General features: G+C 59.2%; 156 protein-coding genes, 1 tRNA gene, 1 other RNA gene and 1 pseudogene. 90 read left to right on the top strand and 69 right to left on the bottom strand.

Going from position 1 to position 178,620, the window contains the following annotated elements; all coding sequences use genetic code 11:
• Positions 1–328: 328 nt before the first annotated feature.
• The gene (pdxB, locus tag KGB29_RS00800; protein WP_223616178.1) at positions 329–1,471 is read right to left on the bottom strand and encodes a 4-phosphoerythronate dehydrogenase PdxB; all 1,143 of its coding nucleotides are present in this window, start codon (positions 1,469–1,471) and stop codon (positions 329–331) included.
• 255 nt (positions 1,472–1,726) lie between these two features.
• Between pdxB and KGB29_RS00795 the strand changes: the two genes are divergently transcribed.
• Complete coding sequence (locus KGB29_RS00795; RefSeq protein ID WP_057715662.1) at positions 1,727–3,121, top strand: MATE family efflux transporter; 1,395 nt, start codon at positions 1,727–1,729, stop codon at positions 3,119–3,121.
• Between the two features lie 126 nt (positions 3,122–3,247).
• Here the strand turns inward: KGB29_RS00795 and tusA are convergent, their stop codons facing one another.
• Both tusA and rlmM read right to left on the bottom strand, forming a co-directional pair.
• On the bottom strand, positions 3,248–3,499 hold the full coding sequence (gene tusA, locus KGB29_RS00790) for a sulfurtransferase TusA (protein ID WP_056721984.1): 252 nt from the start codon (positions 3,497–3,499) through the stop codon (positions 3,248–3,250).
• A gap of 196 nt (positions 3,500–3,695) precedes the next feature.
• Positions 3,696–4,769 carry a 23S rRNA (cytidine(2498)-2'-O)-methyltransferase RlmM gene (gene rlmM, locus KGB29_RS00785; RefSeq protein ID WP_095943297.1) on the bottom strand — a complete coding sequence of 358 codons (1,074 nt, stop codon included), beginning with the start codon at positions 4,767–4,769 and terminating at the stop codon, positions 3,696–3,698.
• A gap of 297 nt (positions 4,770–5,066) precedes the next feature.
• Here rlmM and acnA point away from each other — a divergent pair, with 297 nt between their 5' ends.
• The 24 genes from acnA (at position 5,067) to KGB29_RS00665 (ending at position 34,292) form a co-directional block, all read left to right on the top strand.
• Complete coding sequence (gene acnA, locus KGB29_RS00780; protein ID WP_223616177.1) at positions 5,067–7,808, top strand: aconitate hydratase AcnA; 2,742 nt, start codon at positions 5,067–5,069, stop codon at positions 7,806–7,808.
• A 241-nt stretch (positions 7,809–8,049) separates the two neighbouring features.
• Positions 8,050–8,838 (top strand): CPBP family intramembrane glutamic endopeptidase, encoded by a 789-nt coding sequence (locus KGB29_RS00775; protein ID WP_223616176.1) that lies wholly within the window; start codon positions 8,050–8,052, stop codon positions 8,836–8,838.
• 216 nt (positions 8,839–9,054) lie between these two features.
• A complete protein-coding gene (locus tag KGB29_RS00770; protein WP_007974078.1) occupies positions 9,055–9,489 on the top strand; it encodes a low molecular weight protein-tyrosine-phosphatase in 435 nt (144 codons plus the stop codon).
• A gap of 24 nt (positions 9,490–9,513) precedes the next feature.
• A complete protein-coding gene (locus KGB29_RS00765) occupies positions 9,514–11,751 on the top strand; it encodes a polysaccharide biosynthesis tyrosine autokinase (protein ID WP_223616175.1) in 2,238 nt (745 codons plus the stop codon).
• Between the two features lie 54 nt (positions 11,752–11,805).
• Complete coding sequence (gene rfaH / locus KGB29_RS00760) at positions 11,806–12,312, top strand: transcription/translation regulatory transformer protein RfaH (protein ID WP_159389600.1); 507 nt, start codon at positions 11,806–11,808, stop codon at positions 12,310–12,312.
• Between the two features lie 616 nt (positions 12,313–12,928).
• A complete protein-coding gene (locus KGB29_RS00755; RefSeq protein WP_223616181.1) occupies positions 12,929–14,320 on the top strand; it encodes an undecaprenyl-phosphate glucose phosphotransferase in 1,392 nt (463 codons plus the stop codon).
• Between the two features lie 86 nt (positions 14,321–14,406).
• Positions 14,407–15,525 (top strand): non-hydrolyzing UDP-N-acetylglucosamine 2-epimerase, encoded by a 1,119-nt coding sequence (gene wecB / locus KGB29_RS00750; RefSeq protein WP_223616174.1) that lies wholly within the window; start codon positions 14,407–14,409, stop codon positions 15,523–15,525.
• Positions 15,526–15,613: 88 nt separating this feature from the next.
• Positions 15,614–16,882: a UDP-N-acetyl-D-mannosamine dehydrogenase gene (gene wecC, locus KGB29_RS00745; protein ID WP_223616173.1), complete on the top strand. Its 1,269-nt coding sequence runs from the start codon at positions 15,614–15,616 to the stop codon at positions 16,880–16,882.
• Positions 16,879–17,982: a dTDP-glucose 4,6-dehydratase gene (gene rfbB, locus KGB29_RS00740; protein ID WP_223616172.1), complete on the top strand. Its 1,104-nt coding sequence runs from the start codon at positions 16,879–16,881 to the stop codon at positions 17,980–17,982. The genes wecC and rfbB overlap by 4 nt, the downstream gene beginning before the upstream one ends.
• A gap of 13 nt (positions 17,983–17,995) precedes the next feature.
• Positions 17,996–18,868, top strand: a complete 873-nt coding sequence (gene rfbA / locus KGB29_RS00735; protein WP_223616171.1) for a glucose-1-phosphate thymidylyltransferase RfbA — start codon at positions 17,996–17,998, stop codon at positions 18,866–18,868.
• Positions 18,865–19,974, top strand: a complete 1,110-nt coding sequence (locus tag KGB29_RS00730; protein ID WP_223616170.1) for a DegT/DnrJ/EryC1/StrS family aminotransferase — start codon at positions 18,865–18,867, stop codon at positions 19,972–19,974. The genes rfbA and KGB29_RS00730 overlap by 4 nt, the downstream gene beginning before the upstream one ends.
• Position 19,975: 1 nt before the next feature.
• The gene (locus KGB29_RS00725) at positions 19,976–20,548 is read left to right on the top strand and encodes an acyltransferase (RefSeq protein WP_317851339.1); all 573 of its coding nucleotides are present in this window, start codon (positions 19,976–19,978) and stop codon (positions 20,546–20,548) included.
• The gene (locus tag KGB29_RS00720; RefSeq protein ID WP_223616169.1) at positions 20,545–21,687 is read left to right on the top strand and encodes a TDP-N-acetylfucosamine:lipid II N-acetylfucosaminyltransferase; all 1,143 of its coding nucleotides are present in this window, start codon (positions 20,545–20,547) and stop codon (positions 21,685–21,687) included. Before KGB29_RS00725 ends, KGB29_RS00720 begins: the two co-directional genes overlap by 4 nt.
• A gap of 1 nt (position 21,688) precedes the next feature.
• Positions 21,689–23,101, top strand: coding sequence for a lipopolysaccharide biosynthesis protein (locus KGB29_RS00715; protein ID WP_223616168.1), 1,413 nt, complete (start codon positions 21,689–21,691; stop codon positions 23,099–23,101).
• Between the two features lie 56 nt (positions 23,102–23,157).
• Entirely contained in the window at positions 23,158–24,369 is a 1,212-nt protein-coding gene (locus tag KGB29_RS00710; RefSeq protein ID WP_223616167.1) for a DUF6369 family protein, read from the top strand.
• Positions 24,359–25,555, top strand: coding sequence for a glycosyltransferase family 4 protein (locus KGB29_RS00705; protein WP_223616166.1), 1,197 nt, complete (start codon positions 24,359–24,361; stop codon positions 25,553–25,555). Before KGB29_RS00710 ends, KGB29_RS00705 begins: the two co-directional genes overlap by 11 nt.
• Positions 25,552–26,319: a WecB/TagA/CpsF family glycosyltransferase gene (locus KGB29_RS00700; protein ID WP_223616165.1), complete on the top strand. Its 768-nt coding sequence runs from the start codon at positions 25,552–25,554 to the stop codon at positions 26,317–26,319. The genes KGB29_RS00705 and KGB29_RS00700 overlap by 4 nt, the downstream gene beginning before the upstream one ends.
• Positions 26,320–27,103: 784 nt before the next feature.
• Positions 27,104–27,391: a hypothetical protein gene (locus tag KGB29_RS00695; protein WP_223616164.1), complete on the top strand. Its 288-nt coding sequence runs from the start codon at positions 27,104–27,106 to the stop codon at positions 27,389–27,391.
• Between the two features lie 86 nt (positions 27,392–27,477).
• Complete coding sequence (locus KGB29_RS00690) at positions 27,478–28,584, top strand: polysaccharide biosynthesis/export family protein (protein WP_223616163.1); 1,107 nt, start codon at positions 27,478–27,480, stop codon at positions 28,582–28,584.
• A 14-nt stretch (positions 28,585–28,598) separates the two neighbouring features.
• Positions 28,599–29,258: a YjbF family lipoprotein gene (locus KGB29_RS00685; RefSeq protein ID WP_223616162.1), complete on the top strand. Its 660-nt coding sequence runs from the start codon at positions 28,599–28,601 to the stop codon at positions 29,256–29,258.
• Positions 29,255–30,028, top strand: coding sequence for a capsule biosynthesis GfcC family protein (locus KGB29_RS00680; protein WP_223616161.1), 774 nt, complete (start codon positions 29,255–29,257; stop codon positions 30,026–30,028). The genes KGB29_RS00685 and KGB29_RS00680 overlap by 4 nt, the downstream gene beginning before the upstream one ends.
• Positions 30,025–32,124 carry a YjbH domain-containing protein gene (locus KGB29_RS00675; protein ID WP_223616160.1) on the top strand — a complete coding sequence of 700 codons (2,100 nt, stop codon included), beginning with the start codon at positions 30,025–30,027 and terminating at the stop codon, positions 32,122–32,124. Before KGB29_RS00680 ends, KGB29_RS00675 begins: the two co-directional genes overlap by 4 nt.
• Positions 32,121–32,504, top strand: coding sequence for a VanZ family protein (locus KGB29_RS00670; protein ID WP_150812403.1), 384 nt, complete (start codon positions 32,121–32,123; stop codon positions 32,502–32,504). The genes KGB29_RS00675 and KGB29_RS00670 overlap by 4 nt, the downstream gene beginning before the upstream one ends.
• Positions 32,505–32,726: 222 nt before the next feature.
• Positions 32,727–34,292 carry a methyl-accepting chemotaxis protein gene (locus tag KGB29_RS00665; RefSeq protein ID WP_159389584.1) on the top strand — a complete coding sequence of 522 codons (1,566 nt, stop codon included), beginning with the start codon at positions 32,727–32,729 and terminating at the stop codon, positions 34,290–34,292.
• A gap of 195 nt (positions 34,293–34,487) precedes the next feature.
• Here the strand turns inward: KGB29_RS00665 and KGB29_RS00660 are convergent, their stop codons facing one another.
• A complete protein-coding gene (locus KGB29_RS00660; protein WP_223616159.1) occupies positions 34,488–35,165 on the bottom strand; it encodes an alpha/beta family hydrolase in 678 nt (225 codons plus the stop codon).
• A gap of 94 nt (positions 35,166–35,259) precedes the next feature.
• Between KGB29_RS00660 and ccoN (KGB29_RS00655) the strand changes: the two genes are divergently transcribed.
• The 16 genes from ccoN (KGB29_RS00655) to KGB29_RS00580 all read left to right on the top strand — a co-directional run bounded on the left by ccoN (KGB29_RS00655) (position 35,260) and on the right by KGB29_RS00580 (position 50,990).
• Positions 35,260–36,684, top strand: coding sequence for a cytochrome-c oxidase, cbb3-type subunit I (ccoN, locus tag KGB29_RS00655; protein ID WP_057715668.1), 1,425 nt, complete (start codon positions 35,260–35,262; stop codon positions 36,682–36,684).
• 10 nt (positions 36,685–36,694) lie between these two features.
• On the top strand, positions 36,695–37,303 hold the full coding sequence (gene ccoO, locus KGB29_RS00650) for a cytochrome-c oxidase, cbb3-type subunit II (protein ID WP_057715669.1): 609 nt from the start codon (positions 36,695–36,697) through the stop codon (positions 37,301–37,303).
• 18 nt (positions 37,304–37,321) lie between these two features.
• Positions 37,322–37,519, top strand: coding sequence for a cbb3-type cytochrome oxidase subunit 3 (locus KGB29_RS00645; RefSeq protein WP_159390382.1), 198 nt, complete (start codon positions 37,322–37,324; stop codon positions 37,517–37,519).
• Positions 37,516–38,469, top strand: coding sequence for a cytochrome-c oxidase, cbb3-type subunit III (gene ccoP, locus KGB29_RS00640; RefSeq protein WP_223616158.1), 954 nt, complete (start codon positions 37,516–37,518; stop codon positions 38,467–38,469). Before KGB29_RS00645 ends, ccoP (KGB29_RS00640) begins: the two co-directional genes overlap by 4 nt.
• A 482-nt stretch (positions 38,470–38,951) precedes the next feature.
• Positions 38,952–40,394, top strand: a complete 1,443-nt coding sequence (gene ccoN, locus KGB29_RS00635; protein ID WP_008050393.1) for a cytochrome-c oxidase, cbb3-type subunit I — start codon at positions 38,952–38,954, stop codon at positions 40,392–40,394.
• Entirely contained in the window at positions 40,394–41,002 is a 609-nt protein-coding gene (ccoO, locus tag KGB29_RS00630; RefSeq protein ID WP_009042961.1) for a cytochrome-c oxidase, cbb3-type subunit II, read from the top strand. Before ccoN (KGB29_RS00635) ends, ccoO (KGB29_RS00630) begins: the two co-directional genes overlap by 1 nt.
• Positions 41,003–41,007: 5 nt before the next feature.
• The gene (locus KGB29_RS00625; RefSeq protein WP_003175465.1) at positions 41,008–41,193 is read left to right on the top strand and encodes a CcoQ/FixQ family Cbb3-type cytochrome c oxidase assembly chaperone; all 186 of its coding nucleotides are present in this window, start codon (positions 41,008–41,010) and stop codon (positions 41,191–41,193) included.
• Positions 41,190–42,167: a cytochrome-c oxidase, cbb3-type subunit III gene (gene ccoP / locus KGB29_RS00620; RefSeq protein ID WP_057715672.1), complete on the top strand. Its 978-nt coding sequence runs from the start codon at positions 41,190–41,192 to the stop codon at positions 42,165–42,167. Before KGB29_RS00625 ends, ccoP (KGB29_RS00620) begins: the two co-directional genes overlap by 4 nt.
• 335 nt (positions 42,168–42,502) lie before the next feature.
• Complete coding sequence (gene ccoG, locus KGB29_RS00615) at positions 42,503–43,918, top strand: cytochrome c oxidase accessory protein CcoG (RefSeq protein WP_057715674.1); 1,416 nt, start codon at positions 42,503–42,505, stop codon at positions 43,916–43,918.
• 11 nt (positions 43,919–43,929) lie between these two features.
• Positions 43,930–44,469, top strand: coding sequence for a FixH family protein (locus KGB29_RS00610; protein ID WP_057715675.1), 540 nt, complete (start codon positions 43,930–43,932; stop codon positions 44,467–44,469).
• Positions 44,470–44,588: 119 nt separating this feature from the next.
• Positions 44,589–47,042, top strand: a complete 2,454-nt coding sequence (locus tag KGB29_RS00605) for a heavy metal translocating P-type ATPase (RefSeq protein WP_223616157.1) — start codon at positions 44,589–44,591, stop codon at positions 47,040–47,042.
• Between the two features lie 22 nt (positions 47,043–47,064).
• Positions 47,065–47,283 carry a cbb3-type cytochrome oxidase assembly protein CcoS gene (gene ccoS / locus KGB29_RS00600; protein ID WP_223616156.1) on the top strand — a complete coding sequence of 73 codons (219 nt, stop codon included), beginning with the start codon at positions 47,065–47,067 and terminating at the stop codon, positions 47,281–47,283.
• A complete protein-coding gene (locus KGB29_RS00595) occupies positions 47,276–47,959 on the top strand; it encodes a sulfite exporter TauE/SafE family protein (RefSeq protein WP_154946542.1) in 684 nt (227 codons plus the stop codon). The genes ccoS and KGB29_RS00595 overlap by 8 nt, the downstream gene beginning before the upstream one ends.
• 194 nt (positions 47,960–48,153) lie before the next feature.
• A complete protein-coding gene (gene hemN, locus KGB29_RS00590; protein ID WP_223616179.1) occupies positions 48,154–49,536 on the top strand; it encodes an oxygen-independent coproporphyrinogen III oxidase in 1,383 nt (460 codons plus the stop codon).
• 90 nt (positions 49,537–49,626) lie between these two features.
• Entirely contained in the window at positions 49,627–50,361 is a 735-nt protein-coding gene (gene fnr / locus KGB29_RS00585) for a fumarate/nitrate reduction transcriptional regulator Fnr (RefSeq protein ID WP_046041331.1), read from the top strand.
• 80 nt (positions 50,362–50,441) lie between these two features.
• Positions 50,442–50,990: an adenine phosphoribosyltransferase gene (locus tag KGB29_RS00580; protein WP_027921719.1), complete on the top strand. Its 549-nt coding sequence runs from the start codon at positions 50,442–50,444 to the stop codon at positions 50,988–50,990.
• A gap of 128 nt (positions 50,991–51,118) precedes the next feature.
• On the opposite strand, the gene KGB29_RS00575 is transcribed toward KGB29_RS00580, so the two are convergent.
• The 5 genes from KGB29_RS00575 to dnaX form a co-directional block, all read right to left on the bottom strand.
• Entirely contained in the window at positions 51,119–52,267 is a 1,149-nt protein-coding gene (locus KGB29_RS00575) for an acyl-CoA dehydrogenase family protein (protein ID WP_223616155.1), read from the bottom strand.
• A 185-nt stretch (positions 52,268–52,452) separates the two neighbouring features.
• The gene (recR, locus tag KGB29_RS00570; protein ID WP_057715679.1) at positions 52,453–53,055 is read right to left on the bottom strand and encodes a recombination mediator RecR; all 603 of its coding nucleotides are present in this window, start codon (positions 53,053–53,055) and stop codon (positions 52,453–52,455) included.
• 79 nt (positions 53,056–53,134) lie between these two features.
• Positions 53,135–54,166: an NADP-dependent oxidoreductase gene (locus KGB29_RS00565; protein WP_102668953.1), complete on the bottom strand. Its 1,032-nt coding sequence runs from the start codon at positions 54,164–54,166 to the stop codon at positions 53,135–53,137.
• 277 nt (positions 54,167–54,443) lie between these two features.
• A complete protein-coding gene (locus KGB29_RS00560; RefSeq protein WP_007971455.1) occupies positions 54,444–54,782 on the bottom strand; it encodes a YbaB/EbfC family nucleoid-associated protein in 339 nt (112 codons plus the stop codon).
• 67 nt (positions 54,783–54,849) lie between these two features.
• Positions 54,850–56,937: a DNA polymerase III subunit gamma/tau gene (gene dnaX, locus KGB29_RS00555; RefSeq protein WP_223616154.1), complete on the bottom strand. Its 2,088-nt coding sequence runs from the start codon at positions 56,935–56,937 to the stop codon at positions 54,850–54,852.
• A 123-nt stretch (positions 56,938–57,060) separates the two neighbouring features.
• On the opposite strand from dnaX, the gene KGB29_RS00550 reads away from it, so the two are divergent.
• Entirely contained in the window at positions 57,061–57,858 is a 798-nt protein-coding gene (locus KGB29_RS00550; RefSeq protein WP_223616153.1) for a substrate-binding periplasmic protein, read from the top strand.
• A 60-nt stretch (positions 57,859–57,918) separates the two neighbouring features.
• Here the strand turns inward: KGB29_RS00550 and ffs are convergent.
• The 6 genes from ffs to KGB29_RS00520 all read right to left on the bottom strand — a co-directional run bounded on the left by ffs (position 57,919) and on the right by KGB29_RS00520 (position 67,352).
• Positions 57,919–58,015: signal recognition particle sRNA small type (gene ffs / locus KGB29_RS00545), an RNA gene on the bottom strand.
• A gap of 111 nt (positions 58,016–58,126) precedes the next feature.
• A complete protein-coding gene (locus KGB29_RS00540; RefSeq protein ID WP_223616152.1) occupies positions 58,127–59,293 on the bottom strand; it encodes a putative zinc-binding metallopeptidase in 1,167 nt (388 codons plus the stop codon).
• Between the two features lie 211 nt (positions 59,294–59,504).
• Positions 59,505–61,862, bottom strand: coding sequence for an NAD-dependent DNA ligase LigA (gene ligA, locus KGB29_RS00535; RefSeq protein ID WP_223616151.1), 2,358 nt, complete (start codon positions 61,860–61,862; stop codon positions 59,505–59,507).
• A gap of 227 nt (positions 61,863–62,089) precedes the next feature.
• Complete coding sequence (gene zipA / locus KGB29_RS00530) at positions 62,090–62,944, bottom strand: cell division protein ZipA (RefSeq protein WP_008050196.1); 855 nt, start codon at positions 62,942–62,944, stop codon at positions 62,090–62,092.
• Positions 62,945–63,201: 257 nt separating this feature from the next.
• The gene (gene smc, locus KGB29_RS00525) at positions 63,202–66,690 is read right to left on the bottom strand and encodes a chromosome segregation protein SMC (protein WP_223616150.1); all 3,489 of its coding nucleotides are present in this window, start codon (positions 66,688–66,690) and stop codon (positions 63,202–63,204) included.
• Positions 66,691–66,692: 2 nt separating this feature from the next.
• The gene (locus tag KGB29_RS00520) at positions 66,693–67,352 is read right to left on the bottom strand and encodes a GntR family transcriptional regulator (protein ID WP_057715686.1); all 660 of its coding nucleotides are present in this window, start codon (positions 67,350–67,352) and stop codon (positions 66,693–66,695) included.
• Between the two features lie 277 nt (positions 67,353–67,629).
• Here KGB29_RS00520 and xdhA point away from each other — a divergent pair, with 277 nt between their 5' ends.
• The 4 genes from xdhA (at position 67,630) to guaD (ending at position 73,778) form a co-directional block, all read left to right on the top strand.
• Positions 67,630–69,084, top strand: coding sequence for a xanthine dehydrogenase small subunit (xdhA, locus tag KGB29_RS00515; protein ID WP_150812383.1), 1,455 nt, complete (start codon positions 67,630–67,632; stop codon positions 69,082–69,084).
• A complete protein-coding gene (gene xdhB, locus KGB29_RS00510; protein WP_150812382.1) occupies positions 69,077–71,476 on the top strand; it encodes a xanthine dehydrogenase molybdopterin binding subunit in 2,400 nt (799 codons plus the stop codon). The genes xdhA and xdhB overlap by 8 nt, the downstream gene beginning before the upstream one ends.
• A 146-nt stretch (positions 71,477–71,622) precedes the next feature.
• A complete protein-coding gene (gene xdhC, locus KGB29_RS00505; RefSeq protein WP_057715689.1) occupies positions 71,623–72,465 on the top strand; it encodes a xanthine dehydrogenase accessory protein XdhC in 843 nt (280 codons plus the stop codon).
• Between the two features lie 8 nt (positions 72,466–72,473).
• Positions 72,474–73,778, top strand: coding sequence for a guanine deaminase (gene guaD / locus KGB29_RS00500; RefSeq protein WP_223616149.1), 1,305 nt, complete (start codon positions 72,474–72,476; stop codon positions 73,776–73,778).
• Between the two features lie 165 nt (positions 73,779–73,943).
• Here the strand turns inward: guaD and KGB29_RS00495 are convergent, their stop codons facing one another.
• Entirely contained in the window at positions 73,944–74,708 is a 765-nt protein-coding gene (locus KGB29_RS00495) for a GntR family transcriptional regulator (protein WP_007971481.1), read from the bottom strand.
• A gap of 342 nt (positions 74,709–75,050) precedes the next feature.
• Here KGB29_RS00495 and KGB29_RS00490 point away from each other — a divergent pair, with 342 nt between their 5' ends.
• A complete protein-coding gene (locus tag KGB29_RS00490; protein ID WP_154860680.1) occupies positions 75,051–76,265 on the top strand; it encodes a benzoate/H(+) symporter BenE family transporter in 1,215 nt (404 codons plus the stop codon).
• A gap of 112 nt (positions 76,266–76,377) precedes the next feature.
• On the opposite strand, the gene KGB29_RS00485 is transcribed toward KGB29_RS00490, so the two are convergent.
• Positions 76,378–76,722 (bottom strand): YggL family protein, encoded by a 345-nt coding sequence (locus tag KGB29_RS00485; RefSeq protein ID WP_007971486.1) that lies wholly within the window; start codon positions 76,720–76,722, stop codon positions 76,378–76,380.
• Between the two features lie 234 nt (positions 76,723–76,956).
• On the opposite strand from KGB29_RS00485, the gene dacB reads away from it, so the two are divergent.
• Entirely contained in the window at positions 76,957–78,417 is a 1,461-nt protein-coding gene (dacB, locus tag KGB29_RS00480; RefSeq protein ID WP_159389565.1) for a D-alanyl-D-alanine carboxypeptidase/D-alanyl-D-alanine-endopeptidase, read from the top strand.
• 120 nt (positions 78,418–78,537) lie between these two features.
• Here the strand turns inward: dacB and KGB29_RS00475 are convergent, their stop codons facing one another.
• Together KGB29_RS00475 and rlmKL are read right to left on the bottom strand one after the other, a co-directional pair.
• Entirely contained in the window at positions 78,538–80,937 is a 2,400-nt protein-coding gene (locus KGB29_RS00475) for a GGDEF domain-containing protein (protein ID WP_223616148.1), read from the bottom strand.
• Positions 80,938–81,145: 208 nt separating this feature from the next.
• The gene (gene rlmKL, locus KGB29_RS00470; protein WP_057715695.1) at positions 81,146–83,416 is read right to left on the bottom strand and encodes a bifunctional 23S rRNA (guanine(2069)-N(7))-methyltransferase RlmK/23S rRNA (guanine(2445)-N(2))-methyltransferase RlmL; all 2,271 of its coding nucleotides are present in this window, start codon (positions 83,414–83,416) and stop codon (positions 81,146–81,148) included.
• A gap of 530 nt (positions 83,417–83,946) precedes the next feature.
• On the opposite strand from rlmKL, the gene rmf reads away from it, so the two are divergent.
• Positions 83,947–84,162, top strand: a complete 216-nt coding sequence (gene rmf, locus KGB29_RS00465) for a ribosome modulation factor (RefSeq protein WP_003223300.1) — start codon at positions 83,947–83,949, stop codon at positions 84,160–84,162.
• A 249-nt stretch (positions 84,163–84,411) separates the two neighbouring features.
• On the opposite strand, the gene KGB29_RS00460 is transcribed toward rmf, so the two are convergent.
• The gene (locus tag KGB29_RS00460; protein WP_223616147.1) at positions 84,412–85,431 is read right to left on the bottom strand and encodes a quinone-dependent dihydroorotate dehydrogenase; all 1,020 of its coding nucleotides are present in this window, start codon (positions 85,429–85,431) and stop codon (positions 84,412–84,414) included.
• Between the two features lie 228 nt (positions 85,432–85,659).
• Between KGB29_RS00460 and KGB29_RS00455 the strand changes: the two genes are divergently transcribed.
• The 8 genes from KGB29_RS00455 (at position 85,660) to cobA (ending at position 97,237) form a co-directional block, all read left to right on the top strand.
• Positions 85,660–86,871 (top strand): CmpA/NrtA family ABC transporter substrate-binding protein, encoded by a 1,212-nt coding sequence (locus KGB29_RS00455; RefSeq protein WP_223616146.1) that lies wholly within the window; start codon positions 85,660–85,662, stop codon positions 86,869–86,871.
• A gap of 15 nt (positions 86,872–86,886) precedes the next feature.
• Complete coding sequence (locus KGB29_RS00450) at positions 86,887–87,462, top strand: ANTAR domain-containing response regulator (RefSeq protein WP_008048624.1); 576 nt, start codon at positions 86,887–86,889, stop codon at positions 87,460–87,462.
• A 339-nt stretch (positions 87,463–87,801) separates the two neighbouring features.
• The gene (locus KGB29_RS00445) at positions 87,802–89,013 is read left to right on the top strand and encodes a nitrate/nitrite transporter (RefSeq protein WP_218542884.1); all 1,212 of its coding nucleotides are present in this window, start codon (positions 87,802–87,804) and stop codon (positions 89,011–89,013) included.
• 7 nt (positions 89,014–89,020) lie between these two features.
• Entirely contained in the window at positions 89,021–90,688 is a 1,668-nt protein-coding gene (locus tag KGB29_RS00440) for a bifunctional protein-serine/threonine kinase/phosphatase (protein ID WP_218542882.1), read from the top strand.
• A gap of 289 nt (positions 90,689–90,977) precedes the next feature.
• Positions 90,978–93,431, top strand: coding sequence for a nitrite reductase large subunit NirB (gene nirB / locus KGB29_RS00435; RefSeq protein WP_223508579.1), 2,454 nt, complete (start codon positions 90,978–90,980; stop codon positions 93,429–93,431).
• Positions 93,428–93,745 carry a nitrite reductase small subunit NirD gene (gene nirD / locus KGB29_RS00430; protein ID WP_046042889.1) on the top strand — a complete coding sequence of 106 codons (318 nt, stop codon included), beginning with the start codon at positions 93,428–93,430 and terminating at the stop codon, positions 93,743–93,745. The genes nirB and nirD overlap by 4 nt, the downstream gene beginning before the upstream one ends.
• Entirely contained in the window at positions 93,745–96,462 is a 2,718-nt protein-coding gene (locus KGB29_RS00425; protein WP_154860686.1) for a nitrate reductase, read from the top strand. Before nirD ends, KGB29_RS00425 begins: the two co-directional genes overlap by 1 nt.
• A gap of 10 nt (positions 96,463–96,472) precedes the next feature.
• On the top strand, positions 96,473–97,237 hold the full coding sequence (gene cobA, locus KGB29_RS00420) for a uroporphyrinogen-III C-methyltransferase (RefSeq protein ID WP_154860687.1): 765 nt from the start codon (positions 96,473–96,475) through the stop codon (positions 97,235–97,237).
• Between the two features lie 73 nt (positions 97,238–97,310).
• Here the strand turns inward: cobA and KGB29_RS00415 are convergent, their stop codons facing one another.
• From KGB29_RS00415 to ppsA, 8 genes are all read right to left on the bottom strand, one after another.
• Positions 97,311–98,342 (bottom strand): OmpA family protein, encoded by a 1,032-nt coding sequence (locus KGB29_RS00415; RefSeq protein ID WP_057715703.1) that lies wholly within the window; start codon positions 98,340–98,342, stop codon positions 97,311–97,313.
• A gap of 107 nt (positions 98,343–98,449) precedes the next feature.
• On the bottom strand, positions 98,450–99,040 hold the full coding sequence (gene sigX / locus KGB29_RS00410) for an RNA polymerase sigma factor SigX (protein ID WP_015096065.1): 591 nt from the start codon (positions 99,038–99,040) through the stop codon (positions 98,450–98,452).
• 90 nt (positions 99,041–99,130) lie between these two features.
• Entirely contained in the window at positions 99,131–99,955 is an 825-nt protein-coding gene (locus tag KGB29_RS00405) for a mechanosensitive ion channel family protein (protein ID WP_008048604.1), read from the bottom strand.
• Between the two features lie 2 nt (positions 99,956–99,957).
• Complete coding sequence (locus tag KGB29_RS00400; protein ID WP_008017601.1) at positions 99,958–100,206, bottom strand: hypothetical protein; 249 nt, start codon at positions 100,204–100,206, stop codon at positions 99,958–99,960.
• A gap of 62 nt (positions 100,207–100,268) precedes the next feature.
• Positions 100,269–101,264: a zinc transporter ZntB gene (locus tag KGB29_RS00395; protein WP_150812371.1), complete on the bottom strand. Its 996-nt coding sequence runs from the start codon at positions 101,262–101,264 to the stop codon at positions 100,269–100,271.
• A 26-nt stretch (positions 101,265–101,290) separates the two neighbouring features.
• A complete protein-coding gene (gene rraA / locus KGB29_RS00390) occupies positions 101,291–101,782 on the bottom strand; it encodes a ribonuclease E activity regulator RraA (protein ID WP_008027412.1) in 492 nt (163 codons plus the stop codon).
• 114 nt (positions 101,783–101,896) lie between these two features.
• Complete coding sequence (locus tag KGB29_RS00385; RefSeq protein ID WP_102668982.1) at positions 101,897–102,892, bottom strand: alpha/beta fold hydrolase; 996 nt, start codon at positions 102,890–102,892, stop codon at positions 101,897–101,899.
• A gap of 197 nt (positions 102,893–103,089) precedes the next feature.
• Positions 103,090–105,465 carry a phosphoenolpyruvate synthase gene (ppsA, locus tag KGB29_RS00380; RefSeq protein ID WP_090454035.1) on the bottom strand — a complete coding sequence of 792 codons (2,376 nt, stop codon included), beginning with the start codon at positions 105,463–105,465 and terminating at the stop codon, positions 103,090–103,092.
• A 174-nt stretch (positions 105,466–105,639) separates the two neighbouring features.
• Here ppsA and KGB29_RS00375 point away from each other — a divergent pair, with 174 nt between their 5' ends.
• The gene (locus tag KGB29_RS00375; RefSeq protein WP_008048584.1) at positions 105,640–106,458 is read left to right on the top strand and encodes a pyruvate, water dikinase regulatory protein; all 819 of its coding nucleotides are present in this window, start codon (positions 105,640–105,642) and stop codon (positions 106,456–106,458) included.
• 118 nt (positions 106,459–106,576) lie between these two features.
• On the opposite strand, the gene prpD is transcribed toward KGB29_RS00375, so the two are convergent.
• From prpD to KGB29_RS00345, 6 genes are all read right to left on the bottom strand, one after another.
• The gene (gene prpD / locus KGB29_RS00370; protein ID WP_154860688.1) at positions 106,577–108,061 is read right to left on the bottom strand and encodes a 2-methylcitrate dehydratase; all 1,485 of its coding nucleotides are present in this window, start codon (positions 108,059–108,061) and stop codon (positions 106,577–106,579) included.
• A 126-nt stretch (positions 108,062–108,187) separates the two neighbouring features.
• Positions 108,188–109,378: a 2-methylaconitate cis-trans isomerase PrpF gene (gene prpF, locus KGB29_RS00365; protein ID WP_102668985.1), complete on the bottom strand. Its 1,191-nt coding sequence runs from the start codon at positions 109,376–109,378 to the stop codon at positions 108,188–108,190.
• Between the two features lie 66 nt (positions 109,379–109,444).
• Positions 109,445–112,039 (bottom strand): Fe/S-dependent 2-methylisocitrate dehydratase AcnD, encoded by a 2,595-nt coding sequence (gene acnD, locus KGB29_RS00360; RefSeq protein ID WP_154860689.1) that lies wholly within the window; start codon positions 112,037–112,039, stop codon positions 109,445–109,447.
• Between the two features lie 205 nt (positions 112,040–112,244).
• Positions 112,245–113,372 (bottom strand): 2-methylcitrate synthase, encoded by a 1,128-nt coding sequence (gene prpC, locus KGB29_RS00355; protein WP_154860690.1) that lies wholly within the window; start codon positions 113,370–113,372, stop codon positions 112,245–112,247.
• 185 nt (positions 113,373–113,557) lie between these two features.
• Positions 113,558–114,448 (bottom strand): methylisocitrate lyase, encoded by an 891-nt coding sequence (gene prpB / locus KGB29_RS00350; RefSeq protein WP_008017616.1) that lies wholly within the window; start codon positions 114,446–114,448, stop codon positions 113,558–113,560.
• On the bottom strand, positions 114,445–115,164 hold the full coding sequence (locus KGB29_RS00345) for a GntR family transcriptional regulator (protein ID WP_008048579.1): 720 nt from the start codon (positions 115,162–115,164) through the stop codon (positions 114,445–114,447). The genes prpB and KGB29_RS00345 overlap by 4 nt, the downstream gene beginning before the upstream one ends.
• Positions 115,165–115,461: 297 nt before the next feature.
• Between KGB29_RS00345 and KGB29_RS00340 the strand changes: the two genes are divergently transcribed.
• The 4 genes from KGB29_RS00340 to pabB all read left to right on the top strand — a co-directional run bounded on the left by KGB29_RS00340 (position 115,462) and on the right by pabB (position 120,052).
• Entirely contained in the window at positions 115,462–115,998 is a 537-nt protein-coding gene (locus tag KGB29_RS00340; protein ID WP_046042906.1) for an ATP-dependent zinc protease, read from the top strand.
• A gap of 5 nt (positions 115,999–116,003) precedes the next feature.
• Complete coding sequence (locus KGB29_RS00335) at positions 116,004–117,539, top strand: inactive transglutaminase family protein (RefSeq protein WP_057715711.1); 1,536 nt, start codon at positions 116,004–116,006, stop codon at positions 117,537–117,539.
• Entirely contained in the window at positions 117,539–118,525 is a 987-nt protein-coding gene (locus tag KGB29_RS00330) for an alpha-L-glutamate ligase-like protein (RefSeq protein ID WP_154860692.1), read from the top strand. The genes KGB29_RS00335 and KGB29_RS00330 overlap by 1 nt, the downstream gene beginning before the upstream one ends.
• 183 nt (positions 118,526–118,708) lie before the next feature.
• Positions 118,709–120,052: an aminodeoxychorismate synthase component I gene (pabB, locus tag KGB29_RS00325; protein ID WP_154860693.1), complete on the top strand. Its 1,344-nt coding sequence runs from the start codon at positions 118,709–118,711 to the stop codon at positions 120,050–120,052.
• Positions 120,053–120,161: 109 nt separating this feature from the next.
• Here pabB and thrH read toward each other — a convergent pair whose 3' ends face one another.
• Complete coding sequence (gene thrH / locus KGB29_RS00320) at positions 120,162–120,779, bottom strand: bifunctional phosphoserine phosphatase/homoserine phosphotransferase ThrH (RefSeq protein WP_057715714.1); 618 nt, start codon at positions 120,777–120,779, stop codon at positions 120,162–120,164.
• 173 nt (positions 120,780–120,952) lie between these two features.
• Between thrH and KGB29_RS00315 the strand changes: the two genes are divergently transcribed.
• The 3 genes from KGB29_RS00315 to KGB29_RS00305 all read left to right on the top strand — a co-directional run bounded on the left by KGB29_RS00315 (position 120,953) and on the right by KGB29_RS00305 (position 124,568).
• Entirely contained in the window at positions 120,953–121,693 is a 741-nt protein-coding gene (locus KGB29_RS00315) for a phosphoadenylyl-sulfate reductase (protein ID WP_057715715.1), read from the top strand.
• 548 nt (positions 121,694–122,241) lie between these two features.
• Complete coding sequence (locus KGB29_RS00310) at positions 122,242–123,783, top strand: NCS1 family nucleobase:cation symporter-1 (RefSeq protein ID WP_057715716.1); 1,542 nt, start codon at positions 122,242–122,244, stop codon at positions 123,781–123,783.
• Positions 123,784–123,839: 56 nt separating this feature from the next.
• Entirely contained in the window at positions 123,840–124,568 is a 729-nt protein-coding gene (locus tag KGB29_RS00305) for an aspartate/glutamate racemase family protein (protein WP_154860694.1), read from the top strand.
• Positions 124,569–124,701: 133 nt separating this feature from the next.
• Here KGB29_RS00305 and KGB29_RS00300 read toward each other — a convergent pair whose 3' ends face one another.
• The gene (locus KGB29_RS00300) at positions 124,702–125,625 is read right to left on the bottom strand and encodes a LysR family transcriptional regulator (protein ID WP_154860695.1); all 924 of its coding nucleotides are present in this window, start codon (positions 125,623–125,625) and stop codon (positions 124,702–124,704) included.
• A gap of 124 nt (positions 125,626–125,749) precedes the next feature.
• On the opposite strand from KGB29_RS00300, the gene KGB29_RS00295 reads away from it, so the two are divergent.
• Positions 125,750–126,496: a 3-oxoacyl-ACP reductase family protein gene (locus KGB29_RS00295; RefSeq protein ID WP_151213299.1), complete on the top strand. Its 747-nt coding sequence runs from the start codon at positions 125,750–125,752 to the stop codon at positions 126,494–126,496.
• Between the two features lie 137 nt (positions 126,497–126,633).
• On the opposite strand, the gene KGB29_RS00290 is transcribed toward KGB29_RS00295, so the two are convergent.
• Positions 126,634–127,329, bottom strand: a complete 696-nt coding sequence (locus tag KGB29_RS00290) for an HAD-IA family hydrolase (protein ID WP_090454016.1) — start codon at positions 127,327–127,329, stop codon at positions 126,634–126,636.
• A 412-nt stretch (positions 127,330–127,741) separates the two neighbouring features.
• Between KGB29_RS00290 and KGB29_RS00285 the strand changes: the two genes are divergently transcribed.
• Positions 127,742–130,909: an RHS repeat-associated core domain-containing protein gene (locus tag KGB29_RS00285; protein ID WP_411736801.1), complete on the top strand. Its 3,168-nt coding sequence runs from the start codon at positions 127,742–127,744 to the stop codon at positions 130,907–130,909.
• Between the two features lie 55 nt (positions 130,910–130,964).
• On the opposite strand, the gene KGB29_RS00280 is transcribed toward KGB29_RS00285, so the two are convergent.
• The 10 genes from KGB29_RS00280 to KGB29_RS00235 form a co-directional block, all read right to left on the bottom strand.
• Positions 130,965–131,174, bottom strand: a complete 210-nt coding sequence (locus tag KGB29_RS00280) for a hypothetical protein (RefSeq protein WP_150812362.1) — start codon at positions 131,172–131,174, stop codon at positions 130,965–130,967.
• A 107-nt stretch (positions 131,175–131,281) separates the two neighbouring features.
• The gene (locus KGB29_RS00275; protein WP_150812361.1) at positions 131,282–131,464 is read right to left on the bottom strand and encodes a hypothetical protein; all 183 of its coding nucleotides are present in this window, start codon (positions 131,462–131,464) and stop codon (positions 131,282–131,284) included.
• Positions 131,465–131,480: 16 nt separating this feature from the next.
• On the bottom strand, positions 131,481–131,960 hold the full coding sequence (locus tag KGB29_RS00270) for a YMGG-like glycine zipper-containing protein (RefSeq protein ID WP_150812360.1): 480 nt from the start codon (positions 131,958–131,960) through the stop codon (positions 131,481–131,483).
• 115 nt (positions 131,961–132,075) lie between these two features.
• Positions 132,076–132,444: a hypothetical protein gene (locus KGB29_RS00265; protein WP_007988063.1), complete on the bottom strand. Its 369-nt coding sequence runs from the start codon at positions 132,442–132,444 to the stop codon at positions 132,076–132,078.
• A 311-nt stretch (positions 132,445–132,755) separates the two neighbouring features.
• Entirely contained in the window at positions 132,756–132,944 is a 189-nt protein-coding gene (locus KGB29_RS00260) for a hypothetical protein (protein ID WP_057716647.1), read from the bottom strand.
• A gap of 146 nt (positions 132,945–133,090) precedes the next feature.
• Complete coding sequence (locus KGB29_RS00255) at positions 133,091–133,411, bottom strand: YbjQ family protein (RefSeq protein WP_090454008.1); 321 nt, start codon at positions 133,409–133,411, stop codon at positions 133,091–133,093.
• The gene (locus KGB29_RS00250) at positions 133,408–134,751 is read right to left on the bottom strand and encodes a serine hydrolase domain-containing protein (protein ID WP_154860697.1); all 1,344 of its coding nucleotides are present in this window, start codon (positions 134,749–134,751) and stop codon (positions 133,408–133,410) included. The genes KGB29_RS00255 and KGB29_RS00250 overlap by 4 nt, the downstream gene beginning before the upstream one ends.
• 59 nt (positions 134,752–134,810) lie before the next feature.
• A complete protein-coding gene (locus KGB29_RS00245) occupies positions 134,811–135,143 on the bottom strand; it encodes a type II toxin-antitoxin system HicB family antitoxin (protein WP_150812359.1) in 333 nt (110 codons plus the stop codon).
• Complete coding sequence (locus KGB29_RS00240; RefSeq protein ID WP_154860698.1) at positions 135,140–135,394, bottom strand: type II toxin-antitoxin system HicA family toxin; 255 nt, start codon at positions 135,392–135,394, stop codon at positions 135,140–135,142. Before KGB29_RS00240 ends, KGB29_RS00245 begins: the two co-directional genes overlap by 4 nt.
• Positions 135,395–135,927: 533 nt before the next feature.
• Positions 135,928–136,017: transfer RNA gene (locus KGB29_RS00235), tRNA-Ser, on the bottom strand.
• 308 nt (positions 136,018–136,325) lie between these two features.
• On the opposite strand from KGB29_RS00235, the gene KGB29_RS00230 reads away from it, so the two are divergent.
• The 3 genes from KGB29_RS00230 (at position 136,326) to KGB29_RS00220 (ending at position 139,083) form a co-directional block, all read left to right on the top strand.
• Positions 136,326–137,015: a crotonase/enoyl-CoA hydratase family protein gene (locus KGB29_RS00230; RefSeq protein ID WP_154860699.1), complete on the top strand. Its 690-nt coding sequence runs from the start codon at positions 136,326–136,328 to the stop codon at positions 137,013–137,015.
• 214 nt (positions 137,016–137,229) lie between these two features.
• Positions 137,230–137,952 carry a lysophospholipid acyltransferase family protein gene (locus KGB29_RS00225; RefSeq protein ID WP_057715729.1) on the top strand — a complete coding sequence of 241 codons (723 nt, stop codon included), beginning with the start codon at positions 137,230–137,232 and terminating at the stop codon, positions 137,950–137,952.
• Between the two features lie 159 nt (positions 137,953–138,111).
• Positions 138,112–139,083 (top strand): magnesium and cobalt transport protein CorA, encoded by a 972-nt coding sequence (locus tag KGB29_RS00220; RefSeq protein ID WP_154860700.1) that lies wholly within the window; start codon positions 138,112–138,114, stop codon positions 139,081–139,083.
• A 100-nt stretch (positions 139,084–139,183) separates the two neighbouring features.
• Here the strand turns inward: KGB29_RS00220 and KGB29_RS00210 are convergent, their stop codons facing one another.
• From KGB29_RS00210 to KGB29_RS00200, 3 genes are all read right to left on the bottom strand, one after another.
• A complete protein-coding gene (locus KGB29_RS00210) occupies positions 139,184–139,906 on the bottom strand; it encodes an amidotransferase (protein ID WP_057715731.1) in 723 nt (240 codons plus the stop codon).
• A gap of 95 nt (positions 139,907–140,001) precedes the next feature.
• Positions 140,002–142,146: a 3-hydroxyacyl-CoA dehydrogenase NAD-binding domain-containing protein gene (locus tag KGB29_RS00205; RefSeq protein WP_154860701.1), complete on the bottom strand. Its 2,145-nt coding sequence runs from the start codon at positions 142,144–142,146 to the stop codon at positions 140,002–140,004.
• Positions 142,147–142,170: 24 nt separating this feature from the next.
• Entirely contained in the window at positions 142,171–143,376 is a 1,206-nt protein-coding gene (locus tag KGB29_RS00200) for an acetyl-CoA C-acetyltransferase (protein ID WP_154860702.1), read from the bottom strand.
• Positions 143,377–143,971: 595 nt separating this feature from the next.
• Between KGB29_RS00200 and KGB29_RS00195 the strand changes: the two genes are divergently transcribed.
• Positions 143,972–144,793 carry a c-type cytochrome gene (locus tag KGB29_RS00195; RefSeq protein ID WP_154860703.1) on the top strand — a complete coding sequence of 274 codons (822 nt, stop codon included), beginning with the start codon at positions 143,972–143,974 and terminating at the stop codon, positions 144,791–144,793.
• Between the two features lie 116 nt (positions 144,794–144,909).
• Here KGB29_RS00195 and KGB29_RS00190 read toward each other — a convergent pair whose 3' ends face one another.
• The 10 genes from KGB29_RS00190 to KGB29_RS00145 all read right to left on the bottom strand — a co-directional run bounded on the left by KGB29_RS00190 (position 144,910) and on the right by KGB29_RS00145 (position 154,052).
• On the bottom strand, positions 144,910–145,719 hold the full coding sequence (locus KGB29_RS00190; RefSeq protein WP_057715735.1) for a transglutaminase N-terminal domain-containing protein: 810 nt from the start codon (positions 145,717–145,719) through the stop codon (positions 144,910–144,912).
• Positions 145,716–146,666: an alpha-E domain-containing protein gene (locus KGB29_RS00185; protein WP_057715736.1), complete on the bottom strand. Its 951-nt coding sequence runs from the start codon at positions 146,664–146,666 to the stop codon at positions 145,716–145,718. The genes KGB29_RS00190 and KGB29_RS00185 overlap by 4 nt, the downstream gene beginning before the upstream one ends.
• Positions 146,667–146,678: 12 nt before the next feature.
• The gene (locus tag KGB29_RS00180) at positions 146,679–148,088 is read right to left on the bottom strand and encodes a circularly permuted type 2 ATP-grasp protein (protein ID WP_046042936.1); all 1,410 of its coding nucleotides are present in this window, start codon (positions 148,086–148,088) and stop codon (positions 146,679–146,681) included.
• 365 nt (positions 148,089–148,453) lie between these two features.
• A complete protein-coding gene (locus KGB29_RS00175) occupies positions 148,454–148,798 on the bottom strand; it encodes a ribonuclease E inhibitor RraB (protein WP_007971898.1) in 345 nt (114 codons plus the stop codon).
• Between the two features lie 209 nt (positions 148,799–149,007).
• Positions 149,008–149,241, bottom strand: coding sequence for a hypothetical protein (locus tag KGB29_RS00170; protein WP_150812355.1), 234 nt, complete (start codon positions 149,239–149,241; stop codon positions 149,008–149,010).
• A 216-nt stretch (positions 149,242–149,457) separates the two neighbouring features.
• Positions 149,458–150,333, bottom strand: coding sequence for a polyamine aminopropyltransferase (gene speE / locus KGB29_RS00165; protein ID WP_057715739.1), 876 nt, complete (start codon positions 150,331–150,333; stop codon positions 149,458–149,460).
• 226 nt (positions 150,334–150,559) lie between these two features.
• Entirely contained in the window at positions 150,560–150,751 is a 192-nt protein-coding gene (locus tag KGB29_RS00160; protein ID WP_090453997.1) for a PLDc N-terminal domain-containing protein, read from the bottom strand.
• 80 nt (positions 150,752–150,831) lie between these two features.
• The gene (locus KGB29_RS00155) at positions 150,832–151,362 is read right to left on the bottom strand and encodes a hypothetical protein (RefSeq protein WP_090453995.1); all 531 of its coding nucleotides are present in this window, start codon (positions 151,360–151,362) and stop codon (positions 150,832–150,834) included.
• Positions 151,363–151,597: 235 nt separating this feature from the next.
• Positions 151,598–152,116, bottom strand: coding sequence for an ankyrin repeat domain-containing protein (locus tag KGB29_RS00150; protein ID WP_057715742.1), 519 nt, complete (start codon positions 152,114–152,116; stop codon positions 151,598–151,600).
• A gap of 97 nt (positions 152,117–152,213) precedes the next feature.
• Positions 152,214–154,052: a long-chain-acyl-CoA synthetase gene (locus KGB29_RS00145; RefSeq protein ID WP_154860705.1), complete on the bottom strand. Its 1,839-nt coding sequence runs from the start codon at positions 154,050–154,052 to the stop codon at positions 152,214–152,216.
• Positions 154,053–154,435: 383 nt separating this feature from the next.
• Here KGB29_RS00145 and KGB29_RS00140 point away from each other — a divergent pair, with 383 nt between their 5' ends.
• On the top strand, positions 154,436–154,714 hold the full coding sequence (locus tag KGB29_RS00140) for a DUF3509 domain-containing protein (RefSeq protein ID WP_057715744.1): 279 nt from the start codon (positions 154,436–154,438) through the stop codon (positions 154,712–154,714).
• 107 nt (positions 154,715–154,821) lie between these two features.
• Here the strand turns inward: KGB29_RS00140 and mtnC are convergent, their stop codons facing one another.
• Genes mtnC through aroC form a run of 5 tightly spaced genes read right to left on the bottom strand, consistent with a single transcriptional unit; the run spans position 154,822 to position 158,965 of the window.
• On the bottom strand, positions 154,822–155,505 hold the full coding sequence (mtnC, locus tag KGB29_RS00135; RefSeq protein WP_150812351.1) for an acireductone synthase: 684 nt from the start codon (positions 155,503–155,505) through the stop codon (positions 154,822–154,824).
• A 4-nt stretch (positions 155,506–155,509) separates the two neighbouring features.
• Positions 155,510–156,055 carry a 1,2-dihydroxy-3-keto-5-methylthiopentene dioxygenase gene (locus KGB29_RS00130; protein WP_102672392.1) on the bottom strand — a complete coding sequence of 182 codons (546 nt, stop codon included), beginning with the start codon at positions 156,053–156,055 and terminating at the stop codon, positions 155,510–155,512.
• A 20-nt stretch (positions 156,056–156,075) separates the two neighbouring features.
• Positions 156,076–156,696, bottom strand: a complete 621-nt coding sequence (locus KGB29_RS00125) for a methylthioribulose 1-phosphate dehydratase (protein WP_057715747.1) — start codon at positions 156,694–156,696, stop codon at positions 156,076–156,078.
• Positions 156,693–157,844 (bottom strand): MFS transporter, encoded by a 1,152-nt coding sequence (locus tag KGB29_RS00120; protein ID WP_090453989.1) that lies wholly within the window; start codon positions 157,842–157,844, stop codon positions 156,693–156,695. Before KGB29_RS00120 ends, KGB29_RS00125 begins: the two co-directional genes overlap by 4 nt.
• A gap of 29 nt (positions 157,845–157,873) precedes the next feature.
• Complete coding sequence (gene aroC / locus KGB29_RS00115) at positions 157,874–158,965, bottom strand: chorismate synthase (protein WP_057715749.1); 1,092 nt, start codon at positions 158,963–158,965, stop codon at positions 157,874–157,876.
• Between the two features lie 83 nt (positions 158,966–159,048).
• On the opposite strand from aroC, the gene KGB29_RS00110 reads away from it, so the two are divergent.
• Positions 159,049–160,047: an alpha/beta hydrolase gene (locus KGB29_RS00110; protein WP_057715750.1), complete on the top strand. Its 999-nt coding sequence runs from the start codon at positions 159,049–159,051 to the stop codon at positions 160,045–160,047.
• An 88-nt stretch (positions 160,048–160,135) separates the two neighbouring features.
• Entirely contained in the window at positions 160,136–160,927 is a 792-nt protein-coding gene (locus KGB29_RS00105; protein ID WP_154860706.1) for a hypothetical protein, read from the top strand.
• Between the two features lie 162 nt (positions 160,928–161,089).
• Here KGB29_RS00105 and prmB read toward each other — a convergent pair whose 3' ends face one another.
• Complete coding sequence (gene prmB, locus KGB29_RS00100) at positions 161,090–161,998, bottom strand: 50S ribosomal protein L3 N(5)-glutamine methyltransferase (protein ID WP_057715752.1); 909 nt, start codon at positions 161,996–161,998, stop codon at positions 161,090–161,092.
• Positions 161,999–162,236: 238 nt separating this feature from the next.
• On the opposite strand from prmB, the gene KGB29_RS00095 reads away from it, so the two are divergent.
• The 5 genes from KGB29_RS00095 to KGB29_RS00075 all read left to right on the top strand — a co-directional run bounded on the left by KGB29_RS00095 (position 162,237) and on the right by KGB29_RS00075 (position 165,014).
• Positions 162,237–162,827 (top strand): cysteine hydrolase family protein, encoded by a 591-nt coding sequence (locus tag KGB29_RS00095; protein WP_056721821.1) that lies wholly within the window; start codon positions 162,237–162,239, stop codon positions 162,825–162,827.
• A gap of 131 nt (positions 162,828–162,958) precedes the next feature.
• Positions 162,959–163,279: a hypothetical protein gene (locus tag KGB29_RS00090; protein ID WP_008048404.1), complete on the top strand. Its 321-nt coding sequence runs from the start codon at positions 162,959–162,961 to the stop codon at positions 163,277–163,279.
• Between the two features lie 78 nt (positions 163,280–163,357).
• The gene (locus tag KGB29_RS00085; RefSeq protein WP_057715753.1) at positions 163,358–163,915 is read left to right on the top strand and encodes a Smr/MutS family protein; all 558 of its coding nucleotides are present in this window, start codon (positions 163,358–163,360) and stop codon (positions 163,913–163,915) included.
• A 77-nt stretch (positions 163,916–163,992) separates the two neighbouring features.
• Positions 163,993–164,538: a GTP cyclohydrolase I FolE gene (folE, locus tag KGB29_RS00080; RefSeq protein WP_007988130.1), complete on the top strand. Its 546-nt coding sequence runs from the start codon at positions 163,993–163,995 to the stop codon at positions 164,536–164,538.
• 104 nt (positions 164,539–164,642) lie between these two features.
• Complete coding sequence (locus tag KGB29_RS00075) at positions 164,643–165,014, top strand: glutathione S-transferase N-terminal domain-containing protein (RefSeq protein WP_046042961.1); 372 nt, start codon at positions 164,643–164,645, stop codon at positions 165,012–165,014.
• 157 nt (positions 165,015–165,171) lie between these two features.
• Here the strand turns inward: KGB29_RS00075 and KGB29_RS00070 are convergent, their stop codons facing one another.
• Positions 165,172–166,338, bottom strand: coding sequence for a PLP-dependent aminotransferase family protein (locus KGB29_RS00070; RefSeq protein ID WP_154860707.1), 1,167 nt, complete (start codon positions 166,336–166,338; stop codon positions 165,172–165,174).
• An 82-nt stretch (positions 166,339–166,420) separates the two neighbouring features.
• Here KGB29_RS00070 and KGB29_RS00065 point away from each other — a divergent pair, with 82 nt between their 5' ends.
• The 3 genes from KGB29_RS00065 (at position 166,421) to KGB29_RS00055 (ending at position 169,233) form a co-directional block, all read left to right on the top strand.
• Positions 166,421–166,867: a MarR family winged helix-turn-helix transcriptional regulator gene (locus KGB29_RS00065; RefSeq protein WP_102671808.1), complete on the top strand. Its 447-nt coding sequence runs from the start codon at positions 166,421–166,423 to the stop codon at positions 166,865–166,867.
• 317 nt (positions 166,868–167,184) lie between these two features.
• Positions 167,185–168,534 (top strand): NCS2 family permease, encoded by a 1,350-nt coding sequence (locus KGB29_RS00060; RefSeq protein WP_057715756.1) that lies wholly within the window; start codon positions 167,185–167,187, stop codon positions 168,532–168,534.
• Between the two features lie 72 nt (positions 168,535–168,606).
• Positions 168,607–169,233 (top strand): LysE family translocator, encoded by a 627-nt coding sequence (locus KGB29_RS00055; protein ID WP_150812347.1) that lies wholly within the window; start codon positions 168,607–168,609, stop codon positions 169,231–169,233.
• 209 nt (positions 169,234–169,442) lie between these two features.
• Here KGB29_RS00055 and uraH read toward each other — a convergent pair whose 3' ends face one another.
• Positions 169,443–169,796 (bottom strand): hydroxyisourate hydrolase, encoded by a 354-nt coding sequence (gene uraH, locus KGB29_RS00050; RefSeq protein ID WP_003223171.1) that lies wholly within the window; start codon positions 169,794–169,796, stop codon positions 169,443–169,445.
• 434 nt (positions 169,797–170,230) lie between these two features.
• On the opposite strand from uraH, the gene puuE reads away from it, so the two are divergent.
• From puuE to KGB29_RS00010, 8 genes are all read left to right on the top strand, one after another.
• Positions 170,231–171,157 (top strand): allantoinase PuuE, encoded by a 927-nt coding sequence (gene puuE, locus KGB29_RS00045; protein WP_057715758.1) that lies wholly within the window; start codon positions 170,231–170,233, stop codon positions 171,155–171,157.
• Positions 171,154–171,669: a 2-oxo-4-hydroxy-4-carboxy-5-ureidoimidazoline decarboxylase gene (gene uraD / locus KGB29_RS00040; protein WP_154860708.1), complete on the top strand. Its 516-nt coding sequence runs from the start codon at positions 171,154–171,156 to the stop codon at positions 171,667–171,669. Before puuE ends, uraD begins: the two co-directional genes overlap by 4 nt.
• A 90-nt stretch (positions 171,670–171,759) precedes the next feature.
• Positions 171,760–172,755, top strand: coding sequence for an allantoicase (gene alc / locus KGB29_RS00035; RefSeq protein ID WP_057715760.1), 996 nt, complete (start codon positions 171,760–171,762; stop codon positions 172,753–172,755).
• Positions 172,756–172,875: 120 nt separating this feature from the next.
• Positions 172,876–173,379, top strand: a complete 504-nt coding sequence (locus KGB29_RS00030) for an ureidoglycolate lyase (RefSeq protein ID WP_007993087.1) — start codon at positions 172,876–172,878, stop codon at positions 173,377–173,379.
• A gap of 50 nt (positions 173,380–173,429) precedes the next feature.
• On the top strand, positions 173,430–174,734 hold the full coding sequence (locus KGB29_RS00025) for a urate hydroxylase PuuD (protein WP_057715761.1): 1,305 nt from the start codon (positions 173,430–173,432) through the stop codon (positions 174,732–174,734).
• 164 nt (positions 174,735–174,898) lie between these two features.
• Complete coding sequence (locus tag KGB29_RS00020; protein ID WP_057715762.1) at positions 174,899–176,257, top strand: nucleobase:cation symporter-2 family protein; 1,359 nt, start codon at positions 174,899–174,901, stop codon at positions 176,255–176,257.
• A gap of 167 nt (positions 176,258–176,424) precedes the next feature.
• Entirely contained in the window at positions 176,425–177,210 is a 786-nt protein-coding gene (locus KGB29_RS00015) for an outer membrane protein OmpK (protein WP_150812346.1), read from the top strand.
• Positions 177,211–177,587: 377 nt separating this feature from the next.
• Positions 177,588–178,373, top strand: coding sequence for an outer membrane protein OmpK (locus KGB29_RS00010; RefSeq protein WP_057715764.1), 786 nt, complete (start codon positions 177,588–177,590; stop codon positions 178,371–178,373).
• Between the two features lie 115 nt (positions 178,374–178,488).
• On the opposite strand, the pseudogene KGB29_RS00005 reads toward KGB29_RS00010, so the two are convergent.
• Positions 178,489–178,620, bottom strand: a pseudogene (locus KGB29_RS00005) (patatin-like phospholipase family protein); the annotation flags it as partial.

Below are 178,620 nucleotides of genomic sequence, written 5' to 3'. Positions count from 1 at the left end.
GCGGCTACTCATCGAGGGCCGAGCGTTGTTAGCGCAACGCTCACTACGAGCCCGGATACATTAGCGCAAGCCAGCTTTACCGAAAACAGCCCATGGGGTTGCAGGAGATGGGCTGACCATACATTTTATTGCCGGCAAAAAAGGCAATTACCCTCTCTCTGTAGGAGCGAGCTTGCTCGCGATGAACCTGAGAGCACCACGGGGTGTCAGGTTTCCCGCGTCATCGTTGACGACCATCGCGAGCAGGGCTCGCTCCTACATGGGATTTGTGGTGCATATAGATCCTGTGTGGGAGCGGGCTTGCTCGCGAAGGGGCCACCGCGGTCTATCAGACTGCCGTCGCCCCCAACGCCGCCACAATCCTCTGCAACTCAGGCGCATCCCCCTCGATCCGCACCTGCAATCCGTCGATCTCACGGCGCGAAGGATAATTCTTGCGCAACACATCAAATGCCGCTCGTTGCTCGCTGACACTGCCGACAAGGCTGCGACGGAAGTCCGCATCGTCACGTCGCGGGTCATACACGCCACGGCACAGCATCGCCAGCGCCCAGGCCGGGTCACTTTGCGCATTGAGGGTCACGTGCGACAGCCACGGCGCCGGCAGCAAATCGCCCAGGCTGACCCGGGCTGGCTGCCCAAGGAAATCGCAATAGGCCTGATAAATCTGTGCGGTGCCCCGCTGCTTGCCGTCGAGGCTGTAACCGGCAATGTGTGGCGTTGCCAGCACGCAGAGTTCGGCCAGCGCCACGTCGACTTCAGGCTCGCCTTCCCAGACATCGAGCACCGCTTGCAGGTCTTCGCGCTCCAGCAGCACGTCGCGCAGTGCTGCATTGTTGACCACCGGCCCGCGACTGGCATTAATCAGCCAGGTGCCGGACCTGAGCTGGTTCAGGCGTTTTTCATCGAACAAATGCCAGGTCGATTGCTGACCCTGTTTAGTCAATGGCGTGTGCAGACTGATGACGTCGCACTCGTCGATGATCTGCTCGAGGCTGACGTAGTCTCCACCTTCCGCAGTTTGCCGTGGCGGATCGCACACCAGCACCTTCCAGCCCAGGCCTTGCAATACCTTGACCAGGCGTCCACCCACTTCGCCTGCACCGACCACGCCGTAGGTACGCCGGGTCAGGTCGACACCCTCGATTTCGGCCAGGGTCAGCAGACTGCCGAGCACATAGTCGACCACGCCACGGGCATTGCAGCCCGGCGCGCTGGACCAGGTGATACCGGCCTGCTGAAAGTAATTCAGGTCCAGATGATCGGTGCCGATGGTGCACGTACCGACAAAGCGCACCTTGCTGCCCTCGAGCAGCGCGCGATTGACGTTGGTCACCGAGCGCACCAACAGCACATCGGCCTGCTCGACCGTGGCACGGTCGATGGCGCGACCCGGTACCCGGCGGATTTCACCGAAGCCTTCGAAGAAGGCATCGAGCAGAGGGATATTTTCGTCGGCAACAATCAGCATGGCAGGCTCCTTTGGCGGGTTGGCAGTGTAGGCGCAGAATTCATCTCTGTGTAGGAGCGAGCATGCTCGCGATGGGCGTTAACGATAACGAGGGCTGCCTGAATGAACGCGGTGCCCTCACATTCATCGCGAGCGAGCTCGCTCCTACAGGGAGAGCGGAGCGATTACAAATACCCAACACAGTCTTTTCCTGACCGAAGCGTCAACGCGTAGAATGCGCAGCCCTGCGCATCAAAACCTCTGGACGCTTCGCTTGTGAATTCCGTGACTGACACTACCGCCGCCCCACGCACGACCCCGGTTCGCCTGGAACTCAAGGGCCTGCTCGGCCTGGCCCTGCCGATCATGATCGCGCAACTGGCCACCACGGCCATGGGCTTCGTCGATGCGGTGATGGCCGGCCGCGTCAGCCCACGGGACCTGGCATCGGTGGCCCTGGGCAATTCGATCTGGATTCCGGTCTACCTGTTGATGTCCGGCGTCCTGCTGGCAACCACCCCCAAGGTCGCGCAACGCTTTGGTGCCGGGCAGTTTGACGAAATCGGCCCGCTGGTACGCCAGGCGCTGTGGCTCGCATTGTGTGTCGGGTTGATCGGCAGCGGCCTGTTGCTCGGCGCCGAGCCGATCCTGCACTGGATGAAAGTCGATCCGCAATTGATCGAGCCGAGCATGGGTTACCTGCACGGGATCGCCTTCGGCTTGCCGGGCATGGCGTTCTATTACGTGCTGCGCTGCTACAGCGATGGCATGGGTCGGACCCGTCCGAGCATGGTCATCGGCTTGTGCGGCCTACTGCTGAACATCCCGCTGAACTACACGTTGATCTATGGCCATTTCGGCGCCCCGGCCCTGGGCGGCGTCGGTTGCGGCTGGGCCAGCGGCATCGTGATGTGGTTCATGGCGTTGAGCATGGCCGGCTGGACCTTCTGGGCCCCGTTCTATGCCCGCACCCGTGTGCTGGTGCGCTTCGACCGGCCGAAATGGGCCGTGATCAAGCGCCTGGTCAGCATTGGCCTGCCGATCGGTATCGCCGTCTTCGCCGAGTCCAGCATCTTCGCGGTCATCGCCCTGTTGATCGGCAGTCTCGGCTCCACCGTGGTGGCAGGGCATCAAATCGCCCTGAATATCAGCTCGTTGTTGTTCATGATTCCTTACTCGCTGGGCATGGCGGTGACCGTGCGGGTCGGCCAGGCACTGGGGGCCGGCAATCCCTGGCAGGCGCGCTTCGCGGCGAAGGTCGGGCTTGGCGCGGCACTGGTGTTCGCGGCGTTCTCGGCGGCACTGATCCTGCTCCTGCGCGAACCTATCGCCTCGATCTACACGCCTGACAAGGCCGTGATCCAGATTGCGTCGATGTTGATTGTGTATGCCGCGCTGTATCAGTTTTCCGATGCCATCCAGGTGATCTGCGCCGGTGCGCTGCGTGGGTACCAGGACACTCGGGTGACGATGATCCTGACCTTGTTCGCCTATTGGGGCATCGGCCTGCCGGTCGGCTACGTGCTGGGACTGACCGATTGGTTCGGCCCGGCCAGCGGCCCGAGCGGGCTGTGGGAAGGGTTGATTGCCGGTTTGAGCTGTGCGGCGCTGATGCTGTCGATCCGACTGACGCTCAGTGCCCGCCGGCGGATTCGTAACAGCCAGGGTTGATCGCCACAACGCTGTAGGAGCGAGCTTGCTCGCGAAGTTCGTGAACGATAACGCGCAAATACCAGATGCCCAACGGCGCCTTCGTTATTTTCGCGAGCAAGCTCGCTCCTACAGGGGGTTTGTTGGTTAAACAGACTTCTTGCGAATCCAGTAGAGGTAGGTGCCCTCATCTTCGTGCTGTGCCACCAGTTCATGGTCGAGAAACACACAGAACTTGGGAATATCGCGACGGGTCGACGGGTCAGTGGCGATCACCTTGAGCAGGCCACCGGGCACCAGATCACGGATGTGCTGGTGCAGCATCATCACCGGCTCGGGGCAGTTGAGGCCGGTGGCGTCGAGGGTGCCGTCTACCGGCGTATCAAGCATTTCACTCATGATTCACTCCTGAAGCTGGCCGGCATTGTCGCGCATTGCCGGGTGTAACGTCATCTGTGGCATTACGCCGCCCTTGTGGGATGACCACTGACCTGTGGGAGCGGGCTTGCTCGCGAAAGCGGTGTGTCAGCAGCGTTGATGTCGACTGACACGACGTCTTCGCGAGCAAGCCCGCTCCCACATTGGTCCATCGGTATCAGCGGGATTTCGGTTTCTTCACATCAATCCGACGCAAATGGCAGGTCACTTCCTCGCGGTCGTGGTACAGCTGCTTGCAGCCAATCTCGACCTTGATACCCCGGGCCTTGAAGCCATCGGCAATGCGCTCGAGCAAACGCTTCACTTCGGCATAGCGCTGTTTCATCGGCAGCTTGAGATTGACCACCGCCTCGCGGCAATGGCCGTCGCCGATCCACTCTTCCAGCATCGCGGCATTGCGCGCCGGCTTCTCGACGATGTCGCAGACCATCCAGTCCACCGGTTGCTTGGGCTTGAAGGTGAAACCGTCAGCCATCAAGTGCTGCACCAGACCGGTGTCCATCAGGCTTTCGGCCATCGGGCCGTTGTCGATGGCGGTCACCAGCATGCCACGGTTGACCAGTTGCCAGGTCCAGCCACCAGGGGCGGCCCCCAAGTCAACGCCGGTCATGTCGCCATGCAGGCGCTCGTCCCACTGGTCGCGCGGGATGAAGTGGTGCCAGGCCTCTTCCAGCTTCAGGGTCGAGCGGCTCGGCGCCTCGCGGGGGAACTTCAAACGGGGAATGCCCATCGGCCACATCGCCGAGTTGTTCGACTCCGCCAGGCCCATGAACACTTCACGGCCGCTCTTGAACGTCAGCAGCAAACGCGGCTTGTGGGCATCTTCCACCAGCTTGCCGGCCGCCATCAGCGCCTTGCGCAGGTGCACTTCGAATTTCTTGCAGAAGTTCGACAGTTCCTTGCCGTCGTTGGTGTCGACCATTTCCAGCCACAGGCTGCCGCACAGCGGAAAGTCCGCCATATGGGCGAGGATCACGCTGATGCGGTCGGTTTCCGGCAGATCGATGAAAATCCCCCGGGCCCATTGGCGCGGGAAGATCAGCTCGGCAAAACGCTGCCCGCGCATCAGGCGCTCGGCGCCGTCTTCTTCGGTGCAGACAAACTCGGCGCAGGCAGTAGCCGCCTTGGCCTTGGCATAACCGGCCACGTTCAAGCGCGCGGCGAGGTCGGAAATCTCGGAACAGACTTCGCCTTCGAAGCCCGGCCGGCAATGCATGAATAGGGTGTTCATTAATACTCCTGGACCCTGTAGGAGCGAGCCTGCTCGCGATGGACTCAAGGACGGCGCGTTATTCAGGAAACACGCGTTATCGTTAACGTCCATCGCAAGCAGGCTCGCTCCCACAAAGAGAGACCGCTTGCCCTGAAGCAAAGCCTGTCATGAAAACCGGCGCATGATAGCCGAGATCGGAAGCTGGAGCTTGTCGATAGAGCCCGGTTATTAGCCAGCTACTGAAAACAGAGCTAGGTTTAATGTTCTGCCCATCCCCTCAGTCCGTAGCCGTGCGGACTCAAAGGAGTGATTGCAATGCCGTCCCTCGATAGCCTGAATACGCTCAAGACCCTGCAAGTCGGCAACAAGACCTACCACTACTTCAGCCTGCCCGAGGCCGCCAAATGCCTGGGTGATCTGGACAAGTTGCCGATGTCGTTGAAAGTCCTGCTGGAAAACCTGCTGCGCTGGGAGGACGAAAAAACCGTCACCGGTGCCGACCTCAAGGCACTGGCCGCGTGGCTCAAGGAGCGTCGTTCCGACCGCGAAATCCAGTACCGCCCCGCGCGAGTGCTGATGCAGGACTTCACCGGCGTACCGGCGGTGGTCGACCTGGCCGCGATGCGCGCGGCGATGGCCAAGGCCGGCGGCAATCCGCAACGGATCAACCCGCTGTCGCCGGTGGACCTGGTGATCGATCACTCGGTGATGGTCGACAAGTTCGCCAGCAGCAGCGCCTTCGAGCAGAACGTCGACATTGAAATGCAGCGCAATGGCGAGCGCTATGCGTTCCTGCGCTGGGGCCAGAGTGCCTTCGACAATTTCAGCGTGGTGCCGCCGGGCACCGGGATCTGCCACCAGGTGAATCTTGAATACCTCGGCCGCACAGTCTGGACCAAGGACGAGGACGGTCGCACGTACGCCTTCCCGGACACACTGGTTGGCACCGATTCCCACACCACCATGATCAACGGCCTCGGCGTGCTTGGCTGGGGTGTCGGCGGTATCGAGGCGGAAGCGGCGATGCTCGGGCAACCGGTGTCGATGCTGATTCCCGAAGTCATCGGTTTCAAACTCACCGGCAAGCTCAAGGAAGGCATCACCGCCACCGACCTGGTGCTGACCGTGACCCAGATGCTGCGCAAGAAAGGCGTGGTGGGCAAATTCGTCGAATTCTACGGCGACGGCCTTGCCGACCTGCCCCTGGCCGACCGCGCGACCATCGCCAACATGGCCCCGGAATACGGCGCCACCTGCGGCTTCTTCCCGGTGGACGACATCACGCTGGATTACCTGCGCCTGTCCGGCCGGACCCTGGAAACGGTGCAACTGGTCGAGGCCTACAGCAAGGCCCAGGGCCTGTGGCGCCTGCCCGGCCAGGAACCGGTGTTCACCGACAGCCTGGCGCTGGACATGGGCAGCGTCGAAGCCTGCCTCGCGGGGCCGAAACGTCCGCAGGACCGGGTGACCCTGCCGAATGTCGCGCAAGCGTTCAGCGACTTCACCGACCTGCAATTCAAGCCCACCAGCAAGGAAGAAGGCCGCCTGGAAAGTGAAGGCGGTGGCGGTGTTGCCGTCGGCAATGCCGATATGGCCGGCGAAGCGGATTACGATTTCGAAGGCCAGACCTATCGCCTGAAAAACGGCGCCGTGGTCATCGCCGCGATCACCTCCTGCACCAACACCTCCAACCCCAGCGTGATGATGGCCGCTGGGCTGGTGGCGAAGAAGGCCGTGGAAAAAGGCCTGCAACGCAAACCCTGGGTGAAGAGCTCGCTGGCCCCCGGTTCGAAAGTGGTCACCGACTACTACAAGGCGGCCGGCCTGACCCAGTACCTCGATGAATTGGGCTTTGCCCTGGTCGGCTATGGCTGCACCACTTGCATCGGCAACTCCGGGCCACTGTCGGAGCCCATCGAGAAAGCCATCCAGCAAGCCGACCTCACCGTGGCCTCCGTACTCTCGGGCAATCGCAACTTCGAAGGCCGGGTGCATCCTTTGGTGAAAACCAATTGGCTGGCCTCCCCGCCGCTGGTGGTGGCCTATGCGCTGGCCGGCACGGTGCGCACCGACCTCAGTCGCGAGCCGCTGGGCGATGGCAAGGACGGCAAACCGGTGTACCTGCGGGACATCTGGCCAAGCAGCAAGGAAATTGCCGACGCCGTGAATCAGGTCAACACCGCCATGTTCCACAAGGAGTACGCCGAAGTGTTTGCCGGTGACGAACAATGGCAGGCGATCAAGGTACCGCAGGCGGCGACCTATGTCTGGCAGGACGACTCGACTTACATCCAGCACCCGCCGTTCTTCGACGACATCGGCGGCCCAGCGCCCGTGGTCAAGGATGTCAGCGGCGCCAGGATCCTCGCACTGCTCGGCGACTCGGTGACCACTGACCACATTTCCCCGGCCGGCAACATCAAGGTCGACAGCCCGGCAGGGCAATACCTGCGCGACAAAGGCGTGGAACCGCGGGACTTCAACTCCTACGGCTCGCGGCGTGGCAACCATGAAGTAATGATGCGCGGCACCTTCGCCAACATTCGCATACGCAACGAAATGCTCGGCGGCGAAGAAGGCGGCAACACCCGCTACATTCCCACCGGGGAAAAAATGTCGATCTACGACGCAGCCATGCGCTATCAGGCTTCGGGCACTCCGCTGGTGGTGATCGCCGGCCAGGAATACGGCACCGGCTCGAGTCGCGACTGGGCGGCCAAGGGCACCAACCTGCTGGGGGTGAAAGCGGTCGTCGCCGAAAGCTTCGAACGGATTCACCGCTCCAACCTGGTGGGCATGGGCGTGCTGCCGTTGCAATTCAAGCTGGATCAGAACCGCAAGAGCCTGAAACTGGGCGGCAGCGAAACCCTGGACATCCTCGGCTTGACCGGCGTCGAGCTGACGCCACGGATGAACCTGACGCTGGTCATCACCCGCGAAGACGGCAGCCGCGAGAAGATCGAAGTGTTGTGCCGCATCGATACGTTGAATGAGGTGGAGTACTTCAAGTCCGGAGGGATTCTGCATTATGTGTTGCGGCAGTTGATTGCTTCGTAACTGATGAGCAATACACAGACAGACACCGCCTCCGGGCGGTGTTTTTGTTTATGTCGCCTACATCCCTATAATCGCGCGCCACTTGAAATGGAATCGCCCCAAATATTGTGTCCGACACACAACCTGTGGGAGCGAGCTTGCTCGCGATCGGTCGATACATTCAACACTCCGTCATCGCGAGCAAGCTCGCTCCCACAGGGGATTAGGGGTGCACAGCGTAATCCCGACACAAGGACTTTACATGCCTGCCCTGCCATGGACTTTTCTGGCCCTGCTCTGCCTCGGCTACGGATTGGCGCTGACCCACGGTCACCTCGATTGGCTGGCGGCAATCTCGGTAATGCTGCTGTTGATCGCAGGCTTCACCGTTCGCCAACAAGTAATCCCTGGTCTACGCATCCTCGGCCACGGCCTGTTCATCGCCTTGGCGCTAGCCCTGGCATTGCACTGGCTACCGGGCTTCCATAACGGTCGCGGCATTGCTCTGCAGCGCTTCAGCGAAAACGCCGTGCCGTTTTCCATGTTCCTGAACCTGGATAAACCCCTGATCGGCTTCTGGCTGCTGTTGGCCTGCCCATGGATAGTCGGTCGCTGCTCGTTGCGCTCCTTCCTGTATGCCACCGTGCTGTCACTGGCGTTGAGCGCCGTGCTGGCATTGGGCGGTGCACTGTTGCTGGGCATCATCGCCTGGGCGCCGAAATGGCCGGACCAGGCCTGGCTATGGATGCTCAACAACCTGCTGCTAGTAACCCTGGTCGAGGAAGCGTTGTTTCGCGGCTATATCCAGGGCGGACTGAGCCGGATCATGAAAACCCTGCCCCAGGGTGAAACCCTCGCCCTGCTGCTGGCGTCTCTGATCTTCGGCCTGGCCCACGCCGGGGCTGGCTGGCAATGGGTGGTACTGGCGAGTCTGGCCGGGGTCGGTTACGGCCTCGCCTACCGTTTCGGTGGATTGGGCGCAGCCATCCTCAGCCACTTCGGCTTGAACCTGATGCACTTCGCACTGTTCACCTACCCGATGGCGGGATAGTCACCGCGACGAACCAAACAACCGTATGACAGAAAGTAACAGCCGAGCCTTGACCCTCCCCCCCTACACCACTAGAGTGCACGCTTTTAAAATGGCCCCGGTAGCAGTTAGCCACCGGAGATAGCCGTACAGTTGCGCGGGAACGGAATCCAGACGCCTCTCCTTCCTTCTGCCTGTGCGGTTTTCACACTTGATATCGCAACTTGCGCAGCCCCTATGTTCAATAAAATCCTGGTCGTTTGCATCGGCAACATCTGCCGAAGCCCCACCGTCGAGGCCCTGCTGAAAAGCAGACTGGCCGAGCGCGGCATTGATGTGAGTTCAGCGGGCATCCACGCCCTGGTGGACAAACCCATGGACAGCACCGCGCTGGAAGTCTTGCGCGAACACAATGGCGACCACCCGGACCACAAAGGCCGGCAACTGACCCGCGAACTGCTGCAACAGGCTGACCTGATCCTCACCATGGAAACAGGCCACGTTAAACGCATCGTGCAAATGGCGCCGGAAGCACAGGGCAAAACGTTCCTGCTGGGCAAGTGGCAGAACAACCAGGAAATCCCCGACCCCTATCGCCAACAGAAGGTCGCCTTCGAACACGTCTACCAACTGATGACGCAAGGCGTCGACAGCTGGTCGCAAAAACTATAATCACCCCTTGTAAAAGTACCCCGCATGCAAAGCCCAAACAGCCTCCCAATCCAGGAACACCGCGACGACGATGACGACATCGATCTGCTCGCACTCTTCGGCACCTTGATCGATAGCAAGTGGATCATTGTTGGCATCACTGCGTTCTTTTGCGCGGTGGGTGTTGCGTATGCACTGTTGTCGACGCCGATTTATCAGGCGAATGCGCTGGTGCAGGTTGAAGAGAAAAAAGGCGGCATGGCTGCGCTGGGCGGCATGGGGGAAATGAGCGAGATGTTCGGTGGCACCTCTCCGGCGGTGACTGAAATTGAGCTGCTTAAATCCCGCGCAGTACTGGGCAAGGCTGTGGAGAACCTGAAGCTCGATATTATTGTTGACCCGAACTATTTCCCGCTGATTGGCCAATTTCTGAGCCGGCGCTTTGAGCCGGTGAGTGAAAACCAGGTGGCCTCGCCACTGCTCGGTCTCAACAGCTTCACCTGGGGTGGAGAAAAACTCGATATCTTCCAACTGGAAGTGCCTGATGCTTACCTGGGCAAGGGGTTGACACTACGCTCTGAGGGAAATGGTGCCTTTGCTCTGCTGAATGAAGATGACGAAGTCCTACTTCAGGGTCAAGCAGGTGAGAAACTGGAGCAAAATGGCTTCAAACTGCAAGTTTCGACACTGAATGCCAATACCGGCGCTCTATTCACTGTTACCAAGCAGCGTCGCCTCAATACCATTCTCAAGTACCAAGAAGATGTGTCGGCCGCTGAACGTGGTAAAGAGTCCGGCATCATCGCGCTGTCGCTGGAAAACGAAGATCCCGATCTGGCTAACAAAGTACTGGATGAAATCAACCGTCTTTACGTACTGCAGAACGTGCAGCGTAACTCCGCCGAAGCCGCGCAAAGCCTAGACTTTCTGCGCAGCCAGCTGCCGGATGTGCGCAAACAACTTGAGAAGGCCGAAGGTCAGTTGAATGCCTACCAGAGCAGTGCCCGCTCCGTAGACATCACTATCGAAACCAAAGCTGTACTCGATCAGATCGTAGCCCTGGAAACCCTGATTTCCGAGTTGAAGTTCAAGCAAGCCGAGATGGAACACCGTTTCACCCGCGAACATCCGTCCTACCAGGCACTGATGACCCAAATGGGTCAGCTGGATCAGCAGAAACGCGGACTGGAAAAGAAGGTTAAAAACCTACCAGAAACCCAGCAGGAATTACTGCGCCTGACCCGTGACATGCAAGTCACCACCGACATCTACACTCAGTTGCTGAACAAAACCCAAGAGCTGGATATTGTCCGAGCCGGTACGGTAGGTAACGTCCGCGTGATCGACTCGGCGGATGCGAACATCGATAAACCGGTCAAACCGAAAAAAGCGCTGGTCGTTTTGATCGCAACGCTGCTCGGCGGCTTGATTGCCGTGGCCTACGTACTGGTTCGTAAAGCGATGAATCGTGGCGTCGAAGACCCAGAGGTCATTGAGCAACTCGGCATCCCGGTTTATGCCTCAATCCCTCTCAGCAAGGGTCAATCCTTGATTGAAGGCACATTAAAGGGCAACAACCGCGCGTCTACCGGCTCCCTGTTGCTAGCCGTGAACAACCCTGCCGACCTCGCCGTGGAATCGTTGCGCAGCCTGCGTACCAGCCTGCACTTCGCGACCCTTGAAGCGAAGAACAACATTCTGATGATCTCCGGCCCAAGCCCGGCCGTGGGTAAATCCTTCGTATCGTGCAACCTGGCCGCCATCATTGCCCAGACCGGACAAAAGGTACTGCTGGTCGACGCTGACATGCGCAAAGGCTACCTGAACAAAATGTTCCGCATGGACGTGAGCAATGGCTTGTCCGATCTGCTCGCCGGCAAGATTGATCTGAACAAGGCAACCCACTCCACCGAAGTGGACAACCTGCACGTCATCACCCGTGGTCAGATCCCACCAAACCCATCCGAACTGCTGATGCACAGCAACTTCACTCGGTTCCTGGAGCAAGTCAGCAGCCAGTACGACCTGGTGATCATCGACACCCCGCCAATCCTCGCAGTGACCGATGCCGCTCTGGTGGGCCGCCAGGCCGGCACAAGTCTGATCGTGACCCGTTTCGGCGTAAACGCCGCCAAAGAGATCGCAGTGACCAAGCGCCGCTTCGAACAGAACGGCATCGTGGTCAAGGGTGCGATTTTCAACGCCGTGGAACGCAAAGCTTCGGCGTACGGCTATGGTAGCTACAGCTATTATCAATACGAATACGCCTCGGACAAAAAGTGACACCGGACATCAGGGCAGCGCCGCTGCCCTGATTCACCCATGAGAGCCCTCAGCATGCCTCGCCCGCACCCTCCCCCACGCTGGTACCTGATCCAGTGCAAACCCCGGCAAGACGCCCGTGCCGAGGAAAACCTGATTCGCCAGAGCTTCACTTGCTACCGACCAACTCAACGGATCGAACGTATTCAGCGCGGTCGCCGCAGTACGTCAGTGGAGTCTCTCTTCCCCGGCTACCTTTTTATCCAGCTCGACCAACTCAACGATAATTGGCACCCGATCCGCTCTACCCGCGGAGTCAACCAACTGGTGACGTTCGGCAAACTACCGATTGCGGTCGCTGACGATCTCATCGAGCAATTGCAACAGCAACTCAACGAGGCACCAGTCGAGTCCGCAGCACTCGAACCCGGCGACAGGGTGCGCATCAACCGCGGCAGCTATAAGGAACTGGAAGCGATTTTCCTGGCCCGCGACGGTGCCGAACGCATCGTGATCCTGCTCCAGCTCCTGCACCGCGAACACACCCTCAGCATCCCGATTGACGCAATAGAAAAAACCTGATCACCCCTATCGTTTTGCTCACCTAAAACAACAAAAATAAACACCAACGACTGACTTGCGAGCGCTGAAATTGCTTGCAATGTCGAACCATGCCCGAACCACAGCAAATCTGGCTAAAAACCGCTCCTCGCCCAATAAAAACGCCGCTTTTATTGGATCCATCCTACAAATTCGTCTTCACTTTTCCTACGAATTCAGTAGAATGCACCCTCGGCTGAGGTTAACTACTTCACTCCGGCAGGATGCCTTGCACAGCCCCCCGTTGTGCCGCCGTCAAGGAACAGACGCATAGTCCTCTGCTGAGCCATGGCTCGGCCTGCCCGATTGACTCCCTCATACCCAAAATAAACTGCCAGCGCTCGCGCATCGGCTCATTCGTCGCACCCACGGCGCACGTTCTCAGGAAACCAACGGTCAATCCTGGGGCGGTAGCGTGCCCAAAACCTTGATATTGGCCAAGGCGAGTGCGTTCCCTGTCACGGATAAGGGAAACGCCACGACACAGACCGGTTTGTGCCAGTGGCTCAAACAGCAACCAAAGCTGCATGGCGTGAACACTCCAGACAGCAGGCATGCCCAGGAAGGCTATGTCCAAATCGACGCAAGGGACATTATTTTGATTCGCAAGCGCAACACCACGCTACCAGCCGGTCGCGGTCTTACGTTCTGGACCCAATGGCTTGCCGCAATCTGCGCACTCATCCTCCTGCTCTGTGCGCTGGCAACCATGAAGACCGGGGAAGTCGAAGCCCACTACCGGATACTCTCGGCATTCATACTGCTCGGCTCGGTACCCGCCTACTCCATGATGCAGGTCTACCATAAACACCATGGTTATTTGGTAGGACTAGGCCGATTGTTGGCTGGCTGGCTGGTGCTACTCTCCGGCTTGACCGTCGTGGCGTTTATCACCAAAACCAGTGCGCTTTTTTCCCGCGAAGTTATTATCAGTCTCGCGCTCGGCGGTTTCGCACTTCAAGCCTGCCTCTATGTGCCGCTGCACAACCTCTCCCGGCGTTACCAGCAAAAGCTGCAAGCCGCCCGCACCTCGCTGATTATCGGCACCGGCGACCTGGCCCAAGAACTCGCGGACAAATTGGTTCGCAATAGAAACGAACCACTGGTTGGCCTGGTAGCCGCGGACGACCAACCGTCGCCCAGCAATGGCCTGTACCCGGTGATTGGCAGCCTTGCCCACCTGCGGGACCTTATCGCAACCCACCAGATTCGGCGCCTCTACATCGCATTGCCGCTGACAGAAGCCGAACAGATCGAAGGCCTGTACATCGACCTGCTGGACTCCAGCGTCGACGTCATCTGGACCCCAGATCTGCAAAGCCTGATCCTGCTCAACCACTCCGTAAGTGATATCGAAGGCCTTCCCGCCATTCACTTGAACGAGAGCCCACTGACGTCCTACCCCACCGCCGCCGCCTCTAAAGCGATAATGGACCGGACCGTCGCACTCATCGCGATCATTCTCCTCAGCCCGGTATTGTTGGCCACTGCCATCGCCGTCAAATGCTCATCCCCTGGCCCCATCCTGTTCAAACAGAAACGCCATGGCTGGAACGGCAAGATCATCAAGGTCTGGAAGTTTCGCTCGATGCGTATGCACGACGACAAGGAAGTCAAACAGGCCAGCCGTGACGACCCTCGAGTAACCCGCGTCGGTCAGTTCATCCGCCGCACTTCCCTCGACGAACTACCGCAACTGTTCAATGCCCTGCAAGGCCGCATGTCACTGGTAGGCCCCCGCCCTCACGCCGTGGCGCATAACGATTACTACACCGGAAAAATCGATGCCTACATGGCTCGACACCGAATCAAACCGGGGATTACCGGTCTTGCTCAAATCAGTGGTTATCGCGGCGAGACAGAAACCATCGACAAGATGGAAAAGCGTGTAGAGCTTGATCTCGCGTACATCAACAACTGGTCGTTGTGGCTCGATATCAAGATTCTGATCAAGACCCCGCTCACTTTGTTGTCAAAAAACATCTACTGAAGTCCGTCTGCGGCTCCTCGCTGTAGTGCGCTCTTCCGCTGCGCACTCTTGACTCAAACGAACACCCATAAAATGGCCCGTATTCAATGAAAACCCTCTGCGTCTTTGGCACCCGCCCCGAAGCTATCAAGATGGCTCCACTGGTTCTTGCACTTGCGTCTGACGATCGCTTCGATGCAAAAGTCTGCGTTACAGGCCAACACCGCGAGATGCTTGACCAAGTTCTTGACCTGTTTGCCATCCAGCCAGATTTCGATCTGAACATCATGAAACCTGGCCAGGATCTTACGGACGTCAGCACGGCCATCATGCAAGGTTTGAAGAACGTATTTGCGGACTTCAAACCAGATGTCGTTTTAGTGCACGGAGATACCGCGACCACCTTCGCGGCCAGTCTTGCGGCCTACTACCATCAGATTCCGGTCGCACACGTTGAAGCAGGGCTACGTACCGGCAACCTTTACTCGCCTTGGCCTGAAGAAGGCAACCGTAAGCTGACCGGCGCACTGGCTAACCTGCACTTCGCACCCACTGAAACCTCGCAAGCCAACCTATTGCGTGAAGGCGTCAACCCTGAAAGCATCGTCGTTACAGGCAATACCGTGATCGACGCACTACTTGGAGTAATCTCGCGTCTCGATCAGGACCAGGTACTCAACAACGCAGCAGCAGCACCCAGCGCATTTCTTAATCCTGGCAGGAAATTGATCCTCGTTACCGGTCATCGTCGAGAAAGTTTTGGTGATGGCTTTGAGCGAATCTGTCAGGCGCTTATGGAAGTTGCCCAACAACATCCAGAGGTAGATATCGTCTATCCCGTGCACCTCAATCCCAATGTACGCGAGCCTGTAAATCGCCTACTGACTGGCATCGGCAATGTCCATTTGATTGAGCCTCTGGACTACCTCCCTTTCGTATACATGATGAGCCGTGCGCACATCATCTTGACTGACTCGGGTGGCATCCAGGAAGAAGCCCCATCTCTGGGCAAGCCAGTACTTGTGATGCGCGATACAACGGAACGGCCAGAAGCCGTCGCCGCAGGCACCGTGGCACTTGTTGGCACCGAAACCGCAAATATAGTTCGCGAACTGAACCGTTTACTAGGCGACCCGGTCGCCTACCGCACTATGAGTTACGCCCACAACCCATACGGTGATGGGAAGGCCTGCCAGCGCATTCTTGAAGCGTTGCTAGCGCAATAAAAACGCTATCCACCTTAACGGTCGTTGCTTCGATCCGCTGTCGTTCGCTTAAAAATTACATTTAAAATTTATATCTCAAGGATATGTCATGCCATTTGCAACCATCTCCGTCATTGGTTTGGGTTATATCGGCTTGCCCACCGCAGCTGTTTTTGCCTCGCGCAAAAAACAGGTGATTGGCATCGACGTTAACCAACACACTGTCGATACTATCAATCGAGGTGAGATTCATATCGTTGAGCCAGACTTGGACATGGTTGTACATGCGGCTGTGACCGAAGGCTACTTGCGCGCGACCACCAAACCGGAACCCGCCGATGCTTTTCTGATTGCCGTTCCCACGCCGTTCAAGGGCGACCATGAGCCGGACCTGAGCTACATAGAATCTGCCAGCAAAAATATTGCCCCGGTGTTGAAGAAGGGTGATTTGGTCATTCTTGAGTCGACCTCTCCGGTCGGCGCTACCGAACAAATGGCCGCTTGGCTCGCCGAAGCTCGACCAGACCTGAGTTTCCCGCAGACTCATGGCGAAAGCTCCGACATCCGTATTGCTCACTGCCCTGAGCGAGTACTGCCCGGTCATGTGCTGCGCGAACTGGTGCAGAACGACCGAGTAATTGGCGGTATGACTCCAAAATGCTCAGAGTTAGCCATCAGCCTTTACAAGGTGTTTGTCCAAGGTGACTGCATTGTCACCAACGCCCGCACAGCGGAAATGTGCAAGCTCACCGAGAACAGCTTTCGCGATGTGAATATCGCATTCGCCAACGAACTCTCGATGATTTGCGACAAGCTTGATATCAATGTTTGGGAACTGATTCGGCTGGGCAACCTCCACCCGCGTGTCAACATTCTGCAACCTGGCCCGGGTGTCGGCGGCCACTGCATTGCAGTAGATCCATGGTTTATCGTCAGCAGGACGCCGGAACAAGCGCAGTTAATTCGCGTGGCCCGCGAAGTGAATGACAGTAAGCCGCAATGGGTGATCGAAAAGGTGAAACTGGCAGTCGCCGAATTCCTCCAAGCCAACCCTGAGAAAACCTCCAAGGAAGTAACCATAACCTGCTTTGGCTTATCCTTTAAACCGGATATTGATGACTTGCGGGAAAGCCCGGCAGTGACGATAACCCAGCAGATCGCAGCTACACACCCAGGGCGGGTGTTGGTAGTGGAGCCGAATATTCATGAGTTACCTGCCAAGCTGGCTGGCAAGTTAACTCTCAGAAGTTTAGAGCAGGCCCTGGCTGAAGCCGATGTAGTGGTGCTGCTGGTCGATCACAAGGAGTTCAAGGAAATCCCTGCAACTACGCTCGAAGACCGCAAAATTGTCGATACGCGTGGAATCTGGACAGCATGAAGATTTTGGTCACGGGCGGTGCCGGCTTTATCGGTTCGGCTGTCATTCGTCACATCATTCGCAACACAGACGACAGCGTGATCAGTCTCGACAAGCTAACCTACGCTGGCAATCTCGAATCCTTGGCCGAGATCAGCTCCAGCGAGCGTTATACCTTTGAACATGCTGATATATGCGACCGCGTCGAAGTCGAGCGGATATTCCGGGAGCATCAGCCGGATGTGTTAATGCACCTAGCCGCCGAGTCCCATGTCGACCGCTCCATAGACGGGCCAGCAGCCTTCATCGAAACCAACATCGTCGGCACCTATACCCTATTGGAAGGCGCTCGAAAGTATTGGCAAGGACTGGATGCAGAGCGCAAGGCCGCCTTCCGCTTCCACCATATTTCGACCGATGAGGTGTACGGAGACCTGGAAAACCCTGAACATCTGTTCACCGAAACCACCCCCTATGCACCCAGCTCGCCCTACTCTGCGAGCAAGGCCAGTTCAGACCATCTGGTTCGTGCCTGGCGCCGCACCTATGGCCTGCCTACGTTAGTGACCAATTGCTCGAACAACTACGGACCTTATCATTTTCCCGAAAAACTGATTCCGCTAGTGATTCTCAATGCACTGGAAGGCAAGCCATTGCCGGTGTATGGCAGAGGTAACCAGATTCGCGATTGGCTCTACGTGGAGGATCACGCTCGCGCTTTATACAGAGTGCTGACCGCAGGTCAGATCGGCGAGACCTACAACATTGGTGGTCACAACGAGAAGCAAAACATCGAAGTCGTCCACACTATCTGTGATCTGCTCAACGAACTGCGCCCTCTCGCAAACACCACTACCGCAGCGATACAAGCCGAAGGCCTACCTAACGAACATCTCCGCTGTTACAAGGACTTAATCATCCATGTCCAGGACCGTCCCGGTCATGACCTGCGCTACGCCATCGACGCCGGTAAGATTCAGTGCGAATTGGGTTGGACACCGATAGAAACCTTCGAGTCTGGCATTCGCAAGACCGTTGAATGGTATCTGAACAACCTAGAGTGGTGCCGCCGCGTACAGGACGGCAGCTATCAACGTGAACGCCTCGGCGCTATTGAATAAGGATAGGCTACACATGAAAGGCATCATCCTCGCCGGTGGCTCCGGCACCCGGCTGTATCCTATCACCAAGGGTGTTTCCAAACAGCTACTGCCAATCTACGACAAGCCGATGGTCTATTACCCGCTGTCAGTGCTGATGCTCGCCGGAATCCGAGACATTCTGCTGATCAGCACCCCGGATGACATCGGTGCGTTCCAACGCCTGCTCGGCGATGGCAGTGAGCTCGGTATAAACCTCAGTTATGCAGTACAACTCCGCCCGGACGGTTTGGCTGAAGCCTTCATTATTGGTGAGGAGTTCATTGGCGTCGATTCTGTATGCTTAGTCTTGGGCGATAACATCTTCTACGGTCAAGGCTTCCGCCCCATGCTGCACCATGCTGCACAGCGCGAAAAGGGCGCTACGGTATTTGGCTATCCGGTGAAAGACCCTGAGCGCTTCGGTGTGGTGGAGTTCGACGAATACAAGCGCGCCATCTCCATTGAGGAAAAGCCACTCAAGCCTAAATCTCACTTCGCTGTTACCGGGCTGTACTTTTACGACAACGACGTGGTGCAAATTGCCAAACAAGTGAAGCCTTCCGCACGTGGCGAATTGGAAATCACCAGCATCAACCAGGCCTACCTTGAGCGCGGCGACCTCAGTGTCGAACTACTAGGCCGCGGTTTTGCCTGGCTGGATACCGGTACCCACGAAAGTTTGCTAGAAGCAAGCCACTTCGTCGAAACCATCGAGAAACGTCAAGGCTATAAAGTCGCCTGCCTAGAAGAGATTGCCTTTAACAATGGCTGGTTGAATGGCGATGACCTGATGCGCATTGGCCAGTCCCTGAGCAAGAATAGCTATGGTCAGTATCTGTTATCACTGTCCAAGGAGTCGAAATGAGCAATAAACCGGTTTACGTCACGCAGCCCTACCTACCTCCTCTGGAGGAGTTCGTCCCTTATTTGCAAAAGATCTGGGACAACAAGATACTCACCAATGGCGGACCGATGCACCAGCAATTGGAAGAGGCATTGTGCGACTACTTGGGTGTCGAGCACATCGCACTATTCAACAATGGCACCATTGCTCTGCTGACAGCTCTGCAAGCGTTACGCGTGACAGGCGAAGTAATCACTACACCCTATTCATTCGTTGCCACTGCCCACTCACTTTTGTGGAACGGCATTAAGCCCGTTTTTGTGGATATTGACCCGCAGACCCTCAATCTCGACCCAACCAAAATCGAAGCGGCAATCACACCGCAGACCACCGCTATCATGCCGGTGCACTGCTACGGCAACCCATGTGACGTAGAATCCATTCAAAAAATTGCCGATAACTATAACTTGCGAGTAATCTACGATGCTGCTCACGCCTTCGGCGTTAAGGACGCCGGTGGCAGCATCCTCCGTCATGGCGATCTCAGTGCGCTGAGCTTCCACGCAACCAAGGTTTTCAATACCTTCGAAGGCGGCGCTATCATCTGTCCGGACGCCAAGACTAAGCAGCGTATCGATAATCTAAAGAATTTTGGCATTGTGGATGAAGTCACTGTTGTAGGCCCGGGTATCAACGGCAAGATGAGCGAAATCAACGCCGCTTTTGGCCTCCTGCAATTACAACACATCGATCAGATCATGATCCGTCGCCGCGAAATCGACCAGATCTATCGGGAACAACTAAAAACTATCAAAGGCGTTCGCTTGGTCGAAGAGACAAATCAGAAGGTTGCAAATTACTCCTACTTCCCGATTCTGATTGAAGCGGATTACCCGCTCAGCCGCGACGAGCTGTATCAAAAGCTTAAAGAGAACAACATTTTTTCCCGTCGTTATTTTTACCCGCTGATTAGTGAGTTCCCCATGTACCGCGGCATTCCGTCAGCGCAGCATAACAACCTTCCGATTGCAAATAAGATTTCCGAGAAAGTACTCTGCTTGCCTATATACCCTTCCCTCGGCAACGATGACCTTACTCGCATTATCAATGCCATAAAGGGGTATTGAATTGGGCTTTCTTACCCGTGAGCAAATCGACGAAATGGGTTTTTCCTATGTCGGAGAAAACTCACGACTATCCGACAAAGCCTCCTACTACAATTGCGCCAATATTAGAGTTGGCAACAACGTACGCATTGATGACTTCTGCGTACTTTCTGCAGGTAGTGGCGGAATCGAGATCGGTAACTACATTCATATCGCCGTTTACACGTCGCTGATTGGTGCAGGAAAAATAACACTGCATGACTTCAGCAATATTTCTTCGAAAGTATCAATATATAGTAGTAACGATGACTACAGTGGTATCACTATGACCAACCCCATGGTACCTGTAGAGTTCACCAACGTCCGCCATGCGGATGTTGTCATCGGTCGACATGTAATTATTGGCGCGGGCAGTGTCGTACTTCCAGATGTGATACTTGAAGAGGGTGTAGCCGTTGGAGCATTGAGCTTGGTTTCGAAAAGCTGCAAGGCATTTGGGATTTATTCCGGCGTGCCCGCGAAGCGAATCAAGGAAAGGAAAACGACTCTTTTAGAGTTAGAAGGGAATTTCTTACAAAGAAGAATTAATAAATGAAAGACCTTAAAATACTTCATCTGGCAAATGATGAAAAATTTATTGACCAGGCGATAAGGGCTTTCGAACGCGCAGCACCTGACGCAAACGACTTGTATGTATATAGCTCAAAACCGCTAAAGTTCGTAAAGTCTCCAGCAACAACAGTTTCAGCCTTATCTGTTTTTACCGGAAAAATCTCCAAAAATATTTCAACGTATGACCTAATCATAATTCACTCCCTAAATCCAATTTGGTATAAATCAATATTGAAACTGCCCGACCACCTACCTCTTGTATGGGTCGGCTGGGGTTATGACTATTACGATATAATATATAAGTCAAGGGATGAAATGCTTCTTCCACTGACACACCTAGAGCTTAGCAAAACAACAAATAGAGACAGTATCCCCAAAAAAATAAAATCCCTTCTGAAAAAACATATCTTCTCGAAAGACAAATCAAAGGTAATAAATAGAATAAACTTTTTTTCGCCGGTCCTACCATCCGAGTACAGCATGGTGAACAAGAAGTACTCAGGAGAAAAATTTCCAGAGTATGCCTTATGGAACTATGGCAACCTTGAAGAAGATTTTGTAAAAGGTTTTACAAATAAGCAGGTGACTGGCGACTCTATTTTAATCGGAAATAGCGCCTCCGCCGAAAACAACCATTTAGACTCATTTGACCTTTTGTCAAACTTTGGCATTGACAATAGAGATATTGTTTCACCGCTTAGCTATGGTGATGCACAATACCGAGATTTAATCTTAAAAAATGGGCAAAAAATATTTGGCCATCACTTTGAGCCATTAATCGACTTCATACCCATTGACAATTATGTGAATATTTTAGAATCCTGCGGCTTTGTCATCATGAATCATGTTCGACAACAGGCCGTTGGTAACATTGTCATCATGCTCTATCTGGGAGCGAAAATATTTTTGCGACAAGAATGTCCAACTTATACTTATTTTCGAGACCAAGGAGCCGTGGTTTTTTCAATTCAGGAGCTTGAAAAAAAACCTGAACTTCTCAACCAGAGACTGGACCATGCAGACATGGTAGTTAACCGAACTATTGTAAAAAACAATTGGTCGAAAGAAGCTGCCAATAAAAAAACAATTAACCTATTAAGGCAAGCATGCCAGTTTGCATAATATGAACATAAAGAAAATTGCTGCTTTTTCCGTTGGCCCCATCGGCGGTGCTGCATTAGGTTTCGTTACACTCCCTATCATTACTTGGTTTTATTCACCCGAAGATATTGGCCGAATAGCAATGCTCCAGGTCATGTCTAGTTTTTGCATTCTGCTGTTTAGTCTGGGGTTGGACCAAGTCTATGTCAGAGAATATCACGAAGCAGAGCGCAAACCTGCTTTACTGAAAGTTTCTCTGGTACCCGGCCTCCTGCTTCTTACTACTGCACTACTTCTCTGCTTATTAGTACCCGGCTTTATTTCCAGAACATTGTTTTCCGTAGACAGCTTGCTGATAAGCTTTCTGATATCCGCATGCATGCTCACTTCGTTTATCTCCCGCTTTTTGTCACTGATCTTACGAATGCAGGAAAATGGTTTGGCTTTTTCCATGAGTCAAGTTCTACCTAAGCTCATTTTTCTCGCAGCTATCGGTACCTATGTTTTATTCTCATTCGGCTTTGATCTTCTCCACTTGGTAATAGCCCATACGCTTTCCATCACGGCTGTAACCCTAATATATACTTGGAACACCCGCCAGGAATTGCTCGCGGCCTTTCAACAAAAAATAGATATTGAACAATTGAAAGCCATGCTGCGCTTTGGCACTCCGCTGATTATGGGTGGTGCAGCCTTCTGGGGGTTGACTGCCATGGATAAGTTATTCCTGCGCAGCCTTTCCACCTTTGAAGAACTAGGCATCTATTCAGTAGCCACTAGCTTTGCATCAGCGGCTATTATTTTCCAAAGTATTTTCTCAACCGTCTGGGCTCCCACCGTTTACAGATGGGCAGCTAAGGGAGTTAACAATGAAAAAATTGATCAGGTGACAGAATATGTACTTGCCGCTGTAGTATTTCTATTCGTACTTGCTGGTCTTTTTTCTTGGCTCGTGAACTACCTACTACCCGAAAAATACTGGAAAGTTCAGTATATTCTGGTTGTCTGCATGGCCTACCCACTATTTTATACCCTTTCCGAAACAACCGTAGTTGGCCTTGGGATCACTCGTAAAAGTAGTTATACAATGATTGCCTCCCTGATTGCAGTATTGGTCAGCCTGATAGCCAACTATCTTCTAGTACCTTCGTACGGTGCTGCGGGTGCAAGCGTATCTACAGCAATTGCTTTTTGGACTTTACTAGTCTGTCGAACAGAGCTTTCTTGCCTTGCCTGGCGGAAAATTCCACGCATAAAATTATATGGCACTACCTTCGCATGCCTAGTGACTGCAGTAGCCTCCTCAATATTCGCCGAATCCCATCAGACCGCAATAAATTTGGCATGGTTATCAATTGGCATTGCAAGCCTTTTACTTTTCAAAAATTCACTTTTCGCTACAAAGCAAAAAATTAAAAACGCAAACATATTCTAAAGGCGGCATTCTCCATGCAAATGCACATCAGCAGCAAAAAACCGGAAGAAAACTAAATGTTTATAGTTCTCTCGTTGCTATTCTCAATCCTGGGGATTTTCTCCACCAACAAACCAAAAATCACATTACTATTGTTTATTTTGCTTGCCGCAGCTGTTCCTTCATCTTCTGCTTTTGAAAAAATAGTATCAAATTACGGGATGTATTTTTACGAATCATTCATATTAACAGCCTCATTAATATATTTAATAAAAAAGCCTAAAGCCATCTTCAAAAAAGAATTCACAACACAACTCCTGACACTTTTAATGCTGATTATTTATTTGGCTATCGGCTCGGTAATATATGGACTGGATAAATACTTATTCAGGGAAATGCGCTTAATTTTATGCATAGCTTTACCGCTACTAATGATACCCGCAATCAGAAAAATCAGTCTTACGGAAACGGAAGTTAGCAAAATAGTCATAGTTACTTCAATCTTTCACGCCATTGCATTTCTCGCTTTTTCAAGCAACCTTATATCGGTATCTAACGTCTATTACTCTGAAGAAAATAGGTATAGGTATTCGGGGTTTTCCACATATTTGTGCGCCGCCTTCTTGATATTTGCTGCGACCAACAAAGAGAAATTTAAAAGAAAATCACTATTTCATATTGCCAGCATCTTGGCTGTCGCAGTAGTTTTGATAGCCGGATCGCGAATTATGATATTTGGACTGGTACTATCACTGATGCTCGCTTCAACCAAAAGCGCCAAGAGCTTTGCATACTCGCTAGGCGTGACTCTTATCATGTGCCTGACCTTTTATTACGTAGCTCAATCATTAGGTGACGAGAGGCTAAACAACACATTCAAGATAGAAACTCTAACCACCCAAATTGCAATAAGACTCTCACCAGCAACAAAATATCTTGAGACCGCAGGGCCTATTCAAGCTATTTTAGGCCATGGATTAGGAGCCACTTTTGAGATCCCTTGGTTTGAATATCAAAATCTCGACACAAAACACAATACAATCGACTCTGCATATCCAACGCTATGGATAAAAATTGGTGCATTCACGATCTTGTATATATTTGCACTTATTAAAATGGCAGCTTTCAATCAAAGCAATAAAACAAAAAAAGCAATATATGTATTCTTGCTAATAACAATGCTAACCACGTCACTTCCCTATCAACCATTATTTTCTGTTTTCATCCTGTTTATGCTGTTATTGAGCAGGATGGTTTATGCAAAGGTCGAGCCTCGTCATGCAAATTAAAGTATGTCATATCGCACATCAGTCTTGGCCATCCGTTTGTGGCTCCGTTTCTCGCCTAGAAAACATACTAGCTGCTCAAAAAAAATCTGGCATTGACGTTTTCGTAATCAGTTCACCTTTCCAAGCAGGCGAGACATCGGCACGAATTGAAAGAAATAACGGCGTCGAATACTACCGGTGCAACTCAAACCATCATGGCAGCGAAGGAATAAAAAACCATCGCACCCTGCTAGAACGCATGAAGAGAGGATTATCGATTTTTTCCTACACGAGGAACGTGATTAATATCTGCAAACGAGAGAACCCCGACATCATACATGCCCATGCCACTTTCCTGATGGGGATACCTGCTCTGATTGCCGGCTTCATCTTGAAGAAGCGCGTCGTATATGAAATGCGCTCAACATGGGAAGATGACATCCACGGCGGTGCATTTATAAACGTTCAGAGACGCATAATAAAACTTATTGAGTCCTTCACAGGTAGTAAAAGTGATTTCATATTTTTCGTTTCAAAAGGAATTATGGACCATTACTATCCAAAACAACCAAAAAACCATAAGATCATATACAACTGCGTACTCCTCTCCCAACACCAGCAACAAGCAAGCAAAAGCTCAACAGAACTTCATTCATTTGGTTACATTGGATCAATTGTTTACTATGAAGGGCTTGAGGTACTTATAAAAGCAACAGCCTTTCTGTTAAAACAACGCAATGATTTCCAAGTAAATATTTATGGAGATGGCAAGGAAAGACTTCGTCTGGAAGCGCTTGCCAAGGAGGTTGGCGTATCAAATGTGATAAAATTTCATGGGAGAGTTGATTTTTCTAACGTTCAGGATGCGTACTCATTAATTGACACCATTGTCTTACCAAGAAAAAATTTACCTATCACGCAGAAAGTTGCAGGTTTGAAGCCAGTTGAGGCTTTTGCATATAAAAAACTGGTACTTGCATCTGATGTTGGTGGTATGCGTGAACTATTTACCGACAAGGTTCACGGCTACCTTGTTGAGCCAGAAAACCCTGAAAAGCTATCTGAATTTATGAGCTTGGCTATAGATGACAAGCTAAACGCCAAGCAAATCACGACTCTTACTTTTGAGTACTACGCTGAAAATTTTACTATAGAGTCCATGGGAAGCCAGTATTTAGATTCATACAAAAAGGTTCTAGGGAAATGAGACCATTTGGATCGAGCAATAATATTACGATTTTCGGGGTTAAACTTTCCACTCTAAATATGGAAGAAACCATCGAGTATCTTTTATCTGAAGACACAAACAACTCTCCGATCATTAGAGAAGATTTGAATGCTTTCAAAGCGTGTTTAAAGAAAAAAAATGAAAACGTTGGTAAGGCACTAGAAAGCGCTGATATTGTAAACGCCGACGGCATGTCCATTGTATACGCCGCAAAGTTCCTAAACGGAATCAAAATACCTAGGGTTACTGGCTGCGACCTGTTTTCAAGACTAATGAGCGAATCACACAGAAGACGGAAAAGCATCTTCCTTCTCGGAGCAACAGAAGACGTCTTAACAGATCTCGCTCTCAAACTAACAGATCAATATTCTGAAAAATTTATTGCCGGATCTAGAAATGGGTACTTTCAGAAAACGGATTGGGATAAAATCATAGGCGACATCGACACAAGCAAGGCAGACTTTTTATTCATAGGGACACCTTCCCCTCAGAAAGAGGAATTTCTAAACTATGCTAAAGTCAAAATTAAAAGACGCATTGTAATCATGGGGGTTGGAGGTTCTTTTGACGTCCTATCTGGCAAAATCAGCCGCGCTCCCCTATGGATGCAAAGTTACGGATTAGAGTGGTTTTTTAGGCTTGTACAGGAACCACGACGCATGTGGAAACGCTATCTGACCACTAATTCGGAATTTGTCCTGTTAATGCTCCAGGAAAAATATAAGCAGTTGAGGTCGAGGTGAAACTTTCCGACTGCCATCGCAATATCCGATTCAAAACCTACCTTCTAGGTATTTTGCCGCAGGCCATCTGAAGCACTGCAGGCTATGAGTAAGCAACCTGACGAAAGCTGATCATGAGTTGGGCTGGAAAGCCGAGCGTGATTTGCTGGAAATGATGAAAGAAGCTTGGTGTTTGCAGTCGCTCAATCCGCAGGGAAATTTAGCCTCGGGTTTTCATGCAGGAGTTCTCTTGGTCCTGTTGAACCAATTGATCTGCAGATTTCACTTCAGCAACGCAAAACCTGTGGAGCAAGCTGCCCCTGAAACTTTTATTGTGGTCAGCTTTCACTAGTAAGCCTGCTGAACAGAAAGCAGCAACGTAGCGCAATAAAAACAGTGAGCCGTCGTAATTGCTCGTTTAGCGCACAATGCTATTTAGGGTCGAAGTTTGTCCCGATTTCGTTAAGGAGTCCGCCTCCAGATATGGCGGCACGCTAAAGTCTGTACCCGAGGCGCGCCGACTGCCGAAACCTATCGACGGCCTCGCCACTCTGGTGGAGCGAGATTAGCCATTATCGCCTAACTGAACGCCCCCAATTTCTTCCAACGATGGACCTCACAAGGCGCGTACAAACTATCGCAGTTTTAGTGACCTATACGTACTCCAATAACGGTAGCACGGTAATTCTAAAAAAGTGCCTGAAACAGCCCTAACCGAGAATTTCCGCCTTGCAAAACAGGCACAGTCTGCAATACCCTTAATCCTAACAGCCCTCAGGGATTATTTTTTTAAAGGAGCATCAACATGAAACAGCTACTAGCCTTGGCCCTCGCTACCTCCATCAGTCTGCCTATAATGGCTGCTGAAACAGCTCCTGCAAAAACCGCTGCAACCCCAGAAGCGACCTCGGGCCTGTCCCTGTCCACTCCAATCGCTGGCGGTGTAACCGTTGGTACTGGTCTGGCAATCGGCGCTGGCGTAATCGCTGCTGGCGTTGCTGCTTCCAACAGCGGTGGCGGCGGCGGTAACGACGGTACCCCAGGTACTACCGGCACCACAGGTACTACCGGCACTACTGGTACCACTCGGTAACAGACCCCCGCTTAAAGTTCGATACGCTAACCTCCCAGCCTTGCTGGGAGGTTTTGTTTTGCCTATTCCCTTGAGCAATTTCGACAATGAATCGCGCGCTTCCCCTGGCCATGCTGGTTGGCCTGACCCTGCAAGGCTGCATATTTTCCCCTGGTCAGCACATGGACACGGGCAATCTGGTACGTGAAGGTTCCCCGGAAAGCAGCCGTATCGAGCTGGTTCCGATTACACCGAAGCTGGTCGCTATTGAAGCGGCGACAGACCACTCCAACGTGGTAGCCCCGGAGCTGCTGCGCTATCAACCGGCCGAGTACCGGATTGGTGCTGGCGACCTGATCTACATCACCGTTTGGGATCACCCCGAGCTGACTGCACCGTCCGGTCCACAGCAGCAAATCGAAGCAAACGGACGCCTGATTCGCCCGGATGGCACGCTCTTCTATCCCTATGTAGGTACCGTCGAAGCGGCCGGCAAAACCATTGACGAACTGCGTTCGATCATTGCCTCTCGCCTGTCCAAGGTTGTTGCCGAGCCCCAGGTGGATGTCAGCATCCTGCGTTTTGTCAGTCAGAAAGTAATTCTCTCGGGGGCCTTTGGCAAAACTGGCCAGTTGCCGATCACCAACACGCCTTTGAGCCTGTTGGACGCTGTTGGCCAAGGTTCAGTACAAACCGGCACTGCCGATATTTCCGGACTGGTGCTCAAGCGCGACGGCCGTGAGTACCTGATCGATCTCGACGCGCTCAATCGCAAGAACTCGAATCTGCACAATCTCTACCTGAAAGACGGCGACCAATTGCACCTACCCTACAACGATCAGAAAAAGGTCTATTTGTTGGGTGAAGTGGTCTCCACGCGTGCGCTTGTCTTCAAGGGCAGCAACATGAACCTCACGGATGCCCTTGGCAGTGTCGGCGGCTTGCGTCAGGAAACTTCCAGCGGCAAGGAAGTTTACGTAATCCGCGGGGTCGAGAACCTGGCGGATGAATCGGTCAAGGTGTTCCAGATCGACCTGAAGTCGCCTTCAGCGTTCGCCCTGGCTCAGCAGTTCAAGCTGAAGCCGCAGGATGTGGTCTATGTCGGTCCAGCCGATATCACTCGCTGGAACCGTTTCATTAGCCAGGTTTTCCCGTCGGCTAACCTGCTGCGCACCGGCGTCAGCATCCAGGATGACCTGGGCAACACCAACTAAGAATTGGAATTCTTGTGAAACTTCTGCGACTGGCCACCCTGACGGTGGCCTCCTTGCTGGTGAGCGCCTGCAATCCGTTGATGACCGCTTCCATGGACACGCTGAAAGCCGCGCTCGAAGGGCCTGAGCCCTTGGAACTGACTCGCCAGCAGGTCGATGCAACGCCTTACTACCAGATCACCATCGCGGCCCCTACGGGTGAAGCCGTAATGGCACTGGTGCGTCTGCAGGATGGCGTGGGCTTCTGGATGGCCTCGACTCGCCAGATCCTGATGCTCGAGGACGGCCTGGCCATTCGCAGTGTCGGTTTCAACGACAATCTGGATGGCACTCGCTTCGACGGCGTGTCCCCGTTCAAGACCGGACTGCACCGTATTCCCGATGGCTTGCAAACCCGACGTCAGGTGGACTTTACCGACGGTTATCGAATGGGTGTCAGCGTGACCAGCCGTTTCAACAGGAAAGGCCTGGAGACCGTGCACATCCTCGACCGCGATGTGGAACTGCTGCGCGTGGACGAAGAGATCGCGATGGACGGCCTGGGCTTCACCGCGCAGAACCGCTACTGGGTCGACCCCACCGATGGTTTCATCATGGCCAGCGAGCAACACCTGACCCCCGAATTGCCCCTACGCATTGTTCAAGTGCGCCCGAATAAGCCGGTAGTGCAATGATTTTTCGCTCTTCCTGGCTGCTTTGCTGCAGCCTGCTCATGACTTTTGCCGCAAATGCTGACTCGCTGGTCACGGTGCAGGGCGATGCCGCCAAGCCCGGGCATTACTCGATTGTGGACGGCACGCGCCTGCATGACGTGCTGCTGGAGGCTCAGGTGAGTCCCAAGGCTTATCTGCTCGGGGCCGCCTGGCTGCATACCCCTCTGCGTGATGCGCAAGAGCGTCTCAAGGTTGGTGTTCTTTTCGATCTGTCGACCTTGCACAGTAATGCGCTAGTGGGCGATCAGGCTGGGTTGGCGGCACTTGCCGCGCGCCTTCGCGAAAAGGTGCAGGCCATGCCGGTGACAGGACGCAAGGTCGCCCAACTTGACCCGGTGCAGGTTGAATTGAACCGCGTTAATAACCGCTTCCTGAGTGACGGCGATGCGCTGCTTTACCCGCCTCGCCCAACCACGGTTCGGGTCGAAGGCGCAGTGCTGGGTGAGTGCGAATTGCCATTCCAACCGTTACAAGCAGCGATCGAATATCTCAAGGCTTGCCCGCGCGATCCAAACGCTGACGCCGACTGGCTGTTCGTGATTCAGCCTGACGGCCGGGTATTCAAGGATGGCGTGGCTCTGTGGAACGAAACCACATCCGTACCACCTGCCCCAGGCGCACGCATTTACGTGCCGGTGCACAACAGTAAACAAGGCGATCCCACGCCTGATCTGAATACCGAACTGGCTGCCTTCATTGCCACCCAGCCTTTGCTGGAGGTGAAGCCATGAAGTATCACTTGATCCCTTGCTTGCTGCTGGGTTGCAGCACATGGGCGGGGGCAGAGCCGCGTTATACCCAGAGTGACTTTGGTGGTGTGGGGCTGCTGCAAACACCTACTGCGCGCATGGCGCCTGCGGGTGAGCTGTCACTGAACGCTAACCGTACCGATCCTTACAGTCGTTATAGCGTGTCCTTTCAGCCGTTCGATTGGTTGGAGGGTTCGTTCCGCTACACCGCTATTACCAACCGCGATTATGGTTCGGAAGACTTGAGTGGCAACCAAAGCTATAAGGACAAGGCAATCGACGCCAAAGTGCGCTTGCTCGAAGAAACCCACTGGATGCCCCAAGTTGCACTGGGTGCGCGAGACATCGGTGGTACCGGCCTGTTTTCCAGCGAGTACTTTGTAGGTAACAAACGGTTCGGCGATTTCGATCTCAGTCTCGGGCTCGCCTGGGGTTACATCGGCAATCGTGGTGACATGGACAACCCCCTGGGTTGGATTGATGACAAGTTCGACACTCGCCCGGATTCCACGGGCCTGGTAGAAACCTCTGGTAGCTTCAACGCAAACAGCTACTTCCGAGGTTCACCTTCCTTCTTCGGCGGCGTGACTTACCAAACGCCCTGGGACCCGCTGTCGCTCAAGCTGGAATATGAAGGTAACGACTACCAGCACGAGCCCCTGAACAACAACCAGGTCCAGGACTCGCCAATCAACCTCGGCTTCGTTTTCAAAGCCAACGACTGGGTCGATCTGCACGCCGCCTGGGAACGCGGCAACACCGCGATGTTCGGCATCACGATGCACACCAACTTCGCCACCCGCAAGGCGCCGACCAAGAGCTTCGACCCCAAGCCCGAGCCTGTGTCCGACACCAAACCCATGGTCGCGCCGCAAGATGTGCAGTGGGCCGGTGTCGCCAAGCGCCTGCAAACCAACGCGGGCTACACGGTTTCGCGCATCACCCAGCGGGACTCCGAAGTCATTGTTTATGGCGAGCAAGGCCGTTATTTCCACACACCGAAAGCCGTCGGCCGCGCTTCGCGGATTCTGGACAACAGCGTCAACGACGAGATCGACTGGTTCACGATGGTCGACACGCGCTACAGCCTGCCGGTCGAGGAAGTCAGCCTGCCGCGCGATACCTTCCGTGAAGTGGTGCAAGAGGATCGTCCGCTGGAAGACCTGCGTCGGGTGACCGAGATGAACGTCCCGGTACCGCATCAGGAAAAGACCCTGTTCGAGCAAAAGCCTGACCCGCTCAGCTATGGCTTGGGTCTGGGCTACAAGCAAAACGTCGGCGGCCCCGACGGGTTCCTGTTGTACCAGTTCAGTGCAGACTTGAATGGCGAGTATCGCTTCAAGCCTGATCTGTGGTGGAGCGGCACCCTGAGCGCGAACCTGGCGAACAACTTCGACAAGTTCAAGTACGACGCACCTAGCGGTCTGCCACGTGTGCGTACCGACCTGCGCCAGTACATGACGACTTCGGAAGTCACCATGCCGACCTTCCAGATGAACAAGGTCAAACAGCTGGATGAGGACCTTTACGGCATGCTGTACGGCGGCTACCTGGAATCGATGTTTGCCGGTGTCGGTGGCGAAGCGCTGTATCGTCCGATGGGCGAACGCTGGGCCGTGGGTGTGGACATGAACTGGGTCAAGCAGCGTGACTTCGATCAGGGCTTTGGTCTGCGTGACTACGACACCATCACCGGCAATGCCACGCTTTACTATCGCAGTTCGTTCCAGGACATTCTCGGTGCGGTCAGCGTTGGGCGTTATCTGGCCAAGGACTACGGGGTTACCCTGGACCTGTCCCGTGAATTCAACAATGGCGTGCGTTTCGGTGGCTGGGTGACGGTGACCAATGCGACCAAGGAAGAGTACGGCGAAGGTAGCTTCGGCAAAGGCATTTACTTCTCGATTCCGTTCGACGAATTGATGGCCAGCTCCACCACCCGCCGTGCCAGCCTGGCGTGGACGCCGCTGACCCGTGACGGTGGTGCCGCACTGGCGCGCAGCTACTCGCTGTATTCCCTCACGGAGCGTCGCAACATCGACCTGTTCCACAACAACTTCTACAAAGTCACCGAATGAAGCAGCGAGTCCTGCAAGCCCTGCCCAAACTGGCGTTTTTCGTGATCTTGCTGGTGCTGTGTTTCGCCGGGATGCGCGGCGAGCCGGTGCCTCAGGTGTTCGAGAACCAGGACAAGCTGCATCACTGGGCAGGTTTCGCCTGCCTGACGGTGAGCGCCTATCTGGCGTTCCCCGGCACGCGGTTGATCTGGTTGTTGTTCTGGCCGTTGGTGGGCTCGGTGGTGATTGAGCTGGAACAGAGCTTCATGCCGCTGCGCAGCGCGTCATGGGGCGACATGGTGGCCAATGCCACCGGCGTGACGTGCGGCATGTTGGTGATTCTGGCGTGGCGCGGGTATCGGAACACCCAGCTCAAAAAGGCTTCCGAGCTGGCGTCGTGAAGCGCTAGCCGAGCTTCTGTAGGAGCGAGCTTGCTCCGGGCGGCGCTCCGACGATGTTCGTTCAGTTAACGTTGATGTTGTCTGATAGACCATCGCGAGCAAGCTCGCTCCTACAGGGGTTTTGTGTTCATCCCTTGGCAACGCATCGGCTGTTGAAAAATAAACTCAACAAATCCCCTCCCCCGCCGACACCCTGTCAAAGCCTCACGGATTGAAAACGCCATGCGTAACAACCAGCCTATTACACAACGCGAACGAACCTTCCCCGCTCAGCAACGGTTGATTTCCACCACCGATGCCAAGGGCATGATCACCTACTGTAACGATGCTTTCGTTGAGATCAGTGGGTTTTCCCGAGAGGAATTGATTCGTGCGCCGCATAACCTGGTGCGTCACCCCGACGTGCCGGCAGCGGTGTTCGCGCACATGTGGGGCACGCTCAAGCAAGGCTTGCCCTGGATGGGCATTGTGAAGAACCGCTGCAAGAGCGGCGATCACTACTGGGTTAACGCCTATGTGACACCGATCTTCGAAGGCAATCAGGTGATCGGTTACGAGTCGGTGCGGGTCAAGCCCACCGCCGAGCAGATCCGCCGTGCCGAAGCGCTCTACCAGCGCATCAACCAGGGCAAGTCGGCTGTTCCCTCCTCGGATAAATGGTTGCCGATGCTGCAGGACTGGCTGCCGTTCATTCTGGTCAGCCAATTGAGCTTCATGATCGGTGCCTCGTTGAACTCCCACTGGGGGTTTGCCCTGGCTGCGGGGCTCTCGGTGCCACTGGGCCTGATGGGCCTCCAGTGGCAACAGCGAGGCCTCAAGCGTTTGTTGCGCCTGGCCGAGCAGACCACCTCCGATCCGTTGATCGCACAGATGTACACCGACAGCCGCGGCGCCCAGGCGCGTCTGGAAATGTCCATCCTCAGTCAGGAAGCACGCCTGAAAACCTGCCTGACGCGTCTGCAGGACACGGCCGAACACCTGACCGATCAGGCCCGACAGTCCGACGCCCTGGCGCACAACAGCTCCAGCGGCCTGGAACGTCAACGGGTCGAGACCGAGCAAGTGGCCACCGCGGTCAACCAGATGGCCGCGACCACCCAGGAAGTCGCCAGCCATGTGCAGCGCACCGCCGACGCCACCCAGGAAGCCAATCGCCTGACCGGTCGTGGTCGTGACATCGCCGGGGAAACCCGCGAAGCCATCCAGCGCCTGTCGGTGGTGGTCGGTGAAACCGGCGTGACCGTGACCCAACTGGCCAAGGACAGCAACGAAATCGGCGGCGTGGTCGACGTGATCAAAAGCATCGCCGACCAGACCAACCTGCTGGCCCTGAACGCCGCCATCGAAGCGGCCCGTGCCGGCGAGATGGGTCGTGGTTTTGCGGTGGTGGCCGACGAAGTCCGTCAGCTGGCACAACGCACCAGCGAGTCCACCGGGCAGATTCATGCGCTGATCGCCAAGCTCCAGCACACCGCCGGCACTGCCGTGCAAACCATGGAAGCCGGGCATCGTCAGGCGGAGGAAGGCGTGGCGCGGGTACTGGAAGCGGACCAGGCGCTGGTGGGGATCAGCGAAGCGGTGGCCAACATCACCGACATGACCACCCAGATCGCCGCCGCGACTGAAGAGCAAAGTGCCGTGGCCGAAGAGATCAGCCGCAACATCAGCAACATTTCGGAACTGGCGGACCAGACCTCGGAACAGGCACAGAACTCGGCGTTGCTGAGTGAAGAGCTGACCAAGACTGCCAATACACAGTATTCGTTGGTGGAGCGGTTTAACCGCTGATTGTGGTTGATTCATAAAAAACCCGGACAGTAGAAGCTTCCGGGTTTTTTATTGCCACTCTGAAAGTGATGTTGCCTGGCAGGTCGCATTCGCGAGCAAGCCCGCTCCCACATTCGACCGTATTTTTCTGTTAGAACCCGGTCAACTGTGGGAGCGGGCTTGCTCGCGAAGAGGCCCTCAAGGGCATTAAAAATCTCACTGAAGAAATGCAGCCACTTTCTGCGCCGCAGCCGCCAAATGCTGCTCATGCGTAAACCCCGAAGCGTTCAACGGCTTCAAGTCATGATCCCCCGCCACCAGCCAGAACACTTCGATGCCCGGCGATAGCGCATACCCCTCGACCGCCTCACGATTGCCCAATGCATCGCGCTCGCCCTGCACGATCAAGGTCCGAGTCTTCAGCCCGGCCAAATGCTCGACCCGTGGTTTCTCCGGTTTGCCCACCGCATAGAACGGATAACCCAGGCACACCAGCCCATCCGCGCCCAACTCATCCGCCAGCAGACTCGCCATGCGCCCGCCCATGGACTTGCCGCCGATGGCCAGCGGCCCAGTGACATGGCGTCGCACCTGGGCATACACCTCACGCCAGCATTCCAGCAGTTTCGGCGCGGGGTTCGGCGGGCGTCTACCGCCATCGAGGCGCCGTTGCGCCATGTAGGGAAACTCGAAGCGCAACACGTTGACGCCTTGAGCGGCGAGGCGTGCAGCCATGTCGCTCATCCAGCCGCTGTCCATCGGTGCGCCGGCGCCATGGGCGAGGATCAGCGTCGCCGCAGCCTTGCCAGCGGCAGCATTCCACAACCATCCATGATCCCGCACGCACTGCGCCCATTGATCCCCGTCAATACCGGCCTTGTGCCCTTTGTCCATGCTTGCCTCGCTTTTAGTCTGCCTATAACTCCGGCCGAAGGGTGCACTGCCTTGCGCTGCGCGCTCACTTCGGCTGAACCGTGGATGGGGAACCATGAACACTTCTATCAGTACCGCCTACAACTACAAGGTGGTCCGCCAATTCGCCATTATGACGGTGGTGTGGGGCATCGTCGGCATGGGGCTCGGGGTTTTTCTCGCTGCCCAGTTGGTCTGGCCCGAACTCAACTTCAATTTGCCGTGGACCAGCTTCGGCCGCCTGCGCCCACTGCACACCAACGCCGTGATCTTCGCCTTTGGCGGCTGCGCGTTGTTTGCCAGTTCGTTCTATTCGGTGCAACGCACCTGCCAGACCCGGTTGTTTGCGCCGAAAATCGCCGCGTTCTGTTTCTGGGGCTGGCAGCTGGTGATCCTGCTGGCGGCCATCAGCCTGCCGCTGGGCTACACCAGTTCCAAGGAATACGCCGAGCTGGAATGGCCGATCGACATCCTGATCACCATTGTCTGGGTCGCCTACGCCATCGTGTTCTTCGGCACGATCATGCAGCGCAAGACCAAGCACATCTATGTCGGTAACTGGTTCTTCGGTGCGTTCATCGTCACCGTGGCGATCCTGCACATCGTCAACAACATGGAACTGCCAGTCAGCTTCACCAAGTCCTACTCGCTGTACTCCGGTGCCACCGATGCGATGGTGCAATGGTGGTACGGGCACAACGCCGTAGGCTTCTTCCTCACCGCCGGTTTCCTCGGGATGATGTACTACTTCGTGCCGAAACAGGCCGAGCGCCCGGTGTATTCCTATCGCCTGTCGATCGTGCACTTCTGGGCGCTGATCACCCTGTACATCTGGGCCGGTCCGCACCACCTGCATTACACCGCGCTGCCGGACTGGGCGCAGTCGCTGGGCATGGTGATGTCGCTGATCCTGCTGGCGCCGAGCTGGGGCGGGATGATCAACGGCATGATGACCCTGTCGGGCGCCTGGCATAAGTTGCGCAGCGACCCCGTCCTGCGCTTCCTTGTGGTGTCGCTGGCGTTCTACGGCATGTCGACCTTCGAAGGGCCGATGATGGCAATCAAGACGGTCAACGCCCTCTCCCACTACACCGACTGGACCATCGGCCACGTACACGCCGGCGCGCTCGGCTGGGTGGCGATGATCTCCATCGGCGCGCTGTACCACATGATCCCGAAAGTCTTCGGCCGCGAGCAGATGCACAGCATCGGCCTGATCAACGCGCATTTCTGGCTCGCCACTATCGGCACCGTTCTGTACATCGCTTCGATGTGGGTCAACGGTATCGCCCAGGGCCTGATGTGGCGTGCGGTGAACGAGGACGGCACGCTGACGTACTCCTTCGTCGAAACCCTGGTGGCCAGCCACCCAGGCTTCGTCGTGCGGCTGGTGGGTGGCGCGATCTTCCTCAGCGGCATGTTCCTGATGGCCTACAACACCTGGCGCACCGTGCGGGCCTCGCAGCCTGCCGAAGTCGCCGCTGCCGCGCAGATGGCCTGAGGAGTCCGCCATGAAACACGAAACTATCGAGAAAAACGTCGGCCTGTTGCTGCTGCTGATGATCCTGGCCGTGAGCATCGGCGGCCTGACCCAGATCGTCCCGCTGTTCTTTCAGGACGTGACCAACAAACCGGTGGAAGGCATGAAGCCCTACACCGCGCTGCAACTGGAAGGTCGCGATATCTATATCCGCGAAGGCTGTGTCGGCTGTCACTCGCAAATGATCCGTCCGTTCCGTGCCGAGACCGAACGCTACGGGCACTACTCGGTGGCCGGTGAAAGCGTGTGGGATCACCCGTTCCTGTGGGGCTCGAAACGCACCGGGCCGGACTTGGCCCGTGTCGGTGCGCGCTACTCCGATGACTGGCACCGCGCGCACTTGTACAACCCGCGCAACGTGGTGCCGGAGTCGAAGATGCCGGCGTACCCGTGGCTGGTGGCCAACCCGGTCGACAGCAGTCATACCGAAACCAAGATCAAGGCCATGCGCACCCTGGGCGTGCCGTACACCGACGAAGACATCACCGGCGCCGTCGCTTCACTCAAGGGCAAGAGCGAAATGGATGCATTGGTCGCCTACCTGCAAGTGCTCGGCACTGCCATCAAGAGCAAGAGGTGAGCCATGCCCCTGTCTTTTATAGAGATCGAATTGAGCACTGGAATGATCCGCGGCCTCGGCACCGTCGTGGTGTTCGTGGCCTTCGTCGGCCTGACACTGTGGGTATTCAACGGCAAGCGCAGCCCGGAATTCGCCGAAGCGCGCCTGCTGCCGTTCGCCGACGAGCCACAACCCGACATCACTGACGAATCAGCAACAAGGAGTACCCGGCCATGACCACCTTCTGGAGTACGTGGATCTGCGTACTGACCATCGGCAGCCTGATCGGCCTGACCTGGTTGCTGCTCAGCACCCGCAAGGGCGAAACCAAGGGCAGTGTCGACCAGACCATGGGCCACAGCTTCGACGGTATTGAGGAGTACGACAATCCGTTGCCGCAATGGTGGTTCATGCTGTTCGTTGGCACCCTGGTGTTTGCCGTCGGCTATCTGATCCTCTATCCGGGCCTGGGCAACTGGAAAGGCATCCTCCCCGGCTACGAAAACGGCTGGACCGGGGTGCACGAATGGGAAAAGGAAATGGCCAAGGCTGACACGAAGTTCGGGCCGATCTTCGCCAAATTCGCGGCAATGCCCGTGGAAGAAGTGGCCAAGGACCCGCAGGCTCTGAAAATGGGCGGCCGCCTGTTTGCCTCCAACTGCTCGGTGTGCCACGGCTCGGACGCCAAGGGTGCATTCGGCTTTCCCAACCTGACCGACAGCGACTGGCGCTGGGGCGGCAACCCGGAAACCATCAAGACCACCGTCATGGGCGGCCGGATGGCGATGATGCCGGCCTGGGGTGAAGTCCTGGGGGAGGACGGTGTGAAAAACGTCGCTGCGTATGTGCGCCATGGCCTGGCCAAGCTGCCATTGCCTACCGACAGCAAGGCCGACCTGCAAGCCGGACAGCAAGCCTTCAGCACCACCTGCGTCGCCTGTCACGGAGCTAACGGCCAGGGCACTGAAGCCATGGGCGCACCGAACCTGACCCACCCGGCCGGCTTCATTTACGGTACAAGCCTGACGCAGCTTGAACAGACGATTCGGCATGGTCGCCAAGGCCATATGCCGGCGCAGAACGAACTGCTGGGCAACGATAAGGTGCAGTTGCTGGCCGCGTATGTGTACAGCCTGTCACACAGTTTGAATACCGAGCGCCTGCAGGCTGAAGACAACCGCAAATAAATTTCGACCGCTCTGCTGCCGCATTCTCCCGGATGCGGCAGTTCCCTGCCCCTTTGCGACCCATTGTCGCACCCTCGCACAGACTTTCTTTCGGAACCCCGGATTCGAGTCTAAGCTTCCCCCGATGCGGACTGGCCGGTGCCGGTTCCAGGTCGACCCTGAACGATGTGTTCGACGAATCTGCCCAATGACAGGCCGCAAAGGCTGGTAGATACCGGCTGTCGCGCCAGTTGCCTTCGGTCAGCCAAACGTTGCGTTTGAACACACCCCGTTACATCCGACCTGACCCCCTCGCCTGATCAGTCCGCCGGGACGTTTTGCCCACGGGCAATTTTGTCCCTACGCGGCGCATGGAAAGGCCGCAGAATCAGCTTTTGAAAGCATTGACCCAGGTCATGGCGCGTTGCAATGACCCCCTGCTTTCTCCATACTTGCGGCCGATTTTTAATCCTAATAAAACACCCAAACCGTGGAACCTTAGAATGAGCACAGCAATCAGTCCGACTGCTTATAACTATAAGGTAGTCCGCCAGTTCGCCATCATGACGGTGGTCTGGGGGATCCTTGGCATGGGGCTTGGTGTCTTCATCGCCTCGCAACTGGTCTGGCCGGAGTTGAACTTCGGTCTGGCATGGACGAGCTTTGGACGCCTGCGCCCGTTGCACACCAACCTGGTGATTTTCGCCTTCGGTGGATGTGCACTGTTTGCCACTTCTTATTACGTCGTGCAGCGAACCTGCCAAACGCGACTGATTTCCGACAGCCTCGCCGCCTTCACCTTCTGGGGATGGCAAGCGGTGATCGTCGGCGCGATCATTACCTTGCCGATGGGTTTCACCACCACCAAGGAATACGCGGAACTGGAATGGCCCCTGGCTATTCTGCTGGCCATTGTCTGGGTCACCTACGGTCTGGTGTTCTTCGGCACCATCGTCAAGCGCAAGACCAAGCACATCTATGTGGGTAACTGGTTCTACGGCGCGTTCATCGTCGTGACCGCGATGCTGCACATCGTCAACCACATGTCGCTGCCGGTCAGCCTGTTCAAGTCCTACTCGGCCTACTCGGGTGCGACGGACGCGATGATCCAGTGGTGGTACGGCCACAACGCCGTGGGCTTCTTCCTGACCACCGGCTTCCTGGGCATGATGTACTACTTCGTGCCGAAACAGGCCGAACGTCCGATCTACTCCTATCGCCTGTCGATCGTGCACTTCTGGGCGCTGATCACCCTGTACATCTGGGCCGGTCCGCACCACCTGCACTACACCGCGCTGCCGGACTGGGCTCAGTCCCTGGGCATGGCGATGTCGATCATCCTGCTGGCGCCAAGCTGGGGCGGCATGATCAACGGCATGATGACCCTGTCGGGCGCCTGGCATAAGCTGCGCACCGACCCGATCCTGCGCTTCCTGGTCGTCTCCCTGGCGTTCTACGGCATGTCGACCTTCGAAGGCCCGATGATGGCCATCAAGACCGTCAACTCCCTGTCGCACTACACCGACTGGACCATCGGCCACGTACACGCCGGCGCTCTGGGCTGGGTTGCGATGATCTCGATCGGCGCCATCTACCACATGATCCCGAAACTGTTCGGTCGTGCGCAGATGCACAGCACCGGCCTGATCAACACCCACTTCTGGCTCGCGACCATCGGTACCGTGCTCTACATCGCCTCGATGTGGGTCAACGGCATCACCCAGGGCCTGATGTGGCGTGCAATCAACGATGACGGCACCCTCACTTACTCGTTCGTCGAAGCGCTGCAAGCCAGCCACCCGGGCTTCATCGTCCGTGCCCTGGGCGGCGCGTTCTTCGCCACCGGCATGTTGTTCATGGCCTACAACGTATTCCGTACCGTACGCGCCTCGAACCCGGCTGAAGCCAAAGCCGCCGAACAGATTGCCGTAGTTGGAGCTCACTGATGAAGCATGAAGCAGTCGAGAAGAATATTGGCCTGCTGGCCTTCTTCATGGTCATCGCCGTCAGCATCGGCGGCCTGACCCAGATCGTTCCGCTGTTTTTCCAGGATGTCACCAACAAGCCGGTCGAGGGCATGAAGCCCCGCACCGCCCTTGAACTGGAAGGCCGGGACGTTTATATCGCCAACGGTTGTGTCGGCTGCCACTCGCAGATGATCCGCCCGTTCCGTGCTGAAACCGAACGCTATGGCCACTACTCGGTCGCCGGTGAAAGCGTCTGGGACCACCCGTTCCTGTGGGGTTCCAAGCGTACCGGTCCGGACCTGGCCCGCGTCGGCGGTCGTTACTCCGATGACTGGCAGCGTGCGCACTTGTACAACCCGCGCAACGTGGTGCCTGAGTCGAAAATGCCAGCCTACCCGTTCCTCGTGGAAAACAAGCTCGACGGCAAAGACACCGCCAAGAAAATGGAAGTCTTGCGCACGCTCGGCGTCCCTTACACCGACGAAGACATCGCCGGTGCCAAGGATGCTGTGAAGGGCAAAACCGAAATGGACGCGCTGGTGGCCTATCTGCAAGGCCTGGGCACCATCATCAAAAGCAAACGGTGATCTAAATGGATATCGGGATGATTCGTGGCCTGGGCACCGTCGTTGTGATGGTCGCCTTCATCGGTCTGGCGCTTTGGGTATTCAGCCCCAAGCGCAAGTCTGAGTTTGAAGACGCGACCTTGCTGCCTTTTGCGGATGATCCCGAAGCCATCAAGCACGTCGAGCAAGCTTCTAGGAGTAACAAAGAATGACTACATTCTGGAGTCTGTACGTCACAGTCCTCAGTCTCGGTACGATCTTTTCCCTGACCTGGCTGCTGCTGTCGACCCGCAAGGGCCAGCGCAGCGAGCAGACAGACGAGACCGTCGGGCACTCCTTCGATGGCATCGAGGAGTACGACAACCCGCTGCCGAAATGGTGGTTCATGCTGTTCGTGGGCACCATCATTTTCGCACTGGGCTACCTGGTGCTGTATCCGGGCCTGGGTAACTGGAAAGGCCTGCTGCCGGGTTATGGCTACCTCGACAACGAGAAGCAGACCCCGTTCGCCAACGGCCAGACCGGCTGGACCGGCGTTCACGAGTGGGAAAAGGAAATGGCCAGGTCGGACGCCAAGTTCGGTCCGATCTTCGCCAAGTTCGCGGCCATGCCAATCGAAGAAGTGGCCAAGGACCCGCAAGCCCTGAAGATGGGCGGCCGCCTGTTCGCCTCCAACTGCTCGGTTTGCCACGGTTCCGACGCCAAGGGCGCCTACGGTTTCCCTAACCTGACCGACGCCGACTGGCGCTGGGGCGGCGACGCGCAAGCCATCAAGACCACCATCATGGGCGGCCGTCACGCGGTGATGCCTGCGTGGGCTGAAGTGATCGGAGAGCAAGGCGTGGCCGACGTGGCCGCGTTTATCCTGACCAACCTCGATGGCCGCAAGCTGCCGGAAGGCGCCAAGGCCGACCCGGCTGCCGGGCAGAAACTGTTCGCCACCAACTGCGTGGCGTGCCACGGTCCGGAAGGCAAGGGTACGCCAGCGATGGGCGCACCTGACCTGACTCACCCGGCAGCGTTCATCTACGGCTCGAGCTTCGCTCAACTGCAGCAGACCATCCGTTACGGCCGTCAGGGCCAGATGCCTGCGCAAGAGGCAATGCAGGGTAACGACAAGGTTCACCTGCTGGCCGCTTACGTCTACAGCCTGTCTCACGGTGAGAAGGCAGCGGACGCCGAGTAAGGCAAACGCTTGAAGCAACAAAAAACGGCCCCGCCAATGTGAATTGGCGGGGCCGTTTTGTTTAAGGCCAGGTGTCGATCTTCAAGTGTTCAATCGCAAAGAGCGCTCATGAAAGGAAGCAGGGTTGAACGCCCCCACCCCCGAAAACTCGTCCATAATTCCCAAGTCAATTGATTCAAGTCATTACACCATCAATTGATTTTGCCAAACGTGACCAAAGGTCGCACCCGCAGGCCAGAGCGACAGGCGTATCATTGCGCCACTGCAACACCCCTTTTTGACCGCGGTCGGCACGTACTGACCGAGGCATTTTTCCACTGCCGTGGGATGCAATGATGAGCAACCAGATTCCGGTACACGACGTCACTCCACCCACCAAAAACGCGAACAACAGCGTCGACCTCTACGCCTCCAGGGAAAAAATCTACACCCGCGCCTTCACCGGCCTGTTTCGCAACCTGCGGATGACCGGCGGAGCCCTCTTGTTCCTGCTGTACTTCGGCACGGTGTGGCTGGACTGGGGCGGTCATCAGGCCGTGTGGTGGAACCTGCCGGAGCGCAAGTTCTTCATTTTCGGCGCCACCTTCTGGCCTCAGGATTTCATTCTGCTCTCCGGCATGTTGATCATCGCCGCCTTCGGCCTGTTCTTCATCACCGTGTACGCCGGACGGGTCTGGTGCGGCTATACCTGCCCGCAAAGCGTCTGGACCTGGATTTTCATGTGGTGCGAAAAAGTCACCGAAGGTGACCGCAACCAACGCATCAAGCTCGACAAGGCGCCAATGAGCGCCAACAAGTTCGTGCGCAAGCTCAGCAAACACAGCCTGTGGCTGTTGATCGGCTTCGTTACCGGCATGACCTTCGTCGGCTACTTCTCACCGATCCGCGAACTGGTATTCGAATTTTTCACCGGCCAGGCGGATGGCTGGTCGTACTTCTGGGTCGGTTTCTTCACCCTCGCCACTTACGGCAACGCCGGCTGGTTGCGCGAACAGGTGTGCATCTACATGTGCCCGTACGCACGCTTCCAGAGCGTGATGTTCGACAAGGACACCCTGATCGTTTCCTACGATCCGCGCCGTGGCGAAGGCCGTGGACCGCGTAAAAAAGGTATCGACTACAAGGCCCAGGGCCTGGGTGACTGCATCGACTGCACCATGTGCGTCCAGGTCTGCCCGACGGGCATCGACATCCGCGACGGCCTGCAAATCGAATGCATCGGTTGCGCCGCCTGCATCGATGCCTGCGACGCCATCATGGACAAGATGGACTACCCGCGCGGACTGATCAGCTACACCACCGAGCACAACCTGTCCGGACAGAAAACCCATAAACTGCGCCCGCGCCTGATTGGCTATGCCATTGTGCTGCTGGCGATGATCAGCCTGCTGGTAACGGCATTCTTCATGCGTGCGCTGGTGGGTTTCGATGTCAGCAAGGACCGCGTGCTGTACCGCGAGAACGCCGAAGGCCGGATCGAAAACGTCTACAGCCTGAAAATCATGAACAAGGACCAGCGCGACCATACCTACCTGCTCGAAGCATCCGGCCTGCCGGATCTCAAATTGCAGGGTCGACGCGAAATCAAGGTTGCGGCCGGCGAGATCGTCAGCCAGCCTGCCGAGCTGTCCGTTGCACCGGAAAAGCTGCCGTCGAGCACCAACGAGGTGAAATTCATCCTCAAGGACGCCGATGACGACAGCGTCCACATTGAAGCCAAGAGCCGGTTCATCGGCCCACAGAATCGTTGAGAGAACTGAACATGCCCGCAGCAAATGCCGCAAGCCCCTGGTACAAGCACCTCTGGCCGTGGATCATCATCGGGATCCTGGCCTGCTCGGTGGCCCTGACCTTGTCCATGGTGACCATCGCGGTGAACAACCCGGACAACCTGGTCAACGACAACTACTACGAGGCCGGCAAAGGCATCAACCGCTCCCTCGACCGTGAGCTGCTGGCCCAGACCCTGAAAATGCGCGCCAGCGTTCATCTCGACGGCATGACTGGCGAGGTTGACCTGCGCCTGAGCGGCGACAGCCAGCCCAAGACCCTGGAACTGAACCTGATCTCGCCGACCCAGCCGGAAAAGGATCGCAAGATCACCCTGACCCGCAGCGAAACCGAACAGGGCCGCTACATCGGCCAATTGAGTGACAAGATCGAAGGCCGCCGTTTTGTCGAGTTGCTTGGCACTCAGGACGAACACATCTGGCGCATGTTCGAAGAGGAACCGGTCAGCCATGACAAGGATCTGCTGCTCGGTGATGAGCCGCTGCAAGGTGCCGAAGACCTGAAGAAGTAAAGCCGCGCTTCGCGCATCGCGAGCAAGCTCGCTCCCACAGTTGATCCCTGTGGGAGCGAGCTTGCTCGCGATGAGGCCCTATCCGACGATAGAGATTCAGCAGTACTAGTGAATACTCCATGACCACCACGCCACTCCCCTGCTACCACTGCGCCCTGCCCGTCCCGGCCGGCAGCCGCTTCACCGCTGCGGTCCTGGGGCAAACCCGCGAATTCTGCTGCCCAGGTTGCCAGGCCGTGGCCGAGGCCATTGTCGCCGGTGGCCTGGAAAGCTATTACCAGCACCGCAGCGAAGCCTCGGCCAACCCTGAAGCGCTGCCGGTGCAACTGGTGGATGAACTGGCGCTGTACGACCGCGCCGATGTGCAGCAGCCCTTTGTCCGCCACGATGGCGAACTGGCCGAAACCACGCTGCTGATGGAAGGCATCAGCTGCGCGGCCTGCGGCTGGCTGATCGAAAAACACCTGCGCACCTTGCCGGCGGTGGCCGAAGCGCGCCTGAACCTGTCCAACCATCGCCTGCACGTACGCTGGGCCGATGGGCAGTTGCCGCTGAGCCAGGTCCTCAGCGAGCTGCGTCACATCGGGTACGCCGCACACCCGTATCAGGCCGACCGGGCCAGCGAACAACTGGCCAGCGAAAACCGCCTGGCCCTGCGCCAGCTCGGCGTGGCCGGTCTGCTGTGGTTCCAGGCGATGATGGCAACCATGGCCACCTGGCCTGAATTCAACATCGACCTCAGCCCCGAACTGCACACCATCCTGCGCTGGGTCGCGCTGTTCCTCACCACCCCGATTGTGTTCTACAGCTGCGCGCCGTTCTTCAAAGGCGCCATGCGCGATCTGCGCACCCGCCACCTGACCATGGACGTTTCGGTGTCGCTGGCCATCGGCAGCGCCTACATTGCCGGGATCTGGACGTCCATCACCGGGGTCGGCGAACTGTATTTCGATGCCGTCGGCATGTTTGCCCTGTTCCTGCTGGCCGGGCGTTATCTGGAACGCCGCGCCCGCGAGCGCACCGCCGCCGCCACCGCGCAGCTTGTGAATCTATTGCCTGCCTCGTGCCTGCGATTGACAGCCGACAGCCAGAGCGAACGCATTCTGCTCAGTGAACTGCGTGTCGGCGATCAGGTGCTGGTTCATCCGGGTGCCATTCTCCCGGCTGACGGCAAGATCCTCGACGGCCAGTCGAGTGTCGACGAGTCGCTGCTGACCGGCGAATACCTGCCGCAACCACGCACCCTCGGCGACGCGGTCACCGCCGGCACAATGAACGTCGAAGGCGCACTGACCGTCGAGGTCCAGGCCCTGGGCCAGGACACTCGCCTCTCAGCCATCGTTCGCCTGCTCGATCGAGCCCAGGCCGAAAAACCGCGCCTGGCGGAAATCGCCGACCGCGCCGCGCAATGGTTCCTGCTGTTGTCGCTGATCGCTGCCGCCGCGATTGGCCTGTTGTGGTGGCAGCTGGATGCCTCGCGAGCCTTCTGGATCGTGCTGGCGATGCTGGTGGCGACCTGCCCGTGCGCCTTGTCGCTGGCGACGCCGACCGCCCTCACCGCCGCCACCGGCACACTGCACAAACTCGGTCTGTTGCTGACCCGCGGCCATGTGCTGGAAGGCCTGAACCAGATCGACACGGTGATTTTCGACAAGACCGGCACCCTCACCGAAGGACGCCTGGCGCTGCGCTCGATCCGCCCCCTCGGCGCGCTCGACAGCGATCAATGCCTGAGCCTCGCTGCCGCCCTGGAAAACCGCTCCGAACATCCGATCGCCCGCGCTTTCGGTCGTGCGCCGACGGCTGCCGAAGAAGTCCACAGCACACCGGGCCTTGGCCTGGAGGGGCTGGTTGATGGGCGGCGTCTGCGTATCGGCCAACCGGGTTTTGTCTGCGAACTCAGCGGCGCCATGGTGCCATCGATGCCCGAAGAACCCGGCCAATGGCTGCTACTGGGCGACAGCGAGGGGCCGCTGGCCTGGCTCGTCCTCGATGATCGCTTGCGTGCCGATGCGCCCGCGCTGCTCGCCGCGTGCAAGGCCCGTGGCTGGCGCACGCTGCTGCTGTCCGGCGACAGCTCGCCGATGGTCGCCAGCGTGGCCGCGGAACTGGGTATCGATGAAGCCCGCGGCGGCTTGCGTCCGGACGATAAACTGCAGGTCCTGCAACAACTGCACAAGGAAGGTCGCAAGGTGTTGATGCTCGGTGACGGGGTCAATGACGTGCCGGTGCTGGCGGCTGCGGATATCAGCGTCGCCATGGGCTCGGCCACCGACCTGGCGAAAACCAGTGCCGACGCCGTGCTGCTGTCCAACCGCCTCGACGCGCTGGTGCAAGCCTTCAGCCTGGCGCGGCGCACCCGTCGGGTCATTATCGAGAACCTTCTGTGGGCCGGGTTGTACAATGGCCTCATGTTGCCCTTTGCCGCCCTCGGCTGGATCACTCCGGTATGGGCGGCGGTGGGCATGTCGATCAGTTCGTTGACCGTGGTGTTGAACGCGCTGCGCCTGACTCGCATGCCGAGCGCGCCCGCCCCCGGCACCACGCCAGAAACCCGCCCGCTGCCGGCCTGAGCCGCGCGGGCATGGAGTCCAGATGCCAGCTCTTTACGTGATGATTCCCGCTGCGCTGCTGATCGTGGCCATCGCCGTCTATATCTTCTTCTGGGCGGTGGACAGCGGTCAGTACGACGACCTTGACGGCCCGGCCCACAGCATCCTGTTCGACGACCAGGACCCGAACCACACTGCCGCCGTCGACGAGGCCAGCGGCCAAACGGCCAAAACGGACGACAAGGCCCCGCCCCATGCTTGAATTGACGCCACTGCTGGTGTCTGCGGTGATCCTCGGCTTGCTCGGCGGCGGCCATTGCCTGGGCATGTGCGGCGGCTTGATGGGCGCGCTGACCCTGGCGATTCCCAAGGAGCAACGCAGCCGCCGCTTTCGTCTGCTGCTGGCCTATAACCTGGGCCGGATTCTGAGCTATGCCTGTGCCGGACTGCTGATCGGCCTGGCCGGATGGGCCGTGGCCAGCAGCCCGGCGGCGATGTTCCTGCGCATCCTCGCCGGCTTGCTGCTGATTGCCATGGGCCTGTACCTGGCCGGCTGGTGGAGCGGCCTGACCCGTATCGAAAGCCTCGGTCGAGGCCTGTGGCGGCACATCCAGCCAGTCGCCAACCGGTTACTGCCGGTGTCGAACGTTCCGCGCGCGCTGCTGTTGGGCGCGCTCTGGGGCTGGCTGCCGTGCGGCCTGGTCTACAGCACCTTGCTATGGTCGGCCAGCCAGGGCAACGCGCTGGACAGCGCATTGTTGATGCTCGCGTTCGGGCTCGGCACCTGGCCGGTGCTGCTGGCGACAGGCCTTGCCGCCGAGCGCATCACCGCACTGTTGCGCAAGCGCAGCGTGCGGATGGCGGGCGGGATGCTGGTGATGTTGTTTGGTATCTGGACACTGCCGGGACCGCATCAGCACTGGTTGATGGGTCACTAGATCGGCGGCGCACCCCTTCGCGAGCAAGCCCGCTCCCACATCTGAAATGCGTTTCCCTGTGGGAGCGGGCTTGCTCGCGAAGAGGCCGGCACAGACACCACAATTCTTGACCCTTGATGCAAATCAAGATCCCCCACCCCGCCCTCGCATAAAGTGGCCGACACTGCCAGCCTATCCGGGGGAATGCCCGCATGATGCTCGACGCCATTCGTTGGGACACCGATCTGATCCGCCGTTATGACCTGGCGGGACCACGCTACACCTCGTACCCGACCGCCGTGCAATTCAACAGCCAAGTCGGCACCTTCGACCTGTTTCATGCCCTGCGCGACAGCCGCAAGGCCCAACGCCCGTTGTCGCTGTACGTGCACGTGCCGTTCTGCGCGAACATTTGCTATTACTGCGCCTGCAACAAGGTCATCACCAAGGATCGCGGGCGGGCGCAGCCGTACTTGCAGCGCCTGGAACAGGAAATCCAGTTGATCGCCTGCCACCTCGACCCCACGCAGAAAGTCGAGCAACTGCACTTCGGTGGCGGCACGCCGACCTTTCTCAGCCACGACGAACTGCGCCAATTGATGGCGCACTTGCGCAAACACTTCAATTTGCTGAACGACGACTCCGGCGACTACGGCATCGAGATCGACCCGCGTGAGGCCGACTGGTCGACCATGGGCCTGCTGCGGGAACTGGGTTTCAATCGGGTCAGCATCGGCCTGCAAGACCTCGACCCGGCCGTGCAACGTGCAGTCAATCGCCTGCAAAGCCTGGAAGAAACCCGCGCGGTAATCGATGCCGCCCGCACCTTGCAGTTTCGCTCGATCAATATCGACCTGATCTACGGCCTGCCGAGACAGACACCGGAGAATTTCGCCCGCACCGTGGAAGAGGTCATCCGCCTGCAACCGGACAGATTATCGGTGTTCAACTACGCCCACTTGCCGGAACGCTTCATGCCCCAGCGGCGCATCAACAGCGATGAACTGCCGACACCTGCGCAGAAACTGGAAATGCTGCAGCGCACCATCGAGCAACTGATCAGCGCCGGCTACCGCTACATCGGCATGGACCACTTCGCCCTGCCCGACGATGAGCTGGCGATTGCCCAGGAAGAATCGACCCTGCAACGCAATTTCCAGGGCTACACCACCCACGGTCATTGCGATCTGATCGGCCTCGGCGTGTCGGCGATCAGCCAGATCGGCCACCTGTACTGCCAGAACAGCAGCGACCTGAACCAGTACCAGAACGCGCTCGCATCCATGCAACTGGCCACCAGCCGCGGCCTGCTGTGCAATGCCGATGACCGGCTGCGGCGTGCGGTCATCCAGCAATTGATCTGCAATTTCAGTCTCGAATACGCTGACATCGAGCAGGCCTTCAACATCGATTTCCAAGGCTATTTCGGCGATCTCTGGCCCCAGTTGCAATACATGGCCAAAGACGGGCTGATCGAACTCGATCGCAACAGGATCACCGTCCTGCCCGCCGGGCGACTGTTGGTGCGCTCGGTGTGCATGGTGTTCGACGCGTACCTGGAACAACACAGTCGCCAGCGATTTTCACGGGTAATCTAATTCTGCAAGCTAGCGCCCCAGACTGGCCTCGATATCCTATGGTGAGTTACCCTTACGTCTTATGTGTGAATTCCCACAAGGATTGAAGAAATGTCCGAGCCAGTAAAACTGCGCGCTCATAATCAAGCCCATTGCAAGGATTGCAGCCTGGCCCCTCTTTGCCTGCCACTTTCGCTGAATCTGGAAGACATGGATGCGCTGGACGAAATCGTCAAACGTGGCCGGCCGCTGAAAAAAGGCGAATTTCTGTTCCGTCAGGGCGATACCTTCGATTCTGTCTACGCGGTCCGTTCTGGCGCCCTCAAGACCTTCAGCCTGAGCGACACCGGTGAAGAACAGCTCACCGGCTTCCACCTGCCCAGCGAACTGGTCGGTCTGTCAGGCATGGACACGGAAAAGCACCCTGTGTCGGCACAAGCCCTGGAAACCACCTCGGTGTGTGAAATTCCTTTCGAGCGTCTCGACGAACTGGCCCTGCAATTGCCGCAGTTGCGCCGTCAGCTGATGCGGGTGATGAGTCGCGAAATCCGTGACGACCAGCAGATGATGCTGCTGTTGTCGAAAAAGACCGCCGACGAACGCATCGCCACCTTCCTGGTCAACCTTTCGGCACGTTTCCGCGCCCGGGGTTTTTCCGCCAATCAGTTCCGCCTGAGCATGTCGCGTAACGAAATCGGCAACTACCTGGGCCTGGCGGTGGAAACCGTGTCCCGCGTCTTTACCCGCTTCCAGCAAAACGAGCTGATTGCGGCAGAAGGCAAGGAAATCCGGATTATCGACCCGATCCAGCTGTGCGCCCTGGCCGGTGGCTCACTGGAAGGCTGAAACAAAACGTTGCGGCTGAGCGAAACGGGTCAGCCGCCGTTATACTGCGTCGTTTGCAGCCCTGCCAGGACACCACGACGATGGTCTTCGACTCCTTCGACATCAAATCCCTCATCCGCCCTGTCATCGACTTCCCGAAACCGGGTGTGATCTTTCGCGACATCACCCCGCTGTTCCAGTCGCCCACGGCCCTGCGCCTGGTGATGGACAGCTTCGCCCACCGTTATGTCGAGGCTGACTTCACCCACATCGGCGCGATGGACGCCCGTGGCTTCCTGATCGGTTCGGTACTGGCTTATCAGTTGAACAAGCCGCTGGTGCTGTTCCGCAAGCAAGGCAAGCTGCCAGCCGACGTGCTGGCCGAGGGCTATGCGACCGAATACGGCGAAGCCTTCCTGGAAGTGCACGCCGACAGCCTGTGCGAGGGGGATTCGGTGGTGATGTTCGATGACCTGATCGCCACCGGCGGCACCCTGATTGCCGCCGCCAACCTGATCCGCCGCATGGGCGCCCGGGTGCATGAAGCGGCGGCGATCATCGATCTGCCGGAACTGGGTGGCTCGCAGCGTCTGGAAGACATGGGCATTCCTACGTTCTGCCTGACGCAGTTTGCGTTGACTGATAAATAATCTGGCGCCTGTACTGACGCCTTCGCGAGCAAGCCCGCTCCCACAGTGAATTGCATTCTTCCTGACAGTACGCGGTCAAGTGTGGGAGCGGGCTTGCTCGCGAATGGCGTCAGCCGCCACACCGCCGATTACAGCCCCATCTGCTTGCTGATGATCTCGTTCATCACCTCCCGCGTCCCGCCGCCAATCGACAGGATGCGGTTATCGCGGTACAGCCGCTCCACCAGGCTCTCGCGCATGTAACCCAGCCCTCCGAGTATCTGCACCGCATCGTTCACGATCCGGTCCGCAGTATCCGTCGCAAAATTCTTGGCCATGGAAATCTCCTTGATCACACTCTGCCCCGCCGCCATTTTCGCGGCCTGGCGGTATGTGAACTCCCGGGACACCTCCAGCGCGGTCACCATCTCGGCGAGGCGATGCTTGATCACCTGAAACTTGCCGATCGGTTTGCCAAAGGCTTCGCGCTCGCGCGCCCATTTCAGGCTCTCTTCCAGCGCCAGCTGTGCGGTCATGTTGGCCATCAATGCCAAGGCCAGGCGTTCGCTCTGGAAGTTGCCCATGATGCAGGCAAAACCCATGTTCTCTGCGCCGATCAGATTGCCTGCGGGCACTGGGCAATCATCGAAGAACAGTTCAGCGGTGTCTGACGCCCACCAGCCCATTTTCTTCAGCTGCCGTCCTACGGTGAAACCCGGTGTGCCCTTCTCGATCAGTAACAGGCTGATGCCACCGAAACCCGGTTCGCCCGTTCGCACGGCAACCGTGTAGAAATCCGCGCGCACGCCGCTGGTGATAAAGGTCTTGCTGCCACTGACCCGGTAGAAATCGCCGTCGCGCACCGCTCGGGTTTGCAGGTTGGCGACGTCGGAGCCACCGCCAGGCTCGGTGATGGCCAGGGCGCTGATCTTCTCTCCCGACAGCACCTGGGGCAGCACTCGATCCCGCACTTCGGGTCGGGCCCACTTGAGGATGGGCGGCAAGCCGATATCCAGCGACCCCAGGCCGGCGACCAACCCGCCTGAGCCGCAGCGCATCAACTCTTCACTGGCGGCAACCTTGGCGAACAGATCCCCTTCGTGGCTGCCTCCGTAGGCCTCCGGGTACCCGATGCCGAGAATCCCCGCCGCGCCGGCCTTGAGGTAGAGCTCGCGAGGAAAGCTTTCGGCTTCTTCCCACTGCGAGATGTCGGGAAGAATCTCGCGCTCGACGAAACGTCTGACGCTGTCACGGACCAATTGGTGGCTGGGGTCGAAGTATTCCTGAAAGGCAGACATCGGCGAGCTCCACTGAAGGGGTCAGTGAAGTTAACCGAGCGCTTGCTTGGTTTTCAACAGGATTGTGTCATTCAGACGGACCGCATCGCGAGCAAGCTCGCTCCCACAGGGGTTCTGCGGTGCACACAAAACCAATGTGGGAGCGAGCTTGCTCGCGATGGCGTCAGCATGGACGCCACATGAACTCAGAGCGAAATCGGCTTACGCCCGGCAAACGAATGCGCCAGCGTCCCGCCATCCACCAGCTCCAGTTCGCCACCCAGCGGTACGCCATGGGCGATGCGCGAAGCGATCAGGCCTTTGCTGCTGAGCAATTGGGCGATGTAGTGCGCCGTGGCTTCACCTTCCACGGTCGGGTTGGTGGCCAGGATGACTTCGGTGAAGGTGCCGGCCTCCTCGATCCGTGCCATCAATTGCGGGATGCCGATGGCCTCCGGACCCAGACCATCAAGCGGCGACAGATGCCCCTTGAGCACGAAATAGCGCCCGCGAAAACCGGTCTGCTCCACCGCATAGACGTCCATCGGCCCTTCCACCACGCAGAGCAAGGTGTCGTCGCGACGGGTATCGGCGCATTGCGGGCACAAATCATCTTCCGTCAACGTACGGCACAAGCGGCAGTGACCGACCCCTTCCATGGCCTGGCTCAGGGCCAGCGCCAGGCGCGAGCCGCCGCTGCGGTCACGCTCGAGCAACTGCAACGCCATGCGCTGGGCGGTTTTCTGACCCACGCCTGGCAGAATTCGCAGGGCGTCGATCAGTTGGCGAATCAAAGGGCTGAAGCTCATGGTGGAAAAGTCCGACAAAACAACGAGACGCGGTTTATACCCGCGCCTCGGTTGAGCGTCAAATTGCAGCGTGAATTACTCAGTCCCGGGAAACCCGAACCACCAATTTACCGAAGTTGCGCCCTTCCAGCAGGCCGATAAACGCATCGGGCGCCTGTTCCAGGCCATCGACCACGTCTTCGCGGAACTTCACCTTGCCATCGCGTACCCAGGGCGCCATGGCACTGAGGAATTCCGGCTGGCGATCACCATAGTCATCGAACACGATGAAGCCCTGGATGCGTACCCGCTTGGTCAACAGGGTGCGCTGCAACAGTGGCAGGCGATCCGGGCCGCTCGGCGCCTCATGGGCGTTATAGGACGCGATCAAGCCACACAGCGGAATCCGTGCCTTGGGATTGAGCAATGGCACCACGGCGTCGAATACCTTGCCGCCGACGTTTTCATAATAGATGTCGATGCCCTTGGGACAGGCTTGCGCCAGTTCGTCGGCAAAGTCCGGGCTCTTGTGGTCGATGCAGGCGTCGAAGCCCAACTCGTCGACCACATAACGGCACTTTTCCGCACCGCCCGCCACACCGACCACGCGCAACCCCTTGATCTTTGCCACCTGGCCGACCACCGAGCCCACCGCCCCGGACGCCGCTGCGACCACCAGGGTTTCGCCGGCCTTCGGCTGGCCGATGTCCATCAGGCCCATGTACGCGGTCATGCCCGGCATCCCCAGCACCCCGAGGGCCATCGAAGGGCTTGGCAGCGCGGGAATCGGAATGATGCTGCGACCGTCATTGATGCTGTGGCTTTGCCAACCGGTGGCACCGACCACCAGGTCACCTTCCTGAAACTTCGGATTCAGCGAACGCTCAACCCGGCTGACAGCGCCCCCGGTCATGACTTCGCCGATTTCCACCGGTGCGGCGTAGGACGGTGCGTCACTCATGCGACCGCGCATGTAGGGATCCAGCGACAGGAAAACGGTCTTGAGCAGCACCTGACCGTCGGCCAGGTCCGGCAGCGCCACCCGCTCCATACGGAAGTTTTCCGGCGTTGGCGCGCCCACCGGGCGAGAAGCCAGGACAATGCGTTGATTGAGGGTCATGGGGTCGGACATGGCAGCGTCTCCTGTGATCGATGAGGTTCAGTGATGTAGGGAGCAGACCTTTGTGGCGGTATGGCGTTCGATGTTTATTCAGCAAGACCGAGGCGAATTCTTCGCGAGCAAGCCCGCTCCCACATTTGGAATGCAATCCCCTGTGGGAGCGGCGGTGCGGCGATCCGACTTGCTCGCGAAGGCGACTTCACAGGCACCGCATCCCTGTCAGCCAGAAACAAAAATGCCAGGCGCTATGCCTGGCATTTTTGTAACTCATCTGCCGCCTGAAGGCGAATCAGAATGGCAGTTTCATGCCCGGCGGCAGTTGCATGCCGGCAGTCATGCTGCCCATTTTGTCCTGGCTGTTGGCTTCGATCTTGCGCACGGCATCGTTGACCGCGGATGCGATGACCGCTTCCAGCATTTCCTTGTCGTCTTCGCTCATGCCTTCGACCAGGCTTGGGTCGATGGTCACGCTCTTGACGTCATGACGACCGGTCATCACCACGGTGACCATATCGCCACCGGCCTTACCGGTGACTTCGGCGTTGGCCAGTTCTTCCTGCATCTTGGCCATTTTTTCCTGCATCTGCTGCGCCTGCTTCATCAGGCCGGCCATGCCACCTTTCATCATGGTAATCACCTCAAAAGTACTTGGATTAAAACAGCGCCCGGCCCATGCGGCCAGGTGCCTTCAGTTATTAGCCCTGAGTGACCAGGGCGTCGACAGGTTCAATAGTATCGTTACGGACCACCGCACCGAACTGCTGCATCATTTGCTGGATGAACGGATCACCGTGGATCGATTCCTCCGCCTCGCGCTGACGGTTGGCGCGGCGGCGCGAAGCCGCTTGTGCCGGGGTTTCCTGCTCGGGCTTGATCAGCTCGATGCTCAGGGTCAGCGTGCGCTGGTGATACTGGTTCAGCGCATCGTTGAGGCGACGCTGTTGAGTGGCGTTGAACAAGGCACTGTGGGCCGGGTCCAGGTGCATCAGCCAATTGTCGCCATCGACCGCGATCAGCGTGCAGTTGGCGGCGATACTGCCGGTCATGCCGGAGATCGGCAATTTCGGGAACAGCTCCAGCCATTGCAGGGCCAGACCGGTGGCCGGCATCGCCGCGGGTTCAGGCTCGGGCTCCGGAGCCGGGTCGGCGGCATGCTCGCTGGCCAGCTCGTCAAGGTAACTGTAGGCCGAATCCATGTCCGGCTCGATGTAATCCTCGTCCAGCGGCGGCTCGTCATCCAGGTCCATGCCCGGCGTCGCGGCATCGACGTCGGCCACCGAAGGTTCCGGGATCGGCGCGGCGGCCCACTCCGGGGCGTCCGGCACCACGCTGTCCGGCGTCGGCAACGGCATTGGCGGTAATTCGGGTTGTTCGCTGGCGGTTTCCAGCACCGGCTCTGCCGCCGGTTGCTGGACGGGCGCTGGCTCGACCGGGTCATTCCACGGCAGGTCGACAACCTCTTCGACCACGACCGCTTCAACCACAGGCACAGGCGCAGGTTCTGGCACAACGACCGGCGCAACCGGTTCCGGTGCAGGCGCTGGAGCTGGAGCTGCCACTGGCGCAGCCGCTATCGGTGCAACGGCCGCAGCGACTACCGGCGCAACAACCGGCGCGGCAGCCACTGAGTTTGCGGAATCAACTGTGGCCTGGCTGATCCCCACTGGCTTTAGCGGTTGCCTCGGGGCATCCGCGGTGTCTGCGGGCCGGAACGCCAGCATCCGCAGCAACACCATTTCAAAACCGCCCCGGGGATCCGGCGCCAGCGGCAGGTCGCGGCGCCCGATCAGGCCCATCTGGTAGTAGAACTGCACGTCTTCGGCCGGCAACGCCTGGGCCAGTGCCAGCACGCGATCGCGGTCGCCGTGACCGTTATCGACACCTTCCGGCAAGGCCTGGGCGATGGCAACGCGGTGCAGCACATTGAGAATTTCCGAAAGCACGCCGTTCCAGTCCGGGCCTTGTTCGGCCAGATGGCGGACGGCTTCGAGCAACGCCTTGGCATCGCCTTCGATCAGGGCATGCAGGACGTCGTAGACCTGCCCGTGATCGAGGGTCCCGAGCATCGCCCGCACGTCGGCGGCCATGACCTTGCCTTCACCGAAGGCAATCGCCTGGTCGGTCAGGCTCATGGCATCACGCATCGACCCGTCGGCGGCACGGCCCAGCAGCCACAGCGCATCGTCTTCGAACGGCACATTCTCGACACCCAGTACGTGGGTCAGGTGCTCGACAACGCGTTCCGGCGTCATGTTCTTCAGGGAGAACTGCAGGCACCGCGACAGAATCGTTGCAGGAAGTTTCTGCGGGTCAGTGGTCGCCAGGATGAACTTGACGTAGGGTGGCGGCTCTTCAAGGGTTTTGAGCAGTGCGTTGAAGGAATGGCTGGAGAGCATGTGCACTTCGTCGATCAGGTAGACCTTGAAGCGCCCGCGGCTCGGGGCGTACTGCACGTTGTCGAGCAATTCGCGGGTATCTTCGACCTTGGTGCGGCTCGCGGCGTCGATCTCGATCAGGTCGACAAAGCGGCCTTCGTCGATTTCGCGACACACCGAACATTCGCCACAGGGGGTCGAAGTGATACCTGTCTCGCAGTTAAGGCATTTGGCAATGATCCGCGCGATGGTGGTCTTGCCGACCCCACGGGTACCGGTAAAGAGATAGGCGTGGTGCAGCCGCTGGCTGTCCAAGGCATTGATCAGAGCCTTGAGCACATGGGTCTGGCCGACCATTTCGCGGAACGAGCGCGGACGCCATTTACGTGCAAGAACCTGATAACTCATCGAAAACCGTCGCAGCGAAGGAAGCAGAAGCGGCTAATGCTAGCGGAGCAAGGGACAAATTGCATCCGGTGCGCTCGTGTATTGTGGCTAAGCTGCACATCGGGGGCTTTTAACGGAGTGTTTATGCGGCTGGCCTTGGGGGCATTGCTGTTGATCAGCCTGGACGGCGTGGCTGCGCAAGCACCGCTGCGCTTCGTGATATCCGACAGCTGGACCATGCCCATGGTGCAGCTTGAACGGGGCAAGCCGACCCAGGGCATCCTGTATGACGTGATGCTCAGCCTCGCGACCCAGGTCGGCGTGCCGGCCGAATTCCATGTATTGCCTCGCGGGCGGGTGGAAAACGCCATGGCGCAAGGCGAGGTCGATGTCCGCTGTTATGCCGCGCAATCGTGGCTGCCCGATCAGCCTGACGATTATCTCTGGAGCATCCCGCTCTTCATTCAACCTGACGTGTTGATCACCCGGCATGCGCCACCCGGCGCAGTCAACCCCGCCGACTTGCCGCAACAGCCCATTGGCACCGTGCTCGGTTACAGCTACCCGACCCTGCAGCCGCTGTTCGACACCGGCCAACTGCAGCGCGACGACGCACGCAATCAGGAACAAGTGCTGGAAAAGCTCCTGGCCGGCCGCAATCGCTATGCCGTCAGCAATCAATGGAGCCTGGACTGGTTCAATCACCGCCTGCTGCCGGAGCAGCAACTGCAAGGCGTGGCAGTGCTGCAGGAAAACCAAATCGGTTGCTACGTCCGCAACGACCCGAAGATCCCGGTGCAGAGCATCCTGCGCACCCTGGCGCGGATGAAGATGTCCGGGGAGATCGATGAGGTTGTTCGGCTGTATATCGGTGGCGAGCCTGCGGCTGTGGATAAACCGCAAACGGAAAAAAACCGCCCCGGACAAGATCCTGGCAGCTAGCGAAAGCCTTAATTCAGAAAGATAACGCGAGAGAACACTCGCGTGGCGTTAAGGTGGTAACCCTACCAGCCACACCCCGGCACACAATGTCACCGCTGCGGCTGCTCCCTTCCAGGCCTGACCGGGTTCACGGTTGATCGTTGCGGGGGGACCGATAGGGTCACCATAACGACGCTCACCTGTCGGCGAGCCGCGCCATTGTACCTATCTGAGGCGAAGTTACAACCGTTGGTTTCGGATTAAAAACATGAGGGGCTTCAAGCACTTGCTATTGCGCCTCAAGCACCTCGTCCGCCCTGCCGCCCTCCTGCTGAATCACCAGGTGAATAAAGTGCAGCTTGGCAATGACCGCTGGCGGCAGGACGAACGGATAGAAATCCGGCTGCCCCATGCTGCGTGACAATTCGTTGAGCATGCCCGCCAGTTCGATCCAGGCATTGACGAACGACAGGAACGCCGCGCCGCCGGGATGCTGCGGATCGTAAAGGGTTTGAGGTGGAAACGGCTGATAGTCGAAGTCCATTTCCCGGGCACTCATGCCAAACCCCAGCGCGGTGTCCACCGCATCCATCATGTGCTGGTAATGCGCCCAGGTTTCCGCCCAGTCTTCCCACGGATGCATGGTGGCGTAGGCGCTGACGTAGTGCTGCTGCCAGTCGAGCGGTGCGCCCTGCTGATAATGCCGCTCGAGGGCTTCGGCATAGCTGGCGCGCTCATCGCCGAACAATCCGCGAAAAGGCTCAAGCCACTGGCCATGGGCGATCAATCGATCCCAGTAGTAGTGCCCGACTTCGTGACGAAAATGCCCGAGCAGCGTGCGATAGGGTTCGTGCATTTGCACTCGCACCTGCTCGCGGTGCGCATCGTCGGCCTCCTTGATATCGAGGGTGACCAGGCCATTGGCGTGCCCGGTCGTGGGCGGTTTGCCTTCGAGATCCACGCCGATGAAATCGAAGGCAAGGCCCGTGTCTTCATCGACGGCTTTGGGAATCACCTGTAACCCCAGGCTGAGCAGTTGCGCCACCAGACGCCGCTTGGCGGTTTCCACCTTGCGCCAGCGCTCGTGGTTGTCGGCTATCGATAGGTCAGGAATGGTGCGATTGAGGCTGCAGGCAATGCACAAGACGTCACGGTCATTGGCTGGCAGCAACCAATTACAGGCCGCCGGGGAGTCGAGATTGGCGCAGCGTCGAAACAGGCCCGCCCCGGGATCGGCATCCAGCCACCAGATGCCTGCCTGCACACCCGGTTGCAGCGCAGACAAGCGACTCCGCTCCGGCTGATAACCCAACGCCGCCGAACAGGCCAGGCACTGGCTGTTGCGAAAGAACAGCGACTGCCCGCAACGACAGGACCAGACCTTGCTGTTGCGCGAGCTTTCGCCCATGAACGGCGCGGCGATGCGCGAGCTGAGTTGCTCGAAGAAAGGGTACATGGCGATCTCTCCCTGGGGCTTGCCAAGACTAGATCATTTCCAAGAAATGATTGCTCCCATGGTGCGAATGGAATGCTTGCACCTGATAGCAAGTCGAGCGCAACACCTGTGGGAGCGAGCTTGCTCGCGATGGCGGCAGATCAGCCAATATTAATGTCGGCAGTAACGCCCTCATCGCGAGCAAGCTCGCTCCCACATTTAAATCGCGCCTTTAATCGGTCTTGCCATACTCGCGCAACGTTTTGATAAGTGCCTCTTCATCCAGCACCTTCAGCCCCAGCTCATTGGCCTTGGTCAACTTCGAACCGGCACCCGGCCCAGCCACCACGCAATGGGTCTTGGCCGACACCGAGCCGGCGACCTTGGCGCCGAGGCTTTCGAGCTTGTCCTTGGCCACATCGCGGCTCATCAGTTCCAGGGAGCCGGTCAGCACCCAGGTCTGCCCGGCCAGTGGCAAGCCTTCGACGACCTTCTTTTCGCTCTGCCAGTGCATGCCGAAATCGGCCAGTTGCTTCTCCGCCGCTTCGGCCAATTGGCGATTGGCCTCAACCGCAAAGAACTCGCGCACCGAATTGGCCTGTTTCTCCGGCAGCGCCTGGCGCATATCGAGCCAATCCGCGCCGATCACCGCCTGCAGCGAACCGAACTTGTCCGCCAGTTTCTGCGCCCCACCCGGCCCCACCGAAGGGATGTGCAATTTGTCGAGGAAACCGCCCAAGGTAGTACTGGCCGCAAACTCGGCGCCAAGCTCGCCCTGGTCCTGAATCTGCATGCCATGCCTCAGCAAATCGGTGATCACCTGCTGGTTGTGCGCGTCCTCGAAGAAGCTGTGGATCTCGTACGCGACTTCCAGCCCGACGTCCGGCAAGTACGTCAGCACCTGCGGCAAGGCCTGCTGTACCCGTTCCAGCGAACCCAGGGAGCGGGCCAGAACCTTGGCCGTCTCCTCGCCGACATCGGGAATGCCGAGGGCGTAGATGAACCGTGCCAGGCCCGGCTTCTTGCTGTCTTCGATGGCGCCGAGCAGGTTCTTGCTCGACAGCTCGGCAAAGCCTTCCAGATCGACGATCTGCTCGAACGTCAGGGCGTACAGATCGGCCGGCGATCTCACCAGGCCTTCGTCCACCAACTGCTCGACGCTCTTCTCGCCCAGACCCTCGATGTCCATGGCGCGCCGGGAAACGAAGTGAATGATGGCCTGTTTGAGCTGCGCGCCACAGGCCAGCCGGCCGACGCAGCGATACACCGCGCCTTCACTGACCGTCTCGCGACCCTTGCTGCGCTTGATCAGTTGCGTGCGCTCGACATGGGAACCGCACACCGGACATTGCTCGGGAATCTGTACTGGCCGGGCGTTTTCCGGACGACGCTCCATGACCACTTGCACCACTTGCGGAATCACGTCACCGGCACGGCGGATGATCACCGTGTCGCCGATCATCAGGCCCAGGCGCGCGACTTCGTCCATGTTGTGCAACGTGGCGTTGGCCACCGTGACGCCCGCGACCTTGACCGGTTTCAGACGCGCCACCGGCGTCACCGCCCCGGTGCGGCCGACCTGGAACTCCACATCGAGCAGCTCGGTGAGCTCCTCCATCGCCGGGAATTTATGGGCGATGGCCCAACGTGGCTCACGGGCGCGGAAACCCAGTTCGCGCTGGGAGGCAATGCTGTTGACCTTGAACACCACGCCGTCGATTTCATACGGCAGCGCGCTGCGACGCTCACCGATGTCACGGTAGTAATCCAGGCACTCGGCGATGCCGTGCGCCAGTTTCAACTCATGACTGATCGGCATGCCCCAGGCCTGGAGTTGCTGCAAATTGCCGATGTGCGTATCGGCGATGTCCGCCGACACCTGGCCGATGCCGTAGCAGCAGAACTCCAGCGGGCGATTGGCGGTGATCTTCGAGTCCAGCTGGCGCAAACTGCCCGCCGCCGCGTTGCGCGGGTTGGCGAAGGTCTTGCCGCCGACTTCCAGTTGCGTGGCGTTGAGCCGCTCGAAACCGGCCTTGGACATGAACACTTCGCCGCGCACCTCCAAGGTCGCCGGCCAGCCGGTGCCGTGCAGCTTGAGCGGAATGTTGCGTACGGTGCGCACGTTGACGCTGATGTCTTCGCCGGTGGTGCCATCGCCGCGGGTCGCGCCGCGCACCAGCACGCCATCCTGATACAGCAGGCTGACGGCCAGGCCATCGAGCTTGGGCTCACAGCTATATTCAACGGTTGCGCCGCCACCGAACAGGTCGCCCGCAGGCAGGTCCAGGCCTTCGGTCACCCGGCGGTCGAACTCACGCATGTCGGTTTCTTCGAAGGCGTTACCGAGACTGAGCATCGGCACTTCGTGACGCACCTGGGTAAACGCCGACAGCGCCGCGCTGCCCACTCGCTGGGTTGGCGAGTCGCTGGTGATCAGTTCGGGATTGGCCGCTTCCAGAGCCTTGAGCTCGCTGAACAAGCGGTCGTATTCGGCGTCCGGAATGCTCGGTTCGTCGAGCACGTGGTAACGATAGTTGTGCTGATCCAGCTCAGCGCGCAGCTCTAAAATACGGTTCTTGGCGGCGGTCATGGGTGTTCTCTCATAAAGCAAAAGAGCAGCCGAGGCTGCTCAATTTTCATATTTCGGCCCGGCAAGGGGCTGCATTTGTGGCGAGGGGGCTTGCCCCCGTTGGGCTGCGAAGCAGCCCCATCCGCGACACCGAATTCTCCGGCATTGCGACGGCTTCGCCGCCGAACGGGGTGGTGCGGCATTCCGACAAGCCCCCTCGCCACAAGAGCCCGCTCCAACCATTTCAATCAACGTTTCTGGGTCAGGGCGCGGCGTTCGAACTCGACAATGCGCTGACGGTAGTGCTCGATCGTCTGGGCGGTCAGCACGCTGCGCTGGTCGTCCTTGAGCTCACCGTTGAGCTCCTGGGACAGTTTACGCGCCGCTGCCACCATCACGTCGAAGGCTTGCTTCGGATGGCGAGGACCTGGCAGACCCAGGAAGAAACTCACCGCCGGGGTGCTGAAGTGGTCGATGTCGTCCAGGTCGAATACGCCAGGCTTGACGGCGTTGGCCATGGAGAACAGCACTTCACCGTTGCCGGCCATGCTTTCGTGGCGATGGAAAATATCCATCTCGCCGAAACGCAAACCGCTCTCCAGAATGTTCTGCAACAGCGCCGGGCCCTTGAAGCCGGCAGCGTCGCGGCAGATCACGCTGATCACCAGCACTTCTTCAGCTTGCGGCTGATCCTTGTCGTTGACCGCTGGCGCGGACTTGGTGTCGTCCGGGAAATCGTCGTCGCGGCTGCTGAAGCTCGGGCCGCCGTCCAGATCCAGGCTGAGGTTCATGTCGCCCTGGGAAGGCTCGCTGTGGCCACGCTTGCCGCGTTTGGAGCCCGACTCGCGAGGCTCCCGGGCCGGCATGCTCACCGACGGCAGATCCTGCTCGTCCAGTTGCGGCTCTTTATGTGCGTCCAGCACGCGCGGCGGGCCCAGCAGCTCGGCGCTGCTGTCCTCGTCCGGCAGGTTGGACAGACTTCGATCAAGACGGAACTTCAGTTTTCCCTTGCCGCCGCGCATACGGCGCCAGCCATCGAAAAGAATACCGGCAATGACAATAATGCCGATGACGATCAGCCACTCGCGCAGACCGATTTCCATGTAATCCCGTGCCTCTATAAAAAATGCTGAAAAATAAGGGGTTTACAACCTGCAAACCGCTTTAAAACGTGGCGCCAACTCTATGTTCTGACAGGCGTTTTGCCCACGTATACGAAAAATTGACATTAAACTAGCACGACCAAAGGCAACTTTACACCGTCTACCACGTTGGCTAGCGCGAATATGTCGATTGGCCAGCAAGTCGAAGCCAGGAAAAGAGTCCTACAAGCCGCAAACACTCTTCCTACAACCCCGACTCAGGCATCCACCATCGCCATCGCCTCCTCGACATCCACCGCCACCAGACGTGAACAACCGGGTTCGTGCATCGTCACACCCATCAGTTGTTCGGCCATTTCCATGGCGATCTTGTTGTGGGTGATATAGATGAACTGCACTGTCTGTGACATCTCTTTTACCAATCGCGCGTAGCGTCCAACGTTAGCGTCATCCAGTGGCGCGTCAACCTCATCGAGCATGCAGAACGGCGCCGGGTTCAACTTGAAGATCGCAAAAACCAGGGCCAATGCGGTCAGGGCCTTTTCGCCGCCGGAGAGCAAATGGATGGTGCTGTTCTTCTTTCCTGGCGGCTGCGCCATGATTGTTACCCCTGTATCGAGTAGATCTTCGCCCGTCAGTTCCAAATACGCGCGGCCTCCACCGAAAACTTTTGGGAAAAGTGCCTGTAAACCGCCATTGATCTGATCAAAGGTATCCTTGAAACGGTTGCGGGTTTCCTTGTCGATCTTGCGAATTACGTTCTCAAGGGTTTCAAGGGCTTCCACCAGATCGTCGTTCTGCGCATCCAGATAACGCTTACGCTCCGATTGTTGCTGGTACTCATCGATGGCCGCCAGGTTGATCGCGCCCAGACGCTGGATCCTGGCGGCGATGCGCTCGAGTTCTTCCTCAGCTTCCTTCTCGCTGGCCTCGGCAGTCAGCGTCGCGAGTACGCCGTGGAGATCGTAGCCGTCTTCCAGCAATTGGTCCTGCAAAGTCTTGCGGCGTACGGTCAGGGCTTGCCATTCCATGCGCTGGGTTTCGAGCTGGCTGCGAATCAACTGGGATTGCTGTTCGGCCTGGCTGCGGCGCTTCTCGGCGTCGCGCAGTTCGCGGTCGGCATCTTCGAGGGCGATCTGCGCGGTCTTGAGCTCTTCGTCGACGCTCATGCGCTTGTCGAGCAACTCCTCGAGCTTCAAACGCAGCTCTTCCAGTGGCGCTTCGCCCTCCTCCAGATTGAGGCTCAGTTGCTCGCGTTTTTCGGTCAGCCGCTCGGACTGCATCTCCAGACGCTCCAGCGCCTGGCGCGTCGAATCATGCTGCGCCTTGAGCGAGCCCAGACGCACCGCCAGCTGATGGGCGTGATCCTTGTGCTGCCGCGCTTCCTGACGCACCCGGTCCAGACGCTCACGCAGGCTGTCGCGCTGGGCCAGCAGCAACTCACGCTGCTCGGTGTCCTGCGCCATGCTGTCGAGGGCTTCCTGCAATTGCAGGCGCGCTTCGCCGATGTTTTCGTGTTCCAGCGCTCGCTGCTCATCGAGTTCGATGAGCTCTTCGTCGAGGCGGGTACGGCGCAGGGTCAATTGTTCGGCCTTGGCCTTACCGGCAGACAATTGAGCCTTCAATTCACCTTGCTGACGCGCTTCGTCCTGCAGCAAACGGCGCAGATGTTCGCGACCGTTCTCCTGCTGACGTTGCTGTGCCCTGAGATTTTGCAGTCGGGTTTCCAGGGTTTCGACAGCGGCTTCGCGCTCTTCGCGCTCCAGGCCCAGTTGCTGGATTTCCTGACCCCGGGCGAGCACGCCGCTTTCCGCTTCACTGGCCCGACGCACCCGCAGAAAATGCCGACCGACCCAGTAACCGTCGCGGCTGATCAGGCTCTGCCCGGCAGCCAATTGACTGCGCAAGGCCAAGGCCTGTTCGAGACTGTCCACCGGCTTGACCTGCCCCAGCCATGGCGACAGATCGAGCTGCGCCTCGACCTTGTCCAGCAGGCTGCCCGGCACCCGTACGCCATCGCTGGACGGGCTGAGCAAGCGCAAGTCGCCCTGGGCAAACCCGGACAGATCGAAATCGTTGAAGTCGTCCACCAGCACCGCTTGCAGGTCGGCGCCCAGCACGGTTTCCACCGCCAGTTCCCAACCGGCCTCAACCTTCAGGCCTTCTGCCAGGCGCGGGCGATTCGCAAGATTCTGTTCGCGCAGCCATTCGGCGGTACCGGTGCCCGGGTCGAGCGCGGCTTGCTGCAAAGCTTCGAGTGAAGCCAGTCGACCGTTGAGGCGCTGCAAATCGCCTTGCGCCTGCTGCTGCGCGGTCAGCGCTTGCTGCAGTTCCTGACGCAACTGCTCAAGCTTTTCGACCTGTGCTTCTTCGCTGGTCTGCAAATCCTCGAGCGTCGCTTCGGATTCGGCGAGCTGCTCGCTGAGCGCCATGATCGCCGCGTCTTCCGGGTCCGCCGAGAGCAAGGCGCGTTCTTCGCCAAGACGCTTCTGGCGATCGGCCAGGCGCTCCAGGCTGGTTTCCAGTTGCTGGATCCGCGATTGCTGCACTTCGGCCTGACGGCGCGGCTCGGCGGCGGTGAGGTTGAACGTATCCCACTGCTCTTGCCAGCCGTGCATGGTGGTTTCGGATTCTTCCAGCGCGGCAGCGGCCTCTTCGGCGGCGGCGCTGGTGACTTCCTGCTCCGGGGTGAGCATGTCCAGCTCTTCGCCGAGGGTCAGCAGCAGCGTGCGGTCGTGGCCCAGGTGCGATTCGGTTTCCAGGCGCGCGCGCTCGGCCTCTTTCAGGTCATCCTGCAACTGGCGCAAACGCTGCTGACCGTGCTGGATGCTCTGCTCGACCCGGGCAATGTCGCCGCCGACCGAGTAGAAGCGCCCCTGCACCAGGTTGAAGCGTTCCGACAGGTCGTGGTGCCCGTCACGCAGGCGCTCGATGCTTGCGTCGGCATTGCGCTGTTCGGCCACCAAGGCTTCGAAAGAAACTTCCTGGTTGCCGATGATCGCTTCACGCTGGCCGACCTGATCGTTCAGCGCCTGCCAGCGCAGGGCCGACAGCTGGGCCTTGAGCTGACGCTCCTCGCCCTTGAATTCCTGATACTTCTTGGCGGCCTCGGCCTGGCGGTGCAAGCGCTCGAGCTGACGCTCAAGCTCTTCGCGCAGGTCGGTCAGGCGCTCAAGGTTTTCGTGGGTGCGGCGGATGCGGTTTTCCGTCTCGCGCCGGCGCTCCTTGTACTTGGAAATACCCGCGGCTTCTTCGATGAAGTTGCGCAGGTCTTCGGGCTTGGACTCGATCAGCTTGGAGATCATCCCCTGCTCGATGATCGAATAGCTGCGCGGGCCAAGGCCGGTGCCGAGGAAGATGTCGGTGATGTCGCGGCGCCGGCATTTGGTGCCGTTGAGGTAATAGGTAGTCTGGCTGTCGCGGGTCACTTTGCGGCGAATGGAGATTTCCGCATAAGCGGCGTACTCCCCGAGCAAGGTGCCGTCGGAGTTGTCGAACACCAGTTCGATGCTCGCCTGGCTCACCGGCTTGCGGCTGGTGGAGCCGTTGAAGATGACGTCGGTCATCGATTCGCCGCGCAGGTTCTTCGCCGAACTCTCGCCCATCACCCAGCGCACGGCGTCGATGATGTTCGATTTGCCGCAGCCATTGGGCCCGACCACCGCCGCCATGTTACTGGGGAAGTTCACCGTGGTCGGGTCGACGAAGGATTTGAACCCCGCCAGCTTGATGCACTTGAGCCGCACCCTCAGGCGTCCGTCAGGGCAGAGATCACCAGATCGCAACTGCGCTGGGCGTAAGCCGTCAGCACTTCGCGAATCTGCACAAAGTCACGGGCCAGCACGGCAGCGAGCAAGCGTTCGAACAGCTCGAGGAATTCGCTCATCGACGCTTTGCGCTGCTCCAGCGCGAGAAAATACGCACGGCTCATGGCCGGCTGCAGATTCTCGACTGTCTCCTGCAAGTACGGGTTGTTGGCGAACGGGTACGCGGCGCGCATCACATTGAAGCTGTCGTCGACGAAAGTGCGGATGTCCTGACGCTCGTAGCTGGCAGTCAGGCGTTGCTGGATCTGCACGAACGGCGCCATGTCGGCCTGGGTTTTCCAGCCGCTGGCCACGGAGTTACCGAGCAGGATATAGAGTTCGCTCATCAGCGTGCACAGGCTCTGCACCTTGTGCGGCGTGAGCTCGGTGACGTGGGCGCCACGTCGCGGCAGGATCGCGATCAGGTGCCGACGCTCGAGGATCAGCAAGGCCTCGCGGACCGAACCGCGGCTGACGTTGAGGGCCAGCGTGACCTTCTGTTCCTGGATGCGCTCTCCGGGCTTCATTTCGCCGCGAATGATGCGTTCGGCGAGGTGGTGAGCGATTTGCTCGGCGAGGCTGTCCGGCGCCTTGAACGTCATGGTTGTCCTTCAAACTCTTTGATCTGTACAAGCGGCGCAGTGTAGCGCAATTGCTGCGTCAGGGCGGAGTGCCCGCCCGGAGGTTTTTGGCACGATTCAAGCAAATTCAAGCAAAAAAGCAGGCTATCGAACCAGCGACAATAATTAAGGAACAGGTGGTTAATCGACAAATTGCAATTTCCTGACCTTTAAGTCAGAAAATCATTGACCGAAAAGTCAGACCTGCTAAATTCAGTTCCTATCGGTTAACAACAATAATGAGTCTGCGAGGCCTTCCGTGATCCAGTTTTTACTAAACCAGGAACTCCGTAGCGAGCACGCCCTGGACCCGAACCTGACCGTGCTCAATTATCTGCGCGACCATGTGGGCAAACCCGGCACCAAAGAAGGCTGCGCCAGCGGTGACTGCGGCGCCTGCACCGTGGTGGTCGGCGAATTGCAGACCGATGACGACGGCCGCGAACACATTCGCTATCGCAGCCTCAACTCGTGCCTGACCTTCGTGTCGTCCCTGCACGGCAAGCAACTGATCAGCGTCGAAGACCTCAAGCACAAAGGTGAACTGCACAGCGTGCAGAAAGCCATGGTCGAGTGCCACGGCTCGCAATGCGGCTTCTGCACCCCCGGTTTCGTGATGTCGCTGTTTGCCCTGCAAAAGAACAGCGATGCACCGGATCATGCCAAGGCCCACGAAGCACTGGCCGGCAACCTCTGCCGTTGCACCGGCTACCGGCCGATCCTGGAAGCCGCCGAACAGTCCTGCTGCGCCAAGCAACCGGACCAGTTCGACGCCCGCGAGGCCGACACCATCGCCCGCCTGAAAGCCATTGCCCCGACCGATATCGGCGAACTCAACAGCGGCGACAAGCGCTGCCTGGTGCCGCTGACCGTGGCCGACCTGGCCGACCTCTACGACGCTTATCCACAGGCCCGCCTGCTGGCCGGCGGTACTGACCTGGCGCTGGAAGTCACGCAGTTCCACCGCACCCTGCCGGTGATGATCTACGTCGGCAACGTCGCCGAGATGAAGCGCATCGACCGCTTTGACGATCGCCTGGAAATCGGCGCCGCCACGTCCCTGTCCGATTGCTACGAGGCCTTGAACGCCGAGTACCCGGACTTCGGTGAATTGCTGCACCGCTTCGCGTCCTTGCAGATCCGCAACCAAGGCACCCTGGGCGGCAACATCGGCAACGCCTCGCCGATTGGTGACTCGCCGCCCCTGCTGATCGCCCTCGGTGCGCAAATCGTGCTGTGCAAAGGCGAAACCCGCCGTACCCTGGCGCTGGAAGATTACTTCATCGATTACCGCGTCACGGCACGCCAGGAAAGCGAGTTCATCGAGAAGATCATCGTGCCCCGCGCCAGCGTCGAAAAACTGTTCCGTGCCTACAAGGTTTCCAAGCGCCTGGACGATGACATCTCGGCAGTCTGCGCCGCCTTCAACATTCGCCTGGAAAACGGCGTCGTCGCTGAAGCCCGCGTCGCCTTCGGCGGCATGGCCGCCATCCCGAAACGCGCCGCAGCCTGCGAAGCCGCGTTGCTCGGTTCGCCATTCAACAACGCCACTGTCGAACGCGCCTGCGCTGCCCTGGGCGAAGACTTCACGCCGCTCTCGGACTTCCGCGCCAGCAAGGAATATCGCCTGCTCAGCGCACAGAACCTGCTGCGCAAATACTTCATCGAACTGCAAACACCGCACATCGAGACTCGGGTGACCGCTTATGTCTAATCATCACGCCGTAGAGAAGACCCAAGCCGAATTGGCTGAACTGTTCGCCAAGGACCTGACCACCGGTGTCGGCCGCAGCGTCAAGCACGACAGCGCCGCCAAGCATGTGGCCGGTGAAGCGCAGTATATCGACGACCGCCTGGAGTTTCCGAACCAGTTGCACGTTTATGCGCGCATGTCGGACCGTGCCCACGCCCGGATCATCAGCATCGACACTTCGCCCTGCTACGCCTTTGAAGGCGTGCGCATCGCCATCACCCACGAAGACGTGCCGGGCCTGAAGGACATCGGTCCGTTGCTGCCGGGCGATCCGCTGCTGGCGATCGATACCGTGCAATTCGTCGGTCAACCGGTGATCGCCGTGGCGGCGAAAGACCTGGAAACCGCGCGCAAGGCGGCGATGGCCGCAATCATCGAATACGAAGACCTGGAGCCTGTGCTGGACGTGGTCGAAGCCCTGCGCAAACGCCACTTCGTACTCGACAGCCACACCCACAAACGCGGCGATTCGGCCACGGCGCTGGCCACTGCCGAACATCGCATCCAGGGCACGCTGCACATTGGTGGCCAGGAACACTTCTACCTGGAAACCCAGATCTCTTCGGTGATGCCGACCGAAGACGGCGGCATGATCGTCTACTGCTCCACGCAGAACCCCACCGAAGTGCAGAAGCTGGTGGCAGAAGTGCTGGACGTGTCGATGAACAAAATCGTTGTCGACATGCGCCGCATGGGCGGTGGTTTCGGCGGCAAGGAAACCCAGGCGGCCAGCCCGGCATGCCTGTGCGCGGTGATCGCGCACCTCACCGGCCAGCCGACCAAGATGCGTCTGCCACGGGTCGAAGACATGCTGATGACCGGCAAGCGTCACCCGTTCTATGTCGAGTACGACGTGGGCTTCGACAGCACCGGCCGCCTGCACGGCATCAACCTGGAACTGGCCGGCAACTGCGGTTGTTCCCCTGACCTGTCGGCGTCGATCGTCGACCGCGCGATGTTCCACTCGGACAACTCGTACTACCTGGGCGATGCGACCATCAACGGTCACCGCTGCAAGACCAACACCGCGTCGAACACCGCCTACCGTGGTTTCGGCGGCCCGCAAGGCATGGTCGCCATCGAAGAAGTGATGGATGCCATCGCCCGTCACTTGGCCCTTGATCCGTTGGCGGTGCGCAAGGCCAACTACTACGGCAAGACCGAGCGCAACGTCACCCACTACTACCAGACCGTCGAGCACAACATGCTCGAGGAAATGACCGCGGAACTGGAAGAAAGCAGCCAATACGCCGAGCGCCGCGAAGCGATCCGTCGCTACAACGCCAACAGCCCGATCCTGAAAAAGGGCCTGGCGCTGACCCCGGTGAAATTCGGTATTTCCTTCACCGCCAGCTTCCTCAACCAGGCCGGCGCCCTGGTGCACGTCTACACCGACGGCAGCATCCACCTGAACCACGGTGGCACCGAAATGGGCCAGGGCCTGAACACCAAGGTCGCGCAAGTCGTGGCCGAAGTGTTCCAGGTGGAAATGGACCGCGTGCAGATCACCGCGACCAACACCGACAAAGTACCGAACACCTCGCCGACCGCCGCTTCCAGCGGTGCCGACCTGAACGGCAAGGCCGCGCAGAACGCCGCCGAAACCATCAAGCAACGCCTGGTGGAATTCGCGGCTCGCCAGTACAAGGTCAGCGAAGAGGACGTGGAATTCCACAACGGCCACGTGCGGGTTCGCGATCACATCCTGACCTTCGAAGCCCTGATCCAACAGGCGTATTTCGCCCAGGTGTCGCTGTCGAGCACCGGCTTCTACAAGACCCCGAAAATCTACTACGACCGCAGCCAGGCTCGCGGCCGTCCGTTCTACTACTTCGCCTTTGGCGCGGCGTGCTGCGAAGTGCTGGTCGACACCCTGACCGGCGAATACAAGATGCTGCGCACCGACATCCTCCACGACGTCGGCGCCTCGCTGAACCCGGCCATCGACATCGGTCAGGTCGAGGGCGGTTTCATCCAGGGCATGGGCTGGCTGACCATGGAAGAGCTGGTGTGGAACAACAAGGGCAAGCTGATGACCAACGGCCCGGCCAGCTACAAGATCCCGGCCGTGGCGGACATGCCGCTGGACCTGCGGGTGAAGCTGGTGGAAAACCGCAAGAACCCCGAAGACACAGTGTTCCATTCCAAGGCTGTGGGCGAGCCGCCGTTCATGCTCGGCATCGCCTCGTGGTGTGCGATCAAGGACGCCGTGGCGAGCCTGGGCGATTACCGGCATCAACCGAAAATCGACGCCCCGGCGACGCCGGAGCGAGTGTTGTGGGGCTGTGAGCAGATGCGCCAGTTGAAGGCGGCGAAGGCTGTCGAGGCTGAGACCGAGTTGGCTTCGCTCTGAGACCGAGGTGCGGCCTTCGCGAGCAAGCCCGCTCCCACAATGGATCTCCAGTGGGCATAAATTTTGTGAATGACAGAGATCAAAATGTGGGAGCGGGCTTGCTCGCGAAGAGGCCGGTACAAACAACAGAGATGTTGAGGTGAAACATGTACAACTGGATCGACGCCCTCGCCGACCTGCAAAACCAGGGTGAGCCCTGCGTGCTGGTTACCATCATCGAAGAGCTCGGCTCGACGCCGCGCAACGCTGGCTCGAAGATGGTCATCAGCGCGAACCAGAGCTTCGACACCATCGGTGGCGGGCACCTGGAATACAAGGCCATGAAGATCGCTCGCGAGATGCTCGCCAGCGGCAAGCAGGACACCCATCTGGAGCGCTTCAGCCTAGGCGCCAGCCTCGGCCAGTGCTGCGGTGGCGCGACCGTTTTGCTGTTCGAACCGATGGGCCAGGTTCAAGCGCAGATTGCCGTGTTCGGTGCCGGCCACGTCGGCCGCGCCCTGGTGCCACTGCTGGCCAGCCTGCCTTGCCGGGTGCGCTGGATCGATTCGCGGGAAGATGAATTCCCCGAGCAGATCCCCCATGGCGTGCGCAAGATCGTCAGCGAAGAACCGGTGGATGAAATCGATGATCTGCCGGCCGGCAGCTACTACATCGTGATGACCCACAACCATCAACTCGACCTCGAACTGACCGCTGCGATCCTCAAGCGCAACGACTTCGCCTACTTCGGCCTGATCGGTTCGAAGACCAAACGGGTGAAGTTCGAACATCGCCTGCGCGACCGCGGTTTCGACAACAGCGTCGTGCAACGCATGCGCTGCCCGATGGGCATCGGCGAAGTCAAAGGCAAGCTGCCTGTGGAAATCGCCATCTCCATCGCCGGCGAAATCATCGCCACCTATAACGCGAACTTCGGCCAGCAAACCTCCAGCGCCGGATCGATTGCCAAACTGCTGCCTGCCTCACGCCGCAGCCAAGCCTCCAACTGAGAATTCTCATGCCTCTGACTCGCAAAGCCTACCGCGCCGCCATCCTGCACAGCATCGCCGACCCAGCCGTCGTCGGCATCGAAGCCTCCTACGAGTATTTCGAAGACGGCTTGCTGGTTGTGGATAACGGCCAGATCAGCGCCCTCGGTCACGCCAGCGAACTGCTGCCGACCCTGCCGGCGGACGTCGAAATCACCCACTACCAGGATGCACTGATCACCCCCGGCTTCATCGACACCCACATCCACCTGCCGCAAACCGGCATGGTCGGCGCCTATGGCGAGCAACTGCTGGACTGGCTCAACACCTACACCTTCCCGTGCGAAAGCCAGTTCGCCGACAAGGCCCACGCCGACCAGGTCGCGGACATTTTCATCAAGGAACTGCTGCGCAACGGCACCACCACTGCGCTGGTATTCGGCAGCGTGCACCCGCAATCGGTGAACTCGTTCTTCGAAGCGGCCGAGCAGCTCGACCTGCGGATGATCGCCGGCAAGGTGATGATGGACCGCAACGCCCCGGACTACCTGACCGACACCGCCGAATCCAGCTACGTCGAAAGCAAGGCGCTGATCGAGCGCTGGCACGGCAAGGGTCGCCTGCACTACGCGGTCACCCCACGCTTCGCACCGACCAGCACCCCGGAACAGCTCACCCTGGCCGGCCAGTTGCTGACTGAATACCCGGATCTGTACATGCAGACCCACATCAGCGAAAACCTCAAGGAAATCGAGTGGGTCAAGGCGCTTTTCCCGGAGCGCAAGGGTTACCTGGACGTCTACGATCACTACCAGTTGCTCGGCGAGCGCTCAGTGTTCGCCCACGGTGTGCACCTGTGCGATGACGAGTGCGCGCGACTGGCAGAAACAGGTTCGGCCATCTCGTTCTGCCCGACCTCGAACTTCTTCCTCGGCAGCGGCCTGTTCAACCTGCCGATGGCCGAGAAGCACAAGCTCAATGTCGGTATCGGCACCGATGTGGGTGGCGGCACCAGTTTCTCGCTGCTGCAGACCCTCAACGAAGCCTACAAGGTCATGCAACTGCAAGGTGCACGCCTGAGCCCGTTCAAGTCGCTGTACCTGGCCACCCTCGGCGGCGCCCGCGCATTGCGCCTGGAAGACAAGATCGGCAACCTGCAACCGGGCACCGACGCCGACTTCCTGGTGCTGGACTACAACGCCACGCCGCTGCTGAGCTATCGCCTGAAGCAGGCCAATAACATCGCCGAGACATTGTTTGTGTTGATGACCCTGGGGGATGACCGGACTGTGCAGCAGACCTATGCAGCGGGGAATCTGGTGCATCACCGGTAAATTTCTCCGGACATAAAAAATCCCCCGTGATCATCAGATTCCGGGGGGATTTTTTTGACCCTCTGTAGGAGCGAGCCTGCTCGCGATGGACTCAAGGGCGCCGCGGGTTTTCAGATGCCCCGCATAATCGTTAACGACCATCGCGAGCAAGCTCGCTCCCACAGATCAGATTTTCGCGGGCGAACGCCCAGGCTTCTTGGTCTGCAGCAAATGCGAGAACACCGCATGCAGATCATCCGACGCACTTTCCTCATCGAGGTTGAGTTTGCTGTCGATGTGATCCATGTGATGCATCATCAGGTTCACCGCCAGTTCAGCGTCGCGCTTTTCGATGGCGTCGATCAACTGGGTGTGCTCGTCGTAGGAGCAATGGGAACGGTTGCCGCTTTCGTACTGGGCGATGATCAGCGACGTCTGGGACACCAGGCTGCGCTGGAAGCTGATCAACGGGGCGTTTTTCGCCGCTTCGGCCAGTTTCAGGTGAAACTCGCCCGACAGACGGATACCGGCACCGCGATCACCGCGCGAGAAGCTGTCGCGTTCATCGTTGACCATCTGGCGCAACTCGGCAATCTGCTCGGCGGTAGCGTGCTGAACCGCCAATTCGGTGATCGCACGCTCGACCAGACGGCGGGCCATGAACACCTGACGGGCTTCTTCGACGCTCGGGCTGGCGACCACGGCGCCGCGATTCGGACGCAGCAGCACCACGCCTTCATGGGCCAGGCGCGACAAGGCGCGGCGAATGATGGTGCGGCTGACCCCGAAAATTTCCCCCAGCGCTTCTTCGCTCAACTTGGTGCCGGGCGCCAGACGCTGCTCGAGGATGGCCTCGAAGATATGCGCGTAGACAATATCGTCCTGGGTACCGCTGCGGCCGGCTTTGCCTGCTCGCGGTTGTTTCTTTAGGGGTTGCAACTGTTCGTTCATGGGCACTCGAGTCGGAAGAACTGCGGCGAATTGACCGTGACTGTAATACGGCACAGTGGGTCGCTGGCAAGTATCGCGTAAAAAACACTGCGATTGTACACAATGGAGGGTGGCAACACGACTGTACGGCTGAATGTTGCCTCGGCTGTATCGCAACGCCTGGTTACTTTTGAGTTTAGGCTTGTTCGCAGAATCCGCCTTCCTGTGGGAGCGGGCTTGCTCGCGAATGCAGTCTGTCAGCAACATCAATGTCGACTGACACGCCCTCTTCGCGAGCAAGCCCGCTCCCACAAGGTTCTGCATCGCTGCGGACATCTTCATTTGTTAAGGAACATCCCCGTCATGAACGACGCCACGCACACCCAACTCCGTCCGCTGGCCGACACCTCGCCCTCGGCCATCGTCGCCGGTTTCATCGCCATGATGACCGGCTACACCAGCTCCCTGGTGCTGATGTTCCAGGCCGGGCAAGCGGCGGGCCTGAGCAGCGGGCAGATTTCTTCGTGGATCTGGGCGATTTCCATCGGCATGGCGGTGTGCTCCATCGGCCTGTCCTTGCGTTATCGCACGCCGATCACCATTGCCTGGTCGACCCCGGGCGCAGCGCTGCTGATCACCAGCCTGGGCGGCGTGAGCTACGGCGAAGCCATTGGTGCCTATATTACCTGCGCGGTGCTGGTGACGATTTGCGGGCTGACCGGCAGCTTCGAACGACTGGTGAAAAAGATTCCGGCATCCCTGGCCGCCGCCCTGCTGGCGGGGATCCTGTTCAAGATCGGCAGCGAGATTTTCGTCGCAGCGCAACACCGCACTGCCCTGGTACTGGGGATGTTCGTCACTTATCTGGTGGTCAAGCGCCTGTCGCCGCGCTATGCGGTGTTGGCGGCATTGCTGATCGGCACGGCATTGTCAGGGTTCATGGGGTTACTGGACTTCAGCGACTTCCACCTGGAAGTGGCCACGCCGGTCTGGACCACACCGCATTTCTCCCTGGCCGCGACCATCAGCATCGGCATCCCGCTGTTTGTCGTCGCCATGACCTCACAAAACATGCCCGGCATCGCCGTATTGCGCGCCGATGGCTACACGGTACCCGCCTCGCCGCTGATCACCACCACCGGCATCGCCAGCTTGCTGTTGGCACCGTTCGGTTCCCACGGGATCAACCTGGCGGCCATCAGCGCAGCGATCTGCACCGGTCCGCACGCCCATGAGGATCGCAACAAGCGCTACACCGCGGCGGTCTGGTGCGGGATTTTCTACGGGATTGCCGGCGTGTTCGGCGCGACGCTCGCGGCATTGTTTGCCGCGCTGCCCAAGGAACTGGTGCTGTCGATTGCGGCGCTGGCGCTGTTCGGCTCGATCATCAATGGCTTGAGCATCGCCATGAGCGAAGTGAAGGAACGTGAAGCGGCGCTGATCACCTTCATGGTCACGGCATCGGGGCTGACGCTGTTTTCCATCGGTTCGGCGTTCTGGGGGATTGTCGCGGGGGTGGTGACGCTGCTGATCCTGAACTGTAGGAGCGAACCTGCTCGCGATGGTCGTCAACGATAACGCTGGAAACCTGAGACCCCGCGGCGCTCTCAGGTTCATCGCGAGCAAGCTCGCTCCTGCAAAAAAAGCATAAAAAAACGGCGACCCTTGGGTCGCCGTTTTTTCTGGAACATCAAGCTACCGGATTGATCGGCTTTTCCGGGTACCAGACGTCCAGCAGCGGGCTGACTTCAACGCTGGTCAGCTCGGTGCGGCCTTTGAGCCAGGCTTCAACGGCAGCGCGCTGTTCAGCGCTGACCGAGCCACGCTTCTGCAGGCAAACCAGACCGTAGTCATCGCCGCCAACATAGCCCAGACCGTTGGCTTCCATGGCTTCTTTGAGGAACGCGTCGAGGAAAGCATCAATGGCTTCATCAGCCAAATCTTCTTTGAAATCCAGGTTCAGTTCGAAACCCAGCTCTTGAAATTCATCGACGCACAGTTTTTTGCGCAGACGCTGGGAACGGTTAGTCGCCATTGGAACAATCCTCTTAAGTAATAACGGGCGGCACTTTAGCAGTTTAAGCCGCCGATTGCCTGACTCTCTGGGCCACCACGCCTACCGTCGGTAAAAAAATAGCCGATCAGGATGCTCGCGCACGGCACAAGCCGTGACACCTTGGGGCATAATGCCGACACTTTCATGACCATTGAGGGAATTTATCTCCATGCCCTCTTTATATTTCCCCTCGGCTGTAGGGTTTTATTTCAGATGATCAAATCTTTACGTCCTTTGCTGTTGGCCGGTTTTCTTCTCCCCCTGGCCCTCCCCGTTTCCGCCGCTCCAATCAATACCGCGTTGTCGCCCAACGTTGAAAAAGCCCTGAAAGCCAGCAAGCTGCAGGACAACGCCCTGTCGCTGGTGATGATCCCCCTCACCGGCCCCGGCACCCCGACGGTGTTCAACGCCGACGTGTCGGTCAACCCGGCATCGACCATGAAACTGGTCACCACCTACGCGGCGCTGGAAATGCTCGGCCCGAACCACCAGTGGAAAACCGAGTTCTACACCGACGGCACCCTCAGTGGCGGCATTCTCAACGGCAACCTCTACCTTAAGGGTGGCGGCGATCCGAAGCTGAACATGGAAAAACTCTGGCTGCTGATGCGCGACCTGCGCGCCAACGGCGTGACCCAGGTCACCGGCGACCTGGTGCTGGATAAAACCTTCTTCGTGCAACCGCAACTGCCGGAGTTCAATGACGACGGCAACGACGATAACAAGCCGTTCCTGGTCAAGCCCGACTCGCTGCTGGTCAACCTCAAGGCGCTGCGCTTCGTCGCGCGCAATGACTCGGGCAAGGTGCTGGTCTCGGTGGAACCGCCGATTGCGAGCATCCGCATCGACAACCAGGTCAAGGCTCTCAACTCCAAGCAATGCACCGGTGGCGTGCGCTACAACCCGGTGACTCAGGCCGACGGCAGCGTGACCGTGACGGTCGGCGGCCAACTGGGGGAAGGCTGCAGCTCGCAGACTTACCTGTCGCTGCTCGACCACGCGACCTACACCGCCGGCGCCGTCCGCGCGATCTGGAAGGAACTGGGTGGCAGCATTCAGGGCAGGGATGTGCTGGCGCCAACACCGAAAGACGCCAAGGTCCTGGCCCGGGCGTTCTCGCCGGACCTGGCGGAAATCATCCGCGACATCAACAAGTACAGTAACAACACCATGGCCCAGCAGTTGTTCCTGAGCCTGGGCCAACGCTTCCGCACCGATGCCGATGGTGACGACGCCAAGGCTGCCCAGCGTGTCGTGCGTCAGTGGCTGGCGAAAAAAGGCATCACCGCGCCGCACCTGGTGATGGAGAACGGCTCCGGCCTGTCCCGTGCCGAGCGTGTCAGCGCCCGAGAAATGGCCTCGATGCTGGAAGCTGCCTGGCACAGTCCGTATTCCGCCGAATACATCAGTTCGATGCCGATCGCCGGCACCGACGGCACCATGCGCAAACGCCTGAAGACCACTGCGATGCGCGGTGAAGCCCACGTCAAGACCGGCACCCTGAACACCGTGCGGGCGATCGCCGGTTTCAGTCGCGACGTCAACGGCAACACCTGGGCGGTGGTGGCGATCCTCAACGACAAGGCCCCGTTCGGCGCCTCGTCGGTACTCGATCAGGTGCTGCTGGATCTGTACCGCCAACCGAAAACGCCGCAAACGGCTTCGGTTCTGTAAAGCGCCACATAACCCTGTGGGAGCGGGCTTGCTCGCGAAGACGGCGGCACATCCAACATCGATGTGACTGACAAATCGCCTTCGCGAGCAAGCCCGCTCCCACAGGGATTGCATGCAACCCTAGTTCATTTCCTCTTCTACCCGATCCCTTCCTGCCTGCTTGGCCGCGTAAACCCCCGAATCCGCACGCAACAGCAAGGCATCGGCGCCCTCCCCGACCCGCCAACTGGCAATCCCGAAACTGGCAGTGACCGTACCGACACCTTCAATGGGTGAACTGCGCAGGCCTTGCCACAATTGCTGGGCCAACATATAGGCCTGTTCGCCGCTGATATCCGGGCACAGCACCATGAACTCCTCACCGCCCAAGCGGCAGAACACATCGGTGCGACGCAGCCGGTGGCCGATCCGTTGGCACACGGCCTGCAACACCCGATCACCGATGGCATGACCATGCAGGTCATTGATGCGCTTGAAATGGTCGATATCGAGCATGATCACCGACAGATCCCCACCGCCACGCTCCACCCGGGCCATTTCGATGGTCAAGCGTTCCTGGAAATAACGCCGGTTGTGGATACCGGTCAGGGAATCGGTGACCGACAACGCGCGCAACTCTTCTTCCACCCGCTTCCTATCGGAAATGTCCGAGATGTAGCCGTGCCACAGCACACCGCCACCGGGCAGTTCCTCTGGCGTGGCCTCGCCACGTACCCAACGCAGACCCCGTTGCGGCAATTGCACGCGGTATTCCTCGCGCCAGGGACTGAGGGTGTCGGCCGAGGCACGGATCGAGGCTCGGACACGGGTGCTGTCCTGGGGGTGAATCCGGGTGAAGATCGCTTCGGCATTGAGCAGCAGCACGTCAGGTTCCAGCTCGTAGATCTCGCGAATGCCGTCGCTGGCGTAGATCACGCTGAAACGCCCGTCGAACTCCATCTTGAACTGGTAGATGCCACCGGGCACATGGGCGCTGAGTTTCTTCAACAACAGATCCCGCGCCGCGAGCGCCTCATGGACCCGCTTGCGTTCGGTGATGTCGATGCACACCGCCAGGTGCCCGACCCACAGGCCTTGCTCGTCGAGCACTGGCGTGGCGAGCATGTTGACGATCAAATGGCTGCCATCGCCACGTACCAGCGTCCACTCCCGCGCCTCGTGGCTGCCCTGCGCGTCGCCTTCGACCAGCATCGCCTGGCAGGTCGGCACCGGTTTACCATAGCGTGCGCTCAACTCTGCCGAGCGAGCGACCAGCTCCCGGGGCAGGTGCAGGCTCTCCAGGGTCATATACCCCACCACCTCGGCACTGGTATAGCCAAGCATCTGCTCAGCACCGGCGTTGAAGGTGCTGATGACACCGCGCAGGTCGGTGGCGATGATCGCGACCTGGGTGGCGGCATTCAACACACCACGCAACTGACCATGGGTGCCGCGCAGCTCCTGCTCTCGATCCCGTAGCTCCCGGGTGCGTTGCTCGACCATTTTCAACGCCCGCTGCCGCTGGCTGACCAACACATACAGCAAGGCACTGAGCATCACGCTGAGCATTCCACCCAACACCACCACACTGGTCACGGAGGAATGATTGGCCTTCACGAACGCATCGCTGGGCTGGATATCGACTTGATAGTCATGGTCGGCCATGCGCAACAGGCGCGTGGCCGACAGCTCGCTGATGGCCGGCGGGTTGGGTGACTCGAACAGCACCTCGTGCTGGTCATCGATCGACAAATCGAGGATGCGCACCGCGAGATAGTCATGGCTGGCGTCCGGCAGTCCGTCCGCCAACAACTGGCGCATGCTGATCACGGCCATGACATAACCGTAGGGCTTCGTGGATTTGCGGTCCTGACTGCTGCGCTGCATGAGCGGCGCGACCAGCAGCACGCCGCGGGCATAAGCCGGTTCGATACTTACCAGATGCATCGGTTGTGATACCGCCATACCGCCACGCTGATCGGCCCGAGCGAGCGTGGCACGCCGCAGCGGCTGGGCCAGCAAGTCGTAACCGAAGGGAGCGCCGAGTTTGCTTTGCGTCTGGCTGTACAGCACCGCCACGTACTCATCTCGCTCGCCCGCCAGTTGCAATTGGCCGTCGGCGTTGAGCTCTCTCAGGGTGAAGTTGTTCAAGCCCTCGTCTCGCACCCGACGCTCGAACGCCACCCGCTCGTCACGAGTGACTCGCTGGGCATAGGAATACGCTTGGGTTCGCAGCAGCAAAGGTTGGGTGTAGCCGTCGAATTCCGCTCGGGACACCGAATCGGAATTGGCGAAAAACCGGCGCAAGCCGTCGAGGCGCTGCTCCTGATCTTCGAAACGCTCTTCGATACGGCTGTAACGTTCACTGGCCAGCAGTTGGAAACGTTGCCGCAATTGATGGTGAAACAGATTCAGCGTCGACCACGCCAGCAACCCGGTGAGCACCCCGCCAACCAGCAATACCAGCAGCGCGACCAACCAGGCCGAGGCATCTTCGCTGATTATTCCCAGGATCCTGGGGCGCACGGCGTGCAACGACATAAAACGCAAACTCAAAACGCCAGGTGCGGAGAAGCCCTTTGGCCATGAACTGAGTTATAGCTATTAGCCACTAATTTGACCAGCACTGAAACCCTGTAGGAGCGAGCTTGCTCGCGATGGACTCAAGAACACCGCGTGCATTCAGAAAGCACGCGTTATCGTTATCGACCATCGCGAGCAGGCTCGCTCCTACAGGTGGATCCACGCTTCAACGAGCCGTGATTTTCCAGGCGCGATGGATCTTGGCGTTGCGGGCAAAATCCGGGTCGATGGTCTGGGCGGTGATCTCCTCGACTGCATAACGCTCGCCGAGATTGGCTTCCAGTTCAAACTTGCGGAAGTTGTTGGAGAAGTACAACACGCCGCCGGGCGCCAGTCGCGCCATGGCCAGGTCGATCAGTTGCACCTGGTCGCGCTGCACGTCGAAGACACCTTCCATGCGCTTGGAGTTGGAGAACGTCGGCGGGTCGATGAAGATCATGTCGTACTCGTCACGACTGGCTTCGAGCCACGCCATCACATCACCCTGCTCCAGACGGTTCTTGTCGGAGAAACCGTTCAACGACAGGTTGCGACGCGCCCAGTCCAGATAGGTTTTCGACAGGTCGACACTGGTGGTGCTGCGCGCGCCGCCCTTGGCCGCATGCACACTGGCCGTCGCGGTGTAGCAGAACAGATTGAGGAAGCGCTTGCCGGCCGCCTCTTTCTGGATACGCATGCGCATCGGCCGGTGGTCGAGGAACAGACCGGTGTCGAGGTAGTCGGTGAGGTTCACCAGCAGCTTCACGCCACCCTCATTGACCTCGACGAACTTGCCCTGTGCCGCCTGGCGCTCGTACTGCTTGGTGCCGCTCTGGCGCTCGCGGCGCTTGACCACCACACGGCTCTTGTCGATGTTCAACGCCTGCGGGATGGCTGCCAGGGCATCGAACATGCGGGCCGAAGCCTTTTCCGGATCGATTGATTTCGGCGCGACGTACTCCTGGACATGCACCCAATCGTGATACAGGTCGATGGCCATGGAGTATTCCGGCATGTCGGCATCGTACACGCGGTAGCAGTCGATGCCTTCACGCTTGACCCACTTGCCCAGGGCCTTGAGGTTCTTTTGCAGGCGGTTGGCGAACATCTGCCCGCCTTCGCTCAGGCGCGGCTGCTCGACCACTGGAGCCGGTGCCGGCGCCGGTTTGATCGGGTTGCCGTTTTTGTTGAACTTGCGTTCCTGCGGTTCGTTCGGCGCCTGATCGTAGGCGGCTTGCTCGCGCTCGACCTGGCGCTGCTCCGGAGTACGACGCTCGCCGGTGACGAATTGATCCGGCAACACCTTGATCAGCAACAGCTTGCACGGCAAGGCGCCGTTCCAGAACGAATACTGCTTGTGGCTGCGGATGCCCATGCGCTTGCCCAGGTCCGGGGCGCCGGTGAACACCGCGGCTTCCCAGTTGAGGCAAGCCTGACGCAGGCGTTCGCCAAGGTTCTGGTAGAGGTAGAGCAGGCTCGCCTCGTCGCCCAGACGCTCGCCGTATGGCGGGTTGCAGATCACCAGGCCTTTCTGGTTCTGGTCCGGACGCGGCTCGAAGGTCGCGACTTCGCCCTGGTAGATCTTGATCCACTCACTGAGGCCGGCACGTTCGACGTTGTTGCGGCCCGGTTGAATCAGGCGCGGGTCGGCTTCGTAACCGCGAATCCACAGCGGCGGCTTGGCCAGGCCGGCCGCGGCGCGTTCGGTGGCTTCTTCGTGGAGTTTTTTCCACAGCGCCGGTACGTGACCGAGCCAGGCGGTGAAGCCCCACTGCTCGCGACGCAGGTTCGGCGCCATGTCGGCGGCGATCATGGCGGCTTCCACCAGGAACGTGCCGACACCGCACATCGGGTCGGCCAGAGCGCCGCCTTCGGCCGCGATACGGGGCCAGCCGGAACGGATCAGGATGGCGGCCGCGAGGTTTTCCTTGAGCGGCGCCGCACCTTGCTGCAAGCGATAGCCGCGCTGGTGCAGGCTGTGACCGGACAGGTCAAGAGACAGAATGGCTTCGCCACGATCCAGGCGCAGGTGAATGCGCAGGTCCGGGTTGAGCTTGTCGATGGACGGACGGTCGCCTTGCGGGGTGCGCAGTTTGTCGACGATGGCATCCTTGACCTTCAGCGCGCCGAAGTGGGTGTTGTCGATACCTGAGCCATGGCCGCTGAATTCGACGGCCAGGGTGCCGTCATTGAGCATGTGGTCTTGCCACTCGATGTCCAGCACGCCGTGGTACAGGTCTTCGGCGTCCTTCATTTGGAAACGCTTGAGCACCAGCAGCACGCGGTTGGCCAGGCGCGACCACAGGCACAGGCGATAAGCGGTTTCCATGGTGGCCATGCCGCGTACGGCAGAGGTGTGCTCCCGCGCTTCCTCAAGGCCAAGCCCGACGGCTTCCTCGATGAGCAGGCCTTCAAGGCCTTTTGGGCAAGTGAGGAAGAGTTCGAAACGATCGGACATGGGAATTCCAGAACCTTTAGCTAAGTGACCGGGCAACGCATTGCCGGTCCGGTTTTCAATCAGGCGCTTTTCTCGAAGAGCGCCCGCGTGGCACGAAGGTGTGCCGTTCCACCCCTGCTGCTCGGGTTAAATGAGATTAGATGCAAGGACAGATAAAAAAGTTGATGCAACAAAATGTCATAAGTCGACCCTTCGTCGAATAGTGCTTCCCGGCAACGGGAGCCATTCTCACTAAAGGATTAAGCCCATCATCCAGCGCAGAGCCGATCATACCGGGGTTTGGCCAATAAATACGCTACAAACGCACTGTTACTTATGGCGTTAGCACATGAACGGTTACGTCCTTATGACAAAACGATCATTCCCTCGATGTGACGCATTGGTTAGAACTCAATACAGGTTGGCGCCGCAATGACGCCAACACCTTGGCTCGTCACGCCGGCAACGAGCCCCCAACGGCAGAGTTTTTCTGCCAGACCTCAATAGAGGTCGACGCGATAAATACAGTCAACAAGTGAGGGCAACACCCTATGAGAAGACTTAAGCGTGATCCGTTGGAAAGAGCATTTTTGCGCGGATATCAATATGGCGTTGGTGGTAAATCCCGTGAGCTTTGCCCATTTACTCTACCGTCGGTACGTCAAGCCTGGATTAACGGCTGGCGAGAAGGACGCGGCGACAACTGGGACGGTATGACCGGCACTGCGGGAATCCACAGACTCAACGAACTTCACGCCGTCGGCTAATTACAGGGCAGAACACTCCGACACGACAATCTGATTTGTACTGAATTAACCATGCACGTCCCATCCGGACGGCGGGCTCCGGCCCAGGGGCTCCTTTAAAGGGGCCCTTTTTTATGCCTGTTCATTGACCCGGAACAATCCCCCTGTAGGAGCGAGCCTGCTCGCGATGAACCCGAGAACACCGCGTGTATCCAGAAAGTACGCGTTATCGTTATCGACCATCGCGAGCAGGCTCGCTCCTACAAGGGCTCAGCGCAGGGCTGCGATGGCGTCTACGGACTCACGAATCAGCGCAGGGCCTTTGTAGATGAAGCCCGAGTAGATCTGCACCAGGCTCGCGCCCGCGGTGATTTTCTCCGCTGCATGCTTGCCTTCGGTAATACCGCCGGCAGCGATGATCGGCAGCCGACCACCCAGCTCCGATGCCAGCACTTTCACGGTGTGGGTGCTCTTGTCGCGAACCGGCGCGCCGGACAGACCACCGGCTTCTTCGCCGTGCTCCATGCCTTCGACGCCTACACGACTCAGGGTGGTGTTAGTCGCAATGACCGCATCCATCCCGGTTTCGATCAGCACTTGCGCAACTTGTGCGGTTTCTTCGTCGCTCATGTCCGGCGCGATCTTGATCGCCAGCGGTACATGTTTGCCATGACGCAATGCCAGTTCCGCGCGGCGCTCGGCCAGATCGGCCAGCAACTGCTTGAGCGAGTCACCGAATTGCAGGCTGCGCAGGCCTGGCGTGTTCGGCGAGCTGACGTTGACCGTCACATAGCTGGCGTGGGCGTAGACCTTGTCCAGGCAGATCAGGTAGTCGTCCACGGCACGTTCGACCGGCGTATCGAAGTTCTTGCCGATGTTGATGCCCAGCACGCCCTTGTATTTGGCCGCCGCCACGCGGGCCAGCAGGTGATCGACGCCGAGGTTGTTGAACCCCATGCGATTGATGATCGCTTCGGCTTCGGGCAGACGGAACAGGCGTGGCTTCGGGTTGCCCGGCTGCGGACGCGGCGTGATGGTGCCGATTTCGACAAAACCGAAACCCAGTTGGGCGAAACCATCGATGGCCGCGCCGTTCTTGTCCAGGCCGGCGGCCAGCCCCACCGGATTCGGGAAGTCCAGGCCCATGACATTCACCGGCGTCTTCGCCGGGGCCTTGCACAGCAAGCCGTTGAGCCCAAGACGCCCGCCCGCGCCGATCAGGTCCAGGGACAGATCGTGGGAGGTTTCCGGGGAGAGTTTGAACAACAGCTGACGGGCCAGGGTGTACATGGGCGGATTTGACTCGATTGGCGGCGAATTGAGGCGGCGATTATAGCCGGGCAACGGGGTGGCAAGCGAGGCGCGTGATCAAATCAACGGATAATGGCATATGCCTTGCACCACTCTGGGCACCAGCACCCATGCCAACGACCGAATGTGTGCAAAGACAATGGCGTCGTCCCCGGCCTGCTCATGCAAGAACTCGGGACGACGTTTTTTTTGCAAGGTGAACACGCGATGAACGAACCATCAGCCGGCCCTCTGGCCTGGGTCAATGGCAGCGATGCCCCGGAAAAAACCGAAATCAATCTCGGCTTCATGGCTCTGAGCGACTGCGCCTCGGTGGTTGTCGCCGCCACCCAGGGCTTCGCCCAACCCCATGGCTTGACCCTGAACCTCAAGCGTCAGTCGTCCTGGGCCAACCTGCGGGACAAACTGGTCAGCGGCGAACTCGATGCCGCCCACAGCCTCTACGGTCTGGTTTACGCCGTTCACCTGGGCATCGGTGGCGTGGCCGCGACCGACATGGCCGTGCTGATGGGCCTGAATCAGAACGGCCAGAGCATCAACCTGTCCCGAGGTTTGCAAGCGCTTGGAGTGACCAGTCCTGAAGCACTGGAACGGCACGCGCACCAAACTCGCTCAAAATTCACCTTCGCCCAGACGTTTCCAACCGGCACCCACGCCATGTGGCTGTATTACTGGCTCGCCAGCCAGGGCATTCACCCGCTACTGGATGTCGACAGCGTGGTGGTGCCGCCGCCGCAAATGGTCGCGCACCTGCGGGCCGGGCGTATCGACGGGCTCTGCGTCGGCGAACCCTGGTCCGCCAGCGCCGTGCAACAGGACCTCGGCTTCACCTTGGCGACGACCCAGGCCATCTGGCCCGATCATCCGGAAAAGGTCCTGGGCTGCACCCGCGCCTTCGTCGAGCAATACCCCAACACTGCCCGCGCGTTGGTGATGGCGATTCTGGAGGCCAGTCGCTTCATCGAAGAAAGCAGCGAAAATCGTCGCAGCACCGCGCAATTGCTCAGTGCAGCGCAATACCTCGATGCGCCGCTGGAGTGCATCGAGCCGCGCCTGCTGGGCGACTATGTCGATGGTCTGGGCAATCGCTGGCAAGACCCACACGCCCTGCGCTTCCACGGTGAAGGCGAGGTCAATCTGCCGTACCTGTCCGATGGCATGTGGTTCATGACCCAGTTCCGTCGCTGGGGTTTGTTGCGCGACGACCCGGATTACCTCGCCGTGGCCCGTCAAGTCCAGCAACTAGACTTGTATCGTGAAGCGGCCAGCGCTGTAGGTGTCGCGGCACGGGGCAAGGAGATGCGCAGCAGTCAGTTGATCGACGGCAAGACCTGGGACGGTTCGGACCCGGCCGGTTATGCCCGCAGTTTCAAACTGCACGCCATGAGCGACAGCTCGCACCGATCCGCCAGCCGCTGACAGGAGACCATGAACATGCTGCGTATCCTGCTGATCAACGACACCGCTAAAAAAGTCGGGCGCCTGAAGGCCGCCCTGACCGAGGCCGGATTCGAAGTGATCGATGAATCCGGCCTGACCATCGACCTGCCCGAACGCGTCGAAACGGTGCGTCCGGATGTGATTCTGATCGATACCGAGTCACCGGGCCGCGATGTCATGGAACAAGTGGTGCTGGTGACTCGCGACCAGCCACGACCGATTGTGATGTTCACGGACGAACACGACCCCGATGTGATGCGACAGGCGATCAAGTCCGGTGTCAGCGCCTACATCGTCGAAGGCATTCACGCACAACGCCTGCAGCCGATTCTCGATGTGGCCATGGCACGCTTCGAAAGCGATCAGGCCTTGCGTGCCCAACTGCATGCCCGCGACCAGCAATTGGCCGAGCGCAAGCGCATTGAACTGGCCAAGGGACTGCTGATGAAAATGAAGGACTGCAACGAGGAAGAGGCCTACACACTGATGCGCCGCCAGGCGATGAGCCGCCAGCAGAAGCTGATTCAAGTGGCGGAGCAGATTATTGCCATGAGCGAGTTGCTTGGCTGAAGTCCAGTGGCGAATGCTCTATCGCCTTCGCGAGCAAGCCCGCTCCCACAAGGGCGCTACGCCGAACACGAATCACCTGTGGGAGCGGGCTTGCTCGCGAATGGCGGCAACACGGTTTCGGTTGTTGGCACAGATCTCGCTAAGTAATCACCACAGGTAACCAACGGCGGTTGCCCCACCTACGACAAAGACGTCGCTCACCTCATTTGCCCTTGGCGGATCGGGTAGCGGCGTTTTTTCGTTTTGGCCCCACAGCACGGGGCCGGTGGTGCGGCCGTATCGGCGCCCCACCTGCAAGCTCATGACTCCTTTCGAGACTCTTCACAGCTGAGGTGCGCAATGAATTCAAGCTTCTGGAAATCCGGCCATACCCCCACATTGTTCGCAGCTTTCCTCTATTTCGACCTGAGCTTCATGGTCTGGTACCTGCTCGGTCCTTTGGCGGTACAGATCGCCGCCGACCTGCACCTGACGACGCAGCAACGGGGGCTGGTGGTCGCCACGCCGATTCTGGCCGGGGCGGTGTTGCGCTTCGTGATGGGGATGCTGGCTGATCGCCTGTCGCCCAAAACCGCCGGCCTGATCGGTCAGGTCATCGTGATCTGCGCGCTGTTCGGCGCCTGGAAACTCGGGATCCACAGCTACGAGCAGGCCTTGCTGCTGGGCCTGTTCCTCGGCATGGCCGGCGCTTCGTTCGCCGTCGCCTTGCCCCTGGCCTCGCAGTGGTATCCGCCGCAGCATCAAGGCAAGGCCATGGGCATCGCCGGCGCGGGGAACTCGGGCACGGTGCTCGCCGCATTGATCGCCCCGGTGCTGGCGGCGGCGGTCGGCTGGAGCAACGTGTTCGGTTTCGCCCTGATTCCACTGATTCTGACCCTGATCGTCTTCGCCTGGCTGGCCCGCAATGCCCCCGAGCGGCCAAAAGCCAAATCCATGGCCGACTACTTCAAGGCCTTGGGCGATCGTGACAGCTGGTGGTTCATGTTTTTCTACAGCGTGACATTCGGCGGCTTCATCGGTCTGGCCAGTGCCCTGCCCGGTTATTTCAACGACCAGTACGGCTTGAGCCCGGTGACTGCCGGCTACTACACCGCTGCCTGCGTGTTCGGCGGCAGCCTGATGCGCCCCTTGGGTGGCGCGCTGGCTGACCGGTTCGGCGGCATTCGGACTCTGCTGGCGATGTACACCGTCGCGGCGATCTGCATTACCGTGGTCGGCTTCAATCTGCCGAGTTCCTACGCCGCACTGGCACTTTTCGTCTGCACCATGCTCGGTCTGGGCGCAGGCAATGGCGCGGTATTCCAATTGGTGCCCCAGCGTTTTCGCCGGGAAATCGGCGTGATGACCGGCCTGATCGGCATGGCCGGCGGTATCGGTGGCTTTGCCCTCGCGGCCGGCATGGGCGCGATCAAGCAAAGCACCGGTAGCTATCAACTGGCACTGTGGTTGTTCGCCAGCCTCGGCGTTCTGGCCTGGTTCGGTCTGCACGGCGTAAAACGTCGCTGGAGAACCACCTGGGGTTCGGCCGCCGTGACGGCAGCGCGAGTCTGACGCCCCGATGAGCCTGCAACTGAGTTTCGCCGAAGCCAGCGCCATCGGTCCTCGCGAGGAAAACCAGGATGCCCTGCGCCTGGTCACGCCGGCTCCGGCGCTGGCCGCGAGCAAGGGTTACCTGTTCGCGATTGCCGACGGTGTCAGCCAATGCGTCGATGGCGGTCTGGCTGCCCGTTCGACGCTGCAGGCCCTGGCGCTGGATTACTACGCCACGCCGGAAACCTGGAGCGTCGCACAGGCACTCGATCGCCTGCTGCTGGCGCAGAACCGCTGGTTGCAGGCCAATGGCGGCGGACAACCGCTGCTGACCACCCTCAGTGCTCTGGTCCTGCGCGGCCGGCGTTTTACCCTGGCTCATGTCGGCGATTGTCGGGTGTATCGCTGGCACGCCGACCAATTGCAGCGAATCAGCGAGGATCACGTCTGGGACCAGCCGGGCATGCAGCATGTGCTGAAACGGGCGCTGGGGCTCGATCAACACCTGGTGCTGGATTTTCTCGACGGTGAGTTGCGCCCCGATGAGAGCTTCGTCCTGCTCAGCGACGGCGTCTGGGCCGTCCTGGGCGATACCGCCATTGCCGCGATCCTGCGCGATCAACCGGACTTGCACAGCGCTGCGAACACCCTGGTCAATGCTGCGCACCTGGCGGGCAGCCAGGACAACGCCAGCGCGCTGCTGGTGCGGGTCGATGCCCTCGGCGAAGCGAGCATTGGCGATGCGTTGATGCACTTACAGCAATGGCCACTGCCGCCTGCCCTGAAACCGGGTCAGGCGTTCGAGGGCTGGCAAGTCGAGGGGATCGTCGCACAGAGCCAGCAATCGCTGCTTTATCGAGTTCGCGACAGCCAGCAACAACCCTGGCTGTTGAAAACCCTGCCCGGTCGCCTGCACGACGATCACCAGGCCGGGCAAGCGTTACTGTCGGAAGAATGGTTTCTCAAACGCGTGGCCGGTCGACATTTTCCTGAAGTCCACTCCGCCAGTCAGCGTCAGCATTTGTACTACGTGATGCGTGAATATTCGGGCGCTACCCTGGCCCAACGACATGAGCAAGGCGGGCCGCTGCCGCTGCCCCAGTGGCAAGACATCGCCGAACGCTTACTGCGAGCGGTCGGCCTGTTGCATCGACGGCAGATCCTGCATCGCGATATCAAACCGGAAAACCTGCTGCTGGGGGACGATGGTGAGTTGCGCCTGCTGGATTTCGGCCTCGCCTACTGCCCCGGGCTTTCGCAAGATCTGCCCTGGGCGCTGCCGGGTACACCCAGTTACATCGCACCCGAAGCCTTTCGCGGCGAAGTACCGACGCCACAGCAGGACTTGTACGCCGTCGGAGTAACCCTGTATTTCCTGCTCACCGGGCATTACCCCTATGGCGAAATCGAAGCCTTCCAGCGGCCGAGGTTTGGCCTCCCGGTCAACGCCAGCCGCTACCGGCCCGACCTGCCGGACTGGATCGCCCATAGCCTGGAGCGCGCCGTGGCGGCGACCCCCGACCAGCGTTTCGAAACAGCGGAAGAATGGCTGCTGCTGATCGAACAGGGCGAGCGCCACAGCTTGAGCGTGCGCCCCAGGCCCTTGCTGGAGCGCGAACCGCTGAAAGTCTGGCGAACATTGGCGCTGGTATCGTTGCTGCTCAATCTGGTGCTGTTGATGGTTGCGCTCCATTAGCGGGCAAAGCGCCTTGAATCGGTGCACTCCCTCACGGTTCTGCCCTTGTGAACGGGGAAAATGCCAACAAACACGGGATTTGAGCGACTTGGCATAACCACTGCATTACCTCTTTCAACAGACATACAGCGCAGGCTTCAACGACGAAGGTTGCACTTCCCGAGAGAACGGGACCAGGACAAAGGCGTCCTCGCTAGGCAACTAGCGGGACGCCTTTTTTTGTTTGCGCAAAATTTGTCGAGCACGGCCTGACCCTGATGAGGCAGGCCTGAGCTCCCCGGAGAACCTGATGAAAAAACTAAAACTGGTGATGATCGGCAACGGCATGGCCGGGGTCCGGACCCTGGAAGAGCTGCTCAAACTGAGCACGGAGCTGTACGACATCACGGTCTTCGGTGCCGAACCGCACACCAACTACAACCGCATCCTGCTGTCGCCGGTGCTGGCGGGCGAACAGACCTTCGAAGAAATCGTGCTCAACGACCTGGACTGGTACCTGGAAAACAACATCAAGCTGCTGCTCAACCGCAAGGTGGTGGAGATCGACCGGGTCAAGCGCCGGGTCATTGCCGAAGACGGCAGCGAAGCCGAATACGATCGCCTGCTGATCGCCACCGGCTCGACGCCTTTCATCCTGCCCATTCCCGGCAACACCCTTGACGGCGTGATCGGCTACCGCGACATCGCCGACACCCAAGCCATGATCGACACCGCGAAAACCCACCGGCACGCCGTGGTGATCGGCGGCGGCCTGCTCGGCCTGGAGGCCGCCAACGGCCTGATGCTGCGGGGCATGCACGTCACCGTGGTGCATATCGGCGAGTGGTTGCTGGAGCGGCAACTGGACAAGACCAGCGGCCAGTTGCTGCAAACCGCGCTGGAATCTCGCGGCCTGCACTTTCGCCTGTGCGAGCAGACCCAGGCCTTGCACGACGCTGGCAACGGCCGGGTCGGTTCGGTGCAATTCAAAAACGGCGACATCATTCCCGCTGACCTGGTAGTGATGGCCGCCGGCATTCGCCCCAATACCGAACTGGCGGAGAAATCCGGCATTCCGTGCAGCCGCGGGATTCTGGTCAACGACACAATGCAAACCTACGACCCACGGATCTATGCCATCGGCGAGTGTGCCAGCCACCGCGGTATCGCCTATGGTTTGGTGGCGCCGCTGTTCGAACAGGCCAAAGTCTGCGCCAACCACCTGGCCCAACTGGGTTTTGCCACCTACAAGGGTTCGGTGACCTCGACCAAATTGAAGGTTACCGGTATCGACCTGTTTTCCGCCGGCGACTTCATGGGTGGCGAAGGCACCGAGACCATTACCCTCTCGGACCCGATTGGCGGGGTCTACAAGAAACTGGTGATCAAGGATGACGTGCTGGTGGGCGCCTGCCTGTACGGCGATACGGCAGACGGCGGCTGGTATTTCAGGCAGATCCGTGAGAATCACGCCATCAGTGAGATCCGCGATCATTTGATGTTCGGTGAAAATGCGCTTGGCGACGTAGGACATCAGGGCCAGGACAAAGCCATGAGCATGGCCGACAACGCCGAAGTCTGCGGCTGCAACGGTGTGTGCAAGGGCACCATCGTCAAGGCGATCCAGGAGCACGGGCTGTTCAGTGTCGACGACGTCAAGAAACACACCAAGGCTGCCAGCTCCTGCGGCTCGTGCGCGGGTTTGGTGGAGCAGATCCTGATCAACACCGTGGGCGGCGCCGCCGACGTCAAGCCGAAAAGCGAAAAGGCCATCTGCGGCTGCAGCGATCTCAACCACGGGCAGATCCGCCAGGCCATCCGCGAGCAGCACCTGCTGACCATCGCCGGCACCATGAGCTACCTGAACTGGCGCACACCCAACGGCTGCGCCACCTGCCGCCCGGCGCTCAACTACTACCTGATTTCCACCTGGCCTGGGGAAGCCAAGGACGATCCGCAATCGCGCCTGATCAATGAACGCGCCCACGCCAATATTCAGAAAGACGGCACCTACTCTGTAGTCCCGCGGATGTGGGGCGGTGTGACCAATCCTTCAGAGCTGCGGCGCATTGCCGACGTCGCCGACAAGTACAACGTACCGATGGTCAAGGTCACCGGTGGCCAGCGCATTGACTTGCTGGGTATTCGCAAGCAAGACCTGCCGGGGGTGTGGAAAGACCTGGACATGCCGTCCGGCCACGCCTACGGCAAATCCATCCGCACAGTGAAAACCTGCGTCGGCAGCGAGTTCTGCCGCTTTGGCACCCAGAATTCCACACAACTTGGCATTGAACTGGAACATGACCTGTTCAACATGTGGTCGCCACACAAGGTGAAGCTGGCTGTCTCCGGTTGCCCACGCAACTGCTCGGAAGCCGGTATCAAGGATGTGGGAATTATCGGTGTGGACTCCGGCTGGGAGATGTACATCGGTGGCAACGGCGGGATCAAGACCGAAGTCGCGGAATTCTTCGTCAAACTGAAAACCGCCGAAGAAGTGCGCGAATACAACGGTGCATTCCTGCAGCTCTATCGCGAAGAAGCCTTCTACCTCGAGCGCACCGTGCACTACCTGCAACGGGTCGGCATGGAACACATCAAGAAAGCCGTGCTGGAAGATCCGGAGCGTCGCAAGGCGCTCAACGATCGACTGCAATTCTCCCTGTCGTTCGAACAGGACCCGTGGAAGGAACGCCTGGAACAGCCCCAGCTGAAAAAAGAATTCGACGTCATCCCCGTGAAAAACCTGGAGGTGCTGGCATGAACTGGCTGGATATCTGTGCACTGGAAGAGATCAATGCCCTGGGCTCGCGGATCATCGCCGGGCCAAAGGGAGACATCGCGATTTTCCGTACCAGCGACGACGAAGTGTTCGCCCTCGACGACCGCTGCCCGCACAAGGGCGGCCCGTTGTCCCAAGGTCTGGTCTACGGCAAGCGTGTGGCCTGCCCGCTGCACAACTGGCAAATCGACCTGGAAAGCGGCGAAGCCCTGGCCCCGGACATCGGCTGTGCCCATCACCATCTCGCCCGGGTGGAAAATGGCCGGGTGATGCTGGCCCTGCGGGATGCAGGCTGATGGACCGCCAGATCACTGCGTCCACCTGCTGTTACTGCGGGGTCGGCTGCGGGGTGCTGATCGAGCACGACGGTTCACGCATCCTCGGCGTCAGCGGCGACCCGGCGCACCCGGCCAATTTCGGCAAACTGTGCAGCAAGGGTTCGACCCTGCACCTGACCGGCGACTTGACGGCGCGGGCGTTGTACCCCGAACTGCGCCTCGGTAAAAGCCTGGCCCGCCACCGCACCGATTGGGATACCGCCCTCGATCACGCCACCAGCGTGTTTGCCGCGACCATTGCCGAACATGGCCCGGACAGCGTGGCGTTCTACATTTCCGGGCAACTGTTGACCGAGGACTACTACGCCTTCAACAAGCTGGCGCGTGCCCTGGTAGGCACCAACAACATCGACAGCAATTCGCGCCTGTGCATGTCCTCGGCGGTGGTCGGCTACAAGCGCAGCCTGGGTGCCGACGCCCCGCCCTGCAGCTACGAAGACCTGGAGCTGAGCGATTGCGTGATGATCGTCGGCAGCAACATGGCCTACGCCCACCCGGTGCTGTTTCGCCGCCTGGAAGCAGCCAAATCCCGCCGGCCGCAGATGAAGGTCATCGTGATTGACCCACGTCGCACAGATACCTGCGATCTGGCTGATCTGCACCTGGCGATCTTGCCGGGCACCGATGTCGCCTTGTTCCATGGGATTTTGCATCTGCTGCTATGGGAAGACTGGATAGATCGTGACTTCATCAGGGACCACACCGAAGGCCTGGCCGAGCTGAAAAACCTGGTGCGTGACTACACGCCGCAAATGGTTTCACAGCTCTGCGGTATCAGCCTCGGGCAATTGCAGCAATGTGCCGAGTGGATCGGCACATCACCGAGCTTTCTGTCGCTGTGGTGCATGGGGCTTAACCAGTCCACCGCCGGCAGCGCGAAAAACAGTGCATTGATCAATCTGCACCTGGCCACCGGGCAGATCGGTCGTCCCGGCGCCGGACCTTTCTCCCTCACCGGTCAGCCAAATGCCATGGGTGGACGGGAAACCGGCAGTTTGTCCAACTTGCTGCCCGGTCACCGTGACGCCGCCAATGCACAACACCGTGCGCAAGTGGCGTCCTACTGGGGCGTCGAGCAACTGCCGGAAAGCCCCGGGCTCACTGCGATCGAATTGTTCGAGCAAGTGCGCAACGGCAAGATCAAGGCGTTGTGGATCGCCTGCACCAACCCCGCGCAATCCATGCCGGACCAGACGGCCGTGCGCGCAGCTCTGCAAGCCTGCCCGTTCGTGGTGTTGCAGGAAGCCTTCAGCACCACTGAAACCGCGAAGTTCGCCGACCTTCTGCTGCCCGCCGCCAGTTGGGGGGAAAAGGAAGGTTGCGTGACCAACTCAGAGCGGCGCATTTCCCACGTACGCCAGGCAATCGTCGCACCGGGTGAGGCGCGGCCAGACTGGGCAATCACCGTAGATTTCGCACAACGCCTGGAAAAACACCTGCGTCCCGGCCAAGCCAGCCTGTTTGAATTTGATAATTCAGCTCAGGTCTTTGACGAATACAAACAACTGACTCAAGGTCGCGACCTGGATCTGTCCGGTATCAGCCATGCACTGATCGATCGTCTCGGCCCGCAGCAGTGGCCCTTCCCTGCGGGTGCCGTTGAAGGCACGGCCCGGCTGTACGTCGACGGGGTATTTGCCACTGCCAATGGGCGCGCGCAGTTCGTGGCCGATCCATACCGTGCCGCCAAAGAGCAACGCGATGCACGCTTTCCGCTGACCCTGATCACCGGCCGGCTGCGCGATCAATGGCACGGCATGAGCCGCACCGGCACCGCTGCGCAGCTGTTCGGTCATGTCAGCGAAGCGGAGTTGAGCCTGCACCCGGACGAACTGCGCCGCCATCGCCTGCAGCCGGGGGATCTGGTCAGCCTGAAAAGCAGGCGCGGCGCAATCGTCGTCGCGGTTGCCAGCGATGACAGCGTGCGTCCGGGCCAGGCCTTTTTGCCGATGCATTGGGGCGACCGTTTTCTCAAGGGTGGGGTGAACAGTCTCACTCTGCCCGCATTCGATCCGTTGTCGAAACAGCCCGAACTTAAACACAGCGGCGTTCGCCTGGATCCGGTGGATTTGCCCTGGAAACTATTCGCACTGATCGAGGGCGATGTTCAACGGCATTTTGAAACGCTACGACCGCTCTGTGAGGTGTTTTCCTACGTCAGTCTCAGTCTGGTTGGCCGTGAGCGCCCTGCCCTGCTTGTACGAGCTGCCAATACTTCAGCACCTTCGGCAGAGTTGCTAAGCGAAATCGATAAAAACCTGGCGCTCGATGACGGCCCGGTACTGGCTTACGACGACCCTCGACGGGCCATAGGCAAGCGCGTGCGGATCGAAAATGGCCGGATCACTGCCATTCGACTGGCCGGTGAAACCCTTGCCCAGCACTGGTTGCAGGGGCTGTGGCTCGAAGGTCGCGCGGACCAGCAACTGCGGCGCTGGCTGCTTGCGCCGCTGAGCGCACCACCGGGCAATCTCGACACGTCCTTCAACTCGAACAAGATCCTGTGCAATTGCAAGAACGTCGGCCAGAACGCGATCTGCGCCGGCATCAGCCGTGGCTTGGACTTGCAGGGGCTCAAGCAAGAACTGGGTTGCGGCACGCAATGCGGGTCCTGCGTTCCGGAAATCAAACGCCTGCTGGCTGCCACGGCGCAGCCAGTCACCGTCTTCTCGTGAGGAAAACACTATGAGTGCAAAAGTCTGGCTGGTAGGTGCGGGCCCGGGTGATCCGGAGTTGCTCACGTTGAAGGCGGTACGTGCCTTGCGCGAGGCAGATGTGGTGCTGATCGATGACTTGGTCAATGTCGCGGTACTCGAGCATTGCCCTGGGGCGCGGATCATTCCGGTGGGCAAGCGTGGCGGCTGCCGCTCTACCCCGCAAGCGTTCATCCATCGCCTGATGCTTCGTTATGCCCGGCAGGGTAAATGCGTAGCGCGGCTCAAAGGCGGCGATCCATGCATTTTCGGCCGCGGTGGTGAAGAGGCGCAGTGGCTGCGTGAGCGTGGGGTCGAAGCCGAGTTGGTCAACGGCATCACTGCCGGGCTGGCGGGGGCAACGCAATGCGATATTCCGCTGACTTTGCGCGGTGTAGCCCGTGGTGTCACGCTGGTCACCGCACACACCCAGGACGACAGCCAATTGAACTGGCAGGCACTGGCCCAAGGCGGAACGACGTTGGTGGTTTACATGGGAGTGGCCAAGCTCGGTGAAATCCGTGAGCAGCTATTGGCCGGCGGCATGGCAACGGATACGCCCGTGGCCATGATTGAAAATGCCTCCTTGCCCCATCAACGGGAATGTCGGAGCACTCTCACAAACATGGATGAAGCAGCCTACAGATTCCAGCTGAAAAGCCCTGCCATACTGGTGATCGGTGCAGTGGCAGCCTGTGCAACTCAATCGCTGTGGGAGCGTGAATTGCCTGTGATGGCGGCAGATCAGTCAGCGTAGTTTCAACTATTTCACCAAATTGCAGACAAAGAAAAGCCCGGCCTGAGCCGGGCTTTTCAGAGCTGCGAGCTAATTACTTAGCTTGAGCTTCAACCTGCGCTTCTACGCGACGGTTAACTGCACGACCAGCGTCAGTTTTGTTGTCAGCAACTGGGCGGGATTCGCCGTAGCCAACAGACTGAACGCGGGACGATTCAACACCGTACTGGTTGGTCAGAACTTGTTTAACGGCGTTTGCACGACGCTCGGACAGTTTCTGGTTGTAAGCGTCAGGACCGACGGAGTCAGTGTGACCTTCAACAGTAGTGCTGGTGGATGGGTACTGCTTCATGAAGTCAGCCAGGTTCTTGATGTCGCCGTAGCTGTTTGGCTTGACTACCGACTTGTCGAAGTCGAACTTCACGTCCAGCTCAACACGAACAACTTCAGCAACTGCCGGGCAGCCGTCAGCGTCAACAGTTACGTTGGCTGGGGTGTCTGGGCACTTGTCAACGTTGTCGCAAACGCCATCGTTGTCGCTGTCAGAGCAAACTTCCGGAGCTGGAACTGGAGCAGCAGCTGGCTTGCTGCCGCCGCCGAAGTTCACACCGATACCGACGCTAGGAGCCCACTCGGTGTTGCCCTGGTCGATGTTGTACTGAGCTTCAACGCCAGCACGGGCGTAGAAGTTGTCGGTGAAGTACAGCTTGGCACCGCCGCCAACGTTGGCGAAGGTGGAACGGTTACGACCGTTCGAGCCGTTCTGGTCGATGCTCTGGTCGGAGAAACCGCCCGAGACGTAAGGACGCAGCATGTCGCCTGGGTTGTTGAAGTGGTACAGAGCGTCCAGAGCGGTGTTCGCGCCCTTAACGTTCTTGCCGTCGTTTGCACGGGCGTTGTGCACTTCGTCGTAGGCCAGACGCAGTTCAACGTCGTCTGTCAGGAAGTAACCGATAGAACCACCCGGCAGGATGCCGTCGTTCTTGAAGTTACGGTCGCTATCGAAATATTGCTTCTTTGCGTAGCCTTCGATTTCAACTGCGCCTTGGCCCTGTGCCAGAGCGCCGATGGAAGTGGCGGCAATAAGAGAACCAATGGCCAAGCCCAAGGTGTTTTTCAGTTTCATCCGTTAAATCCCCATCTGGTGATTGTGAAGCAGTCCCGCAAACCGGGGGACAACTCGGCGGCAAGTCTAACAGAACTTGCCTACACGTAAGAGATATTTGCGCTGAACTAAGTTTCAGCAATGCCTGCAAATTTCTCACGCAATTTATCTAGAGCGCGTTTGTACCGCATTTTTGTTGCGCTCAAACCCATATGCATGATGTCTGCGATTTCCTGAAACTCCAGCTCTGCGACAAATCGTAGCACCAGAATTTCACGATCAATCGGGTTCACATACACCAACCAGCGATCAAGTCCGCCTTTTTCCTCAGGTTTCGGCGTCTTTTCTTCAGACGCTTCCTCGAGGGGGTCAAGACTCAATGCGTCCATCAAGCGACGCTTTCGCCGTTCCTTCCGATACTGTGTGATGCACTCGTTGTACGTGATGCTATATAGCCATGTCTTGAACTTCGATTTACCTTCGAAGTTCTTCAGGCCATACAGCACCTTCAACATGACCTCCTGACAGACATCGTCTGCGTCGCGATCGTTCCCTAGATATCGTGCGCACACGTTAAATAATGTTCGCTGGTAACGCCGCATCAGTTCTTCATAGGCGCGTGTTACGTGAAACAGCTCGGTATGCGAGCGCGCGACCAACTCCTCATCAGAGAGCTCGCGGGGGTCGTAGCGCATGGATAACGATTGGGCTTTATTCAAAACAAGTCGGGCCGACAGTCAGGTCAATGTCCGCCGCAGCCAGCGTGAGCAGGCATTTTGCGGCGGCATACATTAGCAGGGTTTGCCGGGTTAGCGGCTACTCACATGCTGCTCAAGGAGGATCCGATTGGAAAGAGAGACTAGCTCACCCTCATCGGTCAGCAATGTGGTTTTAACCGTGCCGATCTCTTCGATCTGGCCTTCGACCTCGCCAACACGCACTTGTTGCCCAACCTGGTACAGCTCACGCACGTAGATTCCCGCAAGAATCTGGCCGGCAATTTCCCGGCTTCCCAACCCCATGGCCAGCGCTACTGCCAGACCAACGGTTATCAACACAATCACGATCACATGGTTCAGCAGGTCGGTCTTGACCTCCAACTGGCTGATCGCAACCGAAATACTGATGATGATCACCAGGCCCTGGGCAATCCGCCCAAGCCCTGAAGCATAGTCCAGCCCCACGCCTTCTGCCGCTCCGCGCACCAGCCCGTTGGCCAGTTGCGCCAGCAAGACACCGACCAGCAACACCAGCGCCGCGCCGAACACCTTCGGCAAATACAACGCAAGCATGTCCAGCGTAGCTGAAACTCGCTCAAGGCCAAGGGATTCTGCGGCAGAAACCAGAAAAATCAGCAGAACGAACCAATAGACGATTTTGCCGATCAGCGTCGAAATAGGAACTTGCAACCCTGCACGGGACAGCAATTTGGTCAGGCCGGTGCCACCCATCAAGCGATCAAGGCCCAGTTTGGCGAGCAACTTCGAGAGCAAGGTGTCCAGCAGTTTGGCCACGACAAAACCCAACAGCAGCACAACCAGTGCGCCGAACAGGTTCGGAATGAAGTTCGCAACCTTGGTCCACAACGCAGTCATTGCAGTGACGAGGCTCTGAGTCCAGAGATCAAGTTCCATATTCAATCAGCCTTATCAGCAGTGCGAGCAGTAGGTTTACGAAGACGGGATACCGGCGCGACATGGGCCGATCCGTTATTCAGGGCGATCATCAGTGCGGGCAACCAGCGCCCCAGCAGGCTGAACAGATCACCGGCGCCGACCTGGCGGTTGGCGGTTTTCAGCACACGCCCCAGGCACGCATCGTCGTCCCGGGTGGACGGTGAGGCGTTGAGCATGTCGCGTAAAGACTGTTCAAACGGATCGTGCATACGCACCTCTCGTGATGTCTGTGGGAGACGCGGTCAGTTTTGGTCGGGTCACATGGTTTCCCTCAGACCCAGCGTAAACGTCGGAACAACCACCACTGCCCGAGCGCCACCGAGACCATCATCAGGCAAGCGATCAGAAAGCCGTAAGGGCTGGCAGAGAATGGAATTCCACCGACGTTGATCCCCAAAAGCCCGGCCAGAAAACTCATCGGCAAAAAGATCCCGGTGATGATCCCGAAGCGATACATCGTGCGGTTCATGCGCACGCTCAAGCGACGGTCTTCAGCCTCCAGGACCAGCCCCACCCGCTCCCGGGTCAATTCCAGCTCTTCGAGGTAGCGGGTCAGGCTGTTGTTCAATTCGTTCCAGTAATCGCCGTCATCCTCGACGAACCAGGGCAACTTGATTCGCGTCAACTGCCCGAAAATGTCCCGCTGCGGAGCCAGAAAGCGCTTCAACGCAGCCGCCCGGCGACGAATCTGCAAAACCGCCCCGTGCTCAGGAGTATACCGTTCGTCGGTATCCAGCTTTTCTTCTTCCTCATCGACCACTTCCGAGAGACAGCTGACCAGATCCTGCACCTTGTTGGTGAGGTACTGCGCCATGCAAAGGATGAGTTCGGAGGCAGTTTTCGGCCCCTTGCCCTCGGACAGTTGCACCAGCAACTCGTCAGTGGCACGCAAAGGACGCAAACGCAGGGAAATGACACGCTGGGCAGAGCCGAAAATCCGCACCGACACCATGTCTTCCGGTTCGGCGCCAGGGTTCAGATTGACCCCGCGCAAAAATAGCAGCAGTTCGCTGTCCGAAAGCTGCAAAAGTCGCGGACGGGTGTTTTCTTCGAGTAACAGGTCACAGCTGAATTCGCTCAGACCGCTGGATTTGCGCAACCAGGTCCGGGTTTGCGGATGACTGCGATCCCAGTGCAGCCACAGGCTTTCATGGGCCTGCAGCTGCAAGTCATCGAGTTCAGTCCGGGCAATCGAACGCGCACCGCCTTTACCGTCCAGCACCAGGGCATGCACCAGCCCCCATTGCGCGTTTTCTTCCTCGAACATCCGCACTCCTTTGGTCAACCGGCGCTTTATTCAGGCATTTTCAGCGGGCTGGGCGAGATGATCACGCCGTTGTTGTCCGCATAAATGTATTCGCCTGGACGGAACGTCACGCCGGCAAACGTCACCACAACGTTGAGATCGCCGAGCCCGCGCCTGTCGGATTTCCTCGGGTGGCTGGCGAGGGCCTGAACGCCCAGATCGGTCTGCGCGATGATATCGACGTCGCGGATGCAACCGTAGATCACCAGCCCTTCCCAACCGTTTTTCGCGGCTTTCTCGGCCAGCATGTCACCGAGCAACGCATGCCGCAGGGAACCGCCACCGTCTACCACCAGCACTTTGCCATTCCCCTTGAGCTCGACCTGCTCCTTGACCCGCGAGTTGTCTTCAAAGCATTTGATGGTCACGATTTCGCCGCCGAAGGAATCACGGCCGCCGAAATTGCTGAACATCGGTTCCAGCACCTGCACCAGCTCCGGATAGGCGTCGCACAGGTCAGGCGTGATGTAATGGTTCATCGAGAAACTCCTGTAAGAGGAAGACAATCGAGGATGTCGGAAAGTGACCAGAACAGCTCAATGCGTCATATCTTAGCCGCAAGCCGACCGGAGCGAAATGCCCTTGTCAGAGCGTCAGGCTCGGACTGCCGCGACCAAATCCTGTTGCGCTCCCGGCAAAGGTGTCTGCTGATCGGCCAACCAGCGCGTCACCAAAGGCCAGACTTCAGCCTGGGCTGCCTTGCTGACGAGCATTTCCACGTGACCGAAATTGTCGCCGAAGCCCTGCTCGCGCCCCAGGTTGATGAATTGCTTGTGCTCGGAACCGAACTGCTCGAACAGCTTGCGACACGCCCACGCAGGATCCTGATGATCACCCGCAGCGCTCACGGCAAGCACCGGTAACTTGACCTCGGCCAAACCCGCCCACCAGTTTTTATCGGCATCGCCAAAGCGCCCGAACAGACCGTACCAGCGCATGCCTTCCAGGGCCAGGCCGATGGGCTCGTCCTCCGGACCGCGCTTGAGCCTTGAGCCGGACAACTGGGCAAAACGTTTGAGAATGAAGCGACCGCTCCACTCTACCGGCGGAATCTTCAATGGCCAGTAGGTGCGACTGACTTGTGTACCGAAAAACGCCGCCGAGGCCACGACGGGCTCACCGATGTACTCGCCACCCAGCGCTGCGGCCAGTGTAATACCGCCCAGTGAGTGACCGATCCAGTGTGGCACCTGCCCGCTCTGTTCGCGCACGAACGCGCCAATGGCCGGCAGGTCATAGCGTGCGTAATCGGCAACACGGTTCTTGCGGTAGTCGTGGTTACGCTGGGACAGGCCGTGACCGCGCATTTCCGGAATCCAGACATCGAACCCCAGACGGGCCAGGTAAGCGCCCAACCCCAGGCCTTTGGGAGAAAACCAGAACCGGCGATTGGAAAAGCTGCCGTGCAGCAGGATCACCGGCACGCCACGGGAGGACGACTCATCGGCCATGCCAAGGCGTGTCACAGCCAATTCGACGGTGAAGTCGGGACTGTTACCGGGTTTCAAACGATACACATCTTCGCTCAGATCACCGCGCCGTTCGGCACTGATCAGGGCGACAGGAAATAGGTTGCTGCTGCTTTGCATAATCTCTTGCACAAAAAAGGGCGGCATCCAGATGGAGCCCGCCCTGCTTGAATCTCATAAAGACCGCTCCCTGTAGGAGCGAGCCCTGCTCGCGAAGAACTCGGGACACCACGTTTATCCAGGATAAACGCGTTATCGTTGACGTCCATCGCGAGCAAGCTCGCTCCCACAGAAAGGGGCGGCCCGTTTACACCGGATCAGGCCGAAGCTTGACCTTCCGCCAGGAAGAACCAGGTTTCCAGTACGGAGTCAGGGTTCAACGAAACGCTTTCAATGCCCTGCTCCATCAGCCACTTGGCCAGGTCCGGGTGGTCCGAAGGACCCTGACCGCAGATACCGATGTATTTGCCGGCCTTGTTGCACGCGGCAATCGCATTGGCCAGCAGCTTCTTGACCGCCGGATTACGCTCGTCGAACAGGTGGGCGATGATGCCGGAGTCACGGTCCAGGCCCAGGGTCAGCTGGGTCAGGTCGTTGGAGCCGATGGAGAAACCGTCGAAGAACTCGAGGAACTCTTCAGCCAGGATGGCGTTGGACGGCAGTTCGCACATCATGATCACGCGCAGGCCGTTCTGGCCACGAGCCAGACCATTTTCCGCCAGCAGATCCACCACCTGGCTCGCTTCGCCCAGGGTACGGACGAACGGCACCATGATTTCGACGTTGGTCAGGCCCATTTCGTTGCGCACGCGCTTGAGGGCACGGCATTCGAGTTCGAAGCAGTCGCGGAACGATTCGCTGATGTAACGCGAGGCACCGCGGAAGCCCAACATCGGGTTCTCTTCTTCCGGCTCGTACAGCTTGCCGCCGATCAGGTTGGCGTATTCGTTGGACTTGAAGTCCGACAGACGCACGATGACCTTTTTCGGCCAGAACGCAGCCGCCAGGGTGCTGATGCCTTCGACCAGTTTCTCGACGTAGAAACCCACCGGATCGTTGTAGCCGGCGATGCGCTTGTCGACGCTTTCCTTGATGTCCAGCGGCAGGCCGTCGTAGTTCAGCAGTGCCTTGGGGTGCACGCCGATCATGCGGTTGATGATGAACTCCAGGCGGGCCAGGCCCACACCGGCGTTCGGCAGCTGTGCGAAGTCAAAGGCGCGGTCCGGGTTACCGACGTTCATCATGATCTTGAACGGCAGCTCAGGCATGGCGTCCACGGAGTTCTTCTTGATGTCGAAGCCCAGTTCGCCTTCGAAGATGAAGCCGGTGTCGCCTTCAGCGCAGGAAACGGTCACGCCCTGGCCATCTTTCAACAGCTGGGTGGCGTTGCCGCAACCTACTACCGCTGGAATACCCAGCTCACGGGCGATGATCGCCGCGTGGCAAGTACGGCCGCCACGGTTGGTGACGATCGCGCTCGCGCGCTTCATGACCGGCTCCCAGTCCGGGTCGGTCATGTCGGAAACCAGTACGTCGCCTGGCTGGACCTTGTCCATCTCGGACACGTCCTTGATGATGCGGACCTTGCCGGCGCCGATGCGCTGGCCAATGGCACGGCCTTCCACCAGCACGGTGCCGGTTTCTTTCAACAGGTAACGTTCCATGACGTTGGCCTGGGTGCGGCTCTTCACTGTTTCCGGACGGGCCTGCACGATGTACAGCTTGCCGTCGTCACCGTCCTTGGCCCACTCGATGTCCATCGGGCACTGGTAGTGCTTCTCGATGATCATCGCCTGCTTGGCCAGTTCGCTGACTTCCGCGTCGGTCAGGCAGAAACGTGCGCGCTCGGCCTTGTCCACGTCGACGGTCTTGACCGAACGACCGGCCTTGGCCTCGTCGCCGTAGATCATCTTGATGGCTTTGCTGCCCAGGTTGCGGCGCAGGATCGCCGGGCGACCCGCGGCCAGCGTGCCTTTGTGAACGTAGAACTCATCCGGGTTCACCGCGCCTTGTACGACGGTTTCACCCAGGCCGTAGGCGCCGGTGATGAACACCACGTCACGGAAGCCCGACTCGGTATCGAGGGTGAACATCACGCCGGCGGTGCCGGTTTCGGAACGGACCATGCGCTGCACGCCAGCAGACAGGGCAACCAGCTTGTGGTCGAAGCCCTGGTGCACGCGATAGGAAATGGCACGGTCGTTGAACAGCGAGGCGAACACCTCTTTGGCGGCGCGAATGACGTTTTCGACACCACGGATGTTCAGGAAGGTTTCCTGCTGGCCGGCAAAGGATGCGTCGGGCAAGTCTTCGGCGGTGGCGGAAGAACGCACGGCCACGGCCACGTCAGGGTTGCCGGCGGACAGCGTGGCGAACGCGGTACGAATTTCGGCATTCAGTTTTTCAGGGAACTCGGCTTCCATGATCCATTGGCGGATCTGGGCACCGGTCTTGGCCAGCGCATTCACGTCATCGACGTCCAGGGCATCGAGCGCATCGTGAATCTGCTGATTCAGGCCGCTCAGTTCCAGGAAATCACGATAAGCCTGAGCGGTCGTGGCGAAGCCGCCGGGCACCGATACACCGGCACCTGCAAGGTTGCTGATCATCTCGCCCAGGGATGCGTTCTTGCCCCCCACATGCTCAACATCGTGTTTGCCGAGCTTATCGAGGGAAACTACGTACTCTACCAAGGTGATCTCTCCACTAACTGTGTTGGAAAAGCTCAGAAACCGGCTGCTTAAGTGAGCATTTGCCGGTTATATGGCCTGGACCTGGAAAATAAGTGAGAATGCGGGCCAATGGCGGCCGGCAAATCGCGCCTATCATATCCAAGATTCGTCACTAGCTTAAGGCCCAAGGTGCAAATGAAACGATCTGCTTTCTTTATCTCCGATGGTACCGGCATTACCGCCGAAACCCTGGGTCAAAGCCTTCTGGCGCAGTTCGAAAACATTACCTTCAGCAAAGTCACGCGGCCGTACATCGACAACGTGGACAAAGCGCGGGCCATGGTACAACAAATCAACAAAGCCGCCGAAACCGACGGCTTCCGTCCGATTATCTTCGACACCATCGTCAATCAGGACATTCGTGAGATTCTCGCAACCTCGAATGGTTTCATGATCGACATTTTCTCGACGTTCCTGGCACCGCTTGAACAGGAACTGACCGAGCATTCTTCCTATACCGTGGGCAAGTCCCACTCCATCGGCGCCAACACCAACTACATGGAGCGTATCGAGGCCGTTAACTTCGCCCTCGACAACGACGACGGCGCCCGCACGCACTATTACGACAAGGCCGACCTGATACTAGTGGGCGTGTCGCGATGTGGTAAGACGCCGACGTGCCTGTACATGGCAATGCAGTTCGGTATCCGTGCAGCCAACTACCCGCTGACCGAAGACGACATGGAGCGCCTGCAACTGCCGTCCGCCCTGCGCGCCCACCAGCACAAGCTGTTCGGCCTGACCATCGACCCGGACCGCCTTACCGCGATCCGCAACGAGCGCAAGCCCAACAGCCGCTATTCGAGCTACGCCCAGTGCGAGTTCGAAGTTCGCGAGGTGGAAAACCTGTTCCGCCGCGAGAACATTCCGAACATCAACTCCACGCACTTTTCCGTAGAAGAAATCTCCGCGAAGATTCTCGTGGAGAAAGGTGTGGAGCGGCGTTTCAAATAGATTTGTAGCGCCTGATCTGCCGCCTTCGCGAGCAAGCCCGCTCCCACAGTTGATTTGTGTTCACCGCAGATCTCCTGTGGGAGCGGGCTTGCTCGCGAATGAACGATAACGCGGTCTCCTAGATAACAAACAAATCCACAAACCGGTTTACCGGTGTCGCCTCAAGTTTCTGCTGATCCTTGCACAACGCAAAAATCTCTTCGCTACGCTGACTGGTGAATCGTGTCAGCAAGTTCGCCCTGAACTTGTCCTCCAGCAACGGAATGCCTTCGACCCGACGTCGACGATGCCCAATCGGGTATTCCACCACCACGTTTTCAGTACTCGACCCGTCCTTGAAAAACACCTGCACAGCGTTGGCAATGGAGCGCTTGTCGGACTCCAGATACTCACGGGTGAAACGCGGCTCCTCAACTATCACCATCTTGTCGCGCAACACATCGATGATCGGATGCGCCTTGTGGAAATCATCTTCGTAATACTCGGCAACCAGATTGCCAAAGGCCAGCGGCACGGCAGTCATGTACTGGATGCAGTGATCGCGATCAGCGGCATTGGCCAGCGGGCCGACCTTGGAAATGATGCGAATCGCCGACTCGTGAGTGGTGATGACGATCCGGTCGATTTCGTGCAGACGATTGCGCACTTGCGGATGCAGGGTCACCGCCGCCTCACAGGCCGTTTGCGCATGGAACTCGGCCGGAAAACTGATCTTGAACAACACGTTTTCCATCACATAACTGCCGTACGGTCGCGAGAAACTGAACGCACGCTTGTCTTCAGGCTTGAGCGCCAGATCGTTGTTGGTGTGGCTGAACAATACGTCGTAAAACCCCCACTGCCTGGCACTCAATACACCGGGAATACCCATTTCGCCGCGCATCGCCATGTCCGCCAAACGCACGCCACGACTGGACGCATCCCCCGCCGCCCAGGATTTACGCGAACCGGCATTCGGCGCATGCCGGTATGTGCGCAGGGCCTGACCGTCCGCAAAGGCATGGGACAACGCCGACAACAACTGCTCGCGATTGGCCCCCATCAGCTTGGCGGTGACTGCGGTCGAGGCCACTTTCACCAGAATGACGTGATCGAGGCCGACACGGTTGAACGAGTTTTCCAGGGCAATCACGCCTTGAATCTCATGGGCCATGATCATCGCTTCAAGCACTGTGCGCACGGTCAGCGGCGCCACACCATTAGCCAGGTGCTTTTGTGATAAATGGTCGGCTACCGCGAGAATACCGCCGAGGTTGTCCGACGGATGCCCCCACTCCGCCGCGAGCCAGGTGTCGTTGTAGTCGAGCCAGCGCACGATGCAGCCGATGTCCCACGCCGCCTTCACAGGATCGAGCCGGTAACTGGTCCCCGGCACCCGGGCGCCGAATGGCACGACAGTGCCTTCTACCACTGGCCCCAAATGCTTGGTGCACTCGGGAAAACGCAGGGCCAGCAGGCCGCAACCCAAGGTATCGATCAGACAGTTGCGCGCAGTATCCAGCGCCTCTTTTGACTCGATCTTGTAGTTGAGGACGTAATCGGCAATGTCCTGCAGGACCTTGTCGTAGTCGGGGCGGTTGTTCAGGTCGACGTTGGCACTCATGTTCGATTCACTCTTGCAGGAGCGAGCCTTGCTCGCGATGGTCATCAACGATAACGCTGGGTGCCTGACACCCCGTGGTGCTCTCAGGTCCATCGCGAGCAGGCTCGCTCCTACATAAGGTGTGGGTCAGAAAGAATCACCCGGCACACGGACAAACCCTTCCATCAACACCCGTGCACTGCGGCTCATGATCGCTTTGTTCACGGTCCACTCGCCATTGACCTGGCTGGCCTCGGCGCCGACGCGCAAGGTACCGGACGGGTGGCCGAAGCGCACCGCGTTGCGTTCGATACCGCCTGCCGCGAGGTTAACCAGCGTACCGGTGATCGCTGCCGCCGTGCCGATTGCCACCGCAGCAGTACCCATCATCGCGTGGTGCAACTTGCCCATGGAAAGCGCACGCACCAGCAGGTCGACATCACCCGCCGCAATGGCTTTGCCACTGGACGATACGTAATCCGCCGGTTTGGCGACGAAGGCCACTTTTGGCGTGTGCTGGCGCTTGGCAGCTTCGTCAATGTTCGAAATCAGGCCCATGCGCAATGCGCCGTAAGCGCGGATGGTTTCGAACATCAGCAAGGCTTTCGGGTCGCCGTTGATCGCGCCCTGCAACTCGGTGCCCTTGTAGCCGATGTCTTCGGCATTGACGAAAATCGTCGGGATGCCGGCATTGATCATGGTCGCCTTGAAGGTGCCGACGCCGGGCACTTCCAGGTCGTCCACCAGGTTGCCGGTAGGGAACATCGAACCGCCGCCGCCCTCTTCGTCCGCCGCCGGATCGAGGAACTCGATCTGCACTTCGGCCGCCGGGAAGGTCACGCCGTCGAGTTCGAAATCGCCGGTTTCCTGTACTTCACCATTGGTGATCGGCACGTGGGCGATGATGGTCTTGCCTATGTTGGCCTGCCACACGCGAACCACCGCCACGCCGTTGTGCGGGATGCGGCTGGCGTCCACCAGGCCATTGCTGACGGCGAACGAACCGACCGCCGCCGACAGGTTGCCGCAGTTGCCGCTCCAGTCCACGAAGGGCTTGTCGATGGACACCTGACCGAACAGGTAATCGACATCGTGATCGGCCTTGATGCTTTTCGACAGGATCACGGTTTTGCTGGTGCTGGAAGTCGCGCCACCCATGCCGTCGATTTGTTTGTCGTACGGGTCGGGGCTGCCGATCACCCGCAGCAGCAAAGCGTCGCGGGCCTGGCCCGGGACCTGTGCCGCTTCAGGCAAATCCTTCAGGCTGAAAAACACGCCTTTGCTGGTGCCGCCGCGCATGTATGTCGCTGGAATTTTGATCTGCGGTGCATGAGCCATGGTGCTCGTTACTCCTAATCTGAAAACAGACACGGGACTCAAAGTCCCGTGTCTGCAAAGCGTGTGTTAAACAGCAACCGCCGATTCTTCGAGGAAGTCCTGGGCGAAGCGTTGCAGCACGCCACCGGCTTCGTAGATCGACACTTCTTCAGCAGTGTCGAGGCGGCAGGTCACCGGCACATCGACGCGCTCGCCATTCTTGCGATGGATCACCAGGGTCAGCTCGGCACGCGGGGTGCGGTCGCCAATCACGTCGTAGGTTTCGCTGCCGTCGATGGCCAGGGTGTGGCGGTTGGTGCCCGGCTTGAATTCCAGCGGCAACACGCCCATGCCCACCAGGTTGGTGCGGTGAATGCGCTCGAAACCTTCGGCGGCAATCGCTTCCACACCCGCCAGGCGCACGCCCTTGGCCGCCCAGTCGCGGGACGAACCCTGACCGTAGTCGGCACCTGCGATGATGATCAGCGGCTGCTTCCGATCCATGTAGGTTTCGATGGCTTCCCACATGCGCATCACTTTGCCTTCCGGCTCGACGCGGGCCAGCGAGCCCTGCTTGACCTTGCCGTTTTCCAGAACCATTTCGTTGAACAGTTTCGGGTTGGCGAAGGTTGCGCGCTGCGCAGTCAAATGGTCGCCCCTATGAGTCGCGTAGGAGTTGAAGTCCTCTTCCGGCAGGCCCATTTTCGCCAGGTATTCGCCCGCGGCGCTGTCGAGCATGATGGCGTTGGACGGCGACAGGTGATCGGTGGTGATGTTGTCCGGCAGCACCGCCAGCGGGCGCATGCCCTTGAGCGGACGGGCGCCGGCCAACGCACCTTCCCAGTACGGCGGACGGCGGATGTAGGTGCTCATCTCGCGCCACTCGTACAGCGGCGCGACTTTGGGACCTGTGTCTTCGTGGATCGCGAACATCGGGATGTAGACCTGACGGAACTGCTCAGGTTTGACCGAGGCTTTCACCACTGCGTCGATTTCTTCGTCGCTCGGCCAGATGTCCTTCAGGCGGATTTCCTTGCCTTCCACCACGCCCAGCACATCTTTTTCGATGTCGAAACGGATGGTACCGGCAATGGCGTAAGCAACGACCAATGGCGGCGATGCGAGGAACGCCTGCTTGGCGTATGGGTGAATCCGGCCGTCGAAGTTACGGTTACCGGACAACACAGCAGTGGCGTACAGGTCACGGTCGATGATCTCTTGCTGGATCACCGGGTCCAGTGCGCCGGACATGCCGTTGCAGGTGGTGCAGGCGAAGGCCACGACGCCGAAACCGAGCTGTTCCAGCTCATCGGTCAAACCGGCTTCATCGAGGTACAGCGCCACGGTTTTGGAACCCGGTGCCAGGGACGACTTGACCCACGGCTTGCGGGTCAGGCCGAGCTTGTTGGCGTTGCGCGCCAGCAGGCCGGCGGCGATCACGTTGCGCGGGTTGCTGGTGTTGGTGCAGCTGGTGATGGCGGCGATGATCACCGCGCCGTCCGGCATTTGCCCCGGCACATCGTCCCACTGACCGGAGATGCCTTTGGCGGCCAGATCCGAAACCGCCACACGGGCGTGCGGGTTGCTCGGGCCAGCCATGTTGCGTACCACCGAGGACAGATCGAAGGTCAGGCCGCGCTCGTATTGCGCGCCCTTCAGGCTGTCGGCCCACAGGCCCGTGGTCTTGGCGTAGTTCTCGACCAACTGCACCTGCTCGTCTTCACGTCCGGTGAGCTTGAGGTAGTCGATGGTCTGCTGGTCGATGTAGAACATCGCCGCGGTGGCGCCGTATTCCGGGGCCATGTTGGAGATGGTCGCGCGGTCGCCGAGGGTCAGTGCCGCAGCACCTTCACCGAAGAATTCCAGCCACGCGCCAACCACTTTTTGCTTGCGCAGGAACTCGGTCAGCGCCAGCACCATGTCGGTGGCGGTGATGCCCGGCTGCAGCTTGCCGGTCAGCTCGACGCCGACGCTTTCCGGCAGACGCATCCACGATGCGCGGCCGAGCATTACGCTTTCGGCTTCCAGACCACCGACACCGATGGCGATCACGCCCAACGCATCGACGTGCGGGGTGTGGCTGTCGGTGCCGACGCAGGTATCAGGGAAGGCCACGCCGTCACGCACCTGGATCACCGGAGACATTTTCTCCAGGTTGATCTGGTGCATGATGCCGTTGCCCGGCGGGATCACGTCGACGTTCTTGAACGCCTTCTTGGTCCAGTTGATGAAGTGGAAACGGTCTTCGTTGCGACGGTCTTCGATGGCGCGGTTCTTCTCGAACGCTTCCGGATCGAAGCCACCGCGCTCGACGGCCAGGGAGTGGTCGACGATCAGTTGGGTCGGCACCACCGGGTTGACTTGCGCCGGATCACCGCCCTGCAGGGCGATGGCGTCACGCAGGCCGGCGAGGTCAACCAGCGCGGTCTGGCCGAGAATGTCGTGGCACACCACGCGGGCCGGGAACCACGGGAAGTCGAGGTCGCGCTTGCGCTCGATGAATTGCTTCAGGGATTCGGTGAGCGTGGCCGGGTCGCAGCGACGCACAAGGTTTTCCGCCAGCACACGGGAGGTGTACGGCAGGGTGTCGTAGGCGCCAGGCTGGATCGCCTCGACCGCTGCGCGGACATCGAAGTAATCCAGGTGGCTGCCGGGCAGCGGTTTACGAAATTGTGTGTTCATCGTCAGGACTCGGTCACGGTAGTTACAAAAGGTGGGGCCTGGCACAGGCACTGAACTGGACTCGGTCAAATGTGGGAGCGGGCTTGCTCGCGAAAGCGGTGTATCAGTCAACATCAATGTTGGATGTCAGTCCGTCTTCGCGAGCAAGCCCGCTCCCACAGTGGTTCCCGGTTCAGTCAGTAACCCGTGCGGTAGCCGCCACCATTCAGCGTTGTTCGATTGGTACGAACTTGCGCTGCTCAACGCCGGTGTATTCGGCGCTTGGACGGATGATGCGGTTGTTGGCACGTTGTTCGTACACGTGGGCGGCCCAGCCGGTCAGGCGCGAGCAGACGAAGATCGGCGTGAACAACTTGGTCGGGATGCCCATGAAGTGGTACGCCGAGGCATGGTAGAAGTCGGCGTTCGGGAACAGTTTCTTCTGCTCCCACATGGTCTTGTCGATGGCTTCGGACACCGGGAACAACACCTTGTCACCCACTTCGTCAGCGAGCTTTTTCGACCAGCCCTTGATCACCTCGTTACGCGGATCGTTGTCCTTATAGATCGCGTGGCCGAAGCCCATGATCTTGTCCTTGCGCTCGAGCATGCCGAGGGTGCCCTTGATCGCGTCTTCCGGCGACGAGAAACGCTCGATCATTTCCATCGCCGCTTCGTTGGCGCCGCCGTGCAGCGGACCGCGCAGCGAGCCGATGGCCGCGGTGATGCACGAATACAGGTCGGACAGGGTCGAGGCGCAAACACGTGCGGTGAAGGTCGACGCGTTGAACTCGTGCTCCGCGTAGAGGATCAGCGAAACGTTCATCACCTTGACGTGCAGCTCGCTCGGCTTCTTGCCGTGCAGCAGGTGCAGGAAGTGGCCGCCGATGGACTGCTCGTCACTCACGCAATCGATGCGCTTGCCTTCGTGGCTGAAGCGATACCAGTAGGTCATGATCGCCGGGAACGCGGCCAGCAGGCGGTCAGTCTTGTCGTGTTGCTCGGAGAAGTTGTTCTCCGGCTCCAGGTTGCCCAGGAACGAGCAGCCAGTGCGCATCACGTCCATCGGGTGGGCGTCGGCGGGGATGCGTTCCAGCACTTCTTTGAGCGCTTGCGGCAGGTCGCGCAGCTTGCTCAGTTTGGCAATGTAGGCTGCCAGTTGCGCCTTGCTCGGCAGTTCGCCGTACAGCAGCAGGTAGGCAACTTCTTCGAACTGTGCGTCAGCCGCCAGTTCACGTACGTCATAACCACGATAGGTCAGACCGGCACCCGACTGGCCCACGGTGGACAGTGCGGTTTGCCCGGCTACCTGGCCACGGAGCCCGGCGCCACTGAGTACTTTTGCTTCGGCCATTGCTGCCTCCAGTTTTCTTGAATTTGTTAGGGAATCGGCAAATACATTGATCGGGATTCACACCCGACCTTGTAGGAGCGAGCCTGCTCGCGATGCAGGTCCTGACACCACGGTGTGTCAGGGGGCCCGCGTTATCGTTGACGCCCATCGCGAGCGGGCTCGCTCCTACAGGTACAGGGGGTTCATTATTTTTTCGCGGCGAACAACGCATCGAGCTTCTGCTCGAAGGTGTGGTAGTCGATGCGATCGTAAAGCTCCATGCGAGTCTGCATGGTGTCGATGACGTTCTGTTGCGTGCCATCGCGACGGATCGCGGTGTAGACGTTTTCTGCAGCCTTGTTCATGGCACGGAACGCCGACAGCGGGTACAGCACCAGCGATACGTCGGCAGCGGCCAGCTGTTCGGTGGTGTACAGCGGCGTCGCGCCGAATTCGGTGATGTTGGCCAGGATCGGCGCTTTCACGCGATTGGCGAACAGCTTGTACATTTCCAGTTCAGTGATGGCTTCCGGGAACACCATGTCAGCGCCGGCCTCGATGCACGCGGCGGCGCGATCCAGGGCAGACTCCAGACCTTCCACCGCCAGGGCGTCGGTACGGGCCATGATCACGAAGCTGTCATCGGTACGGGCATCGACTGCAGCCTTGATGCGGTCGACCATTTCCTGCTGGGTCACGATTTCCTTGTTAGGACGGTGACCGCAGCGCTTGGCGCCGACCTGGTCTTCGATGTGAATCGCCGCCGCGCCGAACTTGATCATCGACTTCACGGTACGGGCGACGTTGAACGCCGAGGAACCGAAACCGGTGTCCACGTCCACCAGCAGCGGCAGGTCGCAAACATCGGTGATGCGGCGCACGTCGGTCAGCACGTCATCCAGGCCGGTGATGCCCAGGTCCGGCACGCCGAGGGAGCCGGCAGCCACCCCGCCACCCGACAGGTAGATCGCCTTGAAACCGGCGCGCTTGGCCAGCAGCGCATGGTTGGCGTTGATCGCGCCGACCACTTGCAATGGATGCTCGCTGGCGACCGCATCGCGGAAACGCTGGCCTGGAGTGCTCTTGTTCAAACTCATGACTCACCTCGTTTGGCTGTCGGGTTAGCGCCGTCCTGGTAATGACGGGCGATGTTGCGTTTGGAGGCGCCGATGTGACGACGCATCAACAACTCGGCCAGTTCACCGTCACGGTCGGCGATGGCATCGAGAATTCGGTGGTGCTCGGCGAACGCCTGGTGCGGGCGATTGGGCGTGGTGGAAAACTGGATGCGGTACATGCGCACCAGTTGATACAGCTCGCCGCAGAGCATTTGGGTCAGCGTACGGTTGCCGCTGCCCTGGATGATTCGGTAGTGGAAGTCGAAATCGCCTTCCTGCTGGTAGTAGCCTCTCCCGGCCTGAAACGCCTCATCGCGTTCGTGGGTTTCCAGGACCCGACGCAGCTCGTCGATTTCTTCGAGGCTCATGCGCTCGGCGGCCAGACGACAGGCCATGCCTTCCAGGGATTCGCGGATTTCGTATAGCTCAATCAGTTCGGCGTGATTGAGCGACACCACCCGTGCGCCGACATGCGGCACGCGAACCAGCAGGCGCTGGCCTTCCAGACGGTGGATGGCCTCGCGCAACGGGCCACGGCTGATGCCGTAGGTGCGCGCCAGTTCCGGTTCGGAGATTTTGCTGCCCGGCGCGATATCGCCTTTGACGATAGCCGCCTGAATGCGTCGGAAGACGTTCTCGGAAAGCGTCTCCGTATCGTCCTGCGTAGAAACCGGGGGATCGAGTTGATCCAGCATATTGTCGACACCTTGTAAGCCAGTGCCGCAAAAACTAGCGAATACTGGCGGCGCAGTCAAAGTATAAATCGATATTGTCGACAATCTTCTGATAACCGGTTGCACCATTACGAAGCAACCGGCCTATTTATAGCCACCGGCCAGCGCTGGCGCCATCAAACCACCGTGCTAGAATGCCGCCCGCATTTGTTTGTCACATCTGCACTGCCTGTCATAAAAACCTGACAGGCATACGAGGGAGCTTGCGCAGCGATGCCAGGGCCTTGAATCAAGTCGGACCGCTGCGCATCAGGATTTATGAGACTCAAGCCCTTCCCCACCTTCCTTTATTTCCTTTGCCTGCCCGGCTTCGCAATGGCCGGGGAAAAGACCGTGTATGGCCTTAATGAGTACGCATCGCTCAATGGCATCGATCTGGAAGTGGCGGCCAAACTCGACACCGGGGCGAAAACCGCATCCCTGAGTGCACGGGATATCAAACGATTCAAACGCAACGGCGAGTCGTGGGTGCGCTTTTACCTGGCCATCGACGCCGCCCATTCGCACCCGATCGAACGCCCGCTGGCCCGTGTCAGCAAGATCAAGCGCCGGGCCGGCGACTACGATCCGGAGGAAGGCAAGAAGTACACCGCCCGACCGGTGATCGAACTGGACATCTGCATGGGCTCGGCCCTGCGCAGCATCGAAGTGAACCTGACCGACCGCAGCGCTTTCCAATACCCGCTACTGATTGGCTCCGAAGCCCTCAAACGTTTCGATGCTCTGGTTGACCCCAGCCTTAAATATGCTGCCGGCAAACCTGCCTGCACCACCGACGCTCATACCGCCGAGTAATTCAAATGCGCTCTCTTACCCTTCACCTGAAACTGCTGATCGCCATCCTGGTGGTGCTGGGCATTTCAGTTACGGCCTATCAGATCTTCGTGCTGGGCATCCCGGTGACCGAAGACGCCACCGACGACCTGTGGAACATCGACGCCAAGGTCGAGTTCGTCGCCAGTGCCAAGGATCCGGTCAAGATCCAGATGTTCGTGCCTCCGCTGAGCCGCGACTTCGTGAGCCTCAACGAGAGCTTCATCTCCAACAACTACGGCGTGGCCGTGAACCGGGTCGACGGCAACCGCAAGGTCACCTGGTCGGCACGCCGGGCCAAAGGCAATCAGACGCTGTATTACCGCCTGGTGCTGACCAAGCGTTATTCCGGTGAGAAAGCCAAGATCAAAGGCCCGACCTTTCGCGACAGCATGACTATCGAAGGCCCGGAAAAAATCGCCGCCGAAGCCTTGCTCGCACCGATTCGCCAACACTCGGCCGATGTCGAAACTTTCGTCGGCGAAGCCATCAAGCGGGTCAACAACCTCAACGACGACAACGTGAAACTGCTGCTGGCCGGTGATCCATCCGCGGCGCACAAGGCGAAAATCGTCGAGCTGCTGCTGTCCATCGCCCATGTGCCGATCGAGAAGGTCCACACCATCCGCCTGGTGGCCGATCAGCCGCAAATGCCGGAACTGTGGCTGCGCAGCTTCAATGGCACCGACTGGCTGTACTTCAACCCGGAAACCGGTGAACAGGGCCTGCCGACCGACCGCCTGCTGTGGTGGACCGGCGACGAAAACCTGATCACCGTCGATGGTGGCAAGAAAGCCAACGTGACCTTCAGCCTGAACAACAGCGAAATGAACGCCATTCGCCTGGCCAAGCTGACCGACGAAAACACCGACGCCAATTTCCTCGAGTACTCGCTGTACGGCCTGCCGCTGCAAACCCAGCAGACCTTCATGATCATGGTGATGATCCCGATCGGCGTGCTGGTGATCCTGATCCTGCGCAACCTGATCGGCATCCAGACCCTGGGCACCTTCACCCCGGTGCTGATCGCCCTGGCCTTCCGCGAAACCCAGCTCGGCTTCGGTATCGTGCTGTTTACCATCATCACGGCGCTGGGCTTGTCGCTGCGCTCCTATCTCGAACACCTGAAACTGCAAATGCTGCCGCGGCTGTCGGTGGTGCTGACGTTCGTGGTGGTGCTGATTGCGGCCATCAGCCTGCTCAGCCATAAACTCGGCCTGGAACGCGGTTTGTCGGTGGCGCTGTTCCCGATGGTGATCCTGACCATGACCATCGAACGCCTGTCGATCACCTGGGAAGAGCGCGGCGGTGGCCATGCCATGAAAGTGGCCGTCGGCACGCTGTTCGCCGCGTCCCTGGCGCACCTGATCATGAGCGTGCCGGAACTGGTGTACTTCGTGTTCACTTTCCCGGCGATCCTGCTGATCCTGGTGGGCTTCATGCTGGCCATGGGTCGTTATCGCGGTTACCGCCTGACCGAACTGGTGCGCTTCAAGGCCTTCCTGAAAAAGGCTGACGCCTGATGTTCGGCCTCTGGAAGACCTGGAAGGCCCTGGAAGCCCGGGGCATCATGGGGATCAATCGGCGCAACGCAGACTACGTGCTCAAATACAACAAGCGCAGCCTGTACCCGATCGTCGATGACAAGATCATCACCAAGGAACGCGCCATCGCCGCCGGCATCCATGTGCCCGAACTGTATGGCGTGATCTCCACCGAGAAGGAAATCGACAATCTCGAAGAGATCATCGGCGCACGCAATGACTTCGTGATCAAACCGGCCCAGGGCGCTGGCGGAGATGGCATCCTGGTCATCGCCGACCGCTTTGAAGGGCGTTATCGCACGGTGTCCGGTCGGATCATCAGCCATGAAGAAATCGAACACCAGGTTTCCAGCATCCTGACCGGCCTGTACTCCCTGGGTGGTCACCGCGACCGGGCGCTGATCGAATACCGCGTGATTCCGGACCAGATTTTCAAGAGCATCAGTTACGAAGGCGTGCCGGACATTCGCATCATTGTTTTGATGGGCTACCCGGTGATGGCCATGTTGCGCCTGCCGACACGCCAGTCCAACGGCAAGGCCAACCTGCACCAGGGCGCCATCGGCGTCGGTGTGGACCTGGCCACCGGCCTGACCCTGCGCGGCACCTGGCTGAACAACATCATCAACAAACACCCGGACACCACCAATGCAGTGGATGGCGTGCAACTGCCCTACTGGGACGGTTTCATGAAACTCGCCGCTGGTTGCTATGAGTTGTGCGGCCTGGGCTACATCGGTGTCGACATGGTCCTGGACCAGGAAAAAGGCCCGCTGATTCTGGAGCTCAACGCCCGGCCGGGGCTGAATATCCAGATTGCCAATGACTGCGGCCTGACGTTGCGCACTCATGCGGTGGAAGCACGAATGGAAGAACTGAAGGCTCGCGGCGTGACCGAAACGGTCGAAGAGCGCGTGGCGTTTGTGCAGGAGATGTTTGGGCATATTCCTGCGGTCGAGGGTTGAGGCCCATCTCCTGTAGGAGCGAGCTTGCTCGCGAAAAACGCCAGGACAACGCGGGGATTCAGACAGCCCACGCCATCGTTGACGACCATCGCGAGCAAGCTCGCTCCTACAATCCCCTCTAGGAGCAATTCTCCGAGGGGACTACAATCGCCACCCCGCCTCGATGGCTGACTTCCCCCGCCCATGTTGACCTGTTCCGTACACCCGCTGCCCTATCGCGCCAACCCCGCCGAATATTTCGCGGCGATTCGCCATGCGCCCGGTGCCGTCCTGCTCGACAGTGGCCGCCCCAGCGCCGACCGCGGTCGCTATGACCTGCTCAGCGCCTGGCCACTGGAACAACTGACGGTGTCGCCCGACGAATGTGGCGATGCTTTCCTGCAACGCCTGCGCGACAACCTGACACGCCTGGGCGAAGCCATTCTGCCGGCAGATTATGAGTTGCCGTTTGCCGGTGGGTTGATCGGTTACCTGAGTTACGACTTCGGCCGACATCTGGAGCGCCTGCCGAGCCAGGCCAGTGATGACCTGCATCTGCCTGATGCGCGCTTCGGCTTGTACGGCTGGGCCTTGATCAGCGATCACCTTTCGCAGACCAGTCAATTGGTGTTCCACCCGACCCTGCCCGACAGCGAGCGTCAGCGCCTGATCGAACTGCTCAGCCAGCCTGCGCCGCAAGCGATCGCGCCCTTCAAGCTGCTCACCCCGATGACTGCCGACTTGAGCGCCGATGAGTATCAACAGGCCATCGAGCGCATCCAGCAGTACATTCAGGCCGGCGACTGCTATCAGGTCAATTTTGCCCAACGGTTTCGCGCACCCTGCCTGGGTGATCCGTGGGCCGCTTACTGTGCGCTACGCGCTGCTTGCCCGACGCCTTTTTCCGGCTTCCAGAACTTGCCTGATGGCGATGCCGTACTCAGCCTGTCGCCGGAGCGCTTCGTCAAAGTCAGCCAGGGCCATGTGGAAACCCGCCCGATCAAGGGCACTCGCCCCCGAGGCCTGACGCCCGAGCAGGACGCCGCGAACGCCGCCGAATTGCTGGCCAGCCCCAAGGACCGCGCGGAAAACCTGATGATTGTCGACCTGCTGCGCAATGACCTCGGTCGCACCTGCCGCACAGGCTCAGTACGGGTGCCGGAATTGTTCAGCCTGGAAAGCTATCCGAACGTGCACCACCTGGTGAGCAGCGTCACCGGTGAACTGGCGGATGAGCGCGATGCCCTGGACCTGATCGCCGGCAGCTTCCCCGGCGGCTCGATTACCGGCGCGCCAAAGATTCGTGCCATGCAGATCATCGACGAACTGGAGCCGACCCGGCGCGGCCTGTATTGCGGTTCGTTGCTGTACCTGGACGTACGCGGCGAAATGGACAGCTCCATCGCCATCCGTAGTTTGCTGGTCAAGGACGGGCAGGTGTGTTGCTGGGGCGGTGGCGGGATTGTCGCGGACTCGCAGTGGCAGGCTGAGTATCAGGAGTCGATTACCAAGGTGAAGGTACTGCTCGATACGCTGCAAAACCTGTAGGAGCGAGCCTGCTCGCGATGGAGCAACTGACGACGCGGGCTGTCTGGTGCCCCGCGTTATCGTTGACGACCATCGCGAGCAGGCTCGCTCCTACATACAGGGAATGTGATTACAAGCTCAGGGTCCGGTTTGATGCCTTGATGAACTCCTGCTTCAACGCTTCAAACGTGTGCACCGCCGGGAACTGCGGGAACTGCGCAATCACGTTATCCGGCGCATGGAACAGAATCCCGGCATCAGCCTCGCCCAGCATCGTGGTGTCGTTGTAGGAATCCCCCGCCGCGATCACCCGGTAGTAGAGGCTCTTGAAGGCCAGGACCGACTGACGCTTGGGATCTTTCTGACGCAGTTGATAGTCAGTGACACGCCCAGTGTCGTCAGTAATCAGGCGATGGCAGAGCAAGGTCGGGAAGCCCAGCTGACGCATCAGTGGCTGGGAGAACTCATAGAAGGTGTCCGACAGGATCACCACCTGGAAGCGCTCGCGCAGCCAGTCGACGAACTCGATGGCGCCATCAAGCGGCTTGAGCGTGGCGATCACTTCCTGAATGTCGGAGAGCTTCAGGCCGTGCTCGTCGAGAATTCGCAGGCGCTGCTTCATCAGCACGTCGTAGTCGGGAATGTCCCGGGTAGTGGCCCTGAGGGATTCGATCCCGGTTTTTTCGGCGAAGGCGATCCAGATTTCCGGAACCAGCACACCTTCAAGATCCAGACAGGCAATTTCCACAAGACACTCCCATTTGTATTGATTATTGAGTCGAGCGAGCAAAAAGACTGCCGAACTCTAGCGATTCGGGCCTGCCTGCGCAACGCAGAGGATGCCCCGGCCCGTGCAGCTTTTTGTTACCATCGACCCCATATAGAGCGCCCAGCGCCACCGACCTGTAGGAAGCCGCCCTGATGAGCCCAACGTTCGACGTCGTGGAACTCGCCACGACCTATGCCAACAAATCCGCCCAGGACATTCTGAAACTCGCGTTTGCCGAGTTTGGCGATGACCTGTGGATATCTTTCAGCGGCGCCGAAGACGTGGTGCTGGTGGACATGGCCTGGAAGCTGAACAAGAACGTCAAAGTGTTCAGCCTCGACACCGGTCGCTTGCACCCCGAGACCTACCGCTTCATCGATCAGGTGCGCGAGCACTACAAGATCGACATCGAACTGGTGTCGCCGGACTACACGAAACTTGAGCCGTTCGTGAAGGAAAAAGGCCTGTTCAGCTTCTACAAGGACGGCCATGGCGAATGCTGCGGCATCCGCAAGATCGAACCGCTGCGCCGCAAGCTGTCAGGCGTGACGGCCTGGGCGACCGGCCAGCGTCGGGACCAGAGCCCCGGCACCCGCAGCGCCGTCGCGGTGATGGAAATCGACACCGCGTTCTCCACCCCGGAACGCACCCTGTACAAGTTCAACCCGCTGGCGCAAATGACCAGCGAAGAGATCTGGGGCTACATCCGCATGCTGGAGTTACCGTACAACAGCCTGCACGAACGCGGTTTCATCAGCATCGGCTGCGAACCCTGCACCCGCCCGGTACTGCCGAACCAGCATGAGCGTGAAGGCCGTTGGTGGTGGGAAGAAGCGACGCAGAAGGAATGCGGGCTGCATGCGGGGAATATCATCAGCAAGTCGAAAGCGTAAATACCCCTGTAGGAGCGAGCTTGCTCGCGATAAACCCAAGAGCGCCATGGGGTGTCAGGAATACAGCGTTTTCATTGACGACCATCGCGAGCAAGCTCGCCCCCACAAAAATGTGTACACAGGAATGTCACCATCGGTGCCATTTATGTGTGCACTTTTCGTTTCTGCGCCCCCAAAAGTTACATCCCCCCGCCTGACGTACACCGCCATGTCCTCCTGAATCCCCTTCGTAAAATAAATACCTGTTCAATCGGTCAATTTAAATTGGCTATTTTTCAGTAATTTGGCGAAACGCCATAACAAAACGAAATGAGCAGCGCGTTTCATAGAACTGCCAGCTGGCACAGTTCTGGCTTAAGTGCATACATGTTTTGTATACAATAAATTCAAAACATACACACACTTTAGATCCGCAAGCCTGAAGCGCCCTATCCCGTACAGGCTGCAGATGCCCCGTAACCAATGATATTCGCCATCCGCGACGAAGATTTGTCGAGCCAACGCTCATGCACAGTCATCGCGATGTCGAGCATCAGGAGCCTGCCGGAATGCGTACTAGTCTCTCCAATAACAACATCGCGCTGGATCTACCCTCCTCCCATTCCATCCACACCGTCGACAATCAGGCGCATCACGCCCCCGTGGTGCTCAGCCCCCGATTGCACAACAAGGACCTGGCACCGACCAAGTCCGAAGGTCGGCGCTGGGGCCGCTACAGCATCTTTGCCCTGTGGACCAACGACGTGCACAACATTGCCAACTACTCGTTTGCCATAGGCCTGTACGCCTTGGGTCTGGGTGGCTGGCAGATTCTCCTGTCCCTGGGGATCGGCGCCGCGCTGGTTTACTTTTTCATGAACCTGTCTGGCTACATGGGCCAGAAAACCGGGGTGCCGTTTCCGGTCATCAGCCGGATCAGTTTCGGCATTCACGGTGCGCAGATTCCTGCATTGATCCGCGCCGTTATCGCCATCGCCTGGTTCGGTATCCAGACGTATCTTGCGTCCGTGGTCTTTCGCGTGTTGTTAACGGCGGTCCATCCCGGGTTCGCCGACTACGACCACGACTCGATCCTGGGCCTGTCGACCCTGGGCTGGGTGTGTTTCGTCGCGATCTGGTTCGTGCAACTGGCGATCCTGGCCTATGGCATGGAGATGGTGCGGCGCTACGAGGCATTTGCCGGCCCGGTGATTTTGCTGACCGTCGCCGCCCTTGCCGCGTGGATGTACACCCAGGCCGATGCGACCATCGCCTGGTCTATCCGTGAGCCGCTGACTGGCGGTGAGATGTGGCGCAACATCTTTGCCGGCGGCGCACTGTGGCTGGCGATCTACGGCACCTTGATCCTCAACTTCTGCGACTTTGCCCGTTCTTCGCCGTGCCGCAAAACCATCAAGGTCGGAAATTTCTGGGGCTTGCCAGTGAATATCCTGGTGTTCGCCGGCATTACCGTCCTGCTGTGCGGCGCGCAATTTCAGATCAATGGCCGGATCATCGAAAGCCCGACCGAAATCATCGCCTCGATCCCCAACACCTTCTTCCTGGTGCTCGGCTGCCTGGCGTTCCTGATCGTCACCGTGGCGGTGAACATCATGGCCAACTTCGTCGCCCCGGCGTTCGTACTCAGCAACCTGGCGCCCAAGTACCTGACCTTCCGCCGCGCCGGCTTGATCAGCGCGACCATCGCTGTGCTGATCCTGCCGTGGAACCTCTACAACAGCCCGCTGGTGATCGTGTACTTCCTGTCCGGCCTCGGTGCCCTGCTCGGCCCGTTGTACGGGGTGATCATGGTCGACTACTGGCTGGTACGCAAAGGCCGGATCAACGTGCCGCAGTTGTACAGCGAAGACCCTGACGGCGCGTATTACTACAGCCGCGGTGTCAATTTGCGCGCGGTGGCGGCGTTCATTCCTGCAGCGTTGATCGCCATCGTCCTGGCATTGGTACCGGGCTTCCACAGCGTATCGCCATTCTCCTGGCTGATTGGTGCCGGTATCGCCGGGATGCTCTACCTGATCATCGCCAAGCGCCAACCGCATTACGTCGATGTTAGCGGCGAAGCCATCGCGGTCGACAACGTCAGCCACTGATCCTGTCGCGGCCCGGCGTTGTCGGGCCGCAGAACCAACTGCATTAAGGACTCCCCATGCGCATTCTCGTGGTCAACGTCAACACCACCGAATCCATCACCCAGGCCATCGCCCGTTCGGCGCAGGCCGTCGCGTCACCCGGCACGGAAATCGTCGGCCTCACCCCGCACTTCGGTGCCGACTCCATCGAAGGCAATTTCGAGAGTTACCTGGCGGCCATCGCGGTCATGGACCGGGTGATGTCCTACGACCAGCCGTTCGACGCCGTGATCCAGGCCGGCTATGGCGAGCACGGCCGTGAAGGCTTGCAGGAACTGCTCAATGTGCCGGTGGTGGATATCACCGATGCCGCCGCCAGCACGGCGATGTTCCTCGGTCACGCCTATTCCGTGGTCACCACCCTCGACCGCACCGTGCCGCTGATCGAAGATCGCCTCAAGCTCTCCGGCCTCTGGGACCGTTGCGCCTCGGTACGGGCCAGTGGTTTGGCAGTACTGGAACTGGAACACGAACCGCAGCGCGCACTGGAGGCCATCGTCCATCAGGCCGAACTGGCGGTGACCCAGGACAAGGCCGAAGTGATTTGCCTGGGCTGCGGCGGCATGGTCGGGCTGGACGAGCAGATTCGTCGACGTACCGGGGTACCGGTGGTGGATGGGGTGACGGCGGCGGTGACCATTGCCGAATCATTGGTGCGACTGGGGCTGTCGACATCGAAGGTGCGGACTTATGCGACGCCACGGCCGAAAAACATCATTGGTTGGCCGGGGCGGTTTGCCCGGTAGACCGCGGCCCCCCCTTCGCGAGCAAGCCCGCTCCCACACTGGATCTCCGTTGAATACAGATATTGTGTCTACAACAGATCAAATGTGGGAGCGGGCTTGCTCGCGAAGGAGGCAACTCGGACCTGAGCCTGACTCAAACCGCACTGAACCTCTGCCCCAACCCTCTCTCGGCAAACTGCTCAATGACAAACTCGACAAACGCCCGGGTCTTGCCCGGCAGCAGTTTGTGTTCGGCGTAATAGATGGAGGTGTAACCGTCGTCGATGTACCAATCCGGCAGCACCCGCTGCAGCCTGCCCGACTCCAGATAGCTCGCGGCAAACGGCATGCTCACCAGCGCAATGCCCAGACCCTGCGCGGCCGTGGCGCAGGCGGCCTCGGAATCGCTCATGGTCATCCGCGCCTTGAGCGTCAACGGGCTGTGTTGCTGATTGCGATGGGTCAACTGCCAGGAGCGTACCCGACCGGTCTGCGGTGAGCGGATCAGAATCCCGTCATGGTGCTTGAGGTCATCCGGCTCGCTGATCGCTGCATGTGTCTCCAGGTAGTCCTTCGTAGCCACCAACACCCGATGCGCCGGACTCAGCCGGCGTGCCACCACGCCCTGGGGCAATTCGAAGCCGCCGCCGATGGCCGCGTCGAAACCCTGCCCGATCAGATCGACCTGGCGGTTGTCGAAGTGCCAGTCCGGGTTGATCGCCGGGAATCGCCGCAGAAACTCGCCGAGCATCGGCACAATGTACAGACAGCCAAATACTGTCCCCATGCTGACTTTCAAGGTGCCCGCCGGCTGCCCTCCGGCGCTGGCGAGATTGGCCACGGCATTCTGGATCGTGTGCAGGCTGCCGCTGACTTCGCCGAGAAACAACTGACCGGCTTCCGTCAGGGTCAGGCTGCGAGTGCTGCGCTGGAACAATCTGACACCCAGGCGCGCCTCGAGCTTGGCAACGCTCTTGCCCACCGCCGCCGGTGTCAGGCTCAAGCGCCGCGCAGCCTCAGCAAAGCTGCCGACCTCGGCACTGCGCACAAAGCATTCGATACTGCTGAAGGTTTCCATAAGCGCCACTATAAACTTTTGGTTTACACAGACTATCGCAACTATGGTCTACACAGCACGTAATCCTGAATCGATACTAGCCTCCATCAACCGGGACATCTCGCCTCGGGACTTGGAGATCAATATGACTACTCAGAACCTCAGCGGCAAAGTGGCCTTGATTCAAGGTGGTTCCCGCGGCATCGGCGCAGCCATCGTCAAGCGCCTGGCTGCTGAAGGCGCCACCGTTGCCTTCACCTACGTCAGCTCCACGGCCAAAGCCGAAGAACTGCAAGACAGCATCACCGCCAAGGGCGGCAAGGCCCTGGCCATCAAGGCCGACAGCGCCGACGCCGACGCCATCCGCGGTGCCGTGTCCGCCACGGTAGAAGCCTTCGGTCGCCTGGATATCCTGGTCAACAATGCTGGGGTACTGGCGGTCGCACCGCTGGCCGAGTTCAAACTCGAAGACTTCGACCAGACCCTGGCCATCAACGTGCGCAGCGTGTTCATCGCCACCCAGGCCGCCGCCAGACACATGACCGAAGGCGGTCGCATCATCAATATCGGCAGCACCAACGCCGACCGCATGCCCTTCGCCGGTGGTGGCCCGTACGCCATGAGCAAGTCGGCGCTGGTCGGCCTGACCAAAGGCCTGGCCCGAGATCTCGGCCCGCAAGGCATCACCATCAATAACGTGCAACCGGGCCCGGTCGACACCGACATGAATCCGGCCGAGGGTGACTTTGCGGAAAGCCTGATCCCGTTGATGGCCGTGGGCCGTTACGGCAAGGCCGAAGAGATCGCCAGCTTCGTCGCCTACCTTGTCAGCCCTGAAGCGGGCTATATCACGGGGGCCAGCCTGACCATCGACGGTGGTTTCGGCGCCTGATGCGTTAAACGCAAACCCAATGTGGGAGCGGGCTTGCTCGCGAAAGCGGTGAATCAGACGACATCAATGTTGCCTGGTACACCGCCTTCGCGAGCAAGCCCGCTCCCACATTTGCCAGAGTCGACCCGTCTTTTTAGCTAGGTCCATTCCAGCGCCGGCAAACCAAAAGCACTCGGCACAAACGCCTTCAGCGTACGAAGAATGCCATCGGCGTGTGCGTACCTGGCATCTGCCATTGCCGCATCCGGAATCGCAATTGCCGTCATCCCTGCCGCTTTCGCCGCAGTGACGCCGAAGGGCGAATCCTCGAACACCAGGCAGTCTTGCGGTGCAACACCCAGGCGCCGCGCCGCCGTCAGGAAAATATCCGGTGCTGGTTTGGCCGCGCCCACCTCGGCGTCATCGGCGGTGACGATAAAGTCGAACAAGGCGAACCAGTCGCGGTGCAATGTGGTTTTCTGGCCGAACGACTGGCTCGAAGAACTGGTGCCTACGGCAATGGGAATGTTGTTGGCCTTCAGATGCCGTACCAGTTCCTGTGCTCCGGGCATTGCCTGCGCTGTAGGAAAACGCTCGCGCATCAGCGGCTCGCGGATCACCAGAAACTCTTGCGCCGTAATCGGCAAGTCCAGCGCTTCAACCACATAGCGCGCCAGATCGCCCGCGCCCCGGCCAATGATGTTCTGTTTGATGCTCCAGTCGAACGTCCGGCCGTAACGCGCGGCAATGATAGAGGTGACTTCGGTGTAGATGCCTTCTGTGTCCAGCAACAAGCCGTCCATATCGAAAATCACGGCCTTGATCGGGCCGAATGCTTTCAGTGGTGCATTCATCGCATCTGATCCGTTTTCTAAGGCATCCCGGACAGCTCAGGTACGGCCGATGCCCATGGATTAAAGGATTCAGCAGCATAGCGAGCGCCGCCGGTCTAGAGCAATGATGAAATCCCGATCGGCGCCGAATGACCCTCCGCGATTTAGCGAATCGCCCTACAGCAAGCGCCACCCTTTCCCGACTTCTTTCCTCGCCGATCCCCCGCAGAGTTTCGCGCTCCACATTCCGCCAAGCGAAAGACAGCAGATGTTCGATCCCCAAGAGGTATTGGCATGCCCCGCCAGCGGTCCCCTGATACTTTGCCCCGGCAGGCATGAACGCCACGAGGACGTCTCCAGACAGGCGAAAAACCCCAATGGTGTCAGTATCGACACCGCCGAGCGAACCGCCACCCACAACGGCCCGGTGTCGATGGTTACCGGTGAAGAACTGCTGACCCTGACCGATGGCACCCTCGACGGAATCCTGCCTTTCGACTTCACCCGCCTCTATCGCACCAGTGCCGTCGAAATCGACAGCGGTCTCGGTTTTGGCTGGAGCCATTCGCTGTCCCAGCACCTGGAACTCCACAGCGAGCGGGTGCTGTGGATCGACCCCGAAAACCGCCGCACGCCCTTTCCACGGCCGACGGCGGTGCGCCCGGTGATCCACAACAGCCTGTCGCGGGCGGCGATTTACCTCGGCGAAGAGCCGGACGAACTGATCCTCGCCCTGGCCGGCCACCGCGCGCGGTTCTACCACTTTCATGACGGCCGGCTCAGCACGATCAGCGATGCCTACGGCAATCGCCTGACGGTGCAGCGGGACCGCTGTGATCGGATCCAACGCCTGGACAACGGCGCCGACCGCGCCTTATTGCTGCGTTACGACGTCAAGCACCTGGTGGCCGTCGACTATCAGGTGTTTCAGCGCGGCGACTGCGAGGCAAACACCTGGCGCACCGAACAGACACTGGTCAGCTACCGCTACGACGCCCGCCGACGCTTGATCGAGGCAACCAACGCCGCAGGTGAAAGCGAGCGCTATGACTACGACGAGCGGCACGTCATCCTGCAACGGCAACTGGCCGGCGGCGCGAGTTTCTTCTGGGCGTGGGAACGCTCTGGCAAGGCAGCCCGCTGCATCCATCATTGGGCCTCGTTTTCGCAAATGGAGGCACGTTACGCCTGGGACGATAAAGGCTGTGTGACAGTGAACAACGCCGACGGTAGCGAAGAGGTTTACGTTCATGACAACCGCGCACGCCTGGTACGCCAGGTCGGGACCGACGGCGGTGAGTTGCACAAGGCCTACGACGATCAGGGTCGCCTGATCGCCGAGCAGGACGCCCTCGGCGCCGTCACCGAATACCATTATGACGAAGCCGGCCGGTTGATCGCGCGGCGTGCGCCCGATGAGGCGCCCATGACCTGCAACTATCGGCACGGTTTCCTGCGCACCCTCACCCGTGGTCAGGCGACCTGGACCTGTCAGCGCAATGCCCAGGGCGACATCACTGCTGTTTCCGATCCCGACGGGCAGATCACCCGCTATTTCTACGACCCCAAGGGGCGCTTGCTGACAATCCGATTCCCCGATCAGAGCGGTCACCGGTTTGTCTGGAACGCCTTGGGGCAACTGTTGGAGGAGACCTTGCCGGACGGTGCCCAGCGCGCTTTTTCCTACGATGTGCTGGGCCGGCGGATTACCCGGCAGGACGAACACTGTGCCGTCACCGGCTATGAGTGGGACGCCGTGGGTCGACTGACCAGGATCACGCTGCCCACCGGTGCCTGCCGTGCCTATCGCTACAACGCCTACGGCCAGGTCACCGCCGAAACCGACGAACTGGGACGGGTAACCCGTTTCGAATACGCCGACGACCTGCACTTGGTCAGCCGTCGGATCAACCCCGACGGCAGCACGCTGAAGTACGGCTACGATCATGCGCAACTGTTGCTCACCGAGATCGAAAACGAGGTCGGCGACACCTATCGGCTGGACTACACGCCTGGCGGATTGATCCGACAGGAAACCGGCTTTGATGGCCGTCGTACCACCTATGCGTATGACGGTAATGGTCAGTTGCTGAAAAAAACCGAGTTCGGCGACGACGGTTCGCAACTCGTCACACAATACCAACGCGACAGCGCCGGGCGCTTGTTGCTCAAGACCCTTCCCGACGGAATCAAAGTCGAGTACCACTACGACAACTCAGGGCGACTGGTTCGCGTCGATGACGGTCAGGGCCATCCGCTGGCGTTCGAATACGACCGCCAGGGCCGGCTGATCACCGAACATCAGGGCTGGGGCACCCTGCGTTACGGCTACAATGCCTGCGGTCGGCTCAAGCGGCTGCACCTTCCGGACAACAGTGTCCTTGTCTACCACCATGCCAAGGGGGGCGCCCTCACTGCCATCGATCTCAATGGCACGCGCCTGACCTGCCACCGTTTTGTCGGCGGGCGCGAACGGCAACGCCAACAGGGCCTGCTGCTCAGCGATTACGCCTACGACGAGCAAGGCCGCTTGCAGGTCCATTGCGTCAGCCAAAAGCAACGAACGCTGTATCGCCGCGAGTATGCCTACAGCGCCAAGGGCAATCTCCTGCAGATTGCCGACAGCCGTCACGGCCAACGCCACTATCAATACGATGCGTTCGACCGCCTGACCGGCGTACGCCACGACCGCGATCCGTTCGCGGAGAGCTTCACCCATGATCCGGCCGGCAATCTGCTGATCCGTGGCCGTCCAGGCCCGCTCGTGCTCCAGGGCAACCGTCTGCACCGCCATTGCAACAGCCACTACGACTACGACGCCTTCGGCAACCTGATCCGCGAACGCCGCGGCATGCCGCCCCAAGTCACCCAATACACCTATGACAGCCAGCACCGCCTGATCAGCGTCAGCACCCCGGACGGTAAAAGTGTCAGCTACCGCTACGACGCCTTCGGTCGGCGCATCCGCAAAACCGTCGACAGCCAGACCACGCAGTTTTTCTGGCAAGGCGACCAACTCATCGCCGAAAGCGCTCCCGAGCACTACCGCAGCTACGTTTACGAGCCCGGCAGCTTCCGCCCGCTGGCGCTGCTTGACGGAAAAGGCCCGGCAGACGCCCGCCCGCTCTACTACCAACTCGACCACCTCGGTACCCCGCAGGAACTGACCAACTACGGCGGCGCTATCGTCTGGTCGGCCAAATACACCGCCCACGGCAAACTTCGTGAAGTGAGCCAGGGCGACGGCGAACGACTCAAACAGCCTCTACGGTTTCAGGGACAATACTTCGACGCCGAGAGCGGCCTGCACTACAACCGTCATCGCTACTACCATCCCGACATTGGTCGTTATCTGACGCTGGATCCGGTCATGCTGGCCGGTGGGTTGAACCCGTATCGGTACACCCGGAACCCGACGGGGTGGGTGGCTCCATTGGGATTGGGCGGGAATTGCCCGCAGGAGAACAAGCCGGGATGCTCGGTGCCGTATGAGCAAGGAAAGGCAAGGGTTGATGAGGGAGAGCCTGATGCGCCCTCTCCAAAACCGTCGAATAAATACGGGTATTGCGGAGACTCACTAGCGCCCCGGGGAATTTTCTAACCGGATTCCCCCCTCGGACCAAAGCTTTAAAGAAGCAATCGAGACCCGGGGTGCTTCACTGTCGCTTTGTAATAGCTGGCTCACCCGTGCCATCGTCCCGATCTTCTGGATTGGCCTCTATATCATCGTCGTCGCTCGGAACCTGCTCCACACCTGCATCATCATCGTCCGGTGGTCGTTGGTCGCGGCTCAAGGAATCGGTAGGCGACGGCAGCGGATACTCCGGTGTTTCATCAACGTCGGGGACCTTCCGATCAGTGTTCATATCGCACCTCTCGTGTGACCTGAAGTGCAGGCCACGACCTAGCGAGGATCGGGCGATGGACGCGTTCGATCAGCTGGACAACCGGTCAATCCGACAGCACGATTCGATCAGTCCTCGTCCTCTTCCTCATCCTCAAACTCGATATTCCCCACATCGCCCGCATCATCAGCATCGTTAAGCGGCACCGTCGCATCGTCCATCAGCGATCCCGGATCTTCATTGCCGGGATCGTTTATAGATGGCTGTGCGCTCGGACCCTTTTCTTCCTTGCCTTCGCTTTTCGCAGTCATGGGATGCCTCGCTCAACTAGTGATGCTTATTGTGGTGCTTGTTGTGGTGCTTGTTCGAATGTTTATGTCCGCCACCGGAATGGGAGTGGCCGCTATCACTCCCCAGATCATTGCCGACCGCACCACCGGCTGCACCGCCAAGACCGGCACCGATGGCCGATCCGGTCGAACCGCCAAGACTGTTGCCGATCACTGATCCACCCGCCGCGCCCAAACCACCGCCTACCGCCGCTTCGGTGCGACTGCGCTTTGGCGCGGCAATGGCACTACCGGCCGCGCCGCCGACTCCGGCACCGACGGCCGCACCCGTGCTACCACCCACCTGGCCACCGACAACATTGCCCAGCACCCCACCAAGACCACCGCCCACTGCGGCATCTCCATTACCTCCCGCCAGCGCCACCTGAGAAACCAACAATCCAAAAACAATCGCAGGCAACATCAATCGCCGAGCACTCTGGCTTACGGTTTTTTTGTCGTTGGTTTTCGGGTTCATGGCACGCCTCACATTCTTCAAGGGAGTATGGAAGATTTGAGCCATTGCGGCGTAAAACGTTCATAAATGAAAAAGCCCGGCATCAAGCCGGGCTCTTTTCAAATCTGGATCAGGATCAGTGACGCTTGTGACCATTGGCCAGGTTGCTGCCCACGCCGCCGCCCAATGCACCGCCCAGGCCCGCACCGATGGTGGCACCGGACTTGCCGCCGAGGCTATTGCCGATCACCGAACCACCGGCCGCGCCGACACCGCCACCGATAGCAGCGCTGGTGCGATGACCTTTTTTGGCGGCAACTGCGCTGCCTGCCGCGCCAGCGACGCCCGCACCAATCGCGGCGCCAGTGCTGCCGCCCATCTTCTGGCCGACGACGTTACCCAATGCGCCGCCCAAGCCACCGCCCAGCGCGGCAGTGCCGTCACCAGCCATTGCACCTTGAGCAACCAGAAGCCCCAGAACCAGAGCGGGCAGTGTTAAACGCATGACAAAAACCTCAAAAATAGGGGGTACACAAAAGGGGGCGAGATTGAATGCTTTTGCGCGGATAAAGTCCAGCACACCGGTCCAACTTCGCGATTGGCGAGGGTTGGACAGCGTTTACCGAAAAGGTTTTATCGCGGACAAAAAAAAGCCCGCTGGGGAAACGGGCCAGGTGTTGCTTTCTAACGGATGAGTCGAGATTACGGAGGGTGTTGTGAAAAGTTCGTGAAAGATCCCCCCCTTCAAAAAAATTGTCATAAAACTTTTCGAGCATGAAAAACCCCGCTCTATGACGGGGTCTACCTGACGTTCGATTACTTCCTGACCGGCGCTGTCACCTTGGGTAAAAATTTGCCCTTCAGTACCCGGCACGCCCTGGTCTTGATCTTGTCGACCTCAGTCTGGTCCTCGCCGAAACTGGCCACATACTGGGTCTGACCACACCGCACGGAGTTGTTGATCGGAAACTCTGCGCCATCGTCCTCGATATACGGATCAACCATCTCTCCACCCTTTTCAAAAAGCGCGATCGACAGCGGCAAGCCCTTTGCCTGAAGGAATATCGATCGCCAAGGTTTTTGAGACTAGACGGTCACTAACGGACCTGCCGTTCGGATTTCCCCGTGACCGACGAATGGCTTCTCACCTTTTACCTCAACTTGACCGCAGTCCCGGTCACAAACACCACGACCATCCCTCCCTTTCCGGCCGGCATGCTGATCTCATAATCAAGCCCGACCACCGCGTCCGCCTGAAGCGCCAGCGCCCGCTCCTTGATCTCATCGGTGGCCTGAATGCGTGCTTCCTTCAACGCTCGCTCCAGTGTCTGGGAACGCCCGCCGAAAAAGTCGCGCATCCCGGCAAACACGTCGCGGACAACGTTGATCCCTTGCACCGACTCGGCGCTGACGATGTCCAGGTAGGCGGTAATTTGCCGGCCTTCGATGGACTGGGTCGTGGTGATGATCATGGGTGTTCCTTCCTGTTCAGATAGTCAGCCAACGCGTCAAACGCCGGCAAAGTGACGGGATCATTGGCCGAGTTGCTGGCCACCGGATGGGATGCGTAGCGGACGATGACCATCTCGGCCTTCGGGTCGACATAAATGCGCTGCCCATGGACCCCACGCGCCATGAATGCCCCTCCTTCCTTGCTCGTCACCCACCACATCGACCGGTAACTCCAGTCTTTGAGCAATGTGTAACCCGCCTTGGCGAAAGCCTGCTTATCGCCGCCGCCACGGATATCGTCGATCACTGCCTCTGGCACTATCTGGTGGCCGTTGAACCGACCGCCGTTACGCAGCATCTCGCCAAAACGCGCCAGATCCCGCAACCCCGTATTCAGGCCACCACCGGCGAACGGCGTGCCGATGGAGTCCACTGTGAAATAGCCGTCCTGCTCGGCACCCAACCGGCTCCAGATGTTCTCCGACAGCAGTTGCGCAACATTGCGGCCGGTGGCGCGGGCAATGACCCAGCCCAACACGTCGGTGTTGACGGTTTTGTAGGCAAACGCTTTGCCGTGCTCGCCTTGCGGTTGCACCGTCTGCAAAAACTCGTAGTAACTGCGCGGTCCCTCATAACCCTTGGGTTTGGGCAACGGGTTGCCTGCCCGGGCATGGGCCCAGACTTCGGCATCCGGGTCCGCGTAGTCCTCGCTGTATTTGAGGCCCGTGGTCATGTCGAGCACCTGCCGTACCGTGGCGCTGCCAAACGCAGAATCCGCCAGTTCCGGTACATATTCGGCAACCCGCTTGTCAGCATCGATGCGCCCCTGCGCCACCAACATGGCACCCAGCGTGCCGACCAGGGACTTGGTCACTGACATTGCGGCGTGCTGGCCGTCCGGCTTCAACACGCCGAAGTAACGTTCGTAGACAACTTTCCCGCGGTGCATCACCACAATGCCATCGGTGTACGTGGCCGCGAGGGATTGCTCCCACGTCATCGGCGCCTTGGCGCCAAGCGGGACAAAACTGATCCCGTCGATATCTTTGCGTAGCACTGTCTCCAGAGGAACCGGAGCACCCAGGCCGCGTGAAACGTTGATCGTCGGCATCAGTTGCCGGAAATTCGAAACACTCCAGCGCATTGCCGGGAACTGGAAATAGCTGCCGTCTTCAAAGCGCACGGTGCGATCAGCGGAGGGTGGCGAACCGACCATCCAGCCAAGTTTGGCCGGGTCACTGGCTTGGGCGTCGGGAAAAGTCGCAGGGGCGGATGCGAGGGCCAGTGATGACGTGGCAACTATCGACACAGCCGCGATGAGCCTGGCTGCGCCGCGAAAACTGGCGCGAGGATAGAGCATGATGTCGATTCCGTTCGAAGAGTTTGAGCAGTCTACAGCCGGATCGGCTTATTCACTGCTTAAGCATGCGCCTCGCGATCAAGAACATCAGCAACCCACTGATTGATACTTTTGTGGGCTAACTGAGCTTTCACAGCTACCGTCGCGTGAAGGGCTGGGGCCAGGCGCAGACTGAGATGGCCTGAATAGGGCTTCTGTGGGGTGCGGCCGAGTTTGGCGCAAGTCTCCAGATAATCGGTGACGGCCTCTTCGAATGCGGTGCGAAGTTCTTTGACTGACTCGCCGTGAAACCCGACAACATCCTTGATGCCCGCAATGTGGCCGACGAACAGGCCGTCTTCGTCGCTGTACTCGATTCGGGCTGAGTAGCCGTTGTAGTTCATTACGTTCACGGGGTAACTCCTGCTTGCTCAAGGAAAGCCCGGGCGTCACGCACCTGGTAGGGCTTGGCTTCTTTGTCGGGGTGGGGCCGATGAAAAGTGGCCACCACGCCATTCAGTTCAAAACGTACTCGCGATCCATTGCCTTCGATGGTTCTTGCCCCTGCAGCGCCGAACAAAGATTCGATGCGTGACCACTCCATGATGGCCGGGGCTGGTCTTGAAAATACGGTTTTGAGGGTGCTGAGCTGTTTATTATTCATGGTATTATATCATGATACCGCACAGGGTTTAGCAACCGCGAATGACATCGCTGATGCGTGGGAGAAACCTCTAACGCGTGCTTAAAAAAACGCCGCTTATCCAGAACAGGAAAGCGGCGTTTTTCGTGTGGAACCGTTTGTTTTGCAAGGCAGGCAGGATATCGGGGTGACTCTCGCCGGGGTTGTAGGCAATTTCCGAGAGTTGCGTAAAGCCTTACGCTTGCTGCGTTTTTAGCTGGCCACTACCTTGCTGGTCTTAACCTGGGCGGGACACCCTTAAGTGGATCTGTATAGATACTCCCTAAGAAGACTGCATTTTTATAATCACTTCGCACGAAAGGAGACGGTTGACCGAAAGCAGGCATTAGCGAGATAGGTACTTGTCTGATGCTCTCACTCATATCGTGCGAGCTAGAACACCCCATAAATCATCTGCGTTCCCACTTTGTTCACATACGGCCCTTTTTCAGACGCCAAAAACCACAAACCCCCGACTTTCTCTAGGAAAATCAGGGGTTTGTGTTTGCAGAATGTGGCGGTGAAGGAGAGATTCGAACTCTCGATACAGTTTCCTGTATACACACTTTCCAGGCGTGCTCCTTAAGCCACTCGGACACTTCACCGTATCTCTTCAAACATGTTCTGTCTGTCGAGGCGCGCTAATGTAGTCGAAAGCTTTTCCGATGGCAAACATTTTTTTCAGAATTTTCATGCGGTTAACGCGATTCAGCGTTTCCGGTCGTTCCCGGCCATGGCAAACCGGCCAATCTCCGGCTTCGTGCCCTCTTCTATATAGAGGGGAATGCGCAGCAGGCACGGCGGGCTGCGCCTGACGGGCGGGCAAAGGGTGACTGGCGGGTCAGTCACGGCGCTTTACCTGGCTTGCGGCGGTGGGTAACGTCTGCCCAACTTTATTGAAAGGAATAGCGTCATGAGTGAGTTGATTTCCTACCATCTCGAAGACGGTATCGCGACCCTGACCCTGAGCAATGGCAAGGTCAATGCCATCTCCCCGGATGTGATTGCCGAGTTCAACGCTGCGCTGGATCGGGCAGTGGCTGATCGTGCGGTGGTGATCATTACCGGCCAGCCGGGCATTCTCTCTGGCGGTTATGACCTGAAGGTGATGACGGCCGGTCCTAGAGAGGCCGTGGCGCTGGTGACCGCCGGTTCGACCCTGGCCCGCCGCCTGCTGTCGCACCCCTTCCCGGTGATCGTGGCGTGCCCGGGGCACGCGGTGGCCAAGGGCGCGTTCCTGCTGTTGTCGGCTGACTATCGCATCGGCGTTGAAGGTGCGTTCAGCATTGGCCTGAACGAAGTGCAGATCGGCATGACCATGCACCACGCGGGCATCGAGATTGCCCGTGACCGCCTGAACAAAGTGGCGTTGCAGCGTTCGGTGGTCAACGGCGAGATGTTCAATCCACAAGGCGCCGTGGCGGCCGGCTTCCTCGATGTCGTGGTCTCGCCTGAAGAACTGCAAGGCGCGGCACTGGCGGCGGCTCGTCAGTTGAAGAAGATCAACATGACCGCGCACAAGAACACCAAATTGAAAGTGCGCAAAGCGCTGCTGGAGGTCCTGGACAACGCGATCATCCAGGATCAGGAGCATTTGGGCTAAGCCCGGATCTGCTGCAACGAAAAGCCCGACCGTCGTGTCGGGCTTTTTCATACATGTCTGTGTTAAACGTCTGTGACCGCTCTAGACCGCATCTGACCAAACAGTCGGAAACATCAGCTCAAACATCCTCCATCTCCCACTTCCCTGGGAGCAATTGCCGAAAACAGTGCACATCCGTACACTGCGCCACCTTTTGTCCCGGTGGGGCCTGTAAATGCTGTTTTTGTGCCGTATGTCATTGATGGGCCTGCACTTTATCGTGGCGGGTGTGCTGGGGGTGATGCTCGGCCTGTGCCGGCCGTTCAATCCGGACAACAGCCGCCTGTGCGCACGCCTGTACGCATGGCCGGCCATGTGCATTTTGCGTTTGCGAGTGAAGGCCGAAGTCGGGCCGTTGATGGATAAACCCGACAGCTGCGTGATCATCGCCAATCACCAGTCCAACTATGACCTGTTTGTGTTTGGCAACGTGGTGCCCCGTCGTACCGTGTGCATCGGCAAAAAGAGCCTGAAGTGGGTGCCGCTGTTCGGGCAGTTGTTCTGGCTGGCCGGCAATGTGCTGATCGACCGTGGCAATGCGCAAAAGGCACGCAAGTCGATGTTGACCACCACCCACACCCTGCAAAACAAAGACACCTCGATCTGGGTTTTCCCGGAAGGCACGCGCAACCTGGGTGAGGACTTGCTGCCCTTCAAGAAAGGCGCCTTTCAGATGGCGATTGCCGCCGGGGTGCCGATTGTCCCGGTGTGCGTCAGCAGTTACGTCAAACACATGCGGTTGAACCGCTGGCGCAGCGGGAAAATTCTGATTCGCTCGTTGCCGGCGATTCCCACCGCCGGATTGAGCCTGGACGACATGCCCCTGCTGATCGCCCAGTGCCGCGAGCAGATGCGTGAATGCATCGAATCGATGGACCGGCAACTGCAAGCTGCCTGAAAAAGAAACCCGCCTGGTGCGGGTTTTCTTTTGCCTGCGCGTCTTTGCCCAGAACTCGGCAGATTTAACTGACTCTCAAACACTGCAAGGCTAAGCTGATCCACACTGCCAATGCATTCGTTGCCAATTGAAAGCTGCCAAAAGAAGTGAACCACCATCATGGGTAGAGTTGTTGCTGCTGCGGTTTATAGCGCCGGTAAGAGAGTCACTGATATCAGCCTTGACGAAGGCGCAGCCTGGGCTGCAAAGCCCGGGCACTTTGTCTGGATCGGCCTCGAAGAGCCGAACGCCGAGGAGCTCTACAATCTGCAACGCCAGTTCAACCTGCACGAACTGGCCATCGAAGACGCCCTGGAAAAGCACAGCCGACCGAAGCTGGAAACCTTCGGCGATGCGCTGTTCATCGTGACGTATTCGCCCATCCGCCATGAGGGCAAACTCGAGTTCATCGAGACGCATATCTTTGCCGGCAATGGCTACATCATTACTGCGCGCAACGGTCACTCCGCGTCCTACGCCCATGTCCGACAGCGCTGTGAGGCGCGTCCGCTATTGCTTGAGCATGGGGAAGATTTCGTACTCTATGCCATCCTCGATTTCGTGATCGAAAACTACCAGCCGATGGGCGAAGCCATTCACGGGGAAATCGATGAGTTGGAGCGCAACGTGTTGTGCGGCTCGCTCAATGACTACGACATCCAGAAGCTACATGGCCTGCGTCGTGATGTTTTGCGCTTGCGTCGCTATGTGGCACCGATGATTGAGATCGGGGAGGAATTGCAGAGGCTGAGCTTCCCGTTCATCGACAAGAACATGCGCCCGTACTTTCGCGATGTGCAGATTCATGTAACGCGGCAGATGGAAGACCTGACGACGCTGGCGGATATTGCCAGCCAGACGATTGAGGTCGGGGTGCTGCTGGAGGCCTCACGCCAGAGCGTGGTGCAACGCAAGTTTGCGGCCTGGGCGGCGATCCTGGCCTTCCCGACGGCGGTGGCGGGGATCTACGGGATGAACTTCCAGAACATGCCGGAGCTGAGCTGGCACTACGGGTATTTCGGGGTGCTGGGGTTTATTACGGTGGGTTGTCTGGGGTTGTGGGCGAGCTTCAAGAAATCGGGGTGGCTGTAGGAGCGAGCCTGCTCGCGAAAAACCTGAGAGCACCGCGGGCTGTCAGGTTTGGCGCGTTATCGTTCACGACCATCGCAAGCAGGGCTCGCGCCTACAGGTTTTAAACAGCTGTTGGCTTGTGCGCGACAAACCGCATCATCCACTCGGCAACCGTGGTGCCGTGGTGTTCCTGTTCCAGGCTCGCGATACCTTTGGAGTAGACCTGCTCGCCCAGTGCCTGCTGGCGAATTTCCAGCAGGGCACGGGAGTAATCGTGGATGAACTCCGGATGCCCCTGGAAGCACAGCACCTGATCGTTGATGTGGTAGGCGGCAAACGGGCAGAAGTCGCTGGAAGCGATAACCGTGGCGTTCTCCGGCAGCGACGTGACCTGATCCTGGTGGCTGATCAGTAGCGTCAATTCTTCGCGCACCGGGTTCATCCACGGCGCCTTGGCGGCCAATTTGTAATTGTGGGTGCCGACGCCCCAGCCTTGGGTCGCACGCTCGCTCTTGCCACCGAGCAGCAACGCCAGCAACTGATGACCGAAGCAAACGCCCAGCAGCTTGTCGCCGCGCTCGTAGCGGGTCAGCAGATATTTCTTGAGGGTTTCGATCCACGGGTCGGTGCCGAAAGAGTCGGCCTTGCTGCCCGTCACCAGGTAGGCGTCGAACGTCAGGTCGTCGCTTGGGTACTCACCCTGCACCACGTTGTAGACCGTGAACTCGGCGGCAATCGGCTGCTGCGAAAACAGGTGTTTGAACATCTGCCCGTAGCCCTGATATTGGTCAACCAATTCCGGACGCAGGTGGTCGGTTTCCAGAATGCAGATGCGTAACGACATAAAAAATACCTGACACGTGATGGGAATAATGCACACCCCAGAGCCTGCCTTGAAACGCTGTGACAAGGCAAGCCCCGAAATGCATCATCTCCCCCTTAGAACGCCTCCCCTTTGGCGGCCTTCTCCAGCAGCAAGGCAGGAGGCGCGAACCGCTCGCCATACTGTGTGGCCAGATACTGGGCTCGGGCCACAAAGTCCTGCACGCCGTACTGGTTGATGAACTGCAGCGCACCGCCGGTCCAGGCGGCGAAACCGATGCCGAAGATCGAGCCAATGTTGGCATCCGCCGTCGAGGTCAACACCCCCTCCTCCACACAGCGCACGGTTTCGATGGCTTGCACGAACAGCAGGCGATCACGCACGTCCTTGGGCGAAATCTGCCCGTCGGCTTTCTCGAAGCGGGCTTTCAACTCAGGCCACAGGTGTTTCTGGCCGCCCGCCGGATACTCGTAGAAACCTCCACCGCCAGCCTTGCCCGGACGTTTGAACTCATTGAGCAACAAGTCAATCACGGTAAATGCCGGGTGTTCTGTCAGCGGCTTGCCTTCTGCTTGCAGGTCCTTGGCCGTTTGCAGGCGAATATGGTTCATCAGGCTGAGGGAAACTTCGTCAGAGATCGCCAGCGGTCCTATCGGCATGCCGGCCTTGCGCGCTTCAGTCTCGATCATCGCCGCGCTCACGCCCTCACCCAGCATGGCAATGCCTTCATTGGTGAAGGTGCCGAACACCCGCGACGTGAAGAAACCGCGGCTGTCATTGACCACAATCGGGGTTTTCTTGATTTGCAGGACGTAATCGAAGCCGCGGGCCAGGGTTTCATCGCTGGTGTTGGCGCCCTTGATGATTTCCACCAGCGGCATTTTTTCCACGGGGCTGAAAAAATGCAGGCCGATGAACTTGCTCTGATCGGGCACGGCACACGCCAGGCCGCTGATCGGCAAGGTCGAGGTGTTGGAGGCGATCACCGCGTCCGCGCCGACGACCTTCTGCGCCGCCAACGAGACTTTGGCCTTCAAATCCCGATCCTCGAACACGGCCTCGATGATCAGGTCGCAACCGGCCAGGTCGGCATCGCTTTCGCTGGTTTGAATGCGTGACAGAACGGTGTCGCGTTGCTCGATGCTTATTTGTCCGCGAGCAACCTTCTTGTCCAGCAGCGCCGCCGAATGCGCCTTGCCCTTCTGCGCCGCCGCGAGGTTGATGTCCTTGAGCACCACATCGATCCCCGCCGACGCACTGACAAACGCAATACCGGCGCCCATCATCCCGGCGCCGAGCACGCCGACCTTGCGGGTGACATAAGGTGCAAAGCCTTGAGGCCGCGAGCCGCCGGCATTGATTTCGTTGAGCTGGAACCAGAACGTGCCAATCAGGTTTTTCGAGACCTGGCCGGTGGTCAGTTCGGTGAAGTAGCGGGTTTCGATCAAGTGCGCCGTGTCGAAGTCCACCTGGGCGCCCTCGACCGCTGCGCAGAGGATTTTCTCTGGCGCGGGCATCGTGCCCTGGGTTTTACTGCGCAGGATCGACGGCGCAATCGCCAGCATCTGCGCAACTTTCGGGTTTGACGGTGTGCCGCCCGGAATCTGGTAGCCCTTCACGTCCCAGCGCTGCACCGCCGCTGGATTGGCCAGAATCCACGTCCGCGCCTTGGCCAACAAGTCTTCGTGATCGGTCGCCAGCGCGTCGATCAATCCTGCCTGCAATGCCTGTGGTGGCCGCACTTTCTTGCCTTCAAGCAAATAAGGCAGGGCTTTTTCCAGGCCGAGCATGCGCACCATGCGCACCACGCCTCCGCCGCCTGGCAGCAAGCCAAGGGTGACTTCCGGCAGGCCGAGTTGCACCGACGGATGGTCCAGCGCCACGCGGTGATGGCAGGCCAGGCAGATTTCCCAGCCGCCGCCCAGTGCGGCGCCATTGATCGCCGCGACCACAGGCTTGCCGAGGGTTTCCAGGGCGCGCAACTGGTCCTTGAGGCTCAGCACCATGTCGTAGAAGGCCTTGGCCTGGGGTTTGCCAACCTTGATCAGCTCGTTGAGATCGCCGCCAGCGAAAAATGTCTTCTTGGCCGAGGTGATAATCACACCGGCGATGCTGTCCTTGTCGGCCACCAGGCGCGCAACGCAGTCCGCCATGGCTTCGCGGTACACCGCGTTCATGGTGTTGGCGCTCTGGCCCGGCATGTCGATGGTCAGGACGACGATCTGGTCCTGGTCTTTTTCGTAACGAATGGCTTCGCTCATAACTGGGTTCCTTGATGTCCGGGCTCAGAGGCGTTCGATGATGGTGGCAATGCCCATGCCGCCGCCGACACACAGGGTCGCGAGGCCATAACGCAGGCGCCGGGCTTCCAGCTCATCGAGCAGGGTGCCGAGAATGGCGCAGCCAGTGGCGCCCAGCGGGTGGCCCATGGCGATTGAGCCGCCGTTGACATTGACCTTGTCCGGATCGACGGCCATGTCCTTGATGAATTTCAACACCACCGACGCGAACGCCTCGTTGACCTCGAACAGGTCGATGTCTTCGACCCGCAGCCCGGCCTTGGCCAACGCCTTGCGGGTCGCCGGCGCGGGGCCGGTGAGCATGATGGTCGGATCGGTGCTGGTGACCGCCGTGGCGACAATCCGCGCCCGTGGCTGCAAGCCCAGCGCCCGGCCCTTGGCTTCGGAGCCGATTAGCATCAGCGCCGCGCCGTCGACAATCCCGGAGCTGTTGCCGGGGGTGTGCACATGGTTGATCCGCTCGACATGGTTGTAGACCCGCAGCGCGGTGGCATCGAAACCCATCTGCCCCATCATCTCGAAACTCGGCTTGAGCTTGCCCAGGCCTTCCAGGGTCGAGTCGGCGCGGATGAACTCATCGTGATCGAGCAGGATGATGCCGTTCTGGTCCTGCACCGGCACCAGCGATTTGTTGAACGAGCCATCGGCCCGCGCTCGCGCGGCCTTTTGCTGGGAATGCAGGGCGTAGGTATCGACGTCCTGACGGCTGAAGCCTTCAAGGGTGGCGATCAGGTCGGCACCCACGCCCTGTGGCGTGAAGTGACTGTGCAGGTTGGTCGCCGGGTCCAGCGCCCAGGCCCCGCCATCGCTGCCCATCGGCACCCTGGACATCGACTCGACACCACCGACCACCACCAGGTCTTCGAAACCGGAACGCACTTTCATCGCGCCGAGGTTCACGGCCTCCAGCCCCGAAGCACAGAACCGGTTGATCTGTACTCCCGCCACGCTGACATCCCAATCGGCCACCTGAGCGGCAGTCTTGGCGATGTCGGAACCTTGATCACCAATCGGGGTTACGCAGCCAAGCACCACATCATCGACCTGGCTGGTGTCCAGCGCCGTGCGCTGTTGCAGTGCGGTGAGCAAACCAGCCACCAGGTTCACCGGTTTGACGCTGTGCAAGGCGCCATCGGCCTTGCCTTTGCCACGGGGCGTGCGTAACGCGTCGAAAATCAATGCTTGGGTCATGACGTCCTCGAACCGCAGTGCAGGTGGGTAAATACCGAGTGCCCACTCTTGGCCCGAGCCGCGTTTGATTCAATGACCGCAGCGCTCACAGACATTGACGCTCACGCTCAGACGAACGGTAGTCAGCTACCGTTCAGGACACCAAGCTGTCTAGCCAACGGGTGCCAAAGAAGCTGGCACTAGGCCTCATGCCATTTTTAACGCGAATTTGAAGAAAACCATACGAAATGGATCTAAGCCAAGTGTATCGCGGGCTCTAAGGTGAACATGTACGAAGTTGTCGTCGGGTTTTGCCGAGGCACTCGTCACTACAGGAAGTGCAACGCGCTGCCATCATGGATGCTATGCGGGCAGGCATCAGGAAATAACAAAAAAGGCGGTCAAGCCATGTTCAAACAATCGAAAGTACGTCAAGCCGGGCTCATCCTTTTCGCCACCACGCTGTTGTTGATATTGCCGAACCTGACCAAGGTCATCGGCTAGTCGCGTCTATAAAGCTACGGCGTCACAGTTTTTGAATTGCCACTCTCAAAATGTGACTGGCCCGCTACCCGGGCCAGCGTGGCTGTGCCAATCTTTGCGGCACTTGCACGACATGGACGGCGATCACTTGAAAATGCTCATTCTGCTCGGGGCCACGCTGTTCGGCTCGCCCCTGTATGCCGCACAGCTGAACCTGGAGCTGGGCGCGAACAGTCGCACCTGGCAGACCGAGCAATTGCTCAAGCATCCTCAGGTTCAAACCATCGACATCAGCAACGACGTTTCCTACAAGCGGGACATGAGCTACCGCGCCGTGCCGCTGTCCGCACTGCTGGACGGCATCAAGCCTGAAGACCACCTGCAAGCCGTTGCGCTGGATGGTTTTGCCGCCGAAATGACCGCCGCGCCGTTGCTCAATACCCAGGGTGCACAGGCGTGGCTGGCGATTGAAGACCCGAGCAAGCCCTGGCCACCGCTATCCGAAGGCAAGCCAGGCGCCGGGCCGTTCTATCTGGTCTGGAGCAATCCGCAGGCCGGCAACATCAGCCCAGAACAATGGCCATTCCAGGTGGCGAGCATCAAACGCCTGGCACCCGTGGCCGAGCGCTTTCCCGCACTGCTGCCCGATCCGGCATTGAAGGCGGATGATCCGGTGAACAAGGGATTTGCGTTGTTCCAGAAGAACTGCCTGGCCTGCCATCGACTCAATGGCGCCGGGGACGCGCAATTCGGGCCGGACCTGAATATTCCGTACAACCCGACCGAGTACTTCGGTGCGGACTTCCTCAAGCGCTACATCCGCGATCCACAGAGTTTGCGCCAGTGGCCGCAAGCGAAGATGCCCGGGTTCTCGGCCGAGGTGTTGCCGGACAGGGATCTGGGGATGTTGGTGGGGTATCTCAAGCATATGTCGGGCCGGAAGGTGAAGCCCTAAGTCTTGTGCTGCATGGACCGGCCTCTTCGCGAGCAAGCCCGCTCCCACATTTGATCTGCGGCGCACAGCAATTCCAATGTGGGAGCGGGCTTGCTCGCGAAGCGGTATCCCCGATTCTACTGCTGCTGCACTGAAATCACCGGCGCTGGCGTCGGTGACACCAGCACCTTGGCGTGCATCTGCTCACACCCGCCGCCCCGGCGCATCCCGCGCACCGGGCAGGCATCCAGGTAATCCAGGCCCACCGCCAGTTTCAGATGGCGTTCCGGCCGGGCCAGCTCATTGGTCACGTCGAAGCTGTACCAGGCGTCATCCAGCCAGGCTTCGGCCCAGGCGTGGCTGGCCAGGTGTTCGCTGTTTTCGCTGTACAGATAGCCCGACACATAACGCGCTGGAATGCCCAGGCTGCGGGTGCAGGCGAGAAACGCGTGGGTGTGGTCTTGGCACACGCCGGACCGTCCGGCAAAGGCCTGGGCCGCGCTGGTGTCCACTTCCGTGGAGCCCGGTGTGTAGGTCATATGCTGGTTGAGGCCATGCATCAGATCGATCAGCGCCGTGCGATCGCGGCGTTGCCTGCATTCCTTCTCGGCGAACGCACGCAGGGCGGCGTCGGCTTCGGTCAAACGGGTGAAGCGCAGAAACGGCAGTGCCGACTGGCTCTCGTGTTCGGCCTCACGCAATTCGTCGATATCGACCTGGCCACGGGCACCGATGATGATCGCCTCATGGGGCTCGTCCATGGTCAGCACATGCAGGATGTTGCCGAACGGATCGAGTTGCGCCCGCACCGGACGTGGTAGGTCGAGCTGCCAGCTGAGCACGTGCTGGCGCTCGCTGTCGTGGGGGGTCAGGCGCAGATACTGGATGCTCGCCCGCACCTTGTCTTCGTAGTGATAGGTGGTTTCGTGGCTAATGGAAAGTCTCATGCGGCCTCCAGATAAGAACTGTGAATCGCGTTACCCAACTGGCGCACCAGCGGGATGAACTCGGTCAGCCAGGCGTGCAGGCCTTCTTCGAGAATTTCATGGATGCCGGTGTAGCGCAGGCGTGCGTCCATTTCTGCCGCCAGGCGTTGTGCCGGGCGACCGTTGGCCCCCGGCAATTGCGAGAGAATCTGGTCGATTTCTTCGGTGCAGGCGCGCAGGGATCGCGGCACATCGGCCCGCAGCAACAGCAACTCCGCCACATGCCTGGCGCCGGGGGCGTCGCGGTAGATTTCCGTGTAGGCCTCGAACGACGACAATGCCCGCAACAACGCGCTCCACTGGTAATACGCGTGAGCGGTGCCATCGCTGACCGCTTCGGCCTGATCGCCGGCCATTTCGTAGCGGGCATCGAGCAGGCGCAAGGTGTTGTCCGCCCGTTCGATAAAGGTCCCCAGACGAATGAAGCGAAACGCATCGTTACGCATGATGGTGCCGTAGGACGCACCCCGGAACAGGTGGGAACGTTCCTTGATCCACTCGCAGAAACGGCTCATGCCGTAGCGACTGAGGCCCTGTTCGGCGATGCCGCGAATTTCCAGCCAGGTGGCGTTGATGTTTTCCCACATGTCGGCGGTGATGCGCCCACGCACCGCATGGGCGCTGGCCCGTGCCGCACCGAGACAGCTGTAGATGCTCGCCGGGTTGGCCGCATCCAGGGCGAAGAAATGCAGCAGCCGTTCGGCATGCAGTTCGCCATGGCGCTCCAGGTAATCGTCCAGGGTGCCGGTGATCAACAGCGGCATGGCCAGTTCGTGCAAACCGTCGCCACGACCGTCCTGCGGCATCAGCGACAGCGAATAGCTGATGTCGAGCATCCGGGCGAGGTTTTCCGCCCGCTCCAGGTAACGCGACATCCAATACAAATCCGAGGCAGTTCTACTTAACATGACAGGCTTCCTTTAATCCTCGACCACCCAGGTGTCCTTGGTTCCACCGCCCTGGGAGGAATTGACCACCAGGGAGCCTTCGCGCAGGGCGACGCGGGTCAAGCCGCCGGGCACGACCCGGGTTTCACGACCCGACAGGACAAACGGCCGCAAGTCGATATGACGTGGCGCAATGCCGTTTTCGACAAAGGTCGGACAGGTCGACAGCGACAGCGTCGGTTGCGCGATATACGCATGGGGCTTGGCGATGATCCGCGCACGGAAGGCTTCGATTTCCGCCGCCGTCGCCGCCGGCCCCACCAGCATTCCGTACCCGCCGGAGCCTTGGGTTTCCTTGACCACCAGTTCTGGAAGATTGGCCAGCACATGGGAAAGCTCAGACGGATTACGGCATTGCCAGGTCGGCACGTTCTTCAGGATCGGCTCTTCGTCGAGGTAGAAACGGATCATGTCGGTAACGAACGGATACACAGACTTGTCGTCCGCCACCCCCGTGCCGATGGCATTGGCCAGCACCACGTTGCCGGAACGGTAGGACGACAGCAGCCCCGGCACGCCGAGCATCGATTCCGGGTTGAAGGCCAGGGGATCGAGGAAGGCGTCGTCGAGGCGACGATAAATCACGTCGACCGCTTTCGGCCCGTCGGTGGTGCGCATGTAGACCTTGTCGTCACGCACGAACAGGTCCGCGCCCTCCACCAGTTCCACGCCCATTTCCCGCGCCAGGAACGCATGTTCGAAGAACGCACTGTTGAAGCGCCCCGGCGTCAGCACCACCACGCTCGGGTTATCGATGGGGCTTGAACTTTTCAGGGTGTCGAGCAACAAGTTCGGGTAGTGGTCGATGGGGGCAATGCGTTGCGCCGCGAACAGCTCGGGAAACAGGCGCATCATCATCTTGCGGTCTTCGAGCATGTAGCTGACACCGCTCGGCGTACGCAGATTGTCTTCGAGCACGTAGTAGGTGCCGTCGCCGTCGCGCACCAGGTCGACGCCGGAGATGTGCGAATAGATATCGCGGTGCAGGTCCAGGCCCTGCATCGCCAACTGGTACTGCTCGTTGGCCAGCACCTGCTCGGCCGGAATGATGCCGGCCTTGATGATGCGCTGCTCGTGGTAAAGGTCGGCGAGGAACATGTTCAACGCCTTGACCCGCTGGATGCAGCCGCGTTCGACAATCCGCCATTCGCTGGCGGGGATGCTGCGTGGAATGGTGTCGAAGGGGATCAGGCGCTCTGTGCCCTGCTCGTCCCCGTAGAGCGTGAAGGTAATCCCGGCGCGATGAAACAACAGATCGGCCTCGCGTCGCCGTTGTGCCAGAAGCTCGTCAGGCGTCTCGGCCAGCCAACGGGCAAACTCCCGATAATGCGGGCGGACCAGGCCGCCGGCATCGTACATCTCATCAAAATAGGTGCGGATCATGCCGTACTCCTTGTCACTCGGACGTCCAGACCTTCGCAAGGCCCGTGCCATCGGCATAAACGCTTAAATTTCAATCGGTTGGATAATCAACGCGCACGTACCGCACCAATCCTGTGCGGTAAATGCCCCAACCTGATCGCCCCCGCTTCATTGCAAGGCGTGGTGGTCGCCTATCACCAGCATAGTCAGAGTTGATTTCACTGCCCGGCAATGGGTACGGATAATCCAGGCATTCGCTGAAAAGCTCACCGGACTTCCCTTTTAGCCGCCTGCCCTGGCGGCTTTTTTTTGGTGTCCAACGCCCACAAATGAAAACGGCCAACCCGAAGGTCAGCCGTGATTGCTGATTGTCACTGTTCATAAGGTTATGCGAGTCGCCCTCGTACCTCCTGTTTCACACCCCAGCCTTCGATGATGCCGCCCAGAGGCTCGACCACTGCTTCGAAACCCTGTTCGAAGTCGCCGATATCATCGTAGGTGGCATACATGACCTTGCACAGCTCCAGCGCCCAGGCGCCGTCGTCGCGCACACTGACTTGCGCATCCAGGGATTCACCACGGTGGAAATGACCTGCCGCCCTGCGTGCCCGCTCCTCATCCGGGAAAATGGCGTAGAACTCGATGGGATGAAACCGTGAAAAGTCAAAACCGCCTTCTTTCATGCGGCGCAGCACGCTGCTGCTGATGTCTTCTTGATAGGCTGTGCTCATGAAACGTCCTCCTCAAAACGATGGATAGACTTTCCGTACTCCCTCACCCGCAACCGAACAGCGCGAGCGACGGCAACCGATGTGCCGGCGGGAAACAAGCATGGAGCTACAAGACCAGACCTTAGCGATTCATTCGCTGATCTCGCTTGCAGAGTAGCCTCAAGACAGAGCCCGTGCCAAGGCCTGGATGTGAATGCGACAGGTGTTGTTCAGATTGGAGTAATGTCGAGGATTTGAATGCTGTTCTGGGACTTGAGCTCTTTGACGCTCGCGTCACTGGTCCGCCCTTCCAGATCGTTCAGATCCAGTTCGGCGGCGACAGGAAGAAGCCGGGCCTTGATGAGCTTGGCAGCACGCTCGTAGTCCGGGCGCTCGGTGCACTCAAAGACTTCGTTGATGGTTTCGCCATGATCATCCACGAAAGTGACCTTCCACTTTTGCATTGGTGCCTCCTCGATAAAACCCATGGATGGGCTTACCTCTATCTCGACCTTGTTAGCTGGCTAATTGTTCCGGTGGATCTGCACCCATCGCAAATCTCTGTAGGAGCGAGCCTGCTCACGAAAAACTTGAGAACGCCGCGTTAAATCAGACATCCCGCGTCATCGTTCACGTCCATCGCGAGCAGGCTCGCTCCTACAGGTCTGCGTTTCAATCCATCAGTCGTTACTTGGCTTGTTCACTGCCTGCAACACGTATTGCGGCAAGGCGAAGGCGCCGATGTGGATTTCAGGATTGTAGTAGCGGGTGATGATGCCGCTGCCCGCGAAGCGTTGTTGCAGGGTTTCGCGGGACAACTTGCGATAAGCGGTATTGGTGGCGCCCCAGGCGAAGGTCATCGAACCACCGATGTAGGTCGGTACGGCGGCCTGATAGAAGTGCCAGTCCGGGAACAGGCTGCGCAGGCGACCGGCGGTGGTCTTCACTTCTTCGATCTGCATGAACGGCGTGCCGTTCTGGGTCACCAGGATGCCGCCTTCGTTCAGGCAGCGGTGGCAAGCCTGGTAGAAGTTTTCCGAGAACAGCACTTCACCCGGTCCGATCGGATCGGTGGAGTCGGAAATGATCACGTCGAACTTTTCAGTGGTGGTGGCGACGAAACGCATGCCGTCGTCGATCACCAGGTTCAGGCGTGGATCATCGAATGCACCCTTGGAGTGATTCGGCAGGAATTCCTTGCACATGTCGACCACGGTGCCGTCGATCTCGACCATGGTGATGTGCTCGACGCTGCGATGCTTGGCCACTTCACGCAACATGCCGCCGTCACCGCCGCCGATGATCAGCACGCGCTTGGCAGCACCGTGCGCCAGGATCGGCACGTGGGTGAGCATTTCGTGGTAGATGAATTCGTCGGCTTCGGTGGTCTGGATCACGCCGTCCAGCGCCATCACCCGGCCCATGCGCGGGTTCTCGAAGATCACCAGGTGCTGGTGCTCGGTGCGCACTTCGTGCAGCAGTTTTTCCATGCGAAAACGCTGGCCGTAGCCTTCATAGAGGGTTTCCAGGTAGTCGCTGGCGGGGATGTTGCTCATGGGAAGTGCTCCGATGAATGCGGGTGGCAACGGACGGTTACCCGCCCATGATGGCCAATCGAGCGTCTCGATTGGCCGGGAAAGGCGCGCATTCTACGTCGCGGAACATGACAGGTCGAATGTGGGAGCGGGCTTGCTCGCGAAGGCGTAGTGTCAGTCGCTATAAATGTTGACTGACTCACCGCTTTCGCGAGCAAGCCCGCTCCCACAGGTTCAGTGTCGACGCTCAGAGTTTGACGTTGCCCCGCGGCCCGGCAATGGCCCAGATGATCAGTCCCAGTACCGGCAACAGCGCGATCAGCAGTACCCAGAGGATTTTCATCCCGGTCCCGACACTACTTTTGAAGACGTTGATGATGGCCCAGATGTCCAGGACAAAAATGATCAAGGCAACCAGGCTGTTGAACGTAGAACCCATGGTGACGCTCCCGAAAAGTGATATGCCCCCTCAGGATAGACGGTCGTCGCGAGGATTCCTTTTTATTGACAGTGTCTGGATCAGACGTGGATCGCCACTTTCAGGGCTTCCAGGGATGGCGCGGCTGTAATGCCCACTTCGGTGCACAATTCCAGCACCCGTGGCACGTCGTTGCCGTAGACCAGGACCACCTGCAACTCGTCATCGAGCAACTGGCTGAAGTTCATCAGCGTGTAGCCACCGTTTTCCTTGTTCATGCTGCTCATCTGCACCTGGATGCGGTTGAGCGCGGTCAGGGCTTCGGTCCTGGCCAGTTGCTTGGGCTTGAGATTGAACTCCACACCCGGGCCGAACGAGGCGACGATCTGCGCGAACAGGTCCATGTATGTGTCAGCCTGGAACAGCACCGTTTCCGGCAGGCTGCCGACCACCACCCACTCACCCAGCGGGATCGGGAAGGTTTCGTCGTAGTTGATGTCCGGATTGGCCGTCAGAAAAGCCTCGGGATCGGCGTAGGCCTGGGCCGCTTCGTCCGCGACCTTGAGGATTTCGTCTTCGCCCATGCACCCGGAGCTGATTTTGCTGATGAGTTCGACGAGTGCGGCTTTCATGGGGAGGATCCTGTAGCGAGGTGAATTTTGAGGGCGCGAAGGATAGCGCATTAATGAGGGAAGTGCGGACCTGTGGCGAGGGGGCTTGCCCCCGTTGGGTCGCGAAGCGGCCCCAAAACATTCAATTGGGGTGTATCAGAAAGACCGCACATGCTGATTCTACGACTGCTTCGCAGCCGAACGGGGGCAAGCCCCCTCGCCACAATTGGGATTAACAGCCTCAAGTCATTCGATATCAGCCAATCAGCTTCTCAAGTTGCGCAACAGTATCGGAAGCCCCCATGGTCCTGGCAGCCTCCAGCGCGGTGATGCCATTGGCGTCCTTGGCTTTCGGGTCGGCGCCCTTGCTGATCAGGTAATCGACCACTTCGACGCGGTTGAACATCGCCGCCATCATCAGCGCCGTGCGACCATCGAAGGACGAGCCTTCAACCTGGGCGCCACCATCGACCAAGGCCTTGATCACCGCCAGGTCGCCCTTGAAGGCGGCACCGGCAATCGGGCTCTGGCCGTTGTCGTTGCGGATCTCCGGGTCGGCCTTGTGCTCCAGCAGGACTTTTACCGTGTCCACATGCCCGTGATACGCGGCCAGCATCAGCAAGGTATCGCCCTTGTGGTTACGCAGGTTTGGCGGCAAACCCTTGGTCAGCAGCGCGGCCATCATCGCCGCATCGCCCTCCCGTGCCTTGTTGAATACCTGTTCGGTAAATTCGGCGGCTTCTTCGGGGGTCATCTGGCGGCTTTTGTCTGACATTGGGCACTCCCTTTTCTGTCATTCGTAAAAGCCGACAGTTTCCCGAGCGCCCCCGGCACTGTCACTTGTTTTTTCTCATGGGCCGCCATAGTCAGATTCAATAGCGGTACTTGCCGCCGTGAATGTCGGACAACAACTGCTCCGTGACCTGTACATAAGTCTGTGTCCCCGGCAGCCAGGCATAGATCGGGTCATCGCCGGTTTTACCCGGGTCGAAGGCCTCATCCTTGAGTCGGGTCTTCTGATATTTGAACGTCCCGGTGGTTTCCATTTTCACTTTCACCCGCAGGAACAACGGCACCGCATAGGCCGGCATCTGCTCGCGGGCGAAGGCCAGCAGCTCACTGAAGTCCAGGGTTGCCAGGGATTCGGCGGGAGTGATCGCCGCCATCCCGGCCCGGCCATTGGTGTTGCGGATTTCCACGCCATAGGCCACGGCTTCGGAAATAAGCGGGTGTTGCAGGAGGATGTTTTCGACCTCCGTGGTCGAAACGTTTTCGCCCTTCCAGCGGTAGGTGTCGCCCAGGCGGTCGACAAACTGCGCATGCCCAAAGCCGATGTTGCGCAACAGGTCGCCGGTGTTGAAGTAGCGGTCTCCCTTTTCGAACACATCTTCAAGCACGACCTTGGCGGTTTTCTGCGGATCGGTGTAACCGTCCAGGGGGGCCTTGTCGTCGATTTTTGCCAGCAACAACCCCTGCTCACCCTTGGCGACCTTGCGCATCAGGCCATTGGCCTGTCGAATCGGCGCGCCACTGTCATGGTCGTACGCGACCAACTCCCAGGACATCAGGGAAAAACCGATGGTGTTGTCGAAATTGAGAATGTTGGTGAAACCGATATTGCCGTCGCTGGCAGCGTACAGCTCGCAGATGTGATTCACCGCAAAGCGGGTCTTGAACTCGCTCCAGGCGCCGGGGCGCAAGCCGTTGCCGATCATTTTCTTCACATCGTGCCGGCTGTCCTCGGAGCTGGGCGGTTGATCGACCAGGTAGCGGCACAGTTCGCCGACATAACCGATGGTGGTCGCCCGGTACTTGCGCGCATCGTTCCAGAACTGACTGGCGCTGAATTTGCGGCGGATGGCGAACCCGCTGGCCCCACTGACGGCCGAACCCCAGCACACGCAAAGGCCCGTGGCGTGGTACAGCGGCAAGGTGCAATAGACGACATCCTCGGGGCGCATGTCCAGGGCGATCATGCCGAAGCTCGCAGAGCTGCGCATCCAGCGACCGTGCTTGAACACGCCGGCCTTGGGCAGCCCCGTGGTGCCCGAGGTGTAGATATAAAAGCAGGGATCGTCGAAGAAAATCTGCTGGCTGCTGGCCGGGTTGTCGCTGGCGTCGTCGAGGCTGACGGTCATCAGGTTGATGAAACCTTCAGGTGCGATACCGGGTTGTCGAGAGGTGTCCTGATCGGCAACGAACCAGGTTCGCGCAGCCTTGATCGACACCCGCTCACGCACCGCCAGGTACGCCGGGACCAACTCCTCACCGACAATGATCGCCACCGGCGCCACCAGGTTCACACTGTGCACCAGGGTGTCGCGGGTTTGCGAGGTATTGAGCAGCGCACTGATCGCGCCGACCTTGGCCACCGCCAGAATCGTCACCAGCAATTCCGGGCGGTTCTCGATGAAGACCGCCACCACATCACCCTTGCCGATGCCTTGGCCGATCAGGTGATGGGCGATGCGATTGGCCCATTGGTTGACCTCGGAGTAACTGAGCGTTACGTCGCCTTGCAACAGCGCCGGGCCATCCGGGTTGCGCAACGTGGCTTGCTCGAAACTCCAGCCCAAACCACACGCCTGGGTCGGGTCCTTGACGTTGGCGGCCTTCATGCCCCTCACCACCCGGGGGATGGCCTTGGCGATGGAAGGCAGCTTGCGGAGCATCATGCTCCAGGTAATCGTGTCGTTCGACGTGCGACTCATGATGCTCCCGTTCGATCTTTTTATTGTCGGGCTGCGATGACTGAGCCCGAAAATACGTCAACGGTTCTTGAGCTGTACACGCGGTTTTTGAAATGTTTTGTATCCGCGATCTTGATCTGCGATCTTGATCCGCGATCTTGATCTTCGATTGATACAAGGCCAATCGTGAACCCCCGCACACGCAATGGTTCCATCGAATCGCCGAGCGACCTCGCAAAATGCAGGATGCACGATGGCCGTTCATGCAGAATGCACGAAAGCAAAAATCACCGCAGATACTAACTTGTTGTTTTATAAGATAATTTACAAACAACCCAGGCTGGCACAATCACTGCAACCCTCTCCGTATGCTTGTCATTCAAGAGCCAACGGAGCTGAAAGAAATGAACCTGATTCAGGAAAAATTTTCGTCCCTGTTCTCCAACTTCGAAGTCACCACCCATGCCCGGCCTGACGGTGGGATCCTGCTGACCCTGAGCGGCGGCGAAGGCAAGGTGTTCAAGCGCTCGATTTCCTATCAGCAATTGCACAATGGCGACCAACTGACGTGGGTCATCAGTGCGATTCGCCGCGACCTCGCCGAACAAGCCAGTGAACTGCCGCAGATCTCCATGCTGCAGAGCCAGCAACGGTTTGCCCTGCCGACCTATCACTCGCTGTAGAAAATGTGGGAGCGGGCTTGCTCGCGAAGAGGGAGTGTCAGTCAACATCAACGTTGAATGACACACCGCTTTCGCGAGCAAGCCCGCTCCCACAGGTTGTATGGCGTTTAGAAAGTAGAGGGATCGATCCGCGCAAAGCTGTCCACGGTGATATGCCCCGCCAGTTCCCCACCCTCGCGGGCCAGCCCGCAAGTGGCCATCCCCGCCATGCGCGCCGCGTCGAGTTCTTCGACGATGTCCGACAGAAACAGAATCTGCTCCGCCTCAAGGTTGATCGCCTGGGTGATGTTGGCGTAGGACTGCGCCTCGCGCTTGGGGCCCGAAGTGGTATCGAAATAGCCGCTGAACAGTGGCGTCAGATCCCCCGCCTCTGAGCAGCCGAAGATCAACCGCTGGGCCTGGATCGAACCGGACGAGTAAACAAACAGTTGAAAGCCCTCCCGATGCCAGCGCTTGAGCGCTTCAACGGCGTCCGGGTACACGTGCCCCTTCAACTGCCCGGCCTGATAGCCCTGCTCCCAGACCATGCCCTGCAACGCTTTCAGCGGCGTGGCCTTGCGGTCTTCAGCGATCCAGCCCAACAGGATCTCGACGACCCGCTCGACGTCGGCGTCCGGTTCATTGCTGTCGCGGCGCACGGCAGCCAGTTGCTCCGCCACATCGGCGCGTTCGGCATGCTGACGGACAAACGCCGGCAAGTGTTTGGCGGCATAGGGGAACAGCACGTCGAACACAAAACTCACCGCGCTGGTGGTGCCTTCGATGTCGGTGAGAATCGCTTTGATCGGCATCGACTCAGTCCTCCAGGCGCGGGAATCGGCTGGCGATGTCTTCGCCGGTGAAATTGGCCACCCAACCTTCCGGGTTGTTGAACAGACGGATCGCGACGAAGTGCGGATGTTCGCCCATGTCGAACCAGTGTTTGGTTCCGGCCGGCACCGAGATCAGGTCGTTTTTCTCGCACAGCACCGCGTAGACGTAATCGTCGATGTGCAGGGTAAACAGGCCACGGCCGGCAACGAAAAATCGTACTTCATCTTCGCCGTGGCGATGTTCATCGAGGAACTTGGCACGCAGTTCGGCTTTTTGCGGGTGATCGCTGTTGAGGCTGATCACGTCGACAGTGACGTAACCGCGCTCGGTCATCAGCTTGTCGATTTGCTCCTGGTAGGCGGCAATCACTTCGTCCTGAGTGGCGCCCGGCTGGATCTTCGCCGCGGCTTGCCAGCGGTCGAAGCGTACGCCCTGCTCGGCCAGGGTCGAGGCGATGTCTTCGAAATGGGTCAGCACCTTGTTGGGGATTTCAGGGCTGGAGACGTGATAGACGGACAGGCTGCTCATCAGGGCAACTCCTTAACGGTTCATGCTTTAAAGAGCGAGCGCATCTTCAACTCGCACTCGAACAAAAATTCAAAGGCCTCGATCTGCCGCAGGGCATCGCTCATGCGCGCGCCCCAGGTGTACAGGCCATGGCCACGGATCAGGTAGCCGACGCAATCGGGATGGGCGTCGAGCCAAGGCTGCACCTTGGCGGCCAGTCGCGCAATGTCCTGGTCGTTGTCGAAAATCGGCACCCGCACCCGGGATTCGTGGGTCGTCACACCGCTGAAGGCCTTTTGCAGTTCGTAGTCTTCGAACTCGATGAAGTCTTGCGGCGTCAGGCGCGACAGCACGGTGGCGTTCACGGAATGGGTGTGCAACACGGCACCGATCTCCGGGCGCCAGCTGTAGAGCTGAGTGTGCAACAGGGTTTCGGCGGACGGTTTCTTGCCCGGCTCCAGGCTGTTGCCGGACAGGTCGGTGGCCAACACGTCGTCCATGCCCAGTTGCCCCTTGTGCTTGCCGGACACGGTCAGCAAGGCTTCGCTCGGCGACAGGCGGGTCGAGTAATTGCTGCTGGTGGCCGGCGACCAGCCGCGGCCATACAGAAAACGCCCGGCGTCGATGATTTCCTGGGCGAGTTGTTCACGGGTAAGGCTCATGGCCTGTCCTCTTGCATACGTGTGGCAATGATAACGGCAGCCGCGACGGCTGCGAGACTGGCAATACTAAATGTCCATGCCGCGCCGAGGGCGTTCCAGCTGTAGCCGGAATACAACGCGCCCAACGCACCGCCGGTGCCGGCCAATGCAGCGTACAGCGCCTGGCCCTGGCCTTGCTGGCGCGCACCGAAGCTACGTTGCACGAATGAAATGGCAGCGGCGTGAAAGCTGCCGAACGTCGCCGCGTGCAGGATCTGGGCAAACAACAGTACCCAAAGAAACTCTGCCAGCGAACCCAGCAACAGCCAACGCAACGCCGCCAGCAGAAAGCTGGCCATCAGCACCCGGCGCAGTGAAAAGCGCGCGAAGATCCGGCTCATGGCCAAAAACATCAGGACTTCGGCGACCACGCCGACCGCCCAGAGCATGCCGATCACACCCCGGCTGTAACCCAGGCGCTCAAGGTGCAGGGTCAAGAACGTGTAATACGGTCCGTGGCTCATCTGCATCAGCGCCACGCAGCCGTAAAACGCCAAAACACCGGGGTTGCGCAGTTGCTTGAGGAATCCCTCCCCCGCCACCCGGTTGCCCGGGGCCGGTTGGGCATTGGGCACCCACAGACTGCTGAGCACGATGCCCACCATGATCAGCACCAGCGCCGCCGGATAGATGTCCAGGCTCAGCCATTCAAACAAACGGCCCAGCGCGACCACGGTGATGATGAAACCGATCGAGCCCCACAGGCGAATCTGGCTGTAGCGCGAGGTCTGGCTCTGCAAATGCGCCAGGGTGATGACTTCGAACTGCGGCAACACCGCATGCCAGAAGAACGCATGCAAGGCCATGACCATCGCCAGCCAGGCGTAGGTCTTGCTGACGAAGATCAGCGAAAAGGTCAGCAGCGTACACACCGCGCCGAAGCGCACGATGGCCAGTCGCCGACCGGTGTAGTCGCCCAGCCAGCCCCAGATGTTCGGCGCCACACAGCGCATCAGCATCGGGATCGCGACCAGCTCGCCGATGCGCGCGGCGCTGAACCCCAGGTGATCGAAGTACAGCGCCAGAAACGGCGCTGTCGAACCGAGCAAGGCAAAATAGAACAGATAGAAACTGGAGAGCCGCCAGTACGGGAGCGCCGCAGTCGCCATCAGACGGCTGCGACCATGATGCCAGCCATTTACAGCTGACCCAGCACCGGAGTGCTCACACGCACGTCGGCGTTTTGCCCACGATGGCGCAGCAGGTGATCCATCAGCACGATGGCCATCATCGCCTCGGCAATCGGCGTGGCGCGGATGCCCACGCACGGGTCGTGACGGCCCTTGGTGATCACTTCCACCGGGTTGCCATGGATGTCGATGGAACGGCCCGGCGTTGTGATGCTCGACGTCGGCTTCAGCGCCAGGTGCGCAACGATGGGTTGACCGGAGGAAATACCGCCGAGAATGCCGCCCGCGTTGTTGCTGAGGAAACCTTCCGGGGTCATTTCATCGCGATGCTCGGTGCCACGCTGGGCGACGCTGGCAAAACCGGCGCCGATTTCCACGCCCTTGACCGCGTTGATGCTCATCAGCGCATGGGCCAGCTCCGCATCGAGGCGGTCGAAGATCGGCTCGCCCAGGCCCGGCATCACGCCTTCGGCGACCACGGTGATTTTCGCACCGACCGAATCCTGGTCGCGACGCAACTGGTCCATATAGGCCTCCAGCTCAGGCACTTTGTCCGGGTCCGGGCTGAAGAAGGCGTTCTGCTCGACCGAATCCCAGGTCTTGAACGGGATTTCAATCGGCCCCAACTGGCTCATGTAGCCGCGAATGACGATGCCCTGGCTGGCCAGGTATTTTTTTGCAATCGCACCGGCCGCGACGCGCATCGCGGTTTCACGGGCCGAGCTGCGACCGCCGCCGCGATAATCGCGCTCGCCGTACTTGTGGTGGTAGGTGTAATCGGCGTGGGCCGGGCGGAACAGGTCCTTGATCGCCGAGTAGTCCTTGGACTTCTGGTCGGTGTTGCGGATCAACAGGCCGATGGCGCAACCGGTGGTGCGGCCTTCGAACACGCCGGAGAGGATTTCGACTTCGTCGGCTTCCTGGCGCTGGGTGGTGTGGCGGCTGGTGCCGGGCTTGCGGCGGTCCAGGTCACGCTGCAGATCCTCCAGGGAAATCTCCAGCCCCGGCGGGCAGCCATCGACAATGGCGACCAACGCCGGGCCATGGCTTTCGCCCGCGGTGGTGACAGTGAACAGCTTGCCGTAGGTATTGCCGGACATGCAGGACGCTCCGTGAAATGAACCTGAATACGTAATGCGCGCCAGTATACGCAGGCTACCCAAGTAGTTCATCCTCGAACCTTATGGGTGCCCGTGAGTCCAACCGGCATCTTCTTGATAATGGCGCGATGATGCTGCGAGTTCTAGCCTTGAGCCTTACCCTGATTTCCGGCTTCGCCCAGGCGACTGTCCTGCAACGACCGATCACATTGGATACGGGCACCGGCGAGCTTTTCGGCTCGCTGTTGCTGCCAAAATCCGACAATCGAGTGCCGGTTGTCCTGATCATTTCAGGCTCCGGCCCTACGGATCGTGACGGAAACAACGCCGACGGCGGGCGCAATGACAGCCTCAAGCGCCTGGCCTGGGTGCTGGCCAAACACAACATCGCCAGCGTGCGTTACGACAAGCGTGGCGTGGCCGCGAGCCTGGCGGCGACCCCGGATGAACGCAATCTGACGGTGGAAGCTTATGTGGCCGATGCCCAAGCCTGGGGCCGGAAACTCAAGACCGATCCGCGTTTTGGCCAGTTGATCGTGCTGGGTCACAGCGAAGGCGCCCTGATCGCCAGCCTCGCTGCGCCGGATATCGATGCCGACGCGGTGATTTCTGTCTCCGGCAGCGCAAGACCGGTGGATCAGGTCATTCGCGAGCAACTGGGCAATCGCCTGCCTCAACCGCTGATGCTGCGCAGCAATCAATTGCTCGACAGCCTCAAGGCCGGAAAAACCGACGACAATGTGCCGCCACCCTTGCAGGTGATTTTCCGTCCGAGCGTGCAGCCTTACCTGATTTCCCTGTTCCGCCAGGACCCGGCCGCAGCATTTGCGAAGTTGAAAATGCCAGCACTGATCATCCAGGGCAGCAACGACATCCAGGTCGGCGTCAATGACGCAAGGCTGCTCAAGGCTGCCAAACCGGACGCCGAACTGGCGCTGATCGAGGGCATGAACCACGTCATGCGCATCGTGCCCAACGACGTCAAACGCCAACTGGCCTCCTATAAGGACCCGCAGCTGCCCCTGGCGGCGGAACTGGGCACACGAATCCTCGGTTTTATTGACGGACTTCGCGCCAGTTAACCTCCAGTCTTGAAAAAAACGGCCGATAAGCCTTTGTCGCCAACACATTGGTTGGCGACAAGCTGAGCTTGGACAGGATCTCGCCGTTATGACTGACACCCAGACTTCACCCGACACCAGCGCTGAAAAAGACGTGCCGCCAGCGGTCGAGCTGCCCTGGGCGGACGTCCACGTCGAGCACCACAAGATGCTCCGTCTGGCGCCCCTGCAGACTGACCGCAACACAGGCGGACGCCCATTGCGCTTTGTCGAGTTAGGCTATGCCGAACGCAATGACAAGACGCACAGCCTGATGCGCATGAGCATCACCCTGCCCGGCCAGCGCGTACGCAAGGAACAGAATCATCTGGACGTGTGGGTCGAACACGCCGAAAAACGCGTGCATTTCGGACCGGAAAGCGGACTGCAGATTGAACCGCTGAACCGTGGCATTGGTCGCTACTTGGCGGCCCAGGGCATCAATTGGGCGAAAAAGCGCTGGCCGACCTACACCGTCGACGGCTTTGACCTGAACAACAAGGATGCACTGAACGAAGACACCCGCCTGCGCCGCGATCATTTTTTGCGCGTGCACGGTTTCGACGTGGTGTATGCCGATGCCCAGCATTTGAAAGGCAGCGTCAAGCCGGTCAAGGTCGGCGACCTCTCTGGCGACTGGAACAGCGAAAAACTGCAGGTCGTGGAAATCCTCGAGGCGGCGCAGATGCTCCAGCAAGCCGAACAGAACCTGGCCGAGCAGGAAGTCAAACTCAAGAAACACGAAGAAAAAGTCAGCAAGTACAAACGCGAAGACGCCGGGCTGCGATTCACCATCACCTGCCTGGTGGCGTTTGCGGTGTTTCAGGCGGGGTTGTTGATCTGGATTGCCACGCATCGTTGAAGGCTTGAGTTACTGCACCTTGTGGCGAGGGGGCTTGCCCCCGTTCGAGCGCGAAGCGGTCGCAAAACAGCTACCACAGACATATCTGGATAAATCTGGTGTGAGGGTTCAGGGCTGCTTCGCAGCCCAACGGGGGCAAGCCCCCTCGCCACAAATGCCCGGTCAGACGCGAGAAGCAAACAACGCCTGATGCTCACGACACTGCTGCGCGCTGAGCATGAACACACCATGGCCGCCACGCTCGAACTCCAGCCAGGCGAAGTCGACTTCCGGGTACAACGCCTCGACGTGCACCTGGCTGTTGCCCACTTCGACAATCAGCAAGCCCTTCTCGGTCAGGTGATCCGCCGCCTCGGCAAGCATGCGACGCACCAGGTTCAAACCGTCATCACCGCAGGCCAGGCCCAGTTCCGGTTCGTGCTGGTATTCGTCCGGCATGTCGGCGAAATCTTCCGCATCGACGTAGGGCGGGTTCGACACGATCAGGTCGAAACGTTGACCCGGCAAGCCCTCGAAACCGTCGCCCTGCACCGTGTACACACGCTCATCGACACCATGGCGCTCGATGTTCTGATTGGCCACTTCCAGCGCTTCGAACGACAGGTCCGCCAACACCACCTCGGCATGCTGGAACTCGTAGGCGCAGGCGATGCCGATGCAACCGGAACCGGTGCACAGGTCGAGAATCCGCGCCGGCTCGGTAGCCAGCCAGGGGGTAAAACGGTTTTCGATCAACTCGCCAATGGGGGAGCGCGGGATCAGCACACGCTCATCGACGATGAACGACATGCCACAGAACCAGGCCTCGCCCAGCAGATACGCGGTAGGCACCCGATCTTCGATGCGGCGCTTGAGCAAAAGCTGCAGGTGAACCACTTCGTCTTCTTCCAGATTGCAGTCGAGGTAGCTGTCGGATATTTCCCACGGCAGGTGCAACGCGCCCAACACCAATTGCCGGGCTTCGTCCCAGGCGTTGTCAGTGCCATGGCCGAAAAAAAGATCCTCCCCATGGAAGCGGCTGACGGCCCAACGGATATGGTCACGCAGGGTACGAAGGCGGGAAGTGATCACGACGGCAAACTCCAGAAAAATCGACGGGGGATTCTACCAGTCAAACGACTTCACGACGACGCGGGAAACTACCGATTCAAATGTAGGAGTTATCCATTTTTTCGCTAGGCTATTGAACAAAACGTGACTATTGACAAGGCTACAGGCCAGCAACGACGGCACCTACGATCGTAGCGATTCACAGAACCGCTCAGCCAGAGGACAATGGCGCAAAAGCCCCACTCCAAGGAGCCCCAGAATGTCTGTTCCAAAAACGATGTTTCAACTCAGCGGCCGCGGTTATGCAGCGGCCAATCTGAGCCATGCCACTCTGGTCATCATCGATGCCCAGAAAGAATACCTCAGCGGTCCCCTGGCCCTGAGCGGCATGGATGAAGCTGTCGCGAACATCAAGCAACTGCTCGCCGCTGCCCGCGCCGCCGGCCGGCCGATCGTGCATGTCCGCCACCTCGGTACCCTCGGCGGGCTGTTCAACCCACAGGGCGTAGGCGGTGAGTTCATTCCGGGCCTGGAGCCACAGAGCGATGAAACCGTCATCGGCAAATTGTTGCCAAGCGCGTTTCACGGCACCGAACTGGCACAACGCCTGGAAGACCTCGGCGCCCTTGACCTGATCGTCTGCGGCTTCATGAGCCACTCCAGCGTCAGCACCACGGTGCGTGCGGCCAAGAACCTGGGCTTCCGCTGCACCCTGGTGGAAGACGCCTGCGCCACCCGCGACCTGCCTTACAAGGGCGGCGTGCTCAGTGCCGCACACGTCCATCAGACGGAAATGGCGATCATGGGCGACAACTTCGCCACCCTCGCGCTGACCCGTGAACTGATCTGATCGACGCTCAATGAGCGGCCCGGAACGCCGCTCATCCGCAAAAGCCTCCCATTTGCCGTAATTGTCTTAGCCTCAGGAACATCCCGGTCAACTCCCGGTCGAAGGGCCGATACCCATTGAGGAAGGTCGGAATGAAGTTATCCGATGGTTTTGACGCTCGCCGCTTGCGGCCCAAAGGCCAAAGCAACTGGCGTTTTCGAATCGGCGCGACGTTCGCGGCGTTGCTGGCGATGTGCGGCGTGTTGCTCGCCATGGCCGGTGCCGCCAGCCTGCTCGGCCACGCACCCGCCCTGGGTGAATTGAACACAAGCCGCACCGGTGCTGCCGTGATCCTGGCCATCGGCCTGTTCGTGCTGTACCTCGGTGTCTGGCTATGGCGCCGTTGCCGTCGTCGCTCACGGCAGTCGCGGGAGCTGGCCATGTCCCCGCACCTGATGAAAAAACACGACTGAGCCTGGCATCGCGCGCGTTTTTGTCGCGCCCGATTCGCTTCGAGTTGGGTAAACTGGCCGCCCTTCGCGGAGGCTGACATGCAAGACGACGATTTTTCCCTGTTCAAAAGCGCGATCCAAGGCGTCAAGCCGATCAAGCACGATCGCGCCGAAACCGGCAAACCCAAGGCTGACCGCGCGCAGATTGCCAAACTGCGTCAAGCGGCCACCGTGCGCACCGAATCCACCACCGTCGACGGGCTGTCCGATCAGTTCGTCATCGACGTCGGCCCTGAAGACGAGCTGATGTGGGCCCGCGATGGCGTGCAGGAAAGCCAGATGCGCAAGCTCAAGGTCGGGCAGATTCCTTTCGAAGGCAGCCTCGACCTGCACGGCATGAGCGTGGAAAAGGCCCGGGAAACCCTCTGGGCATTTTTGGCTGAAGCCACCAAATTCGAAATCCGCTGCGTGCGCGTCACCCATGGCAAGGCTGTTCGCCTGGACGGCAAGCGGCCGATGATCAAAAGCCACGTCAACACCTGGCTGCGCCAGCATCCACAGGTACTCGGCTTCACCTCGTGCCAGGCGAAACATGGTGGTGCCGGCGCGGTTTATGTGATGCTCAAACGCACCATGATGGAAGGTCGTGACGAGTAAAGCTGACGCGTCACGCTTGCAGCGTCGTGTCCGTCACCGTACCCTTGCCCTTTGCGTAAAATCCCACAGGTAGTTTCATGTCCCTGGAACAGAATTACACGGCGATCCTCGGCCAGCTCGGCGAGGACGTTTCCCGCGAAGGCCTGCTCGACACGCCAAAACGTGCCGCCAAAGCCATGCAGTACCTCTGCCGCGGCTATGAACAGACACTGGAAGAGGTCACCAACGGTGCCCTGTTCAGCTCCGACAACAGTGAAATGGTGCTGGTCAAGGACATCGAGTTGTACTCGTTGTGCGAACACCACTTGCTGCCGTTCATCGGCAAGGCTCACGTCGCCTACATCCCGAGCGGCAAGGTCCTGGGCCTGTCGAAAGTCGCGCGGATCGTCGACATGTACGCCCGCCGCCTGCAGATCCAGGAAAACCTCAGCCGCCAGATCGCCGATGCGGTCCAGCAGGTTACCGGCGCCCTGGGCGTTGCGGTGGTGATCGAGGCCAAGCACATGTGCATGATGATGCGCGGTGTGGAAAAGCAGAATTCGACGATGATCACCTCGGTGATGCTCGGTGAGTTCCGCGAGAACGCCGCCACCCGCAGCGAATTCCTCAGCCTCATCAAGTAATTTGCGGCACGAAGAAAACCGGCGTTCATCGCCGGTTTTTTTTCGCCCGCAAAAAATCAGGTAAGCTGCGCGCCCTTATTCGTTTGCACCGTGAGGCTTTCAACGTGTTCGTAAAAGCGCTTCGTGTCGGCCTTGGCCAACTGATCATCTTCATCGACTTCATCACCCGCCCAGGCAAGAAGCAGCGCCCGGCGGAGGTTCAGGCACAGGTCAATTCGGCTGCCAAGGGCCTGACGCTGTATCAATTCCACGCCTGCCCGTTCTGCGTGAAGACTCGCCGTACCCTGCGCCGCCTGAATGTGCCGGTGGCCCTTCGCGACGCGAAGAACAACGAACAGGATCGCCAGACCTTGCTGGAGCAAGGCGGCAAGATCAAGGTGCCGTGCCTGCGCATTGAAGAGAATGGCCAGACCACCTGGATGTATGAGTCCAAGGTGATCATTGATTATCTGGACAAGCGTTTTGCGGCGGCCTGATGTTTTTGTGGTGATCTGACTGACGCCTTCGCGAGCAAGCCCGCTCCCACAGTTGACCGCATTTCCCTGTGGGAGCGGGCTTGCTCGCGAAGAGGCCGGCACAGGCGCCATAAATTCAGACAAAAATAAACCGGCCCATGCGCCGGTTTATTTGTTTTCAGGCTGCTTTTGCGGCCTGGGCAGCACGCACCACCGCCGCCAACCGCTTGAGCCCCTCATCCAGCCGCGCCGGATTAATGTGGCTGAAGTTCAATCGCAGATACCCCGGATGGTTGTCCGGCTCGGGGAAGAACGGCTCCCCCGGCATGAACGCCACGTCGTTGGCCAGCGCGGCATTCAGCAAGGTGCGGGTGTCTTGCGGCTGCTTGAGTTTCAACCAGAAGAACAGCCCGCCCTGCGGCACGTTCCAGTCCGCCAGATCGGAGAAGTGCGTTTCCAGCGCAGCCTGAAACGCATCCCGACGCCCCCGATAAAAATCGCGCAACTCACTACGGTGTTGCTGATATTTCTCGGTGCCGATCCATTGCAGCGCCTGCCACTGGCCGACCCGATTGGTGTGCAAATCCGCCGATTGCTTGAGTTTCAACAGATGTGGAAACAGGTCCGGGCTGGCGATCAAGTAGCCGACACGCAAACCCGGCAACAGGGTTTTCGACACGGTCCCGGTATAGATCCAGCTGGCCTTCTTCAAGCGACTGACAATCGGCGTGGCGCTGCCACCGTCGAAGGTCAGCTCGCGGTAAGGCTCGTCCTCAATCAGCGTCACGCCAAACTCATCGAGCAATGCCGCCACCGCATTGCGTTTGGCTTCGCTGTAACGCACCGCCGATGGATTCTGGAAGGTCGGGATCAAGTAGATGAAAGCCGGGCGGTGTTGTTCCAGGCGAGCGCGTAGCGCCGTCAAGTTCGGTCCGTCAGCCTCCAGCGGCACGGTCAGGCAGTCGGCGCCGAACAGCTGGAAAATCTGCAATGCCGCCAGATAAGTCGGCGCCTCGAGCAGGATTTCGGTGCCCTTGTCGATATACAGCTTGGCGGCCAGGTCGAGGGTCTGCTGTGAGCCGCTGACCACCAGTACCTGGCTTGCCTCACATGGCACTCCCAACGCTCGCGCCTCGGCGGCCAGCGCTTCGCGCAACGCCGGTTCGCCTTCGCTCATGCCGTATTGGCCCATGGAAACCGGCATCTCGGTCCACTCGACCTTCGGCAACATGGTTTCGGCCGGCAAGCCGCCGGCAAACGACATCACCTGCGGACGTTGGGCCGCAGCGAGGATTTCACGGATCAAAGAACTTTTAAGGCGTGAGACACGTTCGGAAAAAGCCATGGGGATCACCGGTAGCGAGGCATGTGAAAAATGAGTCAAACTTGTTGACCGAAATTACGCTTCCCCGAACGGATACGTCAATATGCTTGACCTTAAAAACCCACTTTCCCAGCAGCAAGCCATGGAAGCGTTTTTCTTCGGCTACCAGGCCTTCACCGCCAAGGCCGATGAAATGCTCGAACGTCGCGGCCTGAGTCGGGTGCATCAGCGCATCGTGTTTTTCATCGCCCGCTATCCGAACCTGAGTGTCAAGGAACTGCTGGCTTTACTCGGTGTGAGCAAGCAGGCGTTGAACATGCCGTTGCGTCAGTTGGTCGAGATGCATCTGGTGGACAGCGTCGCGTCCGAGTCGGACAAGCGTAAGCGGCTGCTGGAACTGACCGATGACGGCGCTCGTTTCGAACAGTCGTTGCGCCGTGAGCAGGTGAAATTGCTGGAGCGGGTGTTTGCCGAGGCCGGGGAGACAGCGGTGAATGGGTGGTTGACGGTGAACCTGGCATTGGGAAAAGGCCAGTTGTCGGCAGACTGAGTATTCAATCTGCTGGATTTGCAGTGGCTGAACCGATGCCTTCGCGAGCAAGCCCGCTCCCACAGGTGACCGCATTCCCCTGTGGGAGCGGGCTTGCTCGCGAAGGGGCCAGAACAGGCGATATATCCCTATTGCCAAACTTTTCGTCTACAAAATCAAAAACATTATTTGCTTTCTTTGTATACAAAAGCATAATCCACTTCGTGCGAGTTCCTGACCAAGCGGTCAACAAATTCGCAAGTACCTCAAAGGGCCGCTGCCACCCCTCTCGGATCCGGCCCTGGAAATAAAAATAAAACTCTTGAGGAGTACTCGCTGTGGAAAGCCGCAAATCCGAAGCACCGACGCTGGAAATCTCGCCGCCATTACGCAATGGCTTGCTGGAACGTCTGTTCAAACTCAGCTTGCACGGCACCACGGTGAAGACCGAGCTGATTGCCGGTCTGACAACCTTCATCACTATGGCTTACATCATTTTCGTCAACCCCAACATCATGGCCGACGCCGGGATCGATCACGGGGCGGCGTTCGTCGCCACCTGTATCGCCGCGGCACTCGGTTGCCTGTTGATGGGCCTGTACGCCAACTGGCCGGTCGGCCTGGCACCAGGCATGGGGCTGAACGCCTTCTTCACCTACACCGTGGTTGGCACCATGGGCTACAACTGGGAAACCGCCCTCGGCGCGGTGTTTGTGTCCGGTGTGTTGTTCATGATCCTGACCTTCTCGCGGATCCGCGAATGGCTGCTCAACAGCATCCCGGTCAGCCTGCGCTTCGCCATGGGCGCCGGCGTGGGTCTGTTCCTGGGGCTGATCGGCCTGAAAACCGCAGGTATCGTCGTCGATAGCCCGGCGACCCTGATCAAGCTCGGCTCCCTGCGCGAACCCGGTCCGCTGCTCGCCGCCGTGTGCTTCCTGATGATCGCCATCCTCAGCTATCACAAGGTGTTCGGCGCGATCCTCATCAGTATCATCACCGTGACCCTCGCCGGTTGGGGCCTTGGGCTGGTGCACTACGAGGGCATCATGTCCGCCCCACCGAGCCTGGCTCCGACCTGGATGGCCATGAACGTTGTGGGTGTATTCAACATCAGCATGGTCAGCGTGGTCCTGGCCTTCCTCTTCGTGCACATGTTCGACACCGCAGGCACCCTGATGGGCGTTGCCCAGCGTGCCAACCTGGTGGGCGCTGATGGCAGGATCGAAAACCTCTCCCGCGCCATGAAAGCCGACAGTGCTTCCAGCGTATTCGGTGCGGTAGTCGGCGTTCCTCCGGTCACCAGCTACGTGGAAAGTGCTGCCGGTGTTGCAGCGGGTGGTCGGACTGGTCTTACCGCAGTGACCGTAGGTGTGCTATTTATTGCAGCCATGTTCTTCGCACCGCTGGCCGGGATGATTCCTGCCTATGCAACCGCGGGCGCGCTGATTTATGTAGCGATGCTGATGATGGGCGGCATGGCCCACATCGAATGGGACGAAGCCACCGACAGCATTCCGGCAATTGTCACCGCCATCATGATGCCGCTGACTTTCTCGGTCGCCGACGGCATCGCGCTGGGCTTCATCACCTACGTGGCGATGAAGGCCGGTACCGGCAAGTACAAGGAAATTTCGGTGAGCCTGTGGGTGCTCTGCGCGATCTTCATCGCCAAGTTCATCTTCTTGTAAACCACACGCGGTACACGCTTGAAAACAGCCTCACCCCGTCGGGTGGGGCTTTTGTGCAAATGGAGGAAAGTGATGAGTCTGGAAACCTGGCTGCTGTTCAGCGGCGCTGCGCTGATAGTGATCCTGATCCCGGGGCCGCTGTCGTTGCTGATGATCAGCAACAGTCTGAATTACGGCCTGCGCCGCTCTTACCCGGCCTTTCTCGGCGGCGTGTCGGCATCGATCTGCCTGCTGAGTGCTTCGGCGCTGGGTCTGGGGGCGTTGTTGCTGGCGTCGGAACAGCTGTTCAGTGCCCTGAAGATTCTTGGCGCCCTTTACCTGTTCTACCTCGCCTGGCAGAGCTGGCAGCAATCGCGCCTGCCTTCCCATGGCGCTGAAGTGCCACAGGCCGCGCCGGTGCCACGCTTTCGCGCACTGTTCGGGCGTGCGTTCATGCTGGGCGCAAGCAACCCGAAAGATATCCTGTTCTTCGCCGCTTTCCTGCCGCAGTTCTTGAGTGCCGAACAGCCGTTCCTCCCACAACTGCTGGTGATGATCGTGACCTGGACCGTGCTCGACCTGCTGTGCAAACTGGCCTACGGCCTCGGCGCCCATGGTGCGGCACGGTATCTGCGCAGCGGCAAGGGCCAGAGCTGGTTCAACCGGATCAGTGCGGGGTTGTTCAGTGGTGCGGGGGCTGCGTCTCTACTGAGCCGCTAACAACTGTAGGAGCGAGCTTGCTCGCGATGGACGTTAACGATGACGCGGGCCATCTGAATGCCCGCGTTGTCTGGGCCTTCATCGCGAGCAATCGAGCGTCGACCGGCTGCTCCTACAGAAGACGAAAAAAAGCCCGCAGTGTGAGCGGGCGAAAGACCAAAGAAGCTATATGCGCAGTCGCTTCCAGGTTGCAGCAGCTGCCTGGGGGATCAGCTGCCGCGATAGGTGGAGTAGCTGTAAGGCGAAATCAACAACGGCACATGGTAGTGATCCTGCTCGGCGGAGATGCCAAAACGCAGCACCACCACATCAAGGAATGCAGGCTCCGGCAGCTGAACGCCACGGGCGCGGTAGTAATCGCCGGCATGAAACTGAACCTGATAGACCCCGGTGCGGTAGTCATCGCCTTGCAGCAGCGGTGCATCGACACGGCCATCGCTGTTGGTTATCGCGCTGGCGACCAATTCCAGGTGCGATCCTTCAACGCGGTACAACTCGACCTTGATCGAGCTGCCCGGGCAACCGTGTGCTGCGTCCAAAACGTGTGTAGTCAAACGTCCCATTGATTCTGCGCGCCTGCCTGCGTGGAGCAGTCAGACTTCGCGCCTCCCGAAGTCAGTTGAAAAGGAGACCGCACCGATTCGGAGCACGAAAAGCTGCGGCGAGCGACTGATTAAGACACTTTTCAAAAAAATTGTACACAATAAAAACGACATTTTTCGTATGACGCCCGTCATCTGCATATTTGCCGCCGATTTCCCGCCAAACCGCACAGCCTATGAACCCTCCAATCAATAATTGACCAGTCAGGCAGATTTCTTGCAGGCTCACGCCAATAGCAGTAAAAGATGACAGTCGGTGAAAAATGCGAAAAATCAGGCTTACAAAGTGAATATAAAGTTGTATACAATCAGCCCATCGCTGTGACGCAAGCCCGCCATCCCATTTTCAGCTGCGTCACACCAACCGTCATCATCGAATAAGAAGGAAGCCTGCAGTGAGCGCTGACTACCCACGCGACCTGGTCGGTTACGGCAGTAACCCTCCTCACCCCCACTGGCCGGGCAATGCCCGTATTGCCCTGTCGTTCGTACTCAATTACGAAGAAGGCGGCGAGCGCAACATCCTGCACGGCGACAAAGAATCCGAAGCGTTCCTCTCGGAAATGGTTTCAGCCCAGCCGCTGCAAGGCGCGCGCAACATGAGCATGGAATCCCTCTACGAGTATGGCAGCCGTGCCGGCGTGTGGCGGATCCTGAAGCTGTTCAAGGAATTCGACATTCCACTGACCATCTTCGCCGTGGCCATGGCCGCCCAGCGTCACCCGGACGTGATCCGCGCCATGGTCGATGCCGGCCACGAGATCTGCAGCCATGGCTATCGCTGGATCGACTACCAGTACATGGACGAAGCCCAGGAACGCGAGCACATGCTCGAAGCGATCCGCATCCTTACCGAAATCACAGGCACTCGCCCGCTGGGCTGGTACACCGGCCGCACGGGCCCGAACACCCGTCGCCTGGTGATGGAAGAAGGTGGTTTCCTCTACGACTGCGACACCTACGACGACGACCTGCCCTACTGGGAACCGAACAACCCGACCGGCAAGCCGCACCTGGTGATCCCGTATACCCTGGACACCAACGACATGCGCTTCACCCAGGTCCAGGGTTTCAACAAGGGCGACGACTTCTTCGAATACCTGAAAGATGCGTTCGACGTGCTCTACGCCGAAGGCGCCGAGGCTCCGAAGATGCTGTCGATCGGTCTGCACTGCCGCCTGATCGGCCGTCCGGCGCGTCTGGCTTCACTCAAGCGTTTTATCGAATACGCTAAAAGTCATGAACAGGTGTGGTTCAGCCGTCGTGTCGACATCGCGCGTCACTGGCAAGAAACCCACCCGTACACAGGGGCTGCCAAATGAGCACCTTTCAAACCGTCAAACCTTCGGCCCTGAGCCGCGACGCCTTCGTCGCCGCTTTCGCCGACATCTACGAACATTCGCCATGGGTGGCCGAGAAGGCCTACGAGCTGGGCCAGGATGCCTCGATCGATGAGATCGAAACCTTGCACCAGCGCATGAGCGACATCCTGTTGAGCGCCGATCACACCAGTCAGCTGGCATTGATCAACGCTCACCCGGACCTGGCCGGCAAAGCCGCCGTCCAGGGCCAACTTACCGAAGCCAGCACCAATGAACAGGCTGGCGCCGGTATTCACCAATGCACGGCCGAAGAGTTTTCTCGCTTCACCGAGCTGAACGACGCCTACAAAGCCAAGTTCAAGTTTCCCTTCATCATGGCGGTAAAAGGCAGCAACCGGCATCAGATCCTCGCAGCGTTCGAAACGCGCATCCACAACCCGGTCGACACCGAGTTCAAGTGCGCGCTGGCGGAGATCAACAAGATCGCCCTGTTCCGATTACTGACCCTATAGCAAGCCTGGCCCCAGCGGATTCAAGAACGCCGAAACCGCCCGGGGCCTGGCAAGTATCCCAAGCCACTTATTTAAAGGCAGACAAGAAGAATGAAAGCTTACGCCGTACCTTTCGAGAAGTTCGTCAACCTGGCCGATGCCCGCCTGGGCACCAAAATCATCTCGGTCACCGATGACTGGTTCGCAGACGCCAACCGTCTGTTCCAACCGACCCCGGCCGTATGGAAGGAGGGCGTGTTCGATGACAACGGCAAGTGGATGGACGGCTGGGAATCGCGCCGCAAGCGCTTCGAAGGCTTCGACAGCGCAGTGATCCGCCTGGGCGTACCGGGTTCGATCAAGGGCGTCGACATCGACACTTCATTCTTCACCGGCAACTTCCCGCCATCGGCGTCCCTGGAAGCCTGCTTCCTGACCGAAGGCGAGCCGAACGAAAACACCCAGTGGGTTGAAGTGCTGTCGGCCGTCGAGCTGCAAGGCAACAGCCACCACTACCACGAAATCAACAACGACCAGGCCTTCAGCCACCTGCGCTTCAACATCTACCCGGATGGCGGCGTGGCCCGTCTGCGCGTGTACGGCGTGCCGTTCCGTGACTGGTCGGCTACCGGCGACAACGAGCAAGTCGACCTGGCTGCGGCCCTTAACGGTGGTCGCGCCCTCGCCTGCTCCGATGAACACTTCGGTCGCATGAGCAACATCCTCAACCCGGGCCGTGGCATCAACATGGGCGATGGCTGGGAAACCGCGCGTCGTCGTACCCCGGGTAATGACTGGGTCATCGTCGCGCTGGGTCATGCCGGCGAAGTGGAGAAAGTCATCGTCGACACCCTGCACTTCAAAGGCAACTACCCGGACAGCTGCTCGATCCAGGGCGCGTTCGTGAAGGGCGGTACCGACAGCCAGATCGAAACCCAGTCGCTGTTCTGGCGCGAACTGCTGCCAAGCCAGAAGCTGGAAATGCACGCCGAGCACACCTTCGCCGAGCAGATCAAGGCACTGGGCCCGATCACCCACATCCGCCTGAACGTGTTCCCGGATGGTGGTGTGAGCCGCCTGCGCGTTTTGGGCAAGGTCGCCAAATAAGCGGCGCGCCCTTCGCGAGCAAGCCCGCTCCCACAGGGGAATGCGGTCGAATGTGGGAGCGGGCTTGCTCGCGAAGGCGTCAGAACCAACAACACAGAACTCAACGAAAAGAAGACCAGCATGCGCACACTGACGATTGAACCGCTGACCAAAGAAGCCTTCGCCCCTTTCGGTGACGTGATCGAAACCGACGGCAGCGATCACTTCATGATCAACAACGGTTCGACCATGCGCTTCCATAAACTGGCTGTGGTCGAAACCGCTAAGCCAGAGGACAACGCGATCATCAGCATCTTCCGCGCCGATGCGCAGGACATGCCGCTGACCGTCAGCATGCTGGAGCGCCATCCGCTGGGCAGCCAGGCTTTCATTCCGCTGCTCGGCAACCCCTTTCTGATCGTGGTCGCGCCACTTGGCGATGAACCTGTATCAGGCTTGGTCCGCGCCTTCGTCACCAACGGCAGGCAGGGCATTAATTACCATCGCGGCGTCTGGCACCACCCGGTGCTGACGATCGAAAAGCGGGATGACTTCCTGGTGGTTGATCGCAGTGGCACAGGCAATAACTGCGATGAGCATTTTTTCAAAGAGGATGAGCGTTTGATCCTCGCCCCCCACCAATAAGAGAAGGTCCGATCACTCGACAACAGAGTGACGGGCGAGAGGTAAAGACTGTGGAAGCACATCTGTTGGAATGGCTGAACCTGAGCGTGCGCTGGGTTCACATGATTACTGGCGTGGCCTGGATCGGTGCGTCGTTCTACTTCGTCTGGCTGGAAAACAACCTCAATCGGGTCAATCCGAAAAGCGGTCTGGCCGGTGATTTGTGGGCGATCCACGGCGGCGGTATCTATCACCTGGAAAAATACAAACTGGCTCCACCGACCATGCCGGACAACCTGCACTGGTTCAAATGGGAAGCCTACTTCACCTGGATGTCGGGTATCGCGCTGCTGTGCGTGGTGTTCTACTCCAACCCGACGCTCTACCTGCTGGCTCCGGGCAGCACCCTGAGCGGTCCTGAAGGCGTGGCCATCGGCCTCGGCTCGCTGTTCATCGGTTGGTTCATCTACTCCTTCCTGTGCGACTCGGCCCTGGGCAAACGCCCTGCCCTGTTGGGTTTCATCCTGTTCGTCCTGATCATCGGCGCAGCCTACGGCTTCAGCAAAGTGTTCAGCGGTCGGGGTGCGTACCTTCACGTCGGCGCGATCATCGGCACCATCATGGTCGGCAACGTGTTCCGCATCATCATGCCGGCACAGCGCGCACTGGTTGCGGCGATTGCCGAGAACCGCACGCCGGATCCGGCGCTGCCGGCCAAAGGCCTGTTGCGTTCGCGTCACAACAACTACTTCACCTTGCCGGTGCTGTTCATCATGATCAGCAACCACTTCCCGAGCACCTACGGCAGCCAGTACAACTGGTTGATCCTGGCCGGGATCGCGGTACTGGCGGTGTTGGTGCGTCACTACTTCAACACCCGTCACGACAGCCACAAGTTTGCCTGGACCCTGCCGGTGGCAGCGGTGGGCATGATCTGCCTGGCTTATGTGTCCGGTCCGAAGCCGATGTCCAGCGCCCCTGAAGTGGCCAACGCTCCAGCGAAAATCGAATACCAGCCGCTGCCGGAAACCGCAGTGGGCGGTGGTTTGAAACCTGCTGAAGCCAAACCTGCACAAGCACCTGCTGCCGCTCCGGCTCAGGCATCCAATGCCGGCCCGGGTTTCGACAAGGTGCACAGCGTGATCCAGGAGCGTTGCACGGTCTGCCACTCGGCCAAACCAACCAGCCCGTTGTTCAGCGCGGCCCCGGCCGGGGTGATGCTGGACACTCCCGAGCAAATCCGTCAGAACGCACCGCGGATTCAGGCGCAAGCCGTCACCAGCCAGATCATGCCACTGGGCAACATCACGCAGATGACTCAGCAGGAACGTGACCTGATCGGTGCCTGGATTGTGCAGGGAGCCCAGACCAATTAATCGCTAAAAGCATCGCGGGCAAGCTCGCTCCCACAGGCTTTGCATGGCCTGTGTGGGAGCTGGCTTGCCTGCGATTGGCCGCAACGCGGTCCACCAGATTCGAATACAGCTGCCAGCAGCACTGCAGCTGTAAATCACAAGAATAAAAAGATCCGAGGTGTTGCATGTCCGAGCTATCCGAAGCGCGCATCCCCGACGCACCCGCCATTCAGCGTTTGCCCCTCTTGCAACTGATCCTGGTCGGTTTGCAACATGTTCTGCTGATGTACGGTGGTGCCATCGCGGTACCGCTGATCATCGGACAGGCCGCTGGCCTGAGTCGTGAAGAAATCGCCTTCCTGATCAACGCCGACCTGCTGGTGGCGGGTATCGCCACCATCGTCCAGTCCCTCGGCATCGGCCCCATGGGCATTCGCATGCCGGTGATGATGGGCGCCAGTTTCGCCGCCGTCGGCAGCATGGTCGCCATGGCCGGCATGCCCGGTATCGGCCTGCAAGGGATCTTCGGCGCGACCATCGCCGCCGGCTTCTTCGGCATGATCATCGCCCCGTTCATGTCCAAAGTCGTACGCTTCTTCCCGCCGCTGGTGACCGGCACAGTCATCACCTCGATCGGTTTGTCGCTGTTCCCCGTGGCTGTGAACTGGGCCGGCGGCGGTGCCAGCGCCACTCAATTCGGTTCGCCGATTTACCTGACCATCGCCGCACTGGTACTGGGCACCATCTTGCTGGTGCATCGCTTCATGCGCGGTTTCTGGGTCAATATTTCCGTGCTGATCGGCATGTGCCTGGGCTATGTGCTCTGCGGCCTGCTCGGCATGGTCGACCTCAGTGGCATGGCTCAGGCGCCATGGCTGCAATTCGTCACACCGCTGCACTTCGGCATGCCCAAATTCGAACTCGCGCCGATCCTGTCGATGTGTCTGGTGGTAGTGATCATCTTCGTCGAGTCCACCGGGATGTTCCTGGCGCTGGGCAAGATCACCGGCCAGGAAGTCTGTCCACGGATGCTGCGTCGAGGCTTGTTGTGCGATGCCGGCGCTTCGTTCTTCGCCGGGTTCTTCAACACCTTCACCCACTCCTCCTTCGCCCAGAATATCGGTCTGGTACAGATGACCGGCGTGCGTTGCCGTTCGGTGACCATCGTTGCCGGCGGGTTGCTGATCGTCTTGAGCCTGCTGCCCAAAGCCGCGTTTTTGGTGGCGTCGATTCCTCCGGCAGTACTGGGCGGCGCAGCGATTGCGATGTTCGGCATGGTCGCCGCCACCGGAATCAAGATTCTCCAGGAGGCCGACATCGGTGACCGTCGCAACCAGTTACTGGTGGCGGTGAGCATCGGCATGGGCCTGATCCCGGTTGTACGCCCGGAGTTTTTCGCCCACCTGCCCGTGTGGATGAGCCCGATCACCCACAGCGGCATCGCCATGGCCACCCTCAGCGCGCTGACGCTGAACCTGCTGTTCAACATCCTTGGTGGCGCCGAACGCGCGGCCATCAACGACTGCCACGCTCACACGCATTAACCCGGAAACACACGCCCCCTGTAGGAGCGAGCCTGCTCGCGATGAACCCGAGAACACCGCGTTTATCCAGATAACACGCGTAATCGTTGACGACCATCGCGAGCAGGCTCGCTCCTACAGGGTAAGGGTTTCCTGCGCCTTAAAATAAAAACAAGAGGGAGCAACAGATGATTCGGACACAAACCAACCTGCTGTTGGGTGCTGGCCTGCTGGCCGCGAGTCAGGCCATGGCCGGCGATCTACTGCTGTGGCAGACCAACAGCCTGAGCTATCTGTATGGCAAGAACTTCGCGATCAACCCGGCGATCCAGCAGACGATAACCTTCGAACACGCCGACCGCTGGAAGTACGGCGACAACTTCATGTTCATCGACAGCACCTACTACAACGGCGAGAAAGACCGAAACAAAGGCGTTCATGCCTATTACGGCGAGTTCAGCCCACGCCTATCCTTCGGCAAGATCCTCGACCGCCGTTTCGAATTCGGCCCGATCAAGGACGTGCTGCTGGCCATGACCTACGAGAACGGTGAAGACGACACCGAGGCCTATATGATCGGTCCCGGTTTCGACCTCGCGGTACCGGGCTTCAACTTTTTCACCTTGAACTTCTATTACCGCCAGACCGAAGGCTCGCGCCCTGGCGATGATGTCTGGCAAATCAGCCCGGCCTGGTCCTACACCCTGCCACTGGGCAACTCGAACCTGTTGATCGACGGCTACATCGACTGGGTCGTGGATAACGACCAGAACTCCCGCGGCACCTATCACGCCAACCTGCACTTCAACCCGCAGATCAAATACGACCTGGGCAAAGCCCTGGGCTGGCGCGAGAAACAGGTGTATGTCGGCACCGAATACAGCTACTGGAAAGACAAATACGGCGTCCAGGACAGCTCCCGTTTCAACACCAATGAAAACACCGCCAGCCTGCTGGTAAAGGTGCACTTCTGATGCTGCTCCGCAACCGTGCCCAAAACCTGCCGTCGGTGCGCCGTTGCGGAGCACTTGAGACCTGGCCGAGGAGTCAGTATTCTCCGCGGCCGCCCGAATCCGGTTTAAAAAAAAGCCCGGATGTAAAACCTGACCAGAAAGCCAACTTATCCCGGCTCTGGCAGGCACCAAGGCACTCCAAAACCCCTCTCAATCGACCGCTCTTGAGCCGTCGAACGGGAGTTTTTTTGCTTTTTGAAAGCCTTGGCTCAGCTCTTGCTAACAGCATTAAAGCTGACCGAATGGATGATTTTTTACCGCTACAGAAAAAGGCGCCACACCAGAGCGCCGACCTTAAAAAAATAACGTGGAACCACCTACTTTTTGGGAGCAACCGAATGAAACGTACGTGCACTAGCCTGATGCTGGCGGGATCGATGCTGGCCGGGGGCCAGGCCATGGCCGGCGATTTGCTGCAGTGGCAAAACAACAGCCTGACCTATCTGTATGGCAAGGACTTCCAGGTCAACCCGCGCATCCAGCAGACGGTGACCTTCGAACACGCCGATGCCTGGAAGTACGGCGACAACTTCTTCTTCATCGACAAAATCTTCTACAACGGCAAGGAAGACCATTTCGCGGGTGAAAACACTCACTACGGCGAATTCCAGCCACGCCTGTCGTTCGGCAAGATCTTTGACCAGAAGCTGGAGTTCGGCCCGATCAAGGACGTGCTGCTGGCCATGACGTATGAGTTCGGCGAAGACGACACCGAGTCGTACCTGGTCGGTCCTGGTTTCGACCTGGCCATTCCTGGTTTCGATTACTTCCAGTTGAACTTCTATAATCGTCACACCGAGGGTGGCCGTCCGGGTGACGATGTCTGGCAGATCACTCCGGTCTGGTCCTACACCATTCCGGTGGGTGGCTCGGACGTCCTGATCGACGGCTTCATGGACTGGGTGGTAGACAACGACGTCAACAGCAAAGGCGAGTACCACGCCAACCTGCACTTCAACCCGCAGGTCAAATACGACCTGGGCAAGGCGTTGAATCTGGGTGCCAAGCAGCTGTACGTCGGTGTCGAGTATGACTACTGGAAAAACAAATACGGTATCGAAGACAGCGAGGGCTTCAAGACCGATCAGAGCGTGACCAGCTTCCTGGTCAAGGTTCACTTCTGATCTGAACACCTCCTGTAGGAGCGAGCCCGCTCGCGATGGTCGTGAACGATAACGCTGGGGTCCTGATACCCCGCGGTGTCCTTTCGTCCATCGCGAGCGGGCTCGCTCCTACATCTCAAGCCGAAACCAAAGACTCTCCAATTCCAAGAAACCGGCACAACTCCCCGCGCTTGGCCAACGCATCCCGCCGCCCCAGTTCAATCAACTCGCTGCAATACCCCGCCTCGAACAGCAGGTAGCTCAAAAC

Origin of the sequence: Pseudomonas sp. BF-B-30, from assembly GCF_019956305.1 — a bacterium.
GTDB lineage: Bacteria > Pseudomonadota > Gammaproteobacteria > Pseudomonadales > Pseudomonadaceae > Aquipseudomonas > Aquipseudomonas jessenii.
This window is presented reverse-complemented; position numbering and strand designations above follow the sequence as displayed.

What these genes read in the sequence shown, in the direction of transcription:
- KGB29_RS00670 (WP_150812403.1), top strand. Translation starts at nt 32,121, where the DNA reads ATGAAGCAGCGAGTCCTGCAAGCCCTGCCCAAACTGGCGTTTTTCGTG.
- KGB29_RS00575 (WP_223616155.1), bottom strand. Translation starts at nt 52,267, where the DNA reads ATGTCTGCCTTTCAGGAATACTTCGACCCCAGCCACCAATTGGTCCGT.
- tusA (WP_056721984.1), bottom strand. Translation starts at nt 3,499, where the DNA reads ATGAGTGAAATGCTTGATACGCCGGTAGACGGCACCCTCGACGCCACC.
- KGB29_RS00565 (WP_102668953.1), bottom strand. Translation starts at nt 54,166, where the DNA reads ATGTCCGACCCCATGACCCTCAATCAACGCATTGTCCTGGCTTCTCGC.
- prpC (WP_154860690.1), bottom strand. Translation starts at nt 113,372, where the DNA reads ATGGCCGAAGCAAAAGTACTCAGTGGCGCCGGGCTCCGTGGCCAGGTA.
- KGB29_RS00010 (WP_057715764.1), top strand. Translation starts at nt 177,588, where the DNA reads ATGAAACGTACGTGCACTAGCCTGATGCTGGCGGGATCGATGCTGGCC.
- KGB29_RS00520 (WP_057715686.1), bottom strand. Translation starts at nt 67,352, where the DNA reads ATGACGTTCAAGGCGCCGGACAGCCTCGCCGAGCAAATCGCTCACCAC.
- ccoG (WP_057715674.1), top strand. Translation starts at nt 42,503, where the DNA reads ATGAGCAACCAGATTCCGGTACACGACGTCACTCCACCCACCAAAAAC.
- KGB29_RS00140 (WP_057715744.1), top strand. Translation starts at nt 154,436, where the DNA reads ATGAACCTGATTCAGGAAAAATTTTCGTCCCTGTTCTCCAACTTCGAA.
- KGB29_RS00295 (WP_151213299.1), top strand. Translation starts at nt 125,750, where the DNA reads ATGACTACTCAGAACCTCAGCGGCAAAGTGGCCTTGATTCAAGGTGGT.
- KGB29_RS00540 (WP_223616152.1), bottom strand. Translation starts at nt 59,293, where the DNA reads ATGTACCCTTTCTTCGAGCAACTCAGCTCGCGCATCGCCGCGCCGTTC.
- KGB29_RS00090 (WP_008048404.1), top strand. Translation starts at nt 162,959, where the DNA reads ATGAAGTTATCCGATGGTTTTGACGCTCGCCGCTTGCGGCCCAAAGGC.
- KGB29_RS00700 (WP_223616165.1), top strand. Translation starts at nt 25,552, where the DNA reads ATGAGACCATTTGGATCGAGCAATAATATTACGATTTTCGGGGTTAAA.
- prpB (WP_008017616.1), bottom strand. Translation starts at nt 114,448, where the DNA reads ATGAGTTTGAACAAGAGCACTCCAGGCCAGCGTTTCCGCGATGCGGTC.
- KGB29_RS00460 (WP_223616147.1), bottom strand. Translation starts at nt 85,431, where the DNA reads ATGTACACCCTGGCCCGTCAGCTGTTGTTCAAACTCTCCCCGGAAACC.
- KGB29_RS00610 (WP_057715675.1), top strand. Translation starts at nt 43,930, where the DNA reads ATGCCCGCAGCAAATGCCGCAAGCCCCTGGTACAAGCACCTCTGGCCG.
- KGB29_RS00705 (WP_223616166.1), top strand. Translation starts at nt 24,359, where the DNA reads ATGCAAATTAAAGTATGTCATATCGCACATCAGTCTTGGCCATCCGTT.
- KGB29_RS00690 (WP_223616163.1), top strand. Translation starts at nt 27,478, where the DNA reads ATGAATCGCGCGCTTCCCCTGGCCATGCTGGTTGGCCTGACCCTGCAA.
- KGB29_RS00085 (WP_057715753.1), top strand. Translation starts at nt 163,358, where the DNA reads ATGCAAGACGACGATTTTTCCCTGTTCAAAAGCGCGATCCAAGGCGTC.
- dnaX (WP_223616154.1), bottom strand. Translation starts at nt 56,937, where the DNA reads ATGAGTTATCAGGTTCTTGCACGTAAATGGCGTCCGCGCTCGTTCCGC.
- KGB29_RS00490 (WP_154860680.1), top strand. Translation starts at nt 75,051, where the DNA reads ATGAACGACGCCACGCACACCCAACTCCGTCCGCTGGCCGACACCTCG.
- KGB29_RS00335 (WP_057715711.1), top strand. Translation starts at nt 116,004, where the DNA reads ATGCGCTCTCTTACCCTTCACCTGAAACTGCTGATCGCCATCCTGGTG.
- KGB29_RS00315 (WP_057715715.1), top strand. Translation starts at nt 120,953, where the DNA reads ATGAGCCCAACGTTCGACGTCGTGGAACTCGCCACGACCTATGCCAAC.
- KGB29_RS00160 (WP_090453997.1), bottom strand. Translation starts at nt 150,751, where the DNA reads ATGGGTTCTACGTTCAACAGCCTGGTTGCCTTGATCATTTTTGTCCTG.
- KGB29_RS00660 (WP_223616159.1), bottom strand. Translation starts at nt 35,165, where the DNA reads ATGGACAAAGGGCACAAGGCCGGTATTGACGGGGATCAATGGGCGCAG.
- fnr (WP_046041331.1), top strand. Translation starts at nt 49,627, where the DNA reads ATGTCCGAGCCAGTAAAACTGCGCGCTCATAATCAAGCCCATTGCAAG.
- KGB29_RS00255 (WP_090454008.1), bottom strand. Translation starts at nt 133,411, where the DNA reads ATGATCATCACCACGACCCAGTCCATCGAAGGCCGGCAAATTACCGCC.
- KGB29_RS00270 (WP_150812360.1), bottom strand. Translation starts at nt 131,960, where the DNA reads ATGAACCCGAAAACCAACGACAAAAAAACCGTAAGCCAGAGTGCTCGG.
- recR (WP_057715679.1), bottom strand. Translation starts at nt 53,055, where the DNA reads ATGAGCTTCAGCCCTTTGATTCGCCAACTGATCGACGCCCTGCGAATT.
- rlmM (WP_095943297.1), bottom strand. Translation starts at nt 4,769, where the DNA reads ATGAACACCCTATTCATGCATTGCCGGCCGGGCTTCGAAGGCGAAGTC.
- xdhB (WP_150812382.1), top strand. Translation starts at nt 69,077, where the DNA reads ATGTCTAATCATCACGCCGTAGAGAAGACCCAAGCCGAATTGGCTGAA.
- ligA (WP_223616151.1), bottom strand. Translation starts at nt 61,862, where the DNA reads ATGACCGCCGCCAAGAACCGTATTTTAGAGCTGCGCGCTGAGCTGGAT.
- KGB29_RS00580 (WP_027921719.1), top strand. Translation starts at nt 50,442, where the DNA reads ATGGTCTTCGACTCCTTCGACATCAAATCCCTCATCCGCCCTGTCATC.
- KGB29_RS00385 (WP_102668982.1), bottom strand. Translation starts at nt 102,892, where the DNA reads ATGCAAAGCAGCAGCAACCTATTTCCTGTCGCCCTGATCAGTGCCGAA.
- KGB29_RS00070 (WP_154860707.1), bottom strand. Translation starts at nt 166,338, where the DNA reads ATGGCTTTTTCCGAACGTGTCTCACGCCTTAAAAGTTCTTTGATCCGT.
- guaD (WP_223616149.1), top strand. Translation starts at nt 72,474, where the DNA reads ATGCCTCTGACTCGCAAAGCCTACCGCGCCGCCATCCTGCACAGCATC.
- KGB29_RS00300 (WP_154860695.1), bottom strand. Translation starts at nt 125,625, where the DNA reads ATGGAAACCTTCAGCAGTATCGAATGCTTTGTGCGCAGTGCCGAGGTC.
- ccoO (WP_057715669.1), top strand. Translation starts at nt 36,695, where the DNA reads ATGAAACACGAAACTATCGAGAAAAACGTCGGCCTGTTGCTGCTGCTG.
- KGB29_RS00105 (WP_154860706.1), top strand. Translation starts at nt 160,136, where the DNA reads ATGACTGACACCCAGACTTCACCCGACACCAGCGCTGAAAAAGACGTG.
- uraD (WP_154860708.1), top strand. Translation starts at nt 171,154, where the DNA reads ATGAGCACCTTTCAAACCGTCAAACCTTCGGCCCTGAGCCGCGACGCC.
- KGB29_RS00550 (WP_223616153.1), top strand. Translation starts at nt 57,061, where the DNA reads ATGCGGCTGGCCTTGGGGGCATTGCTGTTGATCAGCCTGGACGGCGTG.
- KGB29_RS00230 (WP_154860699.1), top strand. Translation starts at nt 136,326, where the DNA reads ATGAGTGAGTTGATTTCCTACCATCTCGAAGACGGTATCGCGACCCTG.
- ccoN (WP_008050393.1), top strand. Translation starts at nt 38,952, where the DNA reads ATGAGCACAGCAATCAGTCCGACTGCTTATAACTATAAGGTAGTCCGC.
- KGB29_RS00120 (WP_090453989.1), bottom strand. Translation starts at nt 157,844, where the DNA reads ATGGCGACTGCGGCGCTCCCGTACTGGCGGCTCTCCAGTTTCTATCTG.
- folE (WP_007988130.1), top strand. Translation starts at nt 163,993, where the DNA reads ATGTCCCTGGAACAGAATTACACGGCGATCCTCGGCCAGCTCGGCGAG.
- KGB29_RS00095 (WP_056721821.1), top strand. Translation starts at nt 162,237, where the DNA reads ATGTCTGTTCCAAAAACGATGTTTCAACTCAGCGGCCGCGGTTATGCA.
- KGB29_RS00675 (WP_223616160.1), top strand. Translation starts at nt 30,025, where the DNA reads ATGAAGTATCACTTGATCCCTTGCTTGCTGCTGGGTTGCAGCACATGG.
- prpD (WP_154860688.1), bottom strand. Translation starts at nt 108,061, where the DNA reads ATGAGTGCCAACGTCGACCTGAACAACCGCCCCGACTACGACAAGGTC.
- KGB29_RS00405 (WP_008048604.1), bottom strand. Translation starts at nt 99,955, where the DNA reads ATGGAACTTGATCTCTGGACTCAGAGCCTCGTCACTGCAATGACTGCG.
- alc (WP_057715760.1), top strand. Translation starts at nt 171,760, where the DNA reads ATGAAAGCTTACGCCGTACCTTTCGAGAAGTTCGTCAACCTGGCCGAT.
- KGB29_RS00340 (WP_046042906.1), top strand. Translation starts at nt 115,462, where the DNA reads ATGAGACTCAAGCCCTTCCCCACCTTCCTTTATTTCCTTTGCCTGCCC.
- KGB29_RS00290 (WP_090454016.1), bottom strand. Translation starts at nt 127,329, where the DNA reads ATGAATGCACCACTGAAAGCATTCGGCCCGATCAAGGCCGTGATTTTC.
- KGB29_RS00020 (WP_057715762.1), top strand. Translation starts at nt 174,899, where the DNA reads ATGTCCGAGCTATCCGAAGCGCGCATCCCCGACGCACCCGCCATTCAG.
- KGB29_RS00455 (WP_223616146.1), top strand. Translation starts at nt 85,660, where the DNA reads ATGAACGAACCATCAGCCGGCCCTCTGGCCTGGGTCAATGGCAGCGAT.
- KGB29_RS00155 (WP_090453995.1), bottom strand. Translation starts at nt 151,362, where the DNA reads ATGAAAGCCGCACTCGTCGAACTCATCAGCAAAATCAGCTCCGGGTGC.
- KGB29_RS00205 (WP_154860701.1), bottom strand. Translation starts at nt 142,146, where the DNA reads ATGAGCGAAGCCATTCGTTACGAAAAAGACCAGGACCAGATCGTCGTC.
- KGB29_RS00170 (WP_150812355.1), bottom strand. Translation starts at nt 149,241, where the DNA reads ATGCAAAAGTGGAAGGTCACTTTCGTGGATGATCATGGCGAAACCATC.
- nirD (WP_046042889.1), top strand. Translation starts at nt 93,428, where the DNA reads ATGAACTGGCTGGATATCTGTGCACTGGAAGAGATCAATGCCCTGGGC.
- KGB29_RS00275 (WP_150812361.1), bottom strand. Translation starts at nt 131,464, where the DNA reads ATGACTGCGAAAAGCGAAGGCAAGGAAGAAAAGGGTCCGAGCGCACAG.
- xdhC (WP_057715689.1), top strand. Translation starts at nt 71,623, where the DNA reads ATGTACAACTGGATCGACGCCCTCGCCGACCTGCAAAACCAGGGTGAG.
- hemN (WP_223616179.1), top strand. Translation starts at nt 48,154, where the DNA reads ATGCTCGACGCCATTCGTTGGGACACCGATCTGATCCGCCGTTATGAC.
- KGB29_RS00200 (WP_154860702.1), bottom strand. Translation starts at nt 143,376, where the DNA reads ATGACCCAAGCATTGATTTTCGACGCGTTACGCACGCCCCGTGGCAAA.
- KGB29_RS00560 (WP_007971455.1), bottom strand. Translation starts at nt 54,782, where the DNA reads ATGATGAAAGGTGGCATGGCCGGCCTGATGAAGCAGGCGCAGCAGATG.
- ccoN (WP_057715668.1), top strand. Translation starts at nt 35,260, where the DNA reads ATGAACACTTCTATCAGTACCGCCTACAACTACAAGGTGGTCCGCCAA.
- KGB29_RS00260 (WP_057716647.1), bottom strand. Translation starts at nt 132,944, where the DNA reads ATGGTTGATCCGTATATCGAGGACGATGGCGCAGAGTTTCCGATCAAC.
- rfbB (WP_223616172.1), top strand. Translation starts at nt 16,879, where the DNA reads ATGAAGATTTTGGTCACGGGCGGTGCCGGCTTTATCGGTTCGGCTGTC.
- KGB29_RS00595 (WP_154946542.1), top strand. Translation starts at nt 47,276, where the DNA reads ATGCTTGAATTGACGCCACTGCTGGTGTCTGCGGTGATCCTCGGCTTG.
- KGB29_RS00775 (WP_223616176.1), top strand. Translation starts at nt 8,050, where the DNA reads ATGCCTGCCCTGCCATGGACTTTTCTGGCCCTGCTCTGCCTCGGCTAC.
- KGB29_RS00065 (WP_102671808.1), top strand. Translation starts at nt 166,421, where the DNA reads ATGCTTGACCTTAAAAACCCACTTTCCCAGCAGCAAGCCATGGAAGCG.
- KGB29_RS00180 (WP_046042936.1), bottom strand. Translation starts at nt 148,088, where the DNA reads ATGATCCGCACCTATTTTGATGAGATGTACGATGCCGGCGGCCTGGTC.
- KGB29_RS00730 (WP_223616170.1), top strand. Translation starts at nt 18,865, where the DNA reads ATGAGCAATAAACCGGTTTACGTCACGCAGCCCTACCTACCTCCTCTG.
- rraA (WP_008027412.1), bottom strand. Translation starts at nt 101,782, where the DNA reads ATGAACCATTACATCACGCCTGACCTGTGCGACGCCTATCCGGAGCTG.
- acnD (WP_154860689.1), bottom strand. Translation starts at nt 112,039, where the DNA reads ATGAACACACAATTTCGTAAACCGCTGCCCGGCAGCCACCTGGATTAC.
- uraH (WP_003223171.1), bottom strand. Translation starts at nt 169,796, where the DNA reads ATGGGACGTTTGACTACACACGTTTTGGACGCAGCACACGGTTGCCCG.
- KGB29_RS00605 (WP_223616157.1), top strand. Translation starts at nt 44,589, where the DNA reads ATGACCACCACGCCACTCCCCTGCTACCACTGCGCCCTGCCCGTCCCG.
- KGB29_RS00185 (WP_057715736.1), bottom strand. Translation starts at nt 146,666, where the DNA reads ATGTTAAGTAGAACTGCCTCGGATTTGTATTGGATGTCGCGTTACCTG.
- KGB29_RS00240 (WP_154860698.1), bottom strand. Translation starts at nt 135,394, where the DNA reads ATGAATAATAAACAGCTCAGCACCCTCAAAACCGTATTTTCAAGACCA.
- rfaH (WP_159389600.1), top strand. Translation starts at nt 11,806, where the DNA reads ATGCCTCGCCCGCACCCTCCCCCACGCTGGTACCTGATCCAGTGCAAA.
- KGB29_RS00680 (WP_223616161.1), top strand. Translation starts at nt 29,255, where the DNA reads ATGATTTTTCGCTCTTCCTGGCTGCTTTGCTGCAGCCTGCTCATGACT.
- ccoP (WP_223616158.1), top strand. Translation starts at nt 37,516, where the DNA reads ATGACCACCTTCTGGAGTACGTGGATCTGCGTACTGACCATCGGCAGC.
- acnA (WP_223616177.1), top strand. Translation starts at nt 5,067, where the DNA reads ATGCCGTCCCTCGATAGCCTGAATACGCTCAAGACCCTGCAAGTCGGC.
- KGB29_RS00150 (WP_057715742.1), bottom strand. Translation starts at nt 152,116, where the DNA reads ATGTCAGACAAAAGCCGCCAGATGACCCCCGAAGAAGCCGCCGAATTT.
- KGB29_RS00395 (WP_150812371.1), bottom strand. Translation starts at nt 101,264, where the DNA reads ATGTTCGAGGAAGAAAACGCGCAATGGGGGCTGGTGCATGCCCTGGTG.
- KGB29_RS00310 (WP_057715716.1), top strand. Translation starts at nt 122,242, where the DNA reads ATGCGTACTAGTCTCTCCAATAACAACATCGCGCTGGATCTACCCTCC.
- KGB29_RS00475 (WP_223616148.1), bottom strand. Translation starts at nt 80,937, where the DNA reads ATGTCGTTGCACGCCGTGCGCCCCAGGATCCTGGGAATAATCAGCGAA.
- KGB29_RS00225 (WP_057715729.1), top strand. Translation starts at nt 137,230, where the DNA reads ATGCTGTTTTTGTGCCGTATGTCATTGATGGGCCTGCACTTTATCGTG.
- pdxB (WP_223616178.1), bottom strand. Translation starts at nt 1,471, where the DNA reads ATGCTGATTGTTGCCGACGAAAATATCCCTCTGCTCGATGCCTTCTTC.
- dacB (WP_159389565.1), top strand. Translation starts at nt 76,957, where the DNA reads ATGATCAAATCTTTACGTCCTTTGCTGTTGGCCGGTTTTCTTCTCCCC.
- nirB (WP_223508579.1), top strand. Translation starts at nt 90,978, where the DNA reads ATGAAAAAACTAAAACTGGTGATGATCGGCAACGGCATGGCCGGGGTC.
- ccoS (WP_223616156.1), top strand. Translation starts at nt 47,065, where the DNA reads ATGCCAGCTCTTTACGTGATGATTCCCGCTGCGCTGCTGATCGTGGCC.
- KGB29_RS00250 (WP_154860697.1), bottom strand. Translation starts at nt 134,751, where the DNA reads ATGCTCTATCCTCGCGCCAGTTTTCGCGGCGCAGCCAGGCTCATCGCG.
- KGB29_RS00715 (WP_223616168.1), top strand. Translation starts at nt 21,689, where the DNA reads ATGAACATAAAGAAAATTGCTGCTTTTTCCGTTGGCCCCATCGGCGGT.
- wecC (WP_223616173.1), top strand. Translation starts at nt 15,614, where the DNA reads ATGCCATTTGCAACCATCTCCGTCATTGGTTTGGGTTATATCGGCTTG.
- KGB29_RS00175 (WP_007971898.1), bottom strand. Translation starts at nt 148,798, where the DNA reads ATGAGCACAGCCTATCAAGAAGACATCAGCAGCAGCGTGCTGCGCCGC.
- ccoP (WP_057715672.1), top strand. Translation starts at nt 41,190, where the DNA reads ATGACTACATTCTGGAGTCTGTACGTCACAGTCCTCAGTCTCGGTACG.
- wecB (WP_223616174.1), top strand. Translation starts at nt 14,407, where the DNA reads ATGAAAACCCTCTGCGTCTTTGGCACCCGCCCCGAAGCTATCAAGATG.
- rlmKL (WP_057715695.1), bottom strand. Translation starts at nt 83,416, where the DNA reads ATGTCCGATCGTTTCGAACTCTTCCTCACTTGCCCAAAAGGCCTTGAA.
- speE (WP_057715739.1), bottom strand. Translation starts at nt 150,333, where the DNA reads ATGAGCAACATCCCCGCCAGCGACTACCTGGAAACCCTCTATGAAGGC.
- KGB29_RS00485 (WP_007971486.1), bottom strand. Translation starts at nt 76,722, where the DNA reads ATGGCGACTAACCGTTCCCAGCGTCTGCGCAAAAAACTGTGCGTCGAT.
- KGB29_RS00305 (WP_154860694.1), top strand. Translation starts at nt 123,840, where the DNA reads ATGCGCATTCTCGTGGTCAACGTCAACACCACCGAATCCATCACCCAG.
- KGB29_RS00055 (WP_150812347.1), top strand. Translation starts at nt 168,607, where the DNA reads ATGAGTCTGGAAACCTGGCTGCTGTTCAGCGGCGCTGCGCTGATAGTG.
- KGB29_RS00495 (WP_007971481.1), bottom strand. Translation starts at nt 74,708, where the DNA reads ATGAACGAACAGTTGCAACCCCTAAAGAAACAACCGCGAGCAGGCAAA.
- KGB29_RS00130 (WP_102672392.1), bottom strand. Translation starts at nt 156,055, where the DNA reads ATGAGCAGCCTGTCCGTCTATCACGTCTCCAGCCCTGAAATCCCCAAC.
- KGB29_RS00720 (WP_223616169.1), top strand. Translation starts at nt 20,545, where the DNA reads ATGAAAGACCTTAAAATACTTCATCTGGCAAATGATGAAAAATTTATT.
- KGB29_RS00450 (WP_008048624.1), top strand. Translation starts at nt 86,887, where the DNA reads ATGCTGCGTATCCTGCTGATCAACGACACCGCTAAAAAAGTCGGGCGC.
- KGB29_RS00415 (WP_057715703.1), bottom strand. Translation starts at nt 98,342, where the DNA reads ATGAAACTGAAAAACACCTTGGGCTTGGCCATTGGTTCTCTTATTGCC.
- aroC (WP_057715749.1), bottom strand. Translation starts at nt 158,965, where the DNA reads ATGTCCGGCAATACCTACGGCAAGCTGTTCACTGTCACCACCGCGGGC.
- KGB29_RS00190 (WP_057715735.1), bottom strand. Translation starts at nt 145,719, where the DNA reads ATGAGACTTTCCATTAGCCACGAAACCACCTATCACTACGAAGACAAG.
- KGB29_RS00195 (WP_154860703.1), top strand. Translation starts at nt 143,972, where the DNA reads ATGGACGGCGATCACTTGAAAATGCTCATTCTGCTCGGGGCCACGCTG.
- KGB29_RS00280 (WP_150812362.1), bottom strand. Translation starts at nt 131,174, where the DNA reads ATGAACACTGATCGGAAGGTCCCCGACGTTGATGAAACACCGGAGTAT.
- KGB29_RS00710 (WP_223616167.1), top strand. Translation starts at nt 23,158, where the DNA reads ATGTTTATAGTTCTCTCGTTGCTATTCTCAATCCTGGGGATTTTCTCC.
- pabB (WP_154860693.1), top strand. Translation starts at nt 118,709, where the DNA reads ATGTTGACCTGTTCCGTACACCCGCTGCCCTATCGCGCCAACCCCGCC.
- KGB29_RS00220 (WP_154860700.1), top strand. Translation starts at nt 138,112, where the DNA reads ATGGGTAGAGTTGTTGCTGCTGCGGTTTATAGCGCCGGTAAGAGAGTC.
- KGB29_RS00695 (WP_223616164.1), top strand. Translation starts at nt 27,104, where the DNA reads ATGAAACAGCTACTAGCCTTGGCCCTCGCTACCTCCATCAGTCTGCCT.
- KGB29_RS00030 (WP_007993087.1), top strand. Translation starts at nt 172,876, where the DNA reads ATGCGCACACTGACGATTGAACCGCTGACCAAAGAAGCCTTCGCCCCT.
- rmf (WP_003223300.1), top strand. Translation starts at nt 83,947, where the DNA reads ATGAGAAGACTTAAGCGTGATCCGTTGGAAAGAGCATTTTTGCGCGGA.
- KGB29_RS00110 (WP_057715750.1), top strand. Translation starts at nt 159,049, where the DNA reads ATGGGTGCCCGTGAGTCCAACCGGCATCTTCTTGATAATGGCGCGATG.
- KGB29_RS00125 (WP_057715747.1), bottom strand. Translation starts at nt 156,696, where the DNA reads ATGAGCCTTACCCGTGAACAACTCGCCCAGGAAATCATCGACGCCGGG.
- KGB29_RS00765 (WP_223616175.1), top strand. Translation starts at nt 9,514, where the DNA reads ATGCAAAGCCCAAACAGCCTCCCAATCCAGGAACACCGCGACGACGAT.
- KGB29_RS00265 (WP_007988063.1), bottom strand. Translation starts at nt 132,444, where the DNA reads ATGCGTTTAACACTGCCCGCTCTGGTTCTGGGGCTTCTGGTTGCTCAA.
- KGB29_RS00445 (WP_218542884.1), top strand. Translation starts at nt 87,802, where the DNA reads ATGAATTCAAGCTTCTGGAAATCCGGCCATACCCCCACATTGTTCGCA.
- rfbA (WP_223616171.1), top strand. Translation starts at nt 17,996, where the DNA reads ATGAAAGGCATCATCCTCGCCGGTGGCTCCGGCACCCGGCTGTATCCT.
- KGB29_RS00285 (WP_411736801.1), top strand. Translation starts at nt 127,742, where the DNA reads ATGGTTACCGGTGAAGAACTGCTGACCCTGACCGATGGCACCCTCGAC.
- KGB29_RS00345 (WP_008048579.1), bottom strand. Translation starts at nt 115,164, where the DNA reads ATGCTGGATCAACTCGATCCCCCGGTTTCTACGCAGGACGATACGGAG.
- cobA (WP_154860687.1), top strand. Translation starts at nt 96,473, where the DNA reads ATGAGTGCAAAAGTCTGGCTGGTAGGTGCGGGCCCGGGTGATCCGGAG.
- KGB29_RS00665 (WP_159389584.1), top strand. Translation starts at nt 32,727, where the DNA reads ATGCGTAACAACCAGCCTATTACACAACGCGAACGAACCTTCCCCGCT.
- zipA (WP_008050196.1), bottom strand. Translation starts at nt 62,944, where the DNA reads ATGGAAATCGGTCTGCGCGAGTGGCTGATCGTCATCGGCATTATTGTC.
- KGB29_RS00145 (WP_154860705.1), bottom strand. Translation starts at nt 154,052, where the DNA reads ATGAGTCGCACGTCGAACGACACGATTACCTGGAGCATGATGCTCCGC.
- KGB29_RS00210 (WP_057715731.1), bottom strand. Translation starts at nt 139,906, where the DNA reads ATGTCGTTACGCATCTGCATTCTGGAAACCGACCACCTGCGTCCGGAA.
- KGB29_RS00425 (WP_154860686.1), top strand. Translation starts at nt 93,745, where the DNA reads ATGGACCGCCAGATCACTGCGTCCACCTGCTGTTACTGCGGGGTCGGC.
- KGB29_RS00330 (WP_154860692.1), top strand. Translation starts at nt 117,539, where the DNA reads ATGTTCGGCCTCTGGAAGACCTGGAAGGCCCTGGAAGCCCGGGGCATC.
- KGB29_RS00400 (WP_008017601.1), bottom strand. Translation starts at nt 100,206, where the DNA reads ATGCACGATCCGTTTGAACAGTCTTTACGCGACATGCTCAACGCCTCA.
- KGB29_RS00015 (WP_150812346.1), top strand. Translation starts at nt 176,425, where the DNA reads ATGATTCGGACACAAACCAACCTGCTGTTGGGTGCTGGCCTGCTGGCC.
- mtnC (WP_150812351.1), bottom strand. Translation starts at nt 155,505, where the DNA reads ATGCCGATCAAAGCGATTCTCACCGACATCGAAGGCACCACCAGCGCG.
- KGB29_RS00375 (WP_008048584.1), top strand. Translation starts at nt 105,640, where the DNA reads ATGAAACGATCTGCTTTCTTTATCTCCGATGGTACCGGCATTACCGCC.
- prpF (WP_102668985.1), bottom strand. Translation starts at nt 109,378, where the DNA reads ATGGCTCATGCACCGCAGATCAAAATTCCAGCGACATACATGCGCGGC.
- KGB29_RS00440 (WP_218542882.1), top strand. Translation starts at nt 89,021, where the DNA reads ATGAGCCTGCAACTGAGTTTCGCCGAAGCCAGCGCCATCGGTCCTCGC.
- KGB29_RS00625 (WP_003175465.1), top strand. Translation starts at nt 41,008, where the DNA reads ATGGATATCGGGATGATTCGTGGCCTGGGCACCGTCGTTGTGATGGTC.
- KGB29_RS00770 (WP_007974078.1), top strand. Translation starts at nt 9,055, where the DNA reads ATGTTCAATAAAATCCTGGTCGTTTGCATCGGCAACATCTGCCGAAGC.
- ccoO (WP_009042961.1), top strand. Translation starts at nt 40,394, where the DNA reads ATGAAGCATGAAGCAGTCGAGAAGAATATTGGCCTGCTGGCCTTCTTC.